A 230,686-nucleotide genomic window follows, 5' to 3' on the forward strand; every position below is an offset into this window, starting at 1 on the left:
TTCTGCTGCCAGCTGTTGTTTCCATTGCAGTCGTACTGGTCGCCCTCGTCGCCACATCGGGTAGTTATCGGGCAGCGATCGTGACGAGCATCATCCTCGCAGTCCTCGCCCTGTCGCAAGTGGTGGTGACCGGTTATGCGGGCCAGGTGTCGTTGGCGCAGCTCACCCTTGCCGGGGTCGCTGCGTACTCGATCAGCGTTCTCAACACCCACCTCGGGATCCCGTTCCCCTTCGCACCCATCGTCGCAGCTGCATTCGCGACTGTCGTCGGGGTTGTGGTGGGACTACCGGCGCTGCGGGTCCGCGGCCTACCGCTCACCGTGGTGACCCTGGCCCTCGCGGTGTTCCTCGAAGCGTTCTGGTTCCGGAACCCGTCACTGAACGGTGGGGTGGAGGGTGCGCCTGTCGACACCCCGCGGATCTTCGGGATCAGTCTCGGAATCGGGGGTGGAGACGAGTATCCCCGGATGGCTTTCGCCCTGTTGTGTCTGGTCGTGCTCATCGTGGTGGGCCTCGCGGTCGCCTGGCTGCGTCGCAGCAGTCTGGGCACCGACATGCTCGCCGTGCGGGCCAACGAGCGATCCGCCGCCGCAGCGGGAATCGACGTCTCGCGCACCAAACTGATCGCGTTTGCCATCGGCGCATTCCTCGCAGGCCTGGCCGGATCGTTGCTCGCATACCAACAGACGCTGGCCACTCCCGAGCCGTTCACGGTGTTTCTCGGGATCTCGTTGTTCGCCACGATGTACATCGCCGGGATCACGTCGATCACCGGTGGGATCCTGGCCGGGATCATGGCGCCGGGTGGACTCTTGTATCTGCTGATGGACAGGTTCCTCGACCTGGGTGACTACTACGCCGTGATCAGCGGGATTCTCCTGATCGTCACGATCGCGCTCAACCCGGACGGGATCGCGAGTCGACTGCCGGCCGTTCGCTGGCCGGCAGTCGTCCGGCGCCGAGCGCGGCCACGAGGTGATGGCGAGGAAGCCGCGCGACGCGATGTGGCCGGAGAGCCGCTGTTGCCGAAAGAGCCTGTGTTGGTGGTGCGCGACATCGGTGTGCAGTACGGCGCAGTGCGCGCAGCCACGGACGTCTCGTTCGAGGTCCATGCCGGCGAGATCGTCGGGCTGATCGGTCCCAACGGGGCCGGCAAAACGACCGTCATCGATGCCATGACCGGGTTTGTCGGTGCAACTGGTTCGGTCATTCTCGGGGGTGTCGACCTGACGAAGGCCCGACCGCATGAACGGAGCCGTGCAGGACTCGGTCGGAGCTTTCAGGACGTGGAGCTCTACGACGATCTGACGGTCACGGAGAACGTCACGGTCGGTGCGACACGCTCTCGCTCCGCAGAGCCCGCGCAAGATGTCGTGCGTCGGGTCTTGTCGTTGGTCGGGTTGGCAGATGAGGCAGAATCCGAGGTCGGCACACTCTCACAGGGTCGGCGACAGCTTGTTTCCGTGGCACGTGTCCTGGCGGCCGACCCGCTGGTAGCGCTGCTCGACGAACCTGCGGCCGGCCTCGACAGCTCGGAGAGCCGTTGGCTCGGTGAACGCCTGCGGACCGCCTGCGACGAGGGGACCTCGATTCTGCTCGTCGATCACGACATGGAACTCGTCCTCTCCATCTGCGACCGGATCGTCGTTGTCGATCTGGGTGAGGTGATCGCGGTCGGACGGCCTGAACAGATCATGCTCGATGACAAGGTGATTCGCGCATACCTCGGGGTGCCGGCGACGACCGGGACGCCCGTGGAGGTCGAAGATGAGCGGTCGACTCGAGACAAGCGGTCGGAGAACCAGATAACCGGAGAGGTCGTATCGTGAACTTGCTCGAATGCCGGGACGTCACCACGGGTTACGTCAGGACCCGACCGTGCGTGCGGGGTGTCGACCTCGTCGTCGACCGAGGCCGGATCACCTGCCTGCTCGGACCCAATGGAGCAGGGAAGACAACGCTACTCATGTCGCTCGCCGGGATGCTGCCCCGTTTCGACGGCCGGATGACGGTGGACGGTCGTGACATCCGCGGCGGACACCCCCGCGAGGCAGTCCGCTCCGGAATCGTGCTCGTCGCCGACGACCGAGCACTGTTCCGTTCTCTGACGGTCGCGCAGAACCTCCGACTGGCGGTCCGGGAACGGTCGCGAAGGCGAATCGCAATCGACGAGATCATCAACTACTTCCCGGATCTGGAGAAACGACTCCACACCGCCGCGGGGCGGCTCTCCGGCGGTGAGCAACAGATGCTGGCGATCGGCCGTGCACTCCTGCAGAAACCGAAGGTCCTGCTGATCGACGAACTGAGTATGGGGTTGGCCCCCGTGATTGTCGACCAGATTCTCGCCGTACTCCAGCGTCTGGCGGGTGAGGAAGATCTGGCGGTGCTGCTGGTCGAGCAACATGTTCACCTCGCACTCGGGATCGCCGATCACGCTGTCGTACTCGTCCATGGTGAGCTCGTGCTGACAGAGGACGCGTCGGTCCTACGAGCCGACCCGTCGCGGATCGAGAAGGCGTACCTCGGGGTGGACGTCGCGACACCACAGGCGTGATGTGGCGCCGACGGTCATAACGTCAAAGACGTTGCGGTAGAAACCGACTGATGGCACTTGTACCACGGGTGTCGATCGAAAGCGTCCGCCCATCCCACTGAGCGGACGATCGGATCGGGTTGTCCCACTGCGCGGGAACGCGCGCCCCACATCAGTTCGGACTTGAGAGACTGATCACAGGTCAGAGAGCTTCTGCCCCCAGCCGATCTCGGGCAGAACGAGCGTCACAAGCAGGAGGACAAGATGGCGACAATCAACGATACCAACGAAGAAGTACGCATCATCGAGGCGGGTACGCCCCCGGCGCGCTATGCGCGTGGATGGCACTGCCTTGGTCTGCTCACCGACTTCACTGATGGCCAGCCCCACCAGATCACAGCTTTCGGAACCGAACTGGTGGTGTTCGCCGGCGAGGACGGAAAGCTGAACGTTCTCAACGCCTTCTGCCCGCACATGGGAGGTAACCTCGCCCAGGGCACGGTGAAGGGCAACACGATCGCTTGCCCGTTCCACGACTGGCGGTGGCAGGGCAACGGAAAATGTGCCGACATTCCCTACGCTCGGCGAGTTCCGCCTCTGGCCCGCACCAAGTCGTGGCCGACGCTCGAGAGCAACGGCCTCCTGTACGTGTGGAACGATCCGCAGAATCGAAAGCCGCCCGCCGACATCACCATTCCGGCCGTTGCGGGATACGGAGAGGATGGTTGGACCGACTGGGTGTGGCGGAAGACCGAGGTGACCGGTTCGCACTGTCGTGAACTCGTCGACAACATCGTCGACATGGCCCACTTCTTCTACGTCCACTACGGCATGCCGACCTATTTCAAGAACGTCTTCGAAGGCCATGTCGCAACCCAGGTCATGAAGTCGAAGCCGCGCGCCGATGCTGCCGACGCCAGCATCGGTTCGAACTACGACCAGGAAGGCATGTCCGACGCATCCTACTTCGGGCCGTCGTTCATGATCGACAAACTGTGGGTGAACGTTCCCCACGACCAGGAATCCAACGTCACCCTCATCAACTGTCACTATCCGGTCTCGGCGGATTCGTTCGTCCTGCAGTACGGCGTGATCGTCAAGAAGCCCGAGGGGTTGACCGACGAAGAGGCGGACGGAATGGCAGCCATGATCGCGGAGGGCGTCGCCATCGGTTTCGAGCAAGACGTCAAGATCTGGAAGAACAAGTCCCGCATCGACAATCCGCTGCTCTCGGAGGAGGACGGCCCGGTCTACCAGCTGCGTCGCTGGTACGAGCAGTTCTACGTCGACGTCGAGGACATCGACCCGGAGATGACCAACAGGTTCGAGTTCGAGATCGACACCGAGCGCGCGCTGAAGAACTGGCAGGCCGAAGTCGACGCGAATGTCGCGGCCGGACGCAACGTTCTGTCCACCCCGGGATCCTGACCCACCACCCCTGCAATCTAAGGAAGCACCATGAGCCATCAGGTCTTGGACAACATCGTCGCCATCGCCGACGACATCCGGGCGCAGGCCGACGAGTCGGAGTCTCTCGGTCGCCTGACCGATGAGATGACCAAGGGCCTCAAGCAAGCGGGAATCATCCGCATGCTTGCCCGCAAAGAATTCGACGGGTTCGAAGCGCATCCCCGCGATTTCGCCGAGACAGTCATGAAGACCGCGAGTATCTACGGGTCCGCGGGATGGGTCGGCGGCATCGTCGGCGTTCATCCATGGCAGCTGGCGATGGCGGATCCCAAGGCGCAGGAGGAGGTCCTCGGCGACGACTCCGACACCTGGCAGGCCTCGCCATACATGCCCGGCGGCGTGGCGGTCAAAGTCGATGGCGGATACCGGATGTCGGGACGATGGCAGTTCTCTTCGGGAACCGATCACTGCGACTGGATCTTCCTCGGTGCATTCGTGGGAGATGCCGACGGGAAGCCCTTCATGCCGCCACAGGGCCTTCACGTGATCATGCCGCGCTCAGACTATGAGATCGTGGCCGACAGCTGGGACGTCGTCGGCCTGCGCGGGACGGGCAGCAAGGACATCATCGTCAACGATGCCTTCATCCCGGACTACCGGGTGATGGATGCGGCCGGCGTGATGGACGGAACCACGGCCAAGGAGTACGGCGTCACCGAGACGCTGTACAAGATGCCCTGGTCGACGATGTTCCCGCTCGGGATCACTTCTGCGACAATCGGTCTGGCCGAGGGCGTGCTCGCCGCGGGTATCGCTTACCAGCGCGAGCGGGTGGGCGCGATGGGAACCGCCATCAAGGACGATCCCTACACCCTGTACGCGTTGGGTGAGGCCGCAGCCGAGATCGATGCAGCACGTCAGCAGCTGCTCGGAAACGTCGACGAGATCTTCGACCTGGTCGACGCCGGGAAGGAGATCGACTTCGAGCGGCGGGCTCTCGGTCGCCGAAATCAGACCCGCGCTGCCTGGCGGGCGGTGCGAGCAGCCGACGAGATCTTCGACCGCTCGGGCGGAAATGCGCTACGCATGGACAATCCCCTACAGCGGTTCTGGCGCGACGCCCATGCCGGCCTGCATCACGCCATCCACGTCACCAGCACGGTGTACCACGCTTCGGCGCTGAGTTCGCTCGGTGCCGATCCTCAGGGTTCGCTCCGGGTGATGATCTGACGTCAACGACAGCTGTCGGCGAGAACGAACTAGTAAGGAAAAACGATGAGTGAAGTCAAAGGGCTCGGATACGTACGCGTGCAGGCCTCCGACATCGACCGGTGGCGCGAGTTGGCCTTCGAGGTGTTGGGATTCGCCGAAGGCGCCGATACCACGAACGACGAGCTCCACCTGAGGATGGACGAGCGCGGTGCACGCCTGGTGGTCGAACGCAGCGAGCACGACCGAGTCGGCGCGGTCGGCTGGGAGGTTCGCGACCAGCTCGCACTCGCACGTCTTCGGGATCGGCTGGAGAAGGCCGGCCATGTGATCAAGCCGATGTCCCTCGAAGAAGCGCAGGCGCGCAAGGTCGAAGAAGCGTTCACGATGGACGACCCCGGGGGTACGCCCCTCGAGTTCTTCCACGGTCCGGTTCTCGACCACAGCCCGGTGATCACGCGCTACGGCCAGAAATTCGTCACCGGCGACCAGGGGCTGGGCCACGTCGTCGTTCCCAGTCCCAACTTCGACGAGACCTATCGCTTCTACACAGAGACGCTCGGATTCCTACCGCGCGGCGCGATGCGCCTCCCGGTTCCGCCGGAGTACGGCGTGCAGCGAATTCGCTTCCTCGGTGTCAACCAGCGGCACCACAGCCTCGCGATGATGCCGGTTCCAGAGGGCAACGACCCCGGATTGGTTCACATCATGGTCGAGGTGGACAATCTCGACGCGGTGGGAATGGCCCTCGATCAGGTCGTCAAGCGCGACTTCCCGGTGTCGTCCACGTTGGGTCGCCACACCAACGACAAGATGATCTCCTTCTACGTCCGCGTCCCGGGCGGCTGGGACATCGAGTACGGCACCGAAGGTGCACTGGTGAACGAGGACTTCTACACCTCGGAAGAGATCACGGCGGATAGCTACTGGGGCCACGAATGGTTGTGGGCCAAGGAGATGGCCGAAGCCGAGCAGGCCAACAGCTGAATTGCCCGGACCATGAACCCCTGCCGTGCCCGACGGGCACGGCAGGGGTTCATGGTCTGTCCCGATGTAGTCGACATCCGATCATCCGGTACGGTCTGCGGTCCGCGCCGGATCGACCAACACGAGCGGAGCCCACCGTGACGCTAACCCCCGCAGCGCAACGAATCGTCGATGAAGCGGCCGGCCGGTTTCCGGCCTCGATGACCGCCACCCCCGTCGCCGAGCTTCGTCAGATGCTGGCCGACTCGGCAAAACCGGTGACCACATCGATTCACGCCGCTTTCGACATACGAGTGCCCTCGGAACCCGAGGGTGTCCGGGTCCGCGTCTACGAACCGTCGGTCGACTGCGGGCGTCCCGTTGTGATGTGGATGCACAGTGGGGGGTTCGTAGTCGGAGGGTTGGATCAGAACGAGGAGTACTTGCGCGCGTTGTCGGTCGCTGCGGGCGTCGACATCGTGTCTGTGGACTACCGTCTGGCTCCCGAGCATCGTTACCCGGCAGCGCTTGCCGACTCTTGCGCGGTATGGGAGTGGATCAAGTCGGGCCCGCCCGAGTTGCGCGGTGACACCGCTCTTGCCGCGGTCGCCGGCGAGAGCGCGGGCGGGGCTCTGGCACTCGCACTGAGCCAACGGATGAAAGACCTGGGCGGACCGATGCCGTTGGCGCAGATCGTCTTCTACGGGACGGCCGAGGCGCGGGTTTCCAACCCGGAGCTCTCGACCAGTCTGCTGACGCCGACGGATTGCCAGTGGTTCTGGGATCAGTACGCACCCGGGACGGCGGCCCGTCGCGATCCAGGCGTCAGTCCGGCTGTCGCAGAGAATCTCTCCGGCCTGCCGGCGACCCTCCTGATCACGGCCGAGGTCGACGTGACCAGAGATGCCACGGAGGACTACGCACGCCGCCTGGTCGAGTCGGGAGTTCCGGTGGAGCAGACCCGGTACGCGGGAGTGATGCACGGATTCGCCACCATGACCGGTCGGCTGCCCCAAGCCGACCAATTGTTCTCCGAGACAGTCGACTTCATTCGCCGACGGGTGTTGGTCAGCTAGGCGGTCAGCTCGGTGGCTCTGGCTTCGATGACCGCGGCGTCGAGGTTGCAGAAGCTGTGTGCGACGCGGTCACGGATGATCACCTCCGGGCACTCTGGATCGAACCATCGATCGATGTATCCCCAGTGCACCGGGTGCGCGAGATAGGGACCGGTCAGCCCGGCCAAATCGGTGAACTCCTGTTCCCAGACATGGGTGTACGGGACCGATCCGCGTGAATTGTCGACCCTGCTCAGCTGCCAGCTGGTCATCGTCCGGACGTGCGCCGGCATCCGGAGGGTCTCGTCCTCGAACCGTCGAACGACCTCGTCGTCGGTGCCGTCGGCGACACTCAGCAGCAGCGAGCGGTAGACGGAGCCGTGGGCGTTGCGCCGGGTGCCGGTCTGCCCCGGGAAGTATTCGACCTGATCCACGTGATGGATCGCCGAGTGGCCCAGGAGATGATCGAACTCGGACCGGCTCGAGTTCCAGTCCTCCCGGCGTTCGAATTGCAGGTGGACGAGCACGTCGCCGCCGTTTCGAACTCCGGGGAGTGTTCGTTCCACCACCGATCTCGATACCTTGGATCGACCGGCGGCGATGCGCAGATCCGAGGTGAGCCTGGCGGCACTGACGTGATCGGACGCGTCGCTGAGGTGAATCAGACTGGTCACCTTAAACATTGCACAGTCCTTCCACGTCCTCGACCGCGGCAGCCATGGACCGCGACCGATTCTCGATCAGATGGTCCACCCGAGTCCACCACTCGGCGTGCGCGGGATCGTGCCGGCCCTTGATCGCCGTAGCCCACCATTGCGACTGTCCGTCGACGGTCCACGTGGCGGTGACGGTGTTGGCCTCGTCCTCGAACCACACTGGGGGACTGAGGAGGATGCGGTCGAGTTTCATGCCGCGGTCACGCGCGGTCGGCGCGTAGTCACGGGTGTACGCCTCGACGAACTCTCGGGCGCAACCGGGGTTCACCACCACGCGGTCGACGATGTAGATGGTCTGGCCTGTCATGCGGCGAGGCTAACACTGACGAAACCGGCCATGAGGCAGCGCTTCCCGTGCACCGGGAGGAAGTCCGTCCGGCTGCCGGGGTGATCTCGGTGTCCGATCACGCCGACGTCCTGGCCGGTTCGTGCAGGCCGGGCATCGTTCGAACCGAGCTACCTCGTTGCAGGACAGGCGCGACATGCTTGTCGAGATTGCGCCAGATTGTTGCGGCGGTCATCCGAACGTGACCGCCGTACCGGTGATCGAAGGACATCTGACCGACCGGCCCGCACAACGAGACTGCCGCGACCGTGGATCCGAAGGGGCCGACCGGCACGGCGATGCAACCGAACCCGGACACGGATTCTTCTCGCTCGTAGGCGATTCCGTCCTCTCGGATGGTGTCGTAGGTGGCTCCGAGGCGGCCATCGAACGCCAGCAGTGCCTTGCCCACTGCCGTGTGGGCGGCGGGCCGCCGTGCTCCTGCACGGGTTGGGATCATCCCGCCGTACCGCCCGCCCAGTTTCTCCCGGTAGACGATGTCGTCGCCGTCGAGGACGGCGAGATGGACGACCATCCCGGTGGCTCGGTGCAACTGCATCAGGGGTCCGACCGCGGCGGCGTGCAGCTCGTCCTGGTGGATGGCGAGGGAGCCGAGTTCCATCAGGCGCAGACCCAGTGTGTAGTGGCGACCCTCGCGTTGAAGCCATCGGAGTTGAACGAGGTGGTCGAGCATGCGGTGCGCGGAGGACCGCGGCAGGCCGGTGCGACGGACGATCTGGGCCAGCGTCAGGCGTCCGGGCCCGTCGAACGAGTCGAGTAGGAGGGACACGCGATCCAGGAATGCGGTCGGGGTCGAGTGGTCGATATCTGCCTGCACTGTCATCGGGCCTCCTAGGGCTGACTCGGCCACAAGGCTTTCACGTGGCTGTTTCTATTAGGAATAGTGCCACACGACGTCGCCGATGTGAAGCCGATCACTCATTCGAGGCGTGGCGCGTGGTGTTCGAGGTGGGCCCACCGCCGCCGTCCGCTCAATGGGAACGCCAGTCTGCCCCTGCCTGGCTGTGACGTAGGTTACGGGCCGTTGGGTCCCCGATGTGAGAGTGAAGAGATCATGGCGAAGAAACAGGCGCCCCCCGCCACTCGTGCGGCGAACCGATCCGTCGACCTGCTGGTGGTCGGTTCGGGTACCGGCATGGCGGCGGCGTTGGCTGCCCACGAGCTGGGTCTCTCGACCTTGATCGTGGAGAAAACCGAATATGTAGGTGGGTCGACGGCGCGCTCGGGCGGCGCCTTCTGGATTCCGGGAAGCTCGGTACTGACGGAGTACGGCAAATCGCGAGATCCGTTGCCTGCCGCGCGCGAGTACATCCGTTCCGTTGTCGGGGAGACCGCGCCGGTGGACCGGGGCCTCTCGTTCCTCGACAATGGGGCGGCCACCGTGGAGATGCTCGGGCGCACAACACCGCTCAAGTTCTTCTGGGCCAAGGGTTACTCGGATTATCACCCTGAGCAGCCAGGTGGCCGGGCCGACGGCCGAACGTGTGAGAGCCGCCCGTTCGACATGCGCGTCCTCGGGCGCGAACGGCGGCGTCTTCGTCCCGGTGTGATGGAGGCGCCGGTGCCCATGCCCGTCACCGGTGCTGACTACAAGTGGTTCAACCTCATGGTGCGCAAACCATTGCGGGCCGTTCCGAAGATCGTGCGTCGTGCTGCGCTCGGTATCGGCGGGATGGCGCTCGGAAGGGAGTACGCGGCCGGTGGGCAAGCTCTGGCCGCGGGGATGTACGCGGGTGTTCTGAACGCGGGGATCCCGGTGTGGACCGAGACGAGTCTTGTCGGGCTCCTGCAGGACTCCGAGGGGCGTGTGACCGGGGCCGTCGTCCGGCAGGACGGCCAAGACTCCACCATCGATGTGCGTTGCGGAGTCGTTCTGGCCGCAGGTGGATTCGACCACAATGTCGAGTGGCGCCGGAAGTACCAGTCAGATGCATTGCCGGACAACGCGAGCCTGGGAGCCGAAGGCAACACCGGAGACGCGATCGCGTTGTCGCAGAACCTGGGGGCTGGTCTGGCGCTGATGGACCAGGCGTGGTGGTTTCCGGCGTTCGCTCCCTTGCCCGGGGAGAGTCCGATGGTGATGTTGGCCGAGCGATCACTCCCGGGCTCGTTCGTTGTCGATCAAAGCGGACGGCGGTTCATCAACGAATCGGTCGACTACATGTCTTTCGGTCAGGAGGTGTTGCGTCGCGAACGCGCGGGGTCGCCGGTCTCGGCGATGTGGATGATCTTCGATCAGAAATACCGGAACAGTTACATCATGGCCGGCGGATTGTTCCCCGGCCAGCCTTTGCCGCAGGAGTGGTATGACGCCGGAATCGCCTGTCGGGCTGAGAGTCCCGGGGAACTTGCGTCATTGATCGACGTGCCGGCCGAGGCGCTGGAAGCGACCTTCCGGTCGTTCGGCGAGGCGGCGAGAAGCGGAACAGATGCCCAGTTCAGCCGAGGGGACAGTGCTTACGATCGCTACTACGGCGATCCGACCATCCGCCCGAACCCCAACCTGCGCGCCCTCGAGGGCACGCTGTTCGCGGTGAAGATGGTTCTCAGCGACCTCGGCACCTGCGGTGGCGTCACCGCGGATGCAAGTGGCCGCGTCCTGGGCGAGGACGGCGCGGTCATCGACGGGCTCTACGCCATCGGCAACACTGCGGCGAACGCCTTCGGTGCAACCTACCCCGGGGCGGGCGCAACGATCGGGCAGGGTCTGGTCTATGGCTACGTGGCCGCTCGTCACGCCGCCTCGACGCTCACCCGAACAGCTGTCGAGGAGGACAACGCCGCGGTTCCGCGATGACATGGCCGCACTTCGATTCTCGGACGGGGAGCATGGGACGTCTACAGGGCAAGACGGCGCTGGTCACCGGCGCGGGCAGGGACGGGAACATCGGAGTCGCGATCTGCGAGGCGTTCCTGCGCGAAGGTTGTGCGGGTGTGATCGCGACCGATCTCCGTTCCGGCGAGGCTGCCGCGATCTCGGCCCGGATGGAAGCTGAGTTCGGCGGCGGCAGATTCGTGTTCGTCGAACACGACGTCGCCGACGAATCGTCGTGGGCGAAGGTCGTCGACGTATGTCTGGAATCGTTCGGAGCTCTCGACATCCTGGTGAACAACGCCGGCATCTCGGTGCACGGCGGTGTGCAATCGACGTCGCTGGAGACGATGCGTCGGGTCATGGCGGTCAACCACGACGCCCTGTTCCTCGGCATGAAGACGTGTTTGCCGCCGCTGGCGCGGTCGCATCTTCGATTCGCCGAGGGTGGAGCTGTCATCAACAACATCTCGATGGCGTCGTACATGCCCAATCCTCGCAATCTGGGTTACGCGGTGTCCAAAGCCGCGGCCCGTATGCTCACCCTCTGTGCAGCAGAAGAATTCGGCCCCCAGCGGGTGAGGGTCAATTCGATACATCCTGGGGTGACCATGACTCCGCTCATCGAAGAGGGGCTCGCCGAGTACGTCAAGGCCGGTAGGTGGACCGACCGTGAAGAGGCGGAATCCTCCCTCGTCGAGAGGACCCCATTGCGTATGACGAGTAGGCCGGCGGACGTGGCGCACGCGTTCGTATTCCTCGCCTCCGCGGAGGCCCGGTTCGTGACAGGTGCCTCGATCAACCACGACGGCGGACTGGGTCGGGTCTACTGACGCCTAGGGTTCGGGCGGGTAGGCCTGGAATGGTCCCGGCCTACCCGCCCGTCTCACCTGGATGGCACCGTCATCCGAGTGTCGTACCGACGTGTTTCGAACGACTGGTCATCGTTCGTCGAACCCCGGTGTCTTGTCCACGCGGATTCGCGAGAGACTCCGGTAGCTGATCAACCATTCACCATCCACCTTGCGGTACTCCTCGTGGTAGTGCCCGAATCCGTGGAGGTGCTCCTCGACGTTGCCGTTGTGCCACCAGAGGTGGTCCTCCATAGCCCAGGTGCCTCGGGCTGTCGTGTCGGACAGCAGTTCGATCTCGGGTGTGTGTGCATGGTGGACAGTAGTGATCTTCACGTCTCCGTCCAGTAGTGAACTGATGGTGTCTCGCAGACGATCTCGGCCGACCACCCGGTTCGACACCCCGTCGGTCGACGGCCGTCGGTCCTCGGAGGCATCGGCCCAGGTCTCGGACACCACGTCCTCGGTGTGCAGGGTGGGATAGACGTCCCACTCCTTCTCGTCGAGGCAACGCAGCCGCCGGGCGAAGACGCGCTTGATGGACTCGATCGCCTCGAGTCGCTCGGCGGTTGTCAGTTCAATCTGTTGTGTCATGTCCCGATTCTGTGCATTGGTAGGGGCCAGATGAACAGGTCCGCCCATCTGGCGGAACGCGAATTCATGATCCGCACGTACTCGGATCCGCGCCGCCGGAGAATCAGTTCTTGCGCAGTGCGACGGACAAATTGGGGTGGTGGCAGGCCACATAGTGGCCCGGCGAGGCCTCGCGGAGGAGGGGCTCTGCCTCGCCGCAGACGTCTGTTGCCCTGGGGCATCTGGTGCGAAAGCGGCATCCGCTCGGTGGATCAGTCGGTGAGGGTAACTCGCCGCTCAGGCTGACATCGCCCACGGGCACCAACGGATCCGGATCGGGAATCGCCGACAGGAGTGCTTCGCTGTACGGATGTAGCGGGCTGTTGTACAGGCCGTCCGGGTCGGTGACCTCGCAGATCTTGCCGAGATACATGACCACGATGCGGTCGCTGATGTTCTTCACCACCGCGAGGTCGTGGGCGATGAACAGCAGGGTGAGCCCGTACCGGTCCTTCATGTCCTCGAGCAGATTGAGGATCTGTGCCTGGACAGAGACGTCCAATGCGGACACCGGCTCGTCGCAGACCACCAGCTCTGGCTCCAATACCATGGCACGGGCGATCGAGATGCGCTGGCACTGTCCGCCGGAGAATTCGTGTGGGCGGCGGTCCCCGGCAGTTTCCGGATCGAGACCGACCACCGTGAGGATCTCATCGACCTTTGCTGCTCGCTCGGCGCGACTGGTGTCACCGGCGATATCGAGGCCTTCGGCGACGATGTGCCGGACCTTCCGGAGAGGGTTGAGCGAGGAGATCGGATCCTGGAAGATCATCTGGACAGCCCGGCGGAACGGACGCATCTGTTTGGCCGACAACGTCGTGATGTCTTGACCGGCGAAGCTGATCTCTCCCGACGTCGGTGGCGGAAGCTGCAGGATCGCCTTGGCCACAGTCGATTTCCCGCAGCCCGACTCACCCACCAGTCCCAGGGTTTCGCCTCGAGCGATGTCCAGGCTCACCCCGGAGACCGCGTGGACCTTCTGTCCTCTGCCGATGTTGTACTCGACGGTCAGATCGCGGATCGTGAGCAGTACCTCGTCCTCCTCACGAAGATGTGCAGTCCCGGTGCCGGCCATCAGCTGTCCTCTCGTGTCGTCACGGGCAAACCGGTCACGTTGGTGCCCCGAGCAATGTTCTCCGCCAACGCGGCGGCACCCGCGGCCGTCCCCACCGGGTGAAAACAGGCGAACCGGTGGTCCGGAGCGGCGTTCTCGTGGACGGCCAGCGGTGGGGTCTCGGTCACGCAACGGGCGCCGGCATATTCGCATCTGGGCGCGAACGCGCAGCCCGCTGGGGGGTCGATGATGGTGGGTGGCCTCCCGGGGATGGACTGCAACCGGGTGTGGCTCGCATCTGACAGCTTGGGGATCGAGTTGATGAGTGCCCGGGTGTATGGGTGACGCATCTCTGTGAAAAGTGTGCGGGTGGGAGCGTGCTCGACAATGCGTCCGGCGTACATCACCGCGATCTCGTCTGTCCGACCCGCTACCACGCCGAGATCGTGGGTGATCAGGATCATCGCCATGCCATTGTCCTCGCGTAATCGCGACAGCAGTGACAGGACCTGATGCTGCACAGTGACATCGAGAGCCGTGGTGGGTTCGTCTGCGATGAGCAGGTCGGGCGAGCAGGCGATGGCGAGGGCGATGACCACACGTTGCCGCATTCCACCGGACAGGTTGTGTGGGTACTGGGAGAGACGCTTCTTCGGTTCCGGTATCCCCACCCACACCATGAGCTCCTCGGCTCGCATGAGTGCCTGCGCTTTGGTCAGATCCGTGTGCCGGCGAAGTGTCTCGGTCAGCTGGTGGCCGATGGTCAGAACAGGCGTCAACGAGGTCATCGGGTCCTGGAACACCATCGAGACGCGAGATCCCCACAGTGAGCGGCTCTCGGTTCGCGACAGGGTCGCGGTATCCCTACCGTCGATCTTGATGCGCGATCGTGGTTGGATGACCGCGCTCGGGGCGAGGATGCTCATGATCGACCGCGACAGAACGGATTTGCCCGACCCCGATTCGCCGACGACACCGAGGGTGCGACCACGCGGAAGGGTGAGGTCGACCCCGTCGACGGCGCGGACCATACCTCGCGGGGTGTCGAACCAGACACGAAGATCCTCGATGGTGAGGATCGGTTCCTCGGCGGTGTCGTCTGCGGATCGCGTGACCGGAACGGACGCGGACACACTCACAGTGATGATTCCTTTCCGATACGCCCTCGAGCCCAGTCGCCGAGGCGGTTCAGTGAGAAGACGGTCAAGAAGAAGAAGGTCCCCGGCACCAGGACGAGATAGGGAGCCTCGTACAGACTTTCTCGGCCGGCCGCGATCATTCCGCCCCATGACGGGGCGGGTGGGGGGATTCCGAGCCCGAGGAAGCTCAGTGACCCCTCGGCCACCACCAGTCCAGCCGCCACGACCGTGGCGAAGGAGAGGACGGGCAGCACCACATTCGGCAATATCTCGCGGATGATGATCCGCAGATGACCCGCGCCCAGTGATTTTGCCGCGGTGACGAACTCGCGATTCGCGAACGCGATGGTGTTGGCCCGCGCGATTCGTACGAAAGTCGGTGCGCCGACGATGCCCAGTCCGATTGTCAGCGTGGTGGTGCTGGGATCCATCACCGCGACCAGCGCGATGAGCAGGATGAGTGGCGGAAAGGCCAGAACCGTGCTGGTGCCGATGTCGAAGGTGGTGTCGAGTGCTCCCCGGAAGTATCCGGCAGCGATTCCCAGGGCGGTACCGCTCACCAGTGCGATCAATGTTGCGCCGAGGGCCACTGACAAGGACACGCGCGCACCGTAGATGGCTCGACTCAGTTCGTCCCGTCCGAGTTCATCGGTACCGAGAATGTGTGCACCAGTCTGGAACGGCCTCAGCGAGTAGGCATCTGTGACTTCCGAGGGCGACGGGAGCGGCAGGAGGTCGGCGAATACAGCGGCAGCGACGATGAGGATCAGCCAGCAGGCGCCGAGAGCGGCCCCGATGTCGCGCCTACGGCGGCGTCGCCTCTTGACTGATGTCACCTCGCCGTTGTCACCGGGCGGGACGGCTGATTCCACAGTTGTCGGTGTGGGCTCGGGTACCATCACCGCCCGAACTGTGTCGGGACTCAACGGTTGTGTGTCCGGAGCTTTCATGCGGTCCTCACTCTCGGATCGAGTACGGGATACACGAGATCGACGAGAGCGTTCAGCAGCACATAGGCAACAGCGACCACCAGGACGATGCCTTGCACCATCACGAAGTCCCGTCCGGTGATGGCGGTGATGACCAGCGACCCGAGACCGGGTAGCGAGAACAGGGTTTCGACGATCACCGTCCCGCCGATGAGCCGTCCCAGTGTCACGCCGAGGACTGTGACAAGGGAGAACGCCGACGGGCGTAGTGCGTGGGTGAAGAGGATTCGCGACGAGGGCAAACCGCGTGCTCTCGCCGACAACACGAAATCTTGCTGGAGGGTTGCGATCATGTCGTTTCGGAGAACCCGGATGAAGCCGACGGCCTCGATCGCCGACAGGGTGATCACCGGCAGGATGAGGCTCTCGATGTGAGGTACGAGGCCTTCGGACAGTGGGGTCCATCCTGTCACCGGCAACACGCCCAGGCTGACGGCGAAGATGAAGACCAGCAGCACTCCGAGCAAGAAGCTGGGGATCGACAGGGTGATCGAGCAGATGAACGTCGCGATCCGGTCGACGATGCCGCCGGGGCGGTACGCGGATACGACACCGACCGGGATCGCGATCAGCAGGGCCAGGATGATCGACAGAGCGGCCAGTTCGATGGTGACCGGCAGGCGCGCCAGTATGGCATCGGTCACCGGCAGCTGTGACTGCATCGATCGGCCCAGGTCCCCCTGGAACGCGCTACCCAACCAGTCGAAGTACCTGCTGACCAGGGAGCCGTCGAGACCGTAGAGTTGCATTGCGGCCGCTCGCATCTCCGGTGTTGCGCCGGCCGGAAGGACGGTGTCCACCGGATCGCCCGGAATCAATTCCAGGAGAAGGAATGTCGCGATACTGACGAGCGCCAGCACGATCCCCAGTTTGGCGACGTATCTTCCTGCGCCGAGTCTTGTCACGTAGAGCCCGTTCTGTCGTCGGGAGATTGTGCACGGGTGCCGGTACGACTACTGCTGAATCCAGGCCAGATCGGGACGGAACCAGTACAGGTTGTCGTTTCGCACACCCTGAACGTCCGATGCCGAGATCACGTAGGTCTTCGCATGCCGCCAGTACCGGTAGGCATTGCCTTCCACGATCCCTGCGATCGCGTCGGCGTACGCCTTGTTGACGACGTCGGGGTCGTTCGACGTGTGCGTCGTCGCGAAGGCCTGGTCCACGTCAGGGTTGGAGAACCCCGACGTGTTCACGGTGCCGTCGGTGGCGAAGACCTTGTAGAGGTTCTCGGGGTGTGCGCCACCCACCGAGCTGACGATCAGGTCGTAATTGCCTGATGTGAGAGCCGAATAGAAGGCTCCGCCGTCGAGGGCGACGATGTCGAGGTTCAGACCGTCGACCTTCGCGAACTGGGCCTGCAGAAGTTCTCCGGCCTGTGTGGATACCGGGCTCCCGGCGGTGATCGTATACGTCAGGTTGATCTCTTCGCCGCCGTTCGCTGCCCGGTACTCGTCGATCAGTTCCTGGGCCTGCGCGACGTCGACCTGCGGCCACGTCGAACGCGGGTCGTACATGGGGCTGTCCTCGGGTGTGAAGCCCGTGGCCACCGACTCGCCGGGGTATACCGCATTCATGATCTGCTCGTTGTCGATGACCAGACCGATGGCCTCGCGCACCCGCTGGTCGGCCAGAGGTCCTCGATGGCTGATGCGGGGGCCGGTTCCGCCGAGGAGCGCTGCCTCCGACACGTTCATTCCGGCGCTCTTCGCGCGATCTGCATACTTCTTCAAGGTCACCGCCATGACGTTGATCTCGCCCGACTGCAACGCGTTGTAGCGCTGATCATCCGCAGGGATCGTCTTGATCACCAGGCGATCGGCGTACGGACGGGGCTGGTCCCAATAGCCAGGATTTCGGTCAAGGGTCATCTCCGTTCCGCGGGCCCAGCTGGTCATCACGAAGGGACCCGCGCCCACGGGCGAGTTCCCGAAGTCGCGACCTTTGGCCCGGATGGCCTGAGGTGAGCCGATGAAAGCCATGTCCTCGGACATCGTCAGCGGTAGCTGGTAATTGACCTCGTCCGATGTGACAGTGATCGTGGTGTCGTCGACGATCTGCCAGGAGACGCTCTCCGCCGCCGCGGCACTGGGCGAGAGCAGAGCAGGGTCGAGCAGCCGGTCCCAGTTGAAAACCACCGCCGCAGCGTCGTACGGTGTCCCGTCGGTGAACTCGAGACCCGGACGGAGCTTCAGAGTCCAGACCTTGCCGTCGTCAGATGTGAAGGACTCCGCCATCCCCGGTTCGAACTCGCGGGTGTCGATGTTGTAGTAGACGAGGGCACCGAACACTGCGCCGCACGGACCGGGTCCGACCCCGACCGCGCAGGTGGCCGGGTCAACGGATTGCGCCTCGGTGTTGAACGCGTAGGTGAGCGTGCCACCCCGCACCGGGTCTCCGACAGGTCCGCCGGATGCTCCGTTCTGCCCGCCGGAGCACGCAGTCAGCAACAGGGTAGCTGCACTCGCGGTGCTCAGGAAGACTGCCAATCGGTGTCGGATTCTCACGCAACGCTCCTCGTTCGGGTCAGATGTGCTGTGGACCGGCGGCCGCCTGTGATGACGACGCAATCCGGGGTGTTGCGTGAATTAGGTCACCCAGGTCGTGGTCCGGGCAACCGGGCATTCCGCCCAGTGGGCGGAGCATCGGAAACCGCCGAATTCTTGATCGCCTCCCGGCCAGCGGTCATGAACCGACCGAATCGCTCGCGGTCTGAGAGCATGGTCTCCATCCATTGGGTCACGGCAGCGTCGAGAGGATGCCGTCGCTCGCCTGATAGCGGGAAGAGGTGCTGTGTCCGGTCGTCGTAGTCGTTCGGCCGGAAGCGTCGATCCTTCTCGCGTGCAATCGAATTCACGCTCGGATTTTCGATTCGCGGTAGTCGTCCTCGCGTTCGCGGGGATCCTGGGTTCTCTGGTTCAGACCCTGATCATCCCAGTGCTCGCGCAGCTCCCGGTGCTGCTGGACACCTCGGTCGCGGGGGCATCGTGGGTGGTCACGGTGACGCTCTTGACCGGCGCGGTCGTGACCCCGATCAGCGGGCGTCTCGGGGACACATACGGTCGACGGCGGGTTCTGATGATCTGCGTCGCGAGTCTCCTTGTCGGGTCTGTCATCTGCGCGCTGACGTCCGACCTGTCGGTGCTGATCATCGGCCGCGCCCTCCAGGGGATGGCCACCAGCGTGGTGCCACTCGGGATGAGCATCCTGCGGAACATGCTCGAGCCGGCTCGGCTACCGGTCGCGATCGCGATGGTCAGTGCGGCAGCCGGTGTCGGCGGTTCGGTGGGTTTGCCGTTGGCTGCTGTCGTCGCGGAGTACCTGGATTGGCATCTGCTCTTCTGGGCGTGCGCCGCGGTGGCGGCGATCTCCATCGTGCTGATCGCTGTCGTCGTGCCGCGCGACACGGTGTCGCGACCCCGTGCCCGGGCCGGCTTCGACTACGTGGGCGCCGTGCTCTTGGCGGCCCTGCTGACCTGTATGTTGACGGCAATCACCATGGCGCCCAAGTGGGGGTGGGCGGACCCTCGGATCACGGGGATGTTCACCGCGACCGTACTCATGGTGGTGATCTTCTACCTCTACGAGCGTCGCGCGCGACAGCCGTTGGTCAACATGCCGCTCTTTCTCAGCCGGTCGATCCTGTCCCTGAACGTGGTCACGGTCTTCACCGGGTTCGGCATGATGGCGATGAGCCTGATCCTGACCCGACTCATCCAGGCGCCGACATCGACGGGATACGGCCTCGGCCTGTCGATCACCATGACCGGACTCTGCCTGGCTCCGGGCGGTGTCATCATGCTGATGTGTCCGCCGGTCGCCGCCGCCCTGGCCGCCCGGCGCGGCTCGAAGCTCCCTCTGGTCATCGGAATCGTCGTGATGACGGGCAGTTACGCGATCGCCGCGGTGATTCCCTACACGACCGCGGTCGTCGTGGTCGTCGGCGCCCTGAATGCTGCGGGACTCGCGCTGGTACTCGCATCGGTACCGGCGCTGATGATGCAGGCGGCTCCCGCGGCCGAGACCGCGGCGGCCAACGGGCAGAACGCGCTCATGCGCACGGTCGGCACGGCGACGTCGAGCGCGGTGGTGGCGATGATCATGTCTGCCACCGTTTCCGCCCAAGCCCCGGATTTCTCCACCGAAGGCGGGATCCGAACGGCTTTCGCTGTCGGCGGACTCGTGTGTCTGGCGGCGCTCGTCGCCACGCTGTCGGTTCCGCAGGCACACCCGACCGCCGGCCGGCGGTCGACCGCCGACGAACTCGACCGCAGGGTCGGATAGCTCACCACCGGTGAGCGTCGAGTGTCGACGTCCGGCAACGAGATCGGTCGAGCAAGTCGTGGACGATCACCGAGATCGGCGAGACCCTCACGCCTGGTCGCCCGCGACACGAGCCATGACCCTGTGCATGAGGGCACGGTCGTCACGCGGACCGCCAGGGGTCGTCGACCCGAAGCGTTCGATCTCGCGGTCGATGTCGAGTGGGCTCGTGGGATCGATCCCGGGCACCATCACGTGGTGGAGCTCGGAATCGGGAACCAGCCAGGTGACCTCGAATTCGATGCCGTCGGGATCCCGGCCGTACACGGCCTTGGTGGCGACATGGTCGGAGGCCCCGACGAGCGCACCGACGCGCTGCAATCGAACGAGCGCGTCCCTCAGCTCTGCGAGCGTCTCCACTTCCCACGCCAAGTGGTACAACCCGATCGCACCCCGGCGAGCCGCGGGCGCAGACGCCTGGAACAGGCCCAGGTCATGATCATTCGCGCTCCCCGTGCCCCGCAAGAAGGCCCCGCCTGGGAAGTCAGCCGCGATGCGATCGAAACCGAGTGTGTTGCAGTAGAAATCAGCACTTCGCTGAATATCTGACACGAACAGGACAGCATGATTCAGACTGCGAATCGACAACGATCTACCTCCGGTATTCGGGCGTGACCGCAGGTGTGGCCTGGCTCGATCAACCGTCCAGGCCCCACCCTTGGGTCACTTCCACGGACTCCTCGAGCGGCCTCGTCATCGACCATAGTGGAATCGACAGGCACCGCGAGATCTTCCACTGGCCGTCCTCGATCACATAGTCGTCGTCGTACTCCATCGACGCGACTGTCTCAGTGCGTTCGGCCAGATTCAGCTGGCGAAAAGCGAGGGTCCATCTGCCGTGGGCATGGGTGTCGTCGACGAGCGATATCTCCGGATGGAATGCGTGGTGCATGTCCAACACCTGGTAGGCGCCGGCCTCTTTGCGAAGCGCGACCTGCCGGAAGATCTCGACGATCGGGTCGGCGTCGTCGTACCTGCCGAGCGCACCGTAGTCCAGGACGGCGCCGGATCTGATGAAGCAAGCCCGAAACGTCTCCGGGTCCTTGGCATCGCAGGCGCGTAGGTATCGGTGCTTCAGCGATGTGATCTCGCGGATGCTCCGCAGTTCGGCCAGCTGCTCGTCGACGGTCGGGGAACTCATGGGGGTGATCCTCTCGGGCCGGGTGGTGTGATCGGGCTGCCCTGCTCGCCTGGGCAGTTCGAGGCGTTACTCGATGACAGCGGAACTGAACTGAGGGGGGTCGCCGAGGTACGACCGGTGAGATGGAGGGCTGTTCCCGTCGACATCGGTCACTCCGAGTTCGTCGGCCAGCTCAGCGCCGATCAGAACCTGCCCGCTTCGTCGTATCAAGTCCGGCTCCTGGGTGAGAGCCGCGATCACTCGTCCGGTGAATTCGGGTGACTCCGCGCTTGCGAGGATGTCGCGGTACGCCTCCGGGTCCTCGGCCACACCGGCCAGAGTCCGTTCGGTTTTCAGGAGTCCCATCCAGATCGACACCACCGTCACCCCGTAGGGACCGAAGTCGTGGGCCATGTCGTGCGCCATCTTGTCCACCGCGGCTTTTCCGGCGCCATAGGCAGGTCCGTGCATGTAACAGGTACCGCCGAAGCTCGACGTGTTCACGACGAGTCCGGCGGTGCTCTCGAGCAGGAGGGAAGCGGCGTAGTACGTGGCGACGTAGCTCGACCGCATTCCGACATCCCAGAGGTCCAGCAGCGCGAGCGGCTTCTGGAAGAACGGACCTTTCGTCGCCAGTGCGTCCGGGATGGAGAGCGCGTTGTTGACCAGAACGTCGAGATGGCCCTGTTCCTCGCGCACTCTGGTGAACAGGTGTTCCACGTCGGTGTCCACAGAGTGGTCGACGATCACCGGAATGCCCCGTCCGCCACGGGCGGTTACTTCCTCTGCCGTGCTCGAGACGGTACCGGGCAAGGCTGATTGACCTTCGGTGGCGGTGCGTCCGGTGACGTACACCGTGTACCCGGCGTCACCGAGGGCCAGGGCGATCCCCTTACCCGCGCCTCGACTGGCGCCCGTCACGACCGCTACTCGGTCATCAGGGGTCTTCGGTGAGGGCGCTTGCGGAGAGGCGGACATAACGGCCGACGCTAGGCCGATGGCAACCCGACGGACACCTCCGCCTCCCGCTGAGTGGACGGCGCACGGCGCGCCGTCGGCGTCCCGTCTGTCGGGACGACCGGGACGCCGAGTCCAAACTCGTTGCTAGCTTGGCGAAGTACCGCGGTGACCCGTCCCTGCCGCCCGGCCGGTGACCGGTGTTGCCGACCCAGGCGCCCGGTACGGCACCCGATCACTCGACCCACCGGCAGGGGCCAGACAATGAACGAGCGACCCGCCACCATCGCTGATGCGCGCAGACACCACGCGAGTGAGCTCGCCCGCGGGTTCTCGTGGCCGGAGTGCCCACGATGGCACGACGACCGGTTCTGGTTCACCGACATGTACACCTCGACGCTGAAAACCGTTGGCGACGACGGAATCGTGGAGATCGTGGTGGATGCCACCGGACGACGCCGGGATTCGTCGGTCCCGATCGTCCTGGGTGGTTTCGGTTGGCTACCAACCGGTCAGCTGGTCGTCACCTCGATGCACGAGAAGCTGATCCTGATCCAGGCCGACCCGGATGCGGACGTGCTGTCGGTGTATGCGGATCTGTCCGACCTGGCGGTGGGGCCGATCAATGACATGGTGGTCGCGACCGACGGAAGTCTGTACATAACGCAGCTCGGTTTCGACCTGTTCAACGGCGACGCACCTGTGTCGTCTCCGATTCTGATGGTCGATACCGACGGCACGGCATCATCGGCAGATGCGGTTGGTCCTCTCATGGGAGCCAATGGGATCGGGCTGTCCGCCGACGAACGTCACCTGTACGTGGCCGAGACCTTCGCCGATCGTCTTCTCGTGATGGAACGCGCCGCCGACGGATCGCTCTCGGACCACCGGGTTTTCGCCGAATGTCCCGGATCACCAGACGGTTTGGGGCTCGACGCCGACGGCGGCGTGTGGGCTGCCCTGCCGGGGCTCGGACGTGTCGTGCGTTTCGTGGACGGCGGTGGGGCCACAGACGTGGTCGAGGTTCCCCTGGACGAGGGCAGGACCGTCGCCTGCCTGCTGGGAGGCCACGATCGCAGAACGCTTTACGTCACCGTCGGCGTCGAGGTGTACGACTTCGAGAAGTCCGCGCGCGAAGCGCAGGCAAGTATCTGGACGGCCAGAGTCGATGTCGGTGGCGGGCACACCCGTCCCTGATCACGCCGTCCTGACGGCGCCCTGCAATGAACACGACAGAGACATGAGGAGACCCCATGCAAGAACTGCGTTACGACGATCGTTGTGTCATCATCACCGGCGCGGGTAGGGGAATCGGTCGTGAGTACGCGCTCTTGCTCGCCGCACGTGGGGCCTCGGTCGTGGTCGGCGACCTCGGCGCTCGCACAGACGGGTCCGGCCTCGACGGAGACGATCCGGCGGCGACCGTGGCCGCCGAGATCACCGCCGCCGGCGGCCGAGCGGTCGCCTGCCGTGCGGATGTATCCCACGAGCAGGGTGCGAAGGCACTGGTCGAAGCCGCCATGGACTCGTTCGGGCGGATCGATGGAGTGATCAACAACGCCGGGATCGTCCGGACTGCGGACTTCCGGGATGTCCCCGACGAAGAACACCAGCGACATCTGGACGTGCACTACTTCGGTTCGTTGCGCCTGTGCCGCGCAGCCTGGCCCCATCTGATCGCCTCGGGGACGGGCCGCGTCGTGAACACCGTCTCCGGCGCGATGCTGGGTAATCCCATGATGACCCACTACGGCAGTTCGAAGGCTGCCGTGTTCGGTTTGACGCGGAGCCTGGCCGTCGAGGGAAAGTCCGCGGGCATCGCGGTCAACGCCATTGCGCCGGGAGCCGGGACGCGGATGGCCGAGGCGGCTACCGACAGCCTGTCGCCGGAGGTCGTCGCGCACATCCGGAACAACCTGCGAGCGGAGTTCGTCGCGCCGATGGGAGCGTATCTGGTCCACCCATCAGCAACGGTCACCGGTGAGGTCTTCACTGTGGCCGGAGGAGCGGTGCGTCGCCTCGCGTTGCTGGACACGGTGGGCATCAACGATCCGAATCTGAATGTGGAGACGATCGCGACACAATTCGACGACGTCATGGCGATCACGTCCGATGCCGTTCCGCATGTCCTCCATCTGGACGCCTGAAGGTGCTGTGCACCTGAGCAACTCATGATCGCACGCCGAGGGTAGAGGGGGAGCATCGAAACCCGTCCCGGCTCGTCGAGTTGCCGCGCTGGTCGTGGCAATCGGTCGAACCGGGGACGGGGCCGCATCTATCCGGTTGCGGACGGAACGTCCGCCGGGTGAGGACTCCGCAGGACACACCGGGTGCTCGTGAAGATCGACACCATGCACTTGTTGTTGTGGTTGCACAAGGATGTCGTCTCGGGGTCGGCCGCGATCCGGTTGATCAGGTCCGGTTCCCGCAGAAGTGCACGACCCATCGCCACGAAGTCGAATCCGGACTTCATCGCATCGTCCATGGTCGCGCGATTGGTGACCCCGCCCAGCAGGATCATCGGCATCGAGACCGCTGATCGGATCTGCTTCGCATCCTGCATCAGATAGCCGTCGACGTAGGGGTATTCATGAAGAACATGCTTGCCGACGAGCTTGATGCCGGCCCGAATCGGTTGCGGCATGGCCGCCGCGAAATCGTGGATCGGCGCATCGCCCTTGAAGAGGTACATCGGGTTGAGCAGCGAGCTCCCGGCGGTCATCTCGAGCGCATCCGCTGAGCCGGCGGACTCGATCCACTGGGCCACCTGCATCGCCTCGTCGATCCAGAAGCCGCCGGGCACACCATCATCCATGTTCAGCTTCACCACGATTCCGAGCCGATCCTGCGCTGCCTCCCGGACTGCGTCGAGGATGCGTAGGCCGAGTCGGGCTCGGTTGGCCAGGGAGCCCCCGTACTCGTCGGTCCGACGGTTGAGGTTGGGGCTCAGGAACGAGCTGGCCAGGTAATTGTGACCGAGATGGACCTCGACCGCGTCGAAACCGGTCTCGATTGCCATCGTCGCGGCTTCCCCATGTGCCCGGATCACCCGCTCGAGGTCCTCGGTGGATGCGGCACCCACGGTTCGCAGGAACTGCATGTTGAAATAGCGGCTGGGTGCGAGGGGTTTGGTCTGGGTTTCTTTTCCGTTGTTCACCGGTCCGGAGTGGCCGATCTGAGCGGAAATGGCTGCGCCCACGGCGTGGACGGCGTCGGTCAGCCGTTGCAAACCCGGACGTGCCTCGGGGCGCCACAGGATCTGATGCTGGTCGATCCGGCCGTCCGGGCTGACGGCGCAGTATGCGACGGTGGTCATCCCGACACCGCCTCGCGCATGCTCAACGTGGAAATCGATGAGTGGGTCGGTCACCAGACCGTTTCGGGCCATGTTCTCGTATGTCGCGGCCTTGAGCGTTCGATTGCGCAGCTGAACCGGTCCGAGTCGCGCCGGGGACAGTACGTCGGGGTGTGCACTCATGGAGTTGTCCTTACCTAGAAGATCGAGCGCGGGCTGTGCGCTCGATGTCAAGAGGCCAGGTCGTAAAGGCCTGCCAGTTTCTCGAGTTGGTCACAGTAGTGCGAAGCCGACGAGGCCGTGAACCCAGCGCTGATCGTGGTGGCTCCGGCCTGCACGAGACGATCGATGGCACGGCGCGTGCCGTCTTCGTCGTCGGCCGGGTCGAGCCGCCCGGCCGACAGCACGACGTCGAAACCAGGCGGTAGCTCGTGCTGGTCGAGCAGGGTCTCCAGTTCCTCCGGCGACAAGCCGAAAGGCACCCAGCCATCGCCCAATTCGATTGCTCGCCGAAGAGATCGAGCGGTCCGACCACCGATCCAGAACGGTACGTGGGACTGCACCGCGTGGGGTTCCACGACAAGGTCGGAGAACTCATAGAACTCTCCTCGGTACCGCGGCACGTTCGTCGACATCGCTGCGCGCAACGCAGCCAGGGCGTCATCGGCGCGCGCGCCGCGATCGGCGAATGGGACGGAGAGTAGCTCGAACTCGTCTCGCAGAGACCCGACACCAAGGCCCAGAATGAGGCGGCCGGCGCTGATGGAGTCGAGAGTGCCGTAGCGCTTGGCGATCTCGAGCGGATGGTGGTAACCGAGGACCAGGACCAGGGTCGCGAGTTTGATCCGTTCGGTGCGACCGGCCAGGAAGCCGAGCGTCGCCAACGGATCCCAGTATGTCCCGCCGCGGTGCCGTGCGATAGTGACCGGAACCGCGACGTGTTCGCTACAGGTGAGGTGGTTGAAGCCGAGCGAGTCCGCCGTCGTGGCGATGCGGGCGAGATCGGCGACGTCGGCGGACTCTTCCCAATCCCCGTGCGCTCCGGGGAAGCGGGTGACGATGGGCGAGGTGATGCCGATCCGCACGGTGCGCAGTTCTTCCTGTTACCGGGGACCGACGGAGCCGGAGCGGCTTTCACGTTCGGTGAAGATCAACTTGTCTGGATCCGGTTGCCGGAGCATCGTCCAGTAGTCGACCAGACGCCACGGGCACGGAACGATCGGCCGTCCTTCGTCGTTGCGGTAGTAGCCCGTCGTGCCCTTACCTGGGTGGGCCCAGACCGTCTTGTCCAGAGCCTCGTCCACGCGTCTGTTGTACTCGACGAGCGCTTCTCGCCTGACATCGACCGAGGACTTGTCGTTCTCCACCAGGTACTGCAGGCATTCGATGATGTAGTGGACGTGTTCCTCGCTCGTGATGCTGTGTCCGGCACCGTGATTGGGGGCCGCATTGGGTCCCGCGGTCACGAACAGGTTTGGAAAGCCGTCCACCTGGATCCCGAGGTACGCGCGCGGGTCGTTGCCGCCGTCCCAGCGATCTGACAGCTTCTCACCGTTGCGCCCGGTGATGTCGATGAACGACGCGTACTCGACCTTGAAACCGGTTGCGAGCACGATGACGTCGGTCTCGATGCGTTCGCCGTTGCTGAGGATGATCCCGTGGGTGTCGACCCGAGCCGGAGAGGCACGGTGCAGAGAAACGTTGTCGCGTTTGAGTGCTGCGAAGAAACCCGGGTCCTTGACTATGCGCTTGGCGTACGGGCGGACGGTGGGAGTCAGCTTCTCCTTGAGATCGGGGCGGTCTGGGAACATGTCATCGAGATAGCGCAGAGACGTCTGGAGCACCCGGTCGTTCAGAGCCGACACCGAGAGGTGGGTAGCGGCCCATTCGGGGTCGATCCGCGGCATCATGTAGAGGTTGTCGGAGGCGAGCCAATAGGCTCTGAGCCGGAACCAGTTCTGGAAGTACGGAAGGTGTTTCATCGCCCACCGCTCTCCGTCGGGGACGTCGTTGACGACTGTCTTCTCGGGAACGATCCAGTGAGGGGTGCGCACCACCGCGTCGAGTGCGGCCACGTCGTCCACGATGTTGGCGACGACTTGAACGGCCGTGCATCCGGTGCCGATGACCGTGACCCGCTTACCCGTCAGATCCAACTCAGGATCCCATTCGGCGGTGTGGATCACGGTGCCCTCGAAGTCATCCAGGCCAGGGATGTCGGGGATGTTCACGGAGTTGAGCACGCCGAGCGCGGTGATCACGGCCGCGGCGTTCGTTCGCCGCACGGCACCGTCCGGCCCGCGCGACACGACTTCCCACCGCTGCCGCGATTCGTCCCACGTCGCCGACAGCACCGAGGTCGACAGGTGGATGTTCCGGTAGAGGTCGTGCTTCTCGGCGACCGAATGCATGTAGTCCAGGTATTCAGGACCGGTCGGATAGTAGCGAGACCAATTGGGATTCAACTCGAACGAGTACGAATAGTAGTGACTCGGCGTGTCGACCGCGGCGCCGGGATACACGTTGCGAGACCAGGTACCGCCGATGTCGTCGCGAGCCTCGAACACGGTGTAGGAGAAGCCGGCGTCGCCCAGTTTGATGGCTGCGTTGAGGCCGATCATTCCCGCGCCGATCACGATGACATCGAGGTCGGCGGGCGGGGCCTTGGTGACCGGGACTCGGCGGCGGCTGTGCTCGAAACCGGCCTGCTCGAGCAGCAATGGCACGAACTCGTCGGCGACGGAGTCGGTCGTGCACACAGACGCCATACGACGGAAGAGGTCGGGGTCCGGGACGCCAAGTTGTGGAGCGAGGTCGGTGGTGAGTACCGCCGCTGCCCGGTCGCGGATCGCCTCTGCGACCTCAGCCGGGAACTCACCCGGGAGTGTCGTCGAGGTACCGCTCGTCACCCCGTAGTGAGTCGCACCGGCGCCGTCGCTTGCCGTCCCTCGCGCGGCTGCCAGTCTGGCCTCGAACTCGTCGAGCAACGACAGATCGCCGGTGACATGGATCATCGCCATGAGAAGGGAACCCGGTTCGGCGACGCTGATCGCGGAGTGCAGTGCCTCGACGGTCACCTCGTCGTCAACGGCGCCTGCCGGGGCGGGGGACAGCGTGCTCATCGGGCTCCCTTCGATGTGAGTGGTTCGGGTGAGCACCGATCACATGTCTGATGCTCGATCTCTCATCCCATCCGACTACGGGCGACGGCGGAAGGCGGGTGCCCGCTCAGTGGACGCCTGCGGCTCAGAGGTCATCCGATGCGCATGTCTTCGGGAGACCAGTAGGCCTCGACCGAGACGATCAGGCCGTCCGCGGTGAACGTCATCACGTCGATCGGTTCGATCACGACGACACCGTCGGGGGTGTGTGTGCGTACGACGAAATGGAATGCCGCGGAACTGCCGCTGTGCCGGAAGGTCAGCAGCTCGGTCTCGCGCTTGGCCTGAGTCAGTGGCGCGAAGAACGCGGCGATGGCGTCTTTGCCGCGCTGCGGCGCCGACCCCACCGGATCCTCGACCGTCGCGTTCTCGACGTACAGGTCGGAGATCTGTTCCGGCGTGGTCGCATTCGCGATGGCGTCGAGGTACCGATTGACTGCGGCCAGAGCTGTCTCGCGGGTGACTGTCCTGTCGTCCGTCGGGGATGTATGTGTCGTCTCGGTCATGCCGCGCACCGTATACGCCGAACCGGAGATCCTCGAGCCGTTCTCCTGCTGGGTGGACACTGCGCCGCGCGGCGAAGGGGCGACCTGTCGTTCCTCCCGATGAATGGAAGCGACCCATGGTTCGCTCGAACCGAACAAATATCTTGTGGCGATGGCCACAACGACCTATCGGCCTCCGGAGATCGAGGGCGGGATGTATTCACAAGGACCGGACGTGCAGTCCGGCGCGTGCAGGGTGCGCGTCGTCGGCGTCGTGGAGGAAACTCATGATGCGCGGTCCATCTTGGTCGAACCGCATCCCGATCACTCGTCGGCGTTCGACTACAGCCCTGGGCAGTTCCTGACGATCCGCGTTCCGGACGTCGGGTCGGGCACGGCGAGGTGCTACTCGCTGTCGAGTTCGCCGCACGTCGACCCGACAATGAAGATCACCGTGAAGAGAGTCGACGGTGGCCATGGCTCGAACTGGTTGTGCGACAACGTGGACGAGGGTGATGAACTCGAGGTTCTTCCGCCGTCGGGCAGCTTCAAAGCGCGCACGCTCGACGAATCGGTGGTCCTGGTGGCCGGCGGTAGCGGGATCACCCCGGTCATGGCCATCGCCAAGTCCATTCTCTTCGCCGGCTCCGGCCATGTTCTGCTGATCTACGCGAATCGGGACGAGAAGTCGGTCATCTTCGGGCAGGAGTTGCGCGAGCTGACCGGCCGGTTCGCCGATCGCCTCACCGTGATCCACGCGCTGCAGTCGGTCCAAGGCTTTCTGACCGTCGAGGCGTTGTCCGCATTGATACGGCCGCTCGCCGACCGGGCCGTCTACACGTGCGGACCTGCACCCCTGATGAAAGTGGTGAAAGAGGCCTGCGCCACGGCCGGTGTGGAATCGTCGCGCGTCATGTCCGAGCGGTTCGTGTCGCTGACCTCGGACCCATTCGGTGGGGTTCGGGAGTCCGTGCCGGATCACGCCGAAGATGACGGGTCCGAGACCGCCGCGGACGTCGGCGCGATCGAGGTGACACTCGATGGGGAAACGCTGTCCGTACCTTGGTCGGGATCCAAGCGACTGCTGGACGCACTCCTCGATGCCGGCGTCGATGCCCCGTTCTCCTGCCGGGAAGGGGCCTGTAGTGCCTGCGTGTGCACACTGACTTCCGGCGAGGTGCGGATGACTCGCAACGAGGTGCTCGAAGACGAGGACGTCGCCGACGGATACATCCTCACCTGTCAGGCGGAGATGGTCTCCCCGGAGATCTCCATCGAGTACTGAACGAGGAACCGGCCCGACTCGGAGGCTCCCGGCCAGCGGGAGAGAAGCCGATCGGTGTCGCCTTGCTAGTTACCATCGCACCAGCGGTAGGCAACAGGGAATCCTTCGCGATCCCCGGACCGACCCCGGCTATCGATCCCTGCCCGGTGCACTACCTCAGAAGGTGAAACGATGATCGATTCCGACGAGCACGAGACCGATACCGAAATCGACCCGCGTGAATTACGACATGTGATGGGGCACTTCGCCACTGGCGTCGTGGCGATCACCGCAACAGACGGCGAGACCGGCAGCCCGGTCGGGCTTGCCGCCAATTCGTTCACCTCGGTGTCACTCGCCCCTCCGCTTGTCGCCTTCTGTGTGGCGAAGACCAGCTCGTCATGGCCCCGGGTCAAGGCGTCGCGACGCTTCGTCGTCAACATTCTGTCGGACGCGCAAGAAGGTGTGTGCCGCAGTCTCGCGATGAAGGGTGGCGACAAGTTCGCAGGCCTCTCATGGCTACCCAGTCCAGCCGGCGCTCCGGTCCTCGAGGGGGGTCTGGCGTGGATGGAAGTCGAGCTCGATGCAGAGCACGACGCCGGTGACCACGTCATCGTGGTCTCGCGCGTGCATCACATCCACGCGGGCGAGCTCGAACCACTCATCTTCTATCGAGGCAAGTACGGGAGAATTGAACCTTTTCCGGTCGAGGTCGACAGTTCGATCGTTTCGGAGGTCAAACGATGACCATGCAGCCGCACAACTGTCGGGCCTGTGGCCTGGCAGTCACCGTCGAGAAGTTCAGCACGGCCCACACGTCGATCCAGTGGTTGTCGGACTCGGCAGGTTGCCCGTTCAACGCCGCGCGCGGGCAGACTCTTGCGGGCGACAGCTGCCCGGAGCTGCAGGACAGCATCGACGACGCCGTCCGGGAACACGTGCTGACCGAGACACGGATCGAGTTGCCGACCGGTTCGGCCATCCCGCGGATGTCACACACGTCAATGTGAGAGCCGCGCAAGGCATTCAGTAGGTCCGCTCAATGGGAGCTGCGGTGGGGACGTACTGTCAGCGATGCGAAGCTCACCACATGAGCAGAGTTGACCAGGTCACACCGGAAACGCCCAAAGAGCTTCGCACGCCGTCGGGAGTGATTCGCTACTACGAACGCGGCGAGGGGCCGCCACTCGTGCTGTTGCACGGTTCTGGTCCGGGCGTGACAGGGTGGCGGAACTTCGCGGGGAATCTGGACGTGTTCGCCGCTCACCACCGGACGTTCATCGTGGAGTTCCCCGGATTCGGGGTGAGCGACGACTTCGGCGGGCATCCGATGTTCACGGCACAGCAAGCCGTGGTCGACTTCCTCGACGGTCTGCAGCTCGACAAGGTCGCCGTCGTGGGTAACTCCATGGGAGGGGTGATCGGGGCATCGCTGGCCATCGAGCATCCCGAGCGGGTGAGCAAGCTCGTCACGATCGGCGGCATCGGTACGAATCTGTTCAGCCCCGGCCCCGGCGAGGGGATAAAGCTCCTCATGGAGTTCACCGACGAACCCACCCGGGAGAGATTGATCCGCTGGCTTCATTCGATGGTCTATGACCCGGACCTCGTCACCGAACAACTCGTCGAGCAGAGGTGGGCGCAAGCGACCGACCCGGCAACTCTGGAGAGCGCTCGGAAGATGTATGGCTCAGCAGCTTTCGGTCAGATGCTCAAGGCTGCGGCGGCATCGACCGAGCCCGCCCTGTGGGCGAAGTTCAATCAGATCCGGATCCCGGTCCTGGTGACCTGGGGGCGCGATGATCGGGTGAGTCCCCTGGATATGGCATTGGTCCCCATGCGGACGCTGCCCCGCGGTGAACTGCACGTCTTCCCCAACTGTGGCCACTGGGTGATGATCGAGCAGAAAGAGGCCTTCGAGTCCGCAGTCCTTGCCTTCCTCGCCCGGAAAGACTAGAACACAACAATTTTCAATTCCTGGGCGGCCGCAGCACTCGGCCGCCGTGGTGAGTGCCCGTGGTGGGTGCACAAGTGAGATGAATGAGGATCAGCGGTGGACTGGAACGAAGAAGTTGATGTGGTCGTCGCCGGCTCGGGTGGCGTCTTGGCGGGCGCCTATACCGCAGCGCGCGAAGGACTCGAGGTCGCAGTGTTCGAGGCGAGCGACAAGTTCGGCGGCACGACGGCCTATTCGGGCGGTGGGATGTGGTTCCCGTGCAATCCGGTCCTGAAGCGTGCAGGTGTCGAGGACTCGGTGGAAGACGCGCTCGCCTACTACCGGGCGGTCGTCGGTGACCGGACCCCTGCGGACCTGCAGGAGGCATTTGTCAGGGGTGGCGCTCCGCTCGTCGAGTACCTCGAGAAGGACGAACTCATCCAGTTCGAACTGCTCCCGTGGCCTGACTATTACGGCAAGGCGCCCAAGGCGAAGCTGGACGGCATGCGTCACATGACAGCGGCACCCTTGACTGCTGCCGAGGCGTCAGCAGTCCGTCCGTCGTTGCGACCGCCTCTGGACACCGATCGTCTCGGCGCACCTCTACCCGACACGCTGATCGGCGGGCAGGCGCTCATCGCCCGCCTGCTCATGGCGATCTCGGCCCACCCGAACGCGAGTCTGCACCCGAACTCGACTCTGACCCGCCTCATAGTGGAGGACGGGACGGTCACGGGTGCGGTCATCGAACGCGAGGGACAGTCCATCTCGGTTCGTGCCCGCCGCGGAGTGGTTCTCGGAACCGGCGGCTTCGAGGCGGACGACAATGCGAGAGCGGAGTTCGGAGTGCCCGGATCGGCCCGGGACACCATGGGCGTGCCGACGAACACCGGGCTCGGTCACCGCGCCGCGATGGCGGCTGGAGCAGACGTCGATCTCATGGACCAGGCGTGGTGGTCACCGGGGATCACGCATCCCGACGGCCGGTCGACATTCTCACTGTTGCTCACCGGCGGGATCTTCGTCGATCGGAATGGTGAGCGCTTCGTCAACGAGTCCGGACCGTACGACCGCATCGGTCGAAAGGTGTTGGAAGCCAGGAAGGTCGGGAACCTCGGTCTGCCGTTCTGGCTGATCTATGACAATCGCGCGGGCGACATCCCCCCGATGATGTCGACGAGTGTGACCATGACCGACTCGAGTGCATTCCAGACTGCGGGTCTTCGACACACCGCGGACACCCTGGAAGAATTGGCTGTCGCGATCGGAGTTCCTGCCGACAAGTTGGTCGCTTCGGTGTCTCGATACAACGAGTTCGTCACGGGCGGATCGGATCCCGATCATGGACGTGGCGACGAGGCGTTCGACCGGGCGGTGTTCGGCGGCGAGTCGCCGTTGGTCCCCATCTCGGACGGGCCATTCCACGCTGCCGCGCTGGGTCTGTCCGACCTGGGAACCAAGGGCGGGATACGTACGGACGTCGCCGGCCGGGCCCTGGATCGGAAGGGTGAGCCGATTGCCGGGCTCTACGCGAGTGGCAACACGATGGCCGCACCGAGTGGCGAGACCTATCCCGCGGGTGGCAATCCGATCGCCACCTCGATGCTGTTCAGCCACCTGGCAGTGCTGGACATGGCCCGCGGCACCCGACGTTCGGACGAGTCGTGAAGAGGAGCGACGTGGTCATCACCAACACACACAAGTTCCACATTGCCGGTGAATGGGTTGATCCGCTGTCGTCGGTGACCCTCGACGTCGTCAACCCGGCGACCGAGTCGCCCATCGCCACGATCGCCATGGGCGGTCACGACGACGTCGATCGCGCGGTGTCGGCAGCCCGTACGGCTTTCGACGGGTTCGCGTCGACGACTGTCGCGGCCCGCATCGAACTACTCGAACGCGTCATCGAGGCCTACCGCTCCCGCGCGGATGAACTGGCCTCGGTGACGAGCTCTGAGATGGGCGCGCCACTGTCGGTTGCTCGCGCCGGTCACGTTCCGTCCGGGCTGGGTCATCTCATGGCCACGCTCGATGCTCTGCGCGAGTTCGAGTTCGAAGAGACCATCGGGTCCACGACGGTCGTGCACGAACCGATCGGTGTGTGCGGCTTCATCACCCCATGGAACTGGCCGTTGAACCAGATCGCCGCCAAGGTCGCGCCGGCACTGGCCGCCGGATGCACGATGGTCCTCAAACCATCGGAGATCGCTCCGCTCAACGCCATCATCTTCGCCGAGATCCTCGACGAGGCGGGCGTGCCCGCCGGGGTCTTCAATCTCGTCCATGGCGACGGCCCGACCGTCGGTGCCGCTCTGTCCGCTCATCCAGAGGTGGACATGGTGTCTTTCACCGGGTCCACGCGGGCGGGGATCGAGGTGGCGAAAAACGCCGCACCGACCGTCAAGCGCGTGACTCAGGAGCTCGGTGGTAAGTCAGCCAACATCATCGTCGACGACGATGCGTTCGCCGAAGCCATCGAACGTGACGTGATCCGAATGGTCATCAACTCCGGGCAGTCGTGCAATGCGGGGTCGCGGATCCTTATTCCGGCGTCACGGATGGACGAAGCTGCCGACATCGCCCGAAAGACCGCCGCGCAGATGGTCGTCGGTCCGCCCGACGATCCGACAACCACCGTCGGCCCGGTTGTGTCGGCAGACCAGTTCCGCAAGATCCAAGATCTGATACGCACGGGAATCGACGAGGGCGCCACGGTGGTGGTGGGCGGTGCCGGACGTCCGGACGGCCTCGACTCCGGCTACTTCGTACAACCGACCATCTTCGCCGGCGTCAGCAATGACATGACGATCGCCCGCGAGGAGATCTTCGGCCCGGTGATGACATTCATCGCGTACACCGATGAGGACGACGCCGTCGCCATCGCCAACGACACGGTGTACGGCTTGTCCGGCTACGTGTCCTCGGCAGACCCGGACACCGCGCGCCGGATCGCCCGTCGGCTGCGCACCGGCACCGTTCATCTCAACGGTGCGACCCTGGCGAGGGACGCACCGTTCGGCGGCTACAAACAATCCGGCAACGGCCGCGAGTTCGGCAGGTTCGGCCTCGCGGAGTTCCTGGAAGTCAAGGCCATCTTCGGCGCCAACTGCTGAGCCGAGACACCAGTACTCGGGTGGCGGCCCCACGATCTGCAGACCGTGGGGTACAGGAAAGTGAGTGTGAGAGTCATGCCTGAGGCCATCATCGCGGCCGCCGCGCGGTCACCGATCGGACGTGCGGCGAAGGGATCCTTGGTCGACATGCGTGCCGACGATCTGGTGGCGCAGATCATCTCGGGCGCTCTCGAGCAGATTCCGCAGCTCGATCCGACGACCATCGACGACCTGGTCCTCGGCTGCGCGCAACCGGCAGGCGAACAAGGCTACAACCTCGGTCGAATGGCAGCGCTGAGGCTCGATCTCGACACAGTCCCAGGGACCACGGTGCATCGCTACTGCGCATCGTCGTTGCAAGCCATCCGTATTGCCTCGCATGCCATCAGAGCCGGTGAAGGCCACGCGTTCGTGGCAGCGGGTGTGGAGACGGTCTCGCGGTATCCGCTCGGCAAAGCAGACGGCATGCCGGAGACCCGCAATCAGCGCTACGCGAGATCCGAGGAGCGAACCGACGCCGGCGTCGACGAGATCGACATGTGGGCTGATCCCCGTGACACCGGTCGCGTGCCCGACGCTTACATGTCGATGGGGGAGACCGCGGAGAACGTGGCGCGGTTGTACGGCGTATCGCGTGAGGACCAAGATCGGTTTGCGGTTCGCAGTCAGAACCTGGCAGAAGCGGCGATCGCCCGCGGTTTCTACGAGCGGGACATCACACCTGTCACCCGACCGGATGGCACTGTCGTTCGCGCCGATGACAGTCCCCGATCAGGCGTCACCGTTGACGGGATATCGGAGATGACACCCGTCTTCCGTCCCGACGGAACGGTGACGGCCGCCAACTGTTGTCCGCTGAACGATGGTGCGGCAGCTCTGGTCGTCATGAGTGACGTCCGCGCACGAGAACTGGGCGTCGAACCGCTCGCACGCGTGGTATCGACCGGGGTCTCGGCACTCAGTCCGGAGATCATGGGTCTGGGGCCCATCGAAGCAAGTCGTGCGGCCGTCGCGCGTGCCGGCCTGACGTTGGCCGACATCGATCTCGTCGAGATCAACGAAGCTTTCGCCGCGCAGGTACTTCCCTGTGTAGACGAATTGGGCATCGACTTCGATCGGGTCAACGTCAACGGTGGTGCCATCGCTCTCGGGCATCCGTTCGGTTCCACCGGGGCCAGGATGGCGACGACTCTGCTCCACGGCCTGCAGGAGCGCCAGGCACGTTACGGGCTGGAGACCATGTGCGCCGCCGGAGGGCAGGGTATGGCGATGGTGATCGAACGACTTTCATGAGTCAGGTAGGCGCGGAGTTCACCAGTCCGCCGAGTGGGAAACGGCCGTCGGCCGCGGCGAAGAGGCGTGATGATGAGGTGCGGACGGGCCGCGGAGGGTGGCCGTGTGAACCTCGTTCGCCGGAACGAGTCTCTGAGTGAGGAGCGAAGAATGAAGCGATTCGAGGGCCGTCGAGTCCTGGTGACCGGCGGTGGATCCGGGATCGGCCGGGCGACAGTGATCAGGTTGCTCGCCGAGGGCGCCACCGTGGTGGCTGCGGACGTGGTCGCTGAAGGGTTGTCCGACCTCGAGAAAGCGGGCGGGGCGGACCGATTGCATACCCACGTCATCGACATCGGCGACGAGGATTCGGTGCGTTCGGGGGTTGCCGCGTCCGTCGACCGTTTGGGCGGACTGGATGTACTTGTCAATGCGGCAGGCGTACTGCGAAGTGCCCACACCGAATCGGTCTCACTCGACGACTGGGACCGGATCATCCGGATCAACCTGACAGGCACGTTCCTGATGATCCGCGAGTCCCTGCCCGCCCTCATCGAGTCGGGGCACGGTGTCATCGTGAACTTCAGTTCCACCTCGGCCTCTTTTGCGCACCCGTACATGGCCGCCTACGCGGCGAGCAAGGGCGGTATCTGGTCGTTGACGCACACCATCGCACTCGAGTTCGCGAGCAAGGGAATTCGCGCGGTCACCGTGGCGCCCGGAAGCATATCGTCGGGCATCACCGCGTCTCCGGGGTTGCCGGAGGATGCCGACTTCGCACTGTTCACCAAATTGCAGCCCGCCCTCGCCGCGCCGTCCAGCGACTTCGACGGCGTGCAGATCCCGGGTATGGCCGGCCCGGACAAGGTCGCGAGCGTGGTGGCCATGCTCGCCTCCGATGACGGTGCGTTCATCACGGGCACAGAGGTCCGCGTGGACGGCGGATCACACATGTGAGTGTTCGTCACCAGGGCCCCGGCGAGTTCGCTCGCCGGGGCCCTTCGCGTGGGTGGGTGTGCTGTCGCCGACTGACTCAGCGACGCGGACCAGGTGCACCGGCCATCGGCGGCAGATGGCCCATCCGTTGACGTTTCGCCGCCAGGTACGGTGCGTTCGCTGGCGCCTCGCCGACGTGCAGGGGAACTCGGTCGGTCACCGTCACCCCGTTCGCCTCGAGCCCCGCGATCTTGGCCGGGTTGTTGGTGATGAGTCGAACGGATGCCATCCCGAGGTCTTGTAGTATTGCGGCCCCCGCTCCGTACTCGCGTCCGTCGGCGGGCTCGTCCAATTCGAGGTTCGCTTGGACCGTGTCCAGTCCGCTGTCCTGGAGTCGGTATGCCGAGAGCTTCTTCAGGAGTCCGATTCCGCGACCTTCGTGACCGCGAAGGTACACAAGTGCGCCACCGGTCCGCGCGATCATCGCCAGCGCGGCGTCGAGCTGCGGGCCGCACTCGCAGCGCTGCGAGCCGAACGACTCTCCGGTGAGGCATTCGGAATGGACGCGGATCAGAGGGTTGTCGACGACCACGTCCGACACCAGGGCGAGGTGGGCATCGCCCGTCAACAGGTCGCGGTAACCCACCGCGCGGAATGCACCGAACCGGGTCGGTAGAACGGTTTCGTCTGTTCGTTCCACGCGGGCTTCGTGATGCGTGTCGACGTCGGGCATCGAGTGTGTCAGACGGTAACTTGCCAGCTCCTCGATGGTCAACACCGGAAGTTCATGTCGGGCAGCGAGATCTGCGATACCCCGGGTGCGCATCATCGAACCGTCATCGGCTACCAGCTCTGCGATCACGCCGACTGCCGGCAGTCCGGCGAGCGCGCACAGATCTACCGCGGCCTCGGTGTGGCCTCGGCGTTCCAACACCCCGCCCGGACGAGCGCGCAGCGGCAGAACGTGCCCCGGACGGACCAGATCCTCGGCAGCGGAGGCCGGGTCGGCGAGTACATTCAGTGTCCGCGCCCGATCGGAAGCGCTGATTCCGGTCGAGATACCCTCTGCGGCATCCACTGTCACCGTGTAGGCCGTCTGTCGGGGGTCCTGATTGTCGGCCACCATCACCGGGAGTCTCAGCCGATCCGCACAGGTGGCGGTCATCGGCGCACACAGCAGACCCGATGTGTGCCGCACTGTCCACGCGATCCAGGTGGGCGAGACGCGATCCGCTGCGAGAACCACGTCACCTTCGTTCTCGCGACCCTGGTCATCCGACACCAGTACGGGAAGCCCGGCCCGCAGGGCTCGGAGGGCCTCCTCCACTGCCGTCACCGGACTGCCTGCAAGCGACTGAACCGGCTGCGGTGGAACACGATCGGCATCTCATCGCGCATCTCGAGCTCGTTCACGCGCATCAGGACGATGGCATGGTCTCCGGCGGGTACCTCCTCTGTGACAGTAGCGTCGAGCCACACGCACGCCCCGCCGATGAAGACGGCGCCTTCGCCGGTGGTGTGGGTGGTGAGACCCGCGAACCTGTCCCCGGTCTTGGCGCCCAGGGTGCGTACGGCGACGTCGTGCTCTTCGCCGAGGACACTGATCCCCAGCCGTCGCGCGGTACGCAGGGCCGGCCACGTCGTCGACGAGTTCTGTACGCAGAAGGCCACGAGGGGCGGATCAAGGGATACGCCGACGAAACTGGCCACGGCCATCGCAGTGGGTCGCTCATCGATCTCCGCGCAGATCGCAACGACCCCGGTCGGGAAATGGCCGAACGCCTCTCGAAGAACGAGGGCCTGCGGGTCGGAATGGGTGAGTTCCATTTTACGACGCCGATCCTGCAGCCGTCAGGAGGACTGCTCCCCAACGATCTACGTAGTCCAAGAGCACGGAGTCGGTGGTGTACGTGGAGTCGATCAAGTACAGTCCCGGAGCCGGCACCGTCGCGCCCAACTCGACGAGCACAGCCTTCAACAGCAGATCCGGGGCCATCGCGTGCCCGGGACCAGCTCCGAGCATCAGCGGAATCGCCACGACGTCCCGAAGACTCTCACCCCCGGCGAACTGGTCCAGAAACAACTTCAGCACACCGGAGTAGGTCGCTTTGAAGGTCGGCGATGCCACGATCACCAGATCTGACGACGACACCGATTCGACGGCCGCTTTCACCGCGTCGTCGCCCCAGCCCAGCAGGCCAGAGCCCAGGGTGATCACGTCGACGACGATGTCCGGTTCCGACCCGGAAACGGCCTTCGCGACCGCCTTGGCCGCGTCTAACGTTCGTGACTCTGGTTTCGGATTGCCAACCACGACAGTAACTTTCATTGTCTTCTTCCCTTCTACAGTGCTTCGGTTGTGTTCCTGCCGCATGCGGCGCCGGCGGATCAGGTCGGCCGGCGGGTGTTCGCATCGCCGCGACAGACGTTCGCCCAGGTCCGGATCTTGAAGTCACGCCTGGGACGAAACGGCGAAATATGGTGACTGGCACTGACATTCAGCTCAGAGATTCGATCTTCGGTCGGTAGCCGGCATGCGACCCCGTCGCGCTTGGTCAGACGGGAGTCGCCTCAGGTATTCTACGAGAGCCCGAATGTCGGATTCTTGAAGAATTTGTTGCGCGCAGGTTACGTCGGATAGCTATCGACCCGGTCCGGCGGACACCTCCTTTGGCCGGATCGCGGACCCATGTCAAGTGCAAAATGAATCGACTGCAACAGATTCGGGGCGTGCAGACGGGGTTGTTCTCTCGTGTCCTGACAGCGCGGTGTCGTTCCGAAGTCACACACTTCGTCGACGACGGGTCCCGTGAAATGCCGACTTCATTGAGTTGTCAGCCCGGCGGCGTTGCCGGCGCGGGTGGCCGTCTGGGACCCCGCGAGGACGGATCGGCCGCCATGCCCTGCGTGGGGAGCTGTATCTCGCTCGATGTCTACACCGCCTTGTCGATCCCCACGATGGCGGCGACCGTCGAACGAAAGTGGTCGCGGTCCGGAACCCGTCCGGTGCCGAGGAAAGCGACGATGTACCCGTCGAAGAGTGCGATCACGGCTCTCGCGGTGTCCGACGAGACGGCCAGTTGATCCTGGACAACCTGAATCCAGCTCTCCCAGTAGATCGCTGAGTGCACGCGCAAGTCCGGCCGGCGACTCGCCACCAGTTGGAGTTCATTTAGGACTCGATAGGAGTCGGCCCGCTCGGCCAACGCACTGAAGAGGCCGTCCACCACATCATCGATGCCTGCGGATGGTGTCGTTCCTGATCTCGGACGGTTCCCGAGGTCGACGATGAAGGCCTCGAACAGCGCTCGGAACGTGGCCGAGAGGAGCGACTCCAGTGTCGAGAAGTAGTACGTCGTGGCCGAGATGGGCAGACCCACCTCGGTCGACACGGAGCGGTGGGTGACTCCGGCGACGCCATCCCGGATCAGCACCCGCACCGTAGCCTCGATCAGTTGGCGTCGACGTTCTGGACCTCGCACGTCGATTCTCGGCACGAACTCATCCTTGGGCATGGCTGTCGGGCCTCCTCCGGACCGGTATCGAGTAGAAGTCACGAGCGTGGCGAGCGCGCCCAGGCAGTATAGCGATCCCCACAAAGGCCAGGCTCCCCTCGATCAAGGCGACTGACCGCATCCCGGTCCCACCTGGCAGACGGCCAGGGGCGTGAGACGAACGTGTCCACGCCCCCGACCGTCGAGTTCAGGCGGCGGCGGTCGCCCGAACAGAGCCCGCCGATCAGAACTCGAGCATGTTCTCCCGGAGTGTGCGTCCGGTGTACTCGGTCCGGACGGCACCCAGGCGCTGCAGGGCTGGGACGAACTCATCGGTGATCACGTCGATGTCGGCGGCCAGATCCCCACCCTCGAGGAGAATTCCGTCACCCCCCACCTCGTTCATGGCGTCGACCATCTTCTCGGCGACCTCTTCTGGCGTACCGGTGAGATCCAGGCCACCCTCGGCTCGACCGCCGTTCGAGAAGACCTGTCGAAGAGTTGCACCCTGCGCGCCGGCCTGTTTCACGAAGTCCAGGGCCGACGTGTGCCCGCCGCCAGTCATGTTCTGGTCCATCGGACCGTCCATGTCGTACTGCGAGAAGTCCACGTCCATTGTCGACGCAGCCATCGTCACAGCGTACTCGAACGCGGCCTGCTCCAACCGCTTTGACGTGGCCTCGTCGACGACGGGTTCAGATCCGGTGAAGTGCAATCCATTTGCGAGATAGATGACCTTGATGTCGTCGGGGTTGCGTCCCATCGATTCTGCTCGCGCGCGAATGTCTTTGCGGTACTCCTTCATACCTTCTATCCCGCCGGCGGTCAGGCCGATCACCATCTCGGCGTTCTTGGCGGCGAAGCCGCGGCCGCGATCCGAGGCGCCGGCCTGACTGAGGAACGGAACGGTTTGCGGCGATCGCAGGCTGTTCAGCGGGCCCCGGCAACTGAAGTGTTCGCCGACATGGTCGACAGTGTGGACTTTGGTGTGGTCGATGTAGACCCCGGTCTTCTCATCCGCGACGAGCGCGCCCTCCTCCCAGGACTCCCACAACTTGATGGCGAGTTCGACGTACTCGTCGGCAATCGAGTATCGCTCCGCGTGGGGCGGTAGCGAATCGAGGCCGAGGTTCTTGGCCGCGTTGATCTCACTCGAGGTGACGATGTTCCAACCGACTCGTCCGCCGGTGAGCGAGTCGAGGGTGGAGAACAGGCGTGCCAGGACGAAGGGCTCGTAGAAGGTCGTGGAGGCGGTCGAGATCAACCCGATGTTCGACGTCTCGTAGGCCATCAGAGGCAGCAGGGGAAGTGGGTCGTTCTTGGGTGCCAGGACTGCATGTTTCAAGTCCATCTCCATCGAACCGCCGAACTTGTCTGCGACGACGGTTGTGTCCTCGAACAGGATGAAGTCGAGCTTGGCGGCTTCCAGTTTCTTGGCGAGATCGATGTGGTACGACCCGTCGGGCCAGTTTTCCCCGACCGACTTGCGGCTGTCGAGAGCCCACGTGGGCTTCCCGAACTTGGTGAAGTACCCAAGGTGAAATTTGGTGTTCGGCATGCGAGATATCCCTACTCGAGGCTGCTGAGGTCGCTCGGGTGCGACGGCGCCAAAACTAGTAGTGAATTGTGACGCCCGTGTCTCCGCAGGCGAACTTCAGGTGACGTCTGATTCGTGAAGCGAAGACGACGAACAACGTGCGTGTGGCCACGTGAAGCGGCCCGATCAGTGCCGAAACAGGCTTGCAGACAATAGAAGTGGGGTATTCGACAATGGTCGTCGCCGGTAGCGTCGAGGTTGCGAGGGTCGCCGGTTCATGCGTTACCTGGACGTAACAAATTGCTTACTACTCGGATATGGATGCAGGCGTACTGTTCAGTGCACAACGCCGTCACCCCATCTGGCGGGTGGCGTCTGCGGGCCGACAGAGACCCGAGCGTCGCACTTCTGGGAATCCTCCAGGAAGAATCCACCGATCGGAGAGAAACAACTGTGTTCGACCTACATGGGCATACAGCGCTGGTGACGGGAGCCGGACAGAGCGTCGGCGCGGGCATCGCGACGGTGCTCGCCCGCCAAGGCGCGGCGGTGATCGTCAACGACCTGCACGCGGACAGGGCCGAGGCCACGGCGTCGGCAATCGTGGCCGAAGGGAACCGTGCCATCGCATCTGGTTGGGACGTGACCGATTACGAGTCGACGATCGCGCATGTTCGCGCGGCCGAGAGCGAACTGGGCGGACACGTCGACATTCTGGTGAACAACGCGGGCGTCGCGGAGGGTCGCTGGAATCTCCCGTTCCGTGAGCTGACGCCCGATCTGTGGCGCCTGCCCATCGATCTGAACATCTACGGTTCGCTGAACTGCACCAAGGCGGTGATCGATCAGATGTGTGACAACGGGTGGGGCCGCGTGGTGCAGATCTCGTCCGGTTCGGCGCGGGCGGGAGAGGACATCAACGTCTCCATGTACGCAGCCGGGAAGAGTGGCATCGAAGGATTCGTCCGTCACCTCGCCGCCGAAACGGGCAAGTTCGGTGTCACCGCCAACGTCCTGGCACTGGGCGAGCAGAAGAATCTCGCCGACGTGATGCCGGCGGAGACCATTCAGCAGATCTTGGCAGCGATCCCGATCGGTCGACTCGGCGAACCCGAGGAGATCGGCGCGGCGTGCGTCTACCTGGCATCCGAGGAGGCCGGCGGGCTCACCGGACAGACGATCGATCTGAACGGCGGGTCGCAGACCAGGTGACGTTCGAACCCTCTCGCGCGCCTCGCATTCCGATATTCGGCCGATTCCCCTCCCGCGAGCGCCAACCGGCGTCTCGGCCCCACAGAACAGGAGCTACACCCCGATGACCGTCAGTAATCCGATCTCCACGTCACAGCTGGCGGTTGCCGGCCTGCATCCACTCGCATCACTCACCAGCGCTGAATACGACGCGATTCGCGGCATCGTGGAACAAGTACCCGAGTTCGCCGAGAGTTCCCGGTTCGCCTACGTCGGACTCGAGGAACCCGCGAAGTCGGACTATCTCGCCTGGACCACCGGTGACGGACCCAAGCCCGACCGTCAGGCCCGAGTGTGGTTGCTCAACGTGAGTACCGGTCTTTCCTTGGATCTGGTCGTCTCGCTCTCGTCGAACAGCGTGATCACGTCGGTCGAGATCGACGGTTCGACAGGCCGACTGCCGATCCTCGATTCGGAGATGGGCAAGGTCATGGCCCTGCTCGCCGAAGACGAGGCATGGAAGAATGCCTTGGCTCCACGGGGCCTCGTGCCCGCCGATGTTGTCGTGATAGCCCTACCGGCAGGCAATTTCGGGTTCGAGGACGAAGCAGGTAAGCGGGTGGTGAGATGTCTTGCGTTCAAGCAGAACCATCCGAAGGATCATCCCTGGGCGCATCCCGTGGACGGGTTGTCTGCGTACGTCGATGTCGTGGGTTCAGCGGTCATCAAGGTTCTCGACGTGCACGAGTTCGAAGTGCCCGTGGAGAGTGGCAACTACGACGACCCCCAGGTGCAGGGGCCTCCGCTGCAAGGCCTCAAGCCGATCACGATCACGCAGCCCGAAGGTGCGAGCTTCGCTGTGGACGGTGAGCACGTCACGTGGGCGAACTGGAAGCTGCGGATCGGGTTCGACGTCCGTGAGGGCCTGCTCCTCCATCAGGTGACGTTCACCGATCAGGGCGTGGATCGCCCGATCATGTACCGCGGGTCGATCAGCGAGATGGTCGTTCCCTACGGTGATCCCAGTCCGAGTCGGTTCTGGCAGAACTACTTCGACGCCGGTGAGATCATCTACGGGCGCTTGACGAACTCACTTGCCCTCGGATGCGACTGCGTCGGCGAGATCAAGTACTTCGACGGGGTCTTCGCCGACGAGACCGGGGTGCCGCGCGTCATCCCGAATGCCATCTGCATGCACGAGGAGGATTACGGGACGCTGTGGAAGCACACGGACCCGTTCACCGGGGCCCAAGAGGTCCGGCGCTCGCGCCGACTCGTGATCTCGTTCTTCACGAATGTCGGAAACTACGACTACGGCTTCTTCTGGTATCTGTACCTCGACGGGACGATCGAATGCGAAGCGAAACTGACGGGCATCCTCTTCACGTCGGCATACCCGGGAGACGGTGAGGACGGGGAGAAGTACCCGTTTGCATCGGAGGTCGCGCCGGGTCTGGGTGCGCCCTATCACCAGCATCTCTTCAATGCGCGCCTCGACCTGAACATCGACGGATCGGCCAATGTCGTCAACGAGATCGACGCGGTGCGGTTGCCCATCTCGTCGACCAATCCGTACGGAAACGGCTTCACCAAGTCCGTGACCCCGATCGTGTCGGAGAAGGTGTCCGGCCGGGAGTCGGATGGCAGTCGCGGTAGGGTCTGGCAGATCGCTTCGACCGAGACGAGCAACAGGTTGGGCCTTCCGCGATCCTACGTCCTCCACCCGATGGACGGACCAACGCTCATGGCGGACTCGGCGTCGTCGGTCAGCGAGCGCGCGGCGTTCGCCACGAAGCATCTCTTCGTCACCCAGTACGATCGGGACGAGCGTTACGCGTCCGGTGACTTCGTCACCAATAGCCCTGGCGGACAGGGCATCCCGGCCTTCATCGATGGTGATGCCCCTTTGATCGGGGAAGATGTCGTCCTCTGGCACACCTTTGGGCTGACGCACTTTCCCCGTGCGGAGGACTGGCCGATCATGCCGGTCGACTACGCCAAGTTCAGCCTTCGTCCCTACAACTTTTTCGACAAGAATCCCACGCTGAACGTACCGGCGTCGGCGACCAAGGGGCACTGCGATGGTGACGACGGATCGAATGGCCATTCCGGGTGCGAGACGGGACGTTCTTGACGCCGATCGCTCCGTCGCGCCGAGCGAGCAGTTAGTGCGATGACGGTATGCGTCGATCGTGGCCGGGGGGCCGCTGATACCCGTGGGGCGGTCGGGCGCGTCGCGGGCGCCGGCGCCCTGCTGGTGGCGCTCGCAAACGCCGGTGCACACGTGATCATCGTGGCGCACATGCCTGTTGTGCAGTTGCTGATGTGGGGTGCGATGGCAATCACGTGCGTCGCCTGCGGCTGGCACCTCATGTTGAAGCCCTCGGTACGGGCGTGGGCTACCACGACTGTCATGTCCGCCGGGATGCTGGCCGTGCATCTGCAGGGGTCGGTGGGGCCCGGCGACCTGGGACATCATCACATTCGGCGCGGAGCGGTCGCCGGGTCTGCCATCGTCGATGTGAGCGCTTCGATGTGGGCTTCGCTGATACTGACAGGCGCCGAGGTACTGCTGGGGGTCATCGGGGTGTGGGTGATGACCTCCAGCAGGCCGCCGGCCGCAGTCCAGGCGGTCTGCGGAAAGGCAACCCAGAGCCTGTCATCGACCTGGTCAACCGTTGAGCATCTCTCCTCGCCAGGCGGACGCAGCTTCTATCGGCGGGCCGAGACGACATCCAGAGGTGCCTCTGCGGGGTAGGTTCTCGGAGCCATCGCATAAGTGCGGGAGAGGGTTGCGATGAAATCGGTGTCGTTGAGCGGGTCAGACGACGGGTCGCACTTCACGCCGCGATCGGCGAGGTCGCGCAGCAGCATGTCGATGACCTGATCGATTGTCAGATCGTCCGTGTGGTCGAGGTACCGCCTCAAATCGGCGTAATCGTCGAAGACATTCGCGCTGTAGTGGAATAGGAATCGCATCTCGTCGTTGTCGTAGCGGGCGATCTCCTCGCGGCCGTTGCGAATCACCCACTGATCTGCCCCGTCGGCCTCGATCATCGAATCAAGCTGCAACTTGGCGTTCGATCGCTTCTCTCGGGGCCCGCTTGCCTCGCCGCGGTGGTACATCTTCTCGTTGTTGGTGAGGAATCCATTGTTCCAAAACGGTGCGGCGAAGCGCTTGGGCGCCAGATCCGGACCGTCGGGCCAATAGGTGAAACCGCCGTCGACGTCAGATCTGTAGAAGTATGCGATGACCTGGCCCGTCTTCACCTCCCACCGCTCGAAGAGGCCCGATTTGGCCATCACGCTGACCAACCACGCCGGAGCATTGGCCATACTGACCCCGCGCCAGCTCATGCCATCGAAATGGCCGGCGTCGTAGCTGTGCGCTGGTGCGCGCAAGTTGAACAGATAGCTGCTCGGCATCGCGTACGTCGCACCGTGAATGCCCCTGATCATGTCCAGAAACCGTTTGTTGTAGTACAGATCGTGCACCTGTTCCTCATACACGGCACCCTGATCGCCGAGATAACTCCGAAACGTCGGAGTCAGCAGGTCTGACAGCTCGAGCTTTGTATCCGGATCGCGATCCTTGGGTCCCGCGACCGCGAGGTACTCCTCGGCCGTCTTGAAATGATGGGCGGCCACGAGCTTCCACGGTCCTCGAGTCCGCAGGACGTCGAAGAGTACTGCCAGTTCATCAGAGGTGTAGATGTTCTCCACGAACTGCGGCGGCACTGCTGGTGTCATCGGATGGCGCTCGATGGTAGCTGTCATGAACATTCTCCGTACTCTCGACAAACACGGTGTAGCGCTCATTACGGCACCGCACTCCGAGGTGGACAACGAAGTCTCCCGCTGATCGGAATGCCATTGCGGCTCGCCTGTGGTCGTGCGGTAACAGTCCTCGGAATGTCCGAACAGCGGGACACGGACTTGTACCGGTTGTCGGGGACAACAATCGTGCAGCGCGTGGGTCCGCGGACAAACCCACGCTCTGCTGCGCGTGTCGGCTGGTCGGATCGCGTGCGGACCCGTAAATCCAGGCAGGAGAATTCAGATGAGCCCCGATGTGGCACGTTTCGCGTTCACGAAGATTTTCGTCGACGACCTGGATCGTGAGGCCTCTTTTTATGTGACCGTGTTCGGTCTCACGCAGAAGGCCCGGCTGAATTTCGGTGAGGGCGTGGACGGACTGGAGGAGATCATCTTGACCAGTGCGCGTGGCGACGACTCCAATCTGATCCTCTGGCGCTACGCGGAGCGCGCCACCCCGCCCGCGGGGGAGGCGACAATCGGGTTCACCGTTACCGACCTCGATGTGGTCGTGCGCAGCGTTTCCACGAACGGCGGCTCGGTTGTTCAAACTCCCAAGCACATCCCGGAGGCCAAGGCCACGGTGGCGTTCGTCGCCGACCCGGAGGGGCACGTACTCGAGATCGTGCAGTTCGACTGACCGCGCCGGCGGCAGACGCAGAACCGACACCGTGCGAGTGCCCACGGGCTTCGCGGTGTCGGTTCTGCGTCTGGGGAGCTCGCGGTGATCACCGTCCCGAGTAGGCACCCCCGTTGATGTGAATCGTCTGTGCCGTCACGAATTCGGCGTCCGTCGATGCGAGCCACACCGCGGCGGCCCCGATGTCACTGCCGCGGCCGAGCCGCCGGATGAAATTGTTCTCGTAGATCGAGGGAAGCGGTTCATACCCGGCGTCGAGGGCCGCCTGCAAGTTGTCCATCAACCCCAGCGCCAGGGTGTTGACGGTGATTCCGTGCTCGCCCACCTCGGACGCGACATGGCGCATGGCGCCCTCGATTCCGGCCTTTCCCGCACCGTAGGTGACCGCGCCCAGCCCGCGGTGGGCGGTCGCTCCAGATCCCGACGAGATCTGGATGACCCGCCCGAAACGTCGTTCGATCATGCCGCTCAGCACGCAATGGGTGGTGTTCAGCGAGCCGTAGAGGTTGATGTCGATGTACGGGGGCCAGCTGTCCGGAGACGACGTCGCGAATGGCTGACGAGAACCATTGGTGGGAATCCCGGCATTGTTGACCAAGATGTCGACGGGACCGAGCCGGCCTTCCGCCGCGCGGATTCCGGCCTGAACGGCGTCGTAGTCGGTGACGTCGAACGGAGCTGCCACTGCTCGCCCGCCTGCCTCGCCGATGGCCGCGGCTGCAGATTCTGCCCGGTCGGCTGCCAAGTCGTTGACGATGATCGCCGCGCCGGCTGCCGCAAGCGATTGTGCGATCCCCAGCCCCGCGTTCTGTCCTGCGCCCGTGACCAGGGCCACGCGTCCGTCCAATGTCATGAGTTCTCCTGGAGTCCGTCAAGAAGGTTGCGTCCGCGAGTACGGCGCAATGGTCACCTGATCAGTACCCGTTTCGCCGGAGCGGGACAGGGCGGGTTCCCGACCATCGGGAACTGGTCGGAGTCGAGCCGAGGTCGGGGCACTCGTGTCTCCACCAGGGGTAGGGGTGTCAGCCCGTTCAGACCGGGACCCGAAATCGAGCGGCGACAAGGGCTCCCACTTCCGTGACCGCGGACCGGGCGCGAGCCAGCGCCGCGGTCTGCATGACGAAGCCGTGACCGACGCCGGGGTAGCGCAACTGGGCGGTCGGCACGCCGGCGTCCCGCAGACGGGTGCCGTACTCCTCGACGCCGTCGCGCAGCGGATCACCCGAACCCACGGCGATGATCGCAGGTGCGACGCCGCTCAGGTCGTCGGCCAGTGCCGGCGTCCCGTACTGATCGTCGAGCGAGGCGTCGGGTCCGAGGTACATGTCCTTCATCCAGTCGATGTCCTCCGCCGTGAGAAATGGACTGTCGCCGAACTCCCGCATGGAGGGGCGGTCACGGCGACGCTCCAGTCCCGGATAGAACATGACCTGCTGCGCGACGCTCGGACCGCCTTCGTTCCTGCTCCGCAGAGCGGTGGAGGCGGCGAGCCCACCGCCTGCGCTGTCACCACCGACGCCGATCCGGGTGGGGTCCAGGCCGAGTTCGCGGGCCTGCTGATGGGTCCAGATCAACGCTGTGTACGCATCGTCGTTGCCGGCGGGGAACGAGTGCTCCGGAGCCAGTCGGTAGTCCACGTTGACGATCACGCATCCGGTGGCCGCGGCGATCTCTCGAGCCAGGCGGTCGAAGGAATCGAGCGAACCCATGATCATCCCGCCGCCGTGAAACCAGACCAGCGCCGGCGCCCCGGTGGCCGACGCCTGGTGCGGGCGGTAGATCCGCAGTGGGACCGGGCCTTCCGAGCTCTCGGCCGCTGCGTCGGTGACCGCTGACATGTCCGGACCGGGCGGTCGTGGGATCGACTCGAGGACCTGCCTGGCACGTGCGACGCCCTGCTCGCGGAGGGGCCGCACGCCGGCCGCCTCCATCCGCGCGATCAGAACCTCGACATCGGGGTCCCACTTGTGTTGTCTCACCGGACGCGCGGCGTCCGCCGTTTCGACGCCCTTGTCACCGATTCTCATGTCGCACTCCCAAGATCATTCCGGTGTTGGCCTCGCCGCCATGTCGGTGTTCGTCCATCAACTCGACGAGGTGTGCGTTGTCGCCTGCCGCCAGCGCTTCGATCATGGAGTCGTGCTCTGCACACACCCGTCGCCGCCCGTCCGGGTCGTAGAGGTACGCCGCGTGGTAAGGCATCGCCAGGGTCCACAGCCGGCGCAGCTCACTCACGACGAGGTGCAGCCGCGACCGTTCGAACATGGCGAAATGGAAGTCCTGGTTGCGCAGGCGCATCTCCAGAATGTCCCCGCGTTCGGCGGCGCTGACCACTTGCTCGCCCAATCTCCTCACCTCGGCGAGGTCCGCGGGACCGAAGAGTGGTAGCCGGGACAGCACTTCTCGTTCGAGAACACCCCGCATGAGATAGATCTGGTCGAACTCGGTCTGATCGAGCCGGGCCACGGTGTAGCCGGCGTTGTGCTGGTGGGCGACGAGACCTTGTGCGGTCAACTGTCGCAATCCTTCTCGGATGGGCAGCCGGCTCACTCCCAAGCGCTCGGCCATCAGCTCCTGGCGGATCGCCTGGCCCGGCAGCAGCTCACCTGTCACGATCATGCGCTCCAGCTCGGCGACGACGCGCCTCGCGGCGCGTGCTCGACCGGGTTCGTCCGACTGCGCCGAACCGGATGCGCCGGCGCCGTTCGTACGGTCGGTGTCGCTCATCGATTGCCGAGTACGCCGGCGGCCCGCAACGATGCCACACGTTCGGGGTCGTAGCCCATCGCGACGAGGATCTCGTCGGTGTGTGCGCCTCGGGACACTGCTGTTCGCGGCGGTCGGTGACCGGACCGACTGAGCGAGATGGGGATGCCCACGCCCCGGTACTCGTCGGAATCCACGAACAGGCCGCGATGCCTGACCTGAGCGGAGGTGAGGGCCTCGGCGACAGTGTTGACCGAGCTCGCTGCCACTCCCGCTTGTTCGAGGCGCCGAGCCAGGTCTGCTCGGTCGTGTAGCGCGATCTGCTCTTGTAAGAGCGTCGCGAGTTCCACCCGGTGCCGTGACCGGTCCCCGTTCGTCAAGAACCGGGCGTCATCGGCAAGCTGCGGGACGCCGAGAACTTCGACCAGCGAGCGGAATTGTCGGTCGTTCGCAGCGCTGACGAAGAAGTCTCCGTCTCTGGCGGCGAACACCTGATACGGCACGACCGTCGGATGGAAGTCGCCGGTGCGCTTCGGCGTGACCCCGCCGGAGATCCAGTTGGCGGCATGTGGGTGCAGCAGAGATATGACGGAGTCCAGCAGCGTCATGTCCACGAGCTGACCGCGCCCACTGCGCTCCCGCTCGAGCATCGCCAGGAGGATTCCACTCACCGCCAGGTTGGCCGCCATGACGTCGACGATCGGTACTCCCACCCGCAGTGGATTGCCGTCGGGGTATCCGTTGACACTCATCAGACCACCGAATGACTGCAACACCGCGTCATAGCCCGGAAGTCCGCCCATCGGGCCGTCGACACCGAATCCGGTGATGCGGCAGTAGATCATTCGCGGGTGCCGGTCGGCGAGGACGGTCTCGTAGTCGAAACCCCAGCGCGACATGGTGCCGGCCTTGAAGTTCTCGATGACGACGTCCGCGCCCGACAGGAGCTGGGCGAGGACGTCGCGTCCGTGCGGCGAGCGGAGGTCGAGGCAGATGTTCTCCTTACTCCGGTTCAGCCCCTGGTAATAGGCGCTGGAGTTCCCATCGTCCTCGAAAGGCGGTCCCCACCCGCGTGTTTCGTCTCCTGCAGGACCCTCGACCTTGATGACCTCTGCACCGTGGTCGGCAAGAATCTGAGCGGTGTAGGGGCCGGCGAGCACGCGGCTCAGGTCCAGCACCCGAACGCCGGACAGGACACCGAGATCTGTGGTGGTAGCGGCGCGGCGCCAGGCGGCAGCGCCGCTCACGGCGACGTCGTCGCCGAGTCCGTCGCCGATGATGTCCGTGGTGGTCATGGTGTGCTCCCGGTGGCTGACGAGTGGACTGTGCCGGTGATGACATCCCAGGGGTCGGTGCCGGAGTCGAGAATCCGAGCACCCAGTTCGTCGGCCCACTGTGTCTCGGTGCCGTACCGATCCCGCCACGACCACAGGGCAGTGGTGTGGCGTCCCAGGTGATGCTCGCTGGTGAAACCGATTGCGCCGTGGATCTGGTGGGCCCCGGCGGCAATCTGGTGTGCGTGGAGTGACGTGACGATCTTCGCTGCGGCGATCGTGTTGCTGGTGATCGGCGTCCGGTCGGCCGCCGATCGCAGCGCGGTTGCCACGGCGGTTTCCATCAGAGTCGTCTGCGCCGCGATCATGGCGATCCGATGCTGAATGGCCTGGAACTTGACCAGAGGACGACCGAACTGTGTTCGTTCGGACGCGTATCTGACGGTGAGGTCTCGTACGGCTGTAGCGGCCGCAGTGAGCGCGATGGCGTAGACGAGTGCTCCGCGATCTGTCAGATCGGCGGAAGTGATCGATGACGGGGCGGACTCCGAGGCGGGTGCGTCCTCGAAGACGACGTCTCCGAACGACACTCCCTGCGCGTCGGTGCCGGCTCCCAGGTTGACCCCGGGGCCGTCAAGAGCGAACGTCGCCACCATCGGAGCGCCGACCGTCTCGACGAGAACGACAACGACGTCGGCGGTGGAGACGTGTACGACATCACGGATGGCGCCGGTGAGATGCAGACGATCCCCGTCGAAGCGGACGGCGCCGTCGGAGATGGCCGCGACCGTCGAGATCCCGTTGCCGACCGACAGGCCGCCGGAGCCGGCCAGCCAGGTCCCGAGAAGCGCATGCTCGGCGAACGGTGTGATCGCCCCGGCTTCGGTCAGGGTCGAGAACACGGCAGCCGCATCGGCCAAAGTGCCCCCCTGGCCCCCGGCGTCCTCAGCCACGTCGATGGAGGTGAATCCGGCGTCGGACAGAGCTTCCCACAGTGCCTCGTCCACGCCCGGGGCGGGCGTACCCGGTGTCAGAGGGAAGCGGCCGAGCATCGCGCTCGTCGCGCTGATGAGTTCGGCGGACATCTCGCTCATCGAAGCCCCATTCCGCGCGCGATTATCCCGCGCAGGATCTCGTTGGTACCCCCGCGGAGGGTGAACGCCGGGGTGTGCAGAACGCTCTCGGCGAGCAGCCGTTCGAGCGGCGTGCCGCCGTCGCGGCGTGCCGTGACTCCCGATGCGGTGCGGACGGCGGAGACCAGATCACCTTCGAACACCGACCCTTGGTCTTTCACCATCGCGGCGAGGATGTCCGGCTTGCCTCCGGCTGCGAGTTCGGCCGCCACTCGCAGCGACATCTGGCGCAGCGCCCAGGCTTGCGCGGTGAGCAGACCGAGCGTGGTGCGCTGCTGGTCGGTGGCGCCGTTCTCACGCAGGTGGGCGGACCAGGCCCGGAGTAGCGGCAATGTGCTGAGATAGCGCTCGGGCCCCGACCGCTCGAACGCCAGCTCGCCCATCACCTGTTGCCACCCGTGTCCGCGCCGGCCGAGAAGTGCCGTGGAGTCGACGACGGCGTCGTGGAAGATCACCTCGTTGAAGTGAGCCTGGCCGTCGATGCTGCGGATCGGGCGGATCTCGATGTCCGGGTGCGGCAGGTCCACCACGAGCTGAGACAACCCCTGTTGCCGGTCGTCAGGGGTTCCGTCGGTGCGCGCGAGCAGGATCATGGCATCTGCGATATGGGCGCCGGTGGTCCAGACCTTGGTACCGCTTATGGTCCAGGTGTCGCCGTGGTCGGTCGCTCGGGTTCGTACGCCGGCCAGATCCGACCCAGCGTCGGGCTCGCTCATCCCGATCGCGAAATACATCGTGCCCGAGGCGATTTCGGGGATGTAACGGCTCTTCTGGGCTGGAGTGCCATGAGCGAGGATGCTCGGTGCCATCTGCCGATCGGCGATCCAGTGCGCCGCGACGGGCGTGCCGTGGGCGAGTAGTTCCTCGGTGACGACGAAACGCTCGACTGCCGAGCGGCCATGCCCACCGTATTCGGTCGGCATCGTCATCCCGAGCCACCCGCGTTCGCCGAGGCGGCGGCTGAATGCGGGATCGAAGCCGGTCATCCAGCTGTCGACGGCCGGGGTGAACGATCCCGACGCGATCTCGTCTCGCAGGAACTCCCGGACGTCGGTCCGGAGTTGATCGAGATTCGCCTCGTCGACCGACCGGGTCGGCGCTGACGACGTCACGAGCGGCCCGGCCCGCGGGACGACCACGATTCGCGGCCCTTGCGCGACATCGACCACATCTGGACGCCGCGTTCGATCTCGATCGCCGAGGACCACGGCACCGCCGGGGGGCCGAGTTCGAGCCGCGCACTGGTCATCACGCGCCGAGTGAGCTCCGGATCGCGAGCTGCCGGTGCGGCCAGACCGTCGACGAGTGCTGCGAGATCGGCGGCCGGTACCGCGGCATACGCCAACCCGCGGGCCGCGGCTTCGGAACCGGTGAGCGATTGTCCGCAGGCGGCCATCGCAATCGCATGCGGCCGACCGACCGACCGGCCCAGAAGCGAGATGTGCCCGCCACCGGGGTGGATGCCGCGCGCGAGGAAACCGCTGTCGAGCACGGTGTCCGGGGTGGTGACGAGAATATCGGCGGCCAGCGCGAGATTGAGTCCTGCGCCGACCGCGCCACCGACGACCACGGCGATGGTCGGAACCGGAAGCGACCCGACGCGGACGAATGCGCCGTAGACCGCCGACGTCCGGGCCACGGCCTCAGGCGACGCGGGATCTGCGGATGACGACGCCAGATCACGGGTGTCAGCTCCGCTGCAGAAGTACGAACCCGCCGCATCCACGACGACGACGCCGATCCCCGGATCGGAGGTGACGCGATCACAGAACTCCTCGATGGCCGCGGCCATCACGAGATTGATCGCGTTCTTCCGCCGCGGATTGTTGAGTGTCAGCCGGGCCACGCCGTCGACGAACGAGGTGAGGATGGCCGGTTCATCGGTTCCGGAGCCGGGTGACTGCTGGGGGTCGGATGTCATGAATCCGCACCCTACACGATTGGATACAAAAAGAGATCCAGCTGGCAGTCACGCGGTCATCTGCCTAGAACCGAAAGATGTCAGTGTTCAGCGAGGTCGGCCGCGACGCACCGGGCCCAGATCTCGCCGGCGGCTATCCGGACCGGGCCCATCAGCTTGCGGTGATCGATCGCGCCGGCCGGGCCGCACACGGAGAGTCCCGACATGTTTCCGTACATGTGGTCGTGAGGGCCGATCGACACCCCTACGCACGCGATGCCCGGGAACGCCTCACCCCGGTCGAATGCTGCCCCGCGATCGCGGATCTGCGCGAACTCGGCTCGGAGTTGGGCAGGGTTGGTGATGGACAACGACGTCTGCCCGATCAGGTTGCCGCCGTCGAGCGTGCGCAGTGCTCTGGTCGATGTGCGCGGTGCGATCTCCGCGAATGCGAGGATCGCCTTGCCGAGGGCGGTGAGGTGTGCCGGTACTCGATGGCCGACTGCGGTGGGCGTCGGGCCCGACAGGCGTCCGTTGACCTTGGCGAGGTAGATGGTGTCGCCTCTGTCCACATCGCCGAGCTGGATCGTCAAACCGGTGCGCTGGGCGAACTCGCGCATGACCGGCCGTGCGCCCTGTAAGAGTCGGTTCTGGCTGAACGCTGCCTGACCCAGCTCGTAGGCCTTCACGCCGAGTTCGTAGGTCTGATCCGGCGAGCGCGACAGCCACCCGGCGGTGGACAGCTGCTCGAGAAGGCGGTGCACAGATGATCGGGGTAGCTTCGTTCGCGCGGTGATCTGCGCCAACGTCAGAGGGCCCGCGCCGTTGAAGGCTTCGAGTACGACTGATATCCGATCGACGACGGAGATCGGGCCATCGCCGGTATGTGTAATTCTCACCTGTCCTCCTCGTGTGACACCAGTCACAGTACCCGCGCATGAGGCCCACGGCGCCACGGGGCTCGAACGCGGTCCGCCGTTCGGCTCGTCTCGATCGGCACTCGCGAGGGTGCGCGGGGCGGGGCTGCGGTCGAGGCTGGAACGGACGGGATGCGCATCTTGGAAAGTGGTGTGGGTCACGCGAAACTATGGCCACCGTACCCGACCGGCCACTGGGGGCGGGGTGGCGTCGCCCGGGGTTCAGGTCTCCCACTGTCTGGGAAGGCCCCCTCCCAAAGGGCCGACAGATCGGGACACTGACGGGCATGACCATCTACTCCCACCACGCCGGAGACCCCGGCCTCGACTACGACGTCGTGGTCGTCGGTGCCGGCCTCTCCGGTCTCTATGCCGTGCACAAGTTGCGTGGCCAGGGCCTTCGAGTGCACGGATATGAATCGGCCGAGGGTGTCGGCGGCACCTGGTACCACAACCGCTACCCCGGCGCCCGATGCGATGTGGAGAGCATCGACTACTCCTACTCCTTCGACGAGGAGCTCCAGCAGGAGTGGACCTGGAGCGAGCGGTTCGCGACGCAGGCGGAAATACTGGCCTACCTCGAGCACGTCGCCGATCGGTTCGATCTGAAGAGTGCGTACGATTTTCTGACGCGCGTGAACACCACGGTCTTCGACGATGAACGTGGCGCCTGGACCGTCACGACCGACACAGGTGCGACCGCCTCCTGCCGCTTCCTGATCATGGCCACCGGGGTCCTCTCGGCAACGAACAAGCCGGATATCGATGGGCGCGATCTGTTTGCGGGCGAGACGTATCACACCGGGGAATGGCCGCATGAGGCTGTGGTTTTCGCCGGCAAGCGGGTGGGTGTCATCGGAACCGGATCCTCCGGAATGCAGTCCATTCCGGTCATAGCCGAGACTGCGGAGCACCTCGTTGTGTTCCAACGGAGTCCCAACTATTCCGTACCGGCTGGGAATCGGCCGTTGAGCGACGAGTTCATCGCCGAGGTGAAGGCGAACTACGCCGAGCGTCGACGCCTCTCGCGAGAAAGCGGGGGCGGGACACCGAACGCGCCATATCCGAAAAGCGCTTTGGAAGTCGATGCGGCCGAGCGTAAGCGGGTGTACGACGAATGGTGGAACCGCGGTGGCTATCTCTTCGCCAAGGCGTTCCCCGACCAGACCACGAATATCGAGGCGAACGACACCGCGCGAGAGTACGTCGAGGCGCGTATCCGGGAGATCGTCCGTGACCCCGCAGTCGCGGACATGCTGATACCCACTGACCATCCCATCGGCACCAAGCGGATCGTCACCGACAGCGGCTATTTCGAGACCTTCAACCGCGACAACGTCACCCTGGTGAACCTCCGGGAGACCCCGATCGAGCAGATCGAGCCGACCGGGGTGCGGACGTCTGCGCAGAGCTTCGAACTCGACATGTTGATCTTCGCCACCGGATTCGATGCCATGACGGGATCGCTGTCCCGCATCGATGTCCGCGGTCGGCGCGGGCGGGCACTCCGTGAGGAGTGGGCGGCCGGGCCCCGGACGTACCTGGGGCTCGCCGTACACGGCTTCCCCAACATGTTCATCGTCACCGGGCCGGGCAGCCCGAGCGTCCTGGCGAACATGGTGCTCGGCGCCGAGCAGCACGTCGACTGGGTCGCCGACGCCATAAACTATGTGGCCGAACACAATGCGACGACGATCGAAGCCGAGACCGATGCCGTCGACAGCTGGGTTGCCGAGTGCTCGGCAAAGGCCTCGAACACCTTGTTCCCGTCCGCGAACTCGTGGTACATGGGTGCGAACATAGAAGGCAAACCGCGTGTGTTCATGCCCTACATCGGAGGCTTCGGTGCATACGGGAACATCTGTGCCGAGGTGGCCGAGGCCGGTTACAAGGGCTTCGAGATCTCGTGAGCGAGCGATCACCGGAGACGGGTCCGCGCCGCACGGATCTGCATCCCGACGTCGAGGCAATGCTCGCCGCGCTGGATGCGGGATTCCCTGACGTCACCCAGCATGATCCCGCTGAACTCCGCGATATCATCCGAGCGCGGCGGGCGCCGCTGGCCAGGCAACCCGACATGGCGACGGCACGTGACCTGACGATCGACGGTCCCGGTGGCGATCTGAGGCTCCGTGTCTTCGTGCCGCACAGTCCAACTGGTGACTCGGATCCGACTCTTCCCGTGGTCGTCTTCGCCCACGGTGGTGGCTTCGTCTTCTGCGACCTCGACAGCCATGACGAGTTCTGCCGGTCGATGGCTCAGGCGGTGGGCGTCGTGGTGGTCGCCGTCGACTATCGCCTCGCTCCCGAGCACCGCGCGCCGGCGGCCATGGAAGATGTGTACCGCGCCCTGTGCTGGACAGCCGAGCACATCGAGGAGTTCGGCGGGGACCCCGACCGGATCGCCCTGGCGGGTGACAGCGCGGGTGGCAACCTTGCGGCAACGGTGAGTCTGGCAGCACGGGACCGCGGTGGTCCGGCGGTCGTCGCTCAGGTGCTGCTCTACCCCGTCATCGACGACGACCTCGACACGGAGTCCTATCGCCGGTTCGGCGTCGGGTACTACAACACCACCGCGGCGATGCGCTGGTACTGGGACCAGTACGCCCCGGAGGGGCGTGACAGCGCATTGGTCATCCCGACCAACGCGGCAAGTCTCACGGGTCTCCCACCGGCAGTCGTGGCCACGGCTGAGCTCGATCCGCCATGCTCGGCGGGGGAGGATTACGCCAAGCGCCTGGAGTCCGCGGGCGTTCCGGTCATCGCACACCGCTTCGACGGGCTGTTCCACGGATTCCTCACCTTCCCACAGTTGTCCCTCACCCCACCTGCTCGCGAGGAGGTCTGGCGAATGATGCGCGAGATCCTTGGCCGCGAGTCGGACGAGACGATCTGGAGTGCCAAGTGACACAACGGTTGACGGGCAAAGTGGCTCTTGTCACCGGTAGCAGTCGAGGTATCGGCCGGGGTATCGCACAGCGGCTGGCGTCGGAAGGTGCGACGGTGGTGGTCACGGCACGGTCGAGCGGACCGTCGCCGTCGATCCGCGATGGCAGAGAAGTCGTGGTGTCCGGAACCCTGGACGAGACCGTCCAGCTGATCACCGATGCCGGCGGCGCGGCGGTGGCGATCACCGCGGACCTCGAGGACCCCGAGCAGCGCGACGATCTCATCGACGACGTGGTCACAGCCACCGGTGGTATCGACATCCTGGTCAACAATGCCGGCTTTGCCGACTATGCGTCGATCGAGACGATGACGTCCGCGACGTTCGATCGGACCATCGAGCATTACGTCAAGGTTCCGTTCATCCTCGCGCAGCGAGCCATTCCCCATATGCGTGCACGCGGCGCCGGCTGGATCGTCAACATCGGTTCCTCCACTGCTCTCAGTCCCATCCGGCCGTTCCGTGAGTACAACAAGACCTCTGGCGACGTGATCTATGCTGCGGCGAAGGCTGCGCAGCACCGTTTCACCCAGGGTCTCGCCGCCGAGCTGCTCGACGCGAACATCGCCGTCAACGCCGTCGGGCCGTCGACCGCGATCATGACCCCCGGGGCGGAGGCCCTGCTTCCGGCCGGATATGACACCGAACCAGTGGACTACCTTGCGCAGACGGTGTTGGAGATGTGCACCGAATCGGCCTCGGAGCGAACGGGTTTGGTGGCATTCAGTCTCCACTACCCCTGGGCGACCGGGACACCGGTGAGATCGGTGGATGGTAGCGCCGAACTCCCACCATTGGCCCCTCCGGAGTGGGCGAATCCCAACATCTCCGCGACCGGACTCTGACGACCATGACCACACCAGCACCGAAGCAGACGAGGTCGATTCCGTGAACTCACAAGCAGCAGAAAGATTCGCGGCGGGTACCGCGGTCGTCACTGGGGCCGCAGCCGGAATAGGCGAGGGTTTTGCGCGCCATCTCGCCGGCATCGGGATGAACATCGCCGTGGCGGATATCGACGGGGACCGGGCCGCTGCGTTGGTTGCCGACATGGAAGCGTCGACGGGGGTGCGCGCAAGTGCGCACGTGGTGGATGTCGCGGACGCGCAGTCCGTCGAGGACTTCGCGGCCGACGTATACCTTCGATACGGCAGCGTCGAACTCCTCATCAACAATGCGGGTGTGGAGTCCGCGGGACTCCTCTGGGAGATCGACGAGGCGCGGTGGCGACGACTCATGCAGATCAATGTGGACGGTGTGTTCCACTGCATAAGGGCATTCGTGCCGAGGATGATCGCCGCCGGAACGCCCTCGTGTGTCGCAAATCTGTCCTCGGTGGGTGGGTTCAACTCCGTGGCGGTGCAGGCGCCGTACATCGTGAGCAAGCACGCGGTGCTGGCCATGACCGAATGCCTTCACCAGGATCTTTCGATCGTCGGGGCGCCCATCCAGGTCAGCGCGGTCGTTCCCTACTCGATCCGCAGTGAGATCTTCCGGTCGGCCCAGCGTGACGCGCCCACCACGAATCCGACCGCGAATGCGGTGTTCGCGGCCATGCAGCGCGACAATGTCGAACGCGGGCTCGACCCGGTCGAGGCGGCCGCCCACATGGTCGACCAGATCGCGGCAGGCGACTTCTGGGTCTGGTCCGACGACCCGGTCTGTATCGCTGCGGCGCATCGCCGAGGCCAGCAGCTCCTGGAACTGTCGCCGCCGTCGGATCCGCGGGAAATGCTCACGAGGATGGGCGTGACGGTCTCTCAAGCGGCGCAGTGACTGAGGCAGCCCACTTTGTAAGGTAGGCGACCATGGGAAACGATGCCGCTCACCTCAGTCTGCCGGCGACCAGTTGGGCCGTGTTGGGAATGCTGTCGTTCGGCGAAGAACTGACGGGCAATGACCTGAAGAAGTGGGCGGATTGGAGCATCGGTTTCTTCTACTGGAGCCCCTCGGTGAGCCAGGTCTATGCAGAACTGAAGAAGCTGGAAGAGCGCGGACTTGTAGCCTCCCGCGTGGTGACGGTCGACGGCGAGCGTGGGCGACGGCTGTACGGAATCACCGACGACGGGGTGGCTGCGCTCCGGGACTGGTCGCGCGACGCCGAGGTCGAGCTGCCGGTACTCAAGCACTCGGTGATGCTGCGTCTGTGGATGGGCCACATCGCGGAGCCCGACGAACTGAAGAAGCTGGTCCTCGCGCACATCGACAACCTCACCGAGCGTGCCCGAAGCGCTGCTGCCCACGGTGATCATTCCGATCACGAGCCGGCATGGGCCTTTTCGCAGATGAGCCTGCGGTGGTCCCAGAGGTACTTCGACGCCGAGATCCAACTGGCTCGTGAGCTTCTCGATGACATAGACGAGGCGGCTCGGCGCTATCGCGACCTCGTACGGCATGACGACCACGGGCTGCCGATCCCACGTGATCCGGGATTCTGGCGCCGGGCCGTGGACGACTGAACCGCGAGCGCCAGAAACGCTGCCCGTTTCGTTCGCTGAGTGGGACGAGCGCCACCGTGACGCTGCCTCCGATGGTCAGATGACTTCGACGGCGTCAGGTCGCCGATCGGACCGACACGCGGTCCACAACTGCAACGTGTTCTAAACTAGAACGCGTTCATGTTGAGAAGGTGAGGGCACGATGGCGGTTGAACAGGGGATTCGGGAGCAGATCGCGGCCGATCTGGCCCGCGCGGAAGCGTCGGCGACGGCGATCGACCGGCCCACTGACGCCCACCCCGACCTCGATGTGGTCGACGCGTACGAGATCCAGCTGATCAACATCCGCAAGCGGCTCGATGCCGGGGCGAAGGTCGCCGGCCACAAGGTCGGCTTGGCGTCGGAGGCCATGCAGAAGATGATGGGCGTCGACGAACCCGATTACGGCCACCTGCTCGACGACATGCAGTACTTCGAACACGCCCCCATCGACACGCGGAAGTTGTGCTTTCCGCGAGTCGAGGTCGAAGTCGGTTACATCCTGGGCGAGGATCTCCCGGGCGAGGGGTGCACCAACGAGGACGTCATCGACGCGGTGGCCTGGGTGGTGCCCTCGATCGAGCTGATCGACTCACGGATCAAGGATTGGAAGATCACGCTCTGCGACACGATCGCCGACAATGCGTCGTCGTGCGGGTGGATTCTCGGTCAGCAACGCGTCCCCATCTCCGAGATCGACACCGGTGACATCGAGGCGACGCTGACGCGCAACGGCGAGATCGTCGCGAAGGGCAACTCGTCCGCGGTGCTCGGTCATCCGCTGAATGCCGTGAGTTGGCTTGCGCGCAAGGTCGAGGGCTTCGGGGTGCGCCTGCGCAAGGGCGACGTGATCCTCCCGGGCACCGCGACGCGGGCCATCGACATCTCGTCGGGCGATCACTTCGTGGCCGACTTCGCCGGCCTCGGCAGTGTCACGCTCGACTTCAGCTAGATCTGAACAACTTTCACAGAGTATGAGGAGGAACCCGTGGCAGCCAAGCTGACCGCAGCGATCATCGGGTCGGGCAACATCGGCACCGACCTGATGTACAAGCTGGAGCGCTCCGAGGTGATCGAGCCGCGCTGGATGGTCGGCATCGATGCCGCCTCTGAGGGCATGAAGCGCGCGGCCGATCATGGCCTCATCACGATGAGCGGCGGCGCCGACGAGCTGCTGGCGTCGTCGGAGCGTCCGGATCTGATCTTCGAGGCGACCTCGGCCTATGTGCACCGCGAGTACGCACCGAAGTATGAGGAAGCGGGCATCATCGCCGTCGACTTGACCCCCGCTGCCGTCGGCCCCGCGGTGGTACCGCCGGCCAATCTCCGCGAGCATCTCGATGCGCCGAACACCAACATGATCACGTGCGGTGGTCAGGCGACCATCCCGATGGTGCACGCGGTGAGTTCGGTTGTGCCGGTGCCATATGCCGAGATCGTCGCGTCGGTGGCCTCGGTGTCGGCCGGGCCGGGCACCCGCGCGAACATCGACGAGTTCACCGCGACGACCTCGGCGGGAGTGGAGACGATCGGCGGCGCGCGGCGCGGTAAGGCGATCATCATCCTGAATCCGGCAGACCCGCCGATGATCATGCGCGACACCATCTTCTGTGCCATCCCCGAGGATGCGGACACAGATGCGATCGCCGAGTCGATCCACCGGCGGGAGAAGGAGATCCAGGCCTATGTGCCGGGATACCGGTTGCTGCAGGATCCCCAGTTCGACCCGCCGAGCGTCCTGAACGGCGGACACGCCCGGGTATCGATCTTCGTCGAGGTCGAGGGAGCGGGGGACTTCCTCCCGCCGTACGCCGGGAATCTGGACATCATGACCGCTGCCGCCACGAAGGTCGGCGAAGAGATCGCGAAAACCAAGTTGGGAGTCCCCGCATGAGCACCAATGTGGTTCTGACACCGCGCGACCCGAAGCTGATGGCGAACGCGCGCAAGTACTCTGACACCCTCGACATCCGCATCACGGACTCATCACTGCGTGACGGCAGCCACCACAAACGTCACCAGTTCACCGAGGTCGAGGTGCGTGCGATCGTCGGCGCACTCGACGAGGCCGGCGTGCCGGTCATCGAGGTGACCCACGGTGACGGTCTGGGCGGGTCGTCGTTCAACTACGGTTTCTCCAAAACCCCTGAGCAGAAGCTGATCAAGGCCGCCGCGGAGACGGCGAAGCGCGCCAAGATCGCCTTCCTGATGCTGCCGGGGCTGGGCACCAAGGACGACATCCGCGCGGCGCAGGACAACGGCGGTCAGATCTGCCGCATCGCGACGCACTGCACCGAGGCCGATGTCTCGATCCAGCACTTCGGACTCGCGCGCGATCTCGGTCTGGAGACCGTCGGGTTCCTGATGATGAGCCACAGCCAGCCGCCGGAGGTCATCGCCAAGCAGGCCCGCATCATGGCCGATGCCGGATGTCAGTGTGTGTACGTCGTCGACTCCGCCGGTGCGCTGGTCCTCGAGGACGTGACCGTTCGGGTCCAGGCCCTGGTGGCCGAACTCGGCGACGACGCACAGGTCGGTTTCCACGGGCACGAGAACCTCGACATCGCGGTTGCCAACTCGGTCAACGCGATCCGCGCGGGCGCGCAGCAGATCGACGGGTCGATCCGGCGATTCGGGGCGGGCGCGGGCAACACGCCCACCGAGGCCTTCGTGGGTGTGTGCGACAAGCTCGGCATCACCACCGGCGTCGATTTCATGAAGATCGCCGACGCCGCACAGGATGTCGTCCGTCCGGCCATGCCGTCGGAGTGCCTGGTCGACCGCTCGGCGATGATGATGGGCTACGCCGGTTGCTACAGCTCGTTCCTCAAGCACGCGGAGGGGCATGCCGAACGCTATGGCGTCTCGGCTGCGGAGATCCTCCTCGAGGCGGGCAGCCGCAAACTGGTCGGCGGTCAGGAGGACCAGCTCATCGACATCGCGCTCGAGCTCAAGAAGAAGCAGGACGCGAACGCCGGGGTGTAATCCGCAGATCGTGCGTGCGTAACAGCGGTCGATTACGACGATCGCTCCCTAATCACCGCCCGGACCGGGTCTCACCCGGTCCGGGCGGTTTCCATTATGTGGCGGGTTCGATCCTGTTTCCTCGGCACCGAGGATCGTTTGGGGGCGCCGGCCGATGTGGGGCCGGATGGGTGCGTCAACTCATCGGGAGACGGTGTCCCACCACGAGGGAGATGTGCTATCCCGACATCCGTCCGAAATGTGTTACTGAGTGCAAGCTTTCGGCAAGACACGGTCGAGAGCCTGGTTCGGTGATCCACCGATCATCGAGCGGGCACGTCTTTGGTGTCGATCATGATCGAGCGATGGAGTGAAGCGTGAAAGCAAGACTTCTGGTGTTGGTGGCGGCGGCGCTCACCACAGTGACCATGGGGGCGGGAGCTGCGACCGCAGCACCGCTGTCGGATGGCTACAAGCGAATTGGCGAGGGTGCGGGGGCGGTGGAGATCTGGCGAACCGGCGAGTCGGCGATGCCGGGCCAGTCGATGGCGGGCAACGGTGTCGGGCGTTCGGCGGTGCTGTCGGGCAAGGTTGTCACACGATTCGGGAAGGCGGCGTCGGGAAACCTGCGGGTCGGTTACCTGGTCGGTTGCCAGGTGTCGATCGGGAGGCTGTCAGCGGGAATCTCCGGCACGGTCACGGCTGTGGGACCGTCGGCGACCGGCAGTATCTCGTTCCCTCTCGCCCCCGGGCAGATCAAGGCGGTCCAACTGAGTACTCAGCCGGTGTCCGGTGGGACGGGGATGTTCAAGTACTCAGATGTCGAGGTCGAGGTGCAGGGGTGCGGCGGGTTCGCGCAAGCGCGGTCGTACGCGCAGGTCGAGGTCGTCGACGGTTACTCGATCGACACGGCCTACGTAGCCGGGTCGGGCGCTTACGTGCAATCCGTTCTGTATGGAAAACCGTTCAGCCTCAACTGATGTCGATTCTGGCCGTGTGGGCGTCTCGCCCGCATCACGAAATGGAAGTCTGAAGATGAATGTCAGCATGAAGAAGATGATCGGATCTGCGGCGACGATCGCCGGGGTGACGGCGACGGTTGTCGGGACGGGAGTGGCGCACAGCGGACCGTTGCCCGGTGGCATGGTGCGGGAAGACCTCGGCGGTGGTACGTCGATGGTGGCGCGACTGGTGGACGAGCAGGTCAGTCGTCCCGGTGGCAATGTGGCCAACGTACCGACGAGCCGGGAGGTTCTCGTCTCGGGGACCGTGCGGGTCGCGATCTCCGGAAAAGCCAAGAGCGGAGTGATTTCCGGCGGGTATGTGGTCGGTTGCCAGGTCGACCTCTCGGGTGGTCTGACCAACAGTGGTAACTCCACGACGAACGGTGAGACGGTCACCTCGGCTACGGCCGGCAGCGTGCTCACCCTCGGACCGGGGCAGGCGACTTATGTGCCGATCATCGACCAACCGAATTATTCTGTGGATGCCGACAATCCGTTCGCCAAGCTGAACGGGTACAAGTTCCGCGGGAACGCGGGTTCGGTCACGTACGGTGGTCAGGCGCTGCGGGTCAACGGGTGTGGGGGATACGCCCAGGCGCGGGCGCGGATGACGATCCTTGTCAACACCGACACCGCGAAGAGCCAAACCACGCTGTGGGGGAAGCCCTTCTCGCTCGGCTGATCTGGCCCCACAGTGCGCGCATCGCTCAGCTTCGGCTGATGTGCGCGAGGAAGTCGCGCGCGGCGCCGGCGGTCGGTTGTGGGCCCGAGAGCCACACGGCGCGGAGCGGCCGGGCGAGATCGAGGTCGGTTATCGGGACGTGGGTGAGCCGGTGGCCGAGGTCGTCGGCGACCGAGAGGTCACTGAGTACCGCCGGGCCGGCGCCGGCGATCACCGCTGCCCGCACCGACGCCGTCGTGGACAGTTCCAGGACGGGTGGCGCGGCCTCTCGTCCGGGGCCGAGGGTCCTGGTCAGGGCGCGCTCGAGAAACTCTCGGGTGCCCGAGCCCTCCTCACGCGTCACCAATGGCGTGCGGGCGAGATCGGCGGCCGTGACCGGCCGCCGCAGCCGCGTCCACGGATGACCCGGCGGTACGACGAGGATCAGCTCGTCGCGCGCGACGGTCCGGCTGCGCAGACCGGTCTGGATGCGGGACCCTTCCACGAAACCCAGTTCGACGTCCCCCGCACGGACCAGGTCGTACACGTGATCGGAGTTGGTCGCGGTGAACGACACCTTGGGAGCGGGCTGATGCTGAGCGGCGAACGAGACGAGCCAGCGGGGGAGGAGGTGCTCGGCGACGGTCAGGCTGGCGGCCAGACGTAGCTGGTCACGTCGTTCGAAGCGTAGTGCGGCCAGCCCGGCGTCGAATTCGCCGGCCAACGTCAGCAGGCGGTCGGCCCATTCGGCGACGAGTCGCCCGGACTGGGTGGGCACCGATCCGCGCGGTGTGCGTGTCAGCAGGGCGACGCCGAGCTGCGTCTCCATGGCGCGGATGCGCGCTGACACCGCCTGCTGGGTGACGCCGAGTTGGGTCGCGGCGGCGTTGAGGCTGCCCGTCCCGACCACTGCCTGCAGGGTCTCCAGCGACGCGAGGTCGGGCATCCGCGGACTCAGCACCATCGCTCGAGGGTACAAGCATCGGTGGTACCCCGGGTACAAACGGCGGTTGTATCCTGCCAAGGATTCGGGTCCTACCGGCGTCGTGGGTTTCGCGGGAACGTGATGGACATGACCACGACGACCGCGACCACCGGACTCGCAGCAACGGACCTCGCGACCGCACCAGCCCGTGTGGTGGGACGGCGTCGCGCCTCCTACGTGCCGCCCAACTGGTTCGCCGCGGTGATGGGCACGGGCATCATCGCGATCGCCGCCCACAGCCTGCCCTGGCAGCCGGCGGGTCTGGCGGCGGTGGCGACGGTCTTCTGGCTGTTGGCCTGCGTGGTGTTCGGCGTCGTGCTGATTGCGACGGTCCGGCATTGGGTCCGCGACCCGGAGGTCGCCCGCGGTCATCACGCCCACCGCGTCGTCGCCCACTTCTACGGTGCCGTACCGATGGCGATCATGACGGTCGGGACCAGCACGATGGTCGTCGGAGCGACGGTGATCGGCCGGGACCTGGCGCTGGCGATCGATCTCGTGTGCTGGGTCGTCGGCACGATCGGCGGGGTCGTCACCGCGGTGGTCATCCCGTACCGGCATCTCATCGTCGGGCGCGCGTCGGTCGGCGACGCCTTCGGCGGCTGGCTGATGCCGGTCGTCCCCCCGATGGTCTCGGCGTCGGGGGCCGCGGTGCTCGCCTCACAGTTGCCCGCGGGTTGGGCGTCGCACGTAGTGATGGGAATCGGCTGCGCGATGTTCGTCCTGGCCGCACTCGCCTCGCTCCCCATCATGTGGGCGTTGGCCGCGCGGCTGCGTACCGGAGACGTCGGCGCCGCGCACATGGTCCCCACCTGGTGGATCGTCCTCGGACCGCTCGGCCAATCGGTCACCGCGGCGTGCCTGCTGGCCCACGTCGCACCCCATGTCGTCGACGCGCCCATGGCTGAGACCTTGCATTCGTTTGCGGTCGGTTATGGCCTCGCCGTCTGGGTGGCGGCCACCCTCTGGATCGGCGTGGCTGCTCGGCTCACCGCGCGGACCCTGAGGTCGGGGATGCCGTTCGCGATGACCTGGTGGGCGTTCACCTTCCCCCTCGGCACCTACGTCACGGGTTCGAGTGCGCTGGCCCTCACCGTCGGCGGGACGGTCTTCGAGGTCGTGGCCGTCGCCGGGTTCGCAGTCCTCGTGGTGGCATGGAGCGTGGTGGCGGTTCGCACGGTCCGCGGGGTGGTGTCGGGAGAACTCCGCCGCGCTCCTGTGGTCCCCGTGAAGTAGAGGTCCGCTGAATTCAGCGTCTTGGTGCACCCGCACAGGACGTCTTGGCTGCTGTGACTGGTGGGGTTTCTGTTCACCACAGTCCACCACGGTCCACCGCTGGGGCACGAGTAACAATGGTTGCTTTGCAACAGGATTCGATGACGATGAGGGCTGTGGAGAAATCTCGTCGTCGAACGTGATTGCGAGTAGCTTGGTGTCATGCCCTCGATCACCGAGCTCCGTGACACCCTCATCTCCCTGCCGTCACCACCCGACGACGGTAGTGGCCGCGCCCTGCACGAGCGGCTCGACGAGTTGCGTGTGCTACGCAACGTGCTGGATCACCAGATCGCCGTGCATGTAGCGCTTTTCGACGCATCCGGCGCGTCAGTGCGTGCGGGGTCGACCACACGGAACGCACTGATCGAGATGGGCATTCCGCCCGCGGCCGCGCACCGCTATGTGCGCATCGCCGGCGGAGTGGAGTCGGTGCCGAAGGTCGGAGACTGTGCCGCCGAGGGCTATCTGTCTGCCGAATGTGTCGACGCGGTGATCCGCGGGTTAGCGCTCATCGACAAACGTTCTGCCACAGCGCTGTCCGACGACGAGCGCTGCGGATATGAGAGCGAATTGCTTGCGCAGGCATTCTCCGGCGCCACCCCGACCGAGATCGACGGCCACGCCCGCGGGATCGCCCAGCGGGTCGCCGACACCGACCCCAGCACCGTGCCGGCGGCCGATGACGCGTCGCTGAACACCGTGCACACCCACATCACCGAGGAGGGCCGGGTCGCGATTACGGGAGATGTGACCGCGGTGATCGGGGAGAAGTTCGTGTCGATGATCGACGAACGGTCCTGTCCGCGTCCCGAACCCGACGGCGCGACGGATCGTCGCGGTGCGGCCGAGCGCCGTGCCGATGCGTTGGAATTGCTGTTGGATCAAGCTGTGATCGGCGCGGCGATGACCACCGCCGGCGCACCCCGCACCCAACCCTGGTGACCATCCCCGCCGACTGCGCTGACCCGGCACGCCTGCCGTGGGTCGGCGCGGTGTCGGCATCGTCGGCGCGCCGGCTGTCGTGTGATGGTGGGGTGGCCGAGATCGTCCTCGACGACGAGGGGGTGCCGTTGCGGATGGGCACGACGAAACGTCTGTTCCCGCACCACCTGCGGCAGGCGATCATCGTGCGGGACCGGTGTTGTGTGAAATGTGGTGCGCCGGCAGCGCATACGCAAGTTCACCATCTGGTCCATTGGGTCGATGGTGGTCCCACCGATCTGGACAACGGGTGCCTGCTTTGTCAACGCTGTCATACCCAGGTCCATCACCACGGCTGGCAGGTGGTGATGGGTCCGGACCGGCATCCGTGGCTGATTCCACCGGCCGACATCGACCCGAAACGCCTACCCCGACCCGCCTACAACCGGCGCACCATGCGACTCGACGACGCCCTCGTATAACCGCTTCGCGAAGACCAGACCCTCCGGCGTCGACCCGGCGCCGCACGACCTTTGACAACTCCACAGTGTGAAAGACCCGCCCGCCGGGATCTCGTAGCGAGAATCGGTTTGTGTGGTGGCGCGCCTTCGCGCTACGAAATTCCGGTGGGCGCGGGTTGCGGAGTGTGCACGGGTCCCGTCTGCACCGGTGCCTCATGCATCCGGTCCACGTCCTCCAGGCTGAGTCCGGTGGTCTCGATTCGGAAGGTCCAGGTGACGAACGCGCCCAGCATCGACGTTCCGGCCAGGAGGAGCACGATCATCGCCGTTCCCCAAGCGTCGAGGAGGATGGGGAACAGGAAGGCGGTGAGAACTGCGCCGACCTTGGCGACCGAGGCGGCGAGGCCCGCGCCGGTCCCGCGCAGCGAGGTGGGGAAGACCTCGCCGGCGAGGAGGTAGGTCATGGAGTTCGGACCCAGGTTGGTCATGAGGTTGAACAGCATGAAGCCGAGGAACACGAGGATGATCTGCAGGGTGCCGTCGAGCAGGGTGGATGCGGCGGCTATCACCAATCCGACCGCACAGCCGAGGAAACCGAAGACCTGCAACCGGATTCGGCCGAACCTGTTGACCAGGTAGATCGCCAGCACGATGCCGATGAGCAGGAAGGCATCGATGAGGACCGCGCCTTCGGTGCCGTGCAGGTCGTCGGCGACAACGCCGCTGACGGTCGAGTCGTTCGCAGCGGCGGTCCCGATCGTCGCGGCGATGATCGTCGGGGTGAAGATGCCGATCCCGTACGTCCCGAGGTCCTGGAGGAACCACGGCATCGAGGCCAGGATCGTCGATCGTCGCCAGGGTCGGCGGAAGAGTGCCGTGACATCGGTGGTCGAGGTGGCGCCGGACCCGGATCCGTCGTGGCGCGTGAGGGTGACGGTGGTCGGGTACTGCGGTCGGCGAGCCAGTAGGCGTTTCAGTTCGTACTCCGCCTCGTCGACCCGGCCCGTCCCGAGGAGCCAGTGCGGGCTCTGCACGACGAAGAGCCGGCCGACGATCACCAGTACGGACGGTACGACCGCCACACCGAACATCCAGCGCCAGTCCGACAACTCGTCGCGATTGCCGAGGATGATCACTCCGACCAGGGTTCCGGCGAGTGCGCCGACGGCTTGGAAACCGAACGCTGCCAGCACTCCTCGACCCCGGATGCTGGTCGGCATGGTCTCGGAGATCATGGTGTGGGCGGTCGGGTAATCGCAACCCAACGCCAGTCCCATGCCGATGAGGCAGACCACCAACATCGGAAAGCCGGTGCTGACCGTGACGCCGACCAGGAAGGCGGTGAACAGGATCATCTCGGCCAAGAACATCTGGCGGCGACCCCACCGGTCGGACAGTCCGCCGAGGGCCGACGCGCCGACCATGATGCCGAGCAGCGGCGCGGCCGTCACGACGCCGGACTGGGCTGAGCTGAGCCCGAATTCGTCGATGATCAACGGCAGGGCCACGCCCACCATGAAGACGATCATGCCCTCGAGGAACTTGCCTGCGGAGGCCAAAAGCCAGATCCGCTTCTGCATGGCGGTCATCGCGCCTGCGGTGGCGGGTGTGCCGTCTCGCCAGGTGGGGACCTCGTCGAGGTAGCTCTGCACGGAGGCGGGAGGGACGGCCGAATCGTGTGCCGACATGCGAATCCTGTTCTACGCCGACGAGTTCCACGCGATATGACGGTGAATCGTGTCTGTGGAAGTCGGACGCTACAGGGTGCCGTCGGCCATCGCGTTGCGGCGGGATGAACGTTCGACGCCGCCGATGACGTGCGCGGCAGGACTCGGTGCGAACCGAGTCCTACCGCGGCCGCGCGTCACATGCCGGCGGGCGGATGTCCCAGACAGATCAGGGCGCCCATCGGATCCTTGATGGCGGCCAGCGTCCCGTATGGGGTGTCCTCGCCGGCCATGAGGATCTCCGCGCCCAGCGATTCGGCCTGCTTCACCGTGGCGGCGACATCGTCGACGGTGATGTAGACCTGCCAGAACGACGGCACCCCGGCCGGGAAGAGCTTGACCGAGTCCATGATCCCCGCGTACGACGCCTCACCGTAGAAGATCTGGCCGTAGCTGTCGGGCCCGACGGCGTCCGGGTCGCCACCGGTGCCGACCTCCTCGATGCGCGCGCCGAGCACGGTCCGGTAGAACTCGACGGACTTGGCGTAGTCCATGCTCTGACACTCGAACCAGTAGGGCGTGCCGTGCTCGCCGAACTCGGTGTACCCCTTGTGATTCTTCGGTTGCCAGAACCCGATCGCCGCCCCCGCGGTGTCGAAGGCCATCAACATCGTGCCCTCCTCGCCGATGGCCATCGGCGGCACCATGATCGAGCCCCCGGCCGACTCGACGGCCTTCACCGTGGCGTCGGCATCCTCGGTGTGGAGGTACACCGTCCAGATGTCGGGCGGCCCGGCGCCTTCCATCACCGGGCTCAGCCCGGCCACCCGCTTGCCGTTCTTGTGGAAGTTGCGATAACCGCCCATCTCCTCGTCGGGGGCCTCGGCCTCCCAGCCGAAGATCGCGCCGTAGAACTCCTCGGCCTTCGCGGTGTCACTGCTCATCAGGTCGAACCAGATCGGTGCCCCGGAAGGGGCTGCATACTCGGCCATTGCTGGGTCCTCTTTCTTGCTCCGCGTGAACTGGTGGACGACTGCCCGTCGGAACTTCTGACTGACAGGGTCGCGCAAACTCATCGGTCGCGGACGGCGTTGCGGAGAGTCCGACTCATATCCACCGACGTCGGCTCATGGCACCCTGATCGGATGACCAAGCATGCAGGGACGGTCGAACGACTCCGCGGCCTCGCGTGGCCGACGATGCTGGCGGGTGGTCTGCTGCTGGTGCTCCTGGCACAGGTGCAGTGGGGCAGTACCGATGAGGGCGTGGAGCCGTCGATCACCGGGTTGGGACGCGTCACGATCCTGGGCGCCAGCGACGACGATGTCGCGTTCTTCTTCGAGGACAACACCGGCCGCCCGGGCCTGAGCGTGGTGGTGCTCGGTGCCGTGATCGCGTTCGTCGCCGCCCTCGGCTGGTGGCGCCCACGCCTGCGGCCGTCCGCCATCGGCCTGATCGGGCTGGCGTCGGTCATCGTGCTCGTCGTCGGCATCCGCACGCTGAGCGACCCCGCCGCGCATCTGTTCTCCGACCGCGTGTCCGAGGCGCTCGACGCCGACCTCCCCGAGATGCAGGCGGGTTACGGACTGATCGGGACCGTCGTGGTCGCGATCCTGCTCCTGGTCGTCGTCGGATTCTGGGTGCTGAGCACCGTGTGGCCGCGTGCGGGTGCCGCCGACCGAGTCGAGATCAACCGAACCGACGAATCGTCTTGATGTAGCCCATGTCCTTCAGCTTCGTGAAACCGATCGGGACGCCGTTGGGGCCGTAGGCGTTGAACACCCGACCGGCGCCCGCGTAGATGCCGACGTGCCCGGCGTCGCGGCCGAAGATGATGATGTCCCCCGGTGCGAGTGCACGGAACGGGATCGCGTGTCCGACCTTCGCCTGTTGCTGGCTGGTCCGGGGGAGCTGGACGCCGGTCGTGTAGAACGCCCACCGCACCAGCCCGGAGCAGTCCCACGAATGCGGGCCGACGCCGGCCCACTTGTACGGCTTGCCGATCTGGGTGATCGCCGCCCCGAGTGCGTTGAGGCCGACGGTGGTCGGCACCGGCAGGTAGATCGGAACCGACCCGGAGGAGTCCGATGATCCCGCGGCCGCGGCACGACCGGTGTCGAGGAGTGGCGAGCCGGCGAGCGGAACACCGACCGACAGCGCGGCGGTGAGTGCGATGGTGCAGGTCACGCGCGTGGCACGCGTCATCGATACGGACATGACGACAGCTTGGCCGAGGTGGCTCGGCGTGTCGTCCGTCGTTCCCCAGGTGTGACGAAGGTGTGACCGCTGTGATGCCTGAGGCTTGTGTTAACTAATGGTGCTGCGGCTGTAGTTAATTGCCGGCGCCGATGTCACCAGTAGCCGTCGGGATCCGAGGCGGGGGACTCGGCAGGGATGATGCCCTCGGTGACCCCGTGGTCGATACTCGCCGACAGTCGGGCGCAGGTGGGCATCATCGCGCCGGGGAGCAGCGGGCCGTTCCCCGTATCGCCGTTCCCCGTATCGCCGTTCCCTCCGTCACCGCCGGCGCGCATCTGCTCGAGGCCGAGGCAGCGCTCCCGGGCGTCGGCGTTCCACTGCACGCTGGTGTGGAACGAACTCGTCTTCTTCACGAGCACGCAGGCGTGGCACGCCCGGCACTCGATCTCGCGCATCCCGCCCTGCAGATAGTGTTCGCGGTCGCGGCGGGTGGCCTCGTGAACCCGGGCGAGCCGGTCCGGATCGTCGTGGAAGTCGGGCGCCTTGGCCCAACGGTCGGAACCCACGCGAACCCCTGCTGCCCGGGTCACCGTCAGACCTCGGCCTTTTCGGCGGAGTCCGAGGCCGCGGATTCGGTCGCCTTCTCGGCCTCTTGGCGACGCAGGTTCTCCTGGATCTCCTCGTTCCAGCTCTCGAGAGCCTTGGAGGTGTCGATCTCGTACTCGAACCGGCCGGTCATCTCGTCGGTGACCTCGGCCTTGTCGACGTAGAACTGGTCGTACCAGCGGCGGAGCTGGTAGACCGGGCCGTCCTCCTCGACGAGCAGGGGATTGTCGATACGGGTCTTGTTCTTCCAGATCTCGACGTCCTGCAGGAAGCCCACCTCGACGCCGGCGCTGATCTTCGTCGCCATCTTCGACGCCTGCTCGGCGGTCAGGCCCTCGGGGACCTTGGCCATCACGCCGTACATCAAGACGAAAGAATTCTCGTCGATGGGGTAGTGGCAGTTGGTGAGGATGGTCTCCACGGCATATCCGCCGTAGTACTGGATCATCGGGTTCAGCATGTACGACGGCCCGTAGTACGCCGCGATCGATTCGAGGCGGCTGTCGCCGTAGTTGGTGCCGAGGGTGACGTCGGGCCGGCCGTGCGAATTCATGTACTGCGCGGCGATCTCACCCTCGAAGACGTTCTTGAAATAGTCCGGGAGAGCGAAATGGACGTAGTAGAAGTGCGCCATGTCGACGACGTTGTCGATGATCTCGCGGCAGTTGGAGCCTTCGATCACGATGCGGTTCCAGGTCCACGGCGTCCACTCGTCGGACCCGAACTCCTCGAGTTCGGGAATGATGCACTCCTCCGGGGGAGGGTTGCCCTCGGGATCGTTGTAGACGAAGACCTGGCCGTTGCGGACCATCGACGGCCACGAGCGGGTCTTGGCGAGCTTCGGATTGCGCTTGGCGTAGGGCACGCCGGCGCAGCGTCCGTTGCCTTTCCACAGCCAGCCATGGAACGGGCACGCCACGTTGTCGCCGGACAGTCTGCCCTGGGAGAGGTCGCCGCCCATGTGTCGGCAGAAGGCGTCGAGTACGTTGACCTCGCCCTTGGTGTCCACCCACGCCACCAGCTTGGTGCCGAAAATCGTGACCGAGTGGGGCTTGCCGTCGGAGAATTCCTCGAGCAGTCCGAGGCAGTGCCAGCCCCGCGCGAAGCGGGTGGGTGGCGCACCCGTGTCGATCTCCCGGATGCCCACGTCCGCCCCGTCGGAGGCGGCGGCTGCGCTCGGCGCACCGGGGCTGCTCGGGGTCATCGTCTCGGGTCCTGAAGACATGTGCCCTCTCCTGTCTGTGGCTCGTGTCGCGTCGAAGAACTGCACCCAATACTAGAACACGTTTCAGATTTGTCAGCCCGATCGCCTCCTTCGAGGGCGATCGGGCCTGTACATGGGCATAAAGTCGCAGTGCTCGACAGAAATGAGAACGTGTTCTAATCTCGAACTCGATGGTTACAGCGGCCGGCGTGCCGGTCGAGGGAGAGACGAGTAGGAGCAGGCGAGATGCCAGCACAACGGAGCGAAGCCGCCGAGCAGGTCCTGGAGAAGATCAACGTCCTGCTCCCGGAACTCGAGCAGCGCGCGCAGTCGACCGAGGATCTGCGCCGCATCCCCGACGAGACCGTGTCGAGCCTCGAGAGCGCAGGCTTCTTCAGGCTGCTGCAGCCCGAGCAGTGGGGTGGCTACGAGGTGGACCCGGTCACCTTCTACGAAGCGGTCCGCCGCATCGCGTCGGCGTGCGGGTCCACCGGGTGGGTCTCCGGCATCATCGGCGTGCACAACTGGCACCTCGCGCTGTTCGATCAGCAGGCGCAGGAGGACGTTTGGGGTTCGGACACCAACGTCCGCATCTCGTCGTCGTACGCGCCGATGGGTATGGGTGAGGTCGTCGACGGCGGCTACAAGGTCAATGGTTCGTGGGCGTGGTCGTCGGGTTGCGAGACTGCTGACTGGGTCTTTGTCGGGGGTCCGGTCATCAAGAACGGCAAGCCCGTCGACTTCGTCAGCTTCCTGATCCCGCGCGAGGACTACACGATCAAGGACGTGTGGAACGTCGTCGGGCTGCGGGGTACCGGGTCGAACACCATCGAGGTCCAGGACGTGTTCGTGCCTCGGCACCGCATGCTCAGCATGCGCACGATGTCGATGGGGCAGAGTCCGGGCCTGGAGCGGAACACCGCGCCGGTGTACAAGATGCCCTGGGGCACCATCCATCCCAGCACCATCGCGACGCCGATCGTCGGCATGGCGTACGGCGCCTACCGCGCCCACGTCGAGCACCAGGGCAAGCGGGTGCGTGCCGCCTACGCGGGTGAGAAGGCGAAGGAGGATCCGTTCGCGAAGGTCCGGATCGCCGAGGCCGCCAGCGACATCGATGCCGCCTGGCGTCAGCTGTCGGGGAATCTGCAGGCCGAGTACGACCTGATCCTGGCCGGCGAAGAGATCCCCATGGAGCTGCGTTTGTCTGCCCGACGCGACCAGGTGCGTGCGACCGGGCGTGCGATCGCCGCGATCGACCGGCTCTTCGAGAACTCGGGTGCCCACGCGCTGGAGAACGGGACGCCGATCCAGCGCTTCTGGCGCGATGCCCACGCCGGACGCGTGCACGCAGCGAACGACCCCGAACGCGCCTACGTCGCATTCGGCAACGGCGAGTTCGGGATTCCCATCGGCGACACGATGGTGTGACCCTTCGTGACGCTCGCAAGCTCGCTCCTCAGGGAGCAGGGGGATCGAGGGCGTCTCGAAGGGCCTGGTCAGCACCGTCGGCAAGAGCACAAACAGGAGTCAGCAGATGAGTGACAGTCCGATCCGTTCGTTGGGGTACATGAGGATCGAGGCCACCGACATCGAGGCGTGGCGGACCTACGGCCTCAAGGTCCTCGGCATGATCGAGGGTTCCGGTCTCACCGAGGGCGCCCTGTATCTGCGGATGGACGACTTCCCCGCCCGGCTGGTCATCGTGCCGTCCGAGCACGACCGGCTCGCGAGCGCCGGCTGGGAGGTCGCGAATGCCGCAGAGCTGCAGGATGTCCGGGATCGCCTGGCACGTGCGGGGGTGGTCTTCCGGGAGGGCAAGGACGAGGAGATCGCCGACCGTCGCGTCGCCGAGATGATCGTCTTCGACGATCCGGCGGACAACACCCTCGAGGTCTTCCACGGTGCCGCGCTGGAGCACCGGCGCGTGGTCAGCCCGTATGGGCACCGATTCGTCACCGAGGAACAGGGCCTGGGCCACGTCGTACTGACCTGCTCCGACGACAAGGCCGCACTCGAGTTCTACCGGGACGTACTGGGATTCAAGCTCCGCGACTCGATGCGGTTGCCTCCGCAGGTGGTCGGCCGCGAAGAGGGCGACGAGGTGCCGTGGCTGCGGTTCCTCGGGTGCAATCCACGTCACCACTCGCTGGCGTTCCTGCCGATCCCGAACAGCACCGGCATCGTGCATCTGATGGTCGAGGTGGAGAACGCCGACGACGTCGGGCTCTGTCTGGACCGGGCGTTGCGCAAGAAGGTGCCGATGTCGGCCACTCTCGGCCGCCACGTCAACGACCTGATGCTGTCCTTCTACATGAAGACGCCCGGCGGCTTCGACGTCGAGTTCGGCTGTGAGGGAAGAACCGTGAAGGACGACGAGTGGATCGCCCGGGAGAGCACCGCCGTGAGTCTGTGGGGGCACGACTTCAGCGTCGGGTTCAAGGGCTGAGATGCCCTCGGACGCCCAGACCCAGCAACCGCGGTCGCCATACGGGTCCGCCGACTTCGATTCCCGCCAGTTCCGGACCGCGATGGGCCAGTTCTGCACCGGGGTCACCGTCATCACCACGCTCGACGACGAGGGCAAGCCGGTCGGTTTCGCCTGCCAGTCCTTTGCCGCGCTGTCGCTCGACCCGCCACTAGTGCTGTTCTGCCCGATGAAGACCTCCCGGAGCTGGAAGGTGATCGAGAAGACGGGCAAGTTCTGCGTGAACGTGCTGTCGAACCGGCAGCAGGACGTCAGCGCGGCGTTCGGCGCCCCCGGTGACGACAAGTTCGCAAACATCACCTGGGACCCGTCGCCGGCCGGCCTTCCGGTCATCCGTCACGGACTCACCTGGGTCGAGTGCGACGTGGACAGCGTCACCGACGGCGGCGACCACCACATCGTCATCGGGCGCGCGCTGACCCTCGGAGAAGTGCTGCAGGACAAGCCGTTGCTGTTCTACCGTGGCGGCTACCTGTCGACCGAACACCCGCGGGTCACGCCCGCACAGGCAGAGCTGGAGAATTTCCTGACATGGACGGGCGGGGACACCTGGCTATGACCGACGACGACGCGACGAGCACCCATACGACAAGCACCGACACGGCGAGTTCCGCACCACCACTGGTCACGCAGCCGCTCCTGGACGCGATCGCGGAGGCCGAGAGGCTGGTGGCGTCGGCCGACTTCGCCGAGACCGACCAGGACCTCGCCGAGGGCTACGACTATCTCGCGGGCAGCATCGCCGCGATCGTCCAGCTGGTGCGAGCCCGGTCCCTCTCGCACCCGAACTTCGTGACGTCCACCGGGCCGTCGACGAAGATGGGCCTGGACAACCCGGACACGCTGTACTACCACGCCGACGTCGAGCCCACCGGCACCTATCGCGTGCGCGGACGCCGCGGTAGCACAGCGGATCTGAGCTTTCAGGTGCTGCGCGGGGACTACACGGCGTCGTCGGTGCCGGGCGGCGAGGACGCCTTCGACGACCGCCGACTGACGATCGCCTCCGACGGCTCGTATGAACTGACCTTCGGCCCGCCCATCCCGGACGCGCCGGACGACTACTTCCCGCTCGGCGAGGGCGCCTCGATGCTCGCGGTGCGCGAGGTCTACTCCGACTGGTCCGAACGCAAGGGATCGATCACCATCGAACGGGTGGACACCGTCGGAACCGCGCCGGCGGAGCCGGACCTGGCACGGGTGTCGCGCCGGTACGCGACGGCGGGCAAGATGCTGACGGCCCGCATCAACACCTGGTTCAACTTTCCGAAGTGGTTCTACCTCGACGAGCCGGTCAACACCTTCACCGAGCCGCGGCAGACCCCCGGCGGGCTCAGTACGCAGTTCTCCTCGGTCGGTCATTTCCGGCTCGGCCCCGACGAGGCGATGGTCATCACCATCCCGCGGTCCGACGCCCCGTACCAGGGCTTCCAGCTGGGCAGCATGTGGTACATCTCGCTGGACTACGTCAACCATCAGACGAGTCTGAACTCGGCTCAGGCACAAGTGGATCCGGACGGCCTGATCCGCATGGTGGTGTCGCACCGTGACCCGGGCGTCGCGAACTGGATCGAGACGACGGGACGGGCGAAGGGCATTCTGCAATTCCGTTGGCAGCGCAGCGATTCGCCGATCGGTCCGGACCTCGGCCCAACCGCGCAGGTCGTCGCGTTCGACGACGTGCCCGCCCACCTGCCGCACCTCGACCTCAACAAGATCGACGCCGACGGCTGGGCCGAACGGATCGCGGCACGCCAGCGGGCCTTCGCCGAGAGGATGCTGGGATGAGTGCGCCCGGGGGCCTGCTGGCCGACAAGGTGGTCGTGGTCTCGGGTGTCGGTCCGGGACTGGGCCGCTCGATCTGTCTGCGCGCGGCCGCGGAGGGGGCGCGGGTCGTCCTCGCCGCCCGCACCGAGTCGCGCCTGAAAGAGGTTGCCGCCGAGATCGACGCCGCCGGCGGGACCAGTCTCGTCGTCCCGGCCGACATCACCGATGACGCCGCCGTCGACAACCTGGTGGCCACCACCGTCGCCGAGTTCGGCCGCGCCGACGTGCTGGTCAACAACGCCTTCGCGCTCCCGTCGATGAAGCCGTTGTCCCGCACCGACTTCGACCAGATCGCGAGCAGCATCGACGTCACCGTGCTGGGTACGCTGCGGGTCATCCGCTCGTTCACCGATACGCTGGCGCAGGCCGACGGTTCGATAGTGAACATCAACTCGATGGTCATCCGACACTCCGAACCCCGCTACGGCAGTTACAAGATCGCGAAGTCGGCGCTGCTGGCGATGTCGCAGTCGTTGGCGTCGGAGCTCGGCGGCAAGGGCATTCGCGTCAACTCGGTGGCGCCGGGTTACATCTGGGATGACCAGCTGAAGTGGTACTTCGGGGAGGTCGCCAAGAAGTACGGGATCTCGCCCGATGACGTCTATGAACAGACCGCGTCGAAGTCCGACCTCAAACGGTTGCCGGAGCCGGACGAGATCGCCGACGCCGTCGTGTTCCTCGCCTCACCGATGGCGCGCGCCATCACCGGGCACACCCTCGATGTGAATTGCGGTGAATACCATGACTAGTGCGGCACGCACCGACGTCGGGACGATCGAGGACCTGCACTCCTCGGCGACCCGCGCGACCGGCCTCGACGACTTCGGCGACACCGACTACCTGGAACCCCTGGGCATCCTGTTGGAGTCGTATCGGTCCGAGGCCGGACTGACCGAAGTGGGCAGCAAGATGTTCCGCTTCTTCCTCAAGGGTGCGCTTATCGCCCGGCTGCTCAGCGAGGCGTCGTGGAAGGCCAACCCCGGGTATGCCGATGTCGAGGTGACCCGGCCGATCTTCGTGACCGGTCTGCCGCGCACCGGAACGACTGCGCTGCACCGCCTTCTGGCCGCCGACCCGGCCCACCAGGGCGTCGAGATGTGGCTCGCGGAGTTCCCGCAACCGCGGCCGCCGCGCGACGCCTGGGCCGACAACCCGGTCTATCAGCAGATCCAGGCCGGTTTCGAACAGCACCACGTCGAGAACCCCGAGTTCATGGGGTTGCACTACATGGACGCCGGCGAGGTCGAGGAATGCTGGCAGCTGCTCCGGCAGAGCGTCATGTCGATCTCGTACGAGTCGCTGGCGCACGTCCCGACCTATTCGCAGTGGCTCCGCCGCCAGGACTGGACGTCGGCGTACCTCCGGCACCGCAAGAACCTGCAGCTGATCGGCCTCAACGATCCCGGCAAACGGTGGGTGCTGAAGAACCCCAGTCACCTGTTCGCCCTCGATGCGCTCATGGCGGCGTACCCGGATGCCCTGGTGATCCAGACGCACCGGCCGCCCAGTACCTTGATCGCGTCGATGTGCAGCCTGGCCGAACACGCCACCCCGGGATGGTCGACGACGTTCACCGGTGCGCAGGTCGGCCAGGACCAGCTCGAGTTGTGGTCACGCGGACTCCGGGAGTTCTCGGCGGCGCGCAAGCGCTACGACCCCGCCCAGTTCCTGGACATCGACTTCACCGACCTGCGGTCGGACCCGATGGGCACCGTCGAACGCGTCTACGCGACGCTCGACACCCCGATGTCGGAGGCGGCGCGGGCCGCGGTCACCGCTCTCGACGAGGAGAGCCAGACGGGGGCGCGCAAACCCCAGCACCGTTATCAACTCGCCGATTACGGACTCGACGAGGCGACGGTCGAGGCGGCCTTCGCCGTCTGAACCCGATGGCCGGTCGGGCGCTCTACAGTGCATCGCATGACAGAACCGGAGAACCGACAGTCGCCGGAGGGATTGAGCCGGCTCATCGCATTCGCCGACGCGGTGGTCGCGATCGCACTGACCCTGCTGGTGCTCCCGCTCGTCGACATCGCCAACGATCTGCGTGAGGACTCGTCCGTCGCGGACGTGGTGTCCGACAGCTCGATCGAACTGGTCAGCTTCATCATCAGTTTCGGCGTCATCTGGATCCTGTGGCGCCAGCACCATCAGACGATGGAGTACTTCCGCGCCTACGACCACACGCTGATCAATCTCCACTTCGTCTGGTTGCTCACGATCGTGGCGCTGCCCTTCGCCACGGCCCTCATCGACGGCGCCCACATCGAACAGGCCAACATCCTCTACATCGGTGTGCTGGCCGTCTCGGTGAGCTCGCTCATCGGGATCGCCGAATGGGGCCGACGGCACCGGGAACTGCTCGCCGACGACGACGCCACCGACCGATGGGTTGCCTCGTCGAGTGGAATCGGCACGCTCATCATCCTCGCGGTCGCACTGGTCGTCGCGATCGTGTTCCCGCGCAGCGGGAATCTGCCGTTGCTTCTACTGCTGCTGACCGACCCGATCGAGCGGATGCTGGCACGGCGGCGGCAGCGCGGGAGCTGAGGTCGGTCAGTGTAGTGCGCGGGCCACTTCGGCCACGGCGGTGTGCGGCGCGCCGAACATCTGCGAGGTCGCCTGAGCGCGTTTGAAGTACAGCTGGATGTCGTGTTCCCAGGTGATGCCGATCCCGCCGTGCAACTGGATCGCCTCGCCCGCGACACGACGGTAGGCGTCGGAGCAGTACACGTGGGCGGCCAGTGCCAGGTCACCGGCATCGGGATCGTCGGCGGCGATCGCGGCGACGGCGGCCCGGGCGATCGACCGCGCCGTCTCCACCGACACGTACATGTCGGCCATCCGATGTTTGAGTGCCTGAAACGACCCGATGGTGCGGCCGAACTGCTTGCGGGACTTGGTGTAGTCGACGGTGAGGTCGAGGGCTCGCTGGGCGCCCCCGACCTGCTCGGCGGACAGCAGGGCCCACGCGAGCGCGCGGAGGCGGGTCGCGAGATCGTCCGGTGCCGGGATCGCCGTGGATGCGACCTCGTCGAAACGCACCGACGACAGGGCTCGGGTCGGGTCCAGGACGGGCATCGGCGAGACCGACACGCCGTCCGCATCGGCGGCCACCTCGTGCAGGGTCACATGCGTGCCGGGACCGGCCGCGATGACGAGGAGCACGTCCGCCGACTCGGCGTCGACGACGAAGTGCGCAGTCCCGGAGAGGAGTCCGGCGTCGGCGCGTACGCCGGGAATCTGCCAGCCGCGTTCGCCGGCCCAGCACACCGCGGCCGTCCGTTCACCGGCGGCCAGGGCGGGGAGCAGTCGCGAGGACGCGTCATCGTCGGCCGCGAGGAGGATCGTGCCGGTGGCCAACGCGGAACCGAGCGCCGGGACGGGACTCAGTGCGGCGCCCAGTTCCTCGAGTACCGCGGCCGACTCCGCCCACGAGGCCCCGGCGCCGCCGAACTGCTCGGGAATCGCCAGCGCGGCCACGCCGATCTCGGTGCACAGCGTCTGCCACAGGCTCGAGTCGATCCGCCCGGGGGCCGACATGGCGGCGCGGACCGCCGTCGAATCGCCGCGGCGGCGCAGCAGATCCCGCACCGCCTCGGCGAGTGCCTCCCGTTCCTCGGCGCTGATCGCCGGGCTCTCGGTGCCGGTACTGACGGTCACAGCGTCTCCAGGATGCGTTGGCGGTGGACGGCGGGGGAGCCCCAGGCATTGAGCAGCGCCCGGGTCTTGGTGATGTACAGCGAGATGTCGTGTTCGGCGGTGTAGCCGATCGCACCCATCACCTGCAGCGAGCGGCGGGCCGAGAGGTCGGCGGCCTCGGCGGCCGCGACCTTGGCCGCGGACACGTCACGGGAGACGTCGGTGCCCTCCGGCACCTGTCCGTCGATGCCCAGGGCGGCCGCGTGGACGAGGGGACGGGCCATCTCGAGGGCGATCGCCACGTCCGCCAGATGGTGTTTGACGGCCTGGAAGGACCCGATCGGACGGCCGAACTGCTTGCGTGACTGCGCATATTCCGACGCGATGGACAACATCGCCTGACCGAGACCGAGCAACTGCGCGGCAGTGGCCAGGGCACCCGCGTCGGCCGCGTCGGAGGCATCGACCCCGGTCGCCAGTACGTCCCCGGCGGTGACCCGGGACAAGGTGCGGGTGCCGTCCACCGACGCCTCGGTGCTCTGCACCGTCGCGCGCGAGAGCACGCCGGCGTGGACGAGATACACATCGGCGGAGGCGGTGTCCGCGGCCAATGGCTGGAGGGGGCCGATCGCGCATGTCGCCAGCCGGCCCTCGGCGAGGTCGCTGAGCGGACCCGACACGTCGGCGTCGTGCAGCAGGATCGGCAACACGGCCACGCTCTCGACGATCGGCCCCGGGGCGCAATGGCGTCCGAGCTGTTCGACGGCGACGACCATCTCCACCGCCCCGGCACTGCTGCCGCCGTGTGATTCATCGATCAGCAGTCCACTGATGCCCGCATCGGCGAGCTGCGAATAGACCTTGGCGACGGCCGCGCGGTCGCCGGCCGCCCAGGCGCGCGTGGCGGTCGGCATGTCGGCCTTGCCCAGCATCGCGTCCACCGTCGAGGCGAGGTCCGTGTGGATGTCGGTGAGTCGGAAGTCCATGGGTATCAGCGATCTCCGCGGGGAAGGCCGAGCAGTCGCTCGGCGATGACGTTGCGTTGGATCTCGTTGGTGCCCGCGTAGATCGGTCCGGACAGCGAGAACAGGTACCCGTCGGTCCACGCATCGTCGAGTTCGGCTGCGGGACCCTGCAGGTCGAGCGCCGTCTCGTGGGCGGCGATGTCCCACTGGGACCAGAAGACCTTGTTGATCGACGACTCCATGCCGAGCGCGCCGCCGGCCGCGAGGCGGCTCACCGTCTGGTAGGTCGAAAGTTCGTAGGCGCGCGACCCGATCCACGCATCCGCCACGCGCGCATCGGTGTTCGCCGTCGGCGGGACGTCATCCCGGTTCGACCGCCAGAGTTCGACGAGGCGGTCGGTGGTGGCCAGGAACCGGCCGGGTGCGCGCAGCGACAGCCCGCGCTCGTTGGCGGCGGTGCTCATCGCGACCCGCCACCCGTTGTCCACCTCGCCGATGACACCCGACTCGCCCGGACTCGACGGATCGTCGGGGACGAAGACGTTCTCCAAGAACAGCTCTGCGAACCCGGCCTCGCCGTCGAGCTGTGCGATCGGCCGGACGGTCACGCCCTCGCTGCGCAGGTCGAACATGAAGTAGGTGAGCCCCTTGTGGCGCTGCGCCTGCTTGTCGGTGCGGAACAGGCCGAAGGCCCGATCGGCGAAGCTCGATCGCGAACTCCAGGTCTTCTGCCCGTTGAGCAACCAGCCGCCATCGGTGCGGACGGCGGTCGACCGCAGCGACGCGAGGTCGCTGCCGGCCTCGGGTTCGCTCCAGGCCTGCCCCCAGATGTCGTCGGCGTTGGCCATCCGCGGCAGGATGCGTTCCAGCTGAGCGGGACTCGCGTGCTCGAACAGCGTGGGTGCGAGGAGAAAGATGCCGTTCTGGCTCACGCGTCCGGGCGCGCCCGACCGGTAGTACTCCTCCTCGAAGATGACCCAGTGCAGCAGGGGCGCATCGCGGCCGCCGTACTCCTCCGGCCAGCTGACGACCGACATCCGGTCGGCGGCCATCGTCCGCTCCCACTCGCGGTGCGCCTCGAATCCCTCGGCGGTGTCCATCGACGGGAGTGGTTCGCGCGGAACATGATCGGCCAGCCAAGCGCGGACCTCGGCGCGGAAGGCGTCGGCGGCGTCGTCGAAGAGCAGGTCCACGTCAGCTCCCCGATCCCGCTGCGGTGCCGGTCGATGCCGACGCCTTCATCGACTTCGCGTCCATACCGCCGAGCGAGTCGCCGCCCGCCTCGGAATTGGCGGCGTGGGCGAAGTGGTGCCAGCCGAAGACCGAGTCCATGGAATTGCGCAGGCCCATCTGGTCTTCGCAGATGTTGACGGCCTTCTTGCTCAGGAACAGACCCTGCATCGGCATGGCGACGGCCTTCTCGGCGATCTCGTCCACCTTGGTCTCGAGCGCCTCACGGGGCACGACGTGGTTGACCATGCCCCAGTCGGCTGCCTGCGTGGCGGTGAAGCGTTCGCCGGTGAACAGGATCTCCTTCGCCCGGCGCGGGCCGAGCACGAAGGCGTGGGCGAAGTACTCGACGCCGGGAATACCCATCCGCGCGACCGGGTCCGAGAAGAACGCGTCGTCGGAGGCGACGATGAAATCGCAGATCCACGCGAGCATGAGGCCGCCGGCGATGCACGCGCCGTGAACCTGTGCGATGAGGGGTTTGGGGATGTCGCGCCAGCGGCGGCACATCCCCATGTAGACCTCCATCTCGCGGGCGAGACGCTGATCGGCGCCGGTCTTGTCGGTGTGGTCCCAGTGCAGGACGGCGGCGTTCTCGTAGAAGGTGTCGAAATCGCGCTCGGGCGTACCGATGTCGTGGCCCGCGGAGAAGTGCTTGCCGTTGGCCCGAAGCACGATCACCTTGACCGCGGCGTCGTCGACGGCCTTGCGGAACGCCGCGTCGAGCGAATACGTCATCACCGAGTTCTGAGCGTTGCGGTACTCCGGGCGATTCAGCGTCACATAGGCCACCGCGCCCTCGGGTCCGCCGGTCTCGTAGGCGACCGGGGAGGTGTCCGGGCCGAGATCGTCGGGTCCGAGCGGGGGTGGGATGACGGGGTCACTCATGCCACCGAGCCTAACCTAGCAAGTGCTTGGTTGGTAGTCGGTGACGGCGATCGGCGGCGTCAGGCGTGCGGTGTGAGGCGGTAGGTCAGTTCTTGGATCCGGCCGTCGAGGAGGCGGCTGTCGACGAGATCGAGGTCGAAGTCCGTGGCCGCGCCGATCACCGGCTCGGTGCCGCTCGTGCCGCTGATCACCGGAAAGATCGTCACCCGGACGAAGTCCACGAGGCTGGCGGATGACCGTCGCGGGCATCGCGCATCAGGGTGGGCCACTCATCGATCTCGTCGGTGGCGGTGCCCTCGGGGTCGGCCGGCATCATCTCGACGAACTCGCGGAACGTGGTGGCGCCGAGAACCATCCGATGATCTCTCTGCTCCCTGAGGAGCGAGCTTGCGAGCGTCACGAAGGGTCTCGCAAACCCGGTCGCCGGACCCTTCGTGACGGCCCTCCGCAAGCTCCGGGCCTCCTCAGGGGGCAGTTGAACGCGCCCTCCGCAAGCTCCGGGCCTCCTCAGGGGGCAGTTGAACGCGCCCTCCGCAAGCTCCGGGCCTCCTCAGGGGGCAATGGGGGTCGCTTTTCAGATTGGGGAGCAGGGTGCCGCCGGAAGTCATCGGTGGCCCGAGCGGGGTCAGGAGATGACGATGCTCCCGCTGCAACTCGTCGACGGGATGCTCCAGAGTGCGTTCCGGTTGACCGCGCCGAAGGTGACGTTGACGCGGCCCTTGCCGATCTGGTTGACGGGGATCACGAAGTAGTGGACGCCCTGGTAGGGCGGGTTCACCCGCACGTTGCTGACCTTCGAACCGCGCTTGCCGGTGGCGAGATTGTGCCAGTCGAGACGGGCCGAGGACTGATACCCGCCGGGAAAGTAACTGGTGAAGTCGCTGGCGATGTAGGCGTTTCCGGCATACGTGCTGACGATGGCGCGACGCGCCAGGAACGGGACGTCGACGACGTTGGGGCTCACGCCGACGCAGTTGGACAGCGGGTATTCGCGAGTCACCGCGTTCGCATCGCCGGTGGCTGCGACCCCGAGGCCGGCGGCCGAGGTCAGTGCGATGGCGGCGGCGGCCAACCGGGTGATCGTCTTCGTGCTGGGCATGTCTCGACTCCCTTGCTGGTGGCGATGATCGCGTCGCGCGATCATCGGTCAGTTTCCCGCAGAAAGCCCGATTCGTGGCGATTTCGGCGCGGCGAGTTCATTCGATCGGCCGATTGTCTTCTCGTCCGAGGTGGAGCGAGATCCCGTCTGCGGCCGCGCGCGTCTCCTCGCCCAGGGTGTGGAGCTCGTCGACACCGAGGGTCCTGTTCGGGCACACGACGATCGCCGCGACCACTCGCCGGGCGGCGTCGAAGACGGGTGAGCCGATCGTGACCACGGGGACACCCGTGCCGTCGGTGGCGCAGGCGTCGATCTCCTCGGGTAGATAGTCGATGACCGACAGCTCGGTGAGCAGGTCGCCGACCCGCGCACGCAGGGTGTCCGACATGGTGTCGAGGGAACTGAGGGCCTCGATCATCGCCACGTGGTCGTCGGTCATCCGCTCGATCGAATATCCGCGTTCGGCGACGACGTCGAGCACCATGCGGAGGCGGGTCCGGGTGGATTCGGCGGCCTGCGCGATCCAGCTCGAACGGGTCTCGTCCGGGTCGAACGCGATGAACTCTCGGCAGATCGGCGGACGCAATCGGATGCGGCTGCCGTTGCGCAACCAGGGATGTTGCGCGGTCTCCGGTGCGACGTGGGGCGGGAAGGCGTGCGAGGCGAGCGTCACCGCGTCCGCCGAGGTGCGGCGGGCGACGAAGGACGGTACGGCGAAACGGTCGCAGAGCTCGCGCGCCGCCGAGGTGGCCCAGCGGACGAGGTGGTCGGCGCCGTCGGCATTGCGGACGAGACCGACGAAGGCAGGTCCGACGGCGAAGGTGCCTGCCGACGGGTCGCGGATCAGCCAGCCGCACTCCACGAGCTCGGAGACGACGGCATGCGCGGTGGCGCGCGACATCGAGGTCTGACGGACGATCTCGGCCAGGGTCATCGACGGCTGCTCGGCGCCCGCGAGTAGCTCGACGATGCGGACGACCCGGGCGGTGGGCGGTGACGCCGCACGTGCCGGTTGACGCGCGGCAGAGAAGTCACCTACGGTTTGTGTCACATTGTCAACACTTAGTGTCGAATATTCGACATGTCAAGGGGGTTGCTCCGGTGGCCATCACCATCGATGCCGACGGCGAACGTCGTCTGGATCGCGCCGAGTCCACAACCGATGGTCGTCCGCACCATCGCGGGTACGAGCTCTCGCACCTCGCGGCGCTGGAGGCCGAATCGGTCCACATCTTCCGTGAGGTCGCCGCGACCTTCGAACGTCCGGTCCTGCTGTTCTCCGGCGGCAAGGACTCCGTGGTGATGTTCCATCTGGCGCGGAAGGCGTTCTGGCCGGCGCCGATCCCGTTTCCGCTCATGCACGTCGACACCGGGCACAACTTCGACGAGGTGATCGAATACCGCGATCGCGTGGTCGCCGAGACCGGGGTCCGCCTTCTCGTCAGCTCGGTGCAAGACGACATCGATGCCGGGCGGGTCGTCGAGCAGACCGGCCCGGGTGCCAGCCGCAACCGGCTGCAGACCGCGGCGCTGTTGCGCGGGATCACCGAGAACCGTTTCGACGCCGTGTTCGGCGGGGCCCGGCGCGACGAGGAGAAGGCGCGGGCGAAGGAGCGCGTGTTCAGCTTCCGTGACGAGTTCGGCGCGTGGAATCCGCGCGAGCAGCGACCCGAGCTGTGGCGCCTCTACAACGGGCGCCACGCCAAGGGGGAGCACATCCGGGTGTTCCCGCTGTCGAACTGGACCGAGCTCGACATCTGGCAATACATCGCCGCCGAGGACATCGATCTGCCGGAGATCTACTACGCGCACCAGCGCGAGGTGATCCCGCGCGACGGCATGCTGCTCGCGAAAACCCGCTTCCTGCAGGAACTCCCGGGTGAGGAGGTGCGGACCGAGACCGTGCGGTTCCGGACCGTCGGCGACGCCACGTGCACCGGTTGTGTGCTGTCCGGCGCGGACGACGTGATGAAGGTGATCGAGGAGATCGAGGTCACCCGGTTGACCGAGCGGGGAGCCACGCGCGCCGACGACCGGATCTCCGAGTCGGGGATGGAAGACCGCAAGAAGGAAGGCTACTTCTGATGGGCGACCTCAACGCCGTCGGCGGCGCGACGGAGATGCTGCGTCTGGCGACCGCGGGCTCGGTGGACGACGGCAAGTCGACACTCATCGGCCGGCTGCTCTACGACTCGAAGGCGATCTTCACCGACCAGCTCGAATCGATCGAGCGCACCAGCGCCGAGCGCGGTGACGAGTACGCGAACCTCGCCCTGCTGACCGACGGGCTGCGTGCCGAACGCGAGCAGGGCATCACCATCGACGTCGCCTATCGGTACTTCGCCACGCCCAGGCGGAAGTTCATCATCGCCGACACGCCGGGTCACGTGCAGTACACGCGCAACATGGTGACCGGCGCCTCGACCGCCGACTTGGCGATGATCCTCATCGACGCGCGCAAGGGCGTACTGGAACAGACGCGTCGGCACGCGTTCCTGTCGTCGTTGCTCGGCATCCCACATCTGACGGTCTGCGTGAACAAGATGGACCTCGTCGACTGGTCGCAGGAGCGTTTCGACGAGATCTGTGCGGACTTCGTCGATTTCGCGACCAAGCTCAACGTCGTGGATCTCACGTTCATCCCGATGTCGGCGTTGCGCGGCGACAACGTCGTCGAGCAGTCCGCGGCGATGCCGTGGTACGAGGGGCGGCCGCTCCTCAATCACCTCGAACACGTCTACATCGCGTCCGACCGCAACCTGATCGACACCCGTCTCCCCGTCCAATACGTCATCCGGCCGCAGCGCAGCGACGGTGCCGACCATCGGGCCTACGCGGGTACGGTCGCCGGCGGGGTGCTCGCCAAGGGCGACGAGATCGTTGTCCTGCCGAGCGGGTTCAGCACCACGATCACCGAGATCTGGGCGCCGGGAGGCCAGCCGGTCGACGAGGCCTTCGCGTCGATGGCCGTGTCCGTCGAACTCGCCGACGAGATCGACATCGTGCGCGGCGACATGCTGGCGCGGCCCAACAACCGTCCGTACGTCGGGCGCGATCTGGACGCGATGGTGTGCTGGTTCGCCGACGACGCCGAGCTCCGCCCGGGGAACAGGTATCAGCTGCTGTGTGGGACCCGGCTGACCCGAGCGCAGGTGAACGGGCTCAACTATCGCCTCGACGTCAACTCGCTGCATCGTGACGAGGAGGCAAAGGGACTGTCGCTGAACGAGATCGGGCGCGTCGTCCTGCACACCCAGGAACCGGTGACCTTCGACTCCTACCGCCGCAACCGGGACACGGGCAGCTTCATCCTGATCGACGAGGCCACCAATCGCACCGTCGGTGCCGGGATGATCACGGCGCCGGTGAGTCACGACAGCCACGTCGTGTGGCAGGCGACGAAGGTCGACCGCGAGCACCGTCCGCACCGCGGCGCCACGATCTGGTTGACGGGACTGTCCGGCTCGGGCAAGTCGTCGCTCGCGGTCGAACTCGAGCGGCGCTTCGTCGCCGAGGGGCGTCCGGCATACCTGATGGACGGCGACAACCTGCGGCACGGGCTGAACTCGGATCTGGGCTTCTCCGACGACGACCGGCGGGAGAACATCCGCCGGACCAGTGAGGTCGCAGCGTTGTTCGCCGACTCGGGATCGGTGGCGATCGTCTCGCTCATCAGCCCCTTCGCCGAAGAACGGCAGCGGGCCCGCGAGATCCACGCCGAGCGCGGGTTGCCGTTCTACGAGATCTTCGTCGACACCCCGCTCGCGGAATGCGAGCGACGCGACCCGAAGGGGCTCTACGACCGCGCCCGCCGGGGGGAGATCAGTCAGTTCACCGGCATCGACTCGCCCTACGAGCGGCCGTCGAGTCCGGATCTCCTCATCACGCCCGACGACGGTCCGCCGTCCGAGGTCGCCGACCTCGTCTTCCGTAACCTGGGTCTGTGAGTGCGCTCTGCCACCCGGCGCCGAGCCCTGCCGCGCCACCGGTATCCCGACCGAGAGGAACCCCGTGACCGACGATCGCGCCCTGGCGGGCGAACTGGCCACCGCCGCAGGTGAACTGCTGCTCGACATCCGGCGTTCCAGCGGACTGACGGGGAAGGAGCTCGGTCAGGAGGGTGACCGCCGGTCCGACGAATTCATCCTCGGGCGTCTCGCACAGGAGCGGCCGGAGGATGCCGTGCTGTCCGAGGAGTCGGCCGACGACAAGTCGCGGCTGTCGGCGCCGCGGGTGTGGATCATCGATCCGGTCGACGGCACGCGCGAGTACGGCACCTACGAGCCCGGTGGCGGGCGTACCGACTGGGCGGTGCACGTGGCGCTCTGGTCGGCCGACGACGGGCTGATCGCGGGTGCGGTGGCGCTCCCGGCACTCGGGGTGACCTATCTCGACGACGATTCGATCGTCGAACCGGTGGAGGGCCTGGCCTCGCGGCCCCGCACCGGTGTCCCGCGCGTCGTCGTGAGCGGTTCGCGGCCACCGGCCTTCGCCGACGAGGTGGCCGCGGCCATGGCCGGCGAGGTGCTGCCGATGGGGTCCGCCGGGGCGAAGGCGATGGCGGTCGTGCGCGGCGAGGCCGACGCCTACGTCCATGCCGGCGGCCAGTACGAATGGGATTCGGCCGCGCCCGTCGCGGTCGCGAAGGCGAAGGGCCTGTGGTGCGGGCGGATCGACGGTTCGCCGCTCGTCTACAACAACGAGGACACCTACCTGCCCGACCTCGTCATCTGCCGGCCCGAGTTCACCGAGGTGATCCTCACGGTCACCACCGAGGGCGCCGGCGGCTGAGCCCCGCGGTGCTAGTGCGTGACCACGACCTTGATCACGACGATCACGGTCGCCACCAGCGTGACTGCGCTGGCACTGAGAAGCGTTGCCCGACTGGGTCGTTCGTTGTTGAGTCGATCGATGACGAACACCGTGCCGCCGATGCGCAGCAGGATCACGATCTCGGCGACGAGCTGGGCGGTACGGGGCTCGATCCAGCCGATCAGCCCGATCAGCAGGATCGCGCAGGGCAGGAGCGCCGAGGTCAGGATGGGCACCGAGTCGCGGAGATGGCCGAGCGCCTCTGATCGCGTCGGTTGTACCTTTCCGTCGGAGACCCGGCGGGAGACGCCCTCGGCGAAGACGTGCGCGATGAAGGTCGACGCGGCCGTGCCGGCGAGGATCGCGATCCCCACGAAGTCGTCCTCGACGTGCAGCGGGATGAGGACGGCGAGGATCAGGATGTTGCCGTAGATGTAGGCGCTGATCCGTGGGGCGGCGTGCTTGCGGTCGAGCGGGTTGTCGCGGCTGAACAGCGGGCCGTGCAGCAGGGTCCACGGACGAGTGCTCATAGACGCCGAAACTATCAGCGCGGGACCAGTTCGGCGACGACAGCGGCAATGGTGTCGTCGGGCCGGCTCAGGCAGACCGTCGCCGCCACGGTCGCCACCTGCTGCACATTCGCGGTCACGTCGAGCTCGGTGAGAACCGCCGCGCGCTCCGCGTCGTCGAGTTCGCGGAACTGCGCGCACGTCATCGTCGACGCGGCGCCGGTCCCGGTGTCGGAGCCGCGCGACGGCGATGCAGTCGTCCGGCTGGTGGTCGCGGATGTGGCGGGGCTGCTGGTCTCGGTGGCGCTCGTGGTCGAGACCCCGCTCTCGGGTACAGGCGCGGGCGCGGGCTCATCGGACGAGCACGCGCCGACCGCGAGCATCGCCAGCGCGGTCATCGTCAGGCCCGCGGCGAGCCGGGTCGGGCGGAAACTGCGGGCGGGTACAGACATGCAGGGCTCCTCGTGGAATGTGCAGCGGTGGTGTTGTGATCGGCGGTCGGTGTGGCTTCGTGGCTTCGTGGCTTCGACTCGGCTCCTCGCTTCGCTCGGTGCCGGCTCAACCAGCGGATGGGGTCGGTGCCGGCTCAACCGGCGGATGGGGTCGGTGCCGGCTCAACCAGCGGATGGGCTCGGTGCCGGCTCAACCAGCGGATGGGGGCGGTGCTGTCCGGGCCGACGGGGTGGGTCGGTGGGGCATTCAGCGCATGAGCCCGGAGAGGACGCCCGAGATGGCCGACCGGACGTCGGCGGTCTCGATGCGCATGAGGTCGTCCTGGCTGAGTGCGTCGAAATCGCCGGCACCGCTGAGGCGGAACTCGCGCTCCTCCTCGGCCGCCTCGATGATGTTGCGGATAAAGCGACCGTTGCCGGCGAGATCGGTGGCGCGCCGCACGGTGCCCTGGTGTTCGCGGACATCGTGGTACAGCGGAGCGCACGCCTGCTCGATCTCGGTCATCGCCTCGCGGGTCAGCGACGAGTCCCGCTTGCGCGCAATGAATTCAGCGATACGAGCGAGCTCGTCGGGAGTGTAGGAGTCGAAGCGCACGCGGCGGGCGAAGCGCGAGGCCAGGCCGTCGTTGGACGCGAGGAACCGATCGATCTCGGAGTCGTAGCCGGCGATGATGACGACGAGCCGGTCGCGGTCGTCCTCCATCCGCGCCAGCAGCGTGTCGACGGCCTCGCGACCGAACGCGTCGCCGCCGGACAATCCCTGCTGGATCAGGGTGTAGGCCTCGTCGATGAACAGGACACCGTCCATCGCGGAGTCGATCAGTGCCGAGGTCTTGATCGCGGTGCTGCCGAGGTGCTCGCCGACCATGTCACGGCGGGTCGCCTCCACCACCTTGTCGGACTTGATGAACCCCAGGCCGCAGTAGATCTTGGCGACGATGCGCGCCACCGTGGTCTTGCCGGTGCCGGGCGGTCCGGTGAAGGCGAGATGCAGGCTGCGCGCCGACGTCGACAACCCGCGGTCGGCGCGGACCTTCGCCAGCGTCGCGGTCGACTGCAGTTTGGCCACCTGCTGCTTCACCGAGTCGAGCCCGATCTGTTCGGCCAGTTCGCGTTGCGCCTCGGTCACCAGGGAGCTCTGCTCGTCCGGATCCCCGGACCCCGACACCAGGGTCTCGGCGCGATCGGGCACCGACTTCGGGTCCCATCGGTCGGTGCGCTCGGCGATCTGCTCGGGAGTCGTCGCGGTCACGCGGAGGGAAGGCGAGCGGATGGCCTCGGCCGCGGCCGCGAGCGACGGGTCGCGGGCATAGGCCTGCTCGAACATCGCCTTGGCCTTGTCTTCCTGGCCCTGCTCGCGCAGGGCGAGGCCGTAGACGAACATCGCCTGTGTCGAACAGGCCGCGATCGGGCCGTCGACCGCGTTCTGCAGTCGGCGCATGCCCTCGCCGAGCATGCCGAGGTGCACACACGACGTCCCGGCCATGAAGTCGGCGACGGCCTGCATGTAGGGGTCGTTCCACCGATCCGACCTGGTGAGCGACGTCAGGACGTCGGGCCACCGCTGGGTGGCGAAGTGGAGGAAGGCGCGCACGAAGTCCACGATCGGCACGCGATGGGCCGGGGGCACCTCGTCGAGCACCTCTTCGGCACCGGCGAAGTCCGCTCCGCGAACCAGGCTGGCGGCATAGGCCGCGGTCGCCTCGACCGCACTCGACGCCGGGAAGTCGATCATCATGCCCGTGTACCAGCGCCCCGCGATCGTGCCGGGCGGGAGTCCGAGCCGGCGCTGCTCCGCGCCGATCGATCCGCGTGCGCGATAGAGACCCAGTAGGACCTCGTTGCTGTTGTCGCCGCAGGCGAGCCTGCCGATCCAGGCGTCACCCAGGGACGGATCCCACTCCGTCGCGCGGGTGAAGGCCTTGGCGGCCTGGGCGGGATTGTCGACGGGCTCCTGGCCCTCGACGGGGATGTTCAGCGACAGGACACCGAGTTCGAAGAGCGCCCTCGCCTTGCGGACATCGGCCATCGCTTCCCCCTGTGTCGTCCCATCTGCGTACCGAAGCCCCTGTACCGATCTCCCCGGGCGCATCCGCGCGGTCGCCGGGGACAGACTATCGCTAGACCGCCCCGGCGCCGGGTGCAGATCTCCCAGGTCCGCACCCGGACCGCCCCGACGGCCGGAACCGCCCGCGTCCGCCTAGACTGATCAGAGTGAGTGCCCAGGTGGATACCGTCTCAGCCGCTGCCCAGACCCCGGATCATCCGCAACCCTTCCGCGAACTCGGTCTCAAGGACGACGAGTACGCGCGCATCCGCGAGATCCTGGGCCGCCGGCCCACCGACGCGGAACTCGCCATGTATTCGGTGATGTGGTCCGAACACTGCAGCTACAAGTCGTCGAAGGTGCACCTGCGCTACTTCGGCGAGACCACCACCGACGAGATGCGCGCGAGCATGCTCGCCGGTATCGGCGAGAACGCCGGTGTCGTCGACATCGGTGACGGCTGGGCGGTGACCTTCAAGGTCGAATCGCACAACCACCCGAGCTACGTCGAGCCGTACCAGGGCGCCGCGACCGGCGTCGGCGGAATCGTGCGCGACATCATGGCGATGGGCGCGCGTCCCATCGCGGTCATGGATCAGCTGCGTTTCGGCCCGGCCGACGCCCCGGACACCCGCCGCGTCGTCGACGGCGTGGTGCGCGGCGTGGGCGGTTACGGCAACTCGCTCGGCCTGCCCAACGTCGGCGGCGAGACCGTCTTCGACGCCAGCTACGCGGGCAACCCGCTCGTCAACGCGCTGTGTGCCGGTGTGCTGCGCACGGAGGACCTGCACCTGGCCTTCGCCTCGGGCGCGGGCAACAAGATCATCCTGTTCGGCGCGCGTACCGGCCTCGACGGCATCGGTGGTGTGTCGGTGCTGGCGTCGGAGACCTTCGACGACGCGGACGCCGGGAGCGAAGCGAGCGGGTCCAGTGGTGCAGCGGGATCTCGGCCCAACCGCAAGAAGCTACCGAGCGTGCAGGTCGGCGACCCGTTCACCGAGAAGGTGCTCATCGAGTGCTGTCTCGAGCTCTACCACGCCGGTCTCGTGGTGGGCATCCAGGATCTCGGTGGTGCCGGATTGTCCTGTGCGACCAGCGAACTGGCTGCGGCCGGCGACGGTGGCATGCACATCGACCTGGAGAAGGTACCGATGCGCGCCGAGGGCATGACCCCGGCGGAGGTGCTCTCCAGCGAGTCGCAGGAACGCATGTGTGCGGTGGTGACGCCGGAGAACGTCGAGAAGTTCCTCGAGGTCTGCCGCAAGTGGGACGTGCTCGCGACCGTCATCGGCGAGGTCACCGACGGTGATCAGCTGGTCATCACCTGGCACGGTGAGACCGTCGTCGACGTGCCGCCGCGCACCGTCGCCCACGACGGTCCGGTCTACGAGCGCCCGGTCGCCCGACCCGACTGGCAGGACACCGTCATCGCGTCGACCACCGAACCGCTGCAGCGTCCGAGCACACCGGATCAGCTGCGCGAGACGCTGCTGACCATGCTCGCCTCGCCCGCGCTGTGCAGTCGCAAGTTCATCACCGACCAGTACGACCGGTACGTCCGCGGCAACACCGTTCTCGCCGAACACGCCGACTCGGGGATGATCCGGATCGACGAGGAGTCCGGGCGCGGTATCGCGCTGGCGACCGACGCGTCGGGCCGTTACACCTTCCTCGATCCGTACCGCGGGGCGCAGCTCGCGCTCGCCGAGGCCTACCGCAACGTCGCCGTCTCCGGTGCGACGCCGAAGGCCGTCACCAACTGCCTCAACTTCGGCTCGCCGGAGGACCCCGCGGTGATGTGGCAGTTCCAGCAGGCGGTCCGCGGACTCGCCGACGGCTGTGCACAGCTCGGGATCCCGGTCACCGGCGGCAACGTGAGCTTCTACAACCAGACCGGGGCGACGGCCATCCTCCCGACGCCGGTGGTCGGTGTGCTCGGCGTGATCGACGACGTGCACCGACGCATCCCGACCGGGATCGGCACCGAACCGGGCGAGACGCTCATCCTCCTGGGTGAGACGCGGGACGAGTTCGACGGCTCGATCTGGGCGCAGGTCAGCCACGATCATCTCGGTGGCGTTCCGCCGCAGGTCGACCTCGAGCGGGAACGACTGCTCGCCGAGATCCTGACCGCGTCGTCGCGTGACGGACTGATCTCCGCGGCACACGATCTCAGCGAGGGTGGGCTGATCCAGACCGTCGTCGAGGCGGCCCTGGCCGGTGAGACCGGCTGCCGGATCCTGCTGCCCGAAGACGCCGACCCGTTCGTCTGGTTGTTCTCCGAGTCGGCCGGCCGGGTGCTCGTCGCGGTGCCGCGTACCGAGGAGTCACGGTTCACCGCGATGCTCGACGCACGCACGCTGCCCTGGACGCGGATCGGCGTGGTCGATCAGGGCAGCGACGCGGTCGAGGTCCAGGACTACTTCTCGGTGCCCCTCGCCGAACTCCGCGAGGTCCACGAGGGCACCCTTCCGAGGATGTTCGGCGACGCCGTCTAGTTGCATCTCGCAACGTTGTAGCCTGCGAGGATTCCGTTGTACGTCAATGGAATCAATATCGTTTGCAGACGTGTCGCGCCCGGTGGCGGTCGGTTACGCTCCTTGAGTTCTCTGACCGAGTCGAAAGGGCGCAGATGAGCTACCCCTATGATCCGAACCAGCCGCCGAACTACGGCGCGGGTGGTTACGGACAGCAGCCGTACGGTGGATTCCCGGGCGGCAACCCGGCGGGTCCGGAGCCGGACAACAACCTCGTGTGGGCGATCCTGGCCACGGTGCTGTGCTGCCTGCCGCTCGGGATCGTGTCGATCGTGAAGTCGACGTCGGTCAGCAAGCTGTGGGCGGCCGGCGATTACGCCGGTGCGCAGAAGGCCGCCGACGAGGCCAAGAAATGGGCGATGTGGAGTGCCATCTCGTCGGTCGTCATCTGGGTGCTGATCGTCATCGTCTATGTCATCTTCTTTGTCATCCTCCTCGGCGCCTCCGCGTCCACGTCCACGTACTGAGCGCTTCGAGAGGGCCGTCCTCGGACGGGTCTCGGCCCTCTCGAAGCATCGGTTCCTCGGGCCGGCGACCGTCGTCGCCGGTACCGGGATGGTCTGTGCGGCCGTGTGGTTCGGCGATCCGACGACACCGGGTGGCGCCCTTCCGGTGTGTCCGACCAAGCTGATCTTCGGCGTGACGTGCCCTGGTTGCGGATCGCTCCGCGCGATCTATTCGCTGCTCCACGGTGATGTCCCGGCCGCCCTGCACTACAACGCCGTCGGGGTGCTCGCGATGGGGTTGCTGCTCGTCGCCTTCGGGGCATACTGCGTGCGGCTGTGGACCGGCCGCCGGATTCGCAGCTGGCAGCATCTCCGCTACTCCGGCGTCGTCGTACTCGTGGTCGTGGTGGCCTGGTTCGCGATTCGGAACATCCCGGTCGAGCCGTTCTGGTCACTCCACGTCTGAACGTCCGGCGGCACCGCGGATCCAGCGAGCCAGCCGCGAACCGGGCTCGCGCACCGGATCGTCGAGGTCGAGTGTCGCCAGGGCCTCGGGATCGTCGGTCGTGATCTGATCGATCCGCAAGTCCAGCAACCGTCTGATGTCCGGGGCGACGCGTGGCCCGACCTGCGTGACCGTGTACCCGTCGACGAGACGACCGTGCTCGTGGAACGCGCCGATCAGATCGTGGCCGCGACGATCGGCCGCCAGGATCAACCGGTTCTCCAGGTAGACCATCTCGGCGTCCGGTGATGCCGCCACCGCGCGGTCGACGAAGCCGTCGAAGTCCCCGGATCGGATCGCGGCTTCGGCGGCACCGTGATGGCAAGGGTCGTAACCGATCCGGATTCCGGGAGCCGCCGAGGTCAGTGTCTCGACCGCCGCGGCGTCGCCGCAGGACAGGATGTAGTGCCGGGCGTGGGGCCCGACGCTGCGGGCGAAGATCTCCACGGCCGCCGGATCGAGAGCGGCATCGTCCTCTTTGAAATCGAGTTGGAGTGACGCGGTCGGCGCGATGTCGACACCGTCGAACAGCTCGGTCAGGTCTTCGAGCAGGAGGACACGCTCGTCGACGGGGTGGCCACTGTTGTCCCGCAGAGACAGCCCCCGCAGGTACGACGCCGGGAGCGTCGACACCGCGCCGGTTCCGGTGGTGGCGTGGTCGACGGTGCGGTCGTGCAGGACGGCGAAGCCGCGCTCGGCGTGGATCACGAGGTCGATCTCGATGCTCGCGCCGAGACGCATGCCCTCGACGATGCGGGTCGCGGTGAACGCCGGATCGTCGGCGCGGCGTCGGCCACGGTGCCACTTGATCATCGTGCGGTGGCCGTCGTGGTCGATGTGGATCGGGGCGGCCGCTGGGTCCGGGGGCGACATGGCAGTCACAGCTTCGAGCCTAGTGGTGCGCATCTCGCCGAATCGGCCCACCGAAGTGGAACGTGTTCTAGTTTGAACTCCATGACATTGCGCGTGGTCGAGTGGTCGACCGGAACCGTCGGACGACATGCCATCGCCGGGATCGACGCCCGGCCCGATCTCGAACTCGTGGGGGTGTGGGTGTCCGACCCCGCCAAGGTCGGCAAGGACGCCGGTGAGCTGGCCGGTCTCGACCGTGAGCTGGGTGTCGCCGCGACCGGTGACCGTGATGCGTTGATCGCCCTGAAACCCGACTGCATCGTGCACACGGCGATGACCGACGATCGCGTCATGGAGTCGATCGAAGACCTGATCTTCTTCGTGGAGAACGGGATCAACGTGGTGTCGAGCGGCCCGGTGGTGCTGCAGTTCCCGCAGGGGATTCTGCCGGATTCGCTTCTGGACCGGATCGCGGCCGCGGGCGAGTCGGGCGGGGCGAGCCTCCACGTCAACGGCATCGACCCGGGATTCGCCAACGACGTGCTGCCGCTGGCGATGACGAGCCTGTCGCAGCGCATCGACGAGGTGCGCTGTCAGGAGATCGCCGACTATTCGACCTACTACCAGCCGGTGGTCATGCGGGATCTGTTCGGCTTCGGGCAGCCCCTGGACACGACACCGCTGATCTTCGCGCCGGGCATCCTGTCGATGGGGTGGGGGAGTGTCGTTCGACAGATCGCCGCCGGTCTCGACCTCGTGCTCGACGAGCCGCTCGTCGAACGTGTTGACCGGGTGGAGGCCGATCGCGACTACTCCACGGTGTCCGTCGAGATCCCCAAGGGGACGATGGCCGCGGTGCGCTTCGAGGTCGTCGGCCAGGTCGACGGCGTGGATCGCGTTGTGCTGGAGCACTATACGCGCACCCACCCCGATCAGTGCCCGGAGTGGCCGACCCCGAATCAGGGTGACGGGTGCTACCGCATCGCGATCTCCGGCGAACCCGAGATGGCCGTCGAGTTCGGGCATCACGGCGAGAACGGTGACCACAACGTGTCCGGCATGATCGTCACCGCGATGCGCCTGGTCAATTCCGTTGCAGCCGTTGTCGATGCGAAGCCAGGCCTGGTCACCGCACTCGATCTCCCGCTCGTGACCGGTCGGGGGTTGTTCGTGCAGAAGTAGCCGATACGCCGAAACCAACACGGCCTATCTGTGGGCCGCCGTCCACTCACCGTCGGCGCTGAGTTGGCGAGTAACGCTGCGATCACGCGTGATCGGTGAGTATGCGTGCGAGTGCCTCTTCGACTGGGGTCAGGGGTTGGGTGGTGAGGTGCTCCAGCGGTGTCGGTGGGTCGACGAGTCGTCGGTAGGCGAGTTCGAGCCGCCGACCGTTGTCGCCATAGCCGACGGCGTCGGCGCGCGACCGGTTCGGACGTGACGGGTTCGGGCGTGACTGGCGTGGGCGTGCTGGATCGCCGGGCCGGGTCGGTGGTCCGTGGATTTCGTTGCGCACGGTGTTCAGGTGGTGTGCGAACCGCCGGGGTATGTCGGGTCGGCGGTTGAGGCGACCGGGATTGGGTGGGGCGCCGGGGTCGGCGTTCAATCGCCAGACGCAGCGGCCTTCATCAGGTCCAGAGCGCTCGATGTGCGTGGTGTACTGGCCGGGCTGGTCACCGACCATGCGGTTGTGTCGTGGGCAGGCGGGTGCGAGGTCGTCGATGTCGGTGAGACCGCCCTTGGCCCAGTCCTGTTCGGCGTGATGCATGTCGCCGTGGGTGGCGGGTTGGTCGCAGCCGGGTGCCGAGCACACCTCGCCGTCGGGGCGGGCGAAGGAGACGAGGCGTTGTTCGCGGGTGGCGAGGCGTTTGCCGCGTCCGAAGTACAGCGGCACGGCGGTCGAATCTTTGAAGATCGCCAACCACGGCTGCACGTCGGCGCCCATCGCGAGCAGGTCGGGGATGGGGAGCAGGGTGCCGGTGGCGGTGGTGGCGAGTCCGGCTTCGCGGATCAGGTCGTTCAGGTCGGCTTTGATGATCAGTTGCACGGGCAGCCCGCGATGCGACGTGCCGAGTGTGCCGTCGGCGAAACCGGCGGCCAGTGCGGCGTCCAGTGCGTCGTGATTGGTCTGCGCGGGGGTGCGTTGGTCGCGGTCGGCTGCGAGGGCCAGGGCGTCGGAATCGGCGGTGCCGGCCGGCCCGCTGGGCGAGTTCGGGTCGTCGGGGTTGTTGAGTCCGGGTTTACCCCAGACCGCGAACATCATCGTCAGTCGGGCGGCGAGTGCGGGAGTCAGCGTGCCCGAGATCTTCGCGGTGCCATCGGCGCGCTGCCGACCGATCCATACGCCGCGGCGTCGTTTCTGGTCGGTGTCGTCGGACAGGGTGCCGTCGGGGTCGAGGTGGGCGAGGAGACGTTCGCCGAGTTGGGTGATGTCGGCGGGGGTGTGGGCTTCGGCGATCTCGGCCATCTGCCGCTCGGCAGCGACTTTCACATCATGCTCGACAGCGTGGGGGATCTGGTCGAGGACATCGAGGGCGGCCTGCACGTGTGCAGAGCCAACCGCTCCCGCAGCGAACGCCTCAGCGAGGCAGGGGTGTTCGGGCGTAAGCACTTCGCCGCCGAGGCTGGTGCGGGTGGCGGTGGCGTCCATCTGCTTACGACGCCGCACAGGGTTGGAGACCCGCAGCCGGTGGGTCATGAACTGCATGAGCGTGCGGCAGCCGGTCTTGCGGGGTAGGTCGCGGGCCTCGGCCTGATCGATCTGCCGGTCACCGGCGACGGTCAGTCGTGCGATGGCACGTTCGGTCTCGGCTGCCACGTCGGCCAACTCGGCATCCGAGCACAGCCCCAGGTCGACGGTCTGCAACTCATCGAGGATGCGGTGGAGGTCGGCAACCAGCTCGACGGCCCGCGTCTGGGGCGCTGCTGAATCGCCATCGACGGGCGTGGAACCGGACATGACGGTCACCTCCCCCGAGAACCGTTGCTGCGGTATGTATGTTCGAGTGTACACGAACGCAGCCACATGACAACCCCAAAATGACTGTTGTGCAACGGTATTCGGCGGCGACAAGTTGTCGGTGCGGTGTGATAGGGGCGCGGGGGACGTGCAGCACTGTCGTCCTCGCTGGGGGCTTCCGGCTCGCTCACGCACCACTCGACGTTCCGTCAACGCGATCGACCTGCGCCATGCTCACGAGCATCGCCGTCCCGGGCAAGCAGGCGACATCACAACGACGGCAGGCTGGACGCCTCCGGACTGCGCCGACGAAAACGGTTCCCCGGCCCAGTGGTTCGGCTGCGACGATTGCATTCTGGGAGAGTGTGGTGTCGACGAACCCGATGATCGTCGATTCGAGCGGCGCGTCGACGGCGAACTGCTGGTGGTCGTCCCTGGCGGCCGGCGCCACAAGCGTCTCGCGCCGCCCGAGGTCACACGGGGTGGTCGCGTCGGCACCCGCCGCGCCGGCCATCAACCCTGGCGCGCCTTAAATCTGGGGTTGCCCTTATTGATCACGTAGATGCGTCCCTTGCGCTTGACCACCTGCGAGCCGGGCTGGTTCTTCAACGAACGGATGGATGCACGGACCTTCAACGGAGCCTCCTTAATGGAAATTGTTTCCATTAAAGCAGCTCCGTCGCCACGGGTCGACGGCCGGGTCTCAGACCTCCCAGGTGTGTACCGGCTCGCCCTCGTGCATCTGGGTCACGTAGTCGCGCAGCATTCCCTGCAAGGCCTGCGCCCGGCTCTCGCCCGCGCGTTCGCGGGCCGCCACGGCCTGGCGTTGCCAGACCGACCCGGTCTGACGAGAGATGCAGCGGCCCTCGATGACCGAGAGGTAGCGCTTGCGGGCCTTGTCGGAGACCCCGAACCGGCGCAGTCCGTCCTCGGCGAGCACGAGGAGCCGGCGGAGGACGAGTTCGTCGGGCCGGACCCAGCCGACGTCGGGCCAGTACAACTGGGACTCCATCCCGGCGCGTGCGCCGGACTGCAGGTTCTCGGCGGCGGCATTGAACGACATCCGCGACCACAGCGGGCGGTCGGACTCGACGAGACCGCGGACGACACCGTAGTAGAAGGCGGCATTGGCCATCGTGTCGACGACCGTCGGGCCGGCGGGCAGCACGCGGTTCTCGACGCGCAGGTGCGCCTGTCCCTCGTGGATGTCGTAGACCGGCCGGTTCCAGCGGTACACGGTCCCGTTGTGCAGGCGCAGCTCGTCGAGGGTCGGGATGCGTCCGTCGTCGAGTTCGGCGAGCGGATCGGTGTCGGTGGAGACCGGGAGGAGGGCGGGGAAGTAGCGGGTGTTCTCCTCGAAGAGGTCGAAGATCGTGTTGATCCATCGCTCCCCGAACCACACTCGGGGCCGCACGCCTTGATTCTTCAGCTCCAGCGGCCGGGTGTCGGTGGCCTGCTCGAAGACCGGGATGCGGCTCTCGTGCCACAGTGCGGTCTCGGCGAGGAACGGCGAGTTACCGGCCAGTGCGACCTGCACACCGGCGATGGCCTGTGCCGCATTCCAATGCGCGGCAAAATCTTCCGGCGCCACCCGGAGGTGCAGCTGGAGGGATGTGCAGGCGGCCTCGGGCAGGATCGAGTCGGTCGAGGTGCGCAGATGTTCGGTGTGGTGGGCGTCGGTCAGCGGTACGCCGGTGATGTCGATCTCGAGGTCCTCGCCCCGCGCGGCGAAGATCTGCTCGTTCAGCAGGTCGTACCGTGGGTTCGCCGAGATCCAGTGATGGGCGAAGTGTTCGGACCTCAGCGTCGGGAGCATGCCGATCATCACGAGGTGGCTCGAGGTCTGCGCGGCCCGCTGTTCGGCCCGGTTGAGCGACGTGCGCAGCGCCTGTTCGAGTGAGATCGTGTCGTCGGTGGTGAACGGTCGCGGCGAGACGTTGATCTCGATGTTGAACTGGCCGAGTTCGGTCTGGTAGTCGGGATCGGCGATCGCCTCGAGGACGGCGGCGTTGGCCATCGCCGGTCGCATGTCCTCGTCGACGAGGTTCAGCTCGACCTCCATGCCGAGCAGCGGCTTCGGCGGACGCCCCTGGTCGGTGAACAACCCGTCGGCGAGCATCCGGGCGATCGCTTCCGTCCCGCGCCCCACCTGACGCCGGAAACGAACCCGGTCCTCGCCGGTGAACTGCTGCTTGGACACCTCGGCTCCCATGCGGTCAATACTGCCCGATCCGGGCCGCCCCGAACCCTGTTGGGAGAATGGCCGGGTGCCGCCACGCAGGAGAGTGGATCCAGCAGAGGTCCGAGCCGCAGTGCTGGCCGTCTCGGACTGGCTCGTCGACCCGACCGCGCCGCCGCCGGGACGAGCCGCCCTCGCCGACGCCGTCCGACAGTCGGCCCGGACGCTCGAACAACTGGCGCCCGGGAACTCGGTCGAGGTCCGGGTGCCCCCGTTCGTCGCGGTGCAGTGCATCGAGGGTCCCCGACACACCCGCGGGACGCCGCCGAACGTCGTCGAGATGTCGCCGCGGACCTGGCTGCTGCTCGTCGCGGGCGTCCTGTCTTACGACGACGCGCTCGCCGCGGGCGACATCGACGCCTCCGGACACCGCGCCGGCCTGGTCGCGGACCTGCTCCCACTGGTCCCGATCGGAGCGTCGGGCGACCGGTGAGCCGGAGTGTGATCCGTCACTCGACGCCGGTGTCGAGGAATGACCCGCCGGTCCGCACTGCTGCAAGATTCGCATCGGGAGCCGACGGACCCGTAAACTCCGTGATGTCTCCCAGCCCACTCGACTGACCGATCCGCAGCCCCAGGGAGCTAGTCGATGCCTGATCATTCGATCGCCAACATGAACCTGCTCGCTCCCACGACGCCGGCGGGCGGATGCTCCGCACGCGGCGCGGGCGCGGTCAACCCGGCTCCGCTGGACGAACCCGAGAACGAACCGCGTGAGGAATGTGGTGTCTTCGGGGTCTGGGCGCCCGGTGAGGACGTCGCCAAACTGAGCTACTACGGGCTCTACGCCCTGCAGCATCGCGGCCAGGAGGCCGCCGGTATCGCGGTCGGCGACGGCAGTCAGGTGGTGGTCTTCAAGGACCTCGGACTGGTCAGCCAGGTCTTCGACGAGCAGACCCTCGGTGCGATGAGCGGCCACGTGGCGATCGGCCACTGCCGATACTCCACGACCGGGTCGACCACCTGGGAGAATTCCCAGCCGATCTTCCGCACCACCGACGCCGGCACCGGCGTCGCGCTGGGCCACAACGGCAATCTGGTCAACACCGCGGACCTCGCGGCGCGTGCGCGTGAGCAGGGGATCAAGAGCTCGGCGGCCACGTCGGACTCCGATGTCGTGGGTGCGCTGCTCGCGCACGGCGCCGCCGACAGCTCCATCGAGCAGGCTGCCATGGAACTGCTGCCGACGCTCAAGGGCGCCTTCTGCCTGACCTTCATGGACGAGCACACGCTCTACGCCGCCCGCGACCCGCACGGGGTGCGTCCGCTGTCGCTCGGCCGTCTCGATCGCGGCTGGGTCGTCGCGTCGGAGACCGCCGCCCTCGACATCGTCGGTGCGTCGTTCGTCCGGGACATCGAGCCGGGTGAGCTGCTGGCGATCGACGCCGACGGTGTCCGCAGCTCCCGCTTCGCCGAGCCCACACCCAGCGGCTGCGTCTTCGAATACGTCTATCTCGCCCGCCCGGACTCGGTGATCCACGGGCGCTCGGTCCACTCGACCCGCGTGGAGATCGGTCGGCGCCTCGCCAAGGAGCACCCCGCCGAGGGTGACCTGGTGATCCCGGTACCGGAGTCCGGCGTGCCGGCGGCCGTCGGTTTCGCCCAGGAATCGGGCATCCCCTATGGCCAGGGACTGATGAAGAACGCGTACGTCGGCCGGACCTTCATCCAGCCGTCGCAGACGATCCGCCAACTCGGCATCCGCCTCAAGCTCAACCCGTTGCGCGAGGTCATCCGCGGCAAGAAGCTCGTCGTCGTCGACGACTCGATCGTGCGGGGCAACACCCAGCGCGCGCTCATCCGGATGCTGCGGGAGGCCGGGGCCGCCGAGGTGCATGTTCGCATCGCGTCGAGCCCGGTCCGGTGGCCGTGTTTCTACGGCATCGACTTCGCGTCGCCCGCGGAGCTCATCGCCAATGGCATGGAATCCGAGGCCGGCATGGTCGAGGGTGTCCGGCAGGCCATCGGCGCCGACTCGCTCGGGTACATCAGCATCGACGAGATGATCAACTCGACCGGTCAGGCCGCGTCGGCCCTGTGTGCGGCCTGCTTCGACGGCAAGTACCCGATCGAGCTGCCCAAGGAGACGTCGATGGGCAAGGCCGTCCTCGAACAGATGCTGGCCAGCGCTGCCGGCGACCGGACGGTGGACCCCCTGACCAAGCCGAACGACAACGTCAGCGCGGTCATGCGGCCCTGATTCCCCGCCATCTGCCCTCCGGTACCGTATGACCCGTCGGCGAACACGCCGGAAACAACGTTCGACCGAGATTCTTGGAACGGGAGTGCTGCGGAGATGACGGAGCGGGATGCTGCTGCCGACGAGACGGCCGGGAGCGCGACACCGGCCTCGTATGCGGCGGCCGGAGTCGACATCGACGCCGGTGAGCGGGCTGTGGAACTCATTGCGCCCCATGCCAAGCGTGCGTCGCGTCCGGAGGTTCTCGGCGGGATCGGTGGCTTCTCCGGTCTGTTCGCACTGAAGGGCAACTACCGGGAGCCGGTCCTCGCCGCCGCCAGCGACGGCGTCGGCACCAAACTGGCCGTGGCACAGGCGATCGACAAGCACGACACCGTCGGTCGCGATCTCGTCGCCATGTGCGTCGACGACCTGGTCGTCTGTGGGGCCGAACCACTGTTCCTGCAGGACTACATCGCCGTGGGCAAGGTGGTCCCCGAGACGGTGGCCCAGATCGTCGCCGGTATCGCCGACGGATGTGTCGAGGCCGGTTGCGCGCTCCTGGGCGGCGAGACCGCCGAGCACCCCGGCCTGATGCAGGACAACCACTACGACATGTCGGCCACTGCGGTGGGCGTCGTCGAGGCCGACAACGTCCTCACCCCCGACCGTGTGCGTGCCGGTGACGTCGTCATCGGCATGGGATCGTCGGGATTGCACTCCAACGGCTACTCGCTCGCCCGCAAGGTGCTGCTCGAGTGGGGCCACATGGACCTGTTCGGCCACGTCGAGGAGTTCGGTCGCACCCTCGGCGAGGAGTTGCTCGAGCCGACCCGGATCTACGCCCGGGACTGCCTGGCACTGATCGCCGAGGCCGATGTCCGCACATTCGCGCACATCACCGGCGGTGGACTCGCCGAGAACCTGGCTCGGGTGATCCCGAACGGACTCGTCGCGGAACTCGAGCGGAACACCTGGACGCCCGCGCCGATCTTCACCCTGATCGGGCAGCGCGGGCGGGTGGAGCAGCTCGAGATGGAACGCACCTTCAACATGGGCGTCGGCATGGTCGCGGTCGTGGCGCCCGAGGACACCGATCGGGCGCAGGCCGTGCTGACCGCGCGGCATGTCGACAACTGGGTCCTGGGTACGGTCAAGCGAGCGAGCGAGCGATCCGACAACGATTCACGTGTCAGCCTCCTCGGGGAGCACCCGCGCTTCTAGTGCCGACCCGAACTCGCACTGTCGCAAGGACAGTCGTGTGGGGCCAACTCAGACAGACAACCGACGCCCGCCGGAAGGGATTCCCTCGGCGGGCGTCGGCGTCTGTCGATGACGAGATCACCCCCGTACCGGCGCACGAGCACGCACCACCCATGGAGAAACGGGTGGTGCGTACAAAATCATGGGCCCGCGTCACCGCGGGTCCGCTCATGCGGAGAGTGTGTGGGGTGATCCCAGGCGTCGAGAGATCAACGCCTGAGGAGTGTGCGCGTCAAGCGCGTCGCCACTCCTCTTCGTCCACCCAGTCGTCCACCGGATCCGGTCGATCTACAACCGGATCGCCCTGCCCGGAAAGCTCGCGCTGCAAGCTTTCCAAATCGGTGTTCGGAGTGGAGTACTTCAGCTGACGTGCAACCTTCGTCTGCTTTGCCTTTGCCCGGCCGCGGCCCATATGGGACCCCCTCGCACAATGACGGGGCGGCCAAACGATTGGCGGCCCCGTTCTCTTGAAGTAATTCTGTCGTGCGGACCAGTCTAGCGCGCCTCTAGGATTTGTGTTGTCCACCCTGGGTTGCCGCGCCGACGCGTCTTTCCGACTTGTTCACCATCTTGGTCGCCTCGCGCCGGACCTTGGCGGGCAGATCGTCTCGGACGAGCAGGGATCGGATCGCCCCGATGTCGCCGCCGGCGAGCAGATCGCGAGAGCGCACCCCGTGGTCGGGACGATGGACGACGGTGATCTGATCGCCCTGCGCCACGCTGCCGTTCTGGACAACGCGCAGGTAGGTGCCGAAATCGGCCTGGTCCAGAAATCGCTTCATCCATCGCGGCTCGCCCGCCCAGACCGCGAAGGTCCTACATGGGACGCGGGGGATGGTCACCTCGAGGATTAACCCGTCGGCGCCCACCTCCCACCGTTCGCCGACCAGCGCGTCGGTGACCGCCATCCCGTCGATGCGCAGGTTCTCACCGAACCATCCGTAAGGAAGCTCACGTCCGAGCTCCTCGGCCCACCGGCGCGCCTCGTCGTCGGCGTAGGCGTACACGGCCTGATCGACACCGCCGTGGTGCCGCTTGTTGCCCACGTGATCGTCGACGAGGCCGAGCTCGTCGACGGCGAGGCGTCCCTGCCGCGGACGCTTGTCGATGGCGGAGCGGCCGATGCCTTCGAGGATCACGTCATCGCCGGCGGCGCACACCGCCAGCACCACACCCGCGCTCAACTGTTGCGTCCGGGGGCCGCCGGGCCGCTGCGCAGACGTTCCACGGCGGCGCGTCCGGCCTGGACCCGGTCGTCCTCGAGGATCGAGTCGGGATCGATCCGGGCGCTCACGGCGGACTCGGCGCCCACGGTCAGCTCGACGTCGGCGCCGACGTTGCGTTTCACGAGCGCAAGGGCGATGGGGCCCCACTCGTGGTGGTCGACGACGGTGCCCAGCCGGCCGACGGTGCGGCCGCCGGCCGTCACCGGGTCGCCGGGCGCCGGGCGCTGGTCACTGCTGCCGTCGAGATGCAGCAGCACCAGCCGGCGGGGCGACTTGCCGAGGTTGTGGACCCGGGCGACGGTCTCCTGGCCCCGGTAGCACCCCTTGTCGAGGTGGACCGCGCCGAGCTCGTCGGGCCCGCCGATCCAGTCGACCTCATGCGGGATGGTGCGCTCGTCGGTGTCGGCGCCCAGCCGGGGACGGCGGGCCGCCACGCGCAGGGCGTCGAATGCCCAGCTGCCGGCCATCCGCGCGCCGGCCTCGGTCAGGGTGTCCCACCATCGGTTCAGCACGTATTCGGGCACGATGAGGTCGACGACCGGCAGGTCCCGGTGCTCGCCGAGTGAGGGCATGCGCCGCCAGAAGCCGAGCGGCTCGTCCTCGTGGTGTGACTCGGGCAGGCCGCCGGCCTGGTAGACGACGGTGTCGGCGCCGATCTCCAGGAGGTCGGCGACGGGTCCGCCGAGGGCCCCCGGGCCGACGAGCGTCACGACCTTCATGTCGGGGCGGGCGGCCGGTTCGGCCTTGGCCCAGAAGACCATCTTGCTCAGGAACCCGAGCAGCGGTTCGCCACGGGAACCCTCGGTGTCGAGCCAGGTGACACCGTCGATGTCGGTGAGGACGAAGTGCTCTTCCACACGGCCGTTGGCGTCGAGGGAGAGGTTCTCGGCGCTCGACCGGTCGGGGAGGGCGGCGATGTGCTGACTGGTGATCGTGTGCAGCCAGGTCAGACGTTCGTCGCCGGCGATCTCGATCACGGCACGGTCGGACCGGTCGACGATGATCACGCCGGAGGTGGCGGCACGTTGCTCACCGAGCGGATCGCCGTAGTGCCATGCGGTGTCAGCGGAGTGGAGGTCGCCGGGGCCGGGCACCGCCCCGCCCTCGGAATGCCTGGTCAGGATGGGTGAACGGCTCACGCGTCGATTCTACGGGTCGATTCGGCGAACGGCCGGGACGCATGGCAGCCTTCTATCCATGGCCGATTCGATCCTTGTCTCGCTCGACGGTACGCAGCACGATGCCGACGCTCCCTTCCTCCATGCCGACGATCTGGCGGCCGTTCGCGGCGACGGCATCTTCGAGACCCTGCTCGTGCGCGCCGGACGGCCGCGATGCGTCCGGCTGCACCTCGAGCGCCTCGCGCGTAGCGCAGCTGCGATGGAGCTCGGGACACCCGATCTCGACGGGTGGCGCGGGGTGATCGAGACCGCGACGCAGGCGTGGGTCGAGAAGCACGGATCGGCGGGCGAGGCACTGCTCCGGCTCGTGTACACCCGGGGGCGCGAACACGGTTCGGCGCCGACCGCCTATGTCACCGTCGACGCGGTGCCCGACCGGGTGGCGGCAGCGCGTGCGGAGGGGGTGCGGGTGGTCACCCTGGACCGCGGCTTCTCGATCGACCTCGCCGGCTCGGCGCCCTGGCAACTGCTCGGGGCCAAGACCCTCAGCTACGCCACGAACATGGCGGCGCTGCGTCACGCGGCCGCCGAGGGCTACGACGACGTGATCTTCGTCAGCAGCGAGGGCGCGGTCCTCGAGGGGCCCCGGTCCACGGTCGTCGCGGTCCACGGCGACACCCTGGTGACGCCGCCCACCGAGATCGGAATCCTCGAATCGACGACCGTGAGTGCGGTTTTCGACGTGGCGGAGCGGGAGGGTTGGACGACCAAGACCGACCTCCTGCGGCCCGAGGACCTGGTGGCGGCCGATTCGGTCTGGCTCGTCAGCAGTGTCACCCTCGCGGCCCGGGTCACCCATCTCAACCGGTATGTGATGCCGGTTCCGTCGGACTCCGCGAAATTCACCGATCTGGTCGATCGCGCCATCTCCGTGGACGACAATTGATCCCGGTCACCGACACCTGAGATCCGCGGCCTGGAGCACAGGCCCGAGCGGGTGAGAGGGAAGACACCGCTTCGAGCTGGTCAGCGGGACCTTTGGCGCTTGTTAAGGCCGGTGACCAGGCGTAACGTCGCGCCTACGGCTTACTACTACCTGTAGTAGTAGGTCCCGGCAGGTTTCGATCTGCCCCCGCAGCCCGGGGGCCGGCAACTCGATTCGAGGCGATATGGACGCTCTGGACGTCTCCAGATGGCAATTCGGGATCACGACCGTCTACCACTTCATCCTGGTGCCCCTGACCATCGGCCTCGCGCCGATGATCGCGGTGATGCAGACGGTGTGGCATGTCACCGGCAACGAGCAGTGGCTGCGCGCCACCAAGTTCTTCGGGAAGCTCTTCCTGATCAACTTCGCGCTCGGTGTCGCGACCGGCATCGTCCAGGAGTTCCAGTTCGGCATGAACTGGAGCGAGTACAGCCGGTTCGTCGCCGATGTCTTCGGCGCACCGCTGGCCCTGGAGGGCCTGGTCGCGTTCTTCCTGGAATCGACCTTCATCGGGCTCTGGATCTTCGGCTGGGACCGCTTGCCGCGCCGGGTGCACCTGGCGTGCATCTGGCTGGCGGCCATCGGCGTCAACGCCTCGGCGTACTTCATCATCGCCGCGAACTCGTGGATGCAGCACCCGGTCGGCGTCGTGTGGGATGACGAACGCGGTCGGCCCGCCATGAACGACTTCGTCGCGGTGCTCACCAACAACACGACCCTCGCGGCCTTCCCGCACGTCATCGCCGGCGCCTTCCTCACCGCGGGCACGTTCGTCGCGGCGATCGGCATCTGGTGGATGGCGCGGAACTCCTGGCGGGCCAAGAAGATCCGCGAGGCCGCCGAAACCGGCGACACCGGCGTGATCCCGGACAGCACGTCCCCGAGCCACGTCGGCGCGACGCCCGAAGCCCTCGAGAAGGACGCCCGCGACCTCTGGCGGCCGGTGACGAGACTCGCGCTGTGGGTGACCCTCGTCTCCGGCGTCGCCCTGTTCATCACCGGGGACCTCCAGGCGCAGATCATGTTCAAGCAGCAGCCGATGAAGATGGCCTCGGCCGAGTCGCTGTGTGAGACCGAGACGGGCCCGGGCTTCTCGGTCCTGTCGATCGGGCGCCAGAACAACTGCGACAACATCGAACACGTCATCGAGATCCCGAAGATGCTGTCCTTCCTCGCGAACCACGACTTCGACTCGACCCTGCAGGGTGTCGAGGAATTGCAGGAGCAGTACACCGAGGCCTTCGCAGGCCAGCCGAACGTCCCGGCCAACCAGAACTTCGCACCGAACCTCTTCGTGACCTACTGGGGTTTCCGGGCGATGATCACCTGGGCCCTCGGTTCGGTGGTCGTGGCCCTGGGCGGTCTGTGGTTCACCCGCCGCAAGCGGGTGGTCGAATCCAGACGCTTCGGCTTCATCGCCCTGCTGATGATCCCGACACCGTTCCTGGCCAACAGTTCCGGCTGGATCTTCACCGAGATGGGGCGTCAGCCGTGGGTGGTCGCACCCAACTGGGAGGACGATCTCGATCCGCTCCGGATCAGCATGCTGGTGCAGAACGGCGTCTCCAACCATTCGGCGAGCACGGTGTTGGTCACCCTGATCGGGTTCACGCTGCTCTACGGCGCACTCGGCGTCGTGTGGTTCATGTTGCAGCGGCGCTACGTCATCGAGGGCCCGGCCGCGCACGATTCGCGACCACCAGGCCACACCGACGACGACGAATCCGATTCCGATGAGCCCAAACAGCTCTCGTTCGCCTACTAGAGGAGCGTGATCATGAGTCTCGAAGAAATCTGGTTCCTGGTCATCGCGTTCCTGTTCGTCGGGTATTTCGTACTGGAGGGCTTCGATTTCGGCGTCGGAATGCTGATGCCGATCCTCGGATCGAGTCACACCGGTGGCGACGACAAGGTGGCCGCCGGCGATCCGGAGGCCGATCCCGACAAACGGCGCCGCGCGCTCCTCAACACCATCGGCCCGGTCTGGGACGGCAACGAGGTCTGGCTCATCACCGCGGGTGCGGCGCTGTTCGCCGCCTTCGGCGGTTGGTACGCAACCATGTTCAGTGCGTTCTACCTACCCCTGTTCCTGATCCTCATCGGCCTCATCGTGCGGGTGTGCGCGATCGAGTGGCGGGGCAAGATCAACAATCCCCGCTGGCGTATGTGGTGCGACATCGGAATCGGCCTGGGGTCATGGATTCCGGCGATCCTGTGGGGTGTGGCGTTCGCCAACATCGTGCGCGGGTTGCCGATCGACGCCGACGCCCAGTACACCGGTGGGTTCTTCAACCTCCTCAACCCGTACGCGCTCCTCGGCGGTGCGACCACCCTGCTCGCCTTCCTCACCCACGGCGCGGTGTTCATCTCGCTGAAGACCTCCGGTGTGTTGCAGGAGGATTCCGCTCGCTACGCCGCCCGGCTGGCCTGGCCGACACTGATCGTGGCCGCCGTGTTCCTGCTGTGGACCCAGTTCGCGTATGGCAACTCGTGGACGTGGATTCCGGTGCTCATCGCCGCCGTCGCCGCGGTGGGCATGGTGATCTCCACCCAGATCCGCCGGGAGGGTTACGCTTTCCTGTTCACCTGCATCGCGATCGCCGGCACGGTCGCCGCGCTGTTCGCCGTGCTGTTCCCGAATGCGATTCCGTCCACCCTGAATCCGGAGTGGAACCTCACCATCGAGAACACGGCGTCGAGCGACTACACACTCACGATCATGACGTGGGCGGCTGTGCTCATCACCCCGGTGGTGATGGGCTACCAGGCCTGGACCTACTGGGTGTTCCGCAAGCGGCTGTCGGTCGCGCACATCCCGGACCCGGCCGGACTCCCGTCGCTGCGAATCCCGAGCAAGTGAGTCGCACCGCCGGGCCCCCGGTCGATCCCCGGCTGCTGCGGTATTCGCCGACGACCCGCCGCTACATCGGGGTCACCGCCGCGTTCGCGGTTGTCGAGGTGATCGCGATCATCGTGGTGGCGGCGATGGTGGCCTCCATCGTGTCCGAACTGATCGTGTCGCCCGGAGCGCGGTCGTTCGCCGCGCAGGCGGCTCATCTCATGGTGCTCACCGGAGCCCTGGCGCTGCGGGCGGCGATGGCCTACGGGCACGACCGGTACGCGCACCGCGCCGCCGCGCGGGCGATCGCCGAATTGCGGGCCGAGGCCCTCGACGTCCTCACCGATCCGTCCCGCACCTCGCCGCGCTCGCTGACCGCGATCCGCGAACACGCGAGCACCGTCCTCCTGCGCGGACTGGACGCGCTGGGGCCGTACCTGTCGGGCTACCTGCCGGCCCTCGTCGCCGCGGCCATCCTGACCCCGGTCGTCACGGTGGTCATCGCATTCGCCGACTGGCCCTCGGCGCTGATCATTCTCGTCACCCTGCCGCTGATCCCGCTGTTCATGGTTCTCGTCGGGCTGATGACGCGAGATCGCACCACGCGCAAGCTGGCGACGATGAGCCGGCTGAGTGCGCAGCTCCTCGACCTCGTCGCGGGGTTGCCGACGCTGCGGGCGCTGAACCGGGCCGGTGCCCCGGCGCAGCGCGTCGGTGAACTCGGTGAGGCGCACCGCCGCAGCACGATGAGTTCACTGCGTGTCGCGTTCCTGTCGGGGGCCGTGCTGGAACTGCTCGCCACGCTCTGCGTCGCACTGGTGGCGGTGGGTATCGGACTGCGCCTGGTGTACGGCGAGATGTCCCTCTATGCAGGTGTTTTCGCGCTGATCCTGGCGCCCGAGGCATACCTGCCGCTGCGTCGCGTCGGGATGCAGTTCCACAGCTCGGCGGACGGCCTCACCGCTGCCGAGCAGGTCTTCGGACTCATCGCGCCGGCGACGGTCGGGTCGGTCCAGGCGGTGCCCGCCTCGGGGAGCCGGGGCGTCACCGTTGCCGGGCACCCGATCACGGTGCTCGACGTCGGGGTCCACGGTCGCGACGGGTGGGCGCCGGAATGCCTTCGCGCGACGATCGAACCGGGTTCGCTCACCGTGTTCACCGGGCCGAACGGGTCGGGGAAGTCGACGGTGCTGGCGGCGATGATGGGTCTGCTCGCCCCTGACGAGGGGTCGGTGCTGATCGGGTCCACCCCGGTCGCCCAGGTCGACCCGGCAGCCCTGCACGAACATATCGCCTGGCTGCCCCAGCAGCCGGTCGTCGTGCCGGGCACGGTCGCCGAGAACCTGGAACTGTTCGGTTCGTTGGATCGGGAGACCTTCGAGTCGGCCGCTGCGGCAACCGGTTTCGCAGACCTGATCGTCGAGTTGCCCGAGTGGCTCGACACGGTGCTCGGAACGGGTGGCGTCGGACTGTCCGCGGGACAGCGGCAGCGCCTTGCGCTGACCCGCGTCCTCGCCTCACCGGCACCCCTGCTCCTCCTCGACGAACCGACCGCCCATCTCGACGAGGCGTCCGAACGCGACGTGTTGGCCGCGCTCCGCGACCGTGCTCGTGCCGGAGACACGGTGGTCGTGGTCGCGCACCGGGGCGTCGCCCGCGAATACGCGGACCGGACGGTCGATTTCATGTCGGCCGCGAGCATGACGTCCGGCGGCGCGGCCGCGGAGGTGGATCATGCGCGATGATCCGTTGATCCGGGCCCTGGGGTTCCTCGGTCTGCGGTGGCGTCCCACTCTGGCCGCGCTCGCTCTCGGCGTCGGCGGTGCACTGTCGGCGCTGTTCCTCGCGGCGCTGTCGGCCTGGCTGATCACCCGCGCCTGGCAGATGCCGCCGGTGCTGTATCTGTCGGTGGCCATCACCGCGGTCCGGGCGCTGGGCATCTCACGCGGGGTGTTCCGCTACCTCGAACGGCTGGCGACCCACGACCTCGCCCTGGCGGCCATGGCCACTGCGCGTCAGCGGGTGTACGCGGCGCTGGCCTCGGGGTCACCGGGCTACTCGGTCACGCTGCGCCGCAGCGAGCTGCTCAACCGGACCGGGGACGACGTCGACGAGATCGGCAACGCCCTCATCCGGGGCCTGATCCCGATCGGGGTCGGTGCGACGACATCGGTTGCGGCGGTGCTGGTGATGGCCCTGGTGTCGGTGCCCGCCGCCGTCGTGCTCGCGCTCGCACTGGTCGTCAGCGGCGGCGTGGCACCCTGGCTCGCCGCACGCGGTGGTGCCCGGGCCATCCGGGACGGCGCACACGCCGCGTCCGAGGCGACGGAGGCCGCCACGACAACTCTGTGGCATGCCCCCGAGCTCGTCGTCGCACGCCGACGCCACGGTGCACTGGCCGCGGCCGCCGCGGCCGACCGCCGGCACCTCGACGCCACCGACCGCGGCATCCGGTGGCAGGCGTCCGCCGCAGCGGCGACGCCGCTGGCGCTCGGGGCATCACTCCTCGCAGCGTGTGTGATCGCCATCGAGTTGGCCTCGGGGACCACGGGTTCCCTCGCCGGGGTGAGCTCCGGAGAAGGGCTGACGCCGATGATCCTCGGTGTGCTCGTCCTGCTTCCGCTGTCGGCGTTCGAGTCCACCGCGCCGCTCACCGAGGCCGGACTACAGATCGAACGAAGCCGCCAGAGTGCCGCTCGGGTGATGGCGCTCGTCGACGGGGCGCGTGCCGGCGGTGTCGCCGAGGTGACCGACGCCGACATCCACCGCTCCCCGGTGCGCCTGGCCGCCACGGGAGTGCGCTGGGGGCACCCGGGCCGAGAGATCCTCGGTCCGGCAACAGGTGTGGACCTCGACCTGAACCCGGGCTCGCGCCTGGTCGTCACCGGCCCGAGCGGGGTGGGGAAGTCGACCCTGCTGCTGACCCTCGCGGGCCTGCTGCCGCCGGTGGCGGGTGAGGTCGCCGCCGTCGACGAAGCCGACCGATCGACGGTCGGGTTACGCTCGGCGTCCTGCTATTTCGCCGAGGAGGCACACATCTTCTCGACGACGGTCCGGGAGAACCTGCGCGTCGCCCGCGGGGACGTCACCGACGAGGAGATCGGCTCCGCGTTGATGGCCGTCGGCCTCGAGCGCTGGGCTGCAACGCTTCCCGACGGTCTCGACACCGTCCTCGCCGGTGGGGCCGATGCGATGAGCGGCGGGCAGCGGCGCCGGTTGCTCCTCGCCCGCGCACTTCTCCACCCCGCGCCGGTCGTCCTGCTCGACGAGCCGACCGAGCATCTCGACGAGGCGGATTCCGAACAGTTGCTGCGCCGACTCCTCGGGATCGAGCGCAATCTGTTCGGACCCGACCGCATCGTCGTCGTCGTGACCCACCAGCCGCCGGTCGACACCGGTGCGGCAGAGGTGCTCGAGCTGGTGGGCCGGCGCCTTTCTGCTCCCTGAGGCGCGAGCGAAGCGAGCCTCGAAGGGCTCGGAAACCTATGTCACCAGGCCCTTCGAGGCTCGTCGCTATCGCTCCTCGCACCTCAGGGACCAATGGTCAGCGGCTCTCTGCCTGTGGACGGGCCCGAGAACAAGAGCCGGGGCCGGACGCACAAGTCGTCCGGCCCCGGCTCCCCCCTGTGAGAGTTCGGGAGGTCTAATTCTCGGACACCTCGTATCCCATCGGCAGCATCGTCGACTTGTGTTCGAGGAAGGACTCGAGGCCTTCGCGGCCGTTCTCGCGGCCGATGCCGGAGTTCTTGTAACCGCCGAACGGTGACTCGGGATCGATGGCGTACCAATTGATCCCGAAGGTGCCGGTGCGGATCTTGGTGGAGATCTCGATGCCGCGCTCGACGTCGTTCGTCCACACCGTGCCGGCGAGGCCGTAGCTCGAGTCGTTGGCGATGGCGATGGCCTCGTCGACGTCGTCGTAGGCGATGACCGACAGCACGGGACCGAAGATCTCCTCCTGCGCGATGGCCATGTCATTGGTGACGCCGGTGAAGATCGTGGGGGTGAGGAAGTAGCCGGAGTCGAGTCCCTCGGGACGCTCGCTCTCGAGAACCGCGGTGGCCCCGGCCTTCTTGCCGAGTTCGACGTACTCTTCGACCTTGTTCCGCTGGTTCTCGGTGATCAGGGGTCCGAGCTGGGCCTCGGGATCGGACGGCAAGCCGACCTTCATCGCCTTCGCGGCATCGACCATCGCGGCGACGATCTCGTCCTGCCGGCTGCGCGGCACCAGGATTCGCGTCTGCGCGACGCACGCCTGCCCGGTGTTGAACAGGCCGAGGAAGGTCAGCATGAAGGCGTTCGCGGCGAGATCGACGTCGTCGAGGACGATGGCGGCCGACTTGCCGCCCAGCTCGAGCGAACACCGCTTGAGCGTCTGCGCACAGGCCGCGCCGATCGCCTTGCCGGCCGCGGTCGAGCCGGTGAAGGTGATCTTGTCCACGTCGGGATGCGCGACGAGGGCCTGTCCGGTCTCGGTACCGCCGGTGACCACCGAGATCGCTTCCGCCGGAACACCGGCCTCGATGAACAACTGGGCCACGTAGTTGCCGGTCATCGGGGTCTCTGGTGCGGGCTTGAGCACCACGGAACACCCGGCGGCGAGTGCGGCGCCCATCTTGTTGCAGGTGATGAAGAGCGGGACGTTCCAGGCGCAGATGGCGCCGACCACGCCGACCGGTTCGCGGGTGATCCGGGTCGTCCCGAACAGTCCGGTCCGGTACTCCTCCCACTGGTAGCCGCGGGCCGCGTTCGCGTAGGCGCGCAGCACGCCGGTGCCGGGGAGCTGCTGAAGGGTGCTGATCGCGCTCGGCGGCGCGCCCATCTCGGCGGAGACCAGCGCGGTGATCTCGTCTCCCCGCTCGTCGATCAGGTCGGCGACCCTGGCGATGATGTCGGCACGCTGTGCGGGCGGCGTCGAACTCCAGACCCCGGAGTCGAAGGCCGCGCGTGCGGTGCGAACCGCGGTGTCGACGTCCGTGGCGTCGGCGAGCGGTACGGAACCGACGCGTTCGCCGGTGGCGGGGGAGTGGACCTCGAGGGTCTCGGTGGAATGGGGGTCGACCCACCGGCCGCCGATGAGCAACTGGGGTTGGTCGCCCCCGCCGGTGAGAGTGGCGGGTTGGGACTCCACGGTCTCGGTCATTACGCGTGTGCTCCTCAGAGGACGGGGTCCTGCCCGGGCGCGAGCGGCCGACAGCCGCCGACGGACAGGTGTGAACTACGGCACACGCAATACTAGAACACGTTCTAACTCTGATGCCAGGGGTGGTCGTCAGGAACTGCCGAACGCCACCCTGGCCTCCATCCCCTGCATGACGTCGTCGAGGATCTCGATCTGGTCGGACGGGTCGTCGGCTTCGAGGATCCGTTGCTGGTCATGTGGCTGTCCCGCCGTCTGCGCCGCCCACCGGTGGATGGGCGAGAGGTCCGCGGCCCGGGGATCGGAGTCGATGAGGGCGAAGGCGGCGATGATCGGCTCGGGGTCCTCACCGGCGGCGCGGAACTTCCGCCGGATCAGCTCACGGTGTCGCTCGGCGAGGTCGCGCAGACGGGCCAGATCGGAGCGGCTCGGGGTCCGCTCGGGCAACACCGTGATGCGGGCGCGCGGATACGGATCGTCGGGCAGCCACTCCTCGACCCGGAACCGGCGGCGGCCGATCGCGGTCAGCGACGCGCGGCCGTCCGGCAGCCGGGCCGTGATCTCGGCGTGGGCCAGAGTGCCGACCCCGCATCGTGACTCACCGCCGCCGACCTCGGAACCGCGCTCGATCAACACCACCCCGAACCGGATCGTCGGCGGATCGGACGAGGTGTCGACGTGGTCGTCCAGCATCTGTCGGTAGCGCGGCTCGAAGATGCGCAACGGCAGTTCCGCGCCCGGCACCAACGCGGTGCCGAGCGGGAACATCGGCGCGACGAGGACCTCGCCGGCCGCCGGATCCACGGTCAGGGTCCGCTCGTCTCAGGCTTTGGGCCGCGCGTCGAGCACGACCTCGAACTCGAGCAGATCGGCGCCCGAGGCGACCGGCTTGGCGCGCTCCCCGGAATGCGCCTCGCGGGCCGGCCCCGCCGACCAGGCCTGGAAATCCTCCTCGGACTCCCATTCGGTGACGACGAAGTATCGGTCGTCGCCCTTGACGGGCCGCAACAGCTGGAATCCGAGGAACCCCTTGGAACCGTCCACCGAGTGGGCGCGATTGGCGAATCGCTTCTCCAGTTCGGGGCCGGCACCCTCGGGGACAGAGATGGCATTGATCTTCACAACAGACATGCGTCCACCATAGGCGCCGCGCAGGGGCGGTCGGGGCGAACATCGACACCGATGTCGACACCAGCGCCGGCGGTCGGTGTCACCACGCCTCTGCGACTACAGTTCTGGCATGTTCGACGGTGAGGTTCCGCAGGAGACCGGGCTCCGCGATCACGGCGGCCCCGACCTCGCCGACGACGCCCACGGTGCGTTCGAGCGCACGTCGCCGCCCATCGTCTTGCTGCACGGCCTGATGGGCCGCGGCCGCACATGGCGGCGTCAGGTCCCCTGGCTGCGCCGGTACGGTCGGGTGTTCACCTTCGACGCCGCCTTCCACACCGGGGCCGACGCCGAAGATCCCTGCGACGACCGCGAACTCGCGACCGAACGGTTCGTCGCCGACCTCGCCGAGGTGCTCACCTGGATCGACCGCGGGCCCGCGGTCCTCATCGGGCACTCGATGGGGGCCCTGCACGCATGGTGCACCGCGGCGGAGTATCCGGAACTGGTGGCCGCCCTGGTCGTGGAGGACATGGCGCCCGACTTCCGTGGCCGGTCGACGTCGAACTGGACCCCGTGGTTCGAATCCTGGCCGGATCGGTTCGCGTCGGAGTCCGAGGCCGTGGCGATGTTCGGCCCGATTGCCGGACGCTATTTCTTCGAGGCCTTCGACGACGGCCGGCTGCACGGCCGGATTCCGTTGTGGGCCGCGATCGCCGAGGAATGGGGCCGGCGCGACTTCTGGACCCAGTGGCGGTCGGTCGGCGTACCGACGCTGCTGATCGAGGCCGAACACGGGGTCACCCCGCCCGGACAGATGCGGACGATGTGCGCGGAGAACGACCATGCCCGCCACATCCGCGTGCCGGACGCCGGGCATCTCGTCCACGACGACGCACCGCAGGTCTATCGCGGCGCGGTCGAGGCATTTCTCTCCGGACTCGAACTCTGACACCTCGGTGCACAACGTGTTCTGGTGCACAACGTCGCCTGGCACAACGACATTCGGGGCGCACACGACGAATCGTGTGCGCCCCGAATCGGGTTGGGAGGATCAGGTCGGGTCGGCAGGCGCGATGGGGGCGCCGTTGAGCCGACGCCAGCAGTGCACGAGGAACAGCTGCGCGACCGGGGCCGCGACGATCAGGCCCACGTAGCAGACCAGTACGCCGACGAGGTTGATGGCGTAGGTGACCAGCAGGGTCAGGATCGAGTCGCCGACCTTCGACTTGGTCAGTTCGAAGGACGCCTTCATCGCGTTGATCGGCGAGAGGCTCTTGTCGATGGTCGCGACGACCGAGAACATCAGGAAGAACATCGCGATGATGCCGGGGATGATGCACAACGCGTAGCCGATCCCGGTGATGATGCCGACGAGGATCGCGGTTCCGATGACCGGGCCGAACCGGATCGGGGTGAGGAACGACTTCGCCGTCACCGGCTCACCGTTCGCGACCCGGACCGCGCCCGAGATGATGCTCGCCTGGATGTAGAGCAGCCCGATGAACAGCAGCGCGTAGATGAGGATCATCAGGATGGTTCCACCGGCGCTCAGCGAGGTCGTCTCGTAGGTGTAACCGCCGCCGAGATCGGTGGTCTCGGTCGTACTGAAGAGAGCCACGCCGAAGATCGCGAGCGCGATGACGACCGCGCCCAGCAAGAACACGGTGAGTCCGGGCAGGATCATCGCGCCGATGTTGTTCTTGAACTTGCCGAAAGCCCACGAGAACGCGGTGCCCACATCGATCTTGCCCGAATCGCCTGGTGCGCCGTAGGGGTCAGGGGCTCCGGGGTAGGACCCGGCGTCGCCGTACTGCGGGCCGCCGGGAGGCGGCGGCGGGGGTGCCTGGCCGTACTGGGGTTGCTGCGGCGGCTGCTGGCCGTACGGCGGCTGCTGTGGAGGCTGCTGCCCGTACTGGGGCGGCTGCGGTGGCTGCTGCCCGTACTGCGGCGGCTGCTGACCGGGGAAGCCGCCCGGCTGCTGCGGGTCCGGTGGCGGGACAGGGGGATACGGCGGCTGACTCATGGACCGGGACATTAGCAACTAAGTGACCCCGGCGGGAGACTATCTCTGAACGATCAAACGACTGGTCAATGATCGTGGCACGAATTATGGGTTCGCGGTGGCGGGTTCGCGAACCCGGACCTGGACAGACGTCCCAGAATCGTCGTCCGCGCGTCGACGGACCGGACTCATGCCTCGCCGGCCAGGCAGTACCGGCCGGTGACGGTGATCTCCACCAGTCCGTCCACGAGAAGCGAGTCCAGGGCACGGTCGCGCTGCGCGGTGTCGGAGGTCCACACGACGTCGAGGGCGGCGCGGTCGACCGAATCGTTCGAGTTGCGAAGGACGTCGAGGAGCAGTCCGCGTACCTGACGGTCGGTGCCGGCGAACTTCTGCACCCGGCGCGGTGGCCCGGAATGGGCCGGCCGGCCGAGTCCGACCCAGGTGCAGTCGACGAGAGGACAGTTGTCGCACTTCGGGTTTCGGGCGGTGCAGACGAGAGCGCCCAGCTCCATCAGTGCGGCCGAGAAGCGCGGGGCCGACGCGGCGTAGGTGCCGTCGGGGGAACGGGGGAGCAGGGCCTCGGCGTCGGCGAGATCCCGCCGCGACGGGTTCGCCGGCTGCTCCCGACCGTGGACCGCACGGACGATGACCCGCCGGACGTTCGTGTCCACGACCGGCACGGCCTGACCGTAGGCGAAGCAGGCGACCGCGCGGGCGGTGTAGTCGCCGATCCCGGGCAGGGTCAGCATCGTCTCGACGTCGTCGGGGACGCGGTCGCCGTGCTCGGCGGCGAGCACCTTCGCACACTCGTGGAGACGAAGCGCGCGGCGGGGGTAGCCGAGCTTGCCCCACGCGCGCAGGACCTCGCCGGCCGGTTCGGCGGCCATCGCCGAGGGGACCGGCCAGCGCCGTACCCACTCCTGCCAGGGTTCGACCACCCTCGACACGGGGGTCTGCTGCAACATGATCTCGCTGATGAGGATCTGCCAGCCGGTGCAGGACGGATCGCGCCAGGGGAGATCTCGTTCGTGGGTATCGAACCAACCGAGCAGACGGCCCGGTGGCACACTATTGGGCATGACCGCAAACACACCACGGGACGCGTGGCGCATCCTGCGCGACGGCAACGACCGATTTGTGACAGGTGAATCTCAGCATCCCAGCCAGGGTATCGAGGACCGCGCGCGACTCGTCGGGGGTCAGCATCCGCACGTCGTGCTGTTCGGCTGCGCGGACTCGCGGCTCTCCGCCGAGATCATCTTCGATCAGGGACTCGGCGACATGTTCGTCGTGCGGACGGCCGGCCACGTGATCGACTCGGCTGTTCTCGGCTCCCTCGAATACGCCGTCGAGGTGCTGCAGGTCCCCCTCATCGTGATCCTCGGGCACGACAGCTGCGGCGCGGTCAAGGCGACTCTCGATGCGCTCGACGACCTGCAGATCCCCGGTGGCTACATCCGTGACGTCGTGGAGCGTGTGACCCCCAGCATCCTCGCCGGTCGCAGTGAAGGGTTGACGCGAGTCGACGAGTTCGAGGCCCGCCACGTGGTCGAGACCGGCCAGCTGCTCATGCAGCGCAGCCGCATCATCGCCGACCGGATCAGCACCGGCCGCCTGGCGATCGTGGGCCTGACCTACCAGCTCAACGAGGGGCAGGTCAACGTCCAGGGCGTCTACGGCGACATCGGCGAGCGTCCGGCGCCCACCGCGGTGACCGCCGAATCCGCCTGACGCCGGCCCTTCGAGACGGCCCCTCCGCACGCTCCGGGGCCTCCTCAGGGGGCGGTGGTGGCGGCCAGGACCTGAAGGCGAACTCTAGACTTTGCCTGCTCCGGGCCGTTTTTCGGCTGCGACACGCCGCACGTGATCAGCCGGAAGTCAATACCCGGCCGTTAGCGTGGTGGGCGTGATCGAACCCCAGGGCCCGCTGCCACCCGAGATCTACTGGCGACGCCGCGCCGTCGCCGTGGGTGGTGCGGTGGTCGTGGTCGGTCTGGTCGTCGCATTGATCGTCTGGATGACGTCGGGGAGTGGAGATCCCCAGAACACCGCGGCCACGCAGAGTGTCTCGTCGAGTTCGTCGGCATCGTCGACGACGTCGGCACCACCCGCCTCGGAACCGCAGGCCGGTGGCGCCTCGGGCGAACCGGACGCCGGTGGCGGCTCGGGCGGGGGTGCCGGCGGTTCGGGTGCACCCGCCGGGCCGCCCGCCGGCACGTCGAGTCCCGTCGAATCGGCAAGCCCCGCAGGGGTCCCCGGAGGAGCCGCGGGTCCCGCGCTGTGCCCGGACCAAGCGATCTCGGTGGTCCTGTACACCGACAAGCCGACCTACACGATCGGGCAGAATCCGGTGTTCACCATCGTGACCACCAATGCCGGTCTGTCCGAGTGCACGCGCGATGTCGGCAAGGCCGTCCAGAACGTGATCGTGCGCACCCTGGACGGCACCCGGACACTCTGGTCGGCGCGCGACTGCTCGCCGCTCAACACCGTGAACAACGTCGTCCTCAAGCCCGCGCAGCAGGTCAAGGACACCATCACCTGGTCGGGCACCACGAGCAGCCCCGGCTGTGAGCGTCCGCGGACCCAGGTGCCCGCCGGGTCGTACTCGGCCATCGGCAAGATCGGTGAGCGGGAGTCGTTCCCGATCACGTTCAACATGGTGGCGCCTGCTCAGGAGCCCTGAGCGAGCCGCGACTAGTCGTAGCGTTCGATGCTGGTCTCGGCCAGCCGCGACAGACCTTCGCGGATGTGGCGGGCCCAGATGCTGCCGATTCCCTCGACCGCCTGCAGGTCGGCCGACGAACTCGCGAGCAGTGCCTGCAGCGTGCCGAAGCTGCGGACGAGCCGGTCGACATGCGCGAACTGCAGGCGTGAGATCCGGGCGAGCAGCCGGTAACCGCGAGGACTCATCGCGGTGTCCTGGGCCTCGATGGTGGTCGGGTACCCGAAGGCGCCGGCCAGCAGGGTCAGGTCGAGAAGGTCTGCGTCGCTGAGGTTCTCGACGACCTCGAGCGCCTGGCGGACATCTTCGGCGGTGGCCGGTTCCGGACTGGCGTAGTAGTCGCGGACGAGGAGTTCGCGCATGGTGTCGTTGTCGCTGATCAGTTCCTCGAGCTGCAGGCTGACCTGTCGGCCGTTGACGCCGAGTTCGAGGACGTACTCCTCGATCTCGACCGACACGCGCCGGACCATCTCCATCCGCTGCGCGGTCGACATGGCGTCGCGCAGCAGCACGTAGTCCTCGATCTCCGCACGGGAGAGAGCCGAGATCACCTCGTCCAGCCGCGCCTTGTACCGCTCGAGTGTGGCCAGGGCGACGTTCGCTCGGGACAGGATCGGGTCCGGGCTCTCGACGACGCGACGGGCCCCGTCGACGTACACGCTGACGATGGACATCGACGCGCTCACCGAGATCACCGGGTGACCGGTCTGGATGGCGGTTCGTTCGGCCGCACGATGGCGCGTGCCGGACTCCTCGGTCGGTATCGAGGGATCGGGGACCAGCTGGACGTTGGCGCGCACGATGCGCTTGCCGTCGGTCGAGAGCACGACCGCACCGTCCATCTTCGCCAGCTCGCGCAGTCGGGTGGGGGCGAATTCGACGTCGAGGTGGAAACCGCCGTCGCAGATCTTCTCCACGTCGGAGTCGTGTCCCAGCACGATCAGGGCGCCGGTGCCGCCGCGGAGGATGCGCTCGAGACCGTCGCGGAGCCCGGTGCCGGGCGCGACGCGCGCGACCGTCTCGCGCGTCAGCTCGGATCTCACCAACTCGGCGACCATGTCTCCCCTTCTCCGGACCTGTCTGCGGCGACCGGGCGTCGCCACCGGGCCACATGCCCCCTGACATCGGCCATTGCGATGTGACTAGGGTACCGGGGTGTGAAGAGCAGCAGTTTTGTGGTGCCCGACGAGCTGGACGAGGTGGAGCGCCACCCGAAGGCGGCGAAGGCGGGTGAACCCGTGCGGATGCACAACCCGACGTGCTTCGGCTGCGGGCCGGATTCACCGCAGGGACTGCACCTCGTCGTCCATGCCGGCGAGGGATTCACCGTCGACGCCTCGATGAAGGTCGAGACGCGGATGGAAGGCGGTCCCGGTGTCATCCACGGTGGCATCCTGAGTACCGCCTTCGACGAGGTGATGGGCACCATCCCGCTGCTGGTCGGGCCGTCCGGGGTGACGGTGCATCTCGAGATCGACTACCTCCGGCCGATCCCGGTGGGGTCGACATTGCAGTTCTCGGCCAACCTGCTGGGCCGGCAGCGCCGGAAGATCTACACCGAGGCGAGCGCCCACATCGGAGACCCGGAGAAGCCGGTGGCGACCGCACACGCGATCTTCGTGACGATCGATGTGCGCAAGCACTTCGCCGAGCATGTCGACAAGAGCTCGAGAGCCGAGGAGTACAAGAGCCGGATGTACCCGTAGGGCCGGCTCACCGTCAGAAGGGCGCGTCCATCGGATCGGCGGCGCGCAGGCCGACGGCGTCCCCGATGTTCCCGACGCGCAGCACCCGGATGCCCTTCGGTAGTTCCTCGTCGGTGGCCGCCGGGATGATCGCCTCCCGGAAGCCGAGTCGCTTCGCCTCGGCGAGCCGGCGGGCGACCGCCGAGACGCGTCGGACCTCGCCGCCGAGTCCGACCTCGCCGATGACGACCGTCGACTGCGGGATGGGCTGATTCTTCACCGTCGAGTACACGGCGAGAGCGATGGCGAGATCGGCGGCCGGCTCGGTCACCCGCATCCCGCCGACGGTGGACAGGTAGACCTCGCTCTTCGCGATCTGCTTCAGGCCCCCGCGTGCCTGCAGGACGGCCAGGACCATCGAGACCCGATTCATGTCCAGGCCGGACACTGCGCGCCGCGGGATGTTCATCTCGGTCCCGTTCGCCAGCGCCTGGACCTCGCCGACAAGGGCACGCTTGCCATCCATCGTCACCAGGGTGGCGCTGCCGCTCACGTCTGAATCGCGCTGGTGCAGAAAGATTCCCGACGGGTCGGGCACCTGGTGGATGCCGTCGTCGCGCTGTTCGAAACACCCCACCTCGTCGGCTGCGCCGAAACGGTTCTTGACGCCGCGGACCATACGCAGCGTCGAGTGCCGGTCACCCTCGAAGGCGAGTACGACATCCACGAGGTGCTCGAGCGACCGCGGCCCGGCCACCGCGCCCTCCTTGGTGACGTGACCGACCAGGATGACCGCGACCCCGCGATTCTTGGCCAGCGAGACCAGGGCGGTGGTGACGGCGCGGATCTGGGTGACCCCGCCGGTGACGCCGTCGGCCCCCGATGCGACGAGTGTCTGCACCGAGTCGACGATCATGAGCGAGGGGGCCACCGAGTCGACGTGGCCGAGGATGGTCGCGAGATCGGTCTCCGCCGCCAGATAGACATTCTGGTGAACCGCACCGGTGCGCTCGGCCCGCATGCGGACCTGCCCGGCCGACTCCTCACCGGTGATGTAGAGCGCGGTACGGCCCTGTCCGGCCCAGTGTTTGACGGCCTCGAGCAGCAGCGTGGACTTGCCGACGCCGGGCTCACCGGCCAGCAGGATGACCGAGCCCGGCACGACACCGCGGCCGAGGACCCGGTCGAGCTCGCCGATGCCGGTCGGTACCGCAGCCGACGATTCGGCGTCGACCTCGGTGATGCGCAGCGCCGGGCTCGACGGTGCGACCGCAGCCGTCGACCGTGACGACGTCGGGACGCCCGTGACCTCGCCGATCGTGCCCCACTCCCCGCACTCGGGGCATCGGCCCACCCATTTGGGGACCTGATGGCCGCAACCGGTGCAGCGGAAGGAGGACTTGGGTTTGGCCACCAGGTCAGCCTAGGTGGAGCCACCGACAAGACGAACGAGGCCCGGCGTGTGCCGGGCCTCGTTCGTCGAACGATCATGGGGTTCTAGTGGCCGCCTTCGCCGTGGCCCTCACCGTCGGCGCCGTGTTCGCCGGTGCCTGCGCCGGAGCCCTCTTCGGCGTGGCCCTCGTCGCCGTGGTGCTGGTTGTAGAACGTGGGCTCGGCGTTGCGCGCCACGTCCTGGCGTTCGAGCTCTGCGCCACCGTCGACCGGGGTGTCGACGGTGGTCTGTCCGGCATCGACCCAGCTGCCGTCGGCCTCGCGCTTCTCGAAGACGAACGTCAGCTCGGTGGTCAGACCCGCTGCGACCGTGTCGCCGGTGTTGTCCAGCTTCACACTCAGGCGCTTCTCGAACTCGGGATTGGCCCCGACCGGAGTGCCACCGCGGAGGGCCCCGTTGGGCGGGATGATGCGGTCGTCGGCCTCGGCGCCCTCGATGAAGGTGACCTGGCCCTCTTCGGGCTTGATCTCCTTGAGGCGGTAGTAGACCAGGGGATCGGCATTGGCGATCACGAAGGCGAGTTCGAACGGCCCGCCGTCACCGAAGACCGTGGACGCGTCGTTCTCGGGGTACAGGACCTGCACGTCGCGGAGCTGCAGTTCGTCGAGGTTGACGTTCGCGCCGTTCACCGCCGGCAGCTGATTGGCGGTCTGCGAGATCTGACCCGCGCCGCACCCGGTGACACCCAGGGCGACGGCGATGCCGATCGCGGCAACCGCGGTCACCATGCGAGATGGCCGAACCGCCGACCGCCGCGCGGAAAGTGAAAGCACTGACACCCGATCCTCCCAGGTCAAACGAAGCCGACATGCAGCGCGCGAAACCCTGCACTACGCAGCGTAGTGGGCGTGGTGCGGAAAAGTCCGGCCGGGTACCCGATTGGTTCGGCGCGCGCGTGTCCGGGACGGTCCGGCGACGCCGCCCCGAGGGTGGCCGGGCGGTCCGACGGGGGCCCGGGCAAGTGGTGCCGACGCGTCCCCGACGGCCTGCCGCGAAAGTCGTCCGTCGGGGCCTCCGGTGGGGTAGCCAACCCTCACCGCGCACCCCTCGCGACCTCGAAAGAGCCTGTCATGAAACGCGTTCACCGCGTTGACCTGCACCGTTGGGTGGGTGCCTCGGAACGCCCGTGCTAGACTGGCTCTACTCGAAAGGGGCAAGGAACATTGAATTTCAAAGTTGGCGACACCGTCGTTTACCCCCATCACGGTGCTGCTCGGGTCGAAGACATCGTGACCCGGACCATCAAGGGTGAGCAGATCGAATACCTTGTTCTCAAGGTTGCCGACGGTGACATGACCGTTCAGATTCCCTCGACGAAGCTCGAGTACGTGGGTGTTCGTGATGTGGTCGGCCAGGAGGGTCTCGACCAGGTCTTCCAGGTTCTGCGGGCCCCGCACACCGAGGAGCCGACCAACTGGGCTCGTCGGTTCAAGGCGAACCAGGAGAAGCTGATCTCGGGCGACATCATCAAGGTCGCCGAGATCGTCCGCGACCTCTGGCGTCGCGAGCAGGATCGTGGCCTGTCGGCCGGCGAGAAGCGGATGCTGACCCGCGCTCGTCGCGTTCTGGTCGACGAGCTGTCGCTCGCCCAGAACACCGACGACGAGAAGGCCACCAGCATGCTGGACGAGGTCCTCGCCGCCGCTTCCTGATCGCCGGTCGCATCTGGTACTGGAACTCTCAGTGACCCCCACGCCGGAGCGATCCGGCGCTGACGTGTGCGTGATCATCCCGGCCGCCGGGTCGGGGACCCGGCTCGGCGAGCCGGTACCCAAGGCCTTCGTCGATCTATGTGGCCGCACGATCATCGAACGGTGCGTCGAGAACATCCCCGCGGCGTTGGGGGCATCGGTCGTGGTCGTGGTGCCCGCCGACCTCATCGAGCGGGCTCGCATGCTGCTTCCCGGTGTCCGCGTCGTCGCCGGTGGCGCTCATCGGTCCGAGTCGGTGCGTGCCGGGATCTCCGCAGCCGGTGACGCAGGCATCCTGCTCGTGCACGACGCCGCCCGGCCGCTCACTCCCGCACGTGTCTTCGTCGACGTGGTGGACGCGGTTCGCTCCGGGCATCCGGCTGTCGTCCCCGCGATTCCCGTCGTCGACACCCTCAAACAGGTCGTGTCGGTCCCGGGCGGCCTCGAGCGCGTGACCCGGACCATCGACCGCGACGAGTTGCGCGCCGTCCAGACGCCGCAGGGTTTCACCCGCGACGCTCTCCTGCGAGCTCATGCCGATGCCTCTGGTCTCGCCACCGACGACGCCGGTCTCGCCGAGAGAATCGGAATCGACGTCCACCTCGTCCCCGGAGACCCACTTGCCATGAAGATCACCACACCCTGGGACCTGCGCATCGTGCGAGATGTGGTGGGTCGATGATGCGGGTCGGCATCGGAACCGACGCCCACCGTGTCGACCCGTCCGCCCAGTGCTGGATGGTCGGCCTGAATTTTCCCGACGAACCCGGGTGCGAAGGGCACTCCGACGGTGATGTCGGTGCGCACGCGCTGTGCGACGCGGTGCTCTCGGCCGCGGGTCTCGGCGACGTGGGTTCGGTCTTCGGGACCGGTCGTCCGGAGTGGGAGGGTGTCTCGGGCGTGCAGATGCTCACCCATGTACGAACGCTCGTCGAGGCGGAGGGACTGCGCGTCGTGAACGCGGCCGTCCAGGTCGTGGGCAACCGACCCAAGATCGGGCCGCGCCGCGCCGAGGCGCAACAGGTGCTCTCCGACGCGCTCGGCGGACCGGTCTCGGTGTCGGCGACGACCACCGACGGGCTGGGCATGACCGGCCGCGGCGAGGGCATCGCCGCGGTGGCGACCGCCCTGCTGGACGCCGCGGGCTAACCCGCCGCGGCCAGGAGGATGTCGCAGGCCCGGTCGACCGCCGCGGCCGGCGGGGTCAGGCGTCGGGCCAGCCGAGCGGCGCCTGCCGCGATCGCGGGATCGGTGAGCGGGTCGAGATCGTCCGGACCGAATCGGGCGAGACGATTGCCCGCTCCGGCGTTCGCTCTGCGCAGGGCGGCCGCCCACATCGGCTGGTCGGCACTCAGCCAGGCGATGACCGATGGGATTCCCGCCCGGGTCGCAGCCGCTGTGGTGCCCGCACCACCGTGATGGACCGCGCCGCGGCATCGCGGCAGCAGGACTTCGTGGTCGACGGGGCCGGCGACATGCAGAAGTCGATCGTCCTGTGGCAGCTCGTGTTCGGTGTGCCCGATCACGCGGAGGCCGCGACCGAGGAGGGTCGTCACGATGCCGGCGATCTGCTCGTCGGTGATCTTCATGCTGCCGAAACCGACGTAGACAGGCGGCTCGCCGTCGGCGATCCAGTCCAGTGCGGACCCCGTGGCGTCGGTGCCGGCCGACATCGCGTGACGGGTCGCGGTGTCGGGCAACAGGAATCCGACGAGCGGACGTTGCGTACCCCATTCCGCGGCGAGGCCGCCGAAGAGTGCGGCGTCGTACGCCTGGATCTCCGGCACGCCCCGAGCCCGAAGTCGGCTTCCCAGTGGGCCTTTTGCCGCCGGGAGACCCAGCTCGTCGCGAAGGCGTCGATCCGCCCCGCGGACTGTCAGCCAGTACGTCCGGTCGGCGAGCAGCCACATCGCCCGCGAGACCGGTCGGGGATACGGGCGGTAGCGAACGTCGAGACTCCCGTTGGGGCGCAATGGGCAATAGTGCAACGGCACGAAGGGGATTCCGCGACTCTGGGCGATCGCCTCGCCACGGTCCTGGGCGAGGGGGCCGGTCAGCAGCAGATCCGAGGCGTCGGCGAGTTCGGCCATCACCCGCTCGGATGTCGCGCGTCCGTGTTCGGCGACTTCGCCGAGTGCCCGCAGGCGCACGCGCGGATTCTTCGACTTCAGACGCTCTTTCACCAGGGGACTGGCCAGGAGTTCAGCGGTGGAGGGGGCGAGGACCTGCGTCGGCAGGCCCGAGGCAGCGGTCATGGTGACCAGGTCCTCCGGCACGGCGAGCCGTACCTCGTGTCCGCGTCGGGTGAGTTCGGCACCGAGGGCGATGGCCGGCTGGATGTCCCCGCGGCTGCCGTGCACCGCAAAAGCGAACCTCATGCGCCCCAGGACTTTCCGGAGATGCCCCAGGCGGCGAGCTCGTCGGTGACGAGGGTCCGCAGGGATGCGGTGTCGGGAATGCGGACCGGGTCGAGAGAGCTGACGCTGAACATCACATGGTCGTCGTTGAACGCGAGCCACCCGCTGATGCCGCCCTTGCGATCCCGCAGCCGTGCCGGGTCACCGGTGGCGGTGATCGCCCGGATCGACAGTGCCCCGGGCGTTCCGGTGCCGAGGGTCGCGAACTCGTCGGGTGCCTGGCCGACGTTCGATGCCAGACACAGCGGCGTGGTCACGTTCGATGCGAGGCGTCGTGTGATCGGCTTGCTCAGCGCCTGCAGCACGACGGCCCGTTGCGCAACGGCGCCCGAGTTCGCGGCCAGTCGTCCGTAGGCGTCCTTGCAGGCGGTGCGCACCGCGGTGAGGTCGTCGTAGCGTTGCGGGTCCACCTCGACGAAAGCCGTTGCGCCCGAGCTGGCGTTCGCGCGCCGGTCATCGAGCGTCCGGGACGAGACGGGTAGCGACACCGGGACGACGTCACCGGGCGACACCCGGCCGCTGCGTTCCAGGACGCCGACCATGAGAGCGGCGAACAGGCTGTTGTCGGTGCCGCCCCGCGTCTTGGCCGCCGCGGTGTAATCCGCCTGCGGGATCAGGATCGTGACGTTCGGTGCGGTCTCGGCGTCGGAGACGTCGGTCCCGGGTGACGGCCGACCGGTCACGCGCACCGGCGACGCCGGCGGGGCGGAGCGACTCGCGCGCCAGATCCGCACCGCGGTCCGGCCGGCGGTCCACAACAGATCGGCGGCATCCCGGACGTCGGAGACGAGGCCGGGTTCGGCACCGGGGACATAGTCGAGGCCGTGGATGGCCTCGATGACCGCCACCGCGCCGGTCCCGCCGTCGGCGATGACGTGGGAGATGATCAGCGAGACCAGCACGGAGTCGTCGGCGGCGGCTCGTGCGACGACTAGCCGCCAGGCCGGCCCCTTCTCGAAGTCGAGCGGCGCGTCGGCCTGGGTCCGGCCCCATGCCTCTTCGTCGCCTGCGGGTACCGGGTCGTCCTGCACCTCGACCGCACCGGCTTCCGGGGTGTAGCGCCAATACGCGCGGCCGGGCCCTCGATGTCGTGTGACGAGCCGGCTCAGGCGTCCGTATCGCAGCTTCTGGCCCAGCGCGGTGATGGTGTCGACATCGACGGAGCCCGGAAACCGCCACAGTGTCTGATTCACGACGGGAAGACCGAGGACGACATCCATCCGGACGAAGAGGTCGTCATCGGCCGTCAGCCGGTCGACGACGGGTCTGGGCGACGACTGTTCGTCGTGGCGGACCAGCGATGCGAAGTTCATGTCTGCCCTGCTGTTGATGGATGCACGCCGTTGGTGATGCACGTCGGCGTCGGTCGAGGTCGGTCCCGGCGTCCGGGCCATGCTAAGGTAAGCCAACCCTAGGCCAGGCGACGGGTGTCGACAGCGCCCCGGACGCCGCAGGCTTCTTACCACAGGTCGCACTGCGTCACTTGACTCGCGATCGTTGAGGAGCGGTTTGCTAGTACACGATTAGCTTGCCGAACTATCAATTCGGGTTCGATCCGGTTACTGTCGTGACCATCGTGAGACCCGCCGGGGTGCTGCCATGACATCTGTCAGCCCCGAAAGCCTTGTCAGAAGATGACTTTCCCGCAGAACTCGGAGGACGCGACGACATGACGGGTATTTCCCGCCGAACAACTCATCGCCGCGGAACACAGCGCACCTTCTTCACTGTCGCAGCCATGACGGCGGCGCTCGGTGTCGCCGGTTCGCTCGTCGCCGCCGCCCCGGCGACAGCGGCGCCGGAACGCCCCGTGATCGAGCGGTCCGTCCCCGACGGTCCCCACACGCATCTTCTCGACGTGTACTCCGCCGCGATGGACAAGACGATCAAGGTGCAGGTCGTGACGCCACGCACCGGAACCGGGCCGCGCCCGTCGCTCTATCTGCTCGGCGGTCTCAACGAAGAGGACCCGAACAACAGCATCTGGACACTCAAGACCGACGTGGCCGGGTTCTACGCCGACAAGAACGTCAACGTCGTCATGCCCATCGCGGGTGACGGCAGCTTCTACACCGACTGGCAACGCGACGACCCGGCGCTCGGGCGCTACAAGTGGGAGACATTTCTCACGCGGGAACTGCCGTCCCTGATCGACGAGCGCTTCGACGGCAACGGTGTCCGCGGGATCGCCGGTCTGTCCATGGGTGCCGGTGCCGCGCTTGTACTCGCGGTCCGCAACCCGGGCTTCTACGACGCGGTGGCGGCCTACAGCGGCTGCTTCACCACCACGGGTCCGGCCGGTCAGGCCTACCCCCGGGGGATCGTGGCAGCCTTCGGCGGCAACGCCGACAACATGTGGGGCCCGCCGGGCGATCCGGCCTGGGCCGAGCACGACGTCGTCGCCAAGGCGGCCAACCTGCGCGGGTCGACGGTCTACGTCTTCACCGGTACGGGCCGCGCCGGCCGGTACGACGCGCCGGGTTACCCGGGCAACGAGAACCCGACCGACCGCCAGGTCATCGGCGGCGCCATCGAAGTCGGCTCCCTCTGGTGCACGCAGCAATTGGACGCCCGGCTCGATCAGCTGAACGTGCCGGCGACCATCCGCTACGTCGACCCCGGCACGCATTCGTGGCCCTACTGGGTCGATCAGCAACGCGAGAGCTGGCCGACCCTCCGACGCGGACTGGGTCTGTGAACTCCCCGTACCGCACGCACTCCTGAACACATCCGAACACCCGCGCCGATGGCGCACGTAGACGACAGAAGGTAGGTGGACTGCAATGGAATACACCGAGCTGACCGACTATTCGATGCCCGGCGGCACCGTCACCGCCTGGGAGCCGCAGGTCGACGCCGAGGAATGGCAGACGGACTCCCGCCAGCTGTCCTACATGCATCTCGAGCACGCCCGCCGGGCCGTCCGCGAGGGTTCGGAGTGGTACAGCCAGTGGATCGGCACGGCGTTCCGGATCGAACAACGGTTGGACCGGGAAGCACTGTCCCGCACGATCATCGCCTGGTATCGCCGCCATGAGGCATTCCGGACCTCGGTGCGCGTCCACGAACCGGATCATCCGCAGGGCGACCTGACCCGCATCACCGTTGCCGCCGACGCGATCACCGTGCGCGAGCGGGATTTCGGGGCCGACCTGCCCGCCGGCGAGGTCTCCGACCTGGTCATCGACTACTTCAACCGCACGGTCACCCCGCTCAGCTGGCCGCACTGCATCGCCGTGACGGTGGAGCCGACCGGCGACGACAGCGGGTTCCTGCTGGTGTTCGCGGCCGACCACACCGTGATGGACGCGTACACGCAGGTGTTCGCCATCCGCGAGCTCACGGCGCTCTACGCCGCCGAGGTGACGGGTGAACCGCACGCGCTCAACGACTTCGGCAGCTACCTCGACTTCAGCGACGCCGAACGGAGACTCGGCGAGCAGATCGACGCGAACAACGCCGCGGTCAGCCAGTGGCGCGACTTCTTCGACGACACCCCGACCGCGGTGCAACCCGAGCCGATCCCGCGTTTCCCGCGGTTCGAGGTCCCGTCCGACTCGCCGCGCACCATCGTCTCGGAGCGACTGCCGGAGAACGGATTCCAGGCGACTCTGTCGCACTGGTTGCTCGATGCCGCGGACACCAAGCGATTCGACGCCGTCTGCAAGGGGGCCGGGTCGTCGATGACGGCCGGGATCTACACCGCGCTGTCGATGACCTCCGCCGCCCTGTCGGGTAGCGCCGATCTTCGCTTCATCGGGCCGGTGCACACCCGCAACGCCATCGAGTGGGGCGAAGCCGTCGGCTGGTTCGTCGGCATCATCCCGGTCGCGGTCCGGCCCGGCCGCCCGGCGAGGTTCACCGACGCCCTGACGACGGTGGCGGCCACCTCCGCGCAGTACAAGGCCGTGGGTGCCGCTCCGTTCGCGCCGGTGGCCGAACTGATCGGCGGCGACGTGACGCCGCCCGGTTTCGTCGTGTCGTACATCGATCTCCGGCACGCCGAGGGTGCGGCGGAGTGGACCCCGCGCCAGGCGCGGGTGCTGCGCAGCGCGACGCGCGACGCCGACGAGGTCTACTTCTGGATCAACCGGATCCCGACCGGCGTGAACGTGTCCGCACGATTCCCGGCCGACGAGAACGCCGGTGCCGTCGAGGTGTTCCTCTCCACGTTCCAGGCCATCCTCAAGACGATCGTCGCCGACGGTGACTGCGAGTACACCTATCGAGCGGTCGAGTCCGTGCCCGCCGGCGTGAACACCGGAGGGTCGACGGCCGTACTCGGCAGCTGATGACCGGCGCGCTGCGGCCCGGGTTCGCCACCCCCCGTTTCGCCACGCCCCGGTTCGGTACCCCGGGCTCGGTGGTCGTGCCGCTTCGCGGGCATCTGACCGGCGGTCGGACCGTCGAATGGGCACTGCGCGATGCCGGCTGCGTGGGCGGGGCCGCGCGGCGGTGGGGTACCGGGGTGTCGTTTCTGCAGTCCGATCACCTGGCGACGATGGGCGACAAGCGGCGACGCGGTGAGATGCATACCGGATTCCTGCTCGCCGCACTGCGATTCGACGCCCCGCTCGACGAGGGGGCGATGGCCGCGGCGCTCACCGAGTTCGTCCGTCGGCACGAGGAGCTCCGCGCTCACTACCGGCCGGGACCCGATGGCCCCGAGCGCTGGGTGAGCCCACCGCGCGAGTTCGTGATCGAGGTCGCCGGCACCGAGCCCCTCCTGATCGACGACGCCGACGTCGGGTCGTGGGTGGGCCGTCGAGCATCGGAATGCGCTCGGGCGGAATTGGTTCCGGGCTCATGGTGGGCGGCGACGGTCGACGACGCCGGGTTCACCTTCTTCGCCGCCACGGATCATGCGCACGGCGACGGGTATTCGTCGGTGCTCGCGCTCACCGAGATCACCGCCCTGTACCGGGCGCACCGGGACGGCGCGGGGGCCGATCTGCCGGCACCGGGCGCATTCGGACCTGCGATCCTCGCCGAACGGTCGGCTGCGGCCGCCCTCGCCCCCGACGACGACCGAGTGGCCGTGTGGCGGGAGCCCCTGGCGGACAACGACGGTCGCGCACCGCTGTGCCCTCTCGACCTCGGTCTCGCCGATGACGCCGTCCCGGTTCCCGCGGTCGCGGTGGAACAGTGGCTGCTCGACCCCGATGCGCTGGCGCGCTGCGACGCCCGGCTGGCGGCCACCGGTGGCGGGTTCGCCGGCCTTCTCTACGCCGCGTTGGCCGTGCGGCATCGCGAGATCACCGGGGAGTCGCGCTTCTTCGTCTCCACGGTGCTGGCCACCCGCGACGCCGGGACCGCGTGGACCCAGGGCTGGTTGTGCAATTTCGCGCCGATCGTGGTCGACCTCCCCACCGGCGACCCAGCGACGTTCGACGATGTCGTGCGCACGGCCGGGAACAGCGTTCGCGCCGCTCGGAACGCGAGTTCGGCACCCGCGCACGGGGTCCTGGCGATCCTCGCCGCCGAGGGCGTCTTCCGGGGCCTCGACGGCAGCCCGTACATGGTGTCCTACACCGATCTGGCCCGGTTGCCGATCGGCGACGACCCGGCACTGGCGACGATGCAGACCTCGAGCGGCGTCGGCCCCACCCGGAATGCCAACCTCTGGTTCACACGGACTCCGGCGGGTCTCGTCGTCCGGTGCCATCTTCCCGACAACGAGGTCGCGCGCGCATCGGTCGTCGAACACCTCGCACGTGTCGGCGCCATCCTGAACGACTACGCGAGCGAGGAGACCGTGCGGTGAAGCTCTCGAGTTCGGAGACATGGGAGGTCGAACCGGGGGAACTGGTTCGCTGGCTTCTGGTACCGGCGGGATCCGCGGCGCCGGCGAATGTGCCCGTGTCGGAGAACGAACGGTTCCATCTCGACTCGATCGCGCAGGGGCAGCCCGGCTGGATCGCGCTCACGCTCGACTTCGCCGAGCGGATCGACCTGGGCCGTCTGGGCGCGGTCGTGTCGACGGTCATCGCCCGCCATGACGTCCTGCGCTGCCACTACACCGCGACCGACGCCGGTTATCAGCGACTGAGCCATGGCGGCGTCGACATGACGGAGGGCTCGCACGAGGCGGATGCCGGACTCGGACCCGCGACGTTCGCGGCCGCGCTGGCCGAGCGGATCACGGCGACCTGCAACCCGTTCGAGCCGATGCCGCACTTTCTGGCCGCCGTCCGGAGGTCGTCGAGCACGACACTCGTGTGCGGCTTCGACCATTGCTATGTCGACGCGCGGTCGATGGCACTGCTGTCCTCGGAGATCTGCGAACTGCTCGCCGGAGCGGCGCCGGCGCCCGCGGAGTCCGGCCTGGACGCGCTGCGTCGGGTGGCCGGGCACGAGGCGGCGGTGACCCCCGACGACGCCCGACTGGGGGAGTGGGAACAGTTCCTCGCCGCGACCGACTGGCAGGTCCCGGAGTTCCCCGTCGACCTCGGTGTGCCGGCGGGTGCCGCCGCCGAGATGCGCACGATGGTGACGACCCTGCTGCCCGGTGACTCGGCCCGGACGTTCAGTTCCGAGGTCCATCGGCACGGCGGGCGGACGTACCCCGCGATCCTCACGTGCGCGGCCAAGGCGGTGAAGTCGATCGGCGGACCCGCCGAGGTGGCAACCGTGGTACCCACCGGCACCGGCGCCGGACCCGGGTGTGTCGGTTGGTCGGTCGGCAACGCCCCGCTGCTGATCACCGCCGGCGACGATCTGCTCGAGGCCTTGCCCGTCAACACCGCACGGCTCGCCGCGGCCCTGCCGCTGGCCGAGATCGGCCTGACGCCGGTCTACGCCGCCTTCGGGCATCGGCTCCGCCAACGTCGCAGCGACGTGTTCATGATGTCCTACGTCGACTACACGCGGCTTCCCGGTCCGCATCCCGGGGTCCGGGCCGAACAGGTCTCCAGTTCCAAGCCGACCGACACCGCGCAGTGGTGGTTCTGGCGGGATTCCGACGGTATCCACGTCCGGGTGCGGTATCCGCACACCGAGCGTGCGGTGGCCGTTCTGGGCACGATCCTCGACGAGATGCGCTCGCTGGTCGCCACGGTCGTCGCGCGGACGGCCGAGCCGGTCGCCGTCTCCGGCGAACGTGGATGAGGTGTACGCACCCGCGGCTCGGGCCGTCGGTGGCCAGGTCAGGGTCCGGTAGGATTGCCGGTCGTGACCCTGCGCCTGTATGACACCGATTCCCGAGAGGTGCGCGACTTCGTGCCGCTGCACCCAGGCCAGGCGTCGGTGTACCTGTGCGGGGCGACGGTGCAGGGTGTGCCGCACATCGGTCACGTGCGCAGCGGCATCGCCTTCGACATCCTCCGACGCTGGCTGACCCACAAGGGGCTCGACGTCCTGTTCGTCCGCAACGTCACCGACATCGACGACAAGATCCTCCGCAAGGCCGCGGACGCCGGCCGGCCCTGGTGGGAGTGGGCCGCGACGCACGAGCGCGCCTTCGACGACGCCTACCGTGCGCTGGGTGTGCTGGCCCCGTCGGCGGAACCCCGCGCGACCGGCTTCGTCACCCAGATGGTCGAGTACATGGAACGGCTCATCGAGCGTGGGCACGCCTACGTCGCCGACGGCAACGTGTATTTCGACGTCCAGAGCCTGCCGGACTACGGCTCGCTGTCCGGGCACCGGCTCGACGACGTGCACCAGGGCGAGAGCGTGGGAACCGGCAAGCGTGATCCTCGCGACTTCACCCTGTGGAAGGCGGCCAAGCCCGACGAGCCGTCCTGGCCGACACCGTGGGGACCCGGCCGGCCCGGCTGGCACCTCGAGTGTTCGGCGATGGCCACCTCGCTTCTCGGTGCGGAGTTCGACATCCACTGCGGGGGTATGGATCTCATCTTCCCGCATCACGAGAACGAGATCGCGCAGGCGCATGGTGCGGGAGATCCGTTCGCGCGCTACTGGTTACACAACGGCTGGGTGACCATGGGCGGCGAGAAGATGAGCAAGTCGCTGGGCAATGTGGTGTCGATCCCCGCGATGCTGCAGCGTGTCCGGGCCGTCGAACTGCGGTACTACCTCGGGAGCGCGCACTACCGCTCGATGCTGGAGTACTCGCCGGGTGCGCTCACCGAGGCGGCCGCCGGTTACCGACGCGTCGAGTCGTTCGTGGAACGGGTGGGCGCGCGTGCGGGCGAGGTGGTCGTCGGGGACGTCGATCCCGAGTTCGCCGCCGCACTCGACGACGATCTGGGCGTCCCGGCAGCACTCGCGGTCGTGCACAACGTGGTTCGGCAGGGCAACACCGCACTCGAGTCCGGCGACGGCGCCGGCGCGCTCGCGGCGGCCTCCGCGGTGCGCGCGATGATGGGCATCCTGGGCGTCGACCCCCTCGACGATCGGTGGGCGGGGGCGGCCGACGAGTCGGCGGCCACCTCGGCGCTCGACGTCCTGGTGCGTGCGGAATTACAGCGGCGGGCAGACGCGCGCGCCGCCAAGGACTGGGCGACCGCGGATGCGGTGCGGGATCGACTGGCGGAGGCCGGCATCGAGGTCACCGACACCCCCGACGGTGCGCAATGGGCTCTGAAGGGTGAGGCGTGATGGCAGGCAATTCCAAGCGTAAGGGCGCGATCCGCAAGGACGGCACCAAGAAGGGCCAGACCGTCGGTTCGGGCGGCCAGCGCCGCCGCGGACTCGAGGCTCGCGGTGCGACGCCGAAAGCCGTTGACCGGCCGTATCATCCGGCCCACAAGCGGGCGAAGGCGGCGTCGAAGTCGGCGGCCGGCCGCAGTGGGGCACGGGCGCGGGACGAGGGTCCGGAGTACGTCCTGGGTCGCAATCCGGTCGTGGAGTGCCTCCGGGCGGGTGTGCCGGCCACCGCGCTGTACATCGCCACCAACTCCGAACCCGACGAGCGGGTCGCCGAGGCGGTCAAGATCGCCGGCGACTCGGCGATCTCCATCCTCGAGGTCGGCAAGCCCGAACTGGACCGCCTGTCCACCAACGGGATGCACCAGGGGATCGCCCTGCAGGTGCCGGAGTACCAGTACACCCATCCCGACGACCTGATGGCCGAGGCCAAGGCGAGCGGCACGCCGCCGCTGCTGGTCGCCCTCGACAACATCACCGACCCGCGCAACCTGGGCGCGGTCATCCGGTCGGTCGCGGCCTTCGGCGGACACGGCGTGGTGATCCCGGCTCGTCGCAGCGCGAGCGTGACGGCGGTCGCGTGGCGGACCAGCGCCGGTGCCGCGGCACGTCTACCCGTCGCCCGCGCCACCAACCTGACACGGACGCTGAAGGACTGGGCCGACGCCGGTGCGCAGCTCGTCGGCCTCGACGCGGACGGCGACGTCACGCTCGACGACTACGACGGCAGTGGCCCCACCGTGATCGTGGTGGGGTCGGAGGGCAAGGGGTTGTCCCGCCTCGTCCGGGAGAGCTGCGACTCGATCCTGTCCATCCCGATGGCCGGTGACGTCGAGAGTCTGAACGCCTCGGTCGCCGCGGGTGTGGTTCTCGCCGAGTTCGCGCGCCAGCGACGCCGGTAGCAGCGCCCCCGGCCGGTCAGGCCGGTGTGATGCCGATCTCGATCCCGGCCGCGGTGAGGGCAGCGCGCACCGCCTGTGCGTGCTCGACAGCGCCCGGGGTGTCGCCGTGCAGACAGACCGACGCGGCGTCCACGTCGATCAGCGTGCCGTCGATCGCGCCGATCCGGCCGGTCGTGACGAGTTCGACCACCCGGCGGGCGATCTCGTCGCTGTCGGAGAGCACGGCACCCCGGGTTCCGCGTGGTACGAGAGTGCCCTCCGGGGTGTAGGCGCGGTCGGCGAACGCCTCGGTGATCGTGTCGAGGCCGGCACGTCGGGCCCGTTCGAGCACCTCCGATGCGGGCAGCCCCATGACGGCCAGCCGGGCGTCGACGCCGGCGACCGCAGTGACCACGGCGTCGGCCTGCTGCGCGTGGTGGACAACCGTGTTGTACAGCGCGCCGTGCGGTTTCACGTAGGTCACGGCGCCTCCCACCGAGCGGGCGAGCGCGTCGAGCGCACCGATCTGGTAGACGAGATCGGCGATGAGATCGGAGGTCGTCATCTCCATGAACCGCCGCCCGAAGCCGCTGCGGTCGGGGTAGGACACCTGGGCGCCGATCCGGACCCCCGCGGCGACCGCGGCCCGGCAGGTGGCGAGCAGGTCGGCCGGGGTGCCGGCGTGGAAGCCGCACGCCACGTTGGCGCTGGTGACGACGCCGAGCATCGCCGCGTCGTCGCCGACGCCCTCGCCGAGGTCGGCATTCAGGTCGATGCGCGCCGCGGCGGAACTCATGAGGGCATTTTAGGGGGTGCGTCGGCGGCCCGGGCAGGCCCGCCGACGGGTGTCCACGCGACCCGGTGGACGGAGTCCCCGTTTCGTCTACGGTGGGGGGTATGGCATTACTCGACAGTAAGGTGACCACCCGCAACGGCGTGGTCGAGGGCGCCCGGGGGAAACGGCTGCGCAAGGGGACCATCAGCTGGCGAGGCATCCCGTTCGCAGCACCGCCGGTGGCTCACCGCCGGTTCCGTGCACCGGAGCCCGCACACGACTGGCCCGGTGTCCGCGACTGCACCAAGGTGGCCAAGGCGGCCATCCAGGAGAAGCGGTTCACCGCCATCGCGCCGGGCAAGTTCGCGCCGATGGCCGAGGACTGCCTGACGCTGAACATCTACTCGCCCGAGACCGCGTCGTCGACGCCGCGGCCCGTGATGGTGTTCATCCACGGCGGTGCGTTCATCCTCGGCACGGCGGCCACCCCGCTCTACGACGGCGCCTTCCTCGCCCGTTCCCAGGACGTCGTCGTGGTGACGATCCAGTACCGGTTCGGTCCGTTCGGCTTCCTCGATCTCGCCCAGTTCGCCACCGACGACCGACCGTTCGACTCCAACGTCGGCCTCCGCGACCAGATCGCGGCACTGCAGTGGGTCCAGGACAACATCGAGGCCTTCGGCGGCGATGCCGGGAACGTCACCATCTTCGGCGAGAGCGCCGGGGGAACGTCGGTGCTGTCCCTGCTGTCGGCACCGTCGACGACCGGGCTGTACCACCACGCGATCGCCCAGAGCCCCGCTCCGGAGCTGATCGTCGAACAGGACGCCGCGACGATCTACGCGGACGAATTCGTCCGCCTGTTGCGCGACCCGGAGCGACGTGCGACCTCGCTCGAACGCGATGAACCGCCGGTCGACACCGTCCACGCGCAACGCCTGCTCACCTCGCCCAATCCGGCGTTGCTGCTGGCGGCGGGAAACCGGCTGATGCGATTCGCCGCCAAGACCGCCGGCGGTGCGATCCCGTTCGCGCCCGTGGTCGACGGTGATCTGCTGCCACGGTCGCCGCTGGCCGCCGCCGCGTCCGGGCTGACCCAGCCGGTACCGCTCGTGATCGGCAGCAACCGCGACGAGGGCAAGCTGTTCGCCAAACTCTGGAACGTGTTGCCCGACGCCGAACGCACGCTGATGCGGGTGGAGGACGACGAGGTCCGGCGCGAGATCGCCTCGCACTACGAGGACGGCGACCGCGACCGCATCCGGCTGGCCGGCGACTCGATCTTCTGGGCGCCGATGAGCGCCTTCGCCGACGGACACAGCACGGTGGCCCCGACCTACGTGTACCGCTACGACTATCAGACGAAGGTGCTGGAGGCCACGGGCTTCGGCGCCACGCACGCGACCGAGCTGTTCAGCGTCTTCGGCGCCTATCGGGCGCCGATGGGGGCGGGTCTGGCCCTCGCGGACTGGCCCGCCACCGGGCGGGTCACCAAGAACGTCCAGACGCGGTGGGGCGGATTCGCCCGCACCGGGGATCCGGGGTTCGGCTGGCCCGCCTATACCACGACCGACCGCAAGGTCCTCGTCCTCGACGACCCCGACCACGTCGAGGCCGACCCGGACACCCTGCGCCGCCAGGCGTGGTACCGCGTGCACTCGCCGGCCTGAGGATCACCCGAACTCCCACACCGACGGAGGGTCGGCGGCGAGGAACGACAGGACGAGCGGGTTGAACAACTCGGGTGACTCCACCGGCAGGATGTGGGTACCCGGGATGACCGCCAGCCGTCCGCGCGGCAACGTCCGGGCGAGTTCCAGCGCGTGTTCGAGGCGGACGAGACCGCGGTCGGCGACCACCACGAGCGTGGGCACCTCGACCCCCGCAAACCCGGCGACGTCACACTCCGGTTCGGTCGTCAGCATCCGCGCCGCCTTGTCGAAGACCGTGTCGAAGTGCTCGGGACCGTCGGGTGAGGTGGTGTCGTAATAGATCCGCAGGTAGTCCATCGTGACCGGATCGCGCCGCGTGACCTGGTCGATGAAGGCGTCGGCGGTCCGGCCTGCGGCGTTGAGGTAACCACCGACGACGACCAGCCGCGCGACCAGGTCCGGCCGCTCGCGGGCGACGAGCAACGCGACGGCGGCGCCGTCGGCCCATCCCACCAGATGGGCCGGTCGGCCCACGACACTCTCGAGATAGACGATCGTGCGTTCGACGATTCGCTCGATGCTGAAGTCGCCCGGGATGTCGGGGCTGTGACCGTGACCGGACCGTTCGGGCACGAACAACTGCCGGCCGGCATCGAGGAACGCGGGGATCTGGGTTCCCCACGAGGACGCCGAGGCGAACAGGCCGTGGAGCAGCACCGTCGGCGGGCCATACGCCTCGCCCGCCGTGAAGTGCCAGATCGTCGCGTCGGCGATGTCGACGTAAACGCCGCCGTCGACGTGTTCGCCGGCGTGAACCTGTCGCATCGCGCTCCCTCGAGTTCGCCGGACACCTCGACCTGCAGGACATGGTCCCAGAGTCGGGTGGCGGTTCGTGGCGTCGTTCCCGAATCGACATGGCATCGATCCACCGGGTGCACCCACCGGCCCGAGCGCGCGACGTGGGGATCGGGAGCGCGGTCGCGCGAAAATATGTGCCACCACGTTCGGTGCGATAGGTTCTTACGGGGTGGAACTGGGTCGGGCAACGGGGGTCACTCGGAGGGTGACATATGCACGTGTCCTGGAGATTCCGCGCGCGCGGGCACGCGGCGCGACGTCGCGGGCCGGCGGTACTGCTGGCCGGCCTGTTGCTGGCCGGTGTCGCATCGGTGGGGGCATGGACGGCCCCGCAGGCCGATGCGGCGCCCGGTGATCCGCCTGCGCCGCTGAGCCTTCGGGATCTCGGCTCGTCGTCGACCATCGCGTTCCCCGGTCAGCAGGGCGAGGTGAGCCTGTCGCTGGCCGTCCCGCCGAATCTGACGCCGACCGAGTTGCGTGGTGTCACGCAGTATCCCGCGTTCGTCACCGGTGGGAACATCGACGTGCTGCAGGACAACCGGTTGATCTCCCGAACGCCGATCAATCCGACTGTGAACTCGCCGATCTCGCTGTCGTTGCGCGGAGTGCGCGTGGAGCGCAACGCCGCTGACATCGTGCTACGGACCTATCTGCGCACCGCGGGCTCATGCCTGTTCGATCCCGACTCGGGCCTGCGCATCCAGAACGCCACGGTCACCTACGGCGGCCGGGAGGCCGAGCCGAACAGCGTCGCCGAGTTCCTGCCGCCGGTCCTGCGCAAGCTGACCATCTTCGTGCCCGCCGACGTCCGGCCCGCCGAGGGCGCTGCCGCGGTCTCGCTCGCCACCGCGGTGGTCGCGAATTACGGTGCGGCGACGGTGGAGATCGAGACCGGGTCGCTGCCCCGTGGTGTCGCGGCACCCACCGAGGAGATCGAGCCGCTCGAACGACAGGTGGTCATCAACTCGGACCTCCCCGACGGCCTGAGCCTCGGCCCGGGTGCCGGCTGGCCGGTGTTGCGTATCGGCGGCAACGAGGACGAACTCGCCACCCAGGTCGACTTCCTCACCTCCGATCTGTCGTCGATCGCCGTCAGCTCCGCAGCGGTCGCCGGACCGCCCTTTGCCGCACCGCAACTCGCGCCCGAGGTGACCACACTGGCCGAACTGGGCGTCGGAGACCAGCGCGTCTCCGCGACGGGCTGGCCGACCATCTCGTTCGGGATCGACCAGACCCGCCTGGGACGGCCGTCCAAGAACATCCGGATGCAGTTGAAGGGCACCTACACCCCGATGGGTGGTCAGATCGCGGTGTCGATCGGTGACCGGGTGATCGCGTCCTGGCCCGCGGATGCCTCCGGCAGCTATGACGCATGGGTCGACGTACCCGCCGACCTGCTCACGCGGTACACCGAGGTCACCGTCACCTACAACCACGGCGACGTCGGCGAACAATGCGGAACGGGAGTGCGTAGCTCGCTGAGCCTGGATTCCTCCGGCGAGGTGCGATCCGAGGTCGCCGACCCGCCGAGGCCGCCTGGGTTCGCGTCGCTGCCACAGGCCCTGATGCCGCGCAACTCGCTGGCCTGGACGACCGGTGATGTCGATGACGTGGCCCGCGCCGTGGCGCTCATGTCCGGCCTGCAGCGACTGTCGGCGGTGCGCCTCGGCGTCGACGTGGTGCCGCTCGACGACGCGATGTCCTCGTCCGCGCCGGCCGTCGTCATCGCGGCCGACGGCGAGGGACTGCCCGACCTCTCGCTCCCGGTGACCGCCGACGGCGGCACGGTCTCGGTGCTCAATCCCGACGGTCAGCGCGCCGAGGTCCTGCTCTCGCCGACCGTGCGTTTCGGCTCACTACAGGTGGCGCGCGACGCCGGACGTACAGTCCTCGTCGCGACCTCGACCCGGGACGCCGCCGACCTCGATGCCCTGCTCGACTGGCTGGCCGCCGACCCCGATCGCTGGCCGTCACTGAACGGGGACGCCCTCCTGCAGGTGTCCGGTCAGGAACCGGTCCTGGTGGTCGACGACAACGCGCAGGACTCGGAATCATCGGCAGGCGGCACGTCGTGGGTGGCGTTCGCCGTGGTCGGGGTGGGCATCGTGGTGGTGGCCGCCGTCGCCGCGACCCTCGTCCTGCGCCGCCGTCGGCACCGGACCGCCGAGGGCTGATCGCCGTGCCCGAGGCGTCTGCGACGACCACGGCCCCGCCCCCGGACGCGGTCCCGGCCGCGGGACCGGGTGCGTCGGCGAGGGCGGTCGACGCGATCGTCGGAGTCCTCACCCGACGCAAACCGGAGACGCCGAATCAGGTGTTCGTCGACCACCCGGAGTATCTGGTCGCTGCCAGATGGCTGTTCCTGATCGGGTGCACGGCACTCGGATTCTGGAACACCATCATCGCGGTCGTCGACGAACTGATGGCGCAGACGCTGATCCTCTACGTCCCGGTGCTGATCGTCCTGTCCCTCGTGGCCGTCATCGGCGTGTCGTGGCGCGACGTCGACGAACTGCCGATCTACGACCGGCAGACCGACGTCATCGTGGGCATCGTGGTGCTGATCCTGGCGCTGGCGATGAAGTACCTGGTCAATCCGCGCTATGCGCGCGCGTACCTCACGACCCACATGGACCTGCTGGCCCTGTGGCTGTTCGTCCTCGGCGCCGCGATCTTGCTGTTCGGACTGCGGCCGGTGGGACGCTACCGGTGGGCGTGGCTGCTGCTCCTGCTCATCTTTCCGCCCCCGGTCCGCGCGGTGGTGCTGCTGCTGGGCGGCACGTCGCTCGCCGCCGGTTTCGTCGTGGTCCTGATGGCGGTGGCCGCCACCGCCATCGCCGTGGGCCGGACATGGCAGCGCAAAGTACTGGCTGCGCTGCTGGCCGGCGCCGTCGGCCTGGTCGCGCTGTTCCTGTTCGACGCGCTCGGCGCGCCCCGCAGCGTCGTGGTGCCGTTGCCCGCGCTGATCGCGGCGTTCGCGACGTCGGTGTTCATGCTCGTCGACTATCGGCGCCGCGGCGGGCAGAAGTGGTCTCCCCCGGTGGCCGGGCAGATCACCCCACCCAAGGTCGCGTTCGTGGGTCGTCCCGGCCTGGTGGTGCTGCTCGCGGCGATCCTGTTGGCCCTCAACCCGGTTCCGCCGGTCGGGAGCAACTACCAGAGCAACCGGTATGCGCAGCTGGGCATCGGATCTCCGCTCGTGGTCCCGGCGGGGTGGCGCCAGGAGTCCTTCGGCGTCTACGGCTGGGTGTCGCGACTGTACGGCCCGGGCTCCGTGCTGATCCGGCAGGTCCTGGTGCAGACCCGCGGCGACCGGGCGTACGACAAGTTCGCCCGCCCCCGACGTGTCGTCGTCGACAGCGTCGACAGTCGGCGACCACTGGTTCTCGACGTCTACCAGGACATCTTCCGATACGACCTCTCCGAGGATCGGACCAGCATCCCGATCGAGGTGGAGCTGTCCAACGGGGTGCGCGGGAGGCTGTGGAGCATCGTCGACGACAAGCGCTATCTCACTTACACGGTGGTGTCGTGGCGGTGGAACAACGGCAACCGAACGCAGCAGATCATGTTGTGGGCGGTCGACAACCACGAACCGGAAGCCTATTTCCCCGAGCCGCGCATCACGATCCTGGCAAACATGAACTCGCTGATGACCATCTTGCTGCGCGGCGACTCGGTGCTGCTGGACACCGACCCTCAGCTGAAGGACCGGGCGCTGCTCGTCGGACTCGGCGGCGCGCTCATCCGGGCCCAACTCGGTGCCGGCCAGGGGGGCGCCTCGTGACCATCGAGGAGGCGGGTTCACGCGATGCCGACGCCGACGCACCGGGAGTCGCACGCAGTACGCGACCGACGCGGCCGGTGCCCGAGCTGCTCGCCGACCCGGTCTATCGCGCTCAGGCCCTCGAAGACGCCGTCAACCGGTTGCGCAACGCCGATGAGGACATGTCGGCGTCGGTGGCCTTCAGCCGGATTCAGAAGATCATCGGATTCACACTGCTCGGCATCATCGCGGTTGCGATGGTGCTCGAGCCGGTCGGGACGTGCGCGACCCTCGTGTCGATCGCGACCGTCGGATACGTGGTCACCCTCGCCGACCGCCTGGTGATCTTCCGGCGCGGACTGGTCAACGGCGCCATCCGGGTCTCCGACGACGAAGCCCGTTCCATCCCCGACGACGAGCTGCCCGCCTACACCGTCTTCGTCCCGGCCTACGGCGAACCCGAGGTGGTCGGCCAGCTGGTGGCCGCGATGGAGACGATCGAGTATCCGCGGGACAAGTTGCAGGTCCTGTTGCTCCTCGAGGAGGACGACGAGCCGACGATCGAAGCGGCACGCGGGGTGGAGGACAACGGGATAGTCACCGTCGTCCTGACACCACCTGCCCAACCCCGGACGAAGCCGAAGGCCTGCAACTACGGCATGCACTTCGCAACCGGCGACATCGTCACCATCTTCGACGCCGAGGACAAACCGGACCCACTGCAGTTGCGCCGGGCGGTCTACGTACTCAACAACTCCGGTGACGACTCGGTGGTCTGCGTCCAGGGAAAGCTGAGCTTCCACAACGTTCGCGACAACATGCTGACCGAGTGGTTCACCGCCGACTACGGGATCTGGTTCGGCTTCCTGTTGCCGGGCATGATGGTCAGCCGGGCGCCGATCCCCCTGGGCGGCACGTCCAATCACTTCCGGCGGGATGTCCTCGACACGATCGGCGCCTGGGATCCGTACAACGTGACCGAGGACGCCGATCTCGGTGTCCGCATCGCCGACCACGGCTACCGCACCCTCGTGCTCGACTCGGTCACGATGGAGGAGGCGAATGTCGACGCCATCAACTGGATTCGTCAGCGCTCCCGTTGGTACAAGGGCTACATGCAGACGTGGCTCGTCCACATGCGTCATCCGGTCAAGCTGTGGCACATCCTCGGACCCGTCGCCTTCGTGCGGTTCACCCTGCTGATCGCCGGCACACCCGTCATCGCCTGTCTCAACATGGTGTTCTGGCTCATCCTGGCGCTGTGGATCGGCGGACAACCGCCGGTCGTCGCCGAGCTGTTCCCCGGGCCGATCTACTATCTGGCGCTCATCTCGATGCTCCTGGGCAACGGGGCGGCGATCTACATGAACCTCATCGCGATCCGGGAGGACGACCGGAGCGAACTCCTGCTCTCGGCGCTGCTCATCCCGGCGTACTGGGTGATGATGAGCGTCGCCGCCATCAAGGGTATGTGGCAGATCCTGGTGAATCCGTCTTACTGGGAGAAGACCTTTCACGGTCTGTCGACCAGCAGCGCGGCGGAGCCGGCGGACGATGACCCCCAGAAGACCGGAGAGGCCACGTGACCCGCCGCGTCCCGCCCGGGGTGCTCATCTTCCTCGCGACGTGGATTCCGTACCTCGTGATCGGGGTCTACCTCGCCAGCGAGGTGCAGCTGTTCTTCGGCGACGCGCTGTCGCGCGTCCAGTCGGCGCAGAGCGTGTTGTTCAGCCGGACACCGCATCTCGCCGCGATCGGTTTCATCTTCACCCCGCTCACCGCGATCGTCCAGCTGCCGCTGACCGCGCTGACCCCGTGGATCCCCGAGATGACGACGCAGGCGCTCTCGGCGGTGATCATGTCCTCGGCCTTCATGGCGGGTTCGGTGGTCCAGGTGTCGGGGATCGCGCGTGATGCGGGCCTGAGACCCCTTGTCGCAGGCACGTTCACGGTGTTCTACGCCGTCAACCCGATGATCGTCCTCTACGCCGCCAACGGGATGAGCGAGGCGCCCTACCTCTTCTTCCTGGCCTGGGCGTCGCGTCGCCTGATCCGCTGGGTGTCCTCCGACGACGTCCACGAACTCGTCGTCGCCGGTATCGCACTCGGGCTGTCCTACCTGACCCGCTACGACGGCGGTGCCGCCGCACTGGCCGCGGCCTTCGTCGTCGGCTGGGTGACCTATCGGCGGCACGACCACCGAAAACGGGTGCCGCGCACGCTGCTCGACATCACGTTGGTCGTGGCGCCGAGCGCGCTCGCCTTCCTGGCATGGGCGGCGGCGGGATGGCTCATCACCGGAGACGCCTTCGCCCAGTTCACCTCCGAGTACGGCAACGCCGCGATCATCGCGCAATCCGGCGGCAGCGGGTCGTCGACGACCGGCGATGCGGTCAGGTTCTCGCTGATGGAGATGTTCCTCCTCGCGCCCCTGCTGCCGGTCCTGATCCTCGGGCTGATCGGCGTGCGCGCGCGACGCCGCCGCCTCGCCCCGTTGTTGCCGACCCTGCTGATCCTGGCGGTTCTCGCGTTCCAGGTCTTCGGTTACTCGCGTGGCTCGACCTTCGGCTTCCTGCGCTTCTACATGACGGTCATCCTGCTCGCGGCGGTGGTCGCGCTCCTGTCCGTGCCACTACGGCGTCAGGTCCCGATGCGTCGCGAAGGGGCGCACGCCGACCTCCTGCCGGCGCGACCGTACGCCTCGCGGTGGGGATACAAGATCGCCGCCACGGTGGTGATCGTGGTGGTGGCCACCGCGATCCCGGTCACCGCCATCGGGATGACGTCGCCGAAGTACGCGCCGCAGGAGTTCGCTCTCGGCTCGGTGGTCGACCCGCAGCCGGAGTCGGTGGACCAGAAGTACCTCGACGAACAGCGGATCGTGCGGTCCTTCTCCACCGAGCGTGCGCTGGCGCAGTATCTCGACGATCTGGATCTGCCGGACGGCGCCGTCCTGTGCGACACCGTGTACGGCTTCGCGGTGGTGGTCCAGTCCACCCGGCCGCGCCAGTTCGTCATCCCGTCGGACAGTGACTTCACCCAGTTGCTCAACGACCCGGTCGGCGGCGGAGTGCGCTACCTCCTGACCGTTCCCCGGGAGGGGCGAGGTCTCGCCGACGCCATCAACGAGCGCTATCCGACCGTCTACGAGAACGGTGCCCAGATCGCCGTGCTCGAACTCGAGGCCCGCAATCAGGGTGCGGACCTGCCGGACTGGCGCCTGTACCGGCTCGTGTGACGGCAGTCCCGGTCAGGAGGCGTTCTCGCGCACCACGTTCCATGCCGGGTCGTTCGGCCCGATGTCGTAGGTGCACTCCGTCCCGCGCGGATCCGGCACGAAGGACCACAGCAGTGCGCCGGCGACCCCGGCGGCGCGGTGTCGCGCGATGATGGTCTCGAACTGCTCGGCCCGGCTCGCGACGGAGCCACACGAGCCGGCGTGGATCCCGATCTCGTTGACCACGAGTGGTTTACCGAGTTCGCGAGCCTGCTCCAGTCGTGCGCGCAGATTGCTGCCCGCGGGCCCCGATTCGGAATCGACGTCGGAACGGTAGTCGTGGAAGTCGAGCACGTCCAGACCGGCCGAACGCCCGACCGCGGTGAACCCGGGGCCCGCGAGACCGCACTGGTCGCCGCCCACCAGACCCGAGAAGATCGGGCGGTCCGCGTCGAAGTCGCGGAGGTGGGCACCGGCCTGGTCGAAGAACGATCTCAGCACCGCCGTGGCGTCGGCAGGGCAGGTGCGGTAGCGCCAGTCACAGGAGGTGGCGCCGCATTCGCTGGCCTCGGGTTCCCCGACCAGTTCCCAGCCGGCGATCGACGGCTCGTCGTGCCACCGCGTCACCGCGATCTCGATCCACTCCGCGTAGGACAGTCCGCCGACCCGCTCGTCGGTGCGCCAGCCGTCGACGTAGAAGTCGCGCTCCTTGAACCGCTCGTCCTCACAGTCGCCCGACCCGCCGGTGAGCACCGGCAGCACCATCTGCCGGTGCCGGGCCGCGGCCGCGAAGACGCGGTCGATCGGACCGAAGTCGAGCAGTCCGCTGCGCTTGTCGACGGCGAACACCGAGTACAGGTTGAAGCGGGTGAGTGCTCGGGGCGGGAGTTTGGCGAAGTATCCGTCCGCGTCGACCTGGGCGCCGCAACCGCGGTTGACCGACCAGTCGGTGCTGAGCTGGTAGGCGTTGAAACCGGCGGGCCACCACGGCTTCCCGTCGAGCATCAGACCGTCCGGAGTGGCCGAGGCCCGGTGCGACTGGGTCGACCGGGGAGGTCCCGGATCGGGGGTGCGCGCACACCCGGCAAGGCACAGCAGGGCGACGACGATCGCGGTCAGCAGCACCGTGAGCGCCCGCTTCGTCGTGCGTCGGTGGACCACAAGGAGCAGGCTACCCGTCACCTAAGGTGTCGGTATGTCGACCGGGTTTCACAGGGCGGGTACGGGAGTGGCGGGCGCAGCGCCCAGGTCGTGGCGGGCCGCCGCCGGCGCGCTGGCCGTCGTCGCGGTCCTGTCGGCCTGCGGCACCGACGCCGCCGAGTCCGGACCGCAGGGGACGAGCACGGCCGGCAAGAGCACGACGAGTCCGTCGCCCACCCCGTATTCCTCGGGCCCGTACTCGCCCACCGAGAGCGCGCCGGCGATCGTCTACCGCCCGCCCTACATCGAGCGAACCGAATGGACCGACACCGCAGTCGGCCCGAGCCTCTCGGTGTTCCCCACGAACTCAGGGCGTTACACCACCGAGCCCGGCGCGATGACCGCGGCGTGGGCGGAGGTCGTCGCGCTCGATCCCACCGCCGACACCCCCGGCATGCAGGCCCAATTCGACTGCCACTGGCGGTTCGCGCGCCTCGTCGAACCGGAAAAGCCCAGCTGGAACCTGGAACCCGGCCGCCCCGTCGTCGCCGAGGAGGACATGGTCGGCGCCGGTTGCAATCCCGGCTTCGCCGAGGAGTGACTCAGCGCGTGCGATGCACGCCGTGACTCAGCGCGTGCGATGCACGCGGCGGTTGCCGATGATCCGGCACACGACGTAGATCGCGAACGAGATGATCGTGACGAACACCGACACCGGCAGTTTGGGGGCCAGCGACATCAGCAACCCGCCCACCGCCGCGACTTCGGCGAACACGACCGACAGCACCAGCGTGCGCGTCGGATTCGACGTGACGCGCGCGGCCGCGGCGCCGGGGGTGATCATCAGCGACATCACCAGCAGCGCGCCGATGATCTGCACGCCCTGTGCGGCCGCGAGGCCCATGATGATCGCGAACACCACGGACAGCGTCCGGATGGGTACGCCCTGCGCCTGCGCGACACGGGGGTCGGTCGAGGCGAACAGCAGCGGCCGGTAGATCAGGGCCAGCACGACGACGACGATGCCGGTCGTGATGGCGATCGCGACGAGGCCGTTGATGCCCACGCTGACGACCTGCCCGGTCAGCAAAGCGAAGCCGGTGCCGATCCGGCCGTACAGGGCCAGGAACAGCACGCCGATGCCGAGGCCGAACGCCATGACGACGCCGATCACCGAGTCGCGCTCCCGCGCCTTGTTGCCGAGGAAGCCGAACACCGCCGCGGCGATGACCGCACCGATGACACCGCCGAGGTTCACGCTGAACCCGATCAGCAGGGCCGCCGCGGCGCCGGTCACCGACAGCTCACTGGCACCGTGCACCGCGAACGACATCTGCCGCGCGACGATCAGGGGACCCAGCAGGCCACCGAGGAGGCCGAGCAGCACCATCGCGAGCAGCGCCTGCTGCATGAAGTCGTAACCCAGCAGGTCGACGGTGGTGGAGAAGTCCCAGAGGTCGCTCAACGAGCGATCCGCGGCGGTATAGGTGATGCTCACGCCGGACCTCCCGAGCGCGCGACACCCGAACCCGTCTCCGCGGCACAGTGATGGGCGTCCTCGCCGCCGATCACGACGAGGCGGCCGTTGACGCGGAGCACCTCGACATCGCTGCCGTAGAGCTCGCTCAGTGTCTCCGTCGTCATCACCTCGTGCGGCTCGCCGATGCGGAACCGGCCGTCGACCAGGTACAGGACGCGGTCGACGTAGGGGAGGATCGGGTTGATCTCGTGGGTCACGAAGACCACGGCCGTCCCCGCCTCCCGGCGCCGGCGGTCGATGAGTTCGACGACCACCTGCTGGTTGGTGGGGTCGAGGCTGGCGAGCGGTTCGTCGCACAGGAGCAGCCCGGGATCGCTCACCACCGCCTGCGCGACCCGCAGCCGCTGCTGCTCACCGCCGGAGAGGACGCCGAGCGGCGCATCGGCGTACGGCAGCGCATCCACCGCGCGCAGAGCGCGGTCGACGAGTTCGCGTCGACGCGACCGTCCGCGCAGACCCACACCCCAGCGACCCCCGTCGACTCCGAACCCGACGAGGTCGCGCCCGCGGATGGCCATCGGGTCGGCGTCGTCCTCGGCGTGCTGCTGCGGGATGTAGCCGACCGCGTCGGTGGTGGCGACATTGCCGCGGTCGAGCGCGTACTGGCGCAGCAGGACCCGCAGGAACGAGGTCTTTCCCGAACCGTTCGGCCCCAGGACCGCGATGAATTCGCCGGGCTCGATGGTCAGGTTCAGGTCGTCCCAGAGGATCCGGTCGCCGAACGCGAGTCGGGCGCCGGTGAACGCGACCACGGGCCGGCTGCCCGTCTGCGATCCACCCCGGTCGGCGTCATCGTGGTCTGCCCCGCTCAATTGGAACCGGAACCCAGTGCCGCGGTGAGCGCGTCGATCTGGGCGCCCTGCCAGACGAGGTAGTCCGTGACGCCGTCGGGAAGGGTCTCGGTGAACTTCACGACCGGGACGCCCGCCGAACCCGCGACGTCGAGCATCGCCTGCGTCACCGGATCCACGGCCTGGGTGTTGTAGATGAGCACCTTCGCGCGGCGGTCGGCGAGGATGTCCTGGAGGGCTGCGCGGTCCGCGGCCGCCGGCGACTGGCCCTCTTCCACGGCCTGGGTGAAACCGGCCGGCGCGATGTCGACGAGTCCGGCCTCGGTCAGCATGTAACCCGCGAGCGGCTCGGTCTGCGCGACCTCGGTGCCCGCATGCTGCTCGCGGATCGTGGTGAGCTTCGCCCGCAGGCCGTCGATGCCCGTGGTGAAGGTCTCGGCGTTGGCGCGATAGGTCTCCGCGTTGGCCGGGTCCTGCTCGGCCAGGGCGTCGGCCACCTTGTCGGCCACCTGGGCGACGACCGGCAGGTCGTAGAAGACGTGCTCGTTCTGGTCGTCGTGCGAGTGGTCGTGGGCGCCGTCGGAGTGGTCACCTTCGGCGTGGTCGGCCTCGGCGTGCTCGTCGCCCCCGAGCAGGGCGAACGCGTCGACCGCGGTCGCGTCGGAGTTGGCCGCGGCCTCTTCCATGTAGGAGTCGTAGTGGCCGCCGTTGAACACGAGGATGTCGGCGTCGGCGATGGTCGCGGTGTCGGCGGCGGACGGCTCGAACTCATGGGGGTCGCCGTCTGCGTTGTTGTACAGCGCCGTGACCTGGGCCTTGTCCCCGGCGACGGCCGTCGCCACCGAGCCCCACACGTTCGTGGAGGCGACGACGGTCGGCGGGCCGTCGGACCCGCCGGAATCGCTTGAGCAGGCGGACAGCACCAGGGCGGCGGCAGACAGCACGCCGGCGGCGGCCAGCAGGGATTTCTTCATCGACAACCTTTACGCAAATGACAATCGTTACCGAAAACAGTCTAGGTGATCGCGCCGGCGGGCGTGCAGGGTGTCCGCGCGCCGGGGGACGCGTCACCCGATGCGGCGTTTCTCTATGGTGGAGACCATGACCTCCAGCCCGTTCCCGCGGCGTGTCGCGCTGATCTCCGTGCACACCTCGCCGCTGGCGCAACCGGGTACCGGGGACGCCGGGGGAATGAACGTCTACGTGTGGCAGACGGCGACCCGGCTGGCCCGTCGAGGGGTCGAGGTCGAGATCTTCACGCGTGCGACGTCGTCGGCCGACGCGCCGTCGGTCGCCGCCGCGCCGGGGGTCACGGTGCGCAATGTGGTCGCCGGACCGTTCGAGGGCCTCGACAAACGCGACCTGCCCGCCCAGCTGTGCGCGTTCACGGCCGGGGTGCTCCGCGCCGAGGCGGCCCAGGCGCCCGGCCACTACGACGTGATCCACTCGCACTACTGGCTCTCCGGCCAGGTGGGCTGGCTCGCCCGCGACCGGTGGGGGGTTCCACTGGTACACACCGCGCACACCCTCGCCGCGGTCAAGAACGCGTCATTGGCCGAGGGCGACACGGCCGAGCCCCAGCTCCGCGTGATCGGAGAGCAGCAGGTCGTCGGCGAGGCCGATCGGCTGGTCGCGAACACGCAGACCGAGGCGGCCGAACTGCTCTCGATGTACGGCGCCGCCGCCGACCGCATCGATGTGGTGACTCCGGGGGCCGATCTGGACTGCTACACAACGGGATCCGCCTCGGCGGCGCGCGCGGCACTCGGCCTCGATCCCGACGAGACGATCGTGACGTTCGTCGGGCGCATCCAGCCGCTCAAGGCCCCAGATCTCCTCGTGGCCGCTGCCGCGCCGCTCATCCGCGAGTCCGCCGAGTCCGGCCGAAAGCTGCGACTGCTCATCGTCGGCGGACCGTCGGGGTCGGGCCTGCAACGACCCACCGCACTGATGGACCAGGTCGCCGAACTCGGCATCGCCGATGCGGTGACCTTCCTCCCACCGCAGCCGGCGGATCGTCTGGTGCAGGTCTACCGGGCGTCGGATGTCGTTGCGGTGCCGAGTCATTCGGAGAGCTTCGGGCTGGTCGCGATCGAGGCGCAGGCATGCGGGACGCCCGTCATCGCCGCGAATGTCGGCGGTCTCGGCGTGGCCGTCGACGACGGCCGGACCGGCGTCCTCGTCAACGGGCACGGGGTCGGCGACTGGACGAACGCGATCGAGAAGCTCCTCGCGCAACCCGAACGTCTCGTCGAGCTCGGCCACAACGCCCGTTCCCACGCCGAGCAGTTCTCGTGGGAACACACGGTGGATCAGCTGCTGGAGAGCTATGGCCGCGCCATGCGGTCCTTTGCCGCCCACCGGAGTCCGGAGTCGCCCGACCCGTCGGCGACGGCTGGGGCTCGCGTCCGACGCCGCTGGCGGCGCCGGCGCAACCGGGTGACCGTCTGAATTCACCGAAGAGAGGATGCCGTGAGCCGCACCGAGGTCGTCGACCTGCTCGAGAAGACGCTGGGCGAGAACGAGATCGCCTTCACACGCAAGAGCGGCGGCGGCGCCGACGTCGACCATGTGGTCGTCGAGTTGCCCGGCGAACGCAAACTCAAGACCACCGTGCTGCTGACGGCGAGCGAGCACGGTGTCCGAGTGGAGGCCTTCGTCTGTCGTCGGCCCGACGAGAACCACGCCGGGGTCTACAAACACCTGCTGAAGCGCAATCGCCGGCTGTACGGTGTCGCCTACACCATCGACAACACCGGTGACATCTACCTGGTGGGTCGGATCTCCGCCGATGCGTTGAGTTCCGGCGAGGTCGATCGCATTCTGGGTCAGGTCCTCGAGGCCGCCGACGGCGACTTCAACACCCTGCTCGAACTCGGCTTCCTCACCTCGATCCGGCGCGAGTGGGCGTGGCGGGTGTCGCGCGGTGAGTCCCTGCGCAACCTGCTCGCGTTCGAGCACCTGATCGACAAGGAGTCGCTGCCGGAGGCCGGGGCGCCGCTCGAAGGCCGCTACGTTCCCGGCGAGTCGGTCGTCGAGGGTGCAGACCAGGCGACTGACGTCGGGTCCAAATCGGACGAATCGTAGACTCGTCGCGAGAGGTCCACGTCACATCGTGTCAATAGTCGTTGATACGATGCGGGCGAGAAATTCCCCAATGGAGGTGTCATGAGCTTCACGAGTCCGTTCCCTGACGTCGAGATCCCCGATGTGAGCGTGTTCGAGTTCCTGTTCGGTGCGGTGGCCGAGGACGATCTGGGACGCACCGCTCTGGTCGATCCGAAGTCGGGGGCGACGACGACGTATGCGCAGTTGATCTCGCAGATCGATGCGGCGGCGGGTGCGTTGGCGTCGCGGGGGATCGGTGTGGGTGATGTGGTGGGCATCCTGTCGCCCAACATCCCGGCGTTCGCGACGGTCTTCCACGGCGTCTTGCGGGCCGGCGGCACCGCGACGACGATCAACGCGCTGTTCACCGGGCCCGAGATCGCCAAGCAGCTCCGTGATTCGGGCGCGAAGATGCTGGTGACGATCTCGCCGATGCTGGAGCAGGCCAAGGCCGCCGCCGCCGAGGTCGGGCTGGCGGATGCGGATCTGATCGTCCTCGACGGCGAGGGTCAGGACGCCTCGGGGCATCCGAACGCCGCCGATCTGTTGGGGGCGGGACTGTCCGCGCCGGAGGTGTCGTTCGATCCGTCGACGCACGTGGCGGTGCTGCCGTATTCGTCGGGGACGACCGGCAATCCGAAGGGTGTGGCGCTCTCGCACCGCAACCTCGTCGCCAACGTCGCCCAGATCCGTCCGCTGCAGGGCATGGGCGCCGACGACGTGGTGATCGCGGTGCTGCCGTTCTTCCACATCTACGGCATGACGGTGCTGCTCAACGCCGCCCTCTACAACCGGGCGTCGCTGGTGATCATGCCGCGCTTCGATCTGGTCGAGTTCCTGGAGAACATCCAGAACCACAAGGTGACGATGGCCTACATCGCCCCGCCGGTGGCGGTGGCGCTGGCCAAGCACCCGATCATCGACAACTACGACCTGTCCTCGCTGCACACGATGATGTCGGGTGCCGCACCGCTGGATGACGAGCTGGGTCAGGCGGTGGCCAAGCGTCTGGACCTGCACATGCTGCAGGGCTACGGCATGAGCGAGTTGTCGCCGGTCAGCCACATCATCCCGGCCGACACCCCGGGTCTGCTGGGGCAGCAGGATCCGCCGCTGTCCTCCACGGGCTGGGCGGTGCCCAACTCGGAGAACAAGATCGTCGATCCCGCCTCCGGCGCGGAGATCGAGCTGCCGAGCGAGGGGCTGTCCGAACCCGGCGAGCTGTGGGTGAAGGGCCCCAACGTGATGCTGGGTTACCTCAACAACGAGCAGGCGACCGCCGACACCATCGACGCCGATGGTTACCTGCACACCGGTGACATGGCGCAGGTCGATCCGACCGGTTGCGTCTACATCGTCGACCGGCTCAAGGAACTCATCAAGTACAAGGGCTACCAGGTGCCGCCCGCCGAGCTCGAGGCGCTGCTGCTGACCAACGACAAGATCGCCGACGCGGCGGTCATCGGGGTCATCGAGGCGGAATCGGGTGAGGAGATCCCGAAGGCGTTCGTGGTGCGTCAGCCCGATGCCGACATCTCCGCCGAGGAGGTCATCGAGTTCGTGGCGTCGAAGGTCGCCCCGCACAAGAAGGTTCGTGCGGTGGAGTTCATCGAGACGATCCCGAAGTCGGCCTCGGGCAAGATCCTGCGCAAGGACCTCCGGAAGTAGTTCCGGCTCGTGACACAGTATGACGTTGTGCCCGGAATCCGGGCACAACGTCATACTCGTCTGTGCTCAGGGGATCTCGTGCGGCGGGATGTCGTCATACGCCGAGGTGGCGGCGGCTCCCGAGCGCTTGTTCCACCAGTAGGTGAGGGCCCACAGGACGATGCCGAGGAGCAGCAGCCAGCCGGCGACGACGTACTGCTCGGGGTCACGTCCGGTGATCGGCAACGTCAGGTAGCCGCAGGTGACCGCGCCGAGGACCGCGATGGGTGTGTAGGTGCGGAAGTGGTTGTGCCCCACCTTGTCCTTGCGCAGCACCAGAACCGACACGTTGACGACGGTGAACACCGCGAGCAGCAACAGTGCGGTGGTGCCGCCGAGCAGGCCGACGATCGAACCCTCGGGATCGGCGCTGACGTAGGTGAGCAGGCACAGCGCGATGACGGTGGTGAAGACGATGGCGGCGAAGGGCGTCCGGCGCCCCGGGTGCACATAGGCGAGGAACTTCGGGAGCACGCCCTGCTTGGCCATGCCGTACAGCAACCGGCTGGCCATCATCATGTTGATGAGCGCGGTGTTGGCGACGGCGAACATCGAGATCCAGGGGAGCAGGTCTGACATCGGGAAGTCCGGGGCCGCGGTCTGCACGACGTCGACGAGCGGGGTCTCGCTCTCGGCGAGGACGCCGACCGGGACGATCGCCACGGCGCAGATCGCGATGAGCACGTAGACGACCGCGGTGATGCCGAGGCCGCTCAGCATGACCTTCGGGAAGATCCGGGTGGGTTCCTTGCACTCCTCGGCCATGTTCACCGAGTCCTCGAACCCGACCAGGGCGAAGAACGCCAGGGACGTCGCCGCGGTGACCGCGATGAAGACGTTCTTGTCGTCGGGACTCTCGAAGGCCACCACCGCATCCCAGTGATCGGCGTTGCCGCCCACCATGAACCAGTAGCCGATGAACAGCACCAGGAGCAGGCCGGTCAGCTCGACGAGGGTCAGGACCACGTTGGTGCCCACACCTTCGGCGACGCCGCGGAAGTTGATGAACATGACCAACAGCAGGAATCCGATGGCGATGGCGAACAGTGCCGGACTCGTGGCATCGGGCTTGTCGCCGCTGAAGGCGGCCAGCATGTTCACCGCGAACGCGCGGGATGCGGTGGTCGCCGACGTGATGCCCGAACACATGACGGTGAACAGCACGATGAACGTGATGAAGTGGACGCCGAATGCCTTGTGCACGTACAGCGCGGCGCCGGCGGCCTGGGGATACTTCGTTACCAGCTCCAGATAGGAGAACGCCGTCAGCGTCGCCACCGCGAAGGCGATCAGGAACGGCAACCAGGCCGCGCCGCCGACCTCGCCGGCGACCTGACCGGTGAGCGCGTAGACGCCGGTGCCCAGGATGTCGCCGATGATGAACAGCAACAACAGCTTCCAGCCCAACACGCGTTTGAGCTCGGGCTGCTTCTCCGCATTCTGGCCGGTCGCGCCGGCGTCTGTACTGGCTGTCATGCGCTCACGCTAGACCTGCCCTGGTCCGTTCGCGCGGCGAATCGACGGGTTCTTTACCATTTCGCCGATCTGTGGCGTTCACCGGGGGTCGTCCAGGGGCGGGGCCGCCGGTGCGGAGAGGTCGCGCTTCGACTGTGGAAAACTATCCGCCATGAGCAACGGCACCTTGATCCTGATGCGTCACGGCGAGAGCGAATGGAATGCGTCCAACCAGTTCACCGGCTGGGTCGATGTGGCGCTCACCGAGAAGGGCAAGGCCGAGGCCGAGCGCGGCGGCGAGCTCCTCGTCGAGCACGACCTGCTGCCCGACGTCGTCTACACATCGCTGTTGCGCCGGGCCATCACGACGGCGCACATCGCGCTCGACCGCGCGGACCGCCTGTGGATTCCGGTGATCCGTGACTGGCGGCTCAACGAGCGGCACTACGGTGCGCTGCAGGGCCTCAACAAGGCGGAGACCAAGGAGAAGTTCGGCGACGAGCAGTTCATGCTGTGGCGTCGCAGCTACGACACCCCGCCGCCGGCGATCGAGCCCGACGCTGAGTACAGCCAGGTCGGCGATGCGCGTTACGCCGACCTCGCCGAGGTCCCCCTCACCGAGTGCCTCAAGGACGTGGTCGACCGCTTCATCCCGTACTACCTCGAGACCATCGTGGCCGATGTGAAGGCGGGCAAGAACGTCCTGCTGGCCGCCCACGGCAACTCGCTGCGCGCGCTCGTCAAGCATCTCGACGGGATCTCCGACGACGACATCGCCGGGCTGAACATCCCCACCGGTAACCCGTTGCGCTACGACCTCGACGACGACCTGAAGCCGCTGAACCCGGGTGGTACCTACCTCGACCCCGAGGCCGCCGCCGCCGGCGCCGCCGCGGTCGCCGCGCAGGGGCAGAAGTAGGCGTCGGAGTCCGTTCGGACATCCAGACGTGACACGTTTCGCCATGGCGTCGACGGTGTGGCGCGCGCTACATTAGACGGCATGGCGGACGTGGGAAACCTGCGAATCGAGCATTCACCTGCGCGGGAGCGGTACGAGGCGATCCTCGTCGCCGAATCCTCGGGCGAGGACGAGGTCGTCGGATACGTCGACTATGTCTCCGAGCCGTACCAGGTGGTCGTCACGCACACCGTGATCCGGGAACAGTTCAGTGGTCACGGCTATGCGGGACAACTGGTCCGGGCCGTCCTCGAGGACATCCGTGGCAGCGGAAAGCAGGTGGTGCCGGTCTGCTCCTACGTGCAACGTTTCATCGAGCGCCATCCGGAGTTCGCCGACATGGCGGTACCGGTTCCCCAATGACCGTCCCGGGCGGGCTGGTTCCCACGCTCGCGGGGTCTCCGGCCAACTCCGCGTGAACAACTGCCGAACACCTTCGTCAGATGTGCGTTCGGAGTTGGTCGAGCCGTAAGCTGCCCCTGTGACCGCCGCAATCTCCGCCGCGACGATCGCGTTCGTACTCGCGCTCTGCCTCGGTGTCGTGATCGGACGACGCACCCGGGACCCCAGACGGTCTCGCGGATTCGCGCTCATCGATCGCCTCTCACGTGGTTCCGCGTCCGCAGACGCCACCGCGACCGTCCTCCACGACACCCTCGGCCCCCGTGCTGTGCCGACCTGGGCGGAAGTTCGCGACTCCGATGTCCAGGCGACCACCGATGACGGTCGAATGACCAAGGCCGGACTGCTGAGCATGGTGGTGCGCAACACCGAGACCGCCATCGCCGTCGTCGACGAATTCCGCGACGTCGTGCTCTACAACCAGCGGGCCGTCGAACTCGGACTCGTGCGCGAGATGCTGCTGGCCGACCCCGTGTGGGATGCGGTGAAGGAAGTCCTCGACACCGGGGTCGCCCGCCGCTTCGAGTTCAGTCCGCCGATGTCGAGTCTCGGCTTCGTCTCGACGGGCCGGACCCCACGGCCCAGCGTCGAACACGTGCGCTGCCACGCCAAGATCGTCGCGCAGGGCGACGAACGCTACGTCGTCGCATACGGTCTCGACGACACCGAACACAAACGCGTGGAGGCCACCCGGCGGGACTTCGTCGCCAACGTCTCACACGAACTCAAGACACCGGTGGGGGCCATCGGCCTGCTCGCCGAGGCGCTGCTGGAGTCGGCCGACGACACCGACTCGGTACAGCACTTCAGCCGTCGCGTGGTCGGCGAGACCAAGCGCATGGGCAACATGGTGAGCGAACTGCTGGCGCTGTCCCGGCTGCAGGACGGCGTCACGCCGGAGTTCACGTGCATCGATGTCGATTCGCTCATCGACGACGCGCTGGCGTCGGCGACCCTCGCCGCCGAGGCGGCGGCGATCGAGTTGCGCGCAGACGACCCGATCGGGGTGATCATCCGCGGTGACCGGCCACTGCTGCTCACCGCGTTGAACAACCTCATCTCCAACGCCGTCTCGTACTCACCGTCGGACACCGTGGTCTCCATCAGTCGCCGGGTCATCAAGATCGACGGCCGGCCGATGGTGGCCATCGCGGTCACCGACCGCGGGATCGGCATCGAGCCGGAGGATCAGCAGCGCGTCTTCGAACGGTTCTTCCGGGTCGACAAGGCCCGCTCGCGGATGACCGGCGGCACCGGCCTCGGTTTGGCCATCGTCAAGCACGTGGCGGCCAACCACGGCGGGACCATCAACCTGTGGAGCAAACCCGGTACGGGCTCCACGTTGACGCTCTGCATCCCGGAGGATCTCTCGGACACCGGCTGGCCGGTGGCGGCCGAGCAGGCCCTGTCGGATCCCGATTCCCCGCCCCGCGCACTGCCCTCCGCGGAGGGTGACGATCCATCTGCCCGACCCACCGAAGGACACACGAGTTGACCCACGTTCTGATCGTCGAGGACGAGGAATCGCTGGCGGACCCGCTGGCATTCCTGTTGCGGAAGGAGGGCTTCGAGGCCAGCGTCATCACCGATGGCGCACAAGCCCTGTCGACCTTCGATCGGGTGAGTCCCGACATCGTGCTCCTCGATCTCATGCTGCCCGGGATGTCCGGTACCGAGATCTGCAAGGCCCTGCGCACCAGGTCGAATGTCCCGGTGATCATGGTGACCGCGCGGGACAGCGAGATCGACAAGGTCGTCGGCCTCGAACTCGGCGCGGATGACTATGTGACCAAGCCGTATTCGGCCCGTGAGCTGATCGCCCGGATCCGCGCGGTGCTGCGTCGCGGCGGGGACGTCCCCGATGATGGTCTGGAGATCGGGATCCTGGAGGCCGGTCCGGTCCGGATGGACGTCGAACGGCATACCGTGGCGGTCAACGGAACCCCGATCACGTTGCCACTCAAGGAGTTCGATCTCCTCGAGTACCTGCTGCGCAACGCCGGCCGGGTCCTGACCCGGGGCCAGCTCATCGACCGGGTGTGGGGCGTCGACTACGTCGGCGACACCAAGACTCTCGACGTGCACGTCAAGCGACTGCGCTCCAAGATCGAGCCGGATCCGGCGAATCCCAAGCACCTCATCACCGTTCGCGGCCTCGGGTACAAGCTCGAGGCCTGAGCGGCGGGCCGGACGACCCCCGCTCGACTACTCCGGGGGTTGCAGCTCGTACTTGACGTCGGTGTCGCGGCGTCGGGTCGCGGCCTGCGTCGCGGGGTGGATGGCGATGAGCCCCAACCCGTTCCGGCGTCGGCATGCGGCCGCGAGGGCCTCGTACGCGGCTTCGCCGAGCAGGGCGGTGAGCTCGGGTGCGTACGATTCCCAGACCTGCTTGGCGCCGATGTGGGCGTCAGGGGAGCCCGAGCAGTACCACTTCAGATCGTGGCCGCCCTCGCCCCACCCGCGCCGGTCGAATTCGGTGATCGTCGTCTGGAGCACCTGTGTGCCGTCCGGCCGTTCCACCCAGTCCTGCTCGCGCCGTACCGGGAGCTGCCAGCACACGTCGGGCTTGACCGTCAGGGGTTCGAGTCCCTTGCGCAGCGCCATCGAGTGCAGCGCGCAGCCGACGCCGCCGGCGAACCCGGGGCGGTTGAGGAAGATGCACGCCCCCTTGTGGAGTCGGGTCTTGAGGGCGGGTTCGTCGTCGAGGTCGCTCTCCTCGAGGTAGCCCTTGGGGCCGACCGGATCCTTGCCCGAGCCCTTCTTGTGGAACTGCCAGTCCGCGGGCGTCAGCATCGCCACCCCGCGGGCGAGGGTCTCGCGATCGTCGTCGTCGGACAGGTACGCGCCGTGACTGCAGCAACCGTCGGTCTCCCGGCCGGGCAGGATGCCCTGGCACGCCGGCGTGCCGAACACACACGTCCAGTGCGAGAGCAGCCAGGTGAGGTCGGCCCTGATGACGTGCTCCGGATCGGCGGGATCGGCGAATTCATACCATTCGCGCGGAAAGTCGAGTTCGACCTCCGGCGCGGGATCGATGCGGGGCGCGGACGGCGAGATGGCGGTCACCTCTCATACGGTAGCCGGGATCGGGCGGGGGAGGCCGCTGCACTACCGTTGACCCGTGCGCTTAGGAGTCCTAGACGTGGGCAGCAACACAGTCCACCTCCTGGTGGTCGATGCCCACCGTGGCGGCCATCCCACCCCGATGAGTTCGACCAAGGCGGTTCTGCGTCTGGCCGAACAGATAGACGTCGACGGCCGGATGAGTGACCGGGCCGTCGCCAAGCTCATCGACTCGATCGACGAGTTCACCCATATCGCGCGGACGTCCGGCTGCGAGCAGATGATGGCGTTCGCGACGTCGGCGGTGCGAGACGCGACGAACTCCGACGATCTGCTCGACGAGATCGAGCAGCGGACCGGGGTACGGGTGCTGGTGCTGTCGGGTCGCGACGAGGCCCGCCTCACCTCGCTGGCGGTGCGCCGTTGGCGAGGGTGGAGCGCCGGGCGCATTCTCGCGCTCGACATCGGCGGTGGCTCGCTGGAGATGTCCAACGGTGTCGACGAGGAACCCGATGTGGCGTTGTCGTTGCCGCTTGGTGCCGGACGCCTCACCCGCGAGTGGTTGCCCGACGATCCGCCGGACCGTCGCCGGGTCGGTGTACTGCGCGACTGGCTCGACGCCGAACTGCGTGCGCCGGCGGCACAGCTGCTGGCACCCGGTGCGCCCGATCTGTGCGTCGGGACGTCGAAGACCTTCCGGAGTCTCGCCCGCCTGACCGGGGCGGCGCCGTCGAGTGCCGGACCACGGGTGCGCCGCGAGCTGACGACGAGCGGGCTGCGTCAACTCATCTCGTTCATCTCCCGCATGACCAAGGCCGATCGTGCGGAACTCGAGGGTGTCAGTTCCGACCGCGCCGGGCAGCTCGTCGCCGGTGCGCTGGTCGCCGAGGCGGCGATGCGCGCGTTGCAAGTCGATACACTGGAAATCTGTCCGTGGGCACTTCGCGAGGGTGTGATCCTGCGCAGGCTCGACGCCGAGCAGGCCGACTCGCTGGAGCCGACACCGGCGCGCGGCGTACACGAGGGCGTCGGCTGAGCCAGAGCCCCGGAGCAATGACGTTCGAGAACGAGGACGGAGAGCCACTTCATGCCGAAGGATTCGGAGCCCGAATCTCGACCCATCTCGGTGTCGGAACTTCTCGCCCGCTCGCAGGGGGCGGAGAAGGACTCGCCGGCACCCTCGCGCGAGGGACGGGGACGCAGGCGCGCCGGACGTGACGGCTCGTTCTCGGTGTCCGCCCTGACCGGCGAGATCCCGAGGGTCACCGACGCCGACCCGGCACCCGAGACCCCGGCCCGGCCCGAGCCGGCCGCCCAACCCGGATCGACCGCCACGCCGGACTCAGCTGCCGAGCCGAAGACCCCGGCCCGGCCCGAGACCCCGACCAGGCCCCAGCCGGCTGCCCGGCCCGAACCGGCCGCACCGGCCGCGCGCGCCGACCGTCCGGCGCCGGTCACCCCGCCCGAGCGGGACACGACCCCCCGGGCCCGGCCGGACGCGACCGCGGCACCGTTCCCACGTTCCGGGAACCCGATCGCACGTCGCCCGGCCGACGATCAGCCGGTCGTCGACCGCCCGCGTGCCGACCAGCAGCAGGGGCGGCCCGGCGGACGCACCGCCAGCGGGATGCCCGGTTACGGCCAGGGTTCCGTCCCGCCGATGTCGACCCGCGACTTCAGTTCGGAGGCGGTGGCACGCCGTCTCGGCCAGACCCCGCCGCGCGACTCCGCTCCCGTCGACCAGGAGTCGGCGAACGCCGTCACCGGGATCATCCCGGTGGTCGGTGAGAACGGTCAGGATCTGTCCGTCGTGGACTCCGACGATGTGGTCACCTACGACCTCAGCGAGGTCGACGCGGGCCCCGGCGGCCCCCGCGAGCGGGGTGACGGCGGGTTCTCCGAGGTCATGGACTTCGACGCCTACCGCAACTTCGCCGACGTGGAGGGGGACGGCGACAGGACCGGCGGTCGAGACCGTGCCGACGCGGGGGCGCGGAAGAGCGCAGCGGCGAAGAAGTCCAAGACGTCCGGTGTCGGCGGACTGGCACGGAAGCTCTTCGGCACCAAGAAGCGCGACCAGACCCAGAACGAGCGGAATGTCGACGAGCGCCGATCCGAAGAGGACGACCAGCACGACCGTGCCGGTGACGAATCGACGTCCGACTGGGCGGCGACCGCGGCAGCCGCCGCAACCGCGGGCGGGACGACGGCGGCGATCGCCGCGGCGCGGCCCGACGCGCACCCGGCCGACGACGACCTCGCCCACAGCGACCCGATCGATGTCCACGCCGGTGACACCCGAGCGACGGACCGCGCCACCGACGACCACCCGACCGAGGCCATCGCGCCGGTCGCGTCCGAGCAGGAGGTTGCCGGCCGGGTCGACCTCGTGAAGGACGACACTCCCGAGGGGCCCGTCGAGCCGGGGGAGCCGGATGAGTTCGACGCCCTGCACGATACGACGGACATCGACGAGACGCCCGGTGCCGAATCCGGGCACCCGACCCCCGCGGACGATCCGGCCGGGCACGACGCCGGCACGGTCCCGGTTGAGCGTGACGAGGCCGACGACGCCCCCGACGGGGCAGCAGACGATGCCGAGCAGTCGCCGGTGAAAGCGTGGCTGCTGTTGTTCGGGCAGGCCGTGGCCGGTCTGGCCGTCGGCGTCGGTCTGTTCTGGGGCTTCACCGAACTGTGGCGCTGGAATCCGTACTTCGCGCTGGTGCTCGCCGTGCTGGTGATCTTCGGCATCGTGACGCTCTCGCACGTGGTCCGGCGCACCAAGGACCTGCCGACGACGCTGCTCGCGCTCGGTGTGGGTCTGCTGGTCACCATCGGGCCGCTGGTGTTGTTGGCCGCGTGAGCCGGCCCGAGCCGATGAACCCGCGTCCGGCGGCCGAGATCCCGATCGGGCTCTCGACGGCGTCGGTGTATCCCCAGAACACCGAGGCGGCCTTTGCCTATGCCGCCGACCTGGGGTTCGACGGGGTGGAACTGATGGTGTGGGGTGACTCGCTGAGCCAGGACATCCGGCGCGTCGAATACCTGTCGGACCACTATCAGGTGCCGGTGCTGTCCATCCACGCGCCGTGTCTGCTCATCACCCAGCGGGTCTGGGGGCGCGACCCGGTCGTGAAGCTGGCGCGCGCGGTGGAGGCCGCCGAGGACCTGGGCGCGTCCACCGTCGTCGTGCATCCGCCGTTCCGGTGGCAGCGTGGCTACGTCGCGGCCTTCGACGATCTCGTCGACGAGCTCGAGGCGGACAGCGGCATCGCCGTCGCCGTGGAGAACATGTTCCCGATGCGCGCCGACCGATTGTTCGGTGCGGGTGAACCCTCGGTCCGCCGCCTGACCAAGCGAGGCGGCGGTCCCGGCCTGGCGGCGTCGGCGTTCGGCAAGTCCATCGACCCGACCGACGACGGCTACGCGCACTACACCCTCGACCTCTCGCACACCGCCACCGCAGGCGTCGACGCCCTCGCCCTTCTCGACCGGATGGGTTCGCGGCTCAACCACCTGCACCTGGCCGACGGCCACGGAGCAGCCACCGACGAGCACCTCATCCCGGGTGACGGCGGCCAGCCCTGCGCGGAGGTGTGCCGGCGCATCGCCGCGAGCGACTTCGCCGGGGCCGTTGTGCTCGAGGTCACCACCGGCAGTGCGCGCACGAAACCCGAACGCAGCGCCCTGCTGGCCCGTTCGCTAGATTTTGCGCGGCGGCATCTCAAACGGGAGCTGCACCCCGAGCCGCTCGGCGAGTTCAGCCGCTGACTTCTCGGGGGACGAGTCTCCTCGACGAAGGCGGGACGATGACCAGCAAGATCACCGAGGTGCAGGAGCTGACCGAGGTGGGCCGGGGCGGTCCGGACTCGATCACCCTGCGGGCGCACATCGACGCGACGTTCACCATCGGGCCCAAGGTGCACGGCGGCACGCTGCAGATGGTGGTCGCCAAGGCGGCGCGCACGGCGCTCACCGCACTGACGCCGGACGGTGACCGGCTCGCGGAGTCGGCCGCCGCGATGATCCCGGTGGCGATCTCGAGCGACTATCTCACCGCCCCGGATGCCGCGGACATCGATCTGGAGATCTCCGTGCGCAAACGCGGACGCACCGTCACCGTGCTCACCGTCGACGCGGTCCAGCTCGGCCGTACCGTCGTGTCGTCGTCGGTCACCATGGCCCGGCCCGACAGCGGCCGGCCGCACCACTCCGCCCCCACGGTCCTCGACGCGCTGCCCGTGGAGCCGTCGCCGACGGGTATCCCGCTCGACGGTTCGCCCATCGCCGAGGTCAATCACCTGGGGGCCGCCATCGATCTGGTCCTCGACTCGGAGACGTTCCCCGTTGTCCGCGGCGAGACGGGCGAGCCGCTCGTCCGGGGGTGGATCCGGCCGAAGGGTGTCGAACCCGACGAATATTTCACGGTCCTGGTGGGCGACATCTCGCCGCCCGTCGTGATGAACCTGGCCCTGTTCGGGTGGGCACCCACCGTCCAGTTGACCACCTATGTCCGCCGGCATCCCGCGCCCGGCTGGCTGCGATTCGCCGCCACGAGTTCCGAGGTCGGCCCCGGGATGTTCGAGGAGGACCATCTCGTGGTGGACTCGACCGGGACGGTCGTCGCGCAGTCCCGCCAGCTCGCCCTCATCCCCTCAGGAAGGTAGACATCCGTGTCCGAACGCATCGCCATCATCGGCGGAGGCAAGATCGGCGAGGCACTGCTCGCCGGTTTGATCGGTGCAGGCACCCCGACCAAGGACCTCGTCGTCGCCGAGCGACTGGAGAGCCGCGCCACCGAGATCGCCGATGAGTACGGCGTGCTGGTCACCGACGTCAGGAGCGCCGCGGAATCGGCGCAGTATGTCTTCCTGGCGATCAAACCGGACGACGTCGACTCGATCCTGCGCATCCTGGCCTCGGCGGAGGACAACGCGGATTCCGAGCGGGTGACCGTCACGCTCGTCGCCGGTCTGCCGCTGTCGCGATACGAGAGCGCGCTGCAGGCCGGGTCGCCGGTCATCCGGGTCATGCCCAACACCCCGATGCTCGTGAACGAGGCGATGTCGGCAGTCTCGGCCGGACGCTACGTCGGTGACGAGCAGCTGCAGGCCGTGGTCAAGATCCTGCAGACGGTCGGCCGCGTCACGGTCGTGCCGGAGAAGCAGATGGACGCCGTCACCGCGGTGTCCGGTTCGGGACCGGCCTATGTCTTCCTGCTCGCCGAGGCGATGATCGACGCCGGCGTGGGCCTCGGCCTGACCCGCGCCCAGGCCTCCGAGATGGCGGTCCAGACCATCCGCGGCGCGGGCATCCTGCTGAGCGACTCCGGTCTGTCCGCGGTCGATCTGCGCGCGGCCGTGACGTCGCCCGGCGGCACCACCGCCGAGGCCATCCGTGAATTCGAGGCCAACGGCCTACGGCACGCCGTCTACCAGGCGACTCGCGCCTGCGCGGCCGCCAGCGCGCGTGGTGGACGTCGAGTGGAAGTCGAGGGTTTGGCGCAGGGACACGCCGTCACCGACACCCCATGAATTGTGGTCCAAGGGCCGACAAACCCCAGCATGTTGGGGTCGAGTCACAGGAATCTCAGAAATACCGGTCTCTCACGTCGCTTTTTTCACATCTGCCACGCTAAGCTTCTTTAAGCACGTGCGTGTCTGATGTCCGCAGGAGGGGAAGCCTGCGGCCGCGACGCGTGCACCGGAGGTATGAGTGATTCATGGCACCTGCAGACACTCCTGGTGACAGGACAGGCGCAGTGAGCAATGCGGCTTCGGCGTCGCAGTTCCTCACTGTCGCCGAGGTTGCATCGTTGATGCGCGTTTCGAAGATGACCGTCTACCGTCTCGTCCACAACGGCGAACTGCCCGCGGTTCGGGTCGGACGCTCGTTCCGTGTGCACGCGAAAGCGGTCCACGACTATCTGGAGACGTCCTACTTCGACGCCGGCTGATCCGGCGCGTTGGACGCCTGAACAGCAGTTTTCTCCACAGACCTCCGTGGCCGGCCCTGTGCCGGCCACGGGGGTCTTCTGCTTCGACGGTGCCGGCGGCGGCGGGTGTGAGTCGCTTCGAAGGCCCGGTTCGGTGCTGTTCGGCGACCGCGATTTCCTGATCCGGCGTGCCGACCGGTAGGCTCGGTGGTCGCGTACCTGGATGCGCCGGTGAGCCCTACGTGACACACCGCCGCTCGTCGCTTCGCTCCCGGCGCCGTTCCCGGCTGAAGTGCAGACCAGGGCCGAACAAGTACATCAGTGTCAATCGTGAGGAAGCGCCCCGATGGGTTCAGTGATCAAGAAGCGCCGCAAGCGCATGTCGAAGAAGAAGCACCGCAAGCTGCTGCGTAGGACCCGGGTGCAGCGTCGCAAACTCGGCAAATAGGCCTTTCTTCGGCATGGGGACCCGCTTCGGCGGGTCCTTTTGTCGTTCCGGGCGGTCTCGTCGGGCCGAATCGTCGGACTGCCGATAGCCTCGGGGTATGGCCGAACCCACCTCCGCCCCGCCCCGGGTGGTCCTGGTCACCGGGGCGTCGACGTTTCTCGGTGGCTACCTCGTGGCGCGCCTTGCCGCCAACCCCGACATCGAGAAGGTGCTCGCCGTCGATTCGCGGGTGCCGCGCAAGGACCTCCTGCGCCGGATGGGACGGGCGGAGTTCCTGCGGGTCGACATCCGGCGACCCACCATCGCGAAGGCACTCGCCGCCTACGACGTGGACACCGTCGTGCATGCGGCGACCTCGATCGCCGACACCGCCCCGCATTCGGCGGCGATCAAGGAGTTCAACCTCGTCGGGGCGATGCAGGTGTGCGCCGCTTGCCAGCGCACGCCGTCGGTCAAGAGACTCGTGTTGCGCTCGACCGCGATGGTCTATGGGGCGAGCAGTCGTGACCCGTCGCACTTCGCCGAGGAGACCCGGGCGCCCCGCGAGCCGAAGCGTGGATACGGTCGAGATCTACTCGACGTCGAGGGTTATGTACGCGGACTCGGCCGTCGGCGGCAGGACATCGACATCACGATCGTCCGCCCCCAGGCGATGTTGGGTCCGCGGATCACCACACGGATGAGTTCGTACCTCTCGCTACCGGTCGTGCCGACGGTGATCGGTTTCCAGCCGCGTCTGCAGTTCCTGCACGAGGAGGATGCGCTGGCCGCGATGGAGCACGTGACCCTCGCGGGCAAGGTCGGCACGTTCAACATCTCCGGTGAGGGTGTGGTGACCCTCACCCAGGCGATCCGTCGTGTGGGACACGTCGAACTGCCTGTTCCGAGCAGTCTCCTGGCCCCGATCGCGGGTGTGTTCCAGGACCTGCGGTCGGCGAAGTTGAGGTCGTCGCAGACGGAATTCCTCACCTACGGCCGGGTACTCGACACGACTCGGATGCGTACCGAACTCGGCTTCGTGCCGCGGTACACGACGCTCGAGACGCTGGACGATTTCATCCAGCGCAGCGGGGTGACGCCGGTGATCGGGTCCGATTCGTGGAGATCGCTCGAACAGCGGGTCGTCTCGGCTGCCCATCAGCTGCAGTGAAATTCCGGGTCATGATGGTGACGAAGTCGACGTGAGCATGCGCAACGTGAGTGCAACCTCTAGACTTGGACGTCAGACCCACATCGCGCCCACCACGAATATTCTCCGCAGCGGCTCGAGCGCAGGACATCAACGCAGATCCGGGCCCCGGCCCGGCCCGGAACCGTACCCAGGAAACAACTAGGGGTGAGTACTTTGGCAGGTAGCGGAGCGACAGATGCACGTACCGCGAAAGTCATTCAGCTCTACACGTCGCCGTCGGGTCCCGACGCCCGTGGCGTCCGGGAGTCCGGCCGCCGTCGACATCCGAGCCAGCAGGTCGGGCATGACCGATCGAAAGCCGCAGCAGCGCAACGTACTTCGACGCTCGGTCATCCCAATACCGACGGCTTCGGCCGGGCGCCGGCGCGGGTGACCCCGATCAGCGACGAGATCACACTGCCCGACGAGGCGCTGGGTGTCGAACACCGCGGTCCGTCGAAGTCGAGCCCGTTGTTCAGCCTGGGCGGCCTGCGTGGTGCGGTCGCCGACACCCTGACCTCGACCGCCGGGTTCATCCGGGAACGGATGGCGGGGGAGTACGAGGTCGACGAGTTCGGTTTCGACCCCCACTTCACCGATTCGGTGTGGTTCCCGGCCGTCCGCCAGGTCTACGAGAAGTGGTTCCGGGTCGAGGTCACCGGCATCGAGAACCTGCCGCGCGAGGGCGGGGCGCTCCTGGTCGCCAACCACGCGGGCACCATCCCGATCGACGCGGTCATCACCTCGCTGGCCGTGCGCGACAATCACCCCGAAGGCCGCTTCCTGCGGGTGCTGGCCGCCGACATGGCCTTCGACACCCCGGGGATCAGCGAGGTGGCCCGGCGGATCGGGGCGACGCTGGCATGCAACTCCGACGCCGACCGGCTCCTTCGCGCCGGCGAGCTGACCGCGGTCTGGCCCGAGGGGTACAAGGGCATCGGCAAACTGTACAAGGACCGCTACAAGCTCCAGCGTTTCGGTCGCGGCGGATTCGTGACCACGGCGCTGCGCAATGCCGCGCCGATCATCCCGGTGTCGATCGTCGGTTCCGAGGAGATCTACCCGATGCTCGCCGACCTCAAGCCCCTCGCCAAGATCCTCGGCCTGCCGTACTTCCCGGTGACCCCGCTGTTCCCGTGGCTCGGTCCGCTGGGCATGGTGCCGTTGCCGTCGAAGTGGCACATCCATTTCGGGCGCCCCATCGAGACCGGGTCCTACGACGAGGCGTCGGCCGACGACCCGATGGTGGTCTTCGACCTCACCGACCACGTGCGCGAAGAGATCCAGCAGACCCTCTTCCGGATGCTCAGCCGACGCGGGAGCGTCTACTTCGGCTGACGGTGCCCGCACCGCTCCGTCAGCTGATAACCATGAAGCATGCGTGCAGTCGTGTGCCGGAACGGCGAACTGACGGTCGAGGAGATCCCCACCCCTGAGCCCGGTGCGGGGCAGGTGTTGCTACGGGTGCTGCGGGCCGGGATCTGCGGGTCGGATCTGCACGCCCGCGTCCACTGCGATGCCACGGCGGAGGTGTCCGCGGCGGTGGGTTACGACGCCTTCATGCGGTCCGGACAGTCGGTGGTCATGGGACACGAGTTCGCCGGCGAGGTGGTCTCCTACGGGCCCGGGTGCCGTAAGCGGTGGGCGCCCGGCACGCCTGTGGTGTCGGTGCCGATGATCCGGCACGGTTCGGAAGCGCACCTGACCGGACTGTCGGAGTCCGCGGCCGGTGGCTACGCCCAGTTCGTGCTGGTGTCGGAGGACATGACCTTCGAGATCCCGGAGGGTCTGCCGGCCGAGCATGCCGCCCTGACCGAACCGATGGCCGTCGCCCACCACGCGGTCCGGCGCGGCGAGGTCGGGCGCCGCGATGTCGCGGTCGTGATCGGCTGCGGGCCGATCGGCCTCGCGGTCATCACCATGTTGAAGGCGGACGGGGTCCGGACCGTCATCGCGAGCGACCCGTCACCCGGGCGGCGGGTGCTCGCACATCGGGTGGGTGCCGACATCGTGGTCGACCCGGCCACGACCTCGCCCTTCGAGCGGTGCGCCGAGGCGGGCAAGTACATCACCCGGGCCCAGGACCTGCTCGGCGCGGCGTTCGACGCGATGCGAACCCTTCGCCGGATCCCGCTCGTGCCGTGGTCGTCGCTGTTCCGGACGGCCGATCGCCTCGGTGCGACACCGAAGGGCCCGGTCGTCTTCGAATGCGTGGGTACGCCCGGGATGATCGAGCACGTGGTGACCGAGGCGCCGTTCCGGTCACGCATCGTCGTGGTCGGGGTGTGCATGGAACCCGACACCTTCCGTCCGGCCATGGCGCTGAACAAAGAACACGAGTTACGGTTCGTGTTCGCATACGACCCGGCCGAGTTCTACGACACGCTGCACATGATGGCGAGCGGCAAGGTCGACGTCTCACCGCTCATCACCGCGACCGTCGGTCTCGACGGCGTCGGCGCGGCGTTCGACGCCCTCGGCGGTGCCGAGCACCACGCCAAGGTGCTCATCGATCCGATGAGCGAGGTGGCCTCGCTGTAGGACCGGGGCGACACGGTGCGGTGATCGAATCTGGTTGTCGCAGTGGATTGTTGACTGTGCGTCGACACTCATCGACGGCGCGGCCCCCTCCGCTGGTTGAGCCGGCAACGAGCCGCTGGGCGAGTCGCCGTGTCGAAACCACCTGGCGACCCGAGGATCTCAGCTGTCACGAGCCGGTCGGCACCATACCGCAACGACCAGAGCCCGTTTCGGTCACGGCGATGTCATCTGCTGAGACCGATCAGGGTTTGTCGGTGGTCGGGTTTAGATTGGTTGGTATCAGATCACCCAGCTCGGGGCGGGTGGCGAAAATCAGGCGTCGGGGGGCGTGGTGCAGGTGTGGACCGATCTACCGGGCGAGTTCGTCGCCGGGGTCGATCCTGACCACGTCGGTGAGACCGACATGGTGATGTTGATGGCCGGGTTCGATGCCACACGACGCGGAGAGTCCTACCTGGCGTGGCATCGGTATCAGACGATCGCCGTGATGGCCGACCGTCTGGTCACGACCACCGCGGACGGGTTTGTGATGGACGGTCACGCCGACTGCGCCGCCCGCATCGCCCGCCAGGCCGCGGTGTCGCGCCGGCAAGCCGAGAACCTGATCGACGAGGCGATCGCGCTGCGCGACCGGCTCTCCGAGACCGCTGAGACATTGCGCGACGGGATTCTGTCGCAGTGGCAGATCCGGCTGATCATCTCCCGCACCTTGTTGATCCCCGCCGATGACCCGATCACCCCCGCCCTGGATGCCGAGATCGCCGCCACCCTCCGTCGTCGCAAGGGTGTGTGGGACCGGGCCCGGCTACGGGACATGGTCGACCGGCTGGTGTTCCGGCACGATCCGGATGCGGTACGCCAACGCCGCAAAGACGCGATGGACCAGCGTGGGGTGTGGACCCACGAACTATCTGACGGCACCGCAGAGTTGACCGCGGTGATGTCGGCGGAGAATGTGCGGATCTCCGCGAAAGCCATCGGCATCCTGGCCGATGCTGTCTGCACGCGGGACGGCCGCACCAAGGGGATACGTCGGTCTGATGCGATGTTCGCGCTGTTGACCCGCACCACCTTCGAGTGCCAATGCGACGACGAACAGGAATGCACCGCGCAGATCCCGGACCCGCAGAACCTTCTCGACGCGGTCCGCGCCGAGATAGTGATCCATGTGGTCACCGACGCCGCGACGCTCGCCGGGGCGCCGGGGGTCGGGTTCCTCGACGGCCACGGCATCATCTGCGATGAGCATGTGCGTGACCTCGCCGCTCGCCCGGAATCCACTCTCACCCCGGTCACCCCGGCGCGTACCGCGCCCATCTACGTAGCCGAAACCGCCGACGATGCTCAACGGTGGACCGCCCAGCGCCCGGCACCAACCCAGAAGGATTGTGCCGACGACGGAAACGAACCCGCCGCAACGCACTCTGACGAACAGGCCGGTGACACCACAGCGTCGGTAGCCGTGGTCTATCCAGCAACCCATCCCGGTAACGGGTATCGGCCCACCACCGCGTGTGCCGATTTTGTGCGGGTCCGGGATGGCTATTGCACCGAACCGGGTTGTACCCGTTCGGCCTTCGACTGCGATCTGGACCATGTCGCCGAGTACGACCACGCTGATCCCGCCCGGGGTGGGGCGACGTCGAGTGAGAACATCAACGCCAAATGCCGGCCCGGTCACCTACTCAGAACATATGGGGACTGGGTCGATGAGCAGTACCGCGACGAAGACGGACGCCTGGTCACCAAATACACCACCCCCGAGGGCGTCATCCTGTACGGGGATGCCGAAACACTGGAAGACACTTTCCCCAACCTGCGGCGAATCCGGTTCGAGCAAGCCGCCCAAGCACCACCCTCACCCCGCGTGATCGCGCCCGCCGACAACCCAGAGCGCACCCACAACCGACTGGACGCCAAACTCGCCCGCCGGCGAAACGAACGCGCCCGCAACAGACGAGCCCGCGAAGAACTCGACCGCCTCGATCCACCACCCTTCTGACAGTGGGACGGGCGGGGACCGTCAGCGTCGAAGGTCCAGCGCCGCCCGGATGATCGACTCGGTGTCGATGCCATGGAGGCGATAGACATCGTCGAGCGAACCCACCTGGCCGAACCTGCTGACACCCAGGGCGGCACCGCGAACCGCGTTGACGCCGGTCAGGAACGCGAGGGTGTGCGGGTGGCCGTCGAGGACGGTGACCATCGGTGCCGCGCGGTCGGCGGGGAAGACCTGGTCGAGGATCCACGACGGCGAGTCGGACAGGCCGCGGCGTGCCTGCATCGCCTCGAAGAGCAGCCCGGGGCTGGTGACGCACACGACGTCGGCGTCCACCCCCTGGTCGGCGAGCCGGTCCGCCGCGGCGAGGGTCTCGGTGACCACCGCACCCATCCCGACCAGGGTGACCTGCGGGGAACTCGTGCGCCGCAACAGATATGCGCCCGCGACCGCATGTCGGCGGCGTCGTTCCCGGGCGGCGGGATCCGTGGGGACGTCGGCGAGCCGCTGGTCGACCGGCCGCGTCGACAGGCGCAGGTACGACGACGTGCCGTCCGGCCGTCCGAGCCGGCCGATGCAGGACAACAGGATCCACTCCACGTCGAGCGCGAAGGCCGGTTCGTAGGTCACACATCCGGGTTGTTCGAGGCCGATCGACGGTGTCGTGATCGACTGGTGCGCACCACCTTCGGCTGCGAGCGTGACCCCCGACGGGGTGCCGACCAGGATCGACTGCCCGCCCGCGTAGATGCCGTACGACCATGGTTCCAGGGTCCGTTCGACGAACGGGTCGTAGAGCACGCCGATCGGGAAGAGTGGTTGACCCCACCTGCTCCACGTCGCACCGAGTTCGCCGATCAGGCCGGCCAGGTTTGTCTCGGCGATCCCGAGTTCCATGTGCTGGCCGGATGGACGTTCCCGCCAGTGCATGATCGTCTCGGAGTCGTCGTCGAACCAGTTGCGCCGCTCGTCCGGCGACCACACGCCGACCTTGTTCAGCCAGCCCGCGAGATTCGTCGTGGAACTGACGTCGGGACTGACCGTGACCACGCGCGCCGACGCCTCGGGCGCAGCCCGCGACAGCGCGAGCAACGCTCGGCCCAGGGCCGCCTGCGTTGTCGATGTCCCCGTCGGGGTCTTGCTGATGTCGGTCGGCACCGCCGGGGGAGGAGTGGGTTCGACGGGGTCGCGACGCAACCTCCGCGCCACCGATTCGCACAATGCGGCGGCCTCGGTGCCATCGGCGAATCCGGACCACGGATCGTCGACAGACGTCCCGAGGGCGGTGGCCAGCTCCCCGTACTGCTCGACCGTCAACAACGACGAGTGGTTCTGCGGGTGGCCTTCGGTCGGGAGGCCGTGCCCCTTGATGGTGTAGGCGAGGATGACCGTGGGACGGGTGTCGTCGATCTGGTCGTAGGCCGTGCGCAGGGCGTCGAGGTCGTGACCACCGAGGTTGCGGATCGCGGCGAGGAGGGTTGCGTCGTCGACGTCATCGATGACCCGGGTGACCGATTCGGCGTCGGAGCCCTTGCCCGGCAGCCGCTTTCGCACCTCATCTGCGTCACAGCGCAGGAGCCGCTGATATTCGGGGTTGGGCATGTCGAGGATGCGGCCTCGCAGTGCCGAGCCGCCCTCACGGGCGAAGAGGGTCTCGAGCAGGCGGCCGAACTTGACGGCGATGACCTGCCACCCCGCCGCGGCGAACATCGCCTCCAGCCGGCCGGCGGCGATGTTGGGGACGACCCGATCCAGGGACTGCCGGTTGAGGTCGACGATCCACACCAGCTCGCCGAGTTCGGCGACCGACGGATCGAGGATCGCCTCCCACACCGCCCCCTCGTCGAGCTCGGCATCGCCGACGAGCGAGTACTGACGGCCGAGCACTGTTTCCGACCGGCGGTCGGCCCGGACTGCCTCGATGCCCGCGGCGTCGGCGCCCAGCCTGGTGTCGATGTAGCGGCGGGCCATCGCGCCCCAGATCGGCGCGGTGGCGCCGATGCCCACCGATCCCGTCGAATAGTCAACGGGGTCTGGATCTTTGGTGCGACTGGGGTAGGACTGCAGGCCGCCGAACTCGCGCAGCGTCGTCAGGTACGACTCGTCGAGCAGTCCCAGCAGGTAGTTGATGCCGTGGAGTACCGGTGCGGCATGGGGTTTCACCGACACGCGGTCGCCGGGTCGGAGTTGTTCGAACCACAACGACGTCATGATCGACACCATCGAGGCACATGACGCCTGATGGCCGCCGACCTTCATTCCGGTCGCATTGGGACGAACGAGGTTGGCGTGGTGGATCATCGAGGTCGACAACCACAGCACGCGGTCCTCGACCTTCCGCAGCGCGTCGGTTGTCGTCCGAGCGTCGCCGGTTGGGCTCGCGATCGTCATGGTGCTCTCCCGGTGGAGTGATCGGCGGAGGTCAGCGCTGGCGTAAGAACCGGGCGGCGGCCGCGGCGCCCCCGCCCGCGGCGCCGAGCACGATCGCGGTCCCGGCCCCGTACTTGGCGGCCTTGCGCGCCGTGCGGAAGTCGTACATCTCCCACCCGCGGACCTTGGCGACGTCGCGCAGGTCGGTGTCGGGGTTGATGGCCACCGCGCGACCGACCAGCGACAGCATCGGCACGTCGTTGTGCGAGTCCGAGTACGCCGTGCAGCGCTTGAGGTTGAGCCCCTCCCGGATCGCGAGGGCGCGGACGGCGTGGGCCTTGCCGGGGCCGTGCAGGATGTCGCCGACGAGCCGACCGGTGAAGACCCCGTCGACGCTCTCGGCGACGGTGCCCAGCGCCCCGGTGAGGCCCAGGCGGTCCGCGATCGTCTGCGCGAGCTCGACCGGCGTCGCGGTCACCAGCCAGACCTGCTGTCCGGCGTCGAGGTGACGCTGGGCGAGGGCCCTGGTGCCCGGCCAGATCTTGTCGGCGATGTAGTCGTCGAAGATCTCCTCGCCGAGTTCGACGAGTTCGGAGGTCGGTTTGCCGGCGATGAAGGACAACGCCTTCTCCCGGCCCTCGGCGACGTCGCGCGCATTCTCCTTGCCGGTGATCCGGAACTTCGCCTGCGTCCATGCGAAGTCCATGATGTCGCCGTAGGTGAAGTACTTCCGGGCCGCCAGGCCGCGGGCGAAATGCACGATCGACGCGCCCTGGACCAGGGTGTTGTCGACGTCGAAGAACGCTGCGGCGGTGAGGTCTCGCCGGGGTTCGCCCGGGATGTCGGCCGTCTCGCGCGACCGCAGCGAGTCGACGGCGGCCTTGGCGCTGGCCTCGCCGGCGAGGGTCTGGCGGAGTTCGTGGGCGGTCTGGCGGAAGCGGCCGGTGGCCGCGGTCGCCCGCTGCGAGATCCAGGTCGTGACCCGGTTGTTCTCGTCGTCGCCGAGTTCGTGGAGTTCGGCGTCCTCGTCGAAGTCGTCGGTGAACTCCATTCGGGCGGCGTGCGACTCCCAGTCGTCGCCGGTCGGGCCGTCGCCCTGCATCGGATTGGGCGGGAGATCTGTCGCGTCGTCGGGCGTCTCGTCGTCCTGACGGTCTTCCGGGCCCGGGATCTCGCCCACTGCCCACCTCCCACGCGTAGCGCCAGCACTGCTTGCCCGGTACAGCCTAGTGGTGCCGGGGCCCGAAGTCCGACCCCCGCGCGGTGGCGGATCGCACATCCACCCCGGGCCGCGTCACCCGGGTGATCGTCCGATCACGACGCTGGGAGGATGGTCGCCATGACGGTGGAACTGTTGACGCGTGCCGGCTGTCAGGCCTGCGCGGCGGCCCGTGCCGACCTGACCCGGATCTGCGCCGACCTGGGCGTCGGGTTCACCGAGGTCGACGTCGACCGGGCGGCCGACGACGGGCGTGCCGACCTCCGCGCCGAGTTCGGCGACCGGCTTCCCGTGGTCCTGCTCGACGGCGACGAGCACAGCTACTGGGAGGTCGACGAACCGCGCCTGCGGGCCGATCTCACCGGCCGTCGGTGAATCGGTTCCCACGTCGACGCGGCGCCTAACACAGCACGACCGGTCGCGAGGGGCCGTGTGAACAGATTCACAGGCAAGTTATATCCTCGTTCCCATTCAGAAGAGTCGGGTCTCGGCGTCCGGTCGACGCCGACGAGTGTGCGGGAGTGAGCGTGGGCGCGGAGCGAGCGAAGTCGGCTGACGCCGACCCTCCCGCGTCTGCCGTTCCCACCGCCGACATCCCCACCGCCGACATCCCCGGGCCGACGGTGACCCGGCTGGCCACCTACCTGCACGTGCTGCGCTCGTTCAGTCGCCGCGGCATCCTGCTGGCGTCCAGCGGCGAGCTGGCGACGGCCGCCGGGGTCAATCCCGCCATCCTGCGCAAGGATCTCTCCTACGTGGGCGCCAACGGCGTTCGCGGCGTCGGATACGACGTCGGGCGCCTGACCGCGCGGATCTCGATGACCCTGCACACCGACAGCATCCACACCGTCGCGCTCGCCGGTGCCGGTTCGCTCGGCCGCGCGCTGCTGTCGCACGCAGGCTTCGGACGTGGGTTCCGGGTCGTGGCGATGTTCGACGCCGATCCCGCCCTGGCCGGCGCGGTCCTCGAGTCGGGGGGTCCGCAGGTGGCGCCTCTGACCGACATCGCGACCGTCTGTGCACGGGCGGTCCCGACGGTCGAGATCGCGGTGATCGCCACGGCCGACGACGATGCCCGGCTCGCCTTCGACGCCTTCGTCGCCGCGGGTGTACGGCAGGTGCTCAACGTCACGCCGGTCTCGCTTCCGGCGGAGTCGGATGTCGTCGTCAGACAGGTTGATCTAGCCTTGGAGCTACAGGTGTTGGCTTTCCAGGCCTCTCGCGGGCCGCGCGACGACGTCAAGGAGCCGCGCGGAACGAAGCGGGCTCGCGGGCACCAGGGAAACGCAATGGGTGAAGAAACGGTGACAGCGTGAGTGTTCTGTTGTTCGGGGTGTCGCACCGCAGTGCTCCGGTCGAGGTGCTCGAGCGGTTGGCGGTCTCCGACCACGACCGTCCCAAATTGATCGACGAGCTGCTCTCCTCGCGAGCGATCTCCGAGGCCATGCTCGTCTCCACCTGCAATCGGGTGGAGATCTACGCCGTCGTCGACGCCTTCCACCCGGCGCTCGAGGCCGTCGGCGCCGTCCTCGGCGATCACTCCGGCATGACCGTCAACGAGATGACCCGCCACGCCTACGTCCGGTACTCCGAGGCCGCCGTCGAGCATCTCTTCACCGTCGCGGCGGGCCTCGATTCGCTGGTCGTCGGCGAGCAGCAGATCCTCGGCCAGATCCGCAACGCCTACCTCAGCGCCGACGCCAACGACTCCGCCGGGCGCGTCCTGCACGAACTGGCCCAGCAGGCACTGCGCGTCGGCAAGCGGGTACACACCGAGACCGGTATCGACCGGGCGGGTGCCTCGGTGGTCTCCGTCGCACTTCACCGCGCCAAGGCGCTGCTCACCGATCCCGCGACCGGCGCACACCGCCTGCGCCGCGCGGTCGTCGTCGGTGCCGGTGCGATGGGTGGTCTGGCCACCGCGCAGCTGGCCCGTGAGGGCGTCACCGAGATGGTCGTGGTGAACCGGACCGTCGACAAGGCCGACCATCTCGCGGGCAACATCGCCGCCAATCACGGCATCGACGTCCGGGGCGTCGGACTCGACGACCTGCCGGCCGCGATGGCCACGGCCGACGTCGTCGTGACGTGTACGGGTGCGATCGGCGCGGTCGTCGGCGTGGGATCGGTGCACGAGGCTCTCGCGTCTCGCGCCCGCGCCCGCGCCGGGAACGGAGTGAGCGGGCGGAGACTGGCCGGGAACGCGGCCGCGCCGCTCGTCATCTGCGACCTCGGTCTCCCGCGCAACGTCGACCCGGCCGCCGCGCGACTTCCCGGCGTGCACATCGTCGACATCGAGGGTCTGCGGGGCGACTCCGAGACCCAGGCCGCCGAGAACGACACCCTCGCGGCGCGGTCGATCGTCGCCTCCGAACTCGCCGACTACCTCACCCACCAGCGTCAGGCCGAGGTCACCCCGACCGTCGCAGCACTGCGCCAGCGCGCCGCCGACGTCGTCGAGGCGGAGATCCTGCGTCTCGAGACCCGGCTTCCCGACCTCGAGGGCGCACAGCGCGACGAGGTCGCCAAGACCGTCCGTCGCGTCGTCGACAAGCTCCTGCATGCGCCGACCGTTCGGGTCAAGCAACTGGCGTCGACCCCCAACGGGGACCACTACGCCGAGGCGCTGCGCGAACTGTTCGAACTCAAGCCCGGTGCGGCCGAAGCTGTTTCGGCTCCCGACCACATCGGTGGCCTGCCCGCGGGTGACGCGGCGGGCGAGCTGGGCGACCGATGAGCGCAACCTCTCCCGCGCCGATCCGGATCGGCACGCGGGGTTCACTGCTGGCGACCACCCAGTCGCAGACCATCGCCGATGCGTTGACCGCCGCCGGGCATCCCGCCGAACTGGTCATCATCAAGACCGCCGGTGACGCCTCGGCCGCGCCGGTGGCCGAGATCGGCGTCGGGGTGTTCACCACCGCGATCCGCGTGGCGCTCCGGAACGACGAGGTCGACGTCGCCGTGCACTCGTACAAGGACCTCCCGACGGCGCCCGAGGACGACCTCACCATCGCGGCCGTCCCGACGCGCGTCGATCCCCGCGATGCACTGGTCGCACGCGACGGACTGGTGCTCGGCGAGCTCCCACCCGGCTCGGTCATCGGCACCTCGGCCCCGCGACGGGCCGCGCAGCTTAAGGCATTGGGTCTCGGTTTGGAAATCCGCCCCCTACGAGGCAACCTAGATTCTCGGTTGGGCAAAGTCGCCAGCGGCGAACTCGACGCAGTCGTGGTCGCCCGCGCCGGGCTCGTGCGGATCGGACGGACCGAAGTGGTCTCCGAAGCGCTCGAACCGGTGGTCATGCTGCCGGCTCCGGCGCAGGGTGCACTCGCTGTGGAGTGCCGCTCAGACGATGCCGAACTGGTGAGAATTCTCGCCGAGTTGGACGACAAGTCCACCCGCGCGGCCATCGATGCCGAACGGGCGGTACTCGCGGCTCTCGAAGCCGGCTGTACCGCACCGGTCGGAGCGATCGCGGAGGTGGTCGAGTCGATCGACGAGGACGGGCGCATCTTCGCCGAGCTGTCGCTCCGAGCGGCAGTGGCGGCCGAGGACGGATCGGACGTGATCCGCGCTTCGGCGGTGGGTCCGGTCGATCATGCCGTTCAGCTGGGCAAGGATCTCGCCGCCGAACTGCTGGAGCTGGGAGCGGGCGACCTCGTCAACTCTCCCTAGCAGAGAACGAACTGCAGCCCTCGCCGAGAGGGCAGGAGAGTGCGAACCCATGAGCCGTACGAAGAAGGCAAATCCCGGACGGATCCTGTTCGTGGGGTCGGGTCCAGGGGACCCAGACCTGCTCACCGTGCGGGCGCGCACCGTGATCACCAACGCGACCACGGCCTACATCGACCCCGATGTGCCCGCGCCGGTGGTGTCGCTGATCGGTAGTGCGCATCGCGACGAACCCGCCGCCGACACTCGCCGATCCACCAAGAAGGCCGAGAAACCCGCCGACGACGCGGCGTCGGCGCCTGCCGCCCCGGCCGACGAGCCGCAGGCCGTCGGTGACGAGACCGGCAAGGCTGATGCCGGACAGGCCGACGAGGAGTCGGTGGTCCGACCGGCACTCGGCGACCCGGCCGAGGTCGCGAAAACCCTCGTTGCCGCGGCCCGCAACGGCGACGACGTCGTGCGCGTGGTCTCCGGAGATCCGCTGACCACCGACTCGGTCCTCGCCGAGGTGAACGCCGTCGCCCGCACGTCCGTCACCTTCGAGGTCCTGCCGGGCCTGCCCGCCGCCTCCGTCGTGCCGAGCTACGCCGGCATGCCGCTCGGCTCGACCCACACCGAGGCCGACGTCCGCGGCGAGGTCGACTGGGCCGCACTGGCCGCCGCCCCGGGCCCGCTGGTGCTGCACGCGACGTCGGGTCACCTCGCCGAGACCGCGAGTGCGCTCACCGAACACGGCATGGCGCCCCAGACCCCGGCCGCGATCACCATCAACGGCACGACCTGTGCACAGCGCACCATCGAGGCCACGCTCGCGACGCTCAACGAGCAGGGCAACGCGCTCACCGGCCCGCTGATCGTCACGGTCGGCAAGGTCGTGGGTGCGCGCGGCAAGCTCTCGTGGTGGGAATCGCGCGCCCTGTACGGCTGGACCGTCCTGGTGCCGCGCACCAAGGACCAGGCCGGCGACATGAGCGAGCGGCTCGTCAGCCACGGCGCCATGCCCAAGGAGGTGCCGACCATCGCGGTCGAACCGCCGCGGAGTCCCGCGCAGATGGAACGCGCCGTCAAGGGACTGGTCGACGGGCGTTACCAGTGGGTCGTGTTCACCTCCACCAACGCGGTCCGCGCGGTGTGGGAGAAGTTCGCCGAGTTCGGACTCGACGCCCGCGCGTTCTCCGGCGTCAAGATCGCCTGTGTCGGTGAGGCCACGGCCGAGAAGGTGCGGTCGTTCGGTATCAACCCCGAACTCGTGCCGTCGGGTGAGCAGAGCTCGCTGGGACTCCTCGAGGACTTCCCGCCCTACGACGACGTCTTCGATCCGGTGAACCGAGTCCTGTTGCCGCGCGCCGACATCGCCACCGAGACGCTGTCCGAGGGTCTGCGTGACCGCGGCTGGGAGATCGACGACGTGACGGCCTACCGCACCGTGCGCGCGGCACCGCCGCCCGCCGAGACCCGCGAGATGATCAAGACCGGCGGCTTCGATGCGGTCTGCTTCACCTCGAGCTCGACGGTGCGCAACCTCGTCGGTATCGCCGGAAAGCCGCACGCGCGCACCATCGTCGCGTGCATCGGACCCAAGACCGCCGAGACCGCAACCGAATTCGGACTCCGGGTGGATGTGCAGCCGGAGAACGCGTCGGTGCTCGAACTGGTCGACGCGCTCGCCGAGCACGCCGCCCGGCTCCGGGCCGAGGGTGCACTTCCGCCCCCGCGCAAGAAGTCTCGCCGCTCGCGTTCGTGAGCCTCCTCCTCCCTGAGGCGCCGCCCTGAGGTGCGAGGAGCGCAGCGACGAGCATCGAAGGGTGTGAGGAGCGACAGCCGAGACTCCTGCTCCCTGAGGTGAGGAGCGACAGCCGAGACTCCTGCTCCCTGAGGTGTGAGGAGCGACAGCCGAGACTCCTGCTCCCTGAGGTGTGAGGAGCGATAGCGACGAGCCTCGAAGGGCCCGTGAGACGAAGGAGATTTCATGTCACCCGTGATCCGGCCCCGGCGGCTGCGTACCACCCCGGCGATGCGTCGGCTGGTCGCCGAGACCTCACTCGAGCCGCGACACCTGGTCTTGCCGATGTTCGTCGCCGACGGCATCGACGAGCCGGTGCCGATCTCGTCGATGCCGGGCGTCGTGCAGCACACGATGGACTCGCTGCGCGGTGCCGCGGCCGAGGCGGTCGCGGCCGGCGTCGGCGGGCTGATGCTGTTCGGTGTGCCGCGCGCGGAGGACAAGGACGCCACCGGGTCGGGCGCCGACGCCGAGGACGGAATCCTCAACCGGGCCCTGCGCACCCTCGCCGACGACCTCGGGGACTCGACGGTCCTCATGGCCGACACCTGTCTCGACGAGTTCACCGACCACGGGCACTGCGGCGTCGTCGACGGCCGGGGTCGCGTCGACAACGACGAGACCCTCGAGCGGTACGTGTCGATGTCCCTGGCGCAGGCGCGAGCGGGTGCGCACCTCCTCGGGCCGAGCGGGATGATGGACGGTCAGGTCGCCACGATCCGTGCCGCCCTCGACGCGGAGGGCTTCACCGACACTGGGATCCTGGCCTACGCCGCGAAGTACGCCTCGGCGTTCTACGGCCCGTTCCGGGAAGCGGTCGGCTCGTCGTTGCAGGGCGACCGGCGCACCTACCAGCAGGATGCGGCCAACCGGCTGGAGGCGCTGCGCGAGGTCCGTCTCGACCTCGAGGAGGGCGCCGACATCGTGATGGTGAAGCCGGCGATGAGCTACCTCGACATCGTGCGTGACGTCGCCGAGATGAGCGACGTCCCGGTCGCGGCGTATCAGATCAGCGGCGAGTACTCGATGATCTCCGCCGCCGCCGAACGGGGCTGGATCGACCGGGATGCCGCGATCCTGGAGTCACTGACCGGCATCCGGCGGGCCGGTGCCTCGATCGTCCTGACCTACTGGGCGGCCGAGGTGGCACAGCGCCTGTCGTGATCCCGCGCGCAGCGCTCGCGGCGATCCCGGTTCACTAGGCTGGTCCCATGTCCGCACCGTACGGCCCCGCGCCCGAGTCCGACCCCGGCGCGTCGTCGCAACCGAAGATCCCCGACTCCGTCTCCATCGCCGTCGAGCTGTGGGTGGTGGTGATCGTCGGCCAGATCGTGGCGCTGTTCGCGCAGACCGGCACCTTCGTGGACATGATCGGCGAGCAGGTGCGTGCGGCTCCCCAGGAGGGCATCCCACCCGAGCAGGTCGACTTCATGACGTCGTCGGGATTCGTGGTGGGTGTGCTGGTAGCGACCTCGCTGTTCCTGACCGCGATCACCGCGTTGATCGTCTGGTTCACCCGGAAGGGTTACAACTGGGCCCGCGTCGTGCTGTCGGCGATGGGTGTCTACGTCGTGGTCAGCCTGCTGTTCTCGCTGTTCGGCGACACGTCGCCGGCGTGGGCGATGATCCCGCAGGTGATCAGCGGCGTCGCGGCGCTGGGTGCGACGGTGCTGCTGATGCGGGGCGACTCCGAGAAGTACTGCCGGGCCATGGCGCAGGCGCGCAAGCCGCAGCCGGTGCACCCGCCGATGCCGCCCTATCCGTACGGCCAGAATCCGTACGGCCAGAATCCGTACGGCCAGAATCCGTACGGCCAGAATCCGTACGGCCAGAACCCGTACGGCCAGAACCCGTACGGCCAGAACACGCCGTATGGTGACAGCGAGTACCGAGGTGAGCGCATCGGCCCGCACCCGGAGAACCCTCACCCGGAGAACCCTCACCCGGAGAACCCCCAGCCCGGGAAACCAGCCCCCGAGAACCAGAACGAAGGACCGAAGAACCAGTGACAAGTCCCGATCCGGCGCTGCGTCCGAAACTCGTCGTCTGGGCCTACCGGTGCTGGTTGACCTCGGGTGCGCTCCTGATCGCGCTCGGCGCACTCGTCATCGTCGTGTCCGCGGTCGGCGACTCCGGGACCGTCACGTCCGGAGTGCTGGGCGCCATGGTCGTCGTCGTGGGTGTCGCCTACATCCTGCTGGGCAGCAAGGCGTTCACCGGCGACGCGAGATGGCGCTCGTCGCTGGCGGCGCTGACCCTGGTCGTCGTGGCGATGCTGCTGTTCCTGAGCCTGGGGATGAACTTCTTCGCGTTCCCGTTGCTGGCGGGCATCATCGGCCTGTTCGGGTCGTTGCTCGCCTACCGGCCACCCGCCGAGACCTGGTACACCGGCAAGGAGCCGGAGGGCCCGGCTCGCCGGTCCCGCAAGAAGAACACATGACGGCCGACCCGGCCGGCTCCGAGCCCGACCCCACCGAGTCCGATGTCTCGGAGTCCGATCTGCCGGAATCCGACGCCCCGGAATCCGATGCCACCGAACCCGACGTCGCCGAACCCGACGCGCTGGTGGAACCGGCCGGGGAGATCTTGTTCGCCGAGTCCGGCGGGAGTTGGTGGGTGGTCCTGATCGGCCCGATCCTGGTCGGCGCGGTCCTGGCCGTGGAGATCACCGGACCGGGTCAGGTGCACTGGCCGGTGCTCATGATCTTCTTCGTGCTGCTTCTCGGGTTCTCCCTGGTGCAGGTGTCCGCTGCCCGCCGCCACGTCAGCGTCGAGCTCACCGAGACCACGCTCCGGCAGGGCGCGGTCACGACCCCGCTCGCGGACATCCGGAAGATCTTCCCGCCCAACCACGGTCACGCCCCGGAGGACTGGGAGAGTGCGTCGGCGCTCGGTGAGCTGCACGGCGTACCCCGGCGGCGTAAGGGGATCGGTGTGGAGCTGACCTCGGGGACCCTCGCGCAAGCGTGGGCCCGGGACGTCGAACGGTTGCGCAGCGAACTCACGCAGGCACACGAGGCCCTTCGGTTGGGTCTGCCGCCCCGCGGCGCCTCGACGACGGGAACCGACCCGGCGGATCAGGAATCGACCGAGTGACGGCCCGCCCGGCTGTCGCGGTAGGCGCGGCGTCGTAGGTCGCCGAGCCACGACGGCGCGAACTCGACGCCTACGGGCCGGTGCAGGATCGGGTCGAAGTCGACGTCGAGTCCGGTGAGGACGTGGTCGAGCTCGATCCGGACCACCGGCACGAAGCGTCCGACGCCGGCCTCGAGGACGATCACGATCGGCTGGTTGCGGCGCAGGCGGGCGGCCAGATCCTCGATCGAGAGTCCCGAGGACTCCGACGGCTCGAGGATGCGGGCCCGAATCCAGTACAGCTCGCCGTCGTAGCGGTACGGAGTCAGGCTCGACACCGCGGTGGCCCAGTGCGTCGTCGGGAGCGGCACGGGCACGCGGCCGGCGAACGGGGCCGGGCCGGCGAGCAAAAGGTCCCAGGCGCCGGTGGCGTTGGTCGAGGACGAGACGCCGCCGCCACCCACCGCGCCATGGTCGGTCGACGGAAACCGGATGGCGAGCCCCACGATGTCCGGTAGGCCGCCGGGCGTGCCGATCCCCTTCGACACCCGCACCGACACCGGGCCGCTGCGGAAGGGCAATGGGTGATCCGCGGACAGTGCGGCGCGTCCCCCGCACAGCAGACCGTCGGGGTGGAACACCCGGGCGTGCCTGAGGGCGGCGAGCCAGCGGAACGGGGTCGTGATGAGGTCGGGTACTGCGGTCATGAGAACTCCGGTTGTCGGGTGGTCGCACGCGCCCGGTCGCGGACCGCGCAGCGTGGTCTCCACAGCGGCGTCGGCGGCAGTATGCCCGCTGTGCCGATGGGCAAACACCGGCCCGGAACGCACCGCGGCCACCGTCTCCTCGACGGTGGCCGCAGTGGTTGTGAAGCGGGTTCAGCCGTTCTGCAACATGGGTGCGCGCAGCAGTTCTTCGGGGACACCGAATGCGTCGACGAGCGACCGAGCGTGCGGGCGCAGCTCCTGGCAGAGTTCGTTCACCCCGCGCCGGATGGCCTTCGCGCGCTCCACCGAGATGTGCCGGTGCATCAGGAACCAGGACAGGTCGTCCTCCAGCGCCGAATAGACGAACAGATCGCACACCTTGCCCAGAAGATCTGCCGCGGAACGAGAATCGCAGTTCTCGATCGCCTCGACGAAGGCCTCGAGCACAACACGCTCGATGTGGGCGTGGCCCACCTTCAGCAGGTGGTCCTGCGCGTTGTTGAACACCTCGAAGGCGTCGTTGTCGTCGTCGAGGGCGCGGCGCAGTCGTTGCGCGCACGTGCGGACCAGGTGGTCCTCGCGATTGCGGAACAGTCGGATCTGCGTGCTGCGGTCGGTGAGCGCGGACTTCTCGGTGTCCTCGTCGGAGCCGTCGAGCAGGGTCTGCACGACCTGCCGGACCGCGGTCTTCTCGGCCACCACATCACGTGCCATCCCGGCGATGAACCGCACCCAGCCGCCGGCCGAGAGTCCTTGCACGTCTTCGGAGTACGCCGACAGCAGTTCTTTCGCGATCAGCTGCGTCATGATCGTGTTGTCGCCCTCGAAGGTGGTGAACACGTCGATGTCGCCGCGCATGATCGACAGCTGGTTCTCATCGAGATAGCCTGCGCCGCCGCATGCTTCGCGGCTGACATTGATGGCGTGGGAGGCGTGCCAGGTCGCGTAGGCCTTCAGGCCGGCGGCCTGGCCCTCGAGCTGGCGCTGACGACCGGCGTCGGAGTCGTCGGGTGCGACCGACTGGACCTCGTGCAACTCGTCGACGATCTCGTTCTGCGCGAAGCCGATCGCGTACGACTTGGCGATGAGGGGCAACAGCTTTCGCTGGTGTCCGAGGTAATCCATCACGGTGATCTCGTCGGTGCCCTCGGGCGCCTCGAACTGCTTGCGGATCAGTCCGTAGCGGGTGGACAGCGCCAGCGCCTTACGGCCGGCGGCGCCTGCGGTCGCCGCGACACTCACCCGACCACGGATCAACGTGCCGAGCATGGTGAAGAAGCGACGGTTGGTGTTCTCGATCGGCGAGCTGTAGCTGCCGTCCTCGGCCACGTCGGCGTACCGGTTGAGCAGGTTCTCCGCGGGGATGCGGACGTTGTCGAACATGATCCGGCCGTTGTCGACGCCGGCGAGTCCGCCCTTGTATCCGCAGTCGCTGGTGGTGACACCGGGCAGGTCGTTGCCGTCCTCGTCGCGGATCGGCACCACGAAACAGTGCACGCCACGGCCTTCGGCCTCCTCGTCGGGTGCGCCGGTGACGAGCTGTGCGAACACCGCGGCGTAGTGGGCGTGCGCGGCGGCGCCGCCGATGTAGTCCTTGCGGGACGACGGGGTCGGGGAGTTGATCACGAACTCGCGGGCATCGCGGTCGTAGGTCGCCGTGGTCTCGATGGCCTGGACGTTCGAGCCGTGCCCGGTCTCGGTCATCGCGAAGCAACCGAGGACGCTCAGGTCGATGATCCCGGGCACGTACTTCTCGTGATGCCGTGCGGTGCCGAGGTTCTCGACGGCGCCGCCGAAGAGGCCCCACTGCACACCCGCCTTCACCATGAGGGACAGGTCGGCATAGCCGAGCATCTCGATGGCGGTGATCGACACGCCGATGTCACCGCTGCCGCCGTGGTCTTCGGCGAAACCGGCGGCTGCGAAACCCTGGGAGGCCAGATCGCGCATCACCTCGAGGGTGTGGGCGCGGGCCTCGTCGAGTGTCCGAGCCGGATCGGGCAGCAGGTCGGCGCGATTCGAGTTCGCCCGCACCGTCTCCCTCGTCGTCCGCCAGCGACCGTCGAGGACGAACCGCAGATTGTCGACCAGCAGGGCCCGCTCGTCCGCGGACAGTTCGTCGTCGGCGGAGACAGAGGCCGGCGTCACCGGGTCGTCGACCGTCGGTTCGGTGGCGATGGGAGTCGGGCTCGTCGTCGACGGGGTCTTCTCGTCCGAGCTCTTCTCGGCCGGAGTCTTCTCGGAGGGGGCGGTGGGGGTTGCCATGGCTCCACCGTACGTAGTGACCCGGCGTCGGACCTAGCTTTTGTGGCGCCTGCTACTGACGAGTAATGATCGCCATCCGCGGTACGGGTCGGCGCCGAACCGCCTTTTCGGGGCCGGTCTGCCGACCACTCCGCCGCGGTGTGGTGATACTTGATCCATGTCAGTCGTGGACACCGATCCGGGCGCGTTCCGCATGCGCGTCGTCGCCGAGTCCATCCGGTTGTTCAGCGAGCACGGCTACGAGTCGACGACCGTCGAACAGCTCGCCGCGGCCGCCGGCATGTCACGTCGCACGTTCTTCCGGCAGTTCGGATCCAAAGAGGATGTGATCTTCGCCGACCACGAGTCGTTGCTGACGCAGGTCGGCGACCGGCTCGCCACCGGCGACGACGACCCGTGGCTGGCCGTGTGCGCCGCCGCGGAGCTGGTCTTCGGCCACTTCGTCCGGGACCGCGAACTCGCGGTGCGTCGGGCGCAGGTGGTCCAGGAGGTGCCGGCGCTGCGGGACCGGGAACTGGTCACGACCTATCGCTATCAGGGCGCTTTCGAGGAGTTCTTGCGTGCACGCCTGCCCGAGGAGTCGCCGGTCCACGTGGTGGCCTATGTGGCGGCAGTCACCGGCACCCACAACTTCCTTCTCCGGCAGATGATCCGCGGCGACGCCGGGGCCACGCCGGAACGTCTGCGCGTGGAGCTGGAACGGGTGGCCGTGGCACTCGGTGCCGCACGTGCTGGGACTGTGTCGACGCCGGTGGTGGAATCGGGCAGACAGGTCACCGTCGTCACCTACCCGGCGGGCATTCCGCCGGCCGAAGTCGCACGTCGCGTAGCCGAAGAGCTGGGGGAGGGCTGAGCCCGACGAACGGCTGCGGGACAATGGCCGCGGATTCGAGGACAATCGGCCGGGTAAGGGTTCGTGCGGATTGACATGGCACTGAGTGCCGTGCTGCACTGGTCGTCAACATCTGCCGGTACACGCGTGCCGGGAACGAACAGGCACCGCAGGTGCCGTGAGGAGTTGTCATGGGTTACGGAAATCCCGACTTCAACGTCTTCGAGCTCCCGGAAGAGCACATCGCGCTGCGCGAGGCGATCCGTGCGCTCTCCGAGAAGGAGATCGAGCCCCACGCCGCCGACGTCGACGAGAACTCGCGGTTTCCGCAGGAGGCGCTCGACGCCCTCGTCGCCTCGGGATTCAACGCCATCCATGTGCCCGAGGAGTTCGGCGGCCAGGGCGGCGACTCCATCGCGGCGTGCATCGTCATCGAAGAGGTCGCCCGTGTCGACGCGTCGTCGTCGCTGATCCCCGCCGTCAACAAGCTCGGCACCATGGGCCTGATCCTCAACGGCTCCGACGAGCTCAAGCAGCAGGTGCTGCCCGGGATCGCCTCCGGCGAGGCGATGGCGTCGTACGCACTGTCCGAGCGCGAGGCCGGTTCCGACGCCGCGGGGATGAAGACCCGCGCACGCAAAGACGGAAACAACTGGGTCCTCAACGGCACCAAGTGCTGGATCACCAACGGCGGCAAGTCGTCCTGGTACACGGTGATGGCGGTGACGGACGCCGACAAGAAGGCCAACGGCATCTCCGCGTTCATGGTCCACAAGGACGATCCCGGCTTCACCGTCGGACCGCTGGAGAAGAAGCTCGGTATCAAGGGTTCGCCGACCGCAGAACTGTACTTCGAGGACTGCACCATCCCGCTCGACCGCATCATCGGCGACGAGGGCACCGGCTTCAAGACCGCGCTGCAGACCCTCGACCACACCCGTCCGACCATCGGCGCGCAGGCCGTCGGCATCGCGCAGGGTGCGCTCGACCAGGCGATCGCATATGTCAAGGACCGCAAGCAGTTCGGCAAGCCGATCAGCTCGTTCCAGGGCGTCGAGTTCATGATCGCCGACATGGCGATGAAGGTCGAGGCCGCGCGCCTCATGGTCTACACCTCGGCCGCTCGCGCCGAGCGTGGCGAGAAGAACCTGGGCTTCATCTCGTCGGCGTCGAAGTGCTTCGCGTCCGACGTCGCGATGGAGGTCACCACCGACGCCGTGCAGCTCTTCGGCGGCGCCGGATACACCCGCGACTTCCCGGTCGAGCGCATGATGCGCGACGCCAAGATCACCCAGATCTACGAGGGCACCAACCAGATCCAGCGCGTCGTCATGAGCCGCGCGCTCCTGCGCTGATCGCCCCGACTCACGGATTCGCCCCGTCGGCTTCGGCCGGCGGGGCGAGCTGTGTTCCCGCGGTGCCGTTTCCGTCCCGCTGATGGGATCGAATCAGCGGCACGGAATTGGCGACGCGGGAAGGGTGTCCGTGAGGTGCTAGGCGTACGCCGACCGGAACTCGATGCGGGCGTGCTGGTTTCGGGCCGCGTCGCGGAAGTTCTTCATCGCACGCTCCATGTGGAAGCCGTTGGTCACGATGATGGCGCCGTTGGCGCCCATGGCCTTGAGCATGCCGACGGTGTAGTGGGCGTTCTGCACGGTCGAGGTCGACCGTCCCTCGTTCACCATCTGCCACATGGGGATTCCGCGACGGATGAGGCCGAGATTCATGAACTGGGCCTCGGTGACGGGCAGCCAGTGGGTGTCGCCGCCGGAGACGATAATGCGGTTGAACGGGTGCTTCTTGCCCAGGTTGGCCGCCACGTTCAGGCGGCGCTTGAGCACGTCCGGGGTCTGGCCGAGAACGCCGAACTTGGCACCGAGTACGACGATGTAGCGGGTTCCCGGGCTCTGCCACAGGAAGTTGCTGTTGGGTGTTCCCAGTTCGGAGCTGCCGAGATCGACACTGCCGAAATCGGTGCTGACCGCGGCATTCTGGACATTCGCGACCGGTTCCGACGGTGCGACCGCGATCGCCACCGAAGCGGCGGTGGCGATCGCGGTCGCGGCAGCCGCGGTCGTGAGGGTTCTACGACGCATGGTGACCGAGTGTAGGGATCAGTACGGCCGTGCAGGTATCAGATCGATAACACCTGCATCACTAGTCACATACGTAACACCGTCACGTCAGGGCGACGTACTTCACCGAGAGGTACTCGTCGATGCCCTCGCTACCGCCCTCGCGCCCGATCCCCGACTGCTTGATCCCGCCGAACGGCGCTGCGGCGTCGGAGATCACGCCTCGATTCACCCCCACCATGCCTGAGTCCAGACGCTCCGCGACCCGCATGCAGCGCTCGAGATCGCGACTGTAGAAGTACGACGCCAGGCCGTACTCGGTCGAGTTCGCCGCCTCGATGCCGGCGGATTCGTCGTCGAAGGTGCTGATCACCGCGACGGGGCCGAAGATCTCCTCGCGTGTCACCGGCGCGTACGGGTCGACGTTGTCGAGAACCGTTGCCGGATAGAAGAAGCCTCGACCTTCCGGACGTTCACCACCCAACCGCACCCGGGCGCCGTCGGCGACGGCCTGCTCGACCGCCTCGGCGACCTTGTCCCGCTGATCGGCGTTCACCAACGGTCCCAGGGTCACCCCGTCGGAGTACCCCGGGCCCATGCGGACCTCCGACATCTTCGCCACGAGCTTCTCGGTGAACTCCTCGGCGACGCCGGACTGCACCAGGAATCGGTTGGCCGCGGTGCAGGCCTCACCGCCGTTGCGCATCTTGGCGGCGAATGCGCCCTCGACGGCAGCATCGATGTCGGCGTCGTCGAAGACGAGGAACGGGGCGTTGCCCCCGAGTTCCATCGATGTGCGCAGAACGCGATCGGCGGCCTGGCCGAGCAGGCTGCGGCCCACCGGCGTCGAACCGGTGAAGCTGATCTTGCGGATGCGGTCGTCGGTGATGAGCGTCGACGACACGTCGCCGCTCGACGTGGTGGGCAGGACCGACAGCACGCCGGGCGGGAGGCCGGCCTCGGCGAAGGCCTCGGCCAGCGCGAGCATCGTCAGCGGTGTCTCGCGGGCCGGTTTGACGAGGATGACGTTGCCTGCCGCGAGCGCGGGGCCGATCTTCCGCGTCCCCATCGCGAGCGGGAAGTTCCACGGGGTGATCGCCAGGCACGGCCCGACCGGTTGGTGGGCCACCAGGATGCGCCCGTTGCCGGCCGGTGCCGGACTGAATCGGCCCCCCACGCGCACGGCTTCTTCGGCGAACCAGCGCAGGAACTCCAGGCCGTAGGTCGTCTCGGCCCGGCTGTCGGGCAGGGCGCGGCCGAGTTCGAGCGTCATCAGCATCGCGATGTCGTCGGCGCGGTCGGTGAGCAGTTCGAAGGTCCGGCGGAGGATCTCGCCGCGCTCGCGCGGTGCGGTGGCCGCCCAGTCGGCGGATGCGGCGACCGCGGAGTCGAGCGCGGCACGGGCGTCGACGACTCCCGCGTCGGCGACCGCGACGAGCGATTCCTCGGTTGCGGCGTCGTAGACCTCGAAGGTCGCGCCGTCGGCGGCCGGGGTGGACCGGCCGTCGATCCAGAGTCCGGTGGGCACGCCGTCGAGCACGGCCTGCGGGTCGAGAATCTCCTTGTCGCTCATGCGCATTCACATCCTCGTCACTCGGCTGCGGGACTCCGCCCGGAGCGGAGGTCCCCTCGGCGCACCACGCTACTCGCGTGGGCCGGGGACTGGTCGATGGTTGCCGACGGGCTCCGCCGCACGCAGGATGGCGGGATGAACGCACGCAGGTTCGGCGATCGACGTCCACGGCGACTGATCCGGTCCGGACTCGTGCTGCTCGTGGCGGGCACCGTCCTCGCCGGATGCGCACAGTCGACGCAGAACGATGCACAGTCGACGCAAACACCTGCACGGTCGACGCAAACGCCCGCACGGTCGACGGAAACGCCTGCACAGTCGACGGAGAACAACGCACGGTCGACGAAGCACGTCAACCTCGGCGACAGTTTCAGCGCCGGGACCGGGGTGCGCCCGCTCGAGGCGGACTCACCGATCTACTGCCAGCGGTCGTCGAAGAACTACGCGCACATCGTCGCCGTGGACGAGGACTTCGACCTCACGGACGTCAGCTGCGCGGGCGCCGACACCGACGACTTCCGGGAGGCGCAGCACCAGGGCGTACCGCCGCAGCTCGACGCCCTCGACGACGACACCGACGTGGTGACGCTGATGATCGGTGGCAACGACGAGCAGACCTATGGCCGGGCGATCCGGCTCTGCAGCGAACTCGCCGACGTCGACCGCTCGGGGGCGCCGTGCACCGATCGCTACGGGAGTTCGCTGATCGACCCGGTCGCCGCCGACATCTACCCCGCGGTCCGGCAGGCGTTGCGCGACGTCCGGGACCGCGCGCCGAACGCCCGGATCTTGTTGACCGGTTACCCGTGGCTGCTGCCGCCGACCGTCGGCTGCTACCCCGAGATGCGTCTCGCCGAAGGTGACGTGCCGATGATCCGCGAACTGCAGACGGCGCTGAACACCTACGGGCGGCGGGCGGCGGAGGACGCGGGGGTGGAGTTCGTCGACATGTCCCAGGTGTCCGAAGGTCACGACGCCTGTGCCGGCGACGAACGGTGGATCGAGCCGATGACCACGGCGGGCCCCGGCGCGGTGCACCCCAACGAGCAGGGGCAGGCGGCGATCGCCGAGCAGGTGCGCAAGGCGCTCGCGGGATAGTCCGGCCACCGCACGACCACGTTCCGACACCTCTGACCAGCGAGGATTTGGGTCACCCGGTGCCGTTTGGAACACTGTAGGCCGTGACTCCTTCCGCTGCTGCCACGCCTGCTCCCGGAACGGCCGCCTCCGCCGCGCTGTTCACCCGTGCGACGCAGGCCATCCCGGGTGGCGTCAACTCCCCGGTGCGCGCGTTCTCCGCGGTCGGCGGGACCCCGCGCTTCATCTCCTCGGCGGCCGGGTGCCGGCTCACCGACGCCGACGGCAACGACTACGTCGACCTCGTCAGCTCGTGGGGTCCGATGATCCTGGGACACGCACACCCGGCCGTCGTCGAGGCGGTCCGGGAGGCGGCCACCGGCGGTCTGTCCTTCGGTGCGCCCACCGAGGCCGAGATCGAACTCGCCGAGGAGATCATCGGCCGCGTCGATCCCGTCGAGCGTGTCCGGCTGGTGAACTCCGGCACCGAGGCGACGATGTCGGCGATCCGGCTCGCCCGCGGGTACACCGGCCGCTCCAAGATCATCAAGTTCGCCGGCTGCTACCACGGTCACGTCGACGCGTTGCTGGCCGCCGCGGGTTCCGGCGTCGCCACGCTCGGCCTGCCGACCAGCCCCGGTGTCACCGGCGCGTCGGCACACGACACCCTCGTCCTGCCCTACAACGACCTCGCCGCCGTCGCCGACGCCTTCGCCGAGTTCGGTGACGACATCGCCGCCGTCATCACCGAGGCGGCGGCCGGGAACATGGGCGCGGTCGCGCCGGTGGAGGGTTTCAACGCCGGACTGCGCGACCTGACCCGACGCCACGGCGCGTTGCTCATCATGGACGAGGTCATGACCGGTTTCCGGGTGAGCCCGAGCGGCTGGTACGGGCTCGAGGGCGTCGCCGGCGACCTCTACACCTTCGGCAAGGTCATGAGCGGGGGACTGCCCGCCGCCGCGTTCGGCGGCCGGGCCGACGTGATGGAACGGCTCGCGCCGACCGGGCCGGTCTACCAGGCCGGCACGCTGTCGGGGAATCCCGTCGCGGTCGCCGCCGGGCTCGCGACCCTGCGCCACGCCGACGTCGAGGTCTACCGCACGCTCGACGCCAACGCCGACCGGCTCGGGGCGCTGCTGCACGAGGCCCTGACCGCGGCCGGGGTGGCCCACCGCGTGCAGAAGGCGGGCAGCCTGCTGAGTGTGTTCTTCACTACCGACCCGGAGATCCCGATCGTCGACTACGCCGGCGTCTCGGCCACCGAGACCTGGCGGTTTGCGCCCTTCTTCCACGCTCTGCTCGAGCGCGGCGTGTACGCACCACCGAGCGCCTTCGAGGCCTGGTTTGTGTCCGCGGCGCTCGACGAGGATGCTTTCTCGCAGATCGCCGATGCGCTGCCCGCGGCAGCGCAGGCGGCCGCGACCGCAGCCACACCGGGGGACAACGCCTGATGCACACGATCGTCCACATGATGCGCCACGGAGAGGTCGACAACCCGGACGGCATCCTCTACGGCCGTCTGCCCGGTTTCCGCCTCTCCGGCGACGGCCAGGCACAGGCACGCAAGGTCGCCGACGCGCTCGCCGACCACGACGTCAAAGCCGTGTTCGCCTCGCCGCTGCAACGTGCGCAGGAGACGGCCACGCCGATCGCCGCCGCACACGGCGTCCCCATCCTGACCAACGACGACCTCATCGAGGCCGAGAACGTCTTCGAGGGCCTCAAGGTCTCGGTCGGCGACGGTGCGCTGAGCAAACCGCGGCACTGGCCGAAGCTGCGTGACCCGTTCACACCGTCCTGGGGTGAGCCCTACATCCAGCTCGCGCACCGCATGCTCGCCGCGGCCAACACGGCGCGCGACGCGGCCCGCGGACACGAAGCCGTCTGCGTCAGTCACCAGCTGCCCGTCTACACGCTGCGCCGGTTTCTCGAAGGTCAGCGTCTGTGGCACGACCCGCGTCGCCGGCAGTGCTCGCTGGCCTCGCTGACCAGCCTGATCTACGACGACGACGCGCTCGTCGACATCATCTACTCCGAACCGGCCGGGGCCTCGGACCCGCTCGCCACCGGTGCGTGAGCCGGCTGTGACAGAAGTCCCGCTCGCTGCGCTCCCGGCGACAGAAAAAGAAGTGAAGGTCTGACGTAGTGCGCAAGTTCCTCCTGCCGGCGATGTTGTCGGCCCTGGTCATGCTGATCGCCGGCTGCAGCACCGGCGACGACGCGGTCGCGCAGGGGAACACCTTCCAGTTCGTCTCGCCGGGCGGACAGACCGTCATCACCTATGTGCCCGACGAGCGCAAGCCGATCGCCGATGTCACCGGCGAAGACCTGGTCTCCGGGCAACCGCTGTCGCTGTCCGACGACCGCTTCGCCGGCAAGGTCGTCGTCGTCAACGTGTGGGGATCATGGTGCGGCCCCTGCCGCGGCGAGGCCGACGACCTCGAGCGCGTCTACGAACGCAACCGCGCCGACGGGGTGGAGTTCCTCGGCATCAACCTGCGTGACGACCGCGAGTCCGCGAAGGACTTCGTCATCGACCGCAACGTCGGATTCCCGTCGATCTACGACTTCCCGGGCATGTCGCTCGCCGCGCTGACCACGCCCACCTCGGTGGTGCCGACGACGATCGTGCTCGATCGGGAGCACCGTCCGGCGGCGGTGTTCCTGAAGGCGATCTCCGACAACGAGCTCGACGAGGTCGTCAAGCGCGTCGCGGCCGAGCCGGCGGGGTCGGTGTGATGCTCGCGTCCACCCTGCAGCCGTCCACCTCGGAACCGGCGACCCTGATGCTCGCGTCGTCGATCGGCGACACATTCGCCGACACCGTCTCCAGCGGACCGCTTCTACTCGCCGTGGCCGCCTGCCTGCTCGCCGGACTCGTGTCCTTCGCCTCTCCGTGCGTCGTCCCGCTCGTCCCGGGTTACCTGTCGTACCTCGCGGGTCTCGTCGGGGCGGAGGCGCCCGCGGTGAAGGTGGGCGAGAGCGCGAAGAGCGGCCGCTCGCGCGTCGCGCTCGCGGCGGGCCTGTTCGTCCTCGGCTTCACCGTCGTCTTCGTCGCCGCCACCGCCACCGTCCTCGGCGTGACGAGCACCTTCGTGCTGAATCGTGAACTGCTGCAACGCATCGGCGGTGTCGTCACCATCGCGATGGGCCTGGTGTTCATCGGTCTCATCCCGGCGCTGCAGCGCGAGGTCCGCTTCGAGCCGCGGCGGGTCTCGAACATCGTCGGGGCGCCGTTGCTCGGTGCGGTCTTCGCGCTCGGCTGGACACCGTGCCTCGGACCGACCCTGGCCGCGGTGATCGCCACCGTCAGCGGGACCGAGGGGTCGACGGCGGCCAAGGGCGTGACGCTCATCGTCGCGTATTGCCTCGGGCTCGGGCTTCCGTTCGTGATCCTGGCGTTCTCCTCGGCGTGGGCCCTGCGCAGTCTCGGCTGGCTCCGTCGGAACGCCCGCGCGATCCAGGTGGTCGGCGGGGTCCTGCTGATCGGGGTCGGCGTCGCCCTGCTGACCGGCTGGTGGGACCAGTTCATCGTCTGGGTCCAGGTCCGCTTCGTCACCGACACCCAACTACCGATCTGAGTGCTGGACCCATGACCGATCTGACCGACCGCCCGCAGGTGGACACACCCGAGCCGGCCCCGAAACCCCACTGGGCCCGTCGTCGTCTGCTGTGGCCGCTGCGCAACCTCTGGCGTTCGCTGACCTCGATGCGGACCGCGCTGATCCTGCTGTTCCTGCTCGCGCTCGCCGCGATCCCCGGTGCGCTGCTCCCGCAGCGTGAGCTCAACGAGCAGAAGACCCTCGAGTACATCGCCGACCGCGGTCAGCTCGGTGTCTGGATGGACCGGCTACAGCTGTTCGACGTCTTCTCCAGCGCCTGGTTCACCGCCATCTACGTGCTGTTGTTCATCTCGCTGGTCGGCTGTCTGACGCCGCGAATGGTCGAGCACTTCCACAGCCTGCGCGCGAAGCCCGTTGCCGCACCGCGCAACCTGTCCCGTCTGCCGCGGCACGTCACCCACACCGTCGACGGCGACCCCGAAACCGTCGCGCGCCGGATCGACGGCCGATTGCGCGGCTGGCGACGCGAGGTCGTGGTCCGCGAGCCGAGCAAAACGTACCCGGACGGATGCGTCGAGGTGTCCGCCGAGAAGGGCTACCTCCGCGAGTTCGGCAACCTCGTCTTCCACTTCGCCCTGCTGGCGTTGCTGGTCTCGATCGCGCTGGGCAAGATGTACGGCTACGAGGGCACCCGCAGTCTCGTCGCCGACGGTGAGCAGGGGCTGTGCAACACCTCGACCGCCGTCTACGACTCGTTCCGCGCCGGCAACCTGGTCGACGGCACGGACCTGTCGCCCTTCTGCTTCCGCGTCGACGACTTCTCGGCGACCTTCCTGCCCAGCGGCCAGCCCGACATGTACGACGCCACCATTCGGTACGCCGCGGGCAGCGACGGCAGCGTGGGCAACCTCGGCGACCCCGCCGGCTGGGCGACCACCTCGGTGCGTGTCAACGAACCGCTGCGCGTCGCGGGTGATCGCGTCTACGTGCTGGGCAACGGCTTTGCACCGACGTTCACGGTGACCTTCCCCAACGGGGAGAAGCGCACGCAGACGACGCCGTTCGTCCCCGACGAACTCCAGACGATGCTGTCGTCGGGGGCTGCCCGCTTCGACACCCCGGCGGGCCTCTATCCCGACGCCGACACCCGTCGCAAGAACCAGATCGCCCTCGAGGGCCTGTTCGCGCCGACCGCGTCGTTCCACGGTTCGCTGCTGACCTCGTCGTCGCCGGAACCCGACGACCCCTTCGTCGCCATCCGGATCTTCAAGGGCGACACCGGTCTCGACACCGGCAAGCCCCAGAACGTCTACTCGCTCGACCAGGACCTCATCGAGCAGGGCCGTCTCCAGCGTCAGGCCCAGGTGAACCTCGGAGTCGGCCAGAGCCACACCCTGGCCGACGGCACGACGGTGACCTTCGACGGTTACGAACGCTGGGTGTCGGTGCAGGTCTCGCACGATCCCGCCCAGGTCTGGGTGCTGGTGAGCTCGATCGTGATGCTCGGCGGCCTGCTGGTGTCGCTGCTGATCCGTCGCCGGCGCATCTGGGCGCGGCTGGTCCCGGTTCCAGCCGCGAGCTCGCAAGCCGACGGCGATGGTCGGGCCGCTGATGGCCACGACAACGGGCAACGACGTACTGTAGTAGAGATTGCCGGGCTGGCGCGTACCGATCAGGCCGGCTGGGGTGAGGGCTTCGACGAGCAGGCGGCCGATCTCGTGGCCGGCGACGCCGACGCACCCGCCTCGCGGCGGACGACCCGGCGGCTCTAGCAGCCGGCGAAAGGAAGCACATGAACTCCGAAGCTCCGGCGATGCCGATCGACGAGACGCTCGCGCGGTACTCCGACCTGCTGTACGGCACCGCCATGACGGTCTATGTCGTCGCGGTCATCTTGTTCCTGGGTGCGCTCGCCGCGGTCCGGGGCCGGCGTCTCGAGCAGAAGCAACTGGTCAACGCCGGTGCGCGCGGGACGGAGGCCCGGATGCCGGGTCGCGTCGACGAGTCGTCGCGGCGGACACTCGGTGAGAAGCTCGGCAACATGGGGCTGCCCGTCGTGGTCGTCGGACTCGCCGCCCACATCGGGTCGATCGTGCTGCGCGGTATCGCGACCGACCGCGCGCCCTGGGGCAACATGTACGAGTTCATCTCGATGACGTGTGCCGCGGGCGTGCTCGCCGGACTGGTCATCCTGCGCAAGCGCGAACACCGTCCGCTGCTCTCGTTCGTGCTGTTGCCCGTGATCCTGCTGATGTTCATCGCCGGCCGGTGGCTCTACACCCAGGCGGCACCCGTCGTGCCCGCCTTGAAGTCGTACTGGCTCGCCGTACACGTGTCGATCATCTCGGTGTCGTCGGGAATCCTCTTGGTGTCGGGTGTCGCGAGCATCCTCTACCTGATCAAGATGCGCTGGGCGGCGAACTCGCCCGACGACTCCGCCGCGGTCTCCACCCGGCCGGGTCTCGCCGGTGCGGTCCGTCGTGTCGTCGAGCACCTGCCGTCGGCCGAACAACTCGACCGGCTGGCCTACAAGTGCGTGGTGATCGGCTTCCCGCTCTTCGGACTCGGTGTCATCTGCGGTGCCATCTGGGCCGAGGCGGCCTGGGGCCGGTTCTGGGGCTGGGACCCCAAGGAGACGGTGTCCTTCATCGCGTGGGTGATCTACGCGGCCTACCTGCACGCGCGCGCGACAGCGGGCTGGCGTAACAACGCCGCGGCCTGGATCAACGTCGCCGGATTCGTGGCGATGCTGTTCAACCTGTTCATCATCAACCTGGTCGTGTCGGGCCTGCACTCCTACGCGGGTCTGTAGGAGGCTCGGCCGGCGCGGTCAGCCGGGGGTGTCGCTCGGGGTGTTCTCTTCGGCCTTCTTGGCCAGCGCCTGCGCCTTGACCAGTTTGAGCAGATCGATGAGCGCGTCGATGGTGTCCGGGCAGAGCGAACCCATGTCGATCCCGGACAGATGGCTGCCGGTGACCTGGAGCATCTCGACGTAATTCTGTTGCTGCCGAACACGTTCGAGATCCTCGTCGGGGTTCGACAGGAAGTACGTGACGCTCACGTCGAAGGCGCGGGCGATGGCCTCGACCGTCCGGAACGACGGGGTGCGGGCCTTGCCGGTGCGTAGCTGGGAGATATAGGCGTCGGACAGCGAGTAGCCGAGCCGGTTGGCCTTCTCGGCGATCTTCTTGCCGGTATATCGAATGCCGTTCTCGTCACGACTGTGCTCGAACAGGTAACCGATCTTCTCGGCGAAGCTCAGGTCGTCGTCGGTCGACGTCCCTCGCGGAGATCGTCCCGGGTTCAACGGCGCCTTCTCTCGGATCAGCCATCGGGGAATCGATGGTGAAGTGGACGATACCCTACCCATGGGTATGTTCCGCAGAGACGTTCTGAACCTGGTCTCAGCTTTTCTGCCGAGCGTCACGCCTCAGATCTCGTCCCCGTCGGTGCCGTTGGTGCCGCGGGTGCGATTGTCGAGGTCGCGGAGAAAATCGGGGTCGTCGTCGGGGCCGAGAGGGCCGCGCGGACGGGGGCGGCGGAGGCCGGACGAGGGGGTGTCACCGGACTCGTCGGAGTGGGGTCCGAAGGCGCGCCACATGAGGAAACCGATGGCGAGCAGACCCAGAACGGCGAACAGATAGATCATGACAACCTCCCGTCGTCCAGCGTACGTGAGATGCCTGCGAGGTCAGGGCGAACGCCCGGCGGCGAGCGGGCCGGACCCGCGGATCAGTGCGTGCGGCGGTTGAGCAGCGCGACGACGTCCTCTTCGCGGAAGCGTCGATGACCGCCCGGGGTGCGGATCGAGCCGAGGATGCCCGAGCTCGCCCAGCGCGCGACCGTCTTGGGGTTCACGTTGAACATCGCGGCGACCTGGCCGGGGGTCAGCGTGTGCTGGCTGGCGAGTCCCGGGGTGATGTAGGTGGCGGGCGGTGCGGTCTCGATGCTGGTCATGGTTCCCCCTGGCGTGTTGGAGTGCTCGGTCGGTGCGCCGAAGCTGGCGAAGCGGCTCTGCACGTGGTGGATGAGTTCTTCATGAATACACGCAAATCGCCCAGGTACTCGAACCGTCAGCGGGAGGTAAAGAGCGTGCAAAGGCCCGCGACCTGCGGGAGCGCGACGACCGCCCAGTACGCTGAGGGGGTGAGTGAAGCGCACGACCCCACCCCAGGCAAGAAGGCCACGCCCGACGAGGCCACCCCCACATCGACCGCCGCGGACACCGCGCCTCAGGCGGGCGGGCGTCCGATGACCCTGGCGGTCGCACTGTTCCTGTACACGTTCGCGCGGCTGCTGCTCGTCACCGCGGTCGTCGTGATCATCATGGTCGGCGGCCGCCTGGTCGACGTCGAGGTGCCCTTCCTGGTGGCCGCGGTGTTCGGTGTGCTGATCGCTCTTCCGCTCGGCATGGTCCTGTTCAAGACCCTGCGTCTCAAGGTGAACAGCGAGATCGCGGCGCTCGAGGCCGGTCGCCGGTCCAAGCACGACGATCTGCAGGCACGGCTCCGCGGCGACAAGTGAGGCCGACGCGGCTCGTCGACCGCCGCGCCGACCGCGCCTGGACGCAGAACGCCATCCGCCTCATCGAGGCCGACGGCCGACGCAGTGCCGACACCCATCTGCTCCGCGTCGCGTTGCCCGCATGGTCGCGCTGGACCGAATCCGAGGACACCGGGCCCGCCGGGGACGCGGGTCGCGAGGTCGGCGTGGACCTCTACGTGAAGGACGAGTCGACCCATCCCACGGGATCGCTGAAGCACCGGCTGGCGCGCTCGCTGTTCCTCTATGCGCTGTGCAACGGGTGGGTCGTCGAGGGCACGCCGGTGATCGAGGCGTCGTCGGGGTCGACGGCGGTCAGCGAGGCCTATTTCGCCGAGTTGATCGGCGTGCCGTTCATCGCGGTCATGGCGCGCAGCACCTCGCCCGCGAAGACGGCGCTGATCGAACGCCACGGCGGGCGGTGCCATTTCGTCGACCATCCCGGTGAGGTCTACGCCGAGGCGCTGCGTCTCGAGTCCGAGCTCGGCGGCCACTTCATCGATCAGTTCACGATGGCCGAGCGGGCGACCGACTGGCGCGGCAACAACAACATCGCCGAGTCGATCTTCGCCCAGCTGGCCGAGGAAGAACACCCCGTGCCCACGTGGATCGTCGTCGGGGCCGGTACGGGTGGCACGTCGGCGACCCTGGGCCGATATGTGCGGTACCGACGCCACGACACCTGGCTGGCAGTCGTCGATCCGGAGAACTCGGTGTTCCTGCCCGCCTACGAGTCGGCCGACGGCACACTGACCGCCGAGACCGGCTCGCGCATCGAGGGGATCGGGCGCCCGCGGGTCGAGCCGTCGTTCATCTCGCAGGTCATCGACCGCATGATCGGTGTGCCCGACGAGGCGTCCGTCGCGACCGCCCGCCGCGTCAGCGATCTCCTCGGCCGTCGCGTCGGCGGGTCCACCGGCACCAACATGTGGGGCGCCTTCTCGCTCGTCGCCGAGATGGTCGCGGCGCGTACGCCGGGCAGCATCGTCACGCTGCTGTGTGACTCCGGGGACCGGTACGCGACCACCTATTTCGACGACGACTGGCTGGCCGCCAACGCGTTCGCCCTCGGCCCCGCCGAGGCGGTGCTCGACGAGTTCTTCGCCACCGGTCGCTGGACCGCCTGAGACCCGGGCCGGACGCCGCGGGTGGGCTACGATCCGGGGGTGTCGAAGGAACCCGGGCGTACGCCCGGCACCGGAAGTGCCCTGGTGGAGGCGGTCGATCTGGTGCGCGAGTACCAGATGGGCGACGAACGGGTCCGCGCCCTGGACGGTCTGAACCTCTCGATCGACGGCGGCCAGTTCGTGTCGGTGGTCGGCCCGTCGGGCGCGGGCAAGAGCACCCTGCTGCACGTGCTCGGAGCGCTCGACACCCCGACATCGGGGCGGATCAGCATCGACGGGGTCGACCTCGGCGCGCTCGACGACACCGCCGCCTCGGAGTTCCGGCGCAATCGCGTCGGGTTCATCTTCCAGTTCTTCAACCTCGTGCCGACGATGTCGGCGTGGGAGAACGTCGCACTGCCGCGCCTGCTGGACAACCAGTCGTTGCGCAAGGCGAAACCTCGTGCGGTGGAACTGCTTCGGCGGGTCGGTCTCGGCGATCGGGTCGATCACCGGCCTTCGGAGCTGTCCGGCGGTCAGATGCAGCGAGTCGCGATCGCCCGCTCGCTCATCATGGACCCGACGATCCTGCTCGCCGACGAACCGACCGGCAACCTGGACTCCAAGACCGGTGAGGCGGTACTCGAACTGCTCTCCGAGGTCGCCCACGACACCCCCGACCGGTTGGTGGTGATGGTGACCCACGATCCGAAGGCGGCCGCGGTCGCCGATACCACCATCACGGTCCGTGACGGAAAGATCGCCTAGTGGCGGGACGGGGTTCCCCGGCGTCCGCCCTGGTCGCCGGCCTCACGCGGATCCGGCTGCTCAACCTCCGCGAGATCCGCACCCACCGGTTGCGCCTGCTCACCTCGCTGGCGGTGGTGGTCGTGTCGTCGGCGCTGCTGATCGCGGTGCTCGGGACGTACGGGTCGGCGTCGGAATCGGTGCGGGACTTCAACAATGCGGTGTCCGGGGTCGCCGACATCGAGGTCGCCGGCATCACCGACACCGGCATCGACGAGTCGCTGGCCGGCGAGATCCGACGCGATGTCGATGCGGCGGCCGCCGTCGTGCCGATGATCCGCGGGTCGGTCGTCGTCGACGGCTCCGCCGTACCGCTGCTCGGCTCCGATCAGCGGGTCACCCAGCTCTCGGGCAGCCTGCGAGGCGCCCTGCAGCAGGAGCGAGCCGGGGCCGGTCCGGGGACCGTCGATCTCGATCGCCTGCGAACCGGCGTCTTCGTCGGTCCCGGCCTCGGTCTCGAGCGCGGAGACCGGTTGACGGTCAACGGGATCGAGGTCGAGGTGCTCGAGGTCGTCGACAACGAGCAGGCCGCCGGTCTCAACAACGGCCGCTTCCTCTTCGCCTACGTCGATCTCGCGCAACGACTCGCCGGACTCGACGGCCGGCTCGACTCGATCCTCGTCGTGACCGAACCCGGCGCCGACGTGGGCGCGGTCCGCTCGCAGGTGCAGGGCATCGTGGACGGTCGCGCGGTGGTCGTCGATCCCGACTTCCGCGCCAAGCAGGCCGAGGTCGCGAGTTCGGTGACCCGCGATGCGACGCTGCTGGTCTCGCTGGTGTCTCTGGTGATCGCCGCCTTCCTGGTGTTCAACACGATGAACATGGCGGTGGCCTCGCGGCGCCGGTCGCTCGCGATGATCCGTGCGCTGGGCGCCAAGCGATCTCACCTCGTCGGCGACATGCTCGGCGAGGCCGCGCTGATGGGTCTCGTCGGGGGTGTACTCGGCATTCCGCTCGGGATCCTGGCCGGGCGGGCCGTGATCAGCAGCCTGCCCGAACCGCCCGCCGACTCCGTCGGCACCGTCATCGACTATCACTTGCCGGGTTACGCGCCCGCGGCCGCGGTCATCGCCTGTGTGGTGGCGTGTGTCGCGGCCACGACGCTGGCCGCGCGGGCGGTGTTCGCGGTCTCACCGGTGGAGGCGATGGCTCCCGTCGAGGTGTCGGACTCCGCGTCGCGTCGTGGTCCCGCGGTGGTGATCGCCGCCGTGTTCGGCGTCGCCGGTCTCATCGCGTCGTGGGTGGTCGTGTCGACCGTGCCGGGGCGGCCGGCCATCGTCGCCGGGGTCTTCTATCTCGTCGGCGCACTGCTTCTGTGCTTCGCGTTGTCGAAACCGTTGGCCTGGGCGGTGGTTCGGGTCGCGCGCTGGTTCGGCGGTCCCGGACAGCTCGCCTCGGTGAACACCGAGCGTGCCCCGCGGCGCGCATGGGCGACCCTGATGACGGTCGCGGTGGCCATCGCCGTCGGGATGGGGACATCGGGAGCGCTGGACAACCTGGTCTCCTCGATGTCGAAATCGCTCGACGGACTGGGGGACCCGGACTTCTACGTGTCGTCGACGTCGGCCGCGAGCCTGCCCCTCGGGCCGATCCTGCCGGCGGCGCTGGCCGAACGCGTGGCGGCGGTTCCCGGCGTGACCGAGGTGATCGGCGGTCAGTGGGCCGCGGTGAACATCGGCGAGAGCAAGGCGAATGTGCAAGGGCTCGAGCCGGGTTCGCGCGCGCCGTTCATGCGCAAGGCGTCGCCGGAAGCGGTGGCGAGCGTCCTCGCCGGCGACGGCATCCTGATGTCGAACGTCCTCGCCCGTGCGCTGGACGTGACCACCGGCGACACGGTGGAACTCGCGACCCCCAACGGCCCACGGCAGACGGTCGTGCGCGACACCGTCGATTACGTCTCGCTCGACTCCGGAGTGGCGGCGATGTCCCAGGAATTGCTGGGGGAGTGGTTCGATCGCGACGGTGACACCTACCTGCAGGTGATCACCTCGCCCGATGCCGACCCCGATGTCGTCCGCCGGGACCTCGAGTCGTTGGTGACAGGCGTCCCGACGACGGGCAACAAACCGATCAGTGTCTACAGCGGCGCCGAGGCCCTCGCGGCCACCCAGGCCACCGTCGAGCAGGCGGGCGCATTCGCGGTCGCGATCCAGTGGATCGTCGCCGGCGCGGCCGCGATCGCACTTCTCAACACGTTGCTGCTGTCGGTCCTCGAACGACGCCGCGAACTGGGCGTCCTACGGGCGATGGGCGCCTCCCGCAGGTTCGTCTCCCGCACGGTGCTCGCCGAGGCGGGCGCGGTCGCCCTGGTCGGGTCGGTGGTCGGCGTCGTCCTCGGTGCCGCCATGCATCTGCTCAGCAACCAGATCCTGACCATCACGACGTCGCTGACCGTGCTGTACTCGCCACGACCGTCAGCTCTGCTCTTCGTGAGCATCGCGGTGGCGTTGTGCCTGGTCGGTGCGTTCGTTCCCGCGGTTCGTGCCGGTCGGATGAACATCAGCGAGTCGATCCAGAACGAGTAGTCCGCTCCGGTCCCGGATACGCGAAGAAGCGGATGGCGCGCACCCCGCTCGTCAACAATTCTTGACATAGGGCGGATGTCAACATAACCTGACATCCATGCGCGACGACCACAGCACCGACACCGCACCCGACGCATCGAGCGCCGAGCTGGCCGGAGACGCCGCGAGCGGCGATCCGGCGAGGGGTCTGGCCGCGGTACGCGCCCTGCGGACCCTGGCCGACCGACTCGAGGACGTGCAGGTGGCCAACGCCCGTGCCAACGGGTGGAGCTGGCAGGCGATCGCAGAAGTGCTGCAGATCAGCCGACAGGCCGTGCATCAGAAGCACTCACAACGTGAGGCCCGCGCGAGCGGGCCGGAAGGAGACACAGATGTTCGAGCGAATCAGTCGCGATGACAAGATGCTGCTGGCTTTCGCCACGCAGGAGGCCGGCGACCTGGGTCACCGGCAACTCGGTAACGACCACCTGATCCTGGGCATGCTCTGCAATGCCCGCAGCCCGTTGTTCGCGCTGCTCGCCGACCAGGGTCTGACGTTGTCGTCGGCTCGGGAGGCGGTACGGAAGTACCACGACGAGCATGCGGATCGATCCGACACCGCGGCGACCACCGACGACGAGTCGGGTCGAGAACGCTACGAGGAGGACCGAGAGGCCCTGCGCAGCATCGGGATCGACCTCGACAAGGTCCGGGAGGCGGTGCGCGGGCGGTTCGGCGAGGACCTGTCCGACGGCTGGGGCGAGCGCGCCGAGCGCGGTCCCCGGGGTCGTGGTCACGGACGCGGTGGGGACGGACGCGGTGGGGACGGACGTCGGGGCCACGGGCACCGGCACGGCCATGGTCGCGGTCGCGGCCCCCGGCCCGACTGCGGTCCCGAGGGTTTCGGACCGGGCCCCTTCGGTCCCGGTCCCTGGGGCCAGGGTTTCGGCCCGGGTCCGGGCGGACCGTTCGCCGGGGAAGGACTGTGGGAGCCGGGTCGCGGCCGGCGCGGACCGCGGGGCCGGGGCTCCCGGCCGCGTTTCGCGACCGACACCCGGGACGCCTTCGGCCGAGCCATGGAGATCGCGCGCGAACGAGGTGACCGACGCCTCCGCGCCGAGTACCTCCTGTTGGGAATCATCGACACGGCCGACGACGCGTCACAGGCGCTGATCGGGTCCGCGACCACGGCCGCGGAACTCCGCGCCGCCGTCGTGGCGAGCCTGCCCGACGTCGAGGCCCAGGTCTGATCGCGGACAACGCATTCCGGATGTGCCCGTCGCACGAGAACTGGTGCGGCGGGCTCATCCGCGTCGCGGGCCCGGCCTAGGTGAGCGCGAGCGTGACCGCCGTGACGACCGCCCACGCGAGCATCGCCTTGCCGGTCGTACCGATCGACGGGATCAGTGCGGGACCGGCGGCACCGGTCCGCACCGGTGTGTAGGCCTGCCACAGCAGCGGGAACGTCACCAGTCCGAGCAGCGCCCAGGGAGTCGCGAACGCCAGGACCACGCTCATCGCGAGCGGGGTCAGGAGTAGTACCGCGAACAGGATTCGGGTCCGGGCGTCGCCGAGGCGGACGGCGAGCGTGATCTTGCCGGATTCGGTGTCGCTCGGGATGTCTCGGAGATTGTTGACGACCAGCACGCTGCTCGAGATCGCGCCGATGCCGACCGCGCAGGCGAGTCCGACCCAGTCGACGCGGCCCGAGGAGACGTACTGGGTGCCGAGGACCGCGACGAGCCCGAAGAAGGTGAACACCGCGACCTCACCCCACCCGGCGTATCCGTAAGGGCGTTTGCCGCCGGTGTAGAACCAGGCGCCGGCGATGCAGATCGCCCCGACCAGCACGAGCCACCAGGCGGTCGCGATCGCGAGGACCAGCCCGCAGACCGCGCCGATCCCGAAGCACAGGAACGCGGCGGTCTTCACCGCCTTCGGCGACGCCGCCCCCGACCCGACCAGGCGCATCGGGCCGACGCGGTCGTCGTCGGTTCCGCGCACACCGTCGGAGTAGTCGTTGGCGAAGTTCACGCCGATGATGAACGCGACGGCCACCGCAAGCGCGAGGACGGACTTCCACCACGTCACGTCGCCGGAGTGCAGCGCCGCGCCGACACCGGCCACGACCGGCGCGATCGCGTTGGGGAGCGTGCGTGGGCGAGCGCCCTGGATCCACTGCTGAGGGGTAGCCACGGAGTTCATCGTGTCACGGGGTCGGACGGGTGCGGCGGCGGCCCGGCAGGTGTAGAGCTTCGTTGCGTCTGGCGCGACGACACACTACATCTGCGAGGGTCGTCGAGCGATGGAACCAGTTGCGGTGCCGTTGCGTCTGAGTTCCATGCGACTTCCGGCGGAATTTCGGAACCTGGCCCTTGGCCAGGATGGTGTGGTCACCGCGGCCGATGCGCGCGCGCATGGCATCGACCGGTCGACGGTGCACCGTCGGGTGCAGGCCGGCGAGTGGATATCCGTGCATCGCAGCATCTACCGACTCGCCGACCATCCTGAGACCGACCGCTCGCGAATCCGGACCGCGACGCTGGCCGTCGGTGTCCACGCGGTCCTCTCGGGGCTCGCTGCGGCGTGGTGGCACGGGATCGTCGATGCCCCGCCCGTCACGCCGACGGTCACCGCACTCCGCGGACGTCACGGGCGTCCGGTGGCGGGAGTGCGAATCCTCAATCGTGCTCTCGACGACGCGGATGTTTCTGTCCGAGAGGGTCTCCCGGTCACCGGGGTTGCGCTGTCCGCCTTGGAGGGCGCGCTGGCGGGCGGCGTCGAGGTCATCGACTCTGCTCTGCAGCAGCGGCGCACCACGGTCGAGCGTCTCGTCGAGGCCTACGGGCGTCGACGACGCTGCATCGGCGCGGCCGACATGGGTGCCCTGATCGCGCTGCTCGAGACCGGTGCGCGGTCTGCTGCCGAGCGTCTCGCGGTGGAGGTGATGCGAGGCGCGGGTCTCAGCGGCTGGGCAGCCAACCATCCGAGTTGCGGGTACGAGATCGACTTCGCCTTCCCGGATCGGATGGTGGCGGTGGAGATCGACGGCTTCGCGTTTCACCGCGACGCCGCCACCTTCCAGCGTGACCGGACTCGACGCAACGCACTCATCGCGGCCGGCTGGACGGTGCTGAACTTCACGTGGGGTGACCTCTGCGACCGAGCCGAGTACGTGGTGACAACGATCCGGCACGCGACCTGCGGGTAGATGTAGTACTTCGTTGCGCTCAGCGCAACGACGCACTACGTCTGGGAACCGAAGCGGGTCCGCAACGCGCGGCGGTCGTACTTGCCGGGCCCGCGGAGGGGGAGCGCGTCGAGTTCGACGATCCGCCGGGGTGCCGCGTATCGGTCGAGTCGTTCGGTGACCGATCCGCGAATACGGTTGACGTCGAGCCGTTCTCCGGGACGGACCACGACGAACGCGGTCACCGCCTCGCCGAGCCGATCGTCGGGGAGCCCGACGACGACGCATTCGGCGACCGCCGGGTCGTCGGCGATCACGGCCTCGACGACCTGCGGTACGACGGTCAGCCCGCCGGTCGAGATGGCCTCGTCGGCCCGGCCGACGATGCTGAGCAGCCCGGCTTCGTCGAGGACCCCGAGATCGTCGGTCCGTAACCAGCCCGGCTCGGCGAAGGCCGGATGGTCGGGCAGATTGCGGTATCCGTGGGCCACGACGGGACCACCGAGCAGGACCCGTCCCACCCCGTCGGGTGCCGGATCGGCGATGCGGACCGCGACGCCGTCGAGGGGCTGCCCGTCGTAGACGCAACCGCCTGCGGTCTCGCTCATTCCGTACGTCGCGACGATCGGCAACCCCTCGTCGACTGCTCTGTCCCACAACGGCTTCGGGGTCGCCGCGCCACCGACGAGGATCGCGTCGAGCGTCCGCGAGGCGGATGTGGCGTCGGGATGGTCGAGAACCTTGACGAGCTGGGTGGGAACCAGTGAGGTGTATCGCCGCGGGCCGTCGAAGTCGCGTACGGCACGGGCGTACACATCGGGATCGAAACCGGCGCGCATGTCCAGGACAACCGGCGTCTGCCCGGCCGTCAGCGCGCGGAGGAGGACCTGCAGACCGGCGATGTGGTGAGGTGCGAGCGCCAGCAACCAGTTCCCGGGCCCGCCCAGGTGGTCGGCGGTGGCCCGCGACGACGCGGCGAGGGTCGCGGGGGAGTGCTGCGCACCCTTGGGGGTGCCCGTCGATCCCGATGTCGAGACGACGAGGGACACGGGATCGTCGATCGGTGTGTCCGCGTGCAGGGCCGACCCCAGTTCGGAAGCGGCGCGGGCGTCGTCGGGTACGGGTAGGAAGGCCGACGAGCCGTCGAGGATCGCCCGCAGATCGTCGACGCGGTCGAGGACCGCGGGTGTCGACGGCAGGGGCAGCGGTCGCAGGGTTCTCACGACGGTTCCCCGTCGGTCGAACCAGGATCGTCGCTGAACGGCCACCCGCGGGCGACGAGGTGTGCGCGCACCCGCGAGATGTCGTCCTCATGCGGTAGTTCGTGCGTGTAATGGGTGATCTTGACCCCGGCGTCGACCCGGGAGATCGGTTCGGGCGGAGGGGCGGACTCGCGGACCAGCTCCGCGGAGACCTGCGTCACCTCGTCGTCGGTGAGCTGGCGGCGCAGCAATGCCACGAGGGGTATGTAGTCGGTCTGTGGGACGCCGTCGGGGTAGCCGGCGCGCAACCACTCCATGACCTTCTGCAGAAGCGTCGGGCGGTCCACGGGTGTCTCCGATCAGAAGCGGGGACGGTCACTTGTAGCCGAACGGGAAGATCTTCACGCCGGTGTAGTAGAAGATCGTCTGCCGGGTGATCCAGAGGATTCCGACAACGATCACCAGGATGACGACGCCGAAGATCACATACGCCAGGGGCTTCAGCGCAGGATGCGGGCCGGAGGTGGTGCCGTCGGCCTCGACGGACCCGTTGCTCAGCGTCTGCAGGCGCAGTCCGACGGCGAACAGGGCGGGAAGACCGGCTCCCAGCACCAGTCCGACGAGAAGGACCTTACCGATGGCCTCGACGGTCTCCATTTCTCAGGTGCTCCTCTCCGGGTCGTGCTGGACGATGATCTCGGCCGGGATGACCGGCGGCAACGGTAGGCCGGTGTCGCCCTCCTCGGTCGCGACCGCTTCCTCCCACTCCTCTCCGACGCGGGCCTCCCCCTCCCAGGCGTCGTTGACGTTCTCGTGGTCGACCTTGTTCTCCTGTGCGCGCCAGTACATGTAGCCCGATGCGACGACCAGGATCGCGAAGATGATGAGCGCGCCGGTGACGTCCCCGAACAGGTGCGCGATGAAGTAACACGCGGCGCCGACCGCGCCGGCGGCGGGCAGCGTCGTCACCCATGCGACGGCCATCCGGCCGGCCACCGACCAGCGAACCTGGGCGCCCTTGCGGCCCACCCCCGAGCCGAGGATCGAGCCGGTGGCCACCTGGGTGGTCGAGAGCGCCATACCCGCCGCACTCGAGGTGAGGATGATGGCGGCCGACGACGCCTCGGCGGCCATGCCCTGCGGCGAGGTGATCTCCACGAGCCCCTTGCCCAGGGTGCGGATGATCCGCCAACCGCCCAGATAGGTGCCGATCGCGATGGCCGCCGCACAGCTGAAGACCACCCAGAAGGGGAGTCCGTGGCTCACGCTGGACGCGTCGAGGTGCCCGGTCGCGATGAGCGCCATCGCGATGACACCCATCGTCTTCTGGGCGTCGCCGGTGCCGTGCGCGAGGGAGACGAGCGACGCGGTGGCGACCTGTCCGTAGCGGAAGCCGGTCTCTTTCTCCCGATCGACGATCCGGCGGGTGATGGCGAAGACGAGCCAGGTCCCGCAGGCCGCGACGAGGCATGCGATCACGGGCGCGAAGAGTGCCGGGATGAGGATCTTGGAGGTGATCCCGGACCAGTTGATGCCGCTCACCCCGATCGCCGCCAGGCCCGAGCCGATCAGCCCGCCGAACAGGGCATGGGACGAACTCGACGGCAGGCCGAACAGCCACGTGACGAGGTTCCACAGGATGCCGCCGATAAGTCCGGCGAAGATGATCAGCAACGCCGTGGGCGCCGACAGCCCGGGCACCAGTTCGCCTGCCTCCGATCCGGAGGTCTGCTGGATCTTCAGCACGTCCTTGGTGATCGTCGCCGCGACCTCCACGGACAGGAAGGCGCCGACCAGGTTGAGTACGGCCGACAGCCCGACGGCGACCTTGGGCTTGAGGGCGCCGGTGGCGATCGAGGTCGCCATCGCGTTGCCGGTGTCGTGGAAGCCGTTGGTGAAGTCGAAGCCGAGGGCTGTGATCACCAACAGCACCAGGATCAGCATCTCGCCGCTCATGGTGACGATTGTGAGTCCTGACGCCCTCGTTCACCTAAAAACCCGGCACACTTCCGGTGAACGAGACCGGGACCGCGGGCGGGCCTATCGAACGTTCAACAGACCCTCGGAAACCGGTCGTCGCTGTGGAAGAATCCGACGGCATGACACCGATGAAGCTGGGCATGCCGATCAACTACGCGGGCGACTTCCGCGAGACCATCAACAACCTCGCGGACTTCGAGGCCGCGGGTGTGCAGCGCATCGCGGTTCCGGAGGCCTACAGTTTCGACGCCGTCTCCCAGCTCGGGTACATCGCGGCCAAGACCGAGACGATGGAACTGCAGACCGCGATCCTGCCCATGTACTCGCGGACGCCCACCAACCTGGCGATGACCGCGGCGGGCCTGGACTACATCAGCGGCGGCCGCGCGGTGCTCGGCATCGGCGCATCGGGCCCCCAGGTCATCGAGGGATTCCACGGGGTCAAGTACGACTACCCGCTCGGTCGCGCCCGCGAGCACGCCGAGATCTGCCGAATGGTCTGGCGTCGCGAGAAGCTCGACTACCAGGGCAAGCACTACACGCTGCCGCTCGACGAGGAGCACGGCGGCTCGGGTCTCGGAAAGTCGCTGAAGATCATCAATCATCCGGTGCGCGACAACATCCCGCTGCTCCTCGCCGCCATCGGCCCGAAGAACATCGAGCTGGCCGCCGAGATGTTCGACGAGCTGCAGCCGATCCTGTTCCACCCGGAGCAGATCGATGCGGCCTTCGGCGAATCGCTCGCGGCGGGCAAGGCCAAGCGGGATGCGTCGCTGGGCGATCTCGGCATTGTCGTCCAGGCGACCGCACGCATCTCCGAGGACGCCGAACAGATCGACAACGCCAAGCAACTCGTGCGCCATCACGCCGCCCTGTACATCGGCGGGATGGGCGCGCGCGGCAAGAACTTCTACAACCAGCTGGCCATCCGGTACGGCTACGCCGACGAGGCGAAGTTGATCCAGGACCTCTACCTCGACGGCAAGAAGATGGAGGCCGCCGCCGCCGTTCCCGAGGACCTCGTCACGTCCATGTCGCTGATCGGGTCCAAGACACAGGTCGCCGAGCGGGTCGCGGCGTTCCGTGAGGCCGGCGTCACCTGCATCCTCGCCTCGCCCACCGCACCGACCCACGCCGAGCGGGTCGCCGAGGTCGAGCACCTGCGCGACGTCTTCGGCGGCTGATCTCCCTCGACGAGTTTCACCGATCACGGCGGCCTGTCCTGTACAGGCCGCCGTTTTTCGTTTGTCACCGTCATTCGTCGTGTGTGCAATTCCGAGACATTTCATTACCCTTCGACGGTGGTCCGAGAACGTGAATTCCGCAGGCTATTCAAAGCGTTTCTCGAGATTCGTCGCAGGTTGCGGGAAATGGATTTCCGTTTCCTCGAATGGCGTCCGTACCAGTGCTCGCCCCCGAGTTGTGAGCCGCCAACCCGTCCCATAGGCTCTTGTCATCCGCTCGGCGCGCATCGGTTTCGGCCGAGGGTGGCCGATGTGATGGCAGTGTCGGGAAATGACCGTTCGTCCCGGTGAGCGTTGATGTCGACAATTCATGACGCGACGCCGCGAGCGGTGTGACAAGAGGGCGGCACATGGTGAGTGGTGAGGCAAGGCGTTGAATTCGACGACGCCCGTGTTTCGATCTCGTGGCCGGCGCATGTCATTTTCGTGCACGCCGGGGTGTGGCGGTGTGCGCGTTTCTGCTCGAGTGGATCGATTGGCAGTGCTGTTCGTGACAGTTCCGGGACCGGGGGGATCAGACGGTCGGCCCGGCCCGTGAGCCCGGGTCTCCCCGGCCGTCGTCGTGAACGCCGGGACGTCGAATGAGCGACTCGTCCAACCCGGAGATCGTGGTGCCGGACGCCCCACGACAGTTCGCGCTCAGCGCGGCCCAGCGTTCGCTGTGGTTCACCCAGCAGGCAGCGCTCGATGTGCCGATCAACGTCGCCCAGTATGTCGAGATCGACGGGCCCATCGACGCCGAACTCTTCGTCGCCGCGACGAGCGCGGTGGTGCAACACGCGCAGTTCACCCAGCTCCGGTTCGTCGACACCGAGGACGGGCTCGTCGGCGTGTACGACCCCGGCCTGCACTACTGGGCCGACATCATCGATCTCCGTGACCGGCCCGACCCCCGCGCCGTCGCCGAGGAGATGATGGCGCAGGACTATTCGCGTCCGCTCGATCCACGCGTCGACCGGACGGCACGCGGGTGCCTGTTCCGGCTGTCCGACACCAAGTCCCTGGTCTACAACCGGGGCCATCACCTGCTCTCGGACGGGATGGGTGGCAAGGACCGGATGGTCGAGGCCCTCGCCGCCTATCACGCCGCGGTGACCGGGGAGCCCGCTCCGGCGCAGAAACCGGTCGACCTGGACCTCCCCGCCCGGGCCGACGCCGAGTACCGCGCGTCGAAACGGTTCGGCACCGACCGCGCGTACTGGCGGGACAACATGGCGGGCGTCGGCATCGCGGCGACCCTGGCGCATCGTCCGGGGCGTCCCGCGGCGGTGGCCCGTCGAGTCGCGTCGGCGGTGCCCCCGGCCACCATGGCGAGGCTGCACGAGGCCGCGCACCGCGGTTCGACGATGCTGCCCAACGTGCTGGTCGCCGCCTTCGCCGCCTACCTCGGCCGGGCGGCCGCGCAGGGCGACGAGGTCATCTTCCAATTCCCGGTCGCCGCACGGACGACCGCGGCGCTGCGGGCCACCCCGCTGCCGGTGGCCAACATCGTGCCGCTGCGCACCGGGGTCACCGGTGCGGGCACCGTCGCCGACGCCCTCCGGACCACCCAGGCCGCGCTCATGGGTGCGCTGCGCCACCAGCGGTATCGCGGGGAGGACATCTGGGCCGACGTCGCCGGAGACGAGTCCTCGGGGGCGACGCCGCGGACGGCGGCCCAGGAACGTTCGGGTCCGATGCTCAACCTGATGCTGTTCGACCGGGAATTCCCCTGCGGCGACGCGCGCGCCACGTTCCACATCCTCACCGTGGGCCCGGCCGACGATCTGACGATCAACATCTACCCCGTACCCGGCGAGGACCAGGATTCCTCGCTGATGATCGGCGTCGAGGCGAATCCCAACCGGTACGACGATGCCGAGGTGGCCGCACACCACGGTCAGTTCCTGTCGATGCTCGACACGTTCGCCGATGCGTTCCTCCGCGAGCCGGACACCCGGGTGGACGACCTGCCGTTGCGATTCCCCGAGATCGACACCGACGCCGGCACCGAGACCGACACCGGCGCGAGGCAGCCGGGCAGCCTCTGGGAGGCCCTGACCGACGCCGCAGCCCGGCGGCGGCACGAGCCCGCGGTGGAGTACCCCGGGACGTCCGTACCCGCGCTGCTCACCTTCGAGCAGCTGCACGCCCGTGCGGGCCGACTCGGGGCGCAACTGCGCACGGTCGGGGCGCGGCCCGGTGTCACGGTCGCCATCGCGGTCGCGTCGGATGCGGACCGGTTGCTCGCCTGGTGGGCCGTCGCCGCGTCGGGAGCCGCCGCGCTCCTGGTCGATCCCGCAGCACCGCAATCGATTCCGCACGCCGTGAGCGGCGCGCCCGGCGCCCTGCTGGTGATCGCGGACGACGCCACCGATCCGCCCGCCGGCGTCTCCGCCGGTGAGGTGTGGACACTTGCCGGACTGGCCGACGTCGCGCCGGCGCCGGGATCGGCGGCGTCCCGCCCGGACGACACCGCGTGTGTCGTCCACGGAGTCGTCGGAGCTCTCGGGGCCGCGGACGTCGTCGCGATCCCGCAGCATGCCGTCGCGACACTCATCGTCGACGGGGTGTTCGCCCCGGCGGCGTCCGGCCCGGGCTACGGGCGACTCGCATGTATGGCGCCGAAGGCCTCCTGGGCGTCGCATCTCGAGATGGCCGCGTGCGCCGCTCACGGGCTGCGCCTCGTCGACCCGGACACCGACCTCGCGACGCACGCCGTCGTCCCTGCCGGACCGCTCGACGAGACCTCGGCCGGCGCGGCGACGACCGTGCTGGTCGTCGACTCGGGCACCATGCCGGCGCCGACCGTGCGGTTCGCGTTCGGGCGGGACGTACGGACCGCCTACAGCCCGGGTGGCGTGCTGGGGCCCTACACCATCACGGACCGCATCCGCCCGGATCGGCCGATCGACCGACCGTTGCCGAGTGGACGGCCGCGACGCGGCGTCGATGTCGCGATCCTCGACCACCGGCTGCGTCCGCTGCCCCCGGGGATCACCGGTGACATCTACATCGCGGGAATCGGTGCGCCACAGTACGTTGTCGGAGACGGCGCCCGGACCGCGACGATGATGGTTGCGTGCCCGTGGCAGCCCGGCCGACGGATGGTGGCCACCGGGGACCGTGGCCATCGCGAGCCGGGAACGGGCGACGTGGTCATCGACCACCGTGCCGGGGACATCGTCGAGATCGACGGGGTCCGGGTCGATCTCGCACTCCTCGAGCGTGCCGCCACCGAGGTGTCCGGTGTCGCCGTGGCGCGCGCGGCAGTGCTCGGCGACGGTGTCGGGATCGCTCTGTGCCTGTCCCCGGCCGGACGCCGAACGGCCGGGGAATCCGAAGACAGTGATCCACACCATGTTCGGGCCTCGGTGCGACGCCGGGTCAATGCGGAACTGCCGACGGTGCTCTGGTTGCGCCGGGTGGCCATCCTGGAGTCGGTGCCGCTCGACGCGGTCGGTGTCGCCGACCGTGCCGACGTCGCCGAGCTGATCGCGGCGGCACCGGAATCCCGGGCCGCGCAACGACGCCCGTCGACGCCGCTCGAACACGCCGTCGCCGACGCGGTGACGCACGTTCTCGGCGTTCCCGATCCCTCGATGGACGACGAACTCGTCCAACTCGGTGCCACGTCACTGGGATTCATGCAGCTCGCGACGCACCTCGGTGACTCCCTCCGGGTCGTCGTGAGCATGCGTGATCTCGGCGAGGTCACCACTCTCGCCGAACTCGCGGCGGTACTGGAGGCGGCGGAGCAAGGTCGTTCCGGGCCGGGGGAGTCGCCGGGAAACCCGGGGGTCACCCGCTATCGCCCGACCCGCGCGCAGCAGGAGATCTGGCTGCTCAACCGCGCCGACAGGCATGCGACCGTCTACCACCTCCCGGTGCGACTGGTTCTCGCCGAGGGGGTCGCGGCCGACGTCGTCCGTGCCGCGCTCGTCGATGTCGCGGCCCGGCACGAGGCGCTGCGGACGGTCTATCCCGACACCGGCGGGGAACCGGTGGCGGTCGTCCGCGGAGTCGGCGACGCGCGGATACCGGTTCCCATCACCACCGGCACACTCGATGCCACCGGCGTCGAACTCGCGGTCTCGGCGCCCTTCGACCTGACCGTGGACATGCCCTGGCGTGCAGTTGTCGACGAGACCGGCGCACAGACCGAACTCGTGCTCGTCGCGCACCACATCGCGGTCGACGAGTGGTCCCTGCACATCGTGGTCGACGACTTCGCGCATGCACTGCGCGCCCGTCTCGACGGCGGGGAGCCGGTGTGGACCGAGGATGCGGTGGGCTTCGGGGCAGCGCTGAACGCGCGGTCGCACGCGATCGATCCGACCGCAGAGGTCCACTGGGCGAAGGTCATGCGCGAGGCTCCCATGCGCCTCGCGTTGCCCGAGCCGGCGCGAGCACTGCCGGCGGGACTCACCTCCGGTCCGGCGACGACCCTTCGTCGGACGATCGGTCGCGACGCCCGCGAACGGGCCTCCGTCCGAGCGCGGAACGCCGGGACGACCCTGAACACCCTTCTGTGCGTGTCACTCTCGGCCACCATGGCCGAGTACTCGGACACCGACGACATCGTGATGTCGGTGCCCGTGTCGGGGCGGTTCACCACCGAGGAACTCCGGCCGGTCGGCATGTTCGTCGAGACGGTGCCGGTGCGCACCATCGGCGTTCGGCACAGCGGCGTCGCCGAGGCCCTCGCCCGCGTCGGAGCGGATCTCACGGCTGCGATCACCCACGCCGATGCGGCGCCGACCGGACTCGCCGACGTCATCTTCGCCTACCACGCCTCCCGGCCGGATCTCCCCGGCGCCGCCGTCTTCGCCGATGTCGAGACGCTGCCGACCGGCCAGGCACGAACCGCGCTGGAACTCACCGTCTTCGACGACCCGGAGGGGCTGTCGGTCGCGCTGACCGTCGCCGGGCGACGCGTCGACACCGTCGCGGCCGAGCACCTGCTCGATCGTTTCGTGGAGACGGTCGTCGCGCTCGGTGTCGCGTCCCCGGAGTCGGTCATCGCCCGATGCCTCCCGGTACCGACCGCTCGGACGAGAAGCGGCGGGGTCCGCCGGACCACGCCCGTCGACCCCATCGCCGCGCTGCGGCGTCAGGCAGACACCCGGCCGGACGCGCCCGCGGTGGTCGCCGGCGACGCGACCCTGACCTACCGGGAACTACGCGACCGGGCCGAAGCCGTCGCGATCAGGCTGCGCGAGAACGGGGTCCGGCCGGGTGATCGGGTCGCACTGATCCTGCCGCGCAGCGCGGACACCGTGGTCGCCATCGTCGCGGTGCTGATGGCCGACGCGGTGTACGTGCCGATCGAACCCGGCGATCCGCCGTCCCGCACGGAGCTGATCCTGGCCGCGACCGCACCGGCCGCGTTCATCGAGGACGGAACCGAGGTCCGTCCGATTGTGGACGGGGTTCGGGCACAGCCGGTTCCGGGCGGGGCGTATGTGATCCACACATCTGGTTCCACCGGTGTCCCGAAGACCGTGATGGCGACCCGGGCGAACCTGGCGGCGATGCTCGGAGCGGCGCTGGACACCATCGAGGCGACCGAACGCGACGTGTGGAGTTGGGTCCATTCCTACGCCTTCGACTTCTCGGTCTGGGAGATCCTGGGCCCGTTGGCCTCCGGCGGCCAAGTCGTCGTGCTGCAGCGCGAGACGGTCCTCGACCCGGGGTTGCTGTCCGCGGCGTTGGACCGGTACGGGGTCACCGTCTGCTCGCAGACCCCGACGGCCTTCGGCAACCTCATCGACCCGGCGGTGTCCGGCACCGGTGTGCAGCCGGGACCGAGGTCGCTGCGGACCGTCGTCTTCGGCGGAGAACCGTTGTCGCCGAATTCGTTACGGAACTGGGCGGTCGCCCATCCCGAGGTCGGACTCGTGAACATGTACGGCATCACCGAGACGACCGTGCACCTGACGGCCACCGAGGTCGACGTCGACGACGAACGAAGCGACATCGGAATCCCGCTCGACGGGGTCGCGACGGCCATCCTGGGCCGGGATCTGCGTCCGGTCCCGGTCGGCGCCGTCGGCGAACTGTATGCGAGCGGCGATCAGGTCACCCTCGGCTACCACAACGCGCCGGGAGTCACCGCGACGCGATTCGTCGCCGACCCGAACGGTTCCGGACGCCGGATGTACCGCACCGGTGATCGCGTGCGCGAACTCGCCGGTGGTCGGATGGTCTATCTCGACCGCACCGACGACCAGGTCCAGATCCGCGGCCACCGTATCGAACTCGGCGAGATCGTGGCCGCGCTCCGCGACGTGCCCGGGGTCGGTGACGCGCGTGTGCTGGTCGATCCGGGGAGCCGTCCCGGCGACGAACGGCTTCTCGCCTTCGTCACCGAGGACGGTCTCGCCGACTTCGACGTCCTGGACGCCCTCGACGAGGACCACCTCCGCACCGCCTGCGCGAACCGGCTTCCGGGCCACATGGTTCCGGTTCGGGTCGCGATCGTCGACGGCTGGCCGATGACGTCGACCGGCAAGCTCGACCGCCGTCGGCTGACCGGTCTACTACCGCAGGTTCCGGGGACGTCGCCGCGGGCGCTCACGGCGACCGAGCAGTCCATCGTGGGCGCCATGCGGACGGTGATCGGAACCGAGGCCGTGCTCGACGCGGACACCAACTTCTTCGCAGCCGGGGGAACCTCACTGTCGGCGGCGCGGCTCGCGGCCGCGCTCGCCGGAACGGGCGATCACGTCGCCGTCGCCGATGTCTTCGAGTACCCGACGGTGGCCGCCCTCGCCGCGCACATCGAGGCCACGGCGCACACCGTACGTCCGGTCGACGGCGTCCACTCCGGTCTGGCGCCGCTCGCGGCCGGGGCAGACCTGACCCTCACACCCGAGCAGATGGACCTGTGGCTCCGGTGGCGGACCGAACCGGACTTCACCGGCTACCTCATGCCCCTCGCGCTTCCCGTCGACGCCCGCCCCGACGCGCTCCGCCGTGCCCTCGTCGAAGTCGTGACGCGGCACGACGCGCTGTGCACCGTGTTCCCGGTCGGAGCCGACGGGCCGGTGCAACGCCGCCTCCGCGACGAGTACGTCGTGGAAGTCCTGGAAGAAGCACTGGCGGCGACGATCCCGGTCGCCGACGCCGAGTCGGTGGCAGCGACGCTGGGAACACTGCACGCACCGATCGACCTGGCTGCCGAGCTGCCGTGGCGGGTCCGCATCGGCGAGATGGACGGTCAGAGCTGGCTTCTCGTCGTCGCGCACCACATCGCCGTCGACGGCGAGTCGTTCCCCATCCTGTTCGCGGAACTGGGTTCGGCGTTGGCCGGCACACTCTCCGCACGCGGCGAGATCGACTACCGGGAGTACTCGGCGTGGCGATCGCGAACGCTGGCCGCGCGGCACGCCGAGCTGGTCGCCCACTGGGTCTCGGCGTTCGACCGCGCCGTGGAGCCACTGCGGCTCCCGGAACTCAACCCGGGGAACCAACACCCCTCCGTCCCCGAGGCACACTCCCCAGACCCGCACTCCCCGGACCGGACAGTGGTGCACCGCACGCACCGAAGCCTCGATCGATCCGAGACTTCGATCCTCGACGAACTCGCCGTGACGAGACGGAGCACGCCGTTCATCGTCGTGCACACCGCACTCGCGGCGGTGCTGGCCAGACAGGCCGGGACCGACGTCGTCACGGTCGGCACGGCACTGTCCGGACGGCTCGATCCGCGACTGCTCGCCGTACCGGGACTGTTCGCCCGCGCCGTGCCGCTGCACACCCCGATCGACCTCGATCTCCGCTTCGTCGACCTCCTGGCGGCAGTCACCGCGGTCGATCTCGGCGCGTTCGCGCACGCGGATCTCCCGCTCACCGAGATCACCGAGATCGCCGATCCCGAACGGGTGAAGGCCGGGACCCCGCTCTTCGAGGTCTCGTTCGGCGCCGTGCCGGACGAGCTCGTGGCGGCCGGCGGCGACGGCGGAGGCGCGGGCATGGCGCCCGGCGGCCCTGCGCTGTGGGGTGTTCCGCTCTTCGGTGTGGATGTGTCGATGTTCCGCCGGGACGGTGCACTTCACCTGACCATGGCGTGCACGGGTGCGGTGGCGAGCGCGGCGCGGCTGGATGCGTTGTGCGACCTCGTCATCGAGACGATCCGCCGCGGTGTGCGGGAACCGCTCCGCCCGGTCGCGGCCCTGCTCGCCCCCGCGGTCTCGCCCCCGGACCTCCACGCGCAGAGCCGAACCCGGGGCCCCGAGACGCTCGACGAGCTGCTGACCGGACGTCTCGCCGCCGAACCGGACGCGATCGCGGTCATCGACCGCCGCCATCTCGGCCCGGGACCCGGTTCCGCACTGACCAACGCCGACCTCGACCGGTCGGCGACGCGTGTCGCCCGCGAGCTCATCGCCTCGGGGATCGGTCCGGGTGACGTCGTGGTCGCCCTGCTGCCGCGTTCGGTCTTCGGCGTCATCGCGACCGTCGCGGCGGCGCGCGCGGGAGCGGCCTTCGTCAACGTCGATCCCGCGGATCCGGCAGGTCGGAAGCAGATGATCGTCGAGCGGTGCCGGCCGCGTGCGGTCCTCACCCTCGCCGCGGAGTCCGTGCCCGCGGGGGTCCGGGCGATCGCGCTCGACGAGATTCTCGCCCGCGACCCCGATCCCAGCGCGCGCACGCCGGGCCCGGCGCCGTTCGACACCACCGAGCGGGTGCGGCCGTTGTCGGTGGACGACGTCGCCTACATCACCTTCACGTCGGGAACCACCGGACGGCCCAAGGGGGTCCAGGTGACCCATCGCGGCCTGTCCGGCTGGGCGCGAGACACCGTGACCCGCCTTCGGCTCGATCCGCCGGACAGGGTGTTGCACACGTACGCAACCGGATTCGACGCCCACCTGATGGGTGTCGTGCCGCCTATGGTCGCCGGCGCGACCATCGTCATGTGCCCGCCCGACGTCATCGCGGCCGACGAACTGACCGGGTTCGTCGACGCCGAGCGGGTGAGCGTCCTGCTGACCACACCGTCGGTGCTCGCGACCATGCGTTCGCCCGAACTCCCCGGTGTCCGGCACGTGGCGGTCGGCGGTGAGCCGCTCGGCGCGGGGCTGGTCCGCGACTGGACCGTCGGGCACACGCTGAGCAACGAGTACGGTCCGACCGAGGCCACCGTCGCGGTGAGCAGTGCGCGGTTCACCACGGACCCCAGCGGGCCGATCTCCATCGGCTCTCCGCTGCGGGGAGTCGGCATGTACGTGTTGGATTCCGCGCTGCGGCCGGTCCCGGACCACACCGTCGGTGAGCTCTACCTCGCCGGAAACTGTCTGGCGCGGGGCTATCTCGGCGACCCGTCGGCCACGGCGCGCGGGTTCGTCGCCGATCCCCACGGCGACGGCGGCCGGATGTACCGGACCGGCGACCTCGTCCACCGCCGCCCGGACGGCACCTTCGTGATCCACGGTCGCACCGATGATCAGGTGAAGATCCGCGGCGTGCGTCTCGAACCGGGCGAGGTCGACGCGGCGCTGTCGGGGCTGCCCGGCGTCGCGACATCGGTGACCGCGACGCGGACCACCCCGGCGGGGGAGAAGATCCTGGTGTCGTGGGTGGTGGCCGAGGACGGCGCACAGGCCGCGGACCTCTCCCGACAACTGGCACACCTGTTGCCCCGCAGCATGATCCCGAGCGCGTTCGTGTCGGTGTCGGCGCTGCCGATCGGGCGGAACGGGAAGATCGACGTGGCCGCGTTGCCCGATCCCGACTTCGCCGGCGCCGCGACCGCTCCCGCTGTCCGCGCCGGCCGCCCGCCCGCCGGCGCCACCGAAGAACTGGTGTCGGCGGTATGGGCCGAGGTCCTCGGACGTCCGGTGGCGTCCATGGATGCCGGGTCCGACTTCTTCACCGAGGGTGGCACCTCGCTGTCGGCTACTCAGGTGACGTCGAGGCTCGCCGCGGCGACCGGCGCGGACATCGGGGTCCGCGTGATCTTCGAGGCGCGCACGGTGGCGGGTGTCGCCCGGCGCGTCGATGAGCTGCTCGCCGGCGCCGGCGGCGTTGCCGTGAGCGCAGCGCCCGCACGACTCCCGGTGCCGGAGATGCTGCCACTGGCATATCCGCAGCGCCGCATGTGGATTCATCACCACGTCGAGCCGCTCTCGACGGCATACCATGTTCCGGTCGTGCTCCGGATCCGCGGACGCGTCGATCTCGCACGCCTGCGAAAGGCCGTCGACGAGGTCGTGGCGGCCCACGCCGTTCTCCGGACGGTCTATCCCGATTCGCCGTCCGGGCCGCGACAGCGGCGTATCGAGCATCGGAGTCCGGTGCTGCGGCATCGCCTCGTCGACGCGGCGGCCGGTCCCGAGGGCCTTCGTCGGGAGATCGAGGGCTTCCTTCGCCTGCCCTTCGACCTCGAGTCCGAGTCGGGGTTCCGGGCCACGGTTTTCGAGCTCGACGCGGCCGACGATCCGCACACTCATCTGGCGGCGGTGTTGCACCACATCGCGATCGACGGATGGTCGACCCGGGTGTTGCTCGCGGACCTGCTCCGCGCATACGACGGCCAGCGGCTCTCGGTGGCGGCCGACGAGGCGTTCACCTACGCCGACTTCACCCAGTGGCAGATCACGCGGCTCGGTGATCCAGCCGATCCGCACAGCAGATACGCGCGAGAACTGCGGTACTGGGCCTCGACGCTCGCCGATGCGCCGGGTCCCCTCCGCTTGCCGGGCAGCGTCGATCCCGGCGGCCCGGGCACCGGCCGGAATGAGGCGGCCGGCCGCGTCGTCGGGCGGTTGTCGGCCTCCATCGTCGGCACCGAAACCCTGCACCAGACCGCGAAGACGCTGTCGGCGAGCGTCTTCCAGGTCGCGCATGCCGCGCTCGCCGCGCTGCTCGGACAGTGGACCGGCGAACGGGACCTGCTCATCGGTGTGCCGGTGCACGGCCGGCATGCGCCGGAATGGGAGTCGGTGGTCGGCATGTTCGTCAACACCGTCGCGCTGCGGACCGATCTGCACCC

General features: G+C 67.6%; 206 protein-coding genes and 1 pseudogene (2 of these 207 running past the window's edge). 121 read left to right on the forward strand and 86 right to left on the reverse strand.

The window, feature by feature from the left end; genetic code table 11:
• The 6 genes from BCM27_RS04750 to BCM27_RS04775 all read left to right on the forward strand — a co-directional run.
• Window positions 1–1,829: the 3' portion of a branched-chain amino acid ABC transporter permease/ATP-binding protein gene (locus tag BCM27_RS04750; RefSeq protein WP_004023219.1), read on the forward strand. 973 nt of this gene lie to the left of the window's left edge; the window shows 1,829 of its 2,802 coding nt (coding positions 974–2,802); its start codon lies beyond the left edge, outside the window; the stop codon is at window positions 1,827–1,829.
• Window positions 1,826–2,557, forward strand: a complete 732-nt coding sequence (locus BCM27_RS04755; protein WP_004023218.1) for an ABC transporter ATP-binding protein — start codon at window positions 1,826–1,828, stop codon at window positions 2,555–2,557. The genes BCM27_RS04750 and BCM27_RS04755 overlap by 4 nt, the downstream gene beginning before the upstream one ends.
• A gap of 243 nt (window positions 2,558–2,800) precedes the next feature.
• Entirely contained in the window at window positions 2,801–3,964 is a 1,164-nt protein-coding gene (locus BCM27_RS04760) for a 3-ketosteroid-9-alpha-monooxygenase, oxygenase component (protein ID WP_004023217.1), read from the forward strand.
• Between the two features lie 30 nt (window positions 3,965–3,994).
• Window positions 3,995–5,176, forward strand: coding sequence for an acyl-CoA dehydrogenase family protein (locus BCM27_RS04765; protein ID WP_004023216.1), 1,182 nt, complete (start codon window positions 3,995–3,997; stop codon window positions 5,174–5,176).
• 45 nt (window positions 5,177–5,221) lie between these two features.
• On the forward strand, window positions 5,222–6,142 hold the full coding sequence (locus BCM27_RS04770) for a VOC family protein (protein WP_004023215.1): 921 nt from the start codon (window positions 5,222–5,224) through the stop codon (window positions 6,140–6,142).
• Between the two features lie 137 nt (window positions 6,143–6,279).
• Complete coding sequence (locus BCM27_RS04775; RefSeq protein WP_004023214.1) at window positions 6,280–7,197, forward strand: alpha/beta hydrolase; 918 nt, start codon at window positions 6,280–6,282, stop codon at window positions 7,195–7,197.
• Here BCM27_RS04775 and BCM27_RS04780 read toward each other — a convergent pair.
• From BCM27_RS04780 to BCM27_RS04790, 3 genes are all read right to left on the reverse strand, one after another.
• Window positions 7,194–7,859 (reverse strand): Dabb family protein, encoded by a 666-nt coding sequence (locus BCM27_RS04780; protein ID WP_004023213.1) that lies wholly within the window; start codon window positions 7,857–7,859, stop codon window positions 7,194–7,196. The two genes, BCM27_RS04775 and BCM27_RS04780, sit on opposite strands and share 4 nt — an antisense overlap.
• Window positions 7,852–8,199, reverse strand: coding sequence for a hypothetical protein (locus BCM27_RS04785; RefSeq protein ID WP_004023212.1), 348 nt, complete (start codon window positions 8,197–8,199; stop codon window positions 7,852–7,854). Before BCM27_RS04785 ends, BCM27_RS04780 begins: the two co-directional genes overlap by 8 nt.
• Window positions 8,200–8,296: 97 nt before the next feature.
• Entirely contained in the window at window positions 8,297–9,061 is a 765-nt protein-coding gene (locus BCM27_RS04790; RefSeq protein WP_004023211.1) for an IclR family transcriptional regulator, read from the reverse strand.
• A gap of 231 nt (window positions 9,062–9,292) precedes the next feature.
• Here BCM27_RS04790 and BCM27_RS04795 point away from each other — a divergent pair, with 231 nt between their 5' ends.
• Window positions 9,293–11,035: a 3-ketosteroid-delta-1-dehydrogenase gene (locus BCM27_RS04795; RefSeq protein ID WP_004023210.1), complete on the forward strand. Its 1,743-nt coding sequence runs from the start codon at window positions 9,293–9,295 to the stop codon at window positions 11,033–11,035.
• A gap of 32 nt (window positions 11,036–11,067) precedes the next feature.
• A complete protein-coding gene (locus BCM27_RS04800; RefSeq protein WP_004023209.1) occupies window positions 11,068–11,883 on the forward strand; it encodes an SDR family NAD(P)-dependent oxidoreductase in 816 nt (271 codons plus the stop codon).
• Between the two features lie 108 nt (window positions 11,884–11,991).
• On the opposite strand, the gene BCM27_RS04805 is transcribed toward BCM27_RS04800, so the two are convergent.
• From BCM27_RS04805 to BCM27_RS04830, 6 genes are all read right to left on the reverse strand, one after another.
• Entirely contained in the window at window positions 11,992–12,495 is a 504-nt protein-coding gene (locus BCM27_RS04805) for a nuclear transport factor 2 family protein (protein ID WP_004023208.1), read from the reverse strand.
• Window positions 12,496–12,598: 103 nt separating this feature from the next.
• Window positions 12,599–13,609 carry an ABC transporter ATP-binding protein gene (locus tag BCM27_RS04810; RefSeq protein ID WP_004023207.1) on the reverse strand — a complete coding sequence of 337 codons (1,011 nt, stop codon included), beginning with the start codon at window positions 13,607–13,609 and terminating at the stop codon, window positions 12,599–12,601.
• Entirely contained in the window at window positions 13,609–14,727 is a 1,119-nt protein-coding gene (locus BCM27_RS04815; protein ID WP_004023206.1) for an ABC transporter ATP-binding protein, read from the reverse strand. Before BCM27_RS04815 ends, BCM27_RS04810 begins: the two co-directional genes overlap by 1 nt.
• Window positions 14,724–15,329, reverse strand: coding sequence for an ABC transporter permease (locus tag BCM27_RS04820; RefSeq protein ID WP_239450660.1), 606 nt, complete (start codon window positions 15,327–15,329; stop codon window positions 14,724–14,726). Before BCM27_RS04820 ends, BCM27_RS04815 begins: the two co-directional genes overlap by 4 nt.
• A 344-nt stretch (window positions 15,330–15,673) precedes the next feature.
• Window positions 15,674–16,621 (reverse strand): ABC transporter permease, encoded by a 948-nt coding sequence (locus BCM27_RS04825; RefSeq protein ID WP_004023204.1) that lies wholly within the window; start codon window positions 16,619–16,621, stop codon window positions 15,674–15,676.
• 48 nt (window positions 16,622–16,669) lie between these two features.
• Window positions 16,670–18,106, reverse strand: a complete 1,437-nt coding sequence (locus BCM27_RS04830) for an ABC transporter substrate-binding protein (protein ID WP_239450661.1) — start codon at window positions 18,104–18,106, stop codon at window positions 16,670–16,672.
• A gap of 451 nt (window positions 18,107–18,557) precedes the next feature.
• Here BCM27_RS04830 and BCM27_RS04835 point away from each other — a divergent pair, with 451 nt between their 5' ends.
• Window positions 18,558–20,000: an MFS transporter gene (locus tag BCM27_RS04835; RefSeq protein ID WP_004023201.1), complete on the forward strand. Its 1,443-nt coding sequence runs from the start codon at window positions 18,558–18,560 to the stop codon at window positions 19,998–20,000.
• A gap of 87 nt (window positions 20,001–20,087) precedes the next feature.
• On the opposite strand, the gene BCM27_RS04840 is transcribed toward BCM27_RS04835, so the two are convergent.
• The 3 genes from BCM27_RS04840 to BCM27_RS04850 form a co-directional block, all read right to left on the reverse strand.
• Window positions 20,088–20,627, reverse strand: coding sequence for a VOC family protein (locus BCM27_RS04840; protein WP_004023200.1), 540 nt, complete (start codon window positions 20,625–20,627; stop codon window positions 20,088–20,090).
• 49 nt (window positions 20,628–20,676) lie between these two features.
• A complete protein-coding gene (locus tag BCM27_RS04845; protein ID WP_004023199.1) occupies window positions 20,677–21,180 on the reverse strand; it encodes a nuclear transport factor 2 family protein in 504 nt (167 codons plus the stop codon).
• 66 nt (window positions 21,181–21,246) lie between these two features.
• Window positions 21,247–22,137 (reverse strand): SDR family NAD(P)-dependent oxidoreductase, encoded by an 891-nt coding sequence (locus tag BCM27_RS04850; protein ID WP_051987156.1) that lies wholly within the window; start codon window positions 22,135–22,137, stop codon window positions 21,247–21,249.
• A gap of 243 nt (window positions 22,138–22,380) precedes the next feature.
• On the opposite strand from BCM27_RS04850, the gene BCM27_RS04855 reads away from it, so the two are divergent.
• Complete coding sequence (locus BCM27_RS04855) at window positions 22,381–23,313, forward strand: SMP-30/gluconolactonase/LRE family protein (protein ID WP_004023197.1); 933 nt, start codon at window positions 22,381–22,383, stop codon at window positions 23,311–23,313.
• A gap of 56 nt (window positions 23,314–23,369) precedes the next feature.
• Window positions 23,370–24,263, forward strand: a complete 894-nt coding sequence (locus BCM27_RS04860) for an SDR family NAD(P)-dependent oxidoreductase (RefSeq protein ID WP_004023196.1) — start codon at window positions 23,370–23,372, stop codon at window positions 24,261–24,263.
• A 128-nt stretch (window positions 24,264–24,391) separates the two neighbouring features.
• Here BCM27_RS04860 and BCM27_RS04865 read toward each other — a convergent pair whose 3' ends face one another.
• The 4 genes from BCM27_RS04865 to BCM27_RS04880 form a co-directional block, all read right to left on the reverse strand.
• Window positions 24,392–25,594: an NADH:flavin oxidoreductase gene (locus BCM27_RS04865; protein WP_004023195.1), complete on the reverse strand. Its 1,203-nt coding sequence runs from the start codon at window positions 25,592–25,594 to the stop codon at window positions 24,392–24,394.
• Window positions 25,595–25,641: 47 nt separating this feature from the next.
• Complete coding sequence (locus tag BCM27_RS04870) at window positions 25,642–26,496, reverse strand: TIGR03619 family F420-dependent LLM class oxidoreductase (RefSeq protein ID WP_004023194.1); 855 nt, start codon at window positions 26,494–26,496, stop codon at window positions 25,642–25,644.
• Between the two features lie 18 nt (window positions 26,497–26,514).
• Window positions 26,515–28,533, reverse strand: coding sequence for a flavin-containing monooxygenase (locus BCM27_RS04875; RefSeq protein WP_004023193.1), 2,019 nt, complete (start codon window positions 28,531–28,533; stop codon window positions 26,515–26,517).
• 131 nt (window positions 28,534–28,664) lie between these two features.
• Entirely contained in the window at window positions 28,665–29,078 is a 414-nt protein-coding gene (locus tag BCM27_RS04880) for a nuclear transport factor 2 family protein (RefSeq protein WP_004023192.1), read from the reverse strand.
• Between the two features lie 151 nt (window positions 29,079–29,229).
• Between BCM27_RS04880 and BCM27_RS04885 the strand changes: the two genes are divergently transcribed.
• From BCM27_RS04885 to BCM27_RS04920, 8 genes are all read left to right on the forward strand, one after another.
• On the forward strand, window positions 29,230–30,342 hold the full coding sequence (locus BCM27_RS04885) for a 2Fe-2S iron-sulfur cluster-binding protein (protein ID WP_428829791.1): 1,113 nt from the start codon (window positions 29,230–29,232) through the stop codon (window positions 30,340–30,342).
• Window positions 30,343–30,513: 171 nt separating this feature from the next.
• The gene (locus BCM27_RS04890; protein ID WP_004023190.1) at window positions 30,514–31,068 is read left to right on the forward strand and encodes a flavin reductase family protein; all 555 of its coding nucleotides are present in this window, start codon (window positions 30,514–30,516) and stop codon (window positions 31,066–31,068) included.
• Window positions 31,069–31,070: 2 nt separating this feature from the next.
• Entirely contained in the window at window positions 31,071–31,331 is a 261-nt protein-coding gene (locus BCM27_RS04895; protein ID WP_239450692.1) for a hypothetical protein, read from the forward strand.
• An 80-nt stretch (window positions 31,332–31,411) separates the two neighbouring features.
• Window positions 31,412–32,278: an alpha/beta fold hydrolase gene (locus BCM27_RS04900; protein WP_033204385.1), complete on the forward strand. Its 867-nt coding sequence runs from the start codon at window positions 31,412–31,414 to the stop codon at window positions 32,276–32,278.
• A gap of 96 nt (window positions 32,279–32,374) precedes the next feature.
• A complete protein-coding gene (locus BCM27_RS04905; protein WP_004023187.1) occupies window positions 32,375–33,925 on the forward strand; it encodes an FAD-binding protein in 1,551 nt (516 codons plus the stop codon).
• 17 nt (window positions 33,926–33,942) lie between these two features.
• Window positions 33,943–35,370: an aldehyde dehydrogenase family protein gene (locus BCM27_RS04910; protein ID WP_033204476.1), complete on the forward strand. Its 1,428-nt coding sequence runs from the start codon at window positions 33,943–33,945 to the stop codon at window positions 35,368–35,370.
• Window positions 35,371–35,445: 75 nt separating this feature from the next.
• The gene (locus BCM27_RS04915) at window positions 35,446–36,663 is read left to right on the forward strand and encodes an acetyl-CoA C-acetyltransferase (protein WP_033204388.1); all 1,218 of its coding nucleotides are present in this window, start codon (window positions 35,446–35,448) and stop codon (window positions 36,661–36,663) included.
• A gap of 150 nt (window positions 36,664–36,813) precedes the next feature.
• Window positions 36,814–37,599, forward strand: a complete 786-nt coding sequence (locus BCM27_RS04920) for an SDR family NAD(P)-dependent oxidoreductase (RefSeq protein WP_004023184.1) — start codon at window positions 36,814–36,816, stop codon at window positions 37,597–37,599.
• Window positions 37,600–37,675: 76 nt separating this feature from the next.
• On the opposite strand, the gene BCM27_RS04925 is transcribed toward BCM27_RS04920, so the two are convergent.
• The 5 genes from BCM27_RS04925 to BCM27_RS04945 all read right to left on the reverse strand — a co-directional run bounded on the left by BCM27_RS04925 (window position 37,676) and on the right by BCM27_RS04945 (window position 42,630).
• Window positions 37,676–38,914, reverse strand: a complete 1,239-nt coding sequence (locus tag BCM27_RS04925; protein ID WP_004023183.1) for a bifunctional 3,4-dihydroxy-2-butanone-4-phosphate synthase/GTP cyclohydrolase II — start codon at window positions 38,912–38,914, stop codon at window positions 37,676–37,678.
• Window positions 38,911–39,405 carry a flavin reductase family protein gene (locus BCM27_RS04930; RefSeq protein ID WP_004023182.1) on the reverse strand — a complete coding sequence of 165 codons (495 nt, stop codon included), beginning with the start codon at window positions 39,403–39,405 and terminating at the stop codon, window positions 38,911–38,913. The genes BCM27_RS04925 and BCM27_RS04930 overlap by 4 nt, the downstream gene beginning before the upstream one ends.
• 1 nt (window position 39,406) lies before the next feature.
• Window positions 39,407–39,907: an NAD(P)H-dependent oxidoreductase gene (locus BCM27_RS04935; RefSeq protein ID WP_004023181.1), complete on the reverse strand. Its 501-nt coding sequence runs from the start codon at window positions 39,905–39,907 to the stop codon at window positions 39,407–39,409.
• A 604-nt stretch (window positions 39,908–40,511) separates the two neighbouring features.
• Window positions 40,512–41,093, reverse strand: coding sequence for a TetR/AcrR family transcriptional regulator (locus tag BCM27_RS04940; RefSeq protein WP_004023180.1), 582 nt, complete (start codon window positions 41,091–41,093; stop codon window positions 40,512–40,514).
• A gap of 223 nt (window positions 41,094–41,316) precedes the next feature.
• On the reverse strand, window positions 41,317–42,630 hold the full coding sequence (locus tag BCM27_RS04945; RefSeq protein WP_004023179.1) for an NtaA/DmoA family FMN-dependent monooxygenase: 1,314 nt from the start codon (window positions 42,628–42,630) through the stop codon (window positions 41,317–41,319).
• 432 nt (window positions 42,631–43,062) lie between these two features.
• On the opposite strand from BCM27_RS04945, the gene BCM27_RS04950 reads away from it, so the two are divergent.
• Together BCM27_RS04950 and BCM27_RS04955 are read left to right on the forward strand one after the other, a co-directional pair.
• Window positions 43,063–43,821, forward strand: a complete 759-nt coding sequence (locus BCM27_RS04950; RefSeq protein WP_033204392.1) for an SDR family NAD(P)-dependent oxidoreductase — start codon at window positions 43,063–43,065, stop codon at window positions 43,819–43,821.
• Window positions 43,822–43,924: 103 nt separating this feature from the next.
• On the forward strand, window positions 43,925–45,934 hold the full coding sequence (locus tag BCM27_RS04955) for a primary-amine oxidase (RefSeq protein WP_004023177.1): 2,010 nt from the start codon (window positions 43,925–43,927) through the stop codon (window positions 45,932–45,934).
• A 578-nt stretch (window positions 45,935–46,512) separates the two neighbouring features.
• Here BCM27_RS04955 and BCM27_RS04965 read toward each other — a convergent pair.
• On the reverse strand, window positions 46,513–47,577 hold the full coding sequence (locus BCM27_RS04965) for a hypothetical protein (RefSeq protein WP_051987166.1): 1,065 nt from the start codon (window positions 47,575–47,577) through the stop codon (window positions 46,513–46,515).
• 295 nt (window positions 47,578–47,872) lie between these two features.
• Between BCM27_RS04965 and BCM27_RS04970 the strand changes: the two genes are divergently transcribed.
• Complete coding sequence (locus tag BCM27_RS04970) at window positions 47,873–48,256, forward strand: VOC family protein (protein ID WP_239450663.1); 384 nt, start codon at window positions 47,873–47,875, stop codon at window positions 48,254–48,256.
• Window positions 48,257–48,344: 88 nt separating this feature from the next.
• On the opposite strand, the gene BCM27_RS04975 is transcribed toward BCM27_RS04970, so the two are convergent.
• The 8 genes from BCM27_RS04975 to BCM27_RS05010 all read right to left on the reverse strand — a co-directional run bounded on the left by BCM27_RS04975 (window position 48,345) and on the right by BCM27_RS05010 (window position 56,168).
• Window positions 48,345–49,109, reverse strand: a complete 765-nt coding sequence (locus tag BCM27_RS04975) for an SDR family NAD(P)-dependent oxidoreductase (protein ID WP_004023173.1) — start codon at window positions 49,107–49,109, stop codon at window positions 48,345–48,347.
• 178 nt (window positions 49,110–49,287) lie between these two features.
• Entirely contained in the window at window positions 49,288–50,283 is a 996-nt protein-coding gene (locus BCM27_RS04980) for an alpha/beta hydrolase (protein WP_004023172.1), read from the reverse strand.
• On the reverse strand, window positions 50,270–50,983 hold the full coding sequence (locus BCM27_RS04985) for a GntR family transcriptional regulator (protein WP_004023171.1): 714 nt from the start codon (window positions 50,981–50,983) through the stop codon (window positions 50,270–50,272). The genes BCM27_RS04980 and BCM27_RS04985 overlap by 14 nt, the downstream gene beginning before the upstream one ends.
• A complete protein-coding gene (locus BCM27_RS04990) occupies window positions 50,980–52,257 on the reverse strand; it encodes a CaiB/BaiF CoA transferase family protein (RefSeq protein WP_004023170.1) in 1,278 nt (425 codons plus the stop codon). The genes BCM27_RS04985 and BCM27_RS04990 overlap by 4 nt, the downstream gene beginning before the upstream one ends.
• Window positions 52,254–53,330, reverse strand: coding sequence for an acyl-CoA dehydrogenase family protein (locus BCM27_RS04995; RefSeq protein WP_004023169.1), 1,077 nt, complete (start codon window positions 53,328–53,330; stop codon window positions 52,254–52,256). The genes BCM27_RS04990 and BCM27_RS04995 overlap by 4 nt, the downstream gene beginning before the upstream one ends.
• The gene (locus BCM27_RS05000) at window positions 53,327–54,481 is read right to left on the reverse strand and encodes an acyl-CoA dehydrogenase family protein (RefSeq protein ID WP_033204484.1); all 1,155 of its coding nucleotides are present in this window, start codon (window positions 54,479–54,481) and stop codon (window positions 53,327–53,329) included. Before BCM27_RS05000 ends, BCM27_RS04995 begins: the two co-directional genes overlap by 4 nt.
• Window positions 54,478–55,290 (reverse strand): enoyl-CoA hydratase-related protein, encoded by an 813-nt coding sequence (locus BCM27_RS05005; protein WP_004023167.1) that lies wholly within the window; start codon window positions 55,288–55,290, stop codon window positions 54,478–54,480. The genes BCM27_RS05000 and BCM27_RS05005 overlap by 4 nt, the downstream gene beginning before the upstream one ends.
• Before the next feature lie 80 nt (window positions 55,291–55,370).
• A complete protein-coding gene (locus BCM27_RS05010) occupies window positions 55,371–56,168 on the reverse strand; it encodes an IclR family transcriptional regulator (RefSeq protein ID WP_004023166.1) in 798 nt (265 codons plus the stop codon).
• Between the two features lie 305 nt (window positions 56,169–56,473).
• Here BCM27_RS05010 and BCM27_RS05015 point away from each other — a divergent pair, with 305 nt between their 5' ends.
• From BCM27_RS05015 to BCM27_RS05060, 10 genes are all read left to right on the forward strand, one after another.
• Window positions 56,474–58,096, forward strand: coding sequence for a flavin-containing monooxygenase (locus tag BCM27_RS05015; RefSeq protein ID WP_039866338.1), 1,623 nt, complete (start codon window positions 56,474–56,476; stop codon window positions 58,094–58,096).
• A 59-nt stretch (window positions 58,097–58,155) separates the two neighbouring features.
• A complete protein-coding gene (locus BCM27_RS05020) occupies window positions 58,156–59,094 on the forward strand; it encodes an alpha/beta hydrolase (RefSeq protein WP_051987164.1) in 939 nt (312 codons plus the stop codon).
• Window positions 59,091–59,978: an SDR family NAD(P)-dependent oxidoreductase gene (locus BCM27_RS05025; protein ID WP_004023163.1), complete on the forward strand. Its 888-nt coding sequence runs from the start codon at window positions 59,091–59,093 to the stop codon at window positions 59,976–59,978. Before BCM27_RS05020 ends, BCM27_RS05025 begins: the two co-directional genes overlap by 4 nt.
• A 43-nt stretch (window positions 59,979–60,021) precedes the next feature.
• Window positions 60,022–60,909 carry an SDR family NAD(P)-dependent oxidoreductase gene (locus BCM27_RS05030; protein ID WP_004023162.1) on the forward strand — a complete coding sequence of 296 codons (888 nt, stop codon included), beginning with the start codon at window positions 60,022–60,024 and terminating at the stop codon, window positions 60,907–60,909.
• 32 nt (window positions 60,910–60,941) lie between these two features.
• Window positions 60,942–61,592, forward strand: a complete 651-nt coding sequence (locus BCM27_RS05035; protein WP_004023161.1) for a PadR family transcriptional regulator — start codon at window positions 60,942–60,944, stop codon at window positions 61,590–61,592.
• Between the two features lie 181 nt (window positions 61,593–61,773).
• The gene (locus tag BCM27_RS05040; RefSeq protein WP_004023160.1) at window positions 61,774–62,562 is read left to right on the forward strand and encodes a 2-keto-4-pentenoate hydratase; all 789 of its coding nucleotides are present in this window, start codon (window positions 61,774–61,776) and stop codon (window positions 62,560–62,562) included.
• Between the two features lie 36 nt (window positions 62,563–62,598).
• The gene (locus BCM27_RS05045) at window positions 62,599–63,504 is read left to right on the forward strand and encodes an acetaldehyde dehydrogenase (acetylating) (protein WP_004023159.1); all 906 of its coding nucleotides are present in this window, start codon (window positions 62,599–62,601) and stop codon (window positions 63,502–63,504) included.
• Window positions 63,501–64,595 (forward strand): 4-hydroxy-2-oxovalerate aldolase, encoded by a 1,095-nt coding sequence (dmpG, locus tag BCM27_RS05050; RefSeq protein WP_004023158.1) that lies wholly within the window; start codon window positions 63,501–63,503, stop codon window positions 64,593–64,595. Before BCM27_RS05045 ends, dmpG begins: the two co-directional genes overlap by 4 nt.
• A 356-nt stretch (window positions 64,596–64,951) precedes the next feature.
• Window positions 64,952–65,554 carry an MspA family porin gene (locus BCM27_RS05055; RefSeq protein ID WP_004023157.1) on the forward strand — a complete coding sequence of 201 codons (603 nt, stop codon included), beginning with the start codon at window positions 64,952–64,954 and terminating at the stop codon, window positions 65,552–65,554.
• A 55-nt stretch (window positions 65,555–65,609) separates the two neighbouring features.
• Window positions 65,610–66,260, forward strand: a complete 651-nt coding sequence (locus tag BCM27_RS05060; RefSeq protein ID WP_004023156.1) for an MspA family porin — start codon at window positions 65,610–65,612, stop codon at window positions 66,258–66,260.
• Window positions 66,261–66,285: 25 nt separating this feature from the next.
• Here the strand turns inward: BCM27_RS05060 and BCM27_RS05065 are convergent, their stop codons facing one another.
• Complete coding sequence (locus tag BCM27_RS05065; protein WP_004023155.1) at window positions 66,286–67,203, reverse strand: LysR family transcriptional regulator; 918 nt, start codon at window positions 67,201–67,203, stop codon at window positions 66,286–66,288.
• A 102-nt stretch (window positions 67,204–67,305) separates the two neighbouring features.
• On the opposite strand from BCM27_RS05065, the gene BCM27_RS05070 reads away from it, so the two are divergent.
• Window positions 67,306–68,460 (forward strand): TDT family transporter, encoded by a 1,155-nt coding sequence (locus BCM27_RS05070; RefSeq protein ID WP_004023154.1) that lies wholly within the window; start codon window positions 67,306–67,308, stop codon window positions 68,458–68,460.
• Window positions 68,461–68,661: 201 nt separating this feature from the next.
• Window positions 68,662–69,905: pseudogene (locus BCM27_RS25720) on the forward strand (HNH endonuclease).
• Window positions 69,906–70,036: 131 nt separating this feature from the next.
• Here the strand turns inward: BCM27_RS25720 and BCM27_RS05080 are convergent.
• Both BCM27_RS05080 and BCM27_RS05085 read right to left on the reverse strand, forming a co-directional pair.
• A complete protein-coding gene (locus tag BCM27_RS05080) occupies window positions 70,037–71,572 on the reverse strand; it encodes an MFS transporter (RefSeq protein ID WP_004023120.1) in 1,536 nt (511 codons plus the stop codon).
• 176 nt (window positions 71,573–71,748) lie between these two features.
• Complete coding sequence (locus BCM27_RS05085; RefSeq protein ID WP_004023121.1) at window positions 71,749–72,543, reverse strand: VOC family protein; 795 nt, start codon at window positions 72,541–72,543, stop codon at window positions 71,749–71,751.
• 153 nt (window positions 72,544–72,696) lie between these two features.
• Between BCM27_RS05085 and BCM27_RS05090 the strand changes: the two genes are divergently transcribed.
• The gene (locus tag BCM27_RS05090; RefSeq protein ID WP_004023122.1) at window positions 72,697–73,266 is read left to right on the forward strand and encodes a hypothetical protein; all 570 of its coding nucleotides are present in this window, start codon (window positions 72,697–72,699) and stop codon (window positions 73,264–73,266) included.
• On the opposite strand, the gene BCM27_RS05095 is transcribed toward BCM27_RS05090, so the two are convergent.
• The 3 genes from BCM27_RS05095 to BCM27_RS05105 form a co-directional block, all read right to left on the reverse strand.
• Window positions 73,241–73,768, reverse strand: a complete 528-nt coding sequence (locus BCM27_RS05095) for a C40 family peptidase (protein ID WP_033204395.1) — start codon at window positions 73,766–73,768, stop codon at window positions 73,241–73,243. The genes BCM27_RS05090 and BCM27_RS05095 overlap by 26 nt on opposite strands.
• A gap of 134 nt (window positions 73,769–73,902) precedes the next feature.
• Window positions 73,903–74,340, reverse strand: a complete 438-nt coding sequence (locus tag BCM27_RS05100; RefSeq protein WP_373278306.1) for a hypothetical protein — start codon at window positions 74,338–74,340, stop codon at window positions 73,903–73,905.
• A gap of 2 nt (window positions 74,341–74,342) precedes the next feature.
• Window positions 74,343–75,581: a 3-ketosteroid-9-alpha-monooxygenase, oxygenase component gene (locus tag BCM27_RS05105; RefSeq protein ID WP_004023125.1), complete on the reverse strand. Its 1,239-nt coding sequence runs from the start codon at window positions 75,579–75,581 to the stop codon at window positions 74,343–74,345.
• 225 nt (window positions 75,582–75,806) lie between these two features.
• Between BCM27_RS05105 and hsaA the strand changes: the two genes are divergently transcribed.
• The 7 genes from hsaA to BCM27_RS05140 all read left to right on the forward strand — a co-directional run bounded on the left by hsaA (window position 75,807) and on the right by BCM27_RS05140 (window position 82,425).
• Entirely contained in the window at window positions 75,807–76,991 is a 1,185-nt protein-coding gene (hsaA, locus tag BCM27_RS05110; RefSeq protein WP_004023126.1) for a 3-hydroxy-9,10-secoandrosta-1,3,5(10)-triene-9,17-dione monooxygenase oxygenase subunit, read from the forward strand.
• Between the two features lie 106 nt (window positions 76,992–77,097).
• A complete protein-coding gene (gene hsaC / locus BCM27_RS05115; RefSeq protein WP_004023127.1) occupies window positions 77,098–78,009 on the forward strand; it encodes an iron-dependent extradiol dioxygenase HsaC in 912 nt (303 codons plus the stop codon).
• Window position 78,010: 1 nt separating this feature from the next.
• Window positions 78,011–78,607, forward strand: a complete 597-nt coding sequence (gene hsaB, locus BCM27_RS05120; protein ID WP_004023128.1) for a 3-hydroxy-9,10-secoandrosta-1,3,5(10)-triene-9,17-dione monooxygenase reductase subunit — start codon at window positions 78,011–78,013, stop codon at window positions 78,605–78,607.
• Window positions 78,604–79,836: a hypothetical protein gene (locus tag BCM27_RS05125; protein ID WP_033204398.1), complete on the forward strand. Its 1,233-nt coding sequence runs from the start codon at window positions 78,604–78,606 to the stop codon at window positions 79,834–79,836. Before hsaB ends, BCM27_RS05125 begins: the two co-directional genes overlap by 4 nt.
• Window positions 79,833–80,624, forward strand: a complete 792-nt coding sequence (locus BCM27_RS05130) for an SDR family oxidoreductase (protein WP_004023130.1) — start codon at window positions 79,833–79,835, stop codon at window positions 80,622–80,624. The genes BCM27_RS05125 and BCM27_RS05130 overlap by 4 nt, the downstream gene beginning before the upstream one ends.
• A complete protein-coding gene (locus tag BCM27_RS05135) occupies window positions 80,617–81,759 on the forward strand; it encodes a sulfotransferase family protein (protein ID WP_004023131.1) in 1,143 nt (380 codons plus the stop codon). The genes BCM27_RS05130 and BCM27_RS05135 overlap by 8 nt, the downstream gene beginning before the upstream one ends.
• A gap of 36 nt (window positions 81,760–81,795) precedes the next feature.
• Window positions 81,796–82,425: a TMEM175 family protein gene (locus BCM27_RS05140; protein WP_033204400.1), complete on the forward strand. Its 630-nt coding sequence runs from the start codon at window positions 81,796–81,798 to the stop codon at window positions 82,423–82,425.
• A 6-nt stretch (window positions 82,426–82,431) separates the two neighbouring features.
• Here the strand turns inward: BCM27_RS05140 and BCM27_RS05145 are convergent, their stop codons facing one another.
• From BCM27_RS05145 to BCM27_RS05170, 8 genes are all read right to left on the reverse strand, one after another.
• Window positions 82,432–83,538 (reverse strand): acyl-CoA dehydrogenase family protein, encoded by a 1,107-nt coding sequence (locus BCM27_RS05145; protein WP_004023133.1) that lies wholly within the window; start codon window positions 83,536–83,538, stop codon window positions 82,432–82,434.
• The gene (locus tag BCM27_RS05150; RefSeq protein ID WP_004023134.1) at window positions 83,535–84,503 is read right to left on the reverse strand and encodes an acyl-CoA dehydrogenase family protein; all 969 of its coding nucleotides are present in this window, start codon (window positions 84,501–84,503) and stop codon (window positions 83,535–83,537) included. The genes BCM27_RS05145 and BCM27_RS05150 overlap by 4 nt, the downstream gene beginning before the upstream one ends.
• Window positions 84,504–84,508: 5 nt before the next feature.
• Window positions 84,509–85,675, reverse strand: a complete 1,167-nt coding sequence (locus BCM27_RS05155) for an acyl-CoA dehydrogenase family protein (protein WP_004023135.1) — start codon at window positions 85,673–85,675, stop codon at window positions 84,509–84,511.
• Between the two features lies 1 nt (window position 85,676).
• Window positions 85,677–86,600: an enoyl-CoA hydratase gene (locus BCM27_RS05160; RefSeq protein ID WP_004023136.1), complete on the reverse strand. Its 924-nt coding sequence runs from the start codon at window positions 86,598–86,600 to the stop codon at window positions 85,677–85,679.
• A gap of 59 nt (window positions 86,601–86,659) precedes the next feature.
• On the reverse strand, window positions 86,660–86,806 hold the full coding sequence (locus BCM27_RS25725; RefSeq protein ID WP_156036618.1) for a hypothetical protein: 147 nt from the start codon (window positions 86,804–86,806) through the stop codon (window positions 86,660–86,662).
• Window positions 86,803–86,955, reverse strand: a complete 153-nt coding sequence (locus BCM27_RS25730) for a hypothetical protein (protein WP_004023138.1) — start codon at window positions 86,953–86,955, stop codon at window positions 86,803–86,805. Before BCM27_RS25730 ends, BCM27_RS25725 begins: the two co-directional genes overlap by 4 nt.
• 270 nt (window positions 86,956–87,225) lie before the next feature.
• Entirely contained in the window at window positions 87,226–87,699 is a 474-nt protein-coding gene (locus BCM27_RS05165; protein ID WP_004023140.1) for a hypothetical protein, read from the reverse strand.
• A 97-nt stretch (window positions 87,700–87,796) separates the two neighbouring features.
• Window positions 87,797–88,750 carry an IclR family transcriptional regulator gene (locus BCM27_RS05170; RefSeq protein ID WP_004023141.1) on the reverse strand — a complete coding sequence of 318 codons (954 nt, stop codon included), beginning with the start codon at window positions 88,748–88,750 and terminating at the stop codon, window positions 87,797–87,799.
• An 86-nt stretch (window positions 88,751–88,836) separates the two neighbouring features.
• On the opposite strand from BCM27_RS05170, the gene cysD reads away from it, so the two are divergent.
• The 3 genes from cysD (at window position 88,837) to BCM27_RS05185 (ending at window position 92,490) form a co-directional block, all read left to right on the forward strand.
• Entirely contained in the window at window positions 88,837–89,784 is a 948-nt protein-coding gene (gene cysD, locus BCM27_RS05175) for a sulfate adenylyltransferase subunit CysD (protein WP_172622084.1), read from the forward strand.
• Complete coding sequence (gene cysC / locus BCM27_RS05180) at window positions 89,784–91,646, forward strand: adenylyl-sulfate kinase (protein ID WP_004023143.1); 1,863 nt, start codon at window positions 89,784–89,786, stop codon at window positions 91,644–91,646. The genes cysD and cysC overlap by 1 nt, the downstream gene beginning before the upstream one ends.
• Window positions 91,647–91,710: 64 nt before the next feature.
• Entirely contained in the window at window positions 91,711–92,490 is a 780-nt protein-coding gene (locus BCM27_RS05185) for a 3'(2'),5'-bisphosphate nucleotidase CysQ (protein ID WP_004023144.1), read from the forward strand.
• A gap of 11 nt (window positions 92,491–92,501) precedes the next feature.
• Here BCM27_RS05185 and BCM27_RS05190 read toward each other — a convergent pair whose 3' ends face one another.
• The 3 genes from BCM27_RS05190 to eccA all read right to left on the reverse strand — a co-directional run bounded on the left by BCM27_RS05190 (window position 92,502) and on the right by eccA (window position 95,501).
• Window positions 92,502–93,041 carry a hypothetical protein gene (locus tag BCM27_RS05190; RefSeq protein ID WP_004023145.1) on the reverse strand — a complete coding sequence of 180 codons (540 nt, stop codon included), beginning with the start codon at window positions 93,039–93,041 and terminating at the stop codon, window positions 92,502–92,504.
• 14 nt (window positions 93,042–93,055) lie between these two features.
• A complete protein-coding gene (locus BCM27_RS05195) occupies window positions 93,056–93,472 on the reverse strand; it encodes a hypothetical protein (protein WP_004023146.1) in 417 nt (138 codons plus the stop codon).
• 247 nt (window positions 93,473–93,719) lie between these two features.
• The gene (gene eccA / locus BCM27_RS05200; protein ID WP_004023147.1) at window positions 93,720–95,501 is read right to left on the reverse strand and encodes a type VII secretion AAA-ATPase EccA; all 1,782 of its coding nucleotides are present in this window, start codon (window positions 95,499–95,501) and stop codon (window positions 93,720–93,722) included.
• 185 nt (window positions 95,502–95,686) lie between these two features.
• Here eccA and purL point away from each other — a divergent pair, with 185 nt between their 5' ends.
• The 3 genes from purL to BCM27_RS05215 all read left to right on the forward strand — a co-directional run bounded on the left by purL (window position 95,687) and on the right by BCM27_RS05215 (window position 98,968).
• Window positions 95,687–98,017: a phosphoribosylformylglycinamidine synthase subunit PurL gene (gene purL, locus BCM27_RS05205; RefSeq protein WP_004023148.1), complete on the forward strand. Its 2,331-nt coding sequence runs from the start codon at window positions 95,687–95,689 to the stop codon at window positions 98,015–98,017.
• 134 nt (window positions 98,018–98,151) lie between these two features.
• Window positions 98,152–98,523 carry a CD225/dispanin family protein gene (locus tag BCM27_RS05210; protein ID WP_004023149.1) on the forward strand — a complete coding sequence of 124 codons (372 nt, stop codon included), beginning with the start codon at window positions 98,152–98,154 and terminating at the stop codon, window positions 98,521–98,523.
• An 88-nt stretch (window positions 98,524–98,611) separates the two neighbouring features.
• Entirely contained in the window at window positions 98,612–98,968 is a 357-nt protein-coding gene (locus BCM27_RS05215) for a DUF2752 domain-containing protein (RefSeq protein WP_004023150.1), read from the forward strand.
• On the opposite strand, the gene BCM27_RS05220 is transcribed toward BCM27_RS05215, so the two are convergent.
• Window positions 98,954–99,880: a glycerophosphodiester phosphodiesterase gene (locus BCM27_RS05220; protein WP_033204405.1), complete on the reverse strand. Its 927-nt coding sequence runs from the start codon at window positions 99,878–99,880 to the stop codon at window positions 98,954–98,956. The genes BCM27_RS05215 and BCM27_RS05220 overlap by 15 nt on opposite strands.
• Before the next feature lie 81 nt (window positions 99,881–99,961).
• Here BCM27_RS05220 and BCM27_RS05225 point away from each other — a divergent pair, with 81 nt between their 5' ends.
• Window positions 99,962–101,041 carry an NAD(P)H-dependent amine dehydrogenase family protein gene (locus BCM27_RS05225; protein ID WP_004023152.1) on the forward strand — a complete coding sequence of 360 codons (1,080 nt, stop codon included), beginning with the start codon at window positions 99,962–99,964 and terminating at the stop codon, window positions 101,039–101,041.
• 82 nt (window positions 101,042–101,123) lie between these two features.
• Here BCM27_RS05225 and BCM27_RS05230 read toward each other — a convergent pair whose 3' ends face one another.
• The 3 genes from BCM27_RS05230 to BCM27_RS05245 all read right to left on the reverse strand — a co-directional run bounded on the left by BCM27_RS05230 (window position 101,124) and on the right by BCM27_RS05245 (window position 105,027).
• Entirely contained in the window at window positions 101,124–102,815 is a 1,692-nt protein-coding gene (locus BCM27_RS05230) for an HNH endonuclease signature motif containing protein (RefSeq protein WP_068884445.1), read from the reverse strand.
• A gap of 513 nt (window positions 102,816–103,328) precedes the next feature.
• A complete protein-coding gene (gene ykgO, locus BCM27_RS05240) occupies window positions 103,329–103,451 on the reverse strand; it encodes a type B 50S ribosomal protein L36 (RefSeq protein ID WP_033205406.1) in 123 nt (40 codons plus the stop codon).
• Window positions 103,452–103,518: 67 nt separating this feature from the next.
• Window positions 103,519–105,027, reverse strand: a complete 1,509-nt coding sequence (locus BCM27_RS05245) for a glutamate-cysteine ligase family protein (RefSeq protein WP_004020927.1) — start codon at window positions 105,025–105,027, stop codon at window positions 103,519–103,521.
• 55 nt (window positions 105,028–105,082) lie between these two features.
• Between BCM27_RS05245 and BCM27_RS05250 the strand changes: the two genes are divergently transcribed.
• From BCM27_RS05250 to purM, 3 genes are all read left to right on the forward strand, one after another.
• On the forward strand, window positions 105,083–105,487 hold the full coding sequence (locus tag BCM27_RS05250) for a sterol carrier family protein (RefSeq protein WP_051987072.1): 405 nt from the start codon (window positions 105,083–105,085) through the stop codon (window positions 105,485–105,487).
• A 156-nt stretch (window positions 105,488–105,643) separates the two neighbouring features.
• The gene (gene purF / locus BCM27_RS05255; protein ID WP_004020925.1) at window positions 105,644–107,254 is read left to right on the forward strand and encodes an amidophosphoribosyltransferase; all 1,611 of its coding nucleotides are present in this window, start codon (window positions 105,644–105,646) and stop codon (window positions 107,252–107,254) included.
• A 96-nt stretch (window positions 107,255–107,350) separates the two neighbouring features.
• A complete protein-coding gene (gene purM / locus BCM27_RS05260; protein WP_004020924.1) occupies window positions 107,351–108,457 on the forward strand; it encodes a phosphoribosylformylglycinamidine cyclo-ligase in 1,107 nt (368 codons plus the stop codon).
• A 271-nt stretch (window positions 108,458–108,728) separates the two neighbouring features.
• On the opposite strand, the gene BCM27_RS25365 is transcribed toward purM, so the two are convergent.
• The 3 genes from BCM27_RS25365 to ygfZ form a co-directional block, all read right to left on the reverse strand.
• The gene (locus BCM27_RS25365) at window positions 108,729–108,908 is read right to left on the reverse strand and encodes a DUF3073 domain-containing protein (protein WP_004020923.1); all 180 of its coding nucleotides are present in this window, start codon (window positions 108,906–108,908) and stop codon (window positions 108,729–108,731) included.
• A gap of 94 nt (window positions 108,909–109,002) precedes the next feature.
• Entirely contained in the window at window positions 109,003–109,680 is a 678-nt protein-coding gene (locus BCM27_RS05265) for an MOSC domain-containing protein (RefSeq protein ID WP_239450665.1), read from the reverse strand.
• Window positions 109,677–110,861 carry a CAF17-like 4Fe-4S cluster assembly/insertion protein YgfZ gene (gene ygfZ / locus BCM27_RS05270; RefSeq protein WP_004020921.1) on the reverse strand — a complete coding sequence of 395 codons (1,185 nt, stop codon included), beginning with the start codon at window positions 110,859–110,861 and terminating at the stop codon, window positions 109,677–109,679. The genes BCM27_RS05265 and ygfZ overlap by 4 nt, the downstream gene beginning before the upstream one ends.
• 58 nt (window positions 110,862–110,919) lie before the next feature.
• On the opposite strand from ygfZ, the gene BCM27_RS05275 reads away from it, so the two are divergent.
• From BCM27_RS05275 to cydC, 5 genes are all read left to right on the forward strand, one after another.
• Window positions 110,920–111,789, forward strand: coding sequence for an aminodeoxychorismate lyase (locus tag BCM27_RS05275; protein WP_004020920.1), 870 nt, complete (start codon window positions 110,920–110,922; stop codon window positions 111,787–111,789).
• 223 nt (window positions 111,790–112,012) lie between these two features.
• The gene (locus BCM27_RS05280; protein WP_004020919.1) at window positions 112,013–113,596 is read left to right on the forward strand and encodes a cytochrome ubiquinol oxidase subunit I; all 1,584 of its coding nucleotides are present in this window, start codon (window positions 112,013–112,015) and stop codon (window positions 113,594–113,596) included.
• Window positions 113,597–113,608: 12 nt separating this feature from the next.
• Window positions 113,609–114,691 carry a cytochrome d ubiquinol oxidase subunit II gene (gene cydB / locus BCM27_RS05285; protein ID WP_004020918.1) on the forward strand — a complete coding sequence of 361 codons (1,083 nt, stop codon included), beginning with the start codon at window positions 113,609–113,611 and terminating at the stop codon, window positions 114,689–114,691.
• Entirely contained in the window at window positions 114,688–116,415 is a 1,728-nt protein-coding gene (cydD, locus tag BCM27_RS05290) for a thiol reductant ABC exporter subunit CydD (RefSeq protein WP_004020917.1), read from the forward strand. Before cydB ends, cydD begins: the two co-directional genes overlap by 4 nt.
• Window positions 116,405–118,117: a thiol reductant ABC exporter subunit CydC gene (gene cydC / locus BCM27_RS05295; RefSeq protein ID WP_004020916.1), complete on the forward strand. Its 1,713-nt coding sequence runs from the start codon at window positions 116,405–116,407 to the stop codon at window positions 118,115–118,117. Before cydD ends, cydC begins: the two co-directional genes overlap by 11 nt.
• Before the next feature lie 196 nt (window positions 118,118–118,313).
• Here cydC and BCM27_RS05300 read toward each other — a convergent pair whose 3' ends face one another.
• From BCM27_RS05300 to BCM27_RS05310, 3 genes are all read right to left on the reverse strand, one after another.
• Window positions 118,314–119,813 carry an aldehyde dehydrogenase gene (locus tag BCM27_RS05300; protein ID WP_004020915.1) on the reverse strand — a complete coding sequence of 500 codons (1,500 nt, stop codon included), beginning with the start codon at window positions 119,811–119,813 and terminating at the stop codon, window positions 118,314–118,316.
• A 129-nt stretch (window positions 119,814–119,942) separates the two neighbouring features.
• Window positions 119,943–120,578 (reverse strand): LON peptidase substrate-binding domain-containing protein, encoded by a 636-nt coding sequence (locus tag BCM27_RS05305; RefSeq protein WP_033205403.1) that lies wholly within the window; start codon window positions 120,576–120,578, stop codon window positions 119,943–119,945.
• Between the two features lie 54 nt (window positions 120,579–120,632).
• Entirely contained in the window at window positions 120,633–120,941 is a 309-nt protein-coding gene (locus BCM27_RS05310) for an antibiotic biosynthesis monooxygenase family protein (protein WP_004020913.1), read from the reverse strand.
• A 109-nt stretch (window positions 120,942–121,050) separates the two neighbouring features.
• Between BCM27_RS05310 and BCM27_RS05315 the strand changes: the two genes are divergently transcribed.
• Window positions 121,051–121,872: an alpha/beta fold hydrolase gene (locus tag BCM27_RS05315; RefSeq protein ID WP_004020912.1), complete on the forward strand. Its 822-nt coding sequence runs from the start codon at window positions 121,051–121,053 to the stop codon at window positions 121,870–121,872.
• 102 nt (window positions 121,873–121,974) lie between these two features.
• Here BCM27_RS05315 and BCM27_RS05320 read toward each other — a convergent pair whose 3' ends face one another.
• A complete protein-coding gene (locus BCM27_RS05320; protein ID WP_004020911.1) occupies window positions 121,975–122,946 on the reverse strand; it encodes a hypothetical protein in 972 nt (323 codons plus the stop codon).
• A gap of 167 nt (window positions 122,947–123,113) precedes the next feature.
• Window positions 123,114–124,007, reverse strand: coding sequence for an HhH-GPD family protein (locus BCM27_RS05325; protein ID WP_004020910.1), 894 nt, complete (start codon window positions 124,005–124,007; stop codon window positions 123,114–123,116).
• Here BCM27_RS05325 and BCM27_RS05330 point away from each other — a divergent pair.
• Both BCM27_RS05330 and BCM27_RS05335 read left to right on the forward strand, forming a co-directional pair.
• Complete coding sequence (locus BCM27_RS05330) at window positions 124,006–124,659, forward strand: carbonic anhydrase (protein WP_004020909.1); 654 nt, start codon at window positions 124,006–124,008, stop codon at window positions 124,657–124,659. The two genes, BCM27_RS05325 and BCM27_RS05330, sit on opposite strands and share 2 nt — an antisense overlap.
• Window positions 124,660–124,834: 175 nt before the next feature.
• The gene (locus tag BCM27_RS05335) at window positions 124,835–125,614 is read left to right on the forward strand and encodes a hypothetical protein (RefSeq protein ID WP_033205399.1); all 780 of its coding nucleotides are present in this window, start codon (window positions 124,835–124,837) and stop codon (window positions 125,612–125,614) included.
• Window positions 125,615–125,625: 11 nt separating this feature from the next.
• On the opposite strand, the gene disA is transcribed toward BCM27_RS05335, so the two are convergent.
• Entirely contained in the window at window positions 125,626–126,711 is a 1,086-nt protein-coding gene (gene disA / locus BCM27_RS05340; protein WP_004020907.1) for a DNA integrity scanning diadenylate cyclase DisA, read from the reverse strand.
• Between the two features lie 99 nt (window positions 126,712–126,810).
• On the opposite strand from disA, the gene BCM27_RS05345 reads away from it, so the two are divergent.
• Window positions 126,811–127,359 (forward strand): PaaI family thioesterase, encoded by a 549-nt coding sequence (locus BCM27_RS05345; protein WP_033205345.1) that lies wholly within the window; start codon window positions 126,811–126,813, stop codon window positions 127,357–127,359.
• A 13-nt stretch (window positions 127,360–127,372) separates the two neighbouring features.
• Here BCM27_RS05345 and radA read toward each other — a convergent pair whose 3' ends face one another.
• Together radA and BCM27_RS05355 are read right to left on the reverse strand one after the other, a co-directional pair.
• The gene (radA, locus tag BCM27_RS05350) at window positions 127,373–128,752 is read right to left on the reverse strand and encodes a DNA repair protein RadA (RefSeq protein WP_004020905.1); all 1,380 of its coding nucleotides are present in this window, start codon (window positions 128,750–128,752) and stop codon (window positions 127,373–127,375) included.
• An 83-nt stretch (window positions 128,753–128,835) separates the two neighbouring features.
• A complete protein-coding gene (locus tag BCM27_RS05355) occupies window positions 128,836–129,519 on the reverse strand; it encodes a hypothetical protein (protein WP_004020904.1) in 684 nt (227 codons plus the stop codon).
• Between the two features lie 435 nt (window positions 129,520–129,954).
• Between BCM27_RS05355 and BCM27_RS05360 the strand changes: the two genes are divergently transcribed.
• The 3 genes from BCM27_RS05360 to ispF are packed head-to-tail and all read left to right on the forward strand — an operon-like array spanning window position 129,955 to window position 131,631.
• The gene (locus BCM27_RS05360) at window positions 129,955–130,443 is read left to right on the forward strand and encodes a CarD family transcriptional regulator (protein WP_004020903.1); all 489 of its coding nucleotides are present in this window, start codon (window positions 129,955–129,957) and stop codon (window positions 130,441–130,443) included.
• Between the two features lie 31 nt (window positions 130,444–130,474).
• Entirely contained in the window at window positions 130,475–131,164 is a 690-nt protein-coding gene (ispD, locus tag BCM27_RS05365) for a 2-C-methyl-D-erythritol 4-phosphate cytidylyltransferase (protein ID WP_004020902.1), read from the forward strand.
• Window positions 131,164–131,631 (forward strand): 2-C-methyl-D-erythritol 2,4-cyclodiphosphate synthase, encoded by a 468-nt coding sequence (gene ispF / locus BCM27_RS05370; protein WP_033205341.1) that lies wholly within the window; start codon window positions 131,164–131,166, stop codon window positions 131,629–131,631. The genes ispD and ispF overlap by 1 nt, the downstream gene beginning before the upstream one ends.
• On the opposite strand, the gene BCM27_RS05375 is transcribed toward ispF, so the two are convergent.
• Window positions 131,628–132,860, reverse strand: a complete 1,233-nt coding sequence (locus BCM27_RS05375) for a nucleotide disphospho-sugar-binding domain-containing protein (protein WP_004020900.1) — start codon at window positions 132,858–132,860, stop codon at window positions 131,628–131,630. The genes ispF and BCM27_RS05375 overlap by 4 nt on opposite strands.
• Entirely contained in the window at window positions 132,857–134,212 is a 1,356-nt protein-coding gene (locus tag BCM27_RS05380) for a non-ribosomal peptide synthetase (protein WP_004020899.1), read from the reverse strand. The genes BCM27_RS05375 and BCM27_RS05380 overlap by 4 nt, the downstream gene beginning before the upstream one ends.
• A 425-nt stretch (window positions 134,213–134,637) precedes the next feature.
• Here BCM27_RS05380 and BCM27_RS05385 point away from each other — a divergent pair, with 425 nt between their 5' ends.
• From BCM27_RS05385 to rlmB, 6 genes are all read left to right on the forward strand, one after another.
• Window positions 134,638–135,597 carry an alpha/beta hydrolase gene (locus BCM27_RS05385; RefSeq protein WP_033205338.1) on the forward strand — a complete coding sequence of 320 codons (960 nt, stop codon included), beginning with the start codon at window positions 134,638–134,640 and terminating at the stop codon, window positions 135,595–135,597.
• An 85-nt stretch (window positions 135,598–135,682) separates the two neighbouring features.
• A complete protein-coding gene (locus BCM27_RS05390; RefSeq protein ID WP_004020897.1) occupies window positions 135,683–137,191 on the forward strand; it encodes a condensation domain-containing protein in 1,509 nt (502 codons plus the stop codon).
• Window positions 137,191–138,663 carry a condensation domain-containing protein gene (locus BCM27_RS05395; RefSeq protein WP_004020896.1) on the forward strand — a complete coding sequence of 491 codons (1,473 nt, stop codon included), beginning with the start codon at window positions 137,191–137,193 and terminating at the stop codon, window positions 138,661–138,663. Before BCM27_RS05390 ends, BCM27_RS05395 begins: the two co-directional genes overlap by 1 nt.
• The gene (locus BCM27_RS05400) at window positions 138,660–140,006 is read left to right on the forward strand and encodes a condensation domain-containing protein (protein ID WP_004020895.1); all 1,347 of its coding nucleotides are present in this window, start codon (window positions 138,660–138,662) and stop codon (window positions 140,004–140,006) included. Before BCM27_RS05395 ends, BCM27_RS05400 begins: the two co-directional genes overlap by 4 nt.
• A 63-nt stretch (window positions 140,007–140,069) precedes the next feature.
• A complete protein-coding gene (cysS, locus tag BCM27_RS05405) occupies window positions 140,070–141,461 on the forward strand; it encodes a cysteine--tRNA ligase (protein ID WP_004020894.1) in 1,392 nt (463 codons plus the stop codon).
• Window positions 141,461–142,411 (forward strand): 23S rRNA (guanosine(2251)-2'-O)-methyltransferase RlmB, encoded by a 951-nt coding sequence (rlmB, locus tag BCM27_RS05410; RefSeq protein WP_004020893.1) that lies wholly within the window; start codon window positions 141,461–141,463, stop codon window positions 142,409–142,411. Before cysS ends, rlmB begins: the two co-directional genes overlap by 1 nt.
• A gap of 16 nt (window positions 142,412–142,427) precedes the next feature.
• Here rlmB and BCM27_RS05415 read toward each other — a convergent pair whose 3' ends face one another.
• Window positions 142,428–143,186, reverse strand: a complete 759-nt coding sequence (locus BCM27_RS05415; protein ID WP_004020892.1) for a LamB/YcsF family protein — start codon at window positions 143,184–143,186, stop codon at window positions 142,428–142,430.
• A 101-nt stretch (window positions 143,187–143,287) separates the two neighbouring features.
• Here BCM27_RS05415 and BCM27_RS05420 point away from each other — a divergent pair, with 101 nt between their 5' ends.
• Window positions 143,288–144,835 (forward strand): carboxylesterase/lipase family protein, encoded by a 1,548-nt coding sequence (locus BCM27_RS05420; RefSeq protein ID WP_004020891.1) that lies wholly within the window; start codon window positions 143,288–143,290, stop codon window positions 144,833–144,835.
• 3 nt (window positions 144,836–144,838) lie between these two features.
• Here BCM27_RS05420 and BCM27_RS05425 read toward each other — a convergent pair whose 3' ends face one another.
• Entirely contained in the window at window positions 144,839–145,642 is an 804-nt protein-coding gene (locus BCM27_RS05425; RefSeq protein ID WP_004020890.1) for an alpha/beta fold hydrolase, read from the reverse strand.
• 245 nt (window positions 145,643–145,887) lie between these two features.
• Here BCM27_RS05425 and BCM27_RS05430 point away from each other — a divergent pair, with 245 nt between their 5' ends.
• From BCM27_RS05430 to BCM27_RS05445, 4 genes are read left to right on the forward strand one after another with little or no spacing between them, the layout of a single operon-like run.
• Window positions 145,888–147,849 carry a hypothetical protein gene (locus BCM27_RS05430; RefSeq protein ID WP_004020889.1) on the forward strand — a complete coding sequence of 654 codons (1,962 nt, stop codon included), beginning with the start codon at window positions 145,888–145,890 and terminating at the stop codon, window positions 147,847–147,849.
• 5 nt (window positions 147,850–147,854) lie between these two features.
• Complete coding sequence (locus BCM27_RS05435; RefSeq protein ID WP_004020888.1) at window positions 147,855–149,462, forward strand: hypothetical protein; 1,608 nt, start codon at window positions 147,855–147,857, stop codon at window positions 149,460–149,462.
• Window positions 149,459–151,027, forward strand: a complete 1,569-nt coding sequence (locus BCM27_RS05440) for a glycosyltransferase (protein WP_004020887.1) — start codon at window positions 149,459–149,461, stop codon at window positions 151,025–151,027. Before BCM27_RS05435 ends, BCM27_RS05440 begins: the two co-directional genes overlap by 4 nt.
• Entirely contained in the window at window positions 151,024–152,679 is a 1,656-nt protein-coding gene (locus tag BCM27_RS05445; protein WP_004020886.1) for a glycosyltransferase family 39 protein, read from the forward strand. The genes BCM27_RS05440 and BCM27_RS05445 overlap by 4 nt, the downstream gene beginning before the upstream one ends.
• A gap of 12 nt (window positions 152,680–152,691) precedes the next feature.
• On the opposite strand, the gene BCM27_RS05450 is transcribed toward BCM27_RS05445, so the two are convergent.
• Window positions 152,692–153,840 (reverse strand): hypothetical protein, encoded by a 1,149-nt coding sequence (locus tag BCM27_RS05450; protein WP_004020885.1) that lies wholly within the window; start codon window positions 153,838–153,840, stop codon window positions 152,692–152,694.
• A gap of 13 nt (window positions 153,841–153,853) precedes the next feature.
• Between BCM27_RS05450 and BCM27_RS05455 the strand changes: the two genes are divergently transcribed.
• Window positions 153,854–154,399 carry a DUF2599 domain-containing protein gene (locus tag BCM27_RS05455; protein ID WP_004020884.1) on the forward strand — a complete coding sequence of 182 codons (546 nt, stop codon included), beginning with the start codon at window positions 153,854–153,856 and terminating at the stop codon, window positions 154,397–154,399.
• 27 nt (window positions 154,400–154,426) lie between these two features.
• Here the strand turns inward: BCM27_RS05455 and BCM27_RS05460 are convergent, their stop codons facing one another.
• The 3 genes from BCM27_RS05460 to BCM27_RS05470 are packed head-to-tail and all read right to left on the reverse strand — an operon-like array spanning window position 154,427 to window position 157,103.
• A complete protein-coding gene (locus BCM27_RS05460) occupies window positions 154,427–155,296 on the reverse strand; it encodes a metal ABC transporter permease (protein ID WP_033205332.1) in 870 nt (289 codons plus the stop codon).
• Window positions 155,293–156,150: a metal ABC transporter ATP-binding protein gene (locus BCM27_RS05465; RefSeq protein WP_004020517.1), complete on the reverse strand. Its 858-nt coding sequence runs from the start codon at window positions 156,148–156,150 to the stop codon at window positions 155,293–155,295. Before BCM27_RS05465 ends, BCM27_RS05460 begins: the two co-directional genes overlap by 4 nt.
• A complete protein-coding gene (locus BCM27_RS05470) occupies window positions 156,147–157,103 on the reverse strand; it encodes a metal ABC transporter solute-binding protein, Zn/Mn family (RefSeq protein WP_004020516.1) in 957 nt (318 codons plus the stop codon). Before BCM27_RS05470 ends, BCM27_RS05465 begins: the two co-directional genes overlap by 4 nt.
• A gap of 127 nt (window positions 157,104–157,230) precedes the next feature.
• Between BCM27_RS05470 and mshA the strand changes: the two genes are divergently transcribed.
• The 3 genes from mshA to BCM27_RS05485 all read left to right on the forward strand — a co-directional run bounded on the left by mshA (window position 157,231) and on the right by BCM27_RS05485 (window position 160,905).
• Entirely contained in the window at window positions 157,231–158,580 is a 1,350-nt protein-coding gene (mshA, locus tag BCM27_RS05475; RefSeq protein WP_033205390.1) for a D-inositol-3-phosphate glycosyltransferase, read from the forward strand.
• A 21-nt stretch (window positions 158,581–158,601) separates the two neighbouring features.
• Window positions 158,602–159,216 carry a type III secretion system chaperone family protein gene (locus tag BCM27_RS05480; protein WP_004020514.1) on the forward strand — a complete coding sequence of 205 codons (615 nt, stop codon included), beginning with the start codon at window positions 158,602–158,604 and terminating at the stop codon, window positions 159,214–159,216.
• 81 nt (window positions 159,217–159,297) lie between these two features.
• Window positions 159,298–160,905, forward strand: coding sequence for a 4-coumarate--CoA ligase family protein (locus tag BCM27_RS05485; protein WP_033205326.1), 1,608 nt, complete (start codon window positions 159,298–159,300; stop codon window positions 160,903–160,905).
• Window positions 160,906–160,971: 66 nt separating this feature from the next.
• On the opposite strand, the gene BCM27_RS05490 is transcribed toward BCM27_RS05485, so the two are convergent.
• On the reverse strand, window positions 160,972–162,420 hold the full coding sequence (locus BCM27_RS05490; RefSeq protein ID WP_004019976.1) for an APC family permease: 1,449 nt from the start codon (window positions 162,418–162,420) through the stop codon (window positions 160,972–160,974).
• A gap of 151 nt (window positions 162,421–162,571) precedes the next feature.
• Here BCM27_RS05490 and BCM27_RS05495 point away from each other — a divergent pair, with 151 nt between their 5' ends.
• The 4 genes from BCM27_RS05495 to BCM27_RS05510 all read left to right on the forward strand — a co-directional run bounded on the left by BCM27_RS05495 (window position 162,572) and on the right by BCM27_RS05510 (window position 165,937).
• The gene (locus BCM27_RS05495) at window positions 162,572–163,318 is read left to right on the forward strand and encodes a phosphoglyceromutase (RefSeq protein WP_004019975.1); all 747 of its coding nucleotides are present in this window, start codon (window positions 162,572–162,574) and stop codon (window positions 163,316–163,318) included.
• Window positions 163,319–163,399: 81 nt separating this feature from the next.
• Window positions 163,400–163,720 (forward strand): GNAT family N-acetyltransferase, encoded by a 321-nt coding sequence (locus tag BCM27_RS05500; RefSeq protein ID WP_004019974.1) that lies wholly within the window; start codon window positions 163,400–163,402, stop codon window positions 163,718–163,720.
• Between the two features lie 118 nt (window positions 163,721–163,838).
• Window positions 163,839–165,254, forward strand: coding sequence for a sensor histidine kinase (locus BCM27_RS05505; RefSeq protein ID WP_004019972.1), 1,416 nt, complete (start codon window positions 163,839–163,841; stop codon window positions 165,252–165,254).
• Window positions 165,251–165,937: a response regulator transcription factor gene (locus BCM27_RS05510; protein ID WP_004019970.1), complete on the forward strand. Its 687-nt coding sequence runs from the start codon at window positions 165,251–165,253 to the stop codon at window positions 165,935–165,937. The genes BCM27_RS05505 and BCM27_RS05510 overlap by 4 nt, the downstream gene beginning before the upstream one ends.
• Before the next feature lie 27 nt (window positions 165,938–165,964).
• On the opposite strand, the gene BCM27_RS05515 is transcribed toward BCM27_RS05510, so the two are convergent.
• Complete coding sequence (locus BCM27_RS05515; protein ID WP_004019969.1) at window positions 165,965–166,825, reverse strand: DUF3109 family protein; 861 nt, start codon at window positions 166,823–166,825, stop codon at window positions 165,965–165,967.
• A gap of 55 nt (window positions 166,826–166,880) precedes the next feature.
• Between BCM27_RS05515 and BCM27_RS05520 the strand changes: the two genes are divergently transcribed.
• The 11 genes from BCM27_RS05520 (at window position 166,881) to BCM27_RS05565 (ending at window position 178,919) form a co-directional block, all read left to right on the forward strand.
• Window positions 166,881–167,858 (forward strand): Ppx/GppA family phosphatase, encoded by a 978-nt coding sequence (locus BCM27_RS05520; RefSeq protein WP_172622045.1) that lies wholly within the window; start codon window positions 166,881–166,883, stop codon window positions 167,856–167,858.
• A gap of 51 nt (window positions 167,859–167,909) precedes the next feature.
• Complete coding sequence (locus BCM27_RS05525) at window positions 167,910–169,685, forward strand: GtrA domain-containing protein (protein ID WP_004019967.1); 1,776 nt, start codon at window positions 167,910–167,912, stop codon at window positions 169,683–169,685.
• 14 nt (window positions 169,686–169,699) lie between these two features.
• On the forward strand, window positions 169,700–170,593 hold the full coding sequence (locus BCM27_RS05530; RefSeq protein WP_033205321.1) for a sugar phosphate isomerase/epimerase family protein: 894 nt from the start codon (window positions 169,700–169,702) through the stop codon (window positions 170,591–170,593).
• Between the two features lie 38 nt (window positions 170,594–170,631).
• Entirely contained in the window at window positions 170,632–171,489 is an 858-nt protein-coding gene (locus BCM27_RS05535) for a thioesterase family protein (protein ID WP_004019965.1), read from the forward strand.
• Between the two features lie 6 nt (window positions 171,490–171,495).
• Window positions 171,496–172,356 carry a pyrroline-5-carboxylate reductase gene (proC, locus tag BCM27_RS05540; RefSeq protein ID WP_004019964.1) on the forward strand — a complete coding sequence of 287 codons (861 nt, stop codon included), beginning with the start codon at window positions 171,496–171,498 and terminating at the stop codon, window positions 172,354–172,356.
• A gap of 188 nt (window positions 172,357–172,544) precedes the next feature.
• Complete coding sequence (locus tag BCM27_RS05545; RefSeq protein WP_004019963.1) at window positions 172,545–172,778, forward strand: helix-turn-helix domain-containing protein; 234 nt, start codon at window positions 172,545–172,547, stop codon at window positions 172,776–172,778.
• Window positions 172,779–173,103: 325 nt separating this feature from the next.
• Window positions 173,104–173,205, forward strand: coding sequence for a 30S ribosomal protein bS22 (locus BCM27_RS25370; RefSeq protein WP_003402602.1), 102 nt, complete (start codon window positions 173,104–173,106; stop codon window positions 173,203–173,205).
• Between the two features lie 97 nt (window positions 173,206–173,302).
• Window positions 173,303–174,355 (forward strand): NAD-dependent epimerase/dehydratase family protein, encoded by a 1,053-nt coding sequence (locus tag BCM27_RS05550; protein ID WP_004019962.1) that lies wholly within the window; start codon window positions 173,303–173,305, stop codon window positions 174,353–174,355.
• Window positions 174,356–174,541: 186 nt separating this feature from the next.
• Complete coding sequence (locus BCM27_RS05555) at window positions 174,542–175,714, forward strand: lysophospholipid acyltransferase family protein (protein ID WP_172622046.1); 1,173 nt, start codon at window positions 174,542–174,544, stop codon at window positions 175,712–175,714.
• Window positions 175,715–175,753: 39 nt separating this feature from the next.
• Window positions 175,754–176,917: a zinc-binding dehydrogenase gene (locus BCM27_RS05560; RefSeq protein ID WP_004019960.1), complete on the forward strand. Its 1,164-nt coding sequence runs from the start codon at window positions 175,754–175,756 to the stop codon at window positions 176,915–176,917.
• A 328-nt stretch (window positions 176,918–177,245) separates the two neighbouring features.
• The gene (locus BCM27_RS05565; RefSeq protein ID WP_004019959.1) at window positions 177,246–178,919 is read left to right on the forward strand and encodes an HNH endonuclease signature motif containing protein; all 1,674 of its coding nucleotides are present in this window, start codon (window positions 177,246–177,248) and stop codon (window positions 178,917–178,919) included.
• Between the two features lie 21 nt (window positions 178,920–178,940).
• Here BCM27_RS05565 and BCM27_RS05570 read toward each other — a convergent pair whose 3' ends face one another.
• Both BCM27_RS05570 and BCM27_RS05575 read right to left on the reverse strand, forming a co-directional pair.
• Window positions 178,941–181,307, reverse strand: a complete 2,367-nt coding sequence (locus tag BCM27_RS05570) for a transketolase-like TK C-terminal-containing protein (protein ID WP_004019958.1) — start codon at window positions 181,305–181,307, stop codon at window positions 178,941–178,943.
• A gap of 31 nt (window positions 181,308–181,338) precedes the next feature.
• Window positions 181,339–182,466 (reverse strand): HAD family hydrolase, encoded by a 1,128-nt coding sequence (locus tag BCM27_RS05575; RefSeq protein WP_004019957.1) that lies wholly within the window; start codon window positions 182,464–182,466, stop codon window positions 181,339–181,341.
• Between the two features lie 159 nt (window positions 182,467–182,625).
• Between BCM27_RS05575 and BCM27_RS05580 the strand changes: the two genes are divergently transcribed.
• The 9 genes from BCM27_RS05580 to BCM27_RS05620 all read left to right on the forward strand — a co-directional run bounded on the left by BCM27_RS05580 (window position 182,626) and on the right by BCM27_RS05620 (window position 191,059).
• Window positions 182,626–182,880, forward strand: coding sequence for a glutaredoxin family protein (locus BCM27_RS05580; protein ID WP_004019956.1), 255 nt, complete (start codon window positions 182,626–182,628; stop codon window positions 182,878–182,880).
• Window positions 182,881–183,032: 152 nt separating this feature from the next.
• Window positions 183,033–183,821, forward strand: a complete 789-nt coding sequence (locus BCM27_RS05585; protein WP_033205317.1) for a redox-sensing transcriptional repressor Rex — start codon at window positions 183,033–183,035, stop codon at window positions 183,819–183,821.
• Window positions 183,818–185,242 (forward strand): glutamyl-tRNA reductase, encoded by a 1,425-nt coding sequence (locus tag BCM27_RS05590; protein WP_004019954.1) that lies wholly within the window; start codon window positions 183,818–183,820, stop codon window positions 185,240–185,242. Before BCM27_RS05585 ends, BCM27_RS05590 begins: the two co-directional genes overlap by 4 nt.
• On the forward strand, window positions 185,239–186,183 hold the full coding sequence (gene hemC / locus BCM27_RS05595) for a hydroxymethylbilane synthase (protein ID WP_004019953.1): 945 nt from the start codon (window positions 185,239–185,241) through the stop codon (window positions 186,181–186,183). Before BCM27_RS05590 ends, hemC begins: the two co-directional genes overlap by 4 nt.
• Window positions 186,184–186,232: 49 nt before the next feature.
• The gene (locus tag BCM27_RS05600) at window positions 186,233–187,924 is read left to right on the forward strand and encodes a bifunctional uroporphyrinogen-III C-methyltransferase/uroporphyrinogen-III synthase (protein WP_004019952.1); all 1,692 of its coding nucleotides are present in this window, start codon (window positions 186,233–186,235) and stop codon (window positions 187,922–187,924) included.
• A 225-nt stretch (window positions 187,925–188,149) separates the two neighbouring features.
• Window positions 188,150–189,127: a porphobilinogen synthase gene (gene hemB / locus BCM27_RS05605; RefSeq protein ID WP_004019951.1), complete on the forward strand. Its 978-nt coding sequence runs from the start codon at window positions 188,150–188,152 to the stop codon at window positions 189,125–189,127.
• Window positions 189,128–189,174: 47 nt separating this feature from the next.
• Window positions 189,175–189,972 (forward strand): hypothetical protein, encoded by a 798-nt coding sequence (locus BCM27_RS05610; RefSeq protein WP_004019950.1) that lies wholly within the window; start codon window positions 189,175–189,177, stop codon window positions 189,970–189,972.
• Window positions 189,969–190,403, forward strand: a complete 435-nt coding sequence (locus BCM27_RS05615) for a hypothetical protein (RefSeq protein WP_004019949.1) — start codon at window positions 189,969–189,971, stop codon at window positions 190,401–190,403. Before BCM27_RS05610 ends, BCM27_RS05615 begins: the two co-directional genes overlap by 4 nt.
• Window positions 190,400–191,059 (forward strand): hypothetical protein, encoded by a 660-nt coding sequence (locus tag BCM27_RS05620; RefSeq protein ID WP_004019948.1) that lies wholly within the window; start codon window positions 190,400–190,402, stop codon window positions 191,057–191,059. Before BCM27_RS05615 ends, BCM27_RS05620 begins: the two co-directional genes overlap by 4 nt.
• Here BCM27_RS05620 and BCM27_RS05625 read toward each other — a convergent pair.
• Both BCM27_RS05625 and BCM27_RS05630 read right to left on the reverse strand, forming a co-directional pair.
• Window positions 191,041–191,745, reverse strand: a complete 705-nt coding sequence (locus tag BCM27_RS05625; RefSeq protein WP_033205380.1) for a hypothetical protein — start codon at window positions 191,743–191,745, stop codon at window positions 191,041–191,043. The two genes, BCM27_RS05620 and BCM27_RS05625, sit on opposite strands and share 19 nt — an antisense overlap.
• Window positions 191,746–191,916: 171 nt before the next feature.
• Entirely contained in the window at window positions 191,917–194,010 is a 2,094-nt protein-coding gene (locus tag BCM27_RS05630; protein ID WP_004019946.1) for an acyl-CoA dehydrogenase family protein, read from the reverse strand.
• 157 nt (window positions 194,011–194,167) lie between these two features.
• Between BCM27_RS05630 and BCM27_RS05635 the strand changes: the two genes are divergently transcribed.
• Window positions 194,168–194,863, forward strand: coding sequence for a TetR family transcriptional regulator (locus BCM27_RS05635; RefSeq protein WP_004019945.1), 696 nt, complete (start codon window positions 194,168–194,170; stop codon window positions 194,861–194,863).
• Window positions 194,864–195,033: 170 nt separating this feature from the next.
• Window positions 195,034–196,197: an acyl-CoA dehydrogenase gene (locus BCM27_RS05640; RefSeq protein ID WP_004019944.1), complete on the forward strand. Its 1,164-nt coding sequence runs from the start codon at window positions 195,034–195,036 to the stop codon at window positions 196,195–196,197.
• Between the two features lie 138 nt (window positions 196,198–196,335).
• On the opposite strand, the gene BCM27_RS05645 is transcribed toward BCM27_RS05640, so the two are convergent.
• Together BCM27_RS05645 and BCM27_RS05650 are read right to left on the reverse strand one after the other, a co-directional pair.
• Window positions 196,336–196,938, reverse strand: a complete 603-nt coding sequence (locus tag BCM27_RS05645; protein ID WP_004019943.1) for a YdcF family protein — start codon at window positions 196,936–196,938, stop codon at window positions 196,336–196,338.
• An 82-nt stretch (window positions 196,939–197,020) separates the two neighbouring features.
• Window positions 197,021–198,490 (reverse strand): NAD-dependent succinate-semialdehyde dehydrogenase, encoded by a 1,470-nt coding sequence (locus tag BCM27_RS05650; RefSeq protein WP_033205314.1) that lies wholly within the window; start codon window positions 198,488–198,490, stop codon window positions 197,021–197,023.
• 135 nt (window positions 198,491–198,625) lie between these two features.
• On the opposite strand from BCM27_RS05650, the gene BCM27_RS05655 reads away from it, so the two are divergent.
• The 7 genes from BCM27_RS05655 (at window position 198,626) to ccsB (ending at window position 205,945) form a co-directional block, all read left to right on the forward strand.
• Complete coding sequence (locus BCM27_RS05655) at window positions 198,626–199,588, forward strand: SGNH/GDSL hydrolase family protein (RefSeq protein ID WP_051987043.1); 963 nt, start codon at window positions 198,626–198,628, stop codon at window positions 199,586–199,588.
• Between the two features lie 83 nt (window positions 199,589–199,671).
• Window positions 199,672–201,021 carry a glutamate-1-semialdehyde 2,1-aminomutase gene (hemL, locus tag BCM27_RS05660; RefSeq protein WP_004019940.1) on the forward strand — a complete coding sequence of 450 codons (1,350 nt, stop codon included), beginning with the start codon at window positions 199,672–199,674 and terminating at the stop codon, window positions 201,019–201,021.
• Window positions 201,021–201,647: a histidine phosphatase family protein gene (locus BCM27_RS05665; RefSeq protein ID WP_004019939.1), complete on the forward strand. Its 627-nt coding sequence runs from the start codon at window positions 201,021–201,023 to the stop codon at window positions 201,645–201,647. The genes hemL and BCM27_RS05665 overlap by 1 nt, the downstream gene beginning before the upstream one ends.
• A gap of 68 nt (window positions 201,648–201,715) precedes the next feature.
• Complete coding sequence (locus BCM27_RS05670) at window positions 201,716–202,309, forward strand: TlpA family protein disulfide reductase (RefSeq protein WP_004019938.1); 594 nt, start codon at window positions 201,716–201,718, stop codon at window positions 202,307–202,309.
• Window positions 202,309–203,151 (forward strand): cytochrome c biogenesis CcdA family protein, encoded by an 843-nt coding sequence (locus BCM27_RS05675; protein ID WP_004019937.1) that lies wholly within the window; start codon window positions 202,309–202,311, stop codon window positions 203,149–203,151. The genes BCM27_RS05670 and BCM27_RS05675 overlap by 1 nt, the downstream gene beginning before the upstream one ends.
• Before the next feature lie 11 nt (window positions 203,152–203,162).
• Window positions 203,163–204,905, forward strand: a complete 1,743-nt coding sequence (gene resB / locus BCM27_RS05680) for a cytochrome c biogenesis protein ResB (RefSeq protein WP_004019936.1) — start codon at window positions 203,163–203,165, stop codon at window positions 204,903–204,905.
• A gap of 20 nt (window positions 204,906–204,925) precedes the next feature.
• Window positions 204,926–205,945, forward strand: coding sequence for a c-type cytochrome biogenesis protein CcsB (gene ccsB, locus BCM27_RS05685; protein ID WP_004019935.1), 1,020 nt, complete (start codon window positions 204,926–204,928; stop codon window positions 205,943–205,945).
• 18 nt (window positions 205,946–205,963) lie between these two features.
• Here ccsB and BCM27_RS05690 read toward each other — a convergent pair whose 3' ends face one another.
• The 3 genes from BCM27_RS05690 to BCM27_RS05700 all read right to left on the reverse strand — a co-directional run bounded on the left by BCM27_RS05690 (window position 205,964) and on the right by BCM27_RS05700 (window position 207,090).
• The gene (locus tag BCM27_RS05690; protein ID WP_004019934.1) at window positions 205,964–206,440 is read right to left on the reverse strand and encodes a helix-turn-helix domain-containing protein; all 477 of its coding nucleotides are present in this window, start codon (window positions 206,438–206,440) and stop codon (window positions 205,964–205,966) included.
• A gap of 123 nt (window positions 206,441–206,563) precedes the next feature.
• Complete coding sequence (locus BCM27_RS05695; RefSeq protein ID WP_004019933.1) at window positions 206,564–206,782, reverse strand: hypothetical protein; 219 nt, start codon at window positions 206,780–206,782, stop codon at window positions 206,564–206,566.
• 83 nt (window positions 206,783–206,865) lie between these two features.
• Window positions 206,866–207,090, reverse strand: a complete 225-nt coding sequence (locus BCM27_RS05700) for a BldC family transcriptional regulator (RefSeq protein ID WP_010842012.1) — start codon at window positions 207,088–207,090, stop codon at window positions 206,866–206,868.
• 189 nt (window positions 207,091–207,279) lie between these two features.
• On the opposite strand from BCM27_RS05700, the gene BCM27_RS05705 reads away from it, so the two are divergent.
• From BCM27_RS05705 to BCM27_RS05730, 6 genes are all read left to right on the forward strand, one after another.
• Window positions 207,280–207,657, forward strand: a complete 378-nt coding sequence (locus BCM27_RS05705; protein WP_004019931.1) for a DUF4229 domain-containing protein — start codon at window positions 207,280–207,282, stop codon at window positions 207,655–207,657.
• Window positions 207,654–208,802 carry an L-cysteine desulfhydrase Cds1 gene (cds1, locus tag BCM27_RS05710; RefSeq protein WP_004019930.1) on the forward strand — a complete coding sequence of 383 codons (1,149 nt, stop codon included), beginning with the start codon at window positions 207,654–207,656 and terminating at the stop codon, window positions 208,800–208,802. The genes BCM27_RS05705 and cds1 overlap by 4 nt, the downstream gene beginning before the upstream one ends.
• Before the next feature lie 117 nt (window positions 208,803–208,919).
• Window positions 208,920–209,549 (forward strand): ABC transporter ATP-binding protein, encoded by a 630-nt coding sequence (locus tag BCM27_RS05715; protein WP_051987045.1) that lies wholly within the window; start codon window positions 208,920–208,922, stop codon window positions 209,547–209,549.
• Window positions 209,549–212,113, forward strand: a complete 2,565-nt coding sequence (locus BCM27_RS05720; RefSeq protein WP_004019928.1) for an ABC transporter permease — start codon at window positions 209,549–209,551, stop codon at window positions 212,111–212,113. Before BCM27_RS05715 ends, BCM27_RS05720 begins: the two co-directional genes overlap by 1 nt.
• 97 nt (window positions 212,114–212,210) lie before the next feature.
• Entirely contained in the window at window positions 212,211–212,510 is a 300-nt protein-coding gene (locus BCM27_RS05725; protein ID WP_004019927.1) for a hypothetical protein, read from the forward strand.
• Window positions 212,485–213,342, forward strand: a complete 858-nt coding sequence (locus BCM27_RS05730) for a Clp protease N-terminal domain-containing protein (RefSeq protein ID WP_004019926.1) — start codon at window positions 212,485–212,487, stop codon at window positions 213,340–213,342. Before BCM27_RS05725 ends, BCM27_RS05730 begins: the two co-directional genes overlap by 26 nt.
• A gap of 76 nt (window positions 213,343–213,418) precedes the next feature.
• On the opposite strand, the gene BCM27_RS05735 is transcribed toward BCM27_RS05730, so the two are convergent.
• On the reverse strand, window positions 213,419–214,288 hold the full coding sequence (locus BCM27_RS05735) for a 1,4-dihydroxy-2-naphthoate polyprenyltransferase (RefSeq protein WP_033205368.1): 870 nt from the start codon (window positions 214,286–214,288) through the stop codon (window positions 213,419–213,421).
• Window positions 214,289–214,433: 145 nt separating this feature from the next.
• Here BCM27_RS05735 and BCM27_RS05740 point away from each other — a divergent pair, with 145 nt between their 5' ends.
• On the forward strand, window positions 214,434–215,303 hold the full coding sequence (locus BCM27_RS05740; RefSeq protein ID WP_033205365.1) for a type IV toxin-antitoxin system AbiEi family antitoxin domain-containing protein: 870 nt from the start codon (window positions 214,434–214,436) through the stop codon (window positions 215,301–215,303).
• Between the two features lie 35 nt (window positions 215,304–215,338).
• Here the strand turns inward: BCM27_RS05740 and menE are convergent, their stop codons facing one another.
• From menE to BCM27_RS05760, 4 genes are read right to left on the reverse strand one after another with little or no spacing between them, the layout of a single operon-like run.
• Window positions 215,339–216,505 carry an o-succinylbenzoate--CoA ligase gene (gene menE, locus BCM27_RS05745; RefSeq protein WP_004019922.1) on the reverse strand — a complete coding sequence of 389 codons (1,167 nt, stop codon included), beginning with the start codon at window positions 216,503–216,505 and terminating at the stop codon, window positions 215,339–215,341.
• The gene (locus BCM27_RS05750; protein WP_004019921.1) at window positions 216,502–216,831 is read right to left on the reverse strand and encodes a DUF3349 domain-containing protein; all 330 of its coding nucleotides are present in this window, start codon (window positions 216,829–216,831) and stop codon (window positions 216,502–216,504) included. The genes menE and BCM27_RS05750 overlap by 4 nt, the downstream gene beginning before the upstream one ends.
• A gap of 28 nt (window positions 216,832–216,859) precedes the next feature.
• Window positions 216,860–217,141: a hypothetical protein gene (locus BCM27_RS05755; protein ID WP_004019919.1), complete on the reverse strand. Its 282-nt coding sequence runs from the start codon at window positions 217,139–217,141 to the stop codon at window positions 216,860–216,862.
• A 3-nt stretch (window positions 217,142–217,144) separates the two neighbouring features.
• Entirely contained in the window at window positions 217,145–218,440 is a 1,296-nt protein-coding gene (locus BCM27_RS05760; protein WP_004019918.1) for an inorganic phosphate transporter, read from the reverse strand.
• A 143-nt stretch (window positions 218,441–218,583) separates the two neighbouring features.
• On the opposite strand from BCM27_RS05760, the gene BCM27_RS05765 reads away from it, so the two are divergent.
• Entirely contained in the window at window positions 218,584–219,648 is a 1,065-nt protein-coding gene (locus tag BCM27_RS05765) for an LLM class F420-dependent oxidoreductase (RefSeq protein ID WP_004019916.1), read from the forward strand.
• A gap of 641 nt (window positions 219,649–220,289) precedes the next feature.
• Window positions 220,290–230,686 carry the 5' portion of a non-ribosomal peptide synthetase gene (locus tag BCM27_RS05770; RefSeq protein ID WP_004019914.1) on the forward strand. 4,594 nt of this gene lie beyond the right edge of the window, so 10,397 of the gene's 14,991 nt are visible here — the first part of the coding sequence; it begins with the start codon at window positions 220,290–220,292; its stop codon lies beyond the right edge, outside the window.

Origin of the sequence: Gordonia terrae (genome assembly GCF_001698225.1) — a bacterium.
GTDB lineage: Bacteria > Actinomycetota > Actinomycetes > Mycobacteriales > Mycobacteriaceae > Gordonia > Gordonia terrae.

Bases quoted from the DNA above. Each gene is read 5' to 3' on its own strand.
- BCM27_RS04760 (WP_004023217.1), top strand. From the start codon at position 2,801: ATGGCGACAATCAACGATACCAACGAAGAAGTACGCATCATCGAGGCG.
- BCM27_RS04765 (WP_004023216.1), top strand. From the start codon at position 3,995: ATGAGCCATCAGGTCTTGGACAACATCGTCGCCATCGCCGACGACATC.
- BCM27_RS04770 (WP_004023215.1), top strand. From the start codon at position 5,222: ATGAGTGAAGTCAAAGGGCTCGGATACGTACGCGTGCAGGCCTCCGAC.
- BCM27_RS04780 (WP_004023213.1), bottom strand. From the start codon at position 7,859: ATGTTTAAGGTGACCAGTCTGATTCACCTCAGCGACGCGTCCGATCAC.
- BCM27_RS04785 (WP_004023212.1), bottom strand. From the start codon at position 8,199: ATGACAGGCCAGACCATCTACATCGTCGACCGCGTGGTGGTGAACCCC.
- BCM27_RS04790 (WP_004023211.1), bottom strand. From the start codon at position 9,061: ATGACAGTGCAGGCAGATATCGACCACTCGACCCCGACCGCATTCCTG.
- BCM27_RS04795 (WP_004023210.1), top strand. From the start codon at position 9,293: ATGGCGAAGAAACAGGCGCCCCCCGCCACTCGTGCGGCGAACCGATCC.
- BCM27_RS04800 (WP_004023209.1), top strand. From the start codon at position 11,068: ATGGGACGTCTACAGGGCAAGACGGCGCTGGTCACCGGCGCGGGCAGG.
- BCM27_RS04805 (WP_004023208.1), bottom strand. From the start codon at position 12,495: ATGACACAACAGATTGAACTGACAACCGCCGAGCGACTCGAGGCGATC.
- BCM27_RS04810 (WP_004023207.1), bottom strand. From the start codon at position 13,609: ATGGCCGGCACCGGGACTGCACATCTTCGTGAGGAGGACGAGGTACTG.
- BCM27_RS04845 (WP_004023199.1), bottom strand. From the start codon at position 21,180: ATGAGTTCCCCGACCGTCGACGAGCAGCTGGCCGAACTGCGGAGCATC.
- BCM27_RS04850 (WP_051987156.1), bottom strand. From the start codon at position 22,137: ATGTCCGCCTCTCCGCAAGCGCCCTCACCGAAGACCCCTGATGACCGA.
- BCM27_RS04855 (WP_004023197.1), top strand. From the start codon at position 22,381: ATGAACGAGCGACCCGCCACCATCGCTGATGCGCGCAGACACCACGCG.
- BCM27_RS04860 (WP_004023196.1), top strand. From the start codon at position 23,370: ATGCAAGAACTGCGTTACGACGATCGTTGTGTCATCATCACCGGCGCG.
- BCM27_RS04865 (WP_004023195.1), bottom strand. From the start codon at position 25,594: ATGAGTGCACACCCCGACGTACTGTCCCCGGCGCGACTCGGACCGGTT.
- BCM27_RS04875 (WP_004023193.1), bottom strand. From the start codon at position 28,533: ATGAGCACGCTGTCCCCCGCCCCGGCAGGCGCCGTTGACGACGAGGTG.
- BCM27_RS04880 (WP_004023192.1), bottom strand. From the start codon at position 29,078: ATGACCGAGACGACACATACATCCCCGACGGACGACAGGACAGTCACC.
- BCM27_RS04885 (WP_428829791.1), top strand. From the start codon at position 29,230: ATGGCCACAACGACCTATCGGCCTCCGGAGATCGAGGGCGGGATGTAT.
- BCM27_RS04890 (WP_004023190.1), top strand. From the start codon at position 30,514: ATGATCGATTCCGACGAGCACGAGACCGATACCGAAATCGACCCGCGT.
- BCM27_RS04895 (WP_239450692.1), top strand. From the start codon at position 31,071: ATGCAGCCGCACAACTGTCGGGCCTGTGGCCTGGCAGTCACCGTCGAG.
- BCM27_RS04900 (WP_033204385.1), top strand. From the start codon at position 31,412: ATGAGCAGAGTTGACCAGGTCACACCGGAAACGCCCAAAGAGCTTCGC.
- BCM27_RS04915 (WP_033204388.1), top strand. From the start codon at position 35,446: ATGCCTGAGGCCATCATCGCGGCCGCCGCGCGGTCACCGATCGGACGT.
- BCM27_RS04920 (WP_004023184.1), top strand. From the start codon at position 36,814: ATGAAGCGATTCGAGGGCCGTCGAGTCCTGGTGACCGGCGGTGGATCC.
- BCM27_RS04930 (WP_004023182.1), bottom strand. From the start codon at position 39,405: ATGGAACTCACCCATTCCGACCCGCAGGCCCTCGTTCTTCGAGAGGCG.
- BCM27_RS04935 (WP_004023181.1), bottom strand. From the start codon at position 39,907: ATGAAAGTTACTGTCGTGGTTGGCAATCCGAAACCAGAGTCACGAACG.
- BCM27_RS04940 (WP_004023180.1), bottom strand. From the start codon at position 41,093: ATGCCCAAGGATGAGTTCGTGCCGAGAATCGACGTGCGAGGTCCAGAA.
- BCM27_RS04945 (WP_004023179.1), bottom strand. From the start codon at position 42,630: ATGCCGAACACCAAATTTCACCTTGGGTACTTCACCAAGTTCGGGAAG.
- BCM27_RS04955 (WP_004023177.1), top strand. From the start codon at position 43,925: ATGACCGTCAGTAATCCGATCTCCACGTCACAGCTGGCGGTTGCCGGC.
- BCM27_RS04965 (WP_051987166.1), bottom strand. From the start codon at position 47,577: ATGACAGCTACCATCGAGCGCCATCCGATGACACCAGCAGTGCCGCCG.
- BCM27_RS04975 (WP_004023173.1), bottom strand. From the start codon at position 49,109: ATGACATTGGACGGACGCGTGGCCCTGGTCACGGGCGCAGGACAGAAC.
- BCM27_RS04980 (WP_004023172.1), bottom strand. From the start codon at position 50,283: ATGAGAATCGGTGACAAGGGCGTCGAAACGGCGGACGCCGCGCGTCCG.
- BCM27_RS04985 (WP_004023171.1), bottom strand. From the start codon at position 50,983: ATGAGCGACACCGACCGTACGAACGGCGCCGGCGCATCCGGTTCGGCG.
- BCM27_RS04990 (WP_004023170.1), bottom strand. From the start codon at position 52,257: ATGACCACCACGGACATCATCGGCGACGGACTCGGCGACGACGTCGCC.
- BCM27_RS04995 (WP_004023169.1), bottom strand. From the start codon at position 53,330: ATGAGCGAGATGTCCGCCGAACTCATCAGCGCGACGAGCGCGATGCTC.
- BCM27_RS05005 (WP_004023167.1), bottom strand. From the start codon at position 55,290: ATGACATCCGACCCCCAGCAGTCACCCGGCTCCGGAACCGATGAACCG.
- BCM27_RS05015 (WP_039866338.1), top strand. From the start codon at position 56,474: ATGACCATCTACTCCCACCACGCCGGAGACCCCGGCCTCGACTACGAC.
- BCM27_RS05020 (WP_051987164.1), top strand. From the start codon at position 58,156: ATGCTCGCCGCGCTGGATGCGGGATTCCCTGACGTCACCCAGCATGAT.
- BCM27_RS05035 (WP_004023161.1), top strand. From the start codon at position 60,942: ATGGGAAACGATGCCGCTCACCTCAGTCTGCCGGCGACCAGTTGGGCC.
- BCM27_RS05040 (WP_004023160.1), top strand. From the start codon at position 61,774: ATGGCGGTTGAACAGGGGATTCGGGAGCAGATCGCGGCCGATCTGGCC.
- dmpG (WP_004023158.1), top strand. From the start codon at position 63,501: ATGAGCACCAATGTGGTTCTGACACCGCGCGACCCGAAGCTGATGGCG.
- BCM27_RS05060 (WP_004023156.1), top strand. From the start codon at position 65,610: ATGAATGTCAGCATGAAGAAGATGATCGGATCTGCGGCGACGATCGCC.
- BCM27_RS05065 (WP_004023155.1), bottom strand. From the start codon at position 67,203: ATGGTGCTGAGTCCGCGGATGCCCGACCTCGCGTCGCTGGAGACCCTG.
- BCM27_RS05070 (WP_004023154.1), top strand. From the start codon at position 67,306: ATGGACATGACCACGACGACCGCGACCACCGGACTCGCAGCAACGGAC.
- BCM27_RS05080 (WP_004023120.1), bottom strand. From the start codon at position 71,572: ATGTCGGCACACGATTCGGCCGTCCCTCCCGCCTCCGTGCAGAGCTAC.
- BCM27_RS05085 (WP_004023121.1), bottom strand. From the start codon at position 72,543: ATGGCCGAGTATGCAGCCCCTTCCGGGGCACCGATCTGGTTCGACCTG.
- BCM27_RS05090 (WP_004023122.1), top strand. From the start codon at position 72,697: ATGACCAAGCATGCAGGGACGGTCGAACGACTCCGCGGCCTCGCGTGG.
- BCM27_RS05095 (WP_033204395.1), bottom strand. From the start codon at position 73,768: ATGTCCGTATCGATGACGCGTGCCACGCGCGTGACCTGCACCATCGCA.
- BCM27_RS05105 (WP_004023125.1), bottom strand. From the start codon at position 75,581: ATGTCTTCAGGACCCGAGACGATGACCCCGAGCAGCCCCGGTGCGCCG.
- hsaA (WP_004023126.1), top strand. From the start codon at position 75,807: ATGCCAGCACAACGGAGCGAAGCCGCCGAGCAGGTCCTGGAGAAGATC.
- hsaC (WP_004023127.1), top strand. From the start codon at position 77,098: ATGAGTGACAGTCCGATCCGTTCGTTGGGGTACATGAGGATCGAGGCC.
- hsaB (WP_004023128.1), top strand. From the start codon at position 78,011: ATGCCCTCGGACGCCCAGACCCAGCAACCGCGGTCGCCATACGGGTCC.
- BCM27_RS05125 (WP_033204398.1), top strand. From the start codon at position 78,604: ATGACCGACGACGACGCGACGAGCACCCATACGACAAGCACCGACACG.
- BCM27_RS05130 (WP_004023130.1), top strand. From the start codon at position 79,833: ATGAGTGCGCCCGGGGGCCTGCTGGCCGACAAGGTGGTCGTGGTCTCG.
- BCM27_RS05135 (WP_004023131.1), top strand. From the start codon at position 80,617: ATGACTAGTGCGGCACGCACCGACGTCGGGACGATCGAGGACCTGCAC.
- BCM27_RS05140 (WP_033204400.1), top strand. From the start codon at position 81,796: ATGACAGAACCGGAGAACCGACAGTCGCCGGAGGGATTGAGCCGGCTC.
- BCM27_RS05150 (WP_004023134.1), bottom strand. From the start codon at position 84,503: ATGGACTTCCGACTCACCGACATCCACACGGACCTCGCCTCGACGGTG.
- BCM27_RS05160 (WP_004023136.1), bottom strand. From the start codon at position 86,600: ATGAGTGACCCCGTCATCCCACCCCCGCTCGGACCCGACGATCTCGGC.
- BCM27_RS25730 (WP_004023138.1), bottom strand. From the start codon at position 86,955: ATGGTTCTCGGCGCCACCACGTTCCGCGAGTTCGTCGAGATGATGCCG.
- BCM27_RS05165 (WP_004023140.1), bottom strand. From the start codon at position 87,699: ATGCCCAGCACGAAGACGATCACCCGGTTGGCCGCCGCCGCCATCGCA.
- cysC (WP_004023143.1), top strand. From the start codon at position 89,784: ATGGGCGACCTCAACGCCGTCGGCGGCGCGACGGAGATGCTGCGTCTG.
- BCM27_RS05190 (WP_004023145.1), bottom strand. From the start codon at position 93,041: ATGAGCACTCGTCCGTGGACCCTGCTGCACGGCCCGCTGTTCAGCCGC.
- BCM27_RS05195 (WP_004023146.1), bottom strand. From the start codon at position 93,472: ATGTCTGTACCCGCCCGCAGTTTCCGCCCGACCCGGCTCGCCGCGGGC.
- eccA (WP_004023147.1), bottom strand. From the start codon at position 95,501: ATGGCCGATGTCCGCAAGGCGAGGGCGCTCTTCGAACTCGGTGTCCTG.
- BCM27_RS05210 (WP_004023149.1), top strand. From the start codon at position 98,152: ATGAGCTACCCCTATGATCCGAACCAGCCGCCGAACTACGGCGCGGGT.
- BCM27_RS05215 (WP_004023150.1), top strand. From the start codon at position 98,612: ATGGTCTGTGCGGCCGTGTGGTTCGGCGATCCGACGACACCGGGTGGC.
- BCM27_RS05220 (WP_033204405.1), bottom strand. From the start codon at position 99,880: ATGTCGCCCCCGGACCCAGCGGCCGCCCCGATCCACATCGACCACGAC.
- BCM27_RS05225 (WP_004023152.1), top strand. From the start codon at position 99,962: ATGACATTGCGCGTGGTCGAGTGGTCGACCGGAACCGTCGGACGACAT.
- BCM27_RS05230 (WP_068884445.1), bottom strand. From the start codon at position 102,815: ATGTCCGGTTCCACGCCCGTCGATGGCGATTCAGCAGCGCCCCAGACG.
- BCM27_RS05245 (WP_004020927.1), bottom strand. From the start codon at position 105,027: ATGGGAGCCGAGGTGTCCAAGCAGCAGTTCACCGGCGAGGACCGGGTT.
- purF (WP_004020925.1), top strand. From the start codon at position 105,644: ATGCCTGATCATTCGATCGCCAACATGAACCTGCTCGCTCCCACGACG.
- purM (WP_004020924.1), top strand. From the start codon at position 107,351: ATGACGGAGCGGGATGCTGCTGCCGACGAGACGGCCGGGAGCGCGACA.
- BCM27_RS25365 (WP_004020923.1), bottom strand. From the start codon at position 108,908: ATGGGCCGCGGCCGGGCAAAGGCAAAGCAGACGAAGGTTGCACGTCAG.
- BCM27_RS05275 (WP_004020920.1), top strand. From the start codon at position 110,920: ATGGCCGATTCGATCCTTGTCTCGCTCGACGGTACGCAGCACGATGCC.
- BCM27_RS05280 (WP_004020919.1), top strand. From the start codon at position 112,013: ATGGACGCTCTGGACGTCTCCAGATGGCAATTCGGGATCACGACCGTC.
- cydB (WP_004020918.1), top strand. From the start codon at position 113,609: ATGAGTCTCGAAGAAATCTGGTTCCTGGTCATCGCGTTCCTGTTCGTC.
- cydC (WP_004020916.1), top strand. From the start codon at position 116,405: ATGCGCGATGATCCGTTGATCCGGGCCCTGGGGTTCCTCGGTCTGCGG.
- BCM27_RS05300 (WP_004020915.1), bottom strand. From the start codon at position 119,813: ATGACCGAGACCGTGGAGTCCCAACCCGCCACTCTCACCGGCGGGGGC.
- BCM27_RS05305 (WP_033205403.1), bottom strand. From the start codon at position 120,578: ATGTTCCCGCTCGGCACCGCGTTGGTGCCGGGCGCGGAACTGCCGTTG.
- BCM27_RS05310 (WP_004020913.1), bottom strand. From the start codon at position 120,941: ATGTCTGTTGTGAAGATCAATGCCATCTCTGTCCCCGAGGGTGCCGGC.
- BCM27_RS05315 (WP_004020912.1), top strand. From the start codon at position 121,051: ATGTTCGACGGTGAGGTTCCGCAGGAGACCGGGCTCCGCGATCACGGC.
- BCM27_RS05320 (WP_004020911.1), bottom strand. From the start codon at position 122,946: ATGAGTCAGCCGCCGTATCCCCCTGTCCCGCCACCGGACCCGCAGCAG.
- BCM27_RS05330 (WP_004020909.1), top strand. From the start codon at position 124,006: ATGACCGCAAACACACCACGGGACGCGTGGCGCATCCTGCGCGACGGC.
- BCM27_RS05325 (WP_004020910.1), bottom strand. From the start codon at position 124,007: ATGCCCAATAGTGTGCCACCGGGCCGTCTGCTCGGTTGGTTCGATACC.
- disA (WP_004020907.1), bottom strand. From the start codon at position 126,711: ATGGTCGCCGAGTTGGTGAGATCCGAGCTGACGCGCGAGACGGTCGCG.
- BCM27_RS05355 (WP_004020904.1), bottom strand. From the start codon at position 129,519: ATGGTGACCGCGGTTGCCGCGATCGGCATCGCCGTCGCCCTGGGTGTC.
- ispF (WP_033205341.1), top strand. From the start codon at position 131,164: ATGCGGGTCGGCATCGGAACCGACGCCCACCGTGTCGACCCGTCCGCC.
- BCM27_RS05375 (WP_004020900.1), bottom strand. From the start codon at position 132,860: ATGAGGTTCGCTTTTGCGGTGCACGGCAGCCGCGGGGACATCCAGCCG.
- BCM27_RS05380 (WP_004020899.1), bottom strand. From the start codon at position 134,212: ATGAACTTCGCATCGCTGGTCCGCCACGACGAACAGTCGTCGCCCAGA.
- BCM27_RS05385 (WP_033205338.1), top strand. From the start codon at position 134,638: ATGACGGCGGCGCTCGGTGTCGCCGGTTCGCTCGTCGCCGCCGCCCCG.
- BCM27_RS05390 (WP_004020897.1), top strand. From the start codon at position 135,683: ATGGAATACACCGAGCTGACCGACTATTCGATGCCCGGCGGCACCGTC.
- BCM27_RS05395 (WP_004020896.1), top strand. From the start codon at position 137,191: ATGACCGGCGCGCTGCGGCCCGGGTTCGCCACCCCCCGTTTCGCCACG.
- rlmB (WP_004020893.1), top strand. From the start codon at position 141,461: ATGGCAGGCAATTCCAAGCGTAAGGGCGCGATCCGCAAGGACGGCACC.
- BCM27_RS05415 (WP_004020892.1), bottom strand. From the start codon at position 143,186: ATGAGTTCCGCCGCGGCGCGCATCGACCTGAATGCCGACCTCGGCGAG.
- BCM27_RS05420 (WP_004020891.1), top strand. From the start codon at position 143,288: ATGGCATTACTCGACAGTAAGGTGACCACCCGCAACGGCGTGGTCGAG.
- BCM27_RS05425 (WP_004020890.1), bottom strand. From the start codon at position 145,642: ATGCGACAGGTTCACGCCGGCGAACACGTCGACGGCGGCGTTTACGTC.
- BCM27_RS05430 (WP_004020889.1), top strand. From the start codon at position 145,888: ATGCACGTGTCCTGGAGATTCCGCGCGCGCGGGCACGCGGCGCGACGT.
- BCM27_RS05455 (WP_004020884.1), top strand. From the start codon at position 153,854: ATGTCGACCGGGTTTCACAGGGCGGGTACGGGAGTGGCGGGCGCAGCG.
- BCM27_RS05470 (WP_004020516.1), bottom strand. From the start codon at position 157,103: ATGAAGAAATCCCTGCTGGCCGCCGCCGGCGTGCTGTCTGCCGCCGCC.
- mshA (WP_033205390.1), top strand. From the start codon at position 157,231: ATGACCTCCAGCCCGTTCCCGCGGCGTGTCGCGCTGATCTCCGTGCAC.
- BCM27_RS05485 (WP_033205326.1), top strand. From the start codon at position 159,298: ATGAGCTTCACGAGTCCGTTCCCTGACGTCGAGATCCCCGATGTGAGC.
- BCM27_RS05490 (WP_004019976.1), bottom strand. From the start codon at position 162,420: ATGACAGCCAGTACAGACGCCGGCGCGACCGGCCAGAATGCGGAGAAG.
- BCM27_RS05495 (WP_004019975.1), top strand. From the start codon at position 162,572: ATGAGCAACGGCACCTTGATCCTGATGCGTCACGGCGAGAGCGAATGG.
- BCM27_RS05500 (WP_004019974.1), top strand. From the start codon at position 163,400: ATGGCGGACGTGGGAAACCTGCGAATCGAGCATTCACCTGCGCGGGAG.
- BCM27_RS05525 (WP_004019967.1), top strand. From the start codon at position 167,910: ATGCCGAAGGATTCGGAGCCCGAATCTCGACCCATCTCGGTGTCGGAA.
- BCM27_RS05530 (WP_033205321.1), top strand. From the start codon at position 169,700: ATGAACCCGCGTCCGGCGGCCGAGATCCCGATCGGGCTCTCGACGGCG.
- BCM27_RS05535 (WP_004019965.1), top strand. From the start codon at position 170,632: ATGACCAGCAAGATCACCGAGGTGCAGGAGCTGACCGAGGTGGGCCGG.
- BCM27_RS05545 (WP_004019963.1), top strand. From the start codon at position 172,545: ATGGCACCTGCAGACACTCCTGGTGACAGGACAGGCGCAGTGAGCAAT.
- BCM27_RS25370 (WP_003402602.1), top strand. From the start codon at position 173,104: ATGGGTTCAGTGATCAAGAAGCGCCGCAAGCGCATGTCGAAGAAGAAG.
- BCM27_RS05550 (WP_004019962.1), top strand. From the start codon at position 173,303: ATGGCCGAACCCACCTCCGCCCCGCCCCGGGTGGTCCTGGTCACCGGG.
- BCM27_RS05560 (WP_004019960.1), top strand. From the start codon at position 175,754: ATGCGTGCAGTCGTGTGCCGGAACGGCGAACTGACGGTCGAGGAGATC.
- BCM27_RS05570 (WP_004019958.1), bottom strand. From the start codon at position 181,307: ATGACGATCGCGAGCCCAACCGGCGACGCTCGGACGACAACCGACGCG.
- BCM27_RS05580 (WP_004019956.1), top strand. From the start codon at position 182,626: ATGACGGTGGAACTGTTGACGCGTGCCGGCTGTCAGGCCTGCGCGGCG.
- hemC (WP_004019953.1), top strand. From the start codon at position 185,239: ATGAGCGCAACCTCTCCCGCGCCGATCCGGATCGGCACGCGGGGTTCA.
- BCM27_RS05600 (WP_004019952.1), top strand. From the start codon at position 186,233: ATGAGCCGTACGAAGAAGGCAAATCCCGGACGGATCCTGTTCGTGGGG.
- hemB (WP_004019951.1), top strand. From the start codon at position 188,150: ATGTCACCCGTGATCCGGCCCCGGCGGCTGCGTACCACCCCGGCGATG.
- BCM27_RS05610 (WP_004019950.1), top strand. From the start codon at position 189,175: ATGTCCGCACCGTACGGCCCCGCGCCCGAGTCCGACCCCGGCGCGTCG.
- BCM27_RS05620 (WP_004019948.1), top strand. From the start codon at position 190,400: ATGACGGCCGACCCGGCCGGCTCCGAGCCCGACCCCACCGAGTCCGAT.
- BCM27_RS05625 (WP_033205380.1), bottom strand. From the start codon at position 191,745: ATGACCGCAGTACCCGACCTCATCACGACCCCGTTCCGCTGGCTCGCC.
- BCM27_RS05630 (WP_004019946.1), bottom strand. From the start codon at position 194,010: ATGGCAACCCCCACCGCCCCCTCCGAGAAGACTCCGGCCGAGAAGAGC.
- BCM27_RS05635 (WP_004019945.1), top strand. From the start codon at position 194,168: ATGTCAGTCGTGGACACCGATCCGGGCGCGTTCCGCATGCGCGTCGTC.
- BCM27_RS05640 (WP_004019944.1), top strand. From the start codon at position 195,034: ATGGGTTACGGAAATCCCGACTTCAACGTCTTCGAGCTCCCGGAAGAG.
- BCM27_RS05645 (WP_004019943.1), bottom strand. From the start codon at position 196,938: ATGCGTCGTAGAACCCTCACGACCGCGGCTGCCGCGACCGCGATCGCC.
- BCM27_RS05650 (WP_033205314.1), bottom strand. From the start codon at position 198,490: ATGAGCGACAAGGAGATTCTCGACCCGCAGGCCGTGCTCGACGGCGTG.
- BCM27_RS05655 (WP_051987043.1), top strand. From the start codon at position 198,626: ATGAACGCACGCAGGTTCGGCGATCGACGTCCACGGCGACTGATCCGG.
- BCM27_RS05665 (WP_004019939.1), top strand. From the start codon at position 201,021: ATGCACACGATCGTCCACATGATGCGCCACGGAGAGGTCGACAACCCG.
- BCM27_RS05675 (WP_004019937.1), top strand. From the start codon at position 202,309: ATGCTCGCGTCCACCCTGCAGCCGTCCACCTCGGAACCGGCGACCCTG.
- resB (WP_004019936.1), top strand. From the start codon at position 203,163: ATGACCGATCTGACCGACCGCCCGCAGGTGGACACACCCGAGCCGGCC.
- ccsB (WP_004019935.1), top strand. From the start codon at position 204,926: ATGAACTCCGAAGCTCCGGCGATGCCGATCGACGAGACGCTCGCGCGG.
- BCM27_RS05695 (WP_004019933.1), bottom strand. From the start codon at position 206,782: ATGATCTATCTGTTCGCCGTTCTGGGTCTGCTCGCCATCGGTTTCCTC.
- BCM27_RS05700 (WP_010842012.1), bottom strand. From the start codon at position 207,090: ATGACCAGCATCGAGACCGCACCGCCCGCCACCTACATCACCCCGGGA.
- BCM27_RS05715 (WP_051987045.1), top strand. From the start codon at position 208,920: ATGGGCGACGAACGGGTCCGCGCCCTGGACGGTCTGAACCTCTCGATC.
- BCM27_RS05725 (WP_004019927.1), top strand. From the start codon at position 212,211: ATGCGCGACGACCACAGCACCGACACCGCACCCGACGCATCGAGCGCC.
- BCM27_RS05730 (WP_004019926.1), top strand. From the start codon at position 212,485: ATGTTCGAGCGAATCAGTCGCGATGACAAGATGCTGCTGGCTTTCGCC.
- BCM27_RS05740 (WP_033205365.1), top strand. From the start codon at position 214,434: ATGCGACTTCCGGCGGAATTTCGGAACCTGGCCCTTGGCCAGGATGGT.
- BCM27_RS05755 (WP_004019919.1), bottom strand. From the start codon at position 217,141: ATGGAGACCGTCGAGGCCATCGGTAAGGTCCTTCTCGTCGGACTGGTG.
- BCM27_RS05760 (WP_004019918.1), bottom strand. From the start codon at position 218,440: ATGAGCGGCGAGATGCTGATCCTGGTGCTGTTGGTGATCACAGCCCTC.
- BCM27_RS05765 (WP_004019916.1), top strand. From the start codon at position 218,584: ATGACACCGATGAAGCTGGGCATGCCGATCAACTACGCGGGCGACTTC.